205 protein-coding genes and 4 pseudogenes (1 of these 209 cut by a window edge) are annotated in these 230686 nt (G+C 75.9%); 73 read left to right on the plus strand and 136 right to left on the minus strand.

The window, feature by feature from the left end; genetic code table 11:
- Positions 1-380: 380 nt before the first annotated feature.
- The 17 genes from tyrS to infC all read right to left on the minus strand — a co-directional run bounded on the left by tyrS (position 381) and on the right by infC (position 18145).
- Positions 381-1643: a tyrosine--tRNA ligase gene (gene tyrS, locus ACYQBY_RS08835; RefSeq protein ID WP_459643486.1), complete on the minus strand. Its 1263-nt coding sequence runs from the start codon at positions 1641-1643 to the stop codon at positions 381-383.
- A gap of 75 nt (positions 1644-1718) precedes the next feature.
- Positions 1719-2354 carry a DNA-3-methyladenine glycosylase gene (locus ACYQBY_RS08840; protein WP_459643487.1) on the minus strand — a complete coding sequence of 212 codons (636 nt, stop codon included), beginning with the start codon at positions 2352-2354 and terminating at the stop codon, positions 1719-1721.
- On the minus strand, positions 2351-3811 hold the full coding sequence (gene argH / locus ACYQBY_RS08845; protein ID WP_459643488.1) for an argininosuccinate lyase: 1461 nt from the start codon (positions 3809-3811) through the stop codon (positions 2351-2353). Before argH ends, ACYQBY_RS08840 begins: the two co-directional genes overlap by 4 nt.
- A 45-nt stretch (positions 3812-3856) precedes the next feature.
- A complete protein-coding gene (locus ACYQBY_RS08850) occupies positions 3857-4423 on the minus strand; it encodes an arginine repressor (protein WP_459643489.1) in 567 nt (188 codons plus the stop codon).
- A complete protein-coding gene (gene argF / locus ACYQBY_RS08855) occupies positions 4420-5352 on the minus strand; it encodes an ornithine carbamoyltransferase (protein WP_459643490.1) in 933 nt (310 codons plus the stop codon). Before argF ends, ACYQBY_RS08850 begins: the two co-directional genes overlap by 4 nt.
- Complete coding sequence (locus ACYQBY_RS08860; protein WP_459643853.1) at positions 5349-6608, minus strand: acetylornithine transaminase; 1260 nt, start codon at positions 6606-6608, stop codon at positions 5349-5351. The genes argF and ACYQBY_RS08860 overlap by 4 nt, the downstream gene beginning before the upstream one ends.
- A gap of 62 nt (positions 6609-6670) precedes the next feature.
- The gene (gene argB, locus ACYQBY_RS08865; protein WP_459643854.1) at positions 6671-7519 is read right to left on the minus strand and encodes an acetylglutamate kinase; all 849 of its coding nucleotides are present in this window, start codon (positions 7517-7519) and stop codon (positions 6671-6673) included.
- A 164-nt stretch (positions 7520-7683) separates the two neighbouring features.
- Positions 7684-8835 (minus strand): bifunctional glutamate N-acetyltransferase/amino-acid acetyltransferase ArgJ, encoded by a 1152-nt coding sequence (gene argJ, locus ACYQBY_RS08870; protein ID WP_459643491.1) that lies wholly within the window; start codon positions 8833-8835, stop codon positions 7684-7686.
- On the minus strand, positions 8832-9896 hold the full coding sequence (gene argC, locus ACYQBY_RS08875) for an N-acetyl-gamma-glutamyl-phosphate reductase (protein WP_459643492.1): 1065 nt from the start codon (positions 9894-9896) through the stop codon (positions 8832-8834). Before argC ends, argJ begins: the two co-directional genes overlap by 4 nt.
- A gap of 52 nt (positions 9897-9948) precedes the next feature.
- Positions 9949-10794, minus strand: a complete 846-nt coding sequence (locus tag ACYQBY_RS08880) for an SDR family oxidoreductase (RefSeq protein ID WP_459643493.1) — start codon at positions 10792-10794, stop codon at positions 9949-9951.
- Positions 10787-13345: a phenylalanine--tRNA ligase subunit beta gene (pheT, locus tag ACYQBY_RS08885; protein ID WP_459643494.1), complete on the minus strand. Its 2559-nt coding sequence runs from the start codon at positions 13343-13345 to the stop codon at positions 10787-10789. Before pheT ends, ACYQBY_RS08880 begins: the two co-directional genes overlap by 8 nt.
- Positions 13345-14442: a phenylalanine--tRNA ligase subunit alpha gene (pheS, locus tag ACYQBY_RS08890; RefSeq protein ID WP_459643495.1), complete on the minus strand. Its 1098-nt coding sequence runs from the start codon at positions 14440-14442 to the stop codon at positions 13345-13347. The genes pheT and pheS overlap by 1 nt, the downstream gene beginning before the upstream one ends.
- A 123-nt stretch (positions 14443-14565) precedes the next feature.
- Positions 14566-15813 carry a sensor histidine kinase gene (locus tag ACYQBY_RS08895; protein WP_459643496.1) on the minus strand — a complete coding sequence of 416 codons (1248 nt, stop codon included), beginning with the start codon at positions 15811-15813 and terminating at the stop codon, positions 14566-14568.
- A gap of 10 nt (positions 15814-15823) precedes the next feature.
- Positions 15824-16672: a TrmH family RNA methyltransferase gene (locus ACYQBY_RS08900; RefSeq protein ID WP_459643497.1), complete on the minus strand. Its 849-nt coding sequence runs from the start codon at positions 16670-16672 to the stop codon at positions 15824-15826.
- Positions 16673-16755: 83 nt separating this feature from the next.
- Complete coding sequence (rplT, locus tag ACYQBY_RS08905) at positions 16756-17145, minus strand: 50S ribosomal protein L20 (RefSeq protein WP_459643498.1); 390 nt, start codon at positions 17143-17145, stop codon at positions 16756-16758.
- A 68-nt stretch (positions 17146-17213) separates the two neighbouring features.
- Entirely contained in the window at positions 17214-17408 is a 195-nt protein-coding gene (rpmI, locus tag ACYQBY_RS08910) for a 50S ribosomal protein L35 (protein ID WP_459643499.1), read from the minus strand.
- A gap of 86 nt (positions 17409-17494) precedes the next feature.
- The gene (gene infC, locus ACYQBY_RS08915; RefSeq protein WP_459643855.1) at positions 17495-18145 is read right to left on the minus strand and encodes a translation initiation factor IF-3; all 651 of its coding nucleotides are present in this window, start codon (positions 18143-18145) and stop codon (positions 17495-17497) included.
- A gap of 259 nt (positions 18146-18404) precedes the next feature.
- Here infC and ACYQBY_RS08920 point away from each other — a divergent pair, with 259 nt between their 5' ends.
- Positions 18405-18806 (plus strand): DUF1844 domain-containing protein, encoded by a 402-nt coding sequence (locus ACYQBY_RS08920; RefSeq protein WP_459643500.1) that lies wholly within the window; start codon positions 18405-18407, stop codon positions 18804-18806.
- Positions 18807-18813: 7 nt separating this feature from the next.
- Here ACYQBY_RS08920 and ACYQBY_RS08925 read toward each other — a convergent pair whose 3' ends face one another.
- The 9 genes from ACYQBY_RS08925 to ACYQBY_RS08965 all read right to left on the minus strand — a co-directional run bounded on the left by ACYQBY_RS08925 (position 18814) and on the right by ACYQBY_RS08965 (position 27532).
- Positions 18814-20463 carry a RecQ family ATP-dependent DNA helicase gene (locus tag ACYQBY_RS08925; RefSeq protein WP_459643501.1) on the minus strand — a complete coding sequence of 550 codons (1650 nt, stop codon included), beginning with the start codon at positions 20461-20463 and terminating at the stop codon, positions 18814-18816.
- A 48-nt stretch (positions 20464-20511) separates the two neighbouring features.
- Entirely contained in the window at positions 20512-21300 is a 789-nt protein-coding gene (locus ACYQBY_RS08930; protein ID WP_459643502.1) for an SseB family protein, read from the minus strand.
- On the minus strand, positions 21297-21707 hold the full coding sequence (locus ACYQBY_RS08935) for a RidA family protein (RefSeq protein ID WP_459643503.1): 411 nt from the start codon (positions 21705-21707) through the stop codon (positions 21297-21299). Before ACYQBY_RS08935 ends, ACYQBY_RS08930 begins: the two co-directional genes overlap by 4 nt.
- Positions 21704-22456 carry a bifunctional 1-(5-phosphoribosyl)-5-((5-phosphoribosylamino)methylideneamino)imidazole-4-carboxamide isomerase/phosphoribosylanthranilate isomerase PriA gene (gene priA, locus ACYQBY_RS08940; RefSeq protein WP_459643504.1) on the minus strand — a complete coding sequence of 251 codons (753 nt, stop codon included), beginning with the start codon at positions 22454-22456 and terminating at the stop codon, positions 21704-21706. Before priA ends, ACYQBY_RS08935 begins: the two co-directional genes overlap by 4 nt.
- Before the next feature lie 52 nt (positions 22457-22508).
- Positions 22509-23069, minus strand: a complete 561-nt coding sequence (locus ACYQBY_RS08945; RefSeq protein WP_459643505.1) for a hypothetical protein — start codon at positions 23067-23069, stop codon at positions 22509-22511.
- A gap of 38 nt (positions 23070-23107) precedes the next feature.
- Complete coding sequence (gene hisH, locus ACYQBY_RS08950; protein WP_459643506.1) at positions 23108-23776, minus strand: imidazole glycerol phosphate synthase subunit HisH; 669 nt, start codon at positions 23774-23776, stop codon at positions 23108-23110.
- Positions 23773-24393, minus strand: a complete 621-nt coding sequence (gene hisB / locus ACYQBY_RS08955) for an imidazoleglycerol-phosphate dehydratase HisB (RefSeq protein ID WP_459643507.1) — start codon at positions 24391-24393, stop codon at positions 23773-23775. Before hisB ends, hisH begins: the two co-directional genes overlap by 4 nt.
- Complete coding sequence (locus ACYQBY_RS08960; RefSeq protein WP_459643508.1) at positions 24390-25550, minus strand: histidinol-phosphate transaminase; 1161 nt, start codon at positions 25548-25550, stop codon at positions 24390-24392. Before ACYQBY_RS08960 ends, hisB begins: the two co-directional genes overlap by 4 nt.
- Before the next feature lie 146 nt (positions 25551-25696).
- Entirely contained in the window at positions 25697-27532 is a 1836-nt protein-coding gene (locus tag ACYQBY_RS08965) for a hypothetical protein (protein ID WP_459643509.1), read from the minus strand.
- 401 nt (positions 27533-27933) lie between these two features.
- Between ACYQBY_RS08965 and ACYQBY_RS08970 the strand changes: the two genes are divergently transcribed.
- The 3 genes from ACYQBY_RS08970 (at position 27934) to ACYQBY_RS08980 (ending at position 32937) form a co-directional block, all read left to right on the plus strand.
- A complete protein-coding gene (locus ACYQBY_RS08970) occupies positions 27934-29118 on the plus strand; it encodes a beta-galactosidase (protein ID WP_459643510.1) in 1185 nt (394 codons plus the stop codon).
- A 229-nt stretch (positions 29119-29347) separates the two neighbouring features.
- The gene (locus ACYQBY_RS08975; RefSeq protein ID WP_459643511.1) at positions 29348-31735 is read left to right on the plus strand and encodes a glycosyltransferase; all 2388 of its coding nucleotides are present in this window, start codon (positions 29348-29350) and stop codon (positions 31733-31735) included.
- A 38-nt stretch (positions 31736-31773) separates the two neighbouring features.
- Positions 31774-32937: a glycosyltransferase family 4 protein gene (locus ACYQBY_RS08980; RefSeq protein WP_459643512.1), complete on the plus strand. Its 1164-nt coding sequence runs from the start codon at positions 31774-31776 to the stop codon at positions 32935-32937.
- On the opposite strand, the gene ACYQBY_RS08985 is transcribed toward ACYQBY_RS08980, so the two are convergent.
- The 9 genes from ACYQBY_RS08985 to ACYQBY_RS09025 form a co-directional block, all read right to left on the minus strand.
- Complete coding sequence (locus ACYQBY_RS08985; RefSeq protein WP_459643513.1) at positions 32909-33937, minus strand: glycosyltransferase family 4 protein; 1029 nt, start codon at positions 33935-33937, stop codon at positions 32909-32911. The two genes, ACYQBY_RS08980 and ACYQBY_RS08985, sit on opposite strands and share 29 nt — an antisense overlap.
- A gap of 149 nt (positions 33938-34086) precedes the next feature.
- Positions 34087-35625, minus strand: coding sequence for a lipopolysaccharide biosynthesis protein (locus tag ACYQBY_RS08990; protein WP_459643514.1), 1539 nt, complete (start codon positions 35623-35625; stop codon positions 34087-34089).
- Between the two features lie 90 nt (positions 35626-35715).
- The gene (locus tag ACYQBY_RS08995; protein ID WP_459643515.1) at positions 35716-36537 is read right to left on the minus strand and encodes a PIG-L family deacetylase; all 822 of its coding nucleotides are present in this window, start codon (positions 36535-36537) and stop codon (positions 35716-35718) included.
- The gene (locus ACYQBY_RS09000; RefSeq protein WP_459643516.1) at positions 36534-37700 is read right to left on the minus strand and encodes a glycosyltransferase family 4 protein; all 1167 of its coding nucleotides are present in this window, start codon (positions 37698-37700) and stop codon (positions 36534-36536) included. Before ACYQBY_RS09000 ends, ACYQBY_RS08995 begins: the two co-directional genes overlap by 4 nt.
- A 62-nt stretch (positions 37701-37762) precedes the next feature.
- Positions 37763-38380, minus strand: coding sequence for a protein-tyrosine phosphatase family protein (locus ACYQBY_RS09005; protein WP_459643517.1), 618 nt, complete (start codon positions 38378-38380; stop codon positions 37763-37765).
- Positions 38377-40695, minus strand: a complete 2319-nt coding sequence (locus ACYQBY_RS09010; RefSeq protein WP_459643518.1) for a hypothetical protein — start codon at positions 40693-40695, stop codon at positions 38377-38379. The genes ACYQBY_RS09005 and ACYQBY_RS09010 overlap by 4 nt, the downstream gene beginning before the upstream one ends.
- 262 nt (positions 40696-40957) lie before the next feature.
- The gene (locus ACYQBY_RS09015) at positions 40958-41392 is read right to left on the minus strand and encodes a hypothetical protein (protein ID WP_459643519.1); all 435 of its coding nucleotides are present in this window, start codon (positions 41390-41392) and stop codon (positions 40958-40960) included.
- On the minus strand, positions 41389-42723 hold the full coding sequence (gene hisD, locus ACYQBY_RS09020; RefSeq protein ID WP_459643520.1) for a histidinol dehydrogenase: 1335 nt from the start codon (positions 42721-42723) through the stop codon (positions 41389-41391). Before hisD ends, ACYQBY_RS09015 begins: the two co-directional genes overlap by 4 nt.
- Before the next feature lie 30 nt (positions 42724-42753).
- On the minus strand, positions 42754-43620 hold the full coding sequence (locus ACYQBY_RS09025) for a PhzF family phenazine biosynthesis protein (protein WP_459643521.1): 867 nt from the start codon (positions 43618-43620) through the stop codon (positions 42754-42756).
- Positions 43621-43660: 40 nt separating this feature from the next.
- On the opposite strand from ACYQBY_RS09025, the gene ACYQBY_RS09030 reads away from it, so the two are divergent.
- Both ACYQBY_RS09030 and ybaK read left to right on the plus strand, forming a co-directional pair.
- Positions 43661-44335: an LON peptidase substrate-binding domain-containing protein gene (locus ACYQBY_RS09030; protein ID WP_459643522.1), complete on the plus strand. Its 675-nt coding sequence runs from the start codon at positions 43661-43663 to the stop codon at positions 44333-44335.
- 10 nt (positions 44336-44345) lie between these two features.
- Complete coding sequence (gene ybaK, locus ACYQBY_RS09035) at positions 44346-44855, plus strand: Cys-tRNA(Pro) deacylase (protein WP_459643523.1); 510 nt, start codon at positions 44346-44348, stop codon at positions 44853-44855.
- Positions 44856-44888: 33 nt separating this feature from the next.
- On the opposite strand, the gene ACYQBY_RS09040 is transcribed toward ybaK, so the two are convergent.
- A complete protein-coding gene (locus ACYQBY_RS09040) occupies positions 44889-45869 on the minus strand; it encodes a glycosyltransferase family 2 protein (RefSeq protein WP_459643524.1) in 981 nt (326 codons plus the stop codon).
- Between the two features lie 486 nt (positions 45870-46355).
- On the minus strand, positions 46356-46832 hold the full coding sequence (locus ACYQBY_RS09045; protein WP_459643525.1) for a hypothetical protein: 477 nt from the start codon (positions 46830-46832) through the stop codon (positions 46356-46358).
- A 200-nt stretch (positions 46833-47032) separates the two neighbouring features.
- On the opposite strand from ACYQBY_RS09045, the gene ACYQBY_RS09050 reads away from it, so the two are divergent.
- Positions 47033-48121: an acyltransferase family protein gene (locus ACYQBY_RS09050; RefSeq protein ID WP_459643526.1), complete on the plus strand. Its 1089-nt coding sequence runs from the start codon at positions 47033-47035 to the stop codon at positions 48119-48121.
- On the opposite strand, the gene ACYQBY_RS09055 is transcribed toward ACYQBY_RS09050, so the two are convergent.
- The 31 genes from ACYQBY_RS09055 to mraZ all read right to left on the minus strand — a co-directional run bounded on the left by ACYQBY_RS09055 (position 48016) and on the right by mraZ (position 85600).
- Positions 48016-49230 carry a glycosyltransferase gene (locus ACYQBY_RS09055; RefSeq protein WP_459643527.1) on the minus strand — a complete coding sequence of 405 codons (1215 nt, stop codon included), beginning with the start codon at positions 49228-49230 and terminating at the stop codon, positions 48016-48018. The two genes, ACYQBY_RS09050 and ACYQBY_RS09055, sit on opposite strands and share 106 nt — an antisense overlap.
- Complete coding sequence (locus tag ACYQBY_RS09060; RefSeq protein ID WP_459643528.1) at positions 49227-50342, minus strand: glycosyltransferase family 4 protein; 1116 nt, start codon at positions 50340-50342, stop codon at positions 49227-49229. The genes ACYQBY_RS09055 and ACYQBY_RS09060 overlap by 4 nt, the downstream gene beginning before the upstream one ends.
- A 72-nt stretch (positions 50343-50414) precedes the next feature.
- The gene (locus tag ACYQBY_RS09065) at positions 50415-51749 is read right to left on the minus strand and encodes a lipopolysaccharide biosynthesis protein (protein ID WP_459643529.1); all 1335 of its coding nucleotides are present in this window, start codon (positions 51747-51749) and stop codon (positions 50415-50417) included.
- A gap of 88 nt (positions 51750-51837) precedes the next feature.
- A complete protein-coding gene (locus ACYQBY_RS09070; RefSeq protein ID WP_459643530.1) occupies positions 51838-52620 on the minus strand; it encodes a hypothetical protein in 783 nt (260 codons plus the stop codon).
- Positions 52621-52651: 31 nt separating this feature from the next.
- Complete coding sequence (locus tag ACYQBY_RS09075; RefSeq protein WP_459643531.1) at positions 52652-54568, minus strand: hypothetical protein; 1917 nt, start codon at positions 54566-54568, stop codon at positions 52652-52654.
- Complete coding sequence (locus ACYQBY_RS09080; RefSeq protein ID WP_459643532.1) at positions 54565-55929, minus strand: family 16 glycosylhydrolase; 1365 nt, start codon at positions 55927-55929, stop codon at positions 54565-54567. Before ACYQBY_RS09080 ends, ACYQBY_RS09075 begins: the two co-directional genes overlap by 4 nt.
- A complete protein-coding gene (locus tag ACYQBY_RS09085; protein ID WP_459643533.1) occupies positions 55926-56846 on the minus strand; it encodes a glycosyltransferase family 2 protein in 921 nt (306 codons plus the stop codon). The genes ACYQBY_RS09080 and ACYQBY_RS09085 overlap by 4 nt, the downstream gene beginning before the upstream one ends.
- Positions 56847-57043: 197 nt before the next feature.
- Entirely contained in the window at positions 57044-58840 is a 1797-nt protein-coding gene (locus ACYQBY_RS09090) for a family 16 glycosylhydrolase (RefSeq protein WP_459643534.1), read from the minus strand.
- Positions 58841-58969: 129 nt separating this feature from the next.
- The gene (locus ACYQBY_RS09095; protein ID WP_459643535.1) at positions 58970-59509 is read right to left on the minus strand and encodes a hypothetical protein; all 540 of its coding nucleotides are present in this window, start codon (positions 59507-59509) and stop codon (positions 58970-58972) included.
- Positions 59510-59535: 26 nt separating this feature from the next.
- Positions 59536-63087 (minus strand): DNA polymerase III subunit alpha, encoded by a 3552-nt coding sequence (dnaE, locus tag ACYQBY_RS09100; protein ID WP_459643536.1) that lies wholly within the window; start codon positions 63085-63087, stop codon positions 59536-59538.
- Positions 63088-63235: 148 nt separating this feature from the next.
- Positions 63236-64159, minus strand: coding sequence for an RluA family pseudouridine synthase (locus ACYQBY_RS09105; protein WP_459643537.1), 924 nt, complete (start codon positions 64157-64159; stop codon positions 63236-63238).
- Complete coding sequence (lspA, locus tag ACYQBY_RS09110; protein ID WP_459643538.1) at positions 64152-64715, minus strand: signal peptidase II; 564 nt, start codon at positions 64713-64715, stop codon at positions 64152-64154. Before lspA ends, ACYQBY_RS09105 begins: the two co-directional genes overlap by 8 nt.
- 85 nt (positions 64716-64800) lie before the next feature.
- Entirely contained in the window at positions 64801-65283 is a 483-nt protein-coding gene (locus ACYQBY_RS09115; protein ID WP_459643539.1) for a TraR/DksA family transcriptional regulator, read from the minus strand.
- Between the two features lie 186 nt (positions 65284-65469).
- Positions 65470-66123 carry a DivIVA domain-containing protein gene (locus ACYQBY_RS09120; protein WP_459643540.1) on the minus strand — a complete coding sequence of 218 codons (654 nt, stop codon included), beginning with the start codon at positions 66121-66123 and terminating at the stop codon, positions 65470-65472.
- 125 nt (positions 66124-66248) lie between these two features.
- Positions 66249-66542, minus strand: coding sequence for a YggT family protein (locus ACYQBY_RS09125; RefSeq protein WP_459643541.1), 294 nt, complete (start codon positions 66540-66542; stop codon positions 66249-66251).
- Positions 66543-66638: 96 nt separating this feature from the next.
- A complete protein-coding gene (locus ACYQBY_RS09130) occupies positions 66639-67193 on the minus strand; it encodes a cell division protein SepF (RefSeq protein ID WP_459643542.1) in 555 nt (184 codons plus the stop codon).
- A gap of 88 nt (positions 67194-67281) precedes the next feature.
- Positions 67282-68004, minus strand: coding sequence for a YggS family pyridoxal phosphate-dependent enzyme (locus ACYQBY_RS09135; RefSeq protein WP_459643543.1), 723 nt, complete (start codon positions 68002-68004; stop codon positions 67282-67284).
- Positions 68001-68759 carry a peptidoglycan editing factor PgeF gene (gene pgeF, locus ACYQBY_RS09140; RefSeq protein ID WP_459643544.1) on the minus strand — a complete coding sequence of 253 codons (759 nt, stop codon included), beginning with the start codon at positions 68757-68759 and terminating at the stop codon, positions 68001-68003. Before pgeF ends, ACYQBY_RS09135 begins: the two co-directional genes overlap by 4 nt.
- Entirely contained in the window at positions 68756-70186 is a 1431-nt protein-coding gene (gene ftsZ, locus ACYQBY_RS09145) for a cell division protein FtsZ (RefSeq protein WP_459643545.1), read from the minus strand. The genes pgeF and ftsZ overlap by 4 nt, the downstream gene beginning before the upstream one ends.
- A 328-nt stretch (positions 70187-70514) precedes the next feature.
- Entirely contained in the window at positions 70515-71720 is a 1206-nt protein-coding gene (locus tag ACYQBY_RS09150) for a cell division protein FtsQ/DivIB (RefSeq protein WP_459643546.1), read from the minus strand.
- Positions 71717-73138: a UDP-N-acetylmuramate--L-alanine ligase gene (gene murC, locus ACYQBY_RS09155; RefSeq protein ID WP_459643547.1), complete on the minus strand. Its 1422-nt coding sequence runs from the start codon at positions 73136-73138 to the stop codon at positions 71717-71719. The genes ACYQBY_RS09150 and murC overlap by 4 nt, the downstream gene beginning before the upstream one ends.
- The gene (gene murG, locus ACYQBY_RS09160) at positions 73135-74244 is read right to left on the minus strand and encodes an undecaprenyldiphospho-muramoylpentapeptide beta-N-acetylglucosaminyltransferase (RefSeq protein ID WP_459643856.1); all 1110 of its coding nucleotides are present in this window, start codon (positions 74242-74244) and stop codon (positions 73135-73137) included. The genes murC and murG overlap by 4 nt, the downstream gene beginning before the upstream one ends.
- 5 nt (positions 74245-74249) lie before the next feature.
- Positions 74250-75683 (minus strand): putative lipid II flippase FtsW, encoded by a 1434-nt coding sequence (ftsW, locus tag ACYQBY_RS09165; RefSeq protein ID WP_459643548.1) that lies wholly within the window; start codon positions 75681-75683, stop codon positions 74250-74252.
- On the minus strand, positions 75680-77224 hold the full coding sequence (gene murD, locus ACYQBY_RS09170) for a UDP-N-acetylmuramoyl-L-alanine--D-glutamate ligase (RefSeq protein WP_459643549.1): 1545 nt from the start codon (positions 77222-77224) through the stop codon (positions 75680-75682). Before murD ends, ftsW begins: the two co-directional genes overlap by 4 nt.
- A complete protein-coding gene (gene mraY / locus ACYQBY_RS09175) occupies positions 77221-78306 on the minus strand; it encodes a phospho-N-acetylmuramoyl-pentapeptide-transferase (protein WP_459643550.1) in 1086 nt (361 codons plus the stop codon). The genes murD and mraY overlap by 4 nt, the downstream gene beginning before the upstream one ends.
- A complete protein-coding gene (locus ACYQBY_RS09180) occupies positions 78303-79724 on the minus strand; it encodes a UDP-N-acetylmuramoyl-tripeptide--D-alanyl-D-alanine ligase (protein WP_459643551.1) in 1422 nt (473 codons plus the stop codon). Before ACYQBY_RS09180 ends, mraY begins: the two co-directional genes overlap by 4 nt.
- The gene (locus tag ACYQBY_RS09185) at positions 79721-81346 is read right to left on the minus strand and encodes a UDP-N-acetylmuramoyl-L-alanyl-D-glutamate--2,6-diaminopimelate ligase (RefSeq protein ID WP_459643552.1); all 1626 of its coding nucleotides are present in this window, start codon (positions 81344-81346) and stop codon (positions 79721-79723) included. Before ACYQBY_RS09185 ends, ACYQBY_RS09180 begins: the two co-directional genes overlap by 4 nt.
- Positions 81347-81363: 17 nt before the next feature.
- Positions 81364-83202, minus strand: a complete 1839-nt coding sequence (locus ACYQBY_RS09190) for a peptidoglycan D,D-transpeptidase FtsI family protein (RefSeq protein WP_459643553.1) — start codon at positions 83200-83202, stop codon at positions 81364-81366.
- Positions 83203-83275: 73 nt separating this feature from the next.
- A complete protein-coding gene (locus tag ACYQBY_RS09195) occupies positions 83276-83719 on the minus strand; it encodes a hypothetical protein (protein ID WP_459643554.1) in 444 nt (147 codons plus the stop codon).
- Positions 83716-84885 (minus strand): 16S rRNA (cytosine(1402)-N(4))-methyltransferase RsmH, encoded by a 1170-nt coding sequence (rsmH, locus tag ACYQBY_RS09200; RefSeq protein WP_459643555.1) that lies wholly within the window; start codon positions 84883-84885, stop codon positions 83716-83718. Before rsmH ends, ACYQBY_RS09195 begins: the two co-directional genes overlap by 4 nt.
- Positions 84886-85168: 283 nt before the next feature.
- Positions 85169-85600: a division/cell wall cluster transcriptional repressor MraZ gene (gene mraZ / locus ACYQBY_RS09205; RefSeq protein ID WP_459643556.1), complete on the minus strand. Its 432-nt coding sequence runs from the start codon at positions 85598-85600 to the stop codon at positions 85169-85171.
- Positions 85601-86046: 446 nt separating this feature from the next.
- Here mraZ and ACYQBY_RS09210 point away from each other — a divergent pair, with 446 nt between their 5' ends.
- Genes ACYQBY_RS09210 through ACYQBY_RS09220 form a run of 3 tightly spaced genes read left to right on the plus strand, consistent with a single transcriptional unit; the run spans position 86047 to position 90715 of the window.
- Complete coding sequence (locus ACYQBY_RS09210; protein WP_459643557.1) at positions 86047-87096, plus strand: AAA family ATPase; 1050 nt, start codon at positions 86047-86049, stop codon at positions 87094-87096.
- Between the two features lie 5 nt (positions 87097-87101).
- Positions 87102-88406, plus strand: a complete 1305-nt coding sequence (locus ACYQBY_RS09215) for a DUF58 domain-containing protein (RefSeq protein WP_459643558.1) — start codon at positions 87102-87104, stop codon at positions 88404-88406.
- On the plus strand, positions 88403-90715 hold the full coding sequence (locus ACYQBY_RS09220; RefSeq protein WP_459643559.1) for a transglutaminase family protein: 2313 nt from the start codon (positions 88403-88405) through the stop codon (positions 90713-90715). The genes ACYQBY_RS09215 and ACYQBY_RS09220 overlap by 4 nt, the downstream gene beginning before the upstream one ends.
- A 188-nt stretch (positions 90716-90903) precedes the next feature.
- Here ACYQBY_RS09220 and ACYQBY_RS09225 read toward each other — a convergent pair whose 3' ends face one another.
- The 6 genes from ACYQBY_RS09225 to ACYQBY_RS09250 form a co-directional block, all read right to left on the minus strand.
- Positions 90904-91293: a DUF3040 domain-containing protein gene (locus tag ACYQBY_RS09225; RefSeq protein WP_459643560.1), complete on the minus strand. Its 390-nt coding sequence runs from the start codon at positions 91291-91293 to the stop codon at positions 90904-90906.
- Positions 91294-91321: 28 nt separating this feature from the next.
- Positions 91322-92701, minus strand: coding sequence for a DNA polymerase IV (gene dinB, locus ACYQBY_RS09230; RefSeq protein WP_459643561.1), 1380 nt, complete (start codon positions 92699-92701; stop codon positions 91322-91324).
- A 51-nt stretch (positions 92702-92752) separates the two neighbouring features.
- Complete coding sequence (locus ACYQBY_RS09235; protein ID WP_459643562.1) at positions 92753-93499, minus strand: methyltransferase; 747 nt, start codon at positions 93497-93499, stop codon at positions 92753-92755.
- Positions 93500-93641: 142 nt separating this feature from the next.
- On the minus strand, positions 93642-97811 hold the full coding sequence (locus ACYQBY_RS09240; protein WP_459643563.1) for a DNA polymerase III subunit alpha: 4170 nt from the start codon (positions 97809-97811) through the stop codon (positions 93642-93644).
- Positions 97812-97954: 143 nt separating this feature from the next.
- Positions 97955-98443 (minus strand): SAV_6107 family HEPN domain-containing protein, encoded by a 489-nt coding sequence (locus tag ACYQBY_RS09245; protein ID WP_459643564.1) that lies wholly within the window; start codon positions 98441-98443, stop codon positions 97955-97957.
- A 9-nt stretch (positions 98444-98452) separates the two neighbouring features.
- Positions 98453-98818, minus strand: a complete 366-nt coding sequence (locus ACYQBY_RS09250) for a DUF6504 family protein (RefSeq protein ID WP_459643565.1) — start codon at positions 98816-98818, stop codon at positions 98453-98455.
- A gap of 351 nt (positions 98819-99169) precedes the next feature.
- On the opposite strand from ACYQBY_RS09250, the pseudogene ACYQBY_RS09255 reads away from it, so the two are divergent.
- Both ACYQBY_RS09255 and ACYQBY_RS09260 read left to right on the plus strand, forming a co-directional pair.
- A pseudogene (locus tag ACYQBY_RS09255) lies at positions 99170-99613 on the plus strand (CE1 family esterase); the annotation flags it as partial.
- A gap of 59 nt (positions 99614-99672) precedes the next feature.
- Positions 99673-99891: pseudogene (locus tag ACYQBY_RS09260) on the plus strand (hypothetical protein); the annotation flags it as partial.
- Between the two features lie 575 nt (positions 99892-100466).
- On the opposite strand, the gene ACYQBY_RS09265 reads toward ACYQBY_RS09260, so the two are convergent.
- Genes ACYQBY_RS09265 through ACYQBY_RS09275 form a run of 3 tightly spaced genes read right to left on the minus strand, consistent with a single transcriptional unit; the run spans position 100467 to position 104196 of the window.
- Positions 100467-101513, minus strand: coding sequence for a CPBP family intramembrane glutamic endopeptidase (locus tag ACYQBY_RS09265; RefSeq protein ID WP_459643566.1), 1047 nt, complete (start codon positions 101511-101513; stop codon positions 100467-100469).
- A 57-nt stretch (positions 101514-101570) separates the two neighbouring features.
- The gene (gene pruA, locus ACYQBY_RS09270) at positions 101571-103196 is read right to left on the minus strand and encodes an L-glutamate gamma-semialdehyde dehydrogenase (RefSeq protein WP_459643567.1); all 1626 of its coding nucleotides are present in this window, start codon (positions 103194-103196) and stop codon (positions 101571-101573) included.
- A gap of 52 nt (positions 103197-103248) precedes the next feature.
- Complete coding sequence (locus ACYQBY_RS09275; protein ID WP_459643568.1) at positions 103249-104196, minus strand: proline dehydrogenase family protein; 948 nt, start codon at positions 104194-104196, stop codon at positions 103249-103251.
- A gap of 182 nt (positions 104197-104378) precedes the next feature.
- Here ACYQBY_RS09275 and ACYQBY_RS09280 point away from each other — a divergent pair, with 182 nt between their 5' ends.
- The 3 genes from ACYQBY_RS09280 to ACYQBY_RS09290 all read left to right on the plus strand — a co-directional run bounded on the left by ACYQBY_RS09280 (position 104379) and on the right by ACYQBY_RS09290 (position 106758).
- Entirely contained in the window at positions 104379-104969 is a 591-nt protein-coding gene (locus ACYQBY_RS09280) for a YbaK/EbsC family protein (RefSeq protein ID WP_459643569.1), read from the plus strand.
- Positions 104970-105049: 80 nt separating this feature from the next.
- On the plus strand, positions 105050-106030 hold the full coding sequence (locus ACYQBY_RS09285; RefSeq protein WP_459643570.1) for an alpha/beta fold hydrolase: 981 nt from the start codon (positions 105050-105052) through the stop codon (positions 106028-106030).
- An 11-nt stretch (positions 106031-106041) separates the two neighbouring features.
- Positions 106042-106758 (plus strand): monooxygenase, encoded by a 717-nt coding sequence (locus ACYQBY_RS09290; protein ID WP_459643571.1) that lies wholly within the window; start codon positions 106042-106044, stop codon positions 106756-106758.
- A 3-nt stretch (positions 106759-106761) separates the two neighbouring features.
- Here ACYQBY_RS09290 and ACYQBY_RS09295 read toward each other — a convergent pair whose 3' ends face one another.
- The 4 genes from ACYQBY_RS09295 to ACYQBY_RS09310 all read right to left on the minus strand — a co-directional run bounded on the left by ACYQBY_RS09295 (position 106762) and on the right by ACYQBY_RS09310 (position 112205).
- The gene (locus ACYQBY_RS09295) at positions 106762-107919 is read right to left on the minus strand and encodes a hypothetical protein (protein WP_459643572.1); all 1158 of its coding nucleotides are present in this window, start codon (positions 107917-107919) and stop codon (positions 106762-106764) included.
- Positions 107840-108673 (minus strand): 3-keto-5-aminohexanoate cleavage protein, encoded by an 834-nt coding sequence (locus ACYQBY_RS09300; RefSeq protein WP_459643857.1) that lies wholly within the window; start codon positions 108671-108673, stop codon positions 107840-107842. The genes ACYQBY_RS09295 and ACYQBY_RS09300 overlap by 80 nt, the downstream gene beginning before the upstream one ends.
- A gap of 135 nt (positions 108674-108808) precedes the next feature.
- Positions 108809-111142, minus strand: coding sequence for a WD40/YVTN/BNR-like repeat-containing protein (locus tag ACYQBY_RS09305; protein ID WP_459643573.1), 2334 nt, complete (start codon positions 111140-111142; stop codon positions 108809-108811).
- A 148-nt stretch (positions 111143-111290) separates the two neighbouring features.
- Positions 111291-112205: a diacylglycerol/lipid kinase family protein gene (locus tag ACYQBY_RS09310; protein ID WP_459643574.1), complete on the minus strand. Its 915-nt coding sequence runs from the start codon at positions 112203-112205 to the stop codon at positions 111291-111293.
- A gap of 120 nt (positions 112206-112325) precedes the next feature.
- Here ACYQBY_RS09310 and ACYQBY_RS09315 point away from each other — a divergent pair, with 120 nt between their 5' ends.
- Both ACYQBY_RS09315 and ACYQBY_RS09320 read left to right on the plus strand, forming a co-directional pair.
- On the plus strand, positions 112326-113102 hold the full coding sequence (locus tag ACYQBY_RS09315; RefSeq protein ID WP_459643575.1) for a carotenoid biosynthesis protein: 777 nt from the start codon (positions 112326-112328) through the stop codon (positions 113100-113102).
- The gene (locus tag ACYQBY_RS09320; RefSeq protein WP_459643576.1) at positions 113099-114223 is read left to right on the plus strand and encodes a glycosyltransferase family 2 protein; all 1125 of its coding nucleotides are present in this window, start codon (positions 113099-113101) and stop codon (positions 114221-114223) included. The genes ACYQBY_RS09315 and ACYQBY_RS09320 overlap by 4 nt, the downstream gene beginning before the upstream one ends.
- A 20-nt stretch (positions 114224-114243) precedes the next feature.
- Here ACYQBY_RS09320 and mprF read toward each other — a convergent pair whose 3' ends face one another.
- The 3 genes from mprF to ACYQBY_RS09335 all read right to left on the minus strand — a co-directional run bounded on the left by mprF (position 114244) and on the right by ACYQBY_RS09335 (position 118419).
- The gene (gene mprF, locus ACYQBY_RS09325) at positions 114244-116781 is read right to left on the minus strand and encodes a bifunctional lysylphosphatidylglycerol flippase/synthetase MprF (RefSeq protein WP_459643577.1); all 2538 of its coding nucleotides are present in this window, start codon (positions 116779-116781) and stop codon (positions 114244-114246) included.
- A gap of 131 nt (positions 116782-116912) precedes the next feature.
- Positions 116913-117569, minus strand: a complete 657-nt coding sequence (locus ACYQBY_RS09330; RefSeq protein WP_459643578.1) for a hypothetical protein — start codon at positions 117567-117569, stop codon at positions 116913-116915.
- A 115-nt stretch (positions 117570-117684) separates the two neighbouring features.
- Positions 117685-118419: a bleomycin resistance protein gene (locus tag ACYQBY_RS09335; protein ID WP_459643579.1), complete on the minus strand. Its 735-nt coding sequence runs from the start codon at positions 118417-118419 to the stop codon at positions 117685-117687.
- Between the two features lie 46 nt (positions 118420-118465).
- Here ACYQBY_RS09335 and ACYQBY_RS09340 point away from each other — a divergent pair, with 46 nt between their 5' ends.
- Positions 118466-119029, plus strand: a complete 564-nt coding sequence (locus tag ACYQBY_RS09340; RefSeq protein ID WP_459643580.1) for a PadR family transcriptional regulator — start codon at positions 118466-118468, stop codon at positions 119027-119029.
- A gap of 217 nt (positions 119030-119246) precedes the next feature.
- On the opposite strand, the gene ACYQBY_RS09345 is transcribed toward ACYQBY_RS09340, so the two are convergent.
- Entirely contained in the window at positions 119247-120059 is an 813-nt protein-coding gene (locus tag ACYQBY_RS09345; RefSeq protein ID WP_459643581.1) for a methyltransferase, read from the minus strand.
- A 356-nt stretch (positions 120060-120415) separates the two neighbouring features.
- The gene (locus ACYQBY_RS09350) at positions 120416-121333 is read right to left on the minus strand and encodes an NAD-dependent epimerase/dehydratase family protein (RefSeq protein ID WP_459643582.1); all 918 of its coding nucleotides are present in this window, start codon (positions 121331-121333) and stop codon (positions 120416-120418) included.
- A 183-nt stretch (positions 121334-121516) separates the two neighbouring features.
- Here ACYQBY_RS09350 and ACYQBY_RS09355 point away from each other — a divergent pair, with 183 nt between their 5' ends.
- From ACYQBY_RS09355 to ACYQBY_RS09385, 7 genes are all read left to right on the plus strand, one after another.
- A complete protein-coding gene (locus ACYQBY_RS09355) occupies positions 121517-122167 on the plus strand; it encodes a class I SAM-dependent DNA methyltransferase (RefSeq protein ID WP_459643583.1) in 651 nt (216 codons plus the stop codon).
- A 773-nt stretch (positions 122168-122940) separates the two neighbouring features.
- The gene (locus ACYQBY_RS09360; protein ID WP_459643584.1) at positions 122941-123381 is read left to right on the plus strand and encodes a hypothetical protein; all 441 of its coding nucleotides are present in this window, start codon (positions 122941-122943) and stop codon (positions 123379-123381) included.
- Between the two features lie 4 nt (positions 123382-123385).
- A complete protein-coding gene (locus tag ACYQBY_RS09365) occupies positions 123386-123922 on the plus strand; it encodes a GNAT family N-acetyltransferase (protein ID WP_459643585.1) in 537 nt (178 codons plus the stop codon).
- A gap of 187 nt (positions 123923-124109) precedes the next feature.
- A complete protein-coding gene (locus ACYQBY_RS09370) occupies positions 124110-124577 on the plus strand; it encodes a YciI family protein (RefSeq protein WP_459643586.1) in 468 nt (155 codons plus the stop codon).
- A 111-nt stretch (positions 124578-124688) separates the two neighbouring features.
- Entirely contained in the window at positions 124689-125177 is a 489-nt protein-coding gene (locus ACYQBY_RS09375) for a hypothetical protein (protein WP_459643587.1), read from the plus strand.
- 140 nt (positions 125178-125317) lie between these two features.
- Positions 125318-125929: a hypothetical protein gene (locus ACYQBY_RS09380; RefSeq protein ID WP_459643588.1), complete on the plus strand. Its 612-nt coding sequence runs from the start codon at positions 125318-125320 to the stop codon at positions 125927-125929.
- Between the two features lie 69 nt (positions 125930-125998).
- Complete coding sequence (locus ACYQBY_RS09385) at positions 125999-126787, plus strand: hypothetical protein (RefSeq protein ID WP_459643589.1); 789 nt, start codon at positions 125999-126001, stop codon at positions 126785-126787.
- Positions 126788-126913: 126 nt separating this feature from the next.
- Here the strand turns inward: ACYQBY_RS09385 and ACYQBY_RS09390 are convergent, their stop codons facing one another.
- From ACYQBY_RS09390 to ACYQBY_RS09400, 3 genes and pseudogenes are all read right to left on the minus strand, one after another.
- On the minus strand, positions 126914-128131 hold the full coding sequence (locus ACYQBY_RS09390) for an NAD(P)/FAD-dependent oxidoreductase (protein WP_459643590.1): 1218 nt from the start codon (positions 128129-128131) through the stop codon (positions 126914-126916).
- 369 nt (positions 128132-128500) lie between these two features.
- On the minus strand, positions 128501-128749 hold the full coding sequence (locus tag ACYQBY_RS09395) for a hypothetical protein (RefSeq protein WP_459643591.1): 249 nt from the start codon (positions 128747-128749) through the stop codon (positions 128501-128503).
- Positions 128750-128888: 139 nt separating this feature from the next.
- A pseudogene (locus ACYQBY_RS09400) lies at positions 128889-129094 on the minus strand (LysE family translocator); the annotation flags it as partial.
- A gap of 45 nt (positions 129095-129139) precedes the next feature.
- Between ACYQBY_RS09400 and ACYQBY_RS09405 the strand changes: the two are divergent.
- Positions 129140-129292, plus strand: a complete 153-nt coding sequence (locus ACYQBY_RS09405; protein ID WP_459643875.1) for a hypothetical protein — start codon at positions 129140-129142, stop codon at positions 129290-129292.
- A gap of 44 nt (positions 129293-129336) precedes the next feature.
- On the opposite strand, the gene ACYQBY_RS09410 is transcribed toward ACYQBY_RS09405, so the two are convergent.
- The gene (locus ACYQBY_RS09410; protein WP_459643592.1) at positions 129337-129840 is read right to left on the minus strand and encodes a hypothetical protein; all 504 of its coding nucleotides are present in this window, start codon (positions 129838-129840) and stop codon (positions 129337-129339) included.
- A gap of 113 nt (positions 129841-129953) precedes the next feature.
- Here ACYQBY_RS09410 and ACYQBY_RS09415 point away from each other — a divergent pair, with 113 nt between their 5' ends.
- Complete coding sequence (locus ACYQBY_RS09415) at positions 129954-130172, plus strand: hypothetical protein (RefSeq protein WP_459643593.1); 219 nt, start codon at positions 129954-129956, stop codon at positions 130170-130172.
- 59 nt (positions 130173-130231) lie between these two features.
- Positions 130232-131698 carry a phytoene desaturase family protein gene (locus ACYQBY_RS09420; protein WP_459643594.1) on the plus strand — a complete coding sequence of 489 codons (1467 nt, stop codon included), beginning with the start codon at positions 130232-130234 and terminating at the stop codon, positions 131696-131698.
- On the opposite strand, the gene ACYQBY_RS09425 is transcribed toward ACYQBY_RS09420, so the two are convergent.
- Entirely contained in the window at positions 131588-132337 is a 750-nt protein-coding gene (locus ACYQBY_RS09425; RefSeq protein WP_459643595.1) for a CDP-alcohol phosphatidyltransferase family protein, read from the minus strand. The genes ACYQBY_RS09420 and ACYQBY_RS09425 overlap by 111 nt on opposite strands.
- Before the next feature lie 58 nt (positions 132338-132395).
- Between ACYQBY_RS09425 and ACYQBY_RS09430 the strand changes: the two genes are divergently transcribed.
- The 5 genes from ACYQBY_RS09430 to ACYQBY_RS09450 all read left to right on the plus strand — a co-directional run bounded on the left by ACYQBY_RS09430 (position 132396) and on the right by ACYQBY_RS09450 (position 137584).
- On the plus strand, positions 132396-133493 hold the full coding sequence (locus tag ACYQBY_RS09430; RefSeq protein WP_459643596.1) for a polyprenyl synthetase family protein: 1098 nt from the start codon (positions 132396-132398) through the stop codon (positions 133491-133493).
- 38 nt (positions 133494-133531) lie between these two features.
- A complete protein-coding gene (gene crtI, locus ACYQBY_RS09435) occupies positions 133532-135040 on the plus strand; it encodes a phytoene desaturase family protein (RefSeq protein WP_459643858.1) in 1509 nt (502 codons plus the stop codon).
- Positions 135031-135984: a phytoene/squalene synthase family protein gene (locus ACYQBY_RS09440; protein WP_459643597.1), complete on the plus strand. Its 954-nt coding sequence runs from the start codon at positions 135031-135033 to the stop codon at positions 135982-135984. Before crtI ends, ACYQBY_RS09440 begins: the two co-directional genes overlap by 10 nt.
- 101 nt (positions 135985-136085) lie before the next feature.
- Positions 136086-136631 (plus strand): redoxin domain-containing protein, encoded by a 546-nt coding sequence (locus ACYQBY_RS09445; protein WP_459643598.1) that lies wholly within the window; start codon positions 136086-136088, stop codon positions 136629-136631.
- Positions 136628-137584 (plus strand): cytochrome c biogenesis CcdA family protein, encoded by a 957-nt coding sequence (locus tag ACYQBY_RS09450; protein WP_459643599.1) that lies wholly within the window; start codon positions 136628-136630, stop codon positions 137582-137584. Before ACYQBY_RS09445 ends, ACYQBY_RS09450 begins: the two co-directional genes overlap by 4 nt.
- 603 nt (positions 137585-138187) lie before the next feature.
- On the opposite strand, the gene ACYQBY_RS09455 is transcribed toward ACYQBY_RS09450, so the two are convergent.
- The 4 genes from ACYQBY_RS09455 to ACYQBY_RS09470 all read right to left on the minus strand — a co-directional run bounded on the left by ACYQBY_RS09455 (position 138188) and on the right by ACYQBY_RS09470 (position 142703).
- Positions 138188-140545 (minus strand): LamG domain-containing protein, encoded by a 2358-nt coding sequence (locus ACYQBY_RS09455; protein WP_459643600.1) that lies wholly within the window; start codon positions 140543-140545, stop codon positions 138188-138190.
- Between the two features lie 440 nt (positions 140546-140985).
- On the minus strand, positions 140986-141414 hold the full coding sequence (locus ACYQBY_RS09460) for a hypothetical protein (protein ID WP_459643601.1): 429 nt from the start codon (positions 141412-141414) through the stop codon (positions 140986-140988).
- Between the two features lie 88 nt (positions 141415-141502).
- A complete protein-coding gene (locus ACYQBY_RS09465; protein ID WP_459643602.1) occupies positions 141503-142150 on the minus strand; it encodes a maleylpyruvate isomerase family mycothiol-dependent enzyme in 648 nt (215 codons plus the stop codon).
- Positions 142151-142307: 157 nt separating this feature from the next.
- Positions 142308-142703, minus strand: a complete 396-nt coding sequence (locus ACYQBY_RS09470) for an Rv2175c family DNA-binding protein (RefSeq protein WP_459643603.1) — start codon at positions 142701-142703, stop codon at positions 142308-142310.
- Between the two features lie 243 nt (positions 142704-142946).
- On the opposite strand from ACYQBY_RS09470, the gene ACYQBY_RS09475 reads away from it, so the two are divergent.
- A complete protein-coding gene (locus ACYQBY_RS09475) occupies positions 142947-144095 on the plus strand; it encodes a lytic transglycosylase (protein WP_459643604.1) in 1149 nt (382 codons plus the stop codon).
- An 88-nt stretch (positions 144096-144183) separates the two neighbouring features.
- Complete coding sequence (gene pknB, locus ACYQBY_RS09480; RefSeq protein ID WP_459643605.1) at positions 144184-146097, plus strand: Stk1 family PASTA domain-containing Ser/Thr kinase; 1914 nt, start codon at positions 144184-144186, stop codon at positions 146095-146097.
- Positions 146098-146174: 77 nt separating this feature from the next.
- Here pknB and ACYQBY_RS09485 read toward each other — a convergent pair whose 3' ends face one another.
- The 3 genes from ACYQBY_RS09485 to ACYQBY_RS09495 form a co-directional block, all read right to left on the minus strand.
- Positions 146175-147521 carry a class II 3-deoxy-7-phosphoheptulonate synthase gene (locus ACYQBY_RS09485; protein WP_459643606.1) on the minus strand — a complete coding sequence of 449 codons (1347 nt, stop codon included), beginning with the start codon at positions 147519-147521 and terminating at the stop codon, positions 146175-146177.
- Positions 147522-147621: 100 nt separating this feature from the next.
- Positions 147622-148647 (minus strand): 6-phosphofructokinase, encoded by a 1026-nt coding sequence (locus ACYQBY_RS09490; RefSeq protein WP_459643607.1) that lies wholly within the window; start codon positions 148645-148647, stop codon positions 147622-147624.
- 219 nt (positions 148648-148866) lie between these two features.
- Positions 148867-149607 carry a lysophospholipid acyltransferase family protein gene (locus tag ACYQBY_RS09495; protein ID WP_459643608.1) on the minus strand — a complete coding sequence of 247 codons (741 nt, stop codon included), beginning with the start codon at positions 149605-149607 and terminating at the stop codon, positions 148867-148869.
- A 143-nt stretch (positions 149608-149750) separates the two neighbouring features.
- Here ACYQBY_RS09495 and ACYQBY_RS09500 point away from each other — a divergent pair, with 143 nt between their 5' ends.
- The gene (locus ACYQBY_RS09500) at positions 149751-150311 is read left to right on the plus strand and encodes a hypothetical protein (RefSeq protein ID WP_459643609.1); all 561 of its coding nucleotides are present in this window, start codon (positions 149751-149753) and stop codon (positions 150309-150311) included.
- Positions 150312-150331: 20 nt separating this feature from the next.
- Here the strand turns inward: ACYQBY_RS09500 and ACYQBY_RS09505 are convergent, their stop codons facing one another.
- The 5 genes from ACYQBY_RS09505 to ACYQBY_RS09525 all read right to left on the minus strand — a co-directional run bounded on the left by ACYQBY_RS09505 (position 150332) and on the right by ACYQBY_RS09525 (position 154349).
- Positions 150332-151069, minus strand: a complete 738-nt coding sequence (locus ACYQBY_RS09505; RefSeq protein ID WP_459643610.1) for an endonuclease/exonuclease/phosphatase family protein — start codon at positions 151067-151069, stop codon at positions 150332-150334.
- Positions 151066-152130: an ROK family glucokinase gene (locus ACYQBY_RS09510; RefSeq protein WP_459643611.1), complete on the minus strand. Its 1065-nt coding sequence runs from the start codon at positions 152128-152130 to the stop codon at positions 151066-151068. Before ACYQBY_RS09510 ends, ACYQBY_RS09505 begins: the two co-directional genes overlap by 4 nt.
- Before the next feature lie 146 nt (positions 152131-152276).
- On the minus strand, positions 152277-153236 hold the full coding sequence (locus tag ACYQBY_RS09515) for an ROK family glucokinase (protein WP_459643612.1): 960 nt from the start codon (positions 153234-153236) through the stop codon (positions 152277-152279).
- Between the two features lie 8 nt (positions 153237-153244).
- The gene (locus ACYQBY_RS09520; protein ID WP_459643613.1) at positions 153245-153691 is read right to left on the minus strand and encodes an SRPBCC family protein; all 447 of its coding nucleotides are present in this window, start codon (positions 153689-153691) and stop codon (positions 153245-153247) included.
- A 166-nt stretch (positions 153692-153857) separates the two neighbouring features.
- Complete coding sequence (locus ACYQBY_RS09525; protein ID WP_459643614.1) at positions 153858-154349, minus strand: hypothetical protein; 492 nt, start codon at positions 154347-154349, stop codon at positions 153858-153860.
- Positions 154350-154498: 149 nt separating this feature from the next.
- On the opposite strand from ACYQBY_RS09525, the gene ACYQBY_RS09530 reads away from it, so the two are divergent.
- Complete coding sequence (locus ACYQBY_RS09530) at positions 154499-155251, plus strand: GntR family transcriptional regulator (RefSeq protein ID WP_459643615.1); 753 nt, start codon at positions 154499-154501, stop codon at positions 155249-155251.
- 3 nt (positions 155252-155254) lie between these two features.
- Here the strand turns inward: ACYQBY_RS09530 and ACYQBY_RS09535 are convergent, their stop codons facing one another.
- Complete coding sequence (locus tag ACYQBY_RS09535; protein WP_459643616.1) at positions 155255-155743, minus strand: PTS sugar transporter subunit IIA; 489 nt, start codon at positions 155741-155743, stop codon at positions 155255-155257.
- Positions 155740-155970, minus strand: a complete 231-nt coding sequence (locus tag ACYQBY_RS09540) for a glucose PTS transporter subunit EIIB (protein WP_459643617.1) — start codon at positions 155968-155970, stop codon at positions 155740-155742. The genes ACYQBY_RS09535 and ACYQBY_RS09540 overlap by 4 nt, the downstream gene beginning before the upstream one ends.
- A gap of 208 nt (positions 155971-156178) precedes the next feature.
- Between ACYQBY_RS09540 and ACYQBY_RS09545 the strand changes: the two genes are divergently transcribed.
- The 5 genes from ACYQBY_RS09545 to ACYQBY_RS09565 all read left to right on the plus strand — a co-directional run bounded on the left by ACYQBY_RS09545 (position 156179) and on the right by ACYQBY_RS09565 (position 162846).
- Positions 156179-157408: a PTS transporter subunit EIIC gene (locus ACYQBY_RS09545; RefSeq protein ID WP_459643618.1), complete on the plus strand. Its 1230-nt coding sequence runs from the start codon at positions 156179-156181 to the stop codon at positions 157406-157408.
- A gap of 62 nt (positions 157409-157470) precedes the next feature.
- Positions 157471-157737 carry an HPr family phosphocarrier protein gene (locus ACYQBY_RS09550; RefSeq protein WP_459643619.1) on the plus strand — a complete coding sequence of 89 codons (267 nt, stop codon included), beginning with the start codon at positions 157471-157473 and terminating at the stop codon, positions 157735-157737.
- Positions 157734-159404 (plus strand): putative PEP-binding protein, encoded by a 1671-nt coding sequence (locus ACYQBY_RS09555; protein ID WP_459643620.1) that lies wholly within the window; start codon positions 157734-157736, stop codon positions 159402-159404. Before ACYQBY_RS09550 ends, ACYQBY_RS09555 begins: the two co-directional genes overlap by 4 nt.
- 169 nt (positions 159405-159573) lie before the next feature.
- Positions 159574-161373 (plus strand): AMP-dependent synthetase/ligase, encoded by a 1800-nt coding sequence (locus ACYQBY_RS09560; RefSeq protein WP_459643621.1) that lies wholly within the window; start codon positions 159574-159576, stop codon positions 161371-161373.
- A 30-nt stretch (positions 161374-161403) separates the two neighbouring features.
- Positions 161404-162846: a hypothetical protein gene (locus ACYQBY_RS09565; protein WP_459643622.1), complete on the plus strand. Its 1443-nt coding sequence runs from the start codon at positions 161404-161406 to the stop codon at positions 162844-162846.
- Here the strand turns inward: ACYQBY_RS09565 and ACYQBY_RS09570 are convergent.
- The 4 genes from ACYQBY_RS09570 to ACYQBY_RS09585 all read right to left on the minus strand — a co-directional run bounded on the left by ACYQBY_RS09570 (position 162761) and on the right by ACYQBY_RS09585 (position 167091).
- On the minus strand, positions 162761-163936 hold the full coding sequence (locus ACYQBY_RS09570) for a glycosyltransferase family 4 protein (protein WP_459643623.1): 1176 nt from the start codon (positions 163934-163936) through the stop codon (positions 162761-162763). The genes ACYQBY_RS09565 and ACYQBY_RS09570 overlap by 86 nt on opposite strands.
- Positions 163933-165189 (minus strand): hypothetical protein, encoded by a 1257-nt coding sequence (locus tag ACYQBY_RS09575; RefSeq protein ID WP_459643624.1) that lies wholly within the window; start codon positions 165187-165189, stop codon positions 163933-163935. Before ACYQBY_RS09575 ends, ACYQBY_RS09570 begins: the two co-directional genes overlap by 4 nt.
- 113 nt (positions 165190-165302) lie before the next feature.
- Positions 165303-165533 (minus strand): hypothetical protein, encoded by a 231-nt coding sequence (locus ACYQBY_RS09580; RefSeq protein WP_459643625.1) that lies wholly within the window; start codon positions 165531-165533, stop codon positions 165303-165305.
- A gap of 103 nt (positions 165534-165636) precedes the next feature.
- Positions 165637-167091, minus strand: coding sequence for an NYN domain-containing protein (locus ACYQBY_RS09585; protein WP_459643626.1), 1455 nt, complete (start codon positions 167089-167091; stop codon positions 165637-165639).
- 229 nt (positions 167092-167320) lie between these two features.
- On the opposite strand from ACYQBY_RS09585, the gene ACYQBY_RS09590 reads away from it, so the two are divergent.
- Together ACYQBY_RS09590 and ACYQBY_RS09595 are read left to right on the plus strand one after the other, a co-directional pair.
- Entirely contained in the window at positions 167321-169183 is a 1863-nt protein-coding gene (locus ACYQBY_RS09590; RefSeq protein ID WP_459643627.1) for a DEDD exonuclease domain-containing protein, read from the plus strand.
- Positions 169180-169461 (plus strand): Lrp/AsnC family transcriptional regulator, encoded by a 282-nt coding sequence (locus tag ACYQBY_RS09595; RefSeq protein ID WP_459643628.1) that lies wholly within the window; start codon positions 169180-169182, stop codon positions 169459-169461. The genes ACYQBY_RS09590 and ACYQBY_RS09595 overlap by 4 nt, the downstream gene beginning before the upstream one ends.
- A gap of 48 nt (positions 169462-169509) precedes the next feature.
- On the opposite strand, the gene trpD is transcribed toward ACYQBY_RS09595, so the two are convergent.
- Positions 169510-170625, minus strand: a complete 1116-nt coding sequence (gene trpD, locus ACYQBY_RS09600; RefSeq protein ID WP_459643629.1) for an anthranilate phosphoribosyltransferase — start codon at positions 170623-170625, stop codon at positions 169510-169512.
- Between the two features lie 160 nt (positions 170626-170785).
- Here trpD and ctaE point away from each other — a divergent pair, with 160 nt between their 5' ends.
- From ctaE to qcrB, 4 genes are all read left to right on the plus strand, one after another.
- Positions 170786-171442, plus strand: a complete 657-nt coding sequence (gene ctaE / locus ACYQBY_RS09605; protein ID WP_459643630.1) for an aa3-type cytochrome oxidase subunit III — start codon at positions 170786-170788, stop codon at positions 171440-171442.
- 61 nt (positions 171443-171503) lie between these two features.
- Entirely contained in the window at positions 171504-172352 is an 849-nt protein-coding gene (qcrC, locus tag ACYQBY_RS09610; RefSeq protein ID WP_459643631.1) for a cytochrome bc1 complex diheme cytochrome c subunit, read from the plus strand.
- A 70-nt stretch (positions 172353-172422) separates the two neighbouring features.
- Entirely contained in the window at positions 172423-173493 is a 1071-nt protein-coding gene (gene qcrA / locus ACYQBY_RS09615) for a cytochrome bc1 complex Rieske iron-sulfur subunit (protein ID WP_459643632.1), read from the plus strand.
- Positions 173490-175163 (plus strand): cytochrome bc1 complex cytochrome b subunit, encoded by a 1674-nt coding sequence (gene qcrB, locus ACYQBY_RS09620; RefSeq protein ID WP_459643633.1) that lies wholly within the window; start codon positions 173490-173492, stop codon positions 175161-175163. The genes qcrA and qcrB overlap by 4 nt, the downstream gene beginning before the upstream one ends.
- Before the next feature lie 67 nt (positions 175164-175230).
- On the opposite strand, the gene ACYQBY_RS09625 is transcribed toward qcrB, so the two are convergent.
- Complete coding sequence (locus tag ACYQBY_RS09625) at positions 175231-176202, minus strand: LGFP repeat-containing protein (protein WP_459643634.1); 972 nt, start codon at positions 176200-176202, stop codon at positions 175231-175233.
- 401 nt (positions 176203-176603) lie between these two features.
- Between ACYQBY_RS09625 and ACYQBY_RS09630 the strand changes: the two genes are divergently transcribed.
- Positions 176604-176969: a TfoX/Sxy family protein gene (locus ACYQBY_RS09630; protein WP_459643635.1), complete on the plus strand. Its 366-nt coding sequence runs from the start codon at positions 176604-176606 to the stop codon at positions 176967-176969.
- Between the two features lie 22 nt (positions 176970-176991).
- Here ACYQBY_RS09630 and ACYQBY_RS09635 read toward each other — a convergent pair whose 3' ends face one another.
- From ACYQBY_RS09635 to ACYQBY_RS09665, 7 genes are all read right to left on the minus strand, one after another.
- On the minus strand, positions 176992-177621 hold the full coding sequence (locus ACYQBY_RS09635) for a maleylpyruvate isomerase family mycothiol-dependent enzyme (RefSeq protein ID WP_459643636.1): 630 nt from the start codon (positions 177619-177621) through the stop codon (positions 176992-176994).
- Between the two features lie 154 nt (positions 177622-177775).
- Positions 177776-178177, minus strand: a complete 402-nt coding sequence (locus ACYQBY_RS09640; RefSeq protein ID WP_459643637.1) for a cytochrome c oxidase subunit 4 — start codon at positions 178175-178177, stop codon at positions 177776-177778.
- Between the two features lies 1 nt (position 178178).
- Positions 178179-179894 (minus strand): aa3-type cytochrome oxidase subunit I, encoded by a 1716-nt coding sequence (gene ctaD, locus ACYQBY_RS09645; RefSeq protein WP_459643859.1) that lies wholly within the window; start codon positions 179892-179894, stop codon positions 178179-178181.
- 59 nt (positions 179895-179953) lie between these two features.
- Positions 179954-180802 (minus strand): aa3-type cytochrome oxidase subunit II, encoded by an 849-nt coding sequence (gene ctaC, locus ACYQBY_RS09650; protein WP_459643638.1) that lies wholly within the window; start codon positions 180800-180802, stop codon positions 179954-179956.
- A gap of 144 nt (positions 180803-180946) precedes the next feature.
- Positions 180947-181696, minus strand: coding sequence for a leucyl/phenylalanyl-tRNA--protein transferase (gene aat, locus ACYQBY_RS09655; RefSeq protein ID WP_459643639.1), 750 nt, complete (start codon positions 181694-181696; stop codon positions 180947-180949).
- A 37-nt stretch (positions 181697-181733) separates the two neighbouring features.
- The gene (locus ACYQBY_RS09660) at positions 181734-182087 is read right to left on the minus strand and encodes a HesB/IscA family protein (RefSeq protein ID WP_459643640.1); all 354 of its coding nucleotides are present in this window, start codon (positions 182085-182087) and stop codon (positions 181734-181736) included.
- Positions 182088-182214: 127 nt separating this feature from the next.
- On the minus strand, positions 182215-183813 hold the full coding sequence (locus ACYQBY_RS09665; RefSeq protein ID WP_459643641.1) for a M20/M25/M40 family metallo-hydrolase: 1599 nt from the start codon (positions 183811-183813) through the stop codon (positions 182215-182217).
- A gap of 108 nt (positions 183814-183921) precedes the next feature.
- On the opposite strand from ACYQBY_RS09665, the gene ACYQBY_RS09670 reads away from it, so the two are divergent.
- The gene (locus tag ACYQBY_RS09670) at positions 183922-184539 is read left to right on the plus strand and encodes a DUF3043 domain-containing protein (protein ID WP_459643642.1); all 618 of its coding nucleotides are present in this window, start codon (positions 183922-183924) and stop codon (positions 184537-184539) included.
- A gap of 30 nt (positions 184540-184569) precedes the next feature.
- Here the strand turns inward: ACYQBY_RS09670 and ACYQBY_RS09675 are convergent, their stop codons facing one another.
- On the minus strand, positions 184570-185088 hold the full coding sequence (locus ACYQBY_RS09675; protein WP_459643860.1) for an Lrp/AsnC family transcriptional regulator: 519 nt from the start codon (positions 185086-185088) through the stop codon (positions 184570-184572).
- 116 nt (positions 185089-185204) lie between these two features.
- Here ACYQBY_RS09675 and ACYQBY_RS09680 point away from each other — a divergent pair, with 116 nt between their 5' ends.
- Positions 185205-186215, plus strand: a complete 1011-nt coding sequence (locus ACYQBY_RS09680; protein WP_459643643.1) for an aldo/keto reductase family protein — start codon at positions 185205-185207, stop codon at positions 186213-186215.
- A gap of 84 nt (positions 186216-186299) precedes the next feature.
- Here the strand turns inward: ACYQBY_RS09680 and ACYQBY_RS09685 are convergent, their stop codons facing one another.
- The 4 genes from ACYQBY_RS09685 to ACYQBY_RS09700 all read right to left on the minus strand — a co-directional run bounded on the left by ACYQBY_RS09685 (position 186300) and on the right by ACYQBY_RS09700 (position 189651).
- Complete coding sequence (locus ACYQBY_RS09685) at positions 186300-186518, minus strand: hypothetical protein (RefSeq protein ID WP_459643644.1); 219 nt, start codon at positions 186516-186518, stop codon at positions 186300-186302.
- 4 nt (positions 186519-186522) lie between these two features.
- Positions 186523-187614 carry a quinone-dependent dihydroorotate dehydrogenase gene (locus ACYQBY_RS09690; RefSeq protein WP_459643645.1) on the minus strand — a complete coding sequence of 364 codons (1092 nt, stop codon included), beginning with the start codon at positions 187612-187614 and terminating at the stop codon, positions 186523-186525.
- 61 nt (positions 187615-187675) lie between these two features.
- On the minus strand, positions 187676-189046 hold the full coding sequence (locus tag ACYQBY_RS09695; protein WP_459643646.1) for an MFS transporter: 1371 nt from the start codon (positions 189044-189046) through the stop codon (positions 187676-187678).
- A 122-nt stretch (positions 189047-189168) separates the two neighbouring features.
- Positions 189169-189651, minus strand: coding sequence for a heme-degrading domain-containing protein (locus tag ACYQBY_RS09700; protein WP_459643647.1), 483 nt, complete (start codon positions 189649-189651; stop codon positions 189169-189171).
- Between the two features lie 81 nt (positions 189652-189732).
- Between ACYQBY_RS09700 and ACYQBY_RS09705 the strand changes: the two genes are divergently transcribed.
- A complete protein-coding gene (locus ACYQBY_RS09705; protein ID WP_459643648.1) occupies positions 189733-190914 on the plus strand; it encodes a nicotinate-nucleotide--dimethylbenzimidazole phosphoribosyltransferase in 1182 nt (393 codons plus the stop codon).
- A gap of 45 nt (positions 190915-190959) precedes the next feature.
- On the opposite strand, the gene gcvT is transcribed toward ACYQBY_RS09705, so the two are convergent.
- Positions 190960-192126, minus strand: coding sequence for a glycine cleavage system aminomethyltransferase GcvT (gcvT, locus tag ACYQBY_RS09710; RefSeq protein ID WP_459643649.1), 1167 nt, complete (start codon positions 192124-192126; stop codon positions 190960-190962).
- 91 nt (positions 192127-192217) lie between these two features.
- Between gcvT and ACYQBY_RS09715 the strand changes: the two genes are divergently transcribed.
- The 5 genes from ACYQBY_RS09715 (at position 192218) to ACYQBY_RS09735 (ending at position 198783) form a co-directional block, all read left to right on the plus strand.
- Entirely contained in the window at positions 192218-193750 is a 1533-nt protein-coding gene (locus ACYQBY_RS09715) for a leucyl aminopeptidase (RefSeq protein WP_459643650.1), read from the plus strand.
- Between the two features lie 155 nt (positions 193751-193905).
- Positions 193906-194181, plus strand: coding sequence for a hypothetical protein (locus ACYQBY_RS09720; RefSeq protein WP_459643651.1), 276 nt, complete (start codon positions 193906-193908; stop codon positions 194179-194181).
- 155 nt (positions 194182-194336) lie between these two features.
- Positions 194337-195761: a dihydrolipoyl dehydrogenase gene (lpdA, locus tag ACYQBY_RS09725; protein ID WP_459643861.1), complete on the plus strand. Its 1425-nt coding sequence runs from the start codon at positions 194337-194339 to the stop codon at positions 195759-195761.
- A 110-nt stretch (positions 195762-195871) separates the two neighbouring features.
- Positions 195872-197749, plus strand: a complete 1878-nt coding sequence (sucB, locus tag ACYQBY_RS09730) for a 2-oxoglutarate dehydrogenase, E2 component, dihydrolipoamide succinyltransferase (RefSeq protein ID WP_459643652.1) — start codon at positions 195872-195874, stop codon at positions 197747-197749.
- Between the two features lie 134 nt (positions 197750-197883).
- A complete protein-coding gene (locus ACYQBY_RS09735; protein ID WP_459643653.1) occupies positions 197884-198783 on the plus strand; it encodes a TIGR01777 family oxidoreductase in 900 nt (299 codons plus the stop codon).
- 68 nt (positions 198784-198851) lie between these two features.
- Here ACYQBY_RS09735 and ACYQBY_RS09740 read toward each other — a convergent pair whose 3' ends face one another.
- On the minus strand, positions 198852-200699 hold the full coding sequence (locus ACYQBY_RS09740) for a serine/threonine-protein kinase (RefSeq protein ID WP_459643654.1): 1848 nt from the start codon (positions 200697-200699) through the stop codon (positions 198852-198854).
- Positions 200700-200766: 67 nt separating this feature from the next.
- Here ACYQBY_RS09740 and ACYQBY_RS09745 point away from each other — a divergent pair, with 67 nt between their 5' ends.
- The 3 genes from ACYQBY_RS09745 to lipB all read left to right on the plus strand — a co-directional run bounded on the left by ACYQBY_RS09745 (position 200767) and on the right by lipB (position 203537).
- A complete protein-coding gene (locus tag ACYQBY_RS09745; protein ID WP_459643655.1) occupies positions 200767-202092 on the plus strand; it encodes an FAD-dependent oxidoreductase in 1326 nt (441 codons plus the stop codon).
- On the plus strand, positions 202082-202816 hold the full coding sequence (locus ACYQBY_RS09750) for a Type 1 glutamine amidotransferase-like domain-containing protein (RefSeq protein WP_459643656.1): 735 nt from the start codon (positions 202082-202084) through the stop codon (positions 202814-202816). Before ACYQBY_RS09745 ends, ACYQBY_RS09750 begins: the two co-directional genes overlap by 11 nt.
- Before the next feature lie 91 nt (positions 202817-202907).
- Complete coding sequence (gene lipB / locus ACYQBY_RS09755) at positions 202908-203537, plus strand: lipoyl(octanoyl) transferase LipB (protein ID WP_459643862.1); 630 nt, start codon at positions 202908-202910, stop codon at positions 203535-203537.
- Between the two features lie 187 nt (positions 203538-203724).
- Here the strand turns inward: lipB and ACYQBY_RS09760 are convergent, their stop codons facing one another.
- From ACYQBY_RS09760 to ACYQBY_RS09775, 4 genes are all read right to left on the minus strand, one after another.
- Positions 203725-204666: an LLM class F420-dependent oxidoreductase gene (locus tag ACYQBY_RS09760; RefSeq protein ID WP_459643657.1), complete on the minus strand. Its 942-nt coding sequence runs from the start codon at positions 204664-204666 to the stop codon at positions 203725-203727.
- A 62-nt stretch (positions 204667-204728) separates the two neighbouring features.
- On the minus strand, positions 204729-205625 hold the full coding sequence (locus ACYQBY_RS09765) for a carbohydrate ABC transporter permease (protein WP_459643658.1): 897 nt from the start codon (positions 205623-205625) through the stop codon (positions 204729-204731).
- Complete coding sequence (locus ACYQBY_RS09770) at positions 205622-206593, minus strand: carbohydrate ABC transporter permease (RefSeq protein ID WP_459643659.1); 972 nt, start codon at positions 206591-206593, stop codon at positions 205622-205624. The genes ACYQBY_RS09765 and ACYQBY_RS09770 overlap by 4 nt, the downstream gene beginning before the upstream one ends.
- 25 nt (positions 206594-206618) lie before the next feature.
- Entirely contained in the window at positions 206619-207995 is a 1377-nt protein-coding gene (locus tag ACYQBY_RS09775) for an ABC transporter substrate-binding protein (protein ID WP_459643660.1), read from the minus strand.
- 229 nt (positions 207996-208224) lie between these two features.
- Between ACYQBY_RS09775 and ACYQBY_RS09780 the strand changes: the two genes are divergently transcribed.
- From ACYQBY_RS09780 to ACYQBY_RS09800, 5 genes are all read left to right on the plus strand, one after another.
- Positions 208225-209193 (plus strand): sugar-binding transcriptional regulator, encoded by a 969-nt coding sequence (locus ACYQBY_RS09780; protein WP_459643661.1) that lies wholly within the window; start codon positions 208225-208227, stop codon positions 209191-209193.
- An 84-nt stretch (positions 209194-209277) separates the two neighbouring features.
- Positions 209278-210771 (plus strand): mannitol dehydrogenase family protein, encoded by a 1494-nt coding sequence (locus tag ACYQBY_RS09785; protein ID WP_459643662.1) that lies wholly within the window; start codon positions 209278-209280, stop codon positions 210769-210771.
- On the plus strand, positions 210768-212180 hold the full coding sequence (locus tag ACYQBY_RS09790) for a serine hydrolase domain-containing protein (RefSeq protein ID WP_459643663.1): 1413 nt from the start codon (positions 210768-210770) through the stop codon (positions 212178-212180). The genes ACYQBY_RS09785 and ACYQBY_RS09790 overlap by 4 nt, the downstream gene beginning before the upstream one ends.
- 97 nt (positions 212181-212277) lie before the next feature.
- Positions 212278-213291, plus strand: a complete 1014-nt coding sequence (gene lipA / locus ACYQBY_RS09795; protein WP_459643664.1) for a lipoyl synthase — start codon at positions 212278-212280, stop codon at positions 213289-213291.
- Between the two features lie 121 nt (positions 213292-213412).
- Entirely contained in the window at positions 213413-214174 is a 762-nt protein-coding gene (locus ACYQBY_RS09800) for a DUF4191 domain-containing protein (protein ID WP_459643665.1), read from the plus strand.
- A gap of 52 nt (positions 214175-214226) precedes the next feature.
- Here ACYQBY_RS09800 and ACYQBY_RS09805 read toward each other — a convergent pair whose 3' ends face one another.
- Complete coding sequence (locus ACYQBY_RS09805) at positions 214227-214679, minus strand: RDD family protein (protein WP_459643666.1); 453 nt, start codon at positions 214677-214679, stop codon at positions 214227-214229.
- A 179-nt stretch (positions 214680-214858) separates the two neighbouring features.
- Between ACYQBY_RS09805 and glnA the strand changes: the two genes are divergently transcribed.
- Entirely contained in the window at positions 214859-216283 is a 1425-nt protein-coding gene (glnA, locus tag ACYQBY_RS09810) for a type I glutamate--ammonia ligase (protein ID WP_459643667.1), read from the plus strand.
- 355 nt (positions 216284-216638) lie between these two features.
- Here glnA and ACYQBY_RS09815 read toward each other — a convergent pair whose 3' ends face one another.
- Positions 216639-217607 (minus strand): CARDB domain-containing protein, encoded by a 969-nt coding sequence (locus ACYQBY_RS09815; RefSeq protein ID WP_459643668.1) that lies wholly within the window; start codon positions 217605-217607, stop codon positions 216639-216641.
- Positions 217608-217861: 254 nt separating this feature from the next.
- Between ACYQBY_RS09815 and ACYQBY_RS09820 the strand changes: the two genes are divergently transcribed.
- The 6 genes and pseudogenes from ACYQBY_RS09820 (at position 217862) to ACYQBY_RS09845 (ending at position 222260) form a co-directional block, all read left to right on the plus strand.
- A complete protein-coding gene (locus tag ACYQBY_RS09820) occupies positions 217862-218635 on the plus strand; it encodes an isocitrate lyase/PEP mutase family protein (RefSeq protein ID WP_459643669.1) in 774 nt (257 codons plus the stop codon).
- Positions 218636-218766: 131 nt separating this feature from the next.
- Complete coding sequence (locus tag ACYQBY_RS09825) at positions 218767-219414, plus strand: dihydrofolate reductase family protein (RefSeq protein WP_459643670.1); 648 nt, start codon at positions 218767-218769, stop codon at positions 219412-219414.
- Positions 219411-219767: a YciI family protein gene (locus ACYQBY_RS09830; protein ID WP_459643671.1), complete on the plus strand. Its 357-nt coding sequence runs from the start codon at positions 219411-219413 to the stop codon at positions 219765-219767. The genes ACYQBY_RS09825 and ACYQBY_RS09830 overlap by 4 nt, the downstream gene beginning before the upstream one ends.
- Positions 219764-221097, plus strand: a pseudogene (locus ACYQBY_RS09835) (RNA polymerase sigma factor). Before ACYQBY_RS09830 ends, ACYQBY_RS09835 begins: the two are co-directional and overlap by 4 nt.
- A gap of 144 nt (positions 221098-221241) precedes the next feature.
- Positions 221242-221850, plus strand: coding sequence for a DUF305 domain-containing protein (locus ACYQBY_RS09840; protein ID WP_459643672.1), 609 nt, complete (start codon positions 221242-221244; stop codon positions 221848-221850).
- A 35-nt stretch (positions 221851-221885) separates the two neighbouring features.
- Positions 221886-222260: a hypothetical protein gene (locus tag ACYQBY_RS09845; protein ID WP_459643673.1), complete on the plus strand. Its 375-nt coding sequence runs from the start codon at positions 221886-221888 to the stop codon at positions 222258-222260.
- On the opposite strand, the gene ACYQBY_RS09850 is transcribed toward ACYQBY_RS09845, so the two are convergent.
- The 5 genes from ACYQBY_RS09850 to ACYQBY_RS09870 form a co-directional block, all read right to left on the minus strand.
- Positions 222251-222739 carry a hypothetical protein gene (locus tag ACYQBY_RS09850; protein ID WP_459643674.1) on the minus strand — a complete coding sequence of 163 codons (489 nt, stop codon included), beginning with the start codon at positions 222737-222739 and terminating at the stop codon, positions 222251-222253. The two genes, ACYQBY_RS09845 and ACYQBY_RS09850, sit on opposite strands and share 10 nt — an antisense overlap.
- Before the next feature lie 115 nt (positions 222740-222854).
- Positions 222855-224498: a DUF6297 family protein gene (locus ACYQBY_RS09855; RefSeq protein WP_459643675.1), complete on the minus strand. Its 1644-nt coding sequence runs from the start codon at positions 224496-224498 to the stop codon at positions 222855-222857.
- On the minus strand, positions 224495-225181 hold the full coding sequence (locus tag ACYQBY_RS09860; protein WP_459643676.1) for an ABC transporter ATP-binding protein: 687 nt from the start codon (positions 225179-225181) through the stop codon (positions 224495-224497). The genes ACYQBY_RS09855 and ACYQBY_RS09860 overlap by 4 nt, the downstream gene beginning before the upstream one ends.
- A gap of 123 nt (positions 225182-225304) precedes the next feature.
- Positions 225305-228409, minus strand: a complete 3105-nt coding sequence (locus ACYQBY_RS09865) for a bifunctional [glutamine synthetase] adenylyltransferase/[glutamine synthetase]-adenylyl-L-tyrosine phosphorylase (RefSeq protein WP_459643677.1) — start codon at positions 228407-228409, stop codon at positions 225305-225307.
- A gap of 9 nt (positions 228410-228418) precedes the next feature.
- Entirely contained in the window at positions 228419-229762 is a 1344-nt protein-coding gene (locus ACYQBY_RS09870; RefSeq protein WP_459643678.1) for a glutamine synthetase family protein, read from the minus strand.
- Positions 229763-230003: 241 nt separating this feature from the next.
- On the opposite strand from ACYQBY_RS09870, the gene ACYQBY_RS09875 reads away from it, so the two are divergent.
- Positions 230004-230686, plus strand: the 5' end (the start) of a protein-coding gene (locus ACYQBY_RS09875) for an NAD+ synthase (protein ID WP_459643679.1). Its footprint extends 1162 nt past the window's final position; the window shows 683 of its 1845 coding nt (coding positions 1-683); the start codon lies at positions 230004-230006; the stop codon falls past the right edge of the window.

The following is a 230686-nucleotide window of genomic DNA, read 5'->3' on the forward strand; positions in this document are numbered from 1 at the left end:
CCCCACCCACAACAGGCAAAGCCACGGCAACCGGCAGTCGGGGTCAAACTATTGGCATCGACATTCGGCACACTGTTGAGTTCTCAAACATCGGACGCACACCCACCCACCACCCCGAAGAGCAGCAGCCAAGGAGGCAACCTTCTGCATGTCACAACCAGCTCGCTACCGACAGCATTCCGTGACCTGGGTCACAGGCTGATGTCGGGAGTGGACCGATCCTACCCTCGGAGGACTCGACCCTCCCTCGCGGGGCTGGTCTCCGTCCCCGTCCGGGCGACAACGAGAACGTTACGCGGACCCGACGGGAGGGTCAAATCCGCTCCGCCCCTGCGGCGGAAGTCGCTGGTGGACAACGACTTCCGCCGCGAGGTGAGCAGTCAGTCATCGAGCGTCACGGAGGCGAGGGCACGGCGCCCGCGGCGCAGCACCGCGTAGCGGCCGTGCAGCAGCGGGAAGTCCGCCAGGCGCGCGTCCTCGGCCTCGACCTTGACGTTGGAGACGTACGCGCCGCCCTCCTTGACCGTCCGCCGCGCGGCGGAGCGGCTCGGGGCCAGGCCGGCGGCCACGAACAGGTCGACGACCTCCACGTCCGGGGAGCCGGCACGCGCCGACGGCAGCTCGGCGAGGGAGTCGCGCAGGGTGCGCTCGTCCAGGGCCCCGAGCTCGGAGCGGCCGAAGAGCGCCTGCGAGGCTCCCTCCACGGCGCGGGCGGCGTCCGCGCCGTGCACGAGCGCCGTCACGTCGTGGGCCAGCGCCCGCTGCGCCGCGCGCGCCGCGGGGGCCTGCGCCGCCTGGCGGGCCAGCTCCTCGGTCTCCTCCCGGCCGCGGAAGCCGAAGGCGCGCAGGTAGCCGGCCACCGAGGCGTCCTCGGCGTTGAGCCAGAACTGGTAGAAGGCGTACGGGGACGTCATGTCCGGGTCCAGCCAGACGGCACCGGACTCCGTCTTGCCGAACTTGGTCCCGTCCGCCTTCGTCAGCAGCGGCGTGGCCAGCGCGTGCACGTGGGCGCCCTCGACGCGGCGGACCAGCTCGCAGCCGGCGGTGATGTTGCCCCACTGGTCGCTGCCGCCCAGCTGCAGGGTGCAGCCGTGGCGCCGGTGCAGCTCCAGGTAGTCGTTGCTCTGCAGCAGGACGTAGCTGAACTCCGTGTAGCTGATGCCGGAGGACGCCAGCCGGGTCGCGACCGCCTCCCGGTCGAGCATCCGGTTGACGCTGAAGTGCTTGCCCAGGTCCCGCAGGAACTCGATGGCACCCAGCTGCCGCGTCCAGTCGAGGTTGTCCACCACCGTCGCGGCGGCCGGGCCCTCGAAGTCGAGGAACGGCGTGATCTGCGCCTGCAGCCGCCCCACCCAGCCGGCGACCGTCTCCGGGTCGTTCATGGTCCGCTCCGCGGTCGGGCGCGGGTCGCCGATGAGCCCGGTGGCCCCGCCGACGAGGATCAGCGGCCGGTGCCCGGCCTGCTGGAGCCGGCGGGCGGTGAGGACCTGGACGAGGTGCCCCACGTGCAGGCTCGGCGCCGTCGGGTCGAAGCCGACGTAGTAGGTCAGCGGTCCCGACGCGAGCGCCTCCCGCAGCGCGGCCTCGTCGGTGGACTGCGCCACCAGGCCGCGCCACCGCAGTTCGTCCCACACGTCGCTCACGACTCGACCACTCCCGACCTCTGCCCCCGGCCGCTGCCGGGTGGGCGCCGCTCGCCCGCCGGACAGCCTGCCCGATCAGGCGCGGCGCGGGCGACGCGGTATCGCCGCCCGGTACGCCGAGACGGTCGGCTCGCCGTCGGCCCAGCAGCGCCAGGGGGTCGGTGCGCCCGCACCGGCCACCCCCACGCGCGGCCCCCAGCGCACCGCCTCCTCCGGGACGGAGGCCCCCGCCCAGACGCCCAGCGCGCCGCCGGAGCACACGTCCACGCCGTTCTGCTCCCGGGAGAGGCCGAGGGTCTGCGCCAGGCGTGCGGGGCCGCGGGCCAGGTCCACGTCCGTGCGGGCGGCGACCCGGCGGGCGCGGGCCGGCTCCAGACCGTCCACGACCTCACCGGCGCGCAGCAGGACGGCCGAGGCCTCCCCCACCGGCCCGGTGACGAGGTTCACGCACCAGTGCATCCCGTAGCTGAAGTACACGTAGGCGTGCCCGGCCTCGCCGAACATCACCTCCGTGCGCGGGGTGCGGCCCCGGAAGGCGTGGGAGCCGGGGTCCTGCTCCCCCGCGTACGCCTCCACCTCCGTCAGCCGCACGGCGACCTCCCCGCCGGGCGTGCGGTGCCGCACGACGCAGCCGAGGAGGTCGCGGGCCACGTCGAGCACCTGCCGCGCGAAGAACTCCCGCGGCAGGCGCCCGCCGGCGCCCGGGCTCACGCGTCCAGCCACGCCCGGTGCGAGGCCAGGGCCGCGCGCGCCGTCTCCAGCTGCTCCGCCACCCGTGCCGGGGCGGTGCCCCCCGCCCCGTCGCGCGAGGCCAGGGAGCCGGAGGTGCTCAGCACGGTGCGCACCTGCGGCGTCAGGTGCGGCGAGACGCCGGCGAGGTCGGCGTCGGTCAGGTCCCACAGCTCCACGCCGCGACCCTCCGCGGCGGTGCGCTCCTCGCAGCGGCGCACGCAGGCGCCCGCGACGGCGTGGGCGTCGCGGAAGGGGACGCCCTGGCGGACCAGCCACTCCGCGACGTCCGTGGCGAGGGCGAAGCCCTGCGGCGCGAGCTCGGCCATGCGCCCGGTGTTGAAGGTCAGCGTGCCCACCATGCCCGCCACGGCCGGGAGCAGGACCTCCAGGGTGTCGACCGCGTCGAAGACGGGTTCCTTGTCCTCCTGCAGGTCCCGGTTGTACGCCAGGGGCAGGCCCTTGAGGGTGGCCAGCAGGCCGGTGAGGTCCCCGATGAGCCGCCCGGCCTTGCCGCGGGCCAGCTCGGCGACGTCCGGGTTCTTCTTCTGCGGCATGATGCTCGACCCCGTCGACCAGGCGTCGTGCAGCGCGACGAAGGAGAACTCCTTCGTCGCCCACAGGACGACCTCCTCGGAGATCCGGGACAGGTCCACCCCGATCATCGCGGCGACGAAGGCGAACTCCGCGGCCACGTCCCGCGAGGCCGTGCCGTCGATGGAGTTCTCCACGCTGCGCCCGAAACCCAGCTCCGCCGCGACCAGGGCGGGGTCCAGCCCGAGGGAGGAGCCCGCCAGGGCGCCGGAGCCGTACGGGGACACCGCGGCGCGCGCGTCCCAGTCCCGGAGCCGCTCCACGTCCCGCAGCAGCGGCCAGGCGTGGGCCAGCAGGGAGTGCGCCAGCAGCACCGGCTGCGCGTGCTGCAGGTGCGTGCGCCCCGGCATCGCCGCACCCGGGTGCGCCGCGGCCTGGTCCACGAGGGCGTGCACGACGTCGAGCACCAGCGCGGCGATCGTGCGGGCGTGCTCGCGCAGGTACATCCGCAGCAGCGTGGCGATCTGGTCGTTGCGGCTGCGCCCGGCGCGCAGGCGGCCCCCCACGTCCGGCCCGAGCCGCTCCACCAGGCCGCGCTCCAGCGCGGAGTGGACGTCCTCGTCGTCGGGTGCGGCGGTGAACGCGCCGGAGGCGACGTCGGCGTCGAGGGCGTCGATCCCGGCCAGGAGCGCCTCCAGCAGCGCGTCGTCCAGCAGCCCGGCCCGGTGCAGCACGCGGGCGTGGGCGCGGGAGCCGGCCAGGTCGTAGCGGGCCAGGCGCCAGTCGAAGTGCGTGGACCTCGACAGCGCCGCCATGGCCTCGGCCGGGCCGGTGGCGAACCGCGCGCCCCACAGCCCCTTCTCGCCCCCCTGGGGGGTGCCGGTCTCAGCCGCGGGCTCGGTCACGGAGGGCTCCTTCGTCGAGGGGGTGCTGGTGGTGGAGCGGGTGGTTCAGGGCTGTCCGGGCGGCTCGGCCACCTCGCGCCGGGCCAGGGCCAGGAACCGGGCGGCGACCTCGTCCCCGCCGTCGGGTGTGCGGGTGATGACGAGGACGGTGTCGTCACCGGCGATGGTGCCGAGCAGGGCGGGCATGGTGGAGTGGTCGATCGCGGAGGCGAGGAACTGCGCGGCCCCCGGCGGGGTGCGCAGGACGACGAGGTTCGCCGAGGCCTCCGCCGTCACCAGCAGCTCCTCGCACCAGCGCGCCAGCCGGGCGTCGAGGACCTCCTGCGTCAGGCCCGGCTGGGGGGTCCGGTCCCCGCCCTCGGAGGGCAGCGCGTACACCAGGCCCCCCTCGCCGTCGCGGACCTTCACCGCGCCCAGCTCGACGAGGTCGCGCGAGAGCGTCGCCTGGGTCACGGCCACGCCGTCGGCGGCGAGGTGGGCGGCGAGCTCGGTCTGCGAGCGCACCGGGCGCCGCCGCAGGACCTCGGAGATCCGGGCGTGCCGGGACGCCTTGGTGCCCGGGGAGCCCTGCCCCGGGTGCTGGGCCCCCGGCCTCGCCACCTGGTCGGTCATCGCGCCCCGGCGCTGCGGGCCAGCAGCCACACGAGCAGGGCCTTCTGCGCGTGCAGCCGGTTCTCCGCCTCGTCCCACACCGCCGAGCGGGGCCCGTCCAGCACCGAGGCGGCGATCTCCTTGCCGCGGTAGGCGGGCAGGCAGTGCAGGACCACGACGTCGGCGGCGGCGCGCGCCACCGCGGCCTCGTCCAGGGCGTACGGCGCCAGCGCGGCGGTGCGCACCGGGTCCTCCTCCTGACCCATGGAGACCCAGGTGTCGGTGGCCAGCACGTCGGCGCCCTCGGCGGCGGCCACCGGGTCGTCCGTGACGGTCACCGAGCCGCCCGTGGCCTGCGCCACGCGCCGGGCCCGGGCGATGACCGCCTCGTCGGGGAACGCCCCCGCCGGCGCACCGATCCGCACGTGCACGCCCGCCACCGCGCCACCGAGGGCGTAGGAGTGCGCCATGTTGTTCGCGCCGTCGCCGAGGTAGGTGAGCGTGGCCCCGGCGAGGGAACCGCGGCGCTCCCGCACCGTCAGCAGGTCCGCGAGGATCTGGCAGGGGTGGTACAGGTCGGTCAGGGCGTTCACCACGGGCACGCGGGAGACCGCGGCCATCCGCTCCAGGCGTTCCTGGGCGAAGGTGCGCCACACGATCGCCGCGACCTGCCGCTCCAGGACCCGGGCGGTGTCCTCCTCGGTCTCCCCGCGGCCGAGCTGGGAGCCGGCGGACTCCAGCACCAGCGGGAAACCGCCCAGCTCGGCGATGCCGGTGCTGAAGGAGACCCGGGTGCGGGTGGAGGGCTTGTCGAAGAGGACCGCCACCGCCCGCGGGCCCTCCAGGGGCCGCTCGGCGAAGCGGTCCGCCTTGAGGCTCAGCGCGAGGTCGAGGACCTCCCGCTGCTCGGCGGGGCTCAGGTCGTCGTCGGCGAGGAAGTGGCGGGTCACGCGGGGGCTCCGTCCTGGGTGGCGAGGGCAGCGTCCAGCACGCCCGGCAGGGCGGCGAGGAACTCCTCGGCCTGGGTCGCGGTGAGGATCAGCGGCGGCGCGAGCCGGACCGCGTCCGGGCGCACCGCGTTGACGACGAAACCGGCGTCCAGGGCCGCGGCGACGACCTGCGCGGCCAGCGGCTGGGACAGCCCGACGGCCAGCAGCAGCCCCACGCCGCGCACCTGCCCGACGAGCGGGTGCCGCAGGGCGTCGATCCCCTCGCGCAGCCGGGCACCGACGGCCCGGGCGTTGGCGAGCAGGCCGTCGCGCTCGACCGCGTGCAGGGTGGCCAGGGCCGCGGCACAGGCGACGGGGTTGCCGCCGAAGGTGGAACCGTGCTGCCCGGCGCCCAGCAGGGCCGCCGCGCGGGGGCCGAGTGCGACGACCGCGCCGATCGGGATGCCGCCGCCGAGGCCCTTGGCGAGGGTCACGACGTCGGGCTGCACGTCCGGCCCGCCGAGGCCGGGGACCTGGTGCGCGAACCACTCCCCGCACCGGCCCACGCCGGTCTGCACCTCGTCGAGGACGAGCAGGGCGTCGTGCTCGCGGGTGATCCGGCGGGCGGCGGCCAGGTACCCCGCGGGGGCGGGCCGCACCCCGCCCTCGCCCTGCACCGGTTCCAGGAACACCGCGGCGGTGCGGCCGTCGACGGCGGCCTCGAGCGCGGCCGCGTCCCCGAACGGCACGTGCACCACGCCGCCGGGCAGCGGCTCGAACGGGGCCCGGTAATCGGGTTTGTGGGTCAGCGCGAGGGCGCCCATCGTCCGGCCGTGGAACCCGTCGACGGCGGCCACGACCCGGGTGCGGCCGGTGCGGCGGGTCATCTTGAACGCCGCCTCGTTGGCCTCGGCGCCGGAGTTGCACAGGAACACCCGCGAGCCGGCGGGGGCGCCGGCCAGCGCGAGCAGCCGCTCGGCGAGCGCGACCTGCGGGGCGGTGGCGAAGAAGTTCGAGACGTGCCCGAGGGTGGCCAGCTGCGCGGTGACCGCGGAGACGAGCAGCGGGTGCGCGTGGCCGAGGACGTTCGTCGCGATGCCGGCGAGCAGGTCGAGGTAGCGCCTGCCGTCGGCGTCCCAGACGTGGCAGCCCTCCCCGCGCACGAGGACGCGCTGCGGGCGGCCGTAGGTGCTCATGACGGCGCCGGAGTAGCGCTCCAGCCACGCCTCGGCGCTGCCCTCGGTCACGGGCAGCGCATCGGAGGCCTGCACGCGCACGTGACCGCCGGGCAGCTCGACCGTCGTCTCCTGCGCGGTCCCCCCGGTGGTCCCCTCGGCGCTCACGAGGGCACCACCATCGTGCCGACGCCGGTGGAGGTGAAGACCTCCAGCAGCACCGCGTGCGCGAGCCGGCCGTCGATGACGGTGGCTCGGGGGACCCCGCCGCGCACCGCCCGCAGGCACGCCTCCATCTTCGGGACCATCCCGGACTGCAGGGCGGGCAGCATGCCCTCCAGCGCGTCGGCGGTGATCTCCCGCACGAGGGAGGCGCGGTCCGGCCAGTCGGAGTAGAGGCCGGCCACGTCGGTCATGACGACGAACTTCTGCGCGCCCAGGGCCACGGCGATCGCGGAGGCGGCGGTGTCGGCGTTGACGTTGAGCACCTGCCCGTCGCCGTCGGCCTGCGGGGCGATGGTGGAGATGACGGGGATGCGCCCGGCGTCGAGCAGGTCGACGACGGCGCTGGGGTCCACGTGCACGACGTCGCCGACGAGGCCCACGTCGACCGGTTCGCCGTCGACGAGCGCGGAGCGGCGCTCCGCGCGCAGCAGCCCGGCGTCCTCCCCGGACAGGCCCACGGCGAGGGGGCCGTGGGAGTTGACGAGGTTGACGAGCTCGCGGCCGACCTGGCCGGTGAGCACCATCCGGACGACCTCCATGGCCTCCGGGGTGGTGACGCGCAGCCCGCCGCGGAACTCGCTGGCGATGCCCAGCCTGTCGAGCATGGCGGAGATCTGCGGGCCGCCGCCGTGCACGACGACGGGGCGCAGGCCGGCCGTGCGCAGGAACACGACGTCCTCGGCGAAGGCGCGCTTGAGGTCCTCGTCGACCATGGCGTTGCCGCCGTACTTCACGACGACGATCGCGCCGCGCCAGCGCTGCAGCCAGGGCAGGGCCTCGACCAGCACCTGCGCCTTGGCGGCGGCCTCCGCGGCGGTGGCCGCGTCCTGCTCGGCGCTGGTGCCGGTCGTGGTGACGGCACCGTCCACGAGGTCGGCCACGGGGCCGGTCGAGGGGTCGGCCGCGGAGTGGGTCACGGGGTCGGTCACCGTGTCGCTCACGGGTGCTCCGCTCATGTCGAGTACGCGCTGTTCTCGTGGACGTAGGCGTGGGTGAGGTCGTTCGTCCACACCGTGGCCGAGGCCTGCCCGGCGTGCAGGTCGATGCGCACGTGCACGTCGCGGGGGGTGAGGTCGACCGCGGCGGGGTCCTCACCCGGGGCGCCGGCGACGCACACCGCGACACCGTTGAGGGTGACGTCGAGGGCGAAGGGGTCGAACTCGGCGGAGGTGGTGCCCACCGCGGCCAGGACGCGGCCCCAGTTGGGGTCCCTGCCGAACACCGCGGTCTTGAAGAGGGCGTTGCGGGCCACGGAGCGGGCGACCTCGACGGCGTCCTCCTCGCTGGCGGCTCCCAGCACCTCCACCGCGATGTCGTGCTCGGCGCCCTCGGCGTCGGCGACGAGCTTGCGCGCGAGGTCCGCGCAGACGGCCTGCACCGCCTCGGCGAGGTCCGCGGGGTCGGGGCGGGTGCCGCTCGCACCGGAGGCGAGGAGCACGACGGTGTCGTTGGTGGACATGCAGCCGTCGGAGTCGACGCGGTCGAAGGTGGTGCGGGTCGCGGCGCGCAGGGTGGCGTCCAGCTCGGCGGGCTCGGCGACGGCGTCGGTGGTCAGGACGACGAGCATGGTGGCCAGGCCGGGGGCGAGCATGCCCGCGCCCTTGGCCATGCCGCCGACGGTGAAACCGTCCCCGCGGGCGAGCGCCTGCTTGGGGACCGTGTCCGTGGTCATGATGGCGGTGGCGGCGTCGGGGCCGCCGTCCGCCGACAGCGCGGTGTGTGCGGCGCGGACCCCGGCGAGCAGTTTCTCCCGGTCGGGCAGGACGCCGATGAGGCCGGTGGAGCAGACGACCACATCGGCTGCGCCGCACCCGGTCAGCTCCCCGACCAGCTCGGCGGTGGCGTGGGTGGTCTGGAAACCCTCCGGGCCGGTGAAGCAGTTCGCGCCGCCGGAGTTCAGCACCACGGCGCGGACGTGGCCGTCGGCGCTGGCGCGCTCGCTCCACAGCACCGGGTGCGCCTTGCACCGGTTGGAGGTGTAGACGGCCGCGGCGGCGTCGGAGGGCCCCTCGTTGACGACGAGGGCGATGTCGGGCTTCCCGCTGGCCTTCAGCCCCGCGGTGGCAGCGCCGGCCCGGAAACCGGCGGGGGCGGTGACGCTCACGGCGCCACCCCCGCCGCGCTCAGGCCCGTGGTCTCCCCCAGGTCCAGGGCGATGTTCACGCTCTGCACGGCGCCTCCCGCGGTGCCCTTGGTGAGGTTGTCGACGGCCGCCACGACGACGACGCGCCCGGCGCGGGCGTCGACGGCCACCTGGAGCTGGACGGCGTTGGAGCCGAGGACGGCGCCGGTGCTGGGCCAGCGCCCCTCGGGCAGGACGTGCACGAAGGCCTCGCCGGCGTAGGCGTCCACCCAGGCGGCGCGCACGGCGGCGGGGTCGGCGCCGGGGGCGAGCCGGGCGGTGCAGGTGGCGAGGATGCCGCGGGGCATGGGCGCCAGGGTGGGGGTGAAGGAGACCCGCACCGGCGCGCCGGCGGCCCGGCCGAGGTTCTGCTCGATCTCCGGGGTGTGCCGGTGCACGCCGCCGACGCCGTAGGGGGACATCGAGCCCATGACCTCCGCGCCGAGCAGGTGCGCCTTGAGGCCCTTGCCGGCGCCGGAGGTGCCGGAGGCGGCGACGACCACGACGTCGTCGTGCTGCAGCAGGCCGGCGGCGAAGCCGGGTGCCAGGGCCAGGCTCACGGCGGTGGGGTAGCAGCCGGGCACGGCGATGCGCCGCGCGCCCTTGAGGGCCTCGCGCTGGGCGGCACCGCCGGCGGAGCGCAGCTCGGGCAGCCCGTACGGCCAGGTGCCGGCGTGGGCGCCGCCGTAGAACTCCGCCCAGGCGGAGGCGTCGGCGAGCCGGTGGTCCGCGCCGCAGTCCACGACCACGACGTCGTCGCCGAGCGCGGCGGCGATCCCGGCGGACGCCCCGTGCGGCAGGGCGAGGAAGACGACGTCGTGGCCGGCGAGCACCTCCGGCGTCGTGGGCTGCAGGACGCGGCCGGCGAGGGCGGGCAGGTGCGGCTGGTGCTCGCCGAGGGTGCTGCCGGCGCTGCTCGCGGCGGTCAGCGCGCCCACCTCGAAGCGGGGGTGCTGCAGCAGCAGGCGCAGCAGCTCGCCGCCGGCGTAGCCGCTGGCGCCGGCGACCGCCGCGCGCAGGGGGGCCGTTGCGTCCGGAATCATGCGCATGACCATACACCTCAGCGGGTGGATATCCAGCGGAGTTCGCGAGCGCTCAGCCGAGCGGGTCCCCCGGCCCGTACGGGCGCACCAGCAGGCGCCGCGCCCCCTCCGCCAGCCCGGCCGCGGCGGCCGCCCGCAGCGCCGCCGGCTCGTCCACGCCCGCCCGCAGGAACCCGCCCGAGAAGGCGTCCAGCTCCCCCCGCGCGATCGCCAGCAGCAGCCCCGCCACCGCCTCGGGTGGGGTCCACTCCACCCGCCCCGCGTGCTGCGACATGCCGGTGCTCATGGCGGTGGGCACCACCCCCGGCGACATCTCGAAGGAGCGCAGCCCGCGCCCGTACCCGGCCAGGTGCACGCCCCCGGCGATGCGGAACAACCCCGCCTTGCCCGTGCAGTGCCCCGTGTGGACCTCCCGGTCCTGCGCACCCGCCCCGGAGGACAGGTCCACCACCCGGCCACCGCCCCGGCGCAGCATCCCCGGCACCACCGCCTGCACCAGCAGGAAGGAGGCGCGCAGGGTCGTGGACACCACGTGCCACCACTCCTCCGGGTCCGCCTCCCACACGGGCACCTCGGAGCGCTCGATGACGCCCGCGTTGTTCACGAGCAGGTCCACACCGCCCAGGCCCGCCTCCACGGCGGCCACGGCGGCGGCGACCTGCGCGGCGTCGGTGACGTCGGCCACCGCCACCACCGCGCGGCCGCCGGCCTCCTGCACCGCGGCCCGGGTCACCTCCAGCCGCCCGGCGTCGCGGCCGACGAGCCCCACCGCCACGCCCGCCCCCGCCAGCGCGAGCGACAGGATGCGCCCGATCCCCCCCGACGCGCCCGTCACCAGGGCGGTGCGCGCCGGGGGTGGCACCACGGCGGGAACGGCCCCGCCGGGCGCCTCAGGCACGCTGCACGGCCCCGGTGCGGCCGGCCGCCTCGGCGACGGCGGCCTCCCGCGCGGCGCCGGCCTCCTCCGCCGTGAGCGTGCGGTCCGGCGCCCGGAAGCGCAGGGCGAACGCCAGCGAGCGCCGGCCCTCGCCGACCTGGTCGCCCGTGTAGACGTCGAAGAGCCGGACGTCCTCCAGCAGCTCGCCTCCCCCGGCGCGCAGCGCGGCCTCCACCTCCGCCGCCGGGACACCCGCGTCCACCACGAGGGAGACGTCCTGCAGCGCCGGCGGGAACGCCGGGACGGCCGGGGCGGCCACGGACGCCGGGGCGGCCGCGACGAGCGCGTCGAGGTCCAGCTCCACCGCACAGGTGCGCGCCGGCAGCTCCAGGGCGGCCACGACGCGCGGGTGCAGCTCCCCCGCGAAGCCCAGCTCCCGCCCGTCGGCGGTGCCGATGCGCGCGCAGCGGCCCGGGTGCCACGGCGCCACGCCGGCCGCCGAGACCACCACCTCCAGGCCCACCGCGGCGGCGGCCGTGCGGGCCAGCTCCACCGCGTCGGCCCACGTCGCGGGCTCCGGCGTGCGGACCCAGCCCTCCGGACCCCAGCCCGGGCCGCGGCGGGCACCGGCCAGCAGGGCCCCGAGGTGCCGGGGCTGGGCGGGCACCGCCGCCTCCAGCGCCGCCAGCTCCTCCTCCCCGGGTCGCTCCGCCACCCCGGGCAGGGGGGCCCGCGGGCGCTCCGGCCCGGGCAGCGTCACCGCCCCCACCTCGAACAGCACCACGTCCCGCGCGCCCCGGCTCACGTTGCGGCGCAGCACCTCCACGAGGGAGTCCAGCACGCTGGTGCGCATCAGCGGCTGCTCCTCCGACAGCGGGTTCACCAGCCGCAGCGCGCTGCGGCGCGCGTCGTCCGCCGGCAGGCCCAGCGCGTCGTGCACCGCGGGAGCCACGAACGGGTACGACAGGACCTCCACACCGCCGGCGTCGGCCAGCGCCCTCGCCACCGAGCGGCGGGCCCGCTGGGCGCGGGTCAGGCCGCCGCCGGTGCGGGCCGCCGGCAGCACCGAGGGGATCGCGTCGTAGCCGCGCAGCCGCGCGACCTCCTCGACCAGGTCCACCGGCTGGCGCAGGTCCGGGCGCCACGACGGGGGCCGCACCACCACCACGCCCTCCCCCGTGTCGTCCCAGGAGCAGCCGATCTCGGTGAGCTCGCCCACCACGTCGAAGGCGGAGTACGCCACCCCCACGAGCTTGGTGGGCAGGTCCAGCGGCAGCTCCACCGCCGGGAGGGGGACGCGCTCGTCGACGTCCACGCCGCCGCTGACCGCCGTGGCGCCGCCGTGTTCCACGAGCAGGCGCACCGCGAGCTCCGCCGCGGCCGGGGGGAGCTCGGGGTCCACGCCGCGCTCGAAGCGGCGCGCCGCCTCCGAGGACAGCTTGTGCCGGCGCGCGGTGCGGGCCACGGACACCGGGTCGAAGTGGGCGGCCTCCACCACGAGGTCGGTGGTGGTGCCGGCGACCTCGCTGTCCGCGCCGCCCATGACCCCGGCCAGGCCGAGCACCCGGGAGGTGCCGTCGGCGCCCTCGTCGGTGATGAGCAGGTCCTCGGCGTCCAGGGCGCGCTCCACCCCGTCGAGGGTGCGCAGCCGCTCCCCGGCCCGGGCCCGGCGCACCACGACCTCCCCGCGCACCGCGGAGCGGTCGTAGGCGTGCAGCGGCTGGCCGGTGGCGAGCATGACGTAGTTCGTCACGTCCACCGCCAGCGACACCGGCCGCATCCCCGCCTGCTTCAGGCGGCGCTGCAACCACGCCGGGCTCACCGCGGCGGGGTCCAGCCCCCGCACGAGGCGGGTGACGAAGCGGTCGCAGCCGGCCCGCCCGCGCAGCGGCGCCTCGTCGGCCAGGCGCACCGCGGGGCCCTCGCCGGGCTCGGCGGGCTCGCGGACCTCCACCGCCGCCGGGTCGCGCAGGGCCCCGGCCACGGGCCGGGAGGTGGCGTGCGCGTACTCCCGGGCGATGCCGCGGATGCTGAAGCAGTACCCGCGGTCGGGGGTGACGTTGACCTCGACGGTCTCCTCGGCCAGGCCGAGCAGCGCCACCGCGTCCGTCCCGGGGGCGGGCACCTCACCGCCGAGGAACCGCTCGAGCACGATGATCCCGGCGTGGTCCTCGCCGAGGCCGAGCTCCTTCGCCGAGCAGATCATCCCGTCGGAGACGTGCCCGTACGTCCTGCGGGCGCTGATCGGGAAGGGGCCGGGCAGCTCGGCGCCGGGCAGCGCCACGACGACCGTGTCGCCCGCGGCGAAGTTGTGCGCCCCGCACACGATGCCGCGCCCGCCCTCGGCGCCGTCGCCGACGTCGACGTGGCACCAGTTGATCGTCTTGCCGTTCTTCTGCGGCTCGGGCGTGACGTCCAGGACGCGGCCGACGACGACGGGGCCGCTGACCCCGGAGCGGTGGACGGCCTCCTCCTCCAGCCCCACGCGGACCAGGGCGGCGGCCACCTCCTCCGCCCCGTGGCCCTCGACGAGGTCGACGTACTCCGCCAGCCAGGGCAGCGGAACCCGCATCAGCGCTCTCCTCCAGCGGTCAGGTCCTCGAATCCGAAGGCGCGGCTGAACCGCACGTCGCCCTCGACCATGTGGCGCATGTCCGTGATGCTGTCGCGGAACATCAGGGTCCGCTCGATGCCCATGCCGAACGCGAAACCGCTGTAGCGCGCGGGGTCGACCCCGCAGGCGCGCAGCACGTTCGGGTTGACCATGCCGCAGCCGCCCCACTCGATCCAGCCGGCCCCGCCGCGCTTGGCGGGGAACCAGACGTCCACCTCCGCCGACGGCTCGGTGAAGGGGAAGTAGGACGGGCGGAACCGGACGCGCGCGACGGGGCCGAACAGGGCCCGGGCCAGGTGCTCCAGGGTGCCCTTCAGGTGCGCCATCGTCAGGCCCTCGTCCACCGCGATGCCCTCCACCTGGTGGAACACCGGCGTGTGCGTGGCGTCCAGCTCGTCGGTGCGGAACACCCGGCCGGGGCAGGCGACGTACAGCGGCACGCCCCGCTCCAGCAGCGAGCGCGCCTGCACGGGGGAGGTGTGCGTGCGCAGCACCAGGCCGGAGTCCTCCCCGCCCTGCGCGTCGGCGACGAAGAAGGTGTCCTGCATCTGCCGCGCCGGGTGGTCGGCGTCGAAGTTCAGGGCGTCGAAGTTGAACCACTCCGCCTCGACCTCGGGACCCTCGGCGACCTCCCAGCCCAGGGCGGTGAAGACGTCGCAGATGCGCTCGGACAGCGTGGACAGCGGGTGGCGGGCACCGCGCTCGCCCCGCCGCGGGGGCAGCGTGACGTCCACGGCCTCCTCGCGCAGCACCCGCTCGTCGCGCTCGGCCTCCAGCACGCCCGTGCGCGCCTCCAGCGCGGCGCGCACGCGGGCGCGGGCGGCGCCGACGCGCCTGCCGGCCTCCGCCTTCTGCGGGCCGGGCAGCGCGCCGATCGCCCGGTTGGCCAGGGCCAGGGGGCTGCGGTCCTCACCGTGCTGGAGCCGGACGCGCTTGAGGTCGTCGAGGTCGGCCGCGGCCGCCACGTCGGCGAGCGCCGCGGCCACGGCGGCCTCGACCGCCTCGTCGGACAGCGGGTCGGGCACGGCGGGCTGGTCGGGGCTGGGCGCTGGCATGCGGCGGCTTCCTCGCAGGACGGGCACGGCGGTGCGCGGCCCCGGGAGGAACCGCCCCGGAAGTCTCCCAGACGCGCCCCCGTCCCCGCCCGGGAGATCCGCGCCGGGGGACCTCCGCGGGCCTCAGCGGCCGCGGGCGGTGCCGACGGGCGCCGCGGGCGGCTCCCCGGCCGGCAGGACCACCCGGAAGCGGGCGCCACCGGCCGGGGAGCGGTCCACCTCCACGCGCCCGGAGTGGGCCTCCACGAGACCCCGCACGACGTACAGCCCCAGGCCGGTGCCGCTGCGCTGCCCGCCGCGCCAGAACTTGGAGAACACGTAGGGGCGGTTCTCCTCGCTGATGCCCTCCCCCTCGTCGTCCACGGTGAGGACGACCCAGCCGGCGCCGCCCTGACCGGTGCTCTCGCCCGGGCCGGCCGGTTCCGCCCGCACGTCCAGCTGCACGCGCCCGGCGCCGTGGCGCACCGCGTTCTCCACGAGGTTGGCCAGGACCTGGTCGAGGCGGTCCGGGTCGGCCCACACCTCCGGCAGGTCCGGGGCGGCGCTCACCCGGAAGCGGTCGTCGTCGTAGCCGGCGGTGACGAGGCGGTCGACGTGCCGGGAGACGGCGGCCACGACGTCGACGGGGATGCGGTGCACCTGCAGCCGGCCGGTGTCGACGCGGGAGACGTCGAGGAGCTCGGTGATGAGCCGGGTGACGCGGTCCGCGTCGGCCTCGACGGTGGTGAGCATGAGCCGCTTCTGCTCGTCGCTGAAGCGCTCCCACCGGCGCAGGAGGGCGGAGGTGAACTGCTTCACCGACGTCAGCGGCGAGCGCAGCTCGTGGGCGACGGTGGCGATGAGGCTGGCGGCGTCGGACTCCGCGCGCTGGCGGGCCTCCGTCCCGCGCAGCTGCACGACCACGCGCTCGACCGGGCCGCCGCGGTCCGAGCGCACGTAGCGGGCGGTCACCAGCAGCTCGGAGCCGCCCGGCAGCAGGAGCAGCCGCTCGCGGTGCCCGGTGCGGGTGGTCAGGCCCGCCCACGGGTCGGTGGCGTCCCACCAGCGGCGCCCGGAGGTGTCCTGCAGGGGCAGCGCCTCGCGCACGTCGGTGCCCACGAGGGTCGCGCGCTCGCGGCGCAGCAGCACCTCCGCGGCGCGGTTGACGGTGGTGATGACCGCGCGGTCGTCGATGACGACGACGCCGTCGGGCAGGTCGTCGGCGTCGAGCAGCGGGATGCCACCGGCCCCGTCCGGGGCCGCGGCGGGGGTCGCAGCCGGGTTCCCGGCCGGGAGCTCGGCCGGGTCCGCGGGCAGGTCCGCGGGCGGGGACCCGGCCGGGGACGGGGCGGCCGGGACGGTCGGCTCCGGGGTGCGCGTTCGCTCGGCCACGGGCCGCAGGCTAGCCGCCGTCGGCCGCGGCGCGCGCGCGCCGGCGCTGGGCGCGGGCGCTGGCGTAGAGGCAGACGGTCGCGGCGGTGGCGAGGTTGAGGCTCTCCGCCCGCCCGTGGACGGGCACCCGCACGACCGCGTCGGCGGCGTGGCGCTGCGCCGCGGACAGCCCGTGCGCCTCGTTGCCGAAGACCCACGCGGTCGGCCGGCGCAGGTCCGGCACCCCCTCGGGCACGGCACCGGAGGCGGCGGCGTCGAGGAGGTCGTCGAGGTCGTGCTCGCCGTCCCCGGAGGCGGCGAGCACGAGGGCGCCCGCGCGGCGCAGGGCGGCCAGGGCGTCCTCGAGCGGCACGCCCGAGACGACCGGGAGGTGGAAGAGGCTGCCGGCGGTGGAGCGCACGCACTTGGGGTTGTGCACGTCGACGCTGTCGGCGGTGAGCACGACGGCCCCGGCGCCGGCGGCGTCGGCGGCGCGCAGGACGGTGCCGGCGTTGCCGGGGTCGCGGACCTCGCTGAGGACGGCCACGAGCCGCGGGCGCCGCTCCAGGGCGGCGCCGAGCGGCATCGTGACCAGCGAGCAGACCGCCACGAGCCCCTGGGGGGTCACGGTCTCGGCCATGGCGGCGAGGACCTCGTCGCTGACGGTGCGCACGCCCACCCCCGCGCCGTGGGCCGCGGCGAGGATGCCGGGGTGCCGCTCGGCACCGGCGGCGGTGGCGTACAGCTCGTGCAGGCCCCCGGCGCGGCCGGCGGCGACGGCCTCGGCGTGGGCGGCGACCGCCTCCCGCACCGCCTGCGGGCCCTCCACGAGGAAGCGGCCCGTGCGCTGGCGCACGGAGCGCCCGGCCAGCGCCCGCACCGACCGCACCCGCTCGGCGCGGGGGTTGGTCAGCGGGGCGCCGTCCGGGCGCTGCGGCCCCTGGTGGGGGCGGTCCGTCGTGCTCAGGCCGCGGAGCCGGCCGCGGCCGCGGGGGCCGCCGGCAGGGCGGCGCGGGCCGCGGCGACGAGGGCGGCGAAGGCGGGCGCGTCGTTGACCGCGAGCTCGGCGAGCATGCGGCGGTCGACCTCGATGCCCGCGGCCTTCAGGCCCTGGATGAAGCGGTTGTACGTCATGCCCTCGGCGCGGGCCGCGGCGTTGATGCGCTGGATCCACAGCTGCCGGAAGTCGCCCTTGCGCGCCTTGCGGTCACGGTAGGCGTAGACGAGGGAGTGGGTGACCTGCTCCTTCGCCTTGCGGTACAGCCGCGAGCGCTGCCCGCGGTAGCCGCTGGCCTGCTCGAGGACGACGCGGCGCTTCTTCTGGGCGTTGACCGCCCGCTTCACGCGTGCCACTGGTGTTGCTCCTTGCTGTCTCGGCGCGGCGGTGGGCCGCTGTGGGTCTGGACGGGGCTGCGCTCAGCTCAGCGGGCGAGCATCTTCTTGATCTTCTTCGCGTCCGCGGGCGAGGCGACGGCGTCCATGCTCAGACGGCGGGTGCGGGTGGTCGGCTTGTGCTCGAGCAGGTGCCGCTTGCCGGCGCGCTCGCGCAGCACCTTGCCGCTGCCGCTGATGCGGAAGCGCTTCTTGGCGCCGCTGTGCGTCTTCATCTTGGGCACGGTGCTCTCCTGTGGATCTCGAGGTGCAGCTGCTGACGCCCGCCGCGCCTGCTGGCACGGCGGGTGGGGAGGCGCCGACCCGGGGGTCAGGCGCTGGTGGTCTCCTCCGCGACGGCGACGGGCGCCTCCGCCTCGGTGCCGTCCTGGGGCGCGGCGGCGTCCTCCGGCGCGGTGGTCGCCCGGGCGGCGTCCTCCTTGCGCTTCTTGGTCTCCGCCTTGGCCTCGGCCTTCTTCTTGTGCGGGCCGATGACCATGACCATGTTGCGGCCGTCCTGGCGCGGGGTGCTCTCCACGCTGCCGAGCTCGGCCACGTCCTCCGCGAGGCGCTGGAGCAGGCGGAAGCCCATCTCCGGACGCGACTGCTCGCGGCCACGGAACATGATCATGACCTTGACCTTGTCCCCCGCCGAGAGGAAACGCTCGACGTGCCCCTTCTTCGTGGCATAGTCGTGCGGGTCGATCTTCAGGCGGAAGCGGATCTCCTTGAGGATCGTGTTCGCCTGGTTCTTGCGGGCTTCGCGGGCCTTCATGTCGGACTCGTACTTGTACTTGCCGAAGTCCATGAGCTTGCAGACCGGCGGGCGGGCCTGCGGGGCCACCTCGACGAGGTCGAGGTCCGCCTCCTGCGCCAGCCGCAGCGCGTCCTCGACGCGCACGATCCCGACCTGCTCCCCGTTGGGGCCCACGAGCCGCACCTCGGGAACACGGATGCGGTCGTTGATGCGGGGCTCGCTGATGTGCTGCTCCTCACTCGCCGTCGTGGTCCGCCGGACACGGGAAAGGCCCCCGTGCTCGGACGCGCACGGAGGCCTGCCTGATCCGGCGGCGCCAGGGTACGGCGACGCCAACTCCCCTGGGGGAGGGACCGGGACCCGGGGACGTGCACCGTCACCGGGTGGGAGGAGGCCTCCGCTTCGCGTTCCGGCCGCTGCCCGCGCCGCGCGGTGTGCGCGTGCCGCTGACGGTGGCCGGTCGGTCACCTGACAGGGTAGCAGCATGCAGCACGACAGCTCCCCCGCGGCCACCACCGGCGGCGCCGCCGCCGCCCCGACCGGACCGGACGAGACCGCCGGTGCGGCCGCCCGTGACATCGCCGAGGTCCCCTCCGCCGAGATCATCACCACCGCCGCCGTGCACCTGATGAGCGCCGCCGCCGTCAAGTGCGGCCTCGCCGACGACGAGCAGGACGGCGGCCACCTCGACCTCGCCGAGGCGCGCATCCTCATCAACGCCCTCGCCGGGCTCGTCACCGCCGCCGCCCCCGACGTCGGCGGTCAGCACGCCCGCGCCCTGCGCGACGGGCTGCGCACCCTGCAGCTGGCGTTCCGGGAGGCCTCGGTCCACCCCGACGCCCCCGGCAAGGGCCCCGGCGAGCGGCTCACCGGCAGCGTCGTCTGATCCCCGCTCAGGCGGCGGTGAGCAGGCCGCCGGCCTGCACCAGCGGCAGGGCGAGCGTCCGGTAGCCGACCTCGCCGAACAGCACGGTGACCTTGTCCCCCTCGTAGCTCATGACCTGCCCCTCCCCCCACCGGGCGTGCCGCACGGTGCTGCCCACGGCGAAGGGCCGGCCGGTGGAGGCCTGTGCCATCTCCTCCGCCGAGCCGGCCCGGCAGGTGTCGCAGTCGCCGCACACCCCGGGCAGCTCCTCGCCGAAGTAGCCCAGCAGGAACTGCCGCCGGCAGCCGGTGGTCTCGGCGTAGCCGCGCACCATCTCGATGCGGGACTGCTCCACCCGCTGGTGCTGCTCGGCCAGCTCCACGGCCTGCTGCGCAGCCCGGGCGGGCTTGGGCGCGCCGGGCGGCGCGAGCAGCTCCCCCTCCGGTGTCTGCGCCACCGCCTCGGCCTGCTCGAGGAGGTTGACGAGGTTGCCCAGCCGGGTCTGGGACAGGCCGGTCTCCTCCTTCAGCTCCGGGAGCGCGACCGGCTCGTCGTGCCGGCGCACGATGCCGGCCAGCTGCGCCAGGGAGTCCTCGTCGGGCACGCCCGCGGCGAAGAACCTGCGCAGCCCCAGGTCCTCGGGCCGGTAGGCGAGGAACGCGTGCGCGGGCCGCCCGTCGCGGCCGGCACGGCCGATCTCCTGGTAGTAGCTGTCCAGGGAGTCCGCGACGTGCGCGTGCACGACGGCCCGCACGTCCGATTTGTCGATGCCCATGCCGAAGGCGTTGGTGGCCACGACGGCGTCGAGGGTGCCGTCGAGGAACTCGTGGTGGACGCGGTCGCGGTCCTTGCGGGAGCGGCCCGCGTGGTAGTGGTCGCACGCGCGGCCGGCGTCGGTGAGCGCGGCGGCGTACTCCTCGGCGTCGCGGCGGCGGGCGACGTAGACGATGACCGGCCCGTCCACGGCCGCGGCACGCTCCACGACGACGTCGCGCTGCTCGTCGGCGCCGACGCAGCGCCTCACCTCCAGGGAGATGTTCGGCCGGTCGAAGCCCTCGACGAGCACGAGCGGGTCCCGCATCCGCAGGTGCCCGGTGATGTCCTCGCGCACCTGCGGGCTGGCCGTGGCCGTCAGGGCGAGCACCTGCGGGCGCCCGATCCGCTCCACCGCGCCGGCCAGGCGCAGGTAGTCGGGGCGGAAGTCGTGGCCCCAGGAGGAGACGCAGTGCGCCTCGTCGACGACGAGCATCGCCGGGCGCAACGCCGCCAGCTCCTCGACGACCTCGTCGCGGGCCAGCTGCTCGGGGGCGAGGAAGACGAAGCGGACGTCGCCCGCCCGCAGGGCCTCCTGCGCCTCCTGCCACGCGGAGGCGCCGACGTGGGAGTTCAGCAGCACGGCCCCGCCGCGGGCGGCCTCGTCGCCGATCGAGTCGACCTGGTCGCGCTGCAGGGCGATGAGCGGGGACACCACCACCACCGGCCCGTCCCGCAGCAGGGAGGGCACCTGGTAGATCGCCGACTTGCCCGACCCCGTGGGCATGACCACGAGCGCGTCGCGGCCCTCCAGCACCGCGAGCATCGCCTCCAGCTGCCCGGGGCGCAGCTCCTCGAAACCGAAGGCCTGCCGGGCGGTGGCCTGGAGCCGGGCGGCGCGCGTGCGCTCGTTCCTCCTCGTCACGGGCAGCCCCTACCCCGCCCCGGCCCCGGTAACCCCGCAGCCACCCGTTCAGCGGGCGGCGACGACCCGCAGCTCCACCGAGGTCGCGCGCCGGGCGACGACCTCGCTGGCGGCGAGCAGTTCCCCCGCGCGGCGCGTCAGCGCGGCCAGGGACGCGCGGTCCAGCCCGGGGGCGAGGGCGAGGGTGAGGCGCAGCTCCGCGTCCTCGCCCGCGGCCGCCTCCACCCCGCGCACGGCGGGCAGGGCGGCCAGCGCCTCGCGGGCCGCGACGGCCACCTCGGGGTCGAACGGGGCCGGCACCCAGGGCCGCTGCTGCGCCAGGGCCTCCAGCGCGGGGCGCGGCACGACGAACGGCACCGGCCCGGCGGGGTCGAGCACGGCCGCCTCGCAGCCCTCCTGCACGCCGGACAGGGCCGCGCGGGCGGTCTCGACCGGCACGGGGCGGGCGTCCGCGCGCCAGGCGGGCAGGCGGTCCAGCGCGGTGAACAGGGGCAGGGCGCGGCGCCCGTCCGGCCGGGTGAGCAGCGCCAGGGCCATGTCGGCGCTCTTGTCCCCGGCCGGCCCGGCGGCCACGACCTCCACCTCGCCGAGGACCGCGACGACGGGCGCGAAGAGCCGGGCCCCGGCGAGGGCGGCGACCACGTCGGCGGCGGCGCGCAGCCGGGCGGCGGGGTCGTGGGCGGCGGGGTCGCGGGCGCCGGCCCAGCGGGCGAGGGCCTCCTCCAGCGACGCCGGCGCGGAGCCGTCGTCCCCCGCGAAGGGGTTGGGCAGCAGCGTGCGCCCCGCCCACGGCACCCCCGCGGAGTCGGCGGCCGGGCGCGCCGGGTCCCCGCTCACGAGGGCAGCAGGGCTTCCACCTCGACCTCGACGAGCATCCGCTCGTCGATCAGCCCGCTCACGAGCAGCATGCTCGCGGCCGGGCGCGCCGCGCCGAGGCGCTCGCCGTGGGCGCGGCCCACCGCGTCGCAGTGCTCCCGGCCCACGACGAACATGCGGGTGCGCACCGCGTGGTCGAGGCCGGTGCCCGCCTCCCGCAGGGCCGCCTCGGCGACGTCGAGCGCCACCAGCATCTGCCGGTAGGCGTCGCCGGGCGCCTGCACCTCCCCCTCCAGGGTCGCGGTGCAGCCGGAGACGAGGACGCGGGCCGCCCCCGCCGGGACGACGACGGCGCGGGAGTAGCCGATGACGTCCTCGTAGGGGCTGGCCGAGGAGATCCGCCGCACCCCCGCGGCCCCGCCGCTCACGGGCGGCCGGCGACGTCGAGCGCCTCGGGCAGGGTGAAGGCCCCCGCGTACAGGGCCTTGCCGACGATGGCGCCCTCCACCCCGGTCGGGACGAGGGCGCGCAGCGCGCGCAGGTCCTCCAGGCTGGAGATGCCGCCGCTGGCCACGACGGGGCGGTCGGTGCGGGCGCACACCTCGCGCAGCAGGTCCGTGTTCGGCCCGCGCAGGGTGCCGTCCTTGGTGACGTCGGTGACGACGTAGCGGGCGCAGCCGTCGGCGTCGAGGCGCGCGAGGACGTCGAACAGCTCCCCGCCCTCCTGCGTCCAGCCGCGCGCGGCGAGCGTCGTGCCGCGCACGTCGAGGCCCACGGCGATGCGGTCGCCGTGCTCGGCGATGACGCGGCGGGTCCACTCCGGGTCCTCCAGGGCGGCGGTGCCGAGGTTCACCCGGCGGCAGCCCGTGGCCAGGGCCGCGGCGAGGGAGGCGTCGTCGCGGATGCCACCGGAGAGCTCCACGGCGATGTCGAGGCGGCCGACGACCTGTGCCAGCAGCTCCCGGTTGGAGCCGCGGCCGAAGGCGGCGTCGAGGTCGACCAGGTGCACCCACTCGGCACCGGCCTCCTGCCAGGCGAGGGCGGCGGCCAGCGGCTCGCCGTAGGAGGTCTCGCTGCCGGCCTCGCCCTGCACGAGGCGCACGGCCTGGCCGTCCGCGACGTCCACGGCGGGGAGGAGTTCGAGTCGGTCGCTGGGTGCGGGGGTGGGTGCGCTCACGGCCCGACAGCCTAGGGCCGGGCGGGGACGGCCCCGGACGGCCCGGGCGGGCTCAGGTGCGGGGCACGGCCGACTTGGCGCGGCAGCACTCCTGCACGAAACCCATCGGCTGTCCCTCGGCGAGCAGCGCGGCGACGAGGTCGCGCACCTCGTGCGCCCGCCGCCAGCCCACGACGTCGACGGTGAGCTCGCCGCCGGCCCGCACGTCACGGCGCGCCGTGACCGTCCACGGCCGGCGCAGCGCCACCCGGGCCACGATCCCGGCGAGGAGGAGCACGACCACGACGACGACGTCGACCAGCAGGAGCAGCAGGGGGATGAGCACCCACCACGCCACCGCGGCGACGAGGAGGAACCCGATGAGCAGCAGGAACAGGATCGCGGCCTCGTCGGCCAGGTTGCTCCACCAGCCCCCGCCGCCACCGCCCCCGCCGCCGCTCCCGCCGACGTGCGAGGCGCCCTCCGCGACCGAGCCGACGTCCGGGGCGTCCGCTCCGTCGCGGCCGCGCCGCCAGCCGCCGATGCGCCGCGACAGCGCGCGCCAGCGCGGCTCCCAGCGCACCCGCACCGTCCACGTCCCGCCCCGCGGGTCGCGCACCTGCACCGAGCGCACCCGCGCCCCCTCCTCCGCCGCCGCCGCCGCCCGGACGCTCAGGCCGCGCGCAGGGAACGGACCCAGTTGCGCAGCAGTTCCGCACCGGCGTCGCCGGACTTCTCCGGGTGGAACTGCGTCGCCGACAGCGGGCCGTTCTCCACGGCCGCGACGAACGGCGCGCCGTGCTCGGCCCACGTCACCAGCGGCGGCGCCATCCGCCCGCCGGTGGTGTCCCGCAGCTCCCAGCGCTGCACGCCGTAGGAGTGCACGAAGTAGAACCGCTCGTCGGCGACCCCCTCGAAGAGGACGGAACCCGCGGGGACGTCCACGGTGCTCCAGCCCATGTGGGGCACCACCTCCGCGGGCAGCCGCTCCACGGTGCCGGGCCACTCCCCCAGGCCCCGGGCGTCCACGGCGTCGCGCTCGGTGGAGGCGTCGAACATCACCTGCAGGCCCACGCAGATCCCCAGGACGGGCCGCCCGCCGGCCAGGCGGCGTCCCACCACGCGGTCACCGCCGACGTCCCGCAGCGCCTGCGCGACCGCCGCGAACGCGCCCACGCCCGGGACGACGAGGCCGTCCGCCGCCTGGGCCGCGCCGAGGTCGGCGGTCAGCTCCACGTCCGCCCCGACGCGCTCCAGGGCGCGCACCGCGGAGCGGACGTTGCCGGAGCCGTAGTCCAGCACCACCACCGACGGCTTCACCGGTGCACCCGCCCCGCTCACAGCGCCCCCTTCGTGCTCGGCACGCCCTGCACCCGCGGGTCCGCCTCCACGGCGTAGCGCAGCGCCCGGGCCAGCGCCTTGAACTGCGCCTCCACGACGTGGTGCGGGTCCCGCCCCGCGAGGACCCGCACGTGCAGGCAGATCTGCGCGTGGAACGCGAAGCTCTCCAGCAGGTGCCGCGTCATCGACCCCGTGAAGTGCCCGCCGATGAGGTGGTACTCCTGGCCGGGCGGCTCGCCGGTGTGCACGCAGTAGGGGCGCCCGGAGACGTCGACGACGACGTGCGCGAGCGCCTCGTCCAGCGGCACGGTCGCGTCGGCGAAACGGCGGATGCCCTTCTTGTCCCCCAGGGCCTGCCGGAACGCCTGGCCCAGCACGATCGCGGTGTCCTCGACGGTGTGGTGCACGTCGATGTGGGTGTCGCCGCTGGCGCGCACCGTGAGGTCCATGAGGGAGTGCTTGCCCAGCGCGGTGAGCATGTGGTCGTAGAACGGCACCGTGGTGGAGATGTCGGTGCGGCCGCTGCCGTCGAGGTCCAGCTCCACGAGGACCGTGGACTCCGACGTGGTGCGCTCGATCCGCGCCGTCCTGCGGGGGGTGGGGACCTCGGTGCTCATCGTGCGGGAACCTCCTGCGGCATCGTGTCGAGCGTCTGCTCCAGGGCGCCCCGGAAGGCGCGCATCTCCTCCTCGGTGCCCACGCTGACGCGCAGCCACCCCTCGGGTCCCGTCTCGCGGATGAGGACCCCGCGCTCCAGCAACCCCCGCCAGACGGCGTGGCGGTCGGCGAAGCGCCCGAACAGCACGAAGTTCGAGTCCGACGTGGGGACTTCGAAACCCTTCTCCCGCAGCCACTCCACGGTCGCGTCCCGGCGCTCGCGCAGCTCGTGGACCCGCCCCAGCAGCTCACCGGAGTGCCGCAGCGCCGCACGGGCCACGGCCTGCGTCACCGCGGACAGGTGGTACGGCAGGCGCACGATGCGCAGCGCGTCGACGAACGCGGGCGCGGCGGCGAGGTACCCCACGCGCGCACCGGCGAGCGAGAACGCCTTGCTCATGGTGCGGCTGACCGCCAGGTGCCCGAACCGCGGCAGCAGCTCCAGCGCGCTGGGAACCCCCTCGCGGCGGAACTCCGCGTACGCCTCGTCCACCACGACCACCCCGTCCGTCACGGCCTCCGCGACGGCCTCCACCACCTCCGGCGGCAGGGCCGTGCCCGTGGGGTTGTTCGGGCTGGTGAGGATCACCACGGAGGGCCGGTGCTCGGCGATCGCGGCGCGGGCGTGGTCCACGTCGAGGGTGAAGTCCTCCTCGCGCCGGCCCGCGACCCAGCCGGTGAGGCTGTCCCGCGCGTACTCCGGGTACATCGAGTACGTCGGCGCGAAGCTCAGCGCCGTGCGGCCCGGCCCGCCGAACGCCTGCATCACGTGCAGCATGACCTCGTTGGAGCCGTTCGCCGCCCAGATCTGCTCCGGCGCCAGCTCCACCCCGGACTCCGCGCGCAGGAACGCCGCGAAGTCCGCGCGCAGCTCCAGGAACTCCCGGTCGGGGTAGCGGTTCAGCCCCGCGGCGGCCCGCGCGACGGCACCGGCGATGTCGTCGACGACGGCGGCCGAGGGGGCGTAGGGGTTCTCGTTGACGTTGAGCAGCACGGGTACGTCGAGCTGCGGGGCGCCGTAGGGGTGGTCGCCGCGGATGCCGTCGCGCAGGGGCAGGTCCGCCAGGGTGGGGGCCGCGCTGCTCGGGGTGGCTCGGGTGGCGGGCTCGGCGGTCACCGGGCGATTGTCCCAGACCGGCGGGGTGCGTGTGCACGGCGCCGGACCCGGCCGGCCGCCGCGGCGACCCGGGCCGAGGGGGGCGGGGCCGGCACGAGCCCGTCCCGGGGAGGGGTCGTGCCGGCGCCGCCCGGCGCCCGCTGCCCCTACAGGGCGGCCGCCCGCGGCAGCGCGCCGGTGGAGGGCTTGGCCCCCATGAGGGCCGTGATGTTCCCCAGCGTCCCCGCGGCGCCGGACCTGAGGTCGGCGTAGCAGACGTGCATGTAGATCGCGTACCCCAGGCCGACGGCGCCGTCCGTGGTGGACGTGAAGGTCCGCGTCAGCTCCGCCTCGCTGCTGAAGGCGGCGTTCTCGGCACCCAGGAGGGTCCGGCCCCGCGCCTCGGCCAGCTTCTTCAGGTACTGGACCGGCGACTTCGCCCCCATGTCCGTCGTCGGGTCGGCGTCAGCGGCACGGTTGGCCCAGGTCTGCCACGGGTGGACGTTCGCGTCCGGGTAGGCGTCCATCTGCACGCCCCAGGAGGTGCCCTGCGCGGTCTCGTACCGGAAGTTCAGGTCCCCGGCGCCGCGCTCGTAGCGCACGCCCCACGACGGGTGCAGGACGTGCACGTGCCCCTTCCACCCGGCCGCCCGGTGCTGCGCCACGAGCCACGTCATCCACCGCGTCAGGGCGTCCACGTGCCAGGCGGCGAGGGCCTCGTCCCGGGCCGTGGCGGCGGAACCGACGGGGGTGTTCCGGTAGGCCCACTCCCCCGGGTGGGGCGAGCGGACCATCCCGGCGGCCAGGCCGTTGCCCGTCTGCGCGGCGTCCCCGTGGGACCACCACACGATCTGGCCGCCACCGGAGCCGTGGCGCGAGGACGGGTAGTTCAGCTCACCCATCCCGAGGCCGCCGACGCGCATGGTGTCGACGAGGTCCCAGTCACCGCTCTGGTTCAGCGCCGCGAAGGACTTGGCGAGGAACTCCGCGACGTACTGGCGGCCGATGGCGGTGAACACCCAGTCGCGGATCGCCTCGTCGGTGTAGAGGGCGCCGGTCTGGGAGCGGAACGGGGGCACCCGGTCCCGCACGTAGGCGGGCGTCGCCGCGGTGGAGATCTCGCCGATGACGCGCAGGCCCGCGGCGCGGGCGTTCGCCAGCCAGCCCCGGTACTCCGCGACCGCGTGGGCGTTGACACCCGCGCCCGCCGCCGTCAGCCAGCGGTCCCAGAACACCTGCAGGAGGACGTGCGTGCCGCCCCGCGCCTTCCAGTCGCGCATCTCCTCGAGCGTGTAGGCGGAGGCGATGACGTAGGCGCTGGAGGTCGCCGCGGCCCGCACGGCCGGGGTCACGTTGAGGTCGTCGAACTCGGCGTACCCCGAACCCCCGTTGGGGCCGGCCTCGAGCGAGACCTGGACCGACGTGAGCGGGACCGCGCTCGCCTTCGAGCGGCGGGTGGTCCAGGTCGTCCCGTCGGGGGAGGTGCGCCACAGCACGCTCGTGCCGTCGTGCTCGATCGCGATCCACCGGTGCTGCACCGCGTCGTACGGGATGCGCTGGTCCGAGACCAGCCCGTTGCGCACCTCGCGCATCACGAAGCTGCCGCCCTCGACCTGGGCGTTGACGCGGTTCTCGCTGGTCCCGGGCACGATGGCCGAGATGTTGGCGAAGGCGTGCGCCCCCGAGTACCTGGCCGGGAGCTGTACGCGCAGCCGGCTCCCGGTGAGGTCGTAGCGGGCGGAGCCGGTGCTGACCGTCTGGACCGAGGAGGAGGAGAAGCGCAGCCGCCCCCCGACGACCGAGACGCCCGTCCCGCGCACCGGCCAGCGGGTGGTGCTGAGGGAGGTGAAGGGGTCCGTCAGCCCGGCGGCCTTCGGGGTGGTCGCCGCCCGTGCGGCGGCCGGCAGGAGGAGCGCGTGCCCGAGTGCGACGGACGCGGCACCCAGGAGGCTGCGCCGGGACATCCCCGGGCCGGGGTTCTCGTGGCGACGGGACCAGGTCATGGCGCTTCCTCATTCCAAGTGGGCGCGGCCGTCGCACGACGGCCGCAGGCGTGTTCAAGGGGCCCGCGGTCGCCGGCGCACCGGCCGGTCGCGGGAACCGGTGTGCGGGCGCTACCGGTCGGCGGACCGGGCGGACCCGGAGCACGCGTCTGTCCCGTGGGCTCCGGCTCGCTGCACGGAGGAGGGATCGGCGGCCCCGGCGGGGGACTTGAGCCGTTCGTGCGGAATCGGCCGGGACGTGTAACGCCGCCGGTGCTGCGGCGATCGCGCGAGCGGCGGCGGCGGTGCGGCGGTGCGGCGGTGCCTAAGATCGGGAGGTGACGGACGTGGCCGCCGGCCTGGCGCGGCGGTCTCGCGCGCCGGGCCGCGCGACGTCACGACCACGAGCGGAGGGGCGCACGGTGGGTGGAGCGCAGCGGCCGCGACCGACCCGCCGCGCCGTCCTGGCGGCAGGCGTCCCGTGCGCGGGCGCCGCGCTCCTCGGCGCGGACGACGACCCCGCGCGGCCCGGCCCCCGCATCGAGCTGGGCATGATCGGTCCCTACGAGCCCGGTCAGCCGGCGTCGCTGCGGGCGGGCGGCGTGCGTCGCGCCCTGGTCGAGCTGGCGTGGTCGTCGGCGCAGCCGAGGGCGGGGCAGTGGGACTGGTCGTACGTGGACGGCGTGGCGCAGCACGCCGGCCGGCTGCGCGAGGCCGGGCTGACCGTGGCGCTGAACACGGGCACGATGGACGCGCCCGGGTGGCTGCTCTCCCGCCCGGGGGCGCGTTTCGTGGACCAGGACGGGCGGACCTACGCCAGGTTCCCCGTGCCCAACCTGGTGTTCGGCCGGCAGCACCGCGACGTCGCCGAGGAGTACCTGCAGGGGCTGATGGCCCGCCTCGGGAGCGGCTTCGACCTCGTCCGGACCGGAGGGGGACCGTTCGGCGAGCTGAGCTACCCGTGGGCCCGGGACCGGCAGGGTCGTTACGAGAACGCGTACTGGGCCTTCGACGCCGGCGCGGCGCGCGAGAACCCGGTGCCGGGGTTCGTCCCCGGGGCCGGTGGGGTCGACGAGCGGGCCGCGGCCTTCCTGGACTGGTACCTGGACGCGCTCGTGGAGTTCCAGAACTGGCAGGTGGCCGCGGTGCGCGGAGCCGGTCACCGCGGCGACGTCGCCGTGCTCTACCCCTCGTACGGCATGCGGCCGGGGGATTTCGAGGCGGCGGTGGCCACCGGCCTGGACGGGTCCTCCTCGCCGGAGGTGAACGGCGAGGTGCAGCGGGGTTACGACTTCCGGCGTCAGATCGCGGCGCTGGCCGATGAGCGCGCCGTGGTGTACGGCACGTGGGGCGAGAACCCGGCGGTCGTCGCCCACCTGGCGGAGCTCGCCCGCTCGCGGGGTCTGCGGGTGATGGCCGAGACCAGCGGGGGCAACGACGTGCGGTCGCTGCGCACGGGTCTGCGGGCCGCCGCGGACAACGCCCTGAGCGCCTACTACCTGGTGCGGGCCCCCCAGTTCTTCGGCGGTGAACGGCGGTTTGCGTCGTGGGCGCAGGCGCGCACGCTGCTGTCGCAGGAGTGGGCTTCCGACGGCACAGGCCGGTGAGGAACGGCTGCACGACGCCGTCGCCTCGCGCGCCGGTTGCTGCAGGACATCCGGGAGCCATCCGGCGGAAACCACCCGGAAACCCAGAACATCACGGTGAGTTGCGGTGTTTGCACAGTGAGCGATATGGGGTCCGGGTTACCCCGTCGCCCTGACGAATACCTCACGTCTGACGCGATGTCACCTGCGCGGCCGATAGCGTGTACCCATGGTGAGCGGTCGATCAGTCGTGAGCATCGTGGTCCCCAGCCGCCAGGAGGCGGAGAACGTCCGGCGTCTGCACTCCGCGCTCGTCGAGGTGCTCAGCGACTTCGACTGGGAGGTCATCTTCGTCGACGACTCCGACGACGAGACCCCCGAGGTCCTCGCGGAACTGTTCGCGGCGGATCCGCGCGTCCGGTTCCTGCACCGCCCCGCGGGCTCCCGCGAGGGCGGCCTCGGCGGTGCGGTCCTCGCGGGTTTCCGGCTGGCCCGCTCGTCCGTCATCGTCGTCATGGACGCCGACCTGCAGCACCCGCCGCAGGCGGTTCCCCAGCTGCTGCGCCCCGTGCTGGACGGCACCGCGGACATCGCCGTGGGCAGCCGCTACACCGGCGCCGGCTCCAGCGAGGGCCTGGACGGGCCCGTGCGCCACCTGGTCTCCCGGGGCTGCCGCGCACTGGTGCACGCCGTGTTCCGGCGCACGCGGGTGACGTCCGACCCGCTCGGGGGGTTCTTCGCCCTCGACGCCCGCATCCTGCGCGGGGTCGTCCTGCGCCCCGAGGGGTACAAGATCCTGCTCGAGATCCTGGTGCGTGCGCCGTGGCGGCGGCTCGCCGACGTGGGGTACACCTTCGCCCCCAGGGTCGCCGGTCGGTCCAAGTCCAGCCTTGCGGAGGGGCGGCGCTTCCTGCAGCACGTCGCCGGGTTGCGCTTCGGGCACGAGCCGAGCGGGCGCGCCGCCCCGGGCGTGCTCATCCCGCGTCAGCGGCGCGCCGGCAGCCCCGCGGAGCCGGGCCCGGTGGGCACCACGGCTCAGCAGGCACCCCGGCCCGCCGCCGGCCGCCCGCTGGAGGTCCTCGTCATCACGTCCGAGGCCCCGCCCGTCATCAGCGGCATCTCGACGACCGTCGCGGAACTGCGGCGTGGCCTCGTCGAGCGGGGCCACCGCGTCGAGGTCGTCAGCCGGCGCGACTTCCCGCGCTGGATGCGCCGGGAGATCCGCCTGTCCGCCTTCGCGTTCTTCTGGCGGCCCCTGCGCCGCCACCTGCGCGCCTTCGACGTCGTCAACGTGCACGGTCCGGTCCCCACGATGAGCGAGGTCTTCCTGCTGCTCTCGGGCAGGCTGCGTGCGGAACGCCCGGCCGTCGTCTACACGCACCACTCCGACCTGAGCATCCCGGGGCTGCAGCGGTGGTGCGACGTCTACAACACCCTGTCCCGCAGGATCGCCCACCGCAGCGACGCCGTGGTGGTGAGCTCGGCCGCGTACGAGGACAGGATGCGCGCGGAGCACGGCGCGCCCGTCGAGGTGGTGCCGTGGGGGGTCGAGACCACCGGGCGCGTGCAGTCGCGCTCGCCCCGCCGGCACGGCGTCCTGCGGGTCCTGTTCGTGGGGCAGCTGCGGCCCTACAAGGGGCTGCACGTGCTGCTCGACGCGATCGAGGGAGAGCCCGGCATCCACCTCGACGTGGTCGGTGACGGCGCGATGCGCAGCGAGCTGGAGGCGCGCGTCGCGCAGTCCGGCACCGCCAACGTCACCTTCCACGGCCGGCTTCCCGACGACGCCCTCTGGCGCGCCTACGCCGACAACGACGTGATCGTGCTGCCGTCGACCACGACGGCGGAGGCCTACGGTCTGGTGCTGGTCGAGGGCATGGCGGCCGGGTGCGTCCCGGTGGCCAGCGATCTGCCCGGGGTGCGCGAGGTCGCGAGCCGCACCGGGGTGCTCGTGCCGCCGGGTGACGCCCCCGCGCTGCGCGACGCGCTGCTCGAGCTCGCCGGCGACCCGGAGGAGCTCGCGCGCCGCTCGGCCCTCAGCGCGACGGTGGGCGCGGGGTCCTCCCGCGCCACCGCGGAGGCCTACGAGCGCATCATGCTGACCGCCGTGCTCGGCCGGCACGGCACGACGGCCGGGGAGGCGCTGCCGTCCCGCTGGGCGAGCCCCGCCGCGTTGGTCACCCAGGTGCGGGACGCACTCGGGACGGACCAGGTCAGCCTCGTGGTGCTGGCCCGGGAGGGTCGCCGCCACACCGCCGGGCTCCGCTGGACACCGGACGGCGTCCTGGCACGACGGGTCGCGGAGGCTCCCCTGGCGGCCCACGCCGCCCGGCGGGGCCGTGCGCTCCACCTGCACCCCGACGCCACCACGCCCATCGCGGTGCGCCTGCTGATGCGCCGGCACGACATGGGCACCGCGGTGCTGCTCCCGCTGCACCGCACCGCGCACACCAGCACGGTCCTGTGCGTCTCCGCCCCCGCCGCCGCGCCGTGGCTGACGGTCGAGGCCGTGGAGCGTGCGGTGACGGGCCAGGTGCGCACCACCGCGCGCACCATCGACCTCACCGGCGTCCGCGGCCCGGACACCGGCCGCACGCCGGGCACCGGCCGTGTCCAGGCCCCGGTGCCGCAGGCGTGAACCCTGGTGCCGCAGGCGTGAACCGTGGTGCCGCAGGCGTGAGCGCGGTCCCGGGCGGGCGGGTCACGCGTCTGGCCGTGGACGGGCGCGTCCTCGACGACAACTACCACGGCATCGGGCGGATCACCGAGGCGCTCCTGCGCGGGCTGGCGGGAACGCCCCACCTCGAGGTCGCCGTCTTCACCAGGTCCGGCCAGGAGTCCTCCCGCTTCCCCCTGCACGAGGTGATCGAGGGCAACGGTTTCACCAGGCTGCCGTTCGAGCACTCCCTCTCCTCCGCCACCCAGTGGATCGCCTGGCCACGCGCGCTGCGCTCGGCGGCAGCGGACGTGGCCCTCTTCCCGTACCACCTCGGGGCCCCGGTGCTGTCGCTGGGCGAGAGGCCCTCGCGCCGGCGCAGGTTCGCGGTCGTCCACGACTGCATCCTGGAGGCGGACGCCGCGTACGCACCGGACCGCCGCACCCGGGCGCTCTACACCGTCGCGACCCGGTTGGTGCTGCGCGCGACCACGGTCCTGACGCCCAGCCACGCCTCCGCGCAGGAGGTCCGGCGCACCTACGGGGTTCCGGTGCACGAGCGGAACGTCGTGGGGTGGGGCGTCGACGACCGGTTCGCCGCAGCACGGGAGGCGGCCGGTTCCCTGCCCGCCGGCACGCCGTCGCGCTACCTGCTGCACGTGGGGGCGCGCAGACCGCACAAGAACGTCGACGTCGCCGTGCGCGCCCTCGCGTCGCTGCCGGCCGACGTGCACCTGGTTCTCGTGGGCAGCCTCGACCGACGCTTTCCCGACCTGGTGCCGACGGCCGTTCGGGAACTGGGGCTCTCCTCCCGCGTCGTGCACCTGCAGGGCATCAGCGACGGCGAGCTCATGGCGCTGTACGCCGGTGCGCACGCCTTCGTCTACCCCTCGGCCGTCGAGGGGTTCGGGCTGCCGCTCCTGGAGGCCATGGCCGCAGGTGTTCCCGTGGTCGCGAGCGACATCCCCGTCTTCCGCGAGGTGGGCGGGGACGCCGCCCTCTTCGTCCCCCCCGGCGACCCGGTCGCGCTCGCCGGCGCCGTGCGCCGCCTGGACGACCCCGGCACCCGTGAGGCGCTCGTCGCGGCGGGGCGCGCCCGGGCGCGACAGGCGTCGTGGGCCCGCGCCACCGAGAACCTGCTGGTGGCCCTCGGCGTCAGGAGCGACGCGCCCGCTCCCGCGTGACCTCCCCGGCGAGCTGCTCGATCAGCTCGACGTACCTGGCCGTCGCCGCCTCGAGGCTGAACCTGCGCGCCTCGAGGCGGTTGGCGGCCGAGGTGCGCCGCACGAGCTCCGGGTCGGAGGCGTACTCCAGCAGGGCGGCGGCGTACTCGCCGGCCTCGTGCCCGGCGATGATGCGCCCGTTGCGCCCGTCGCCCACGATGCCCGCGGGCACCTCGTCGGAGACGATCACGGGGAGCCCTGCGGCCATGGCCTCGACGACCACGAGCCCGTAGCTCTCGTACCGCGTGGGGAAGAGCAGCAGGTCCGCGGAACGGTAGATCCCGGCGACCTGGTCCGGTGGCACCACCCCGAGCCACGTGACGCCCGGCAGGGCGGGGCCGGCGGGCACGCCGGCGACGAGCAGCCGGAGCTCCGGGCGGACCCGCTGCGCCTGCGCCAGGGCCTCCAGGGCGACGTCCAGGCCCTTGCGCCGGCCGGCCTGGCCGACCCAGGCGGCGGTGAAGGGCCGGTCCGTCCCGCCCGGGTCCGCCTGCGCCACGGAGCGCAGGTCCGTGGCGTTCTCGATGACGGTGACCGGCCGGGTGTTCCCGTACTCCGCGGCCAGGTCGCGTTCCACCGTCGCGTGCACCACGACGTGGTGCTCCAGCGCGAGCGCACGCCGTTCCTCGGTGGTGCGGAACCAGGCCAGCGCGCGCGCGGCGAGGTTCCCCTCGGGGCGCAGGGCCAGGTAGGGCTTCGCCCCCGCACCGTGCCAGACGACGACCGTGCGGCCCAGCCGCCGGGGGGCCAGCAGCCGCAGGCCCCAGACGCACTCGGGACAGTGCACGAGGAGCACGTCGGCCCGCGCCGCGGCGGCCCGGCGCCCGAGGCGCCACGCGGCGATGACGTCGCTGACCCCGTCGAAACCCTCGAGGAACCCGGCCCCGGCGAAGGCGGGGGCCACCTCGACGTCCCAGTCCGGGCGCTGCCTGGCCAGTTCCTCCACGAGACCGCGAACCACGCGCTCGACCCCTCCGTGGTCGTGGTGAGGTCTGCGGGTGAGCATGAGCACGCGCATCGCGGTCTCTCCGATCGACTCGTCGGGCGTTCGCTGGGTGGGCCGTGCGTGCAGGCGCAGGTCGCTGCTCGGGGACGCGGTCGGGTGGGGCGTCAGCGCGCCGGGTGACGAGCGCCCCGGCGGCCGACGGCGACCAGCGACGGGTGCACGCGGGCGACGTCGCGGTCCCGCACGAAACCCCATGCCCGGGCCGAGGCCAGGTGCACCAGTCCGGCAACGGCGAACAGCCCCAGCGCGAGGCCGTCGCCGGCGTTCGCCGCCACCAGCAGGACGGCGGTGGACGGGGCGAGGCAGAGCAGGAACCGGCCGGCCAGCCGGGGGCCCACCCCCTCCCGTGCGAGGCGGCCCTGCCGGCGGAGATAGGCGCGGCCCAGGACGGCGACGGCCACCCAGCACGCCACCGCGTACGCCGCGGCGGCGCCGGTCGCGCCGTGGGAGGGCACCAGGACGGCGAGCCCCACCAGTTCCACGAGCACCGCCCACGGCATGACGCGTGCGATTCCCCGGGGTTCCTGCACGGCGTACGCCGTCTTCACGAGCGCGTTGGCGAGCATCAGGCCGAGTGTTCCCAGGGTCAGCAGCCGCAGGACGGCCTCCGAGGGCGCGTAGTGCTCCGGGAACAGCAGGCGCAGCACCGGGCCCGGCGCGATCAGCAGGACCAGCTGCAGGGGCAGGAGGGCCACGGGGATCCACCGGACCGCCTCGACGAACCACGCGTGGACACCCCGGCCGTCGTCCCTGGCTGCGGCCATGAAGGGGAACACGGCGTCCACGAGGGCGTCGCTGACGAAGTACGGCGCCCTGGCCAGGAGGGAACACACCTGGTAGGCGGCCAGGGAGGCCGCCGCGGCGGCGCCTCCACCCGTCAGGTACGACAGGCCGAGCAGGTCGACGGTCAGCACCGCGGTGAACGACACCGTGCCGACCCAGATGGGCGCCGCCATCGACACCGACCGCAGCGGGGCCAGAGGACCCCAGCCGGGCAGGACCCCGGTCAGGGCCCGCAGCGCGATGGCCGTCGCGACGAGGGATCCGACGAGGAAACCGATCGCGACACCGAGGGCCCCGGCGTCGAGGAACACCACGAGGAACGTGGCCACGAGGCACTTCACGAGGATCTCGACGCTGTGCATCGCGCCGAGGCCGGCGAACCGCCTGGTCGCCTGCAGGGCACCGCCCAGGACGGCGTTGAGCGCGAGGACCACGATCTCGACGGCCAGGACGGCCACGAGGGCGCCCGAGGCGGTCGGGACGATCCGCAACCCGCCCGTCTGCGCGAGCACCAGCGCCAGGGCGAGCAGCACGCCCAGGACGAGGTTGCCCACGAGGGAGGTCCGCAGGATGCGGGACACCTCCGCCGGGCCGGTGTCCGCGGCCGCCATGCGGACGGTCAGCGCCCAGGGCAGGCCGGCGGTCAGCGCACCGGCGGCGAACAGCAGGACGTTCTGGGACGCACCCACCACCCCGAACTCCTCGGGCACCAGGAGCCAGGCGACCAGCACCCCGAGGGCGTAGTTCAGGACCGACCCCGTCGCGAAACGCAGGACGAGGATGACGCCGCCGGCCGCAGCGGTGCGGGGAGTGGACAGTGCTGCGGCCGATCGCCGGGGAACCCGGCTGCGCCTTGTCACAGGTGGTCCTCCATCGGGGCCCGGTGCGCGGTCGCGCCGGGCAGGGACTGCTCGGATCCTACCGGGGACCCGTGTCGCCGTCGCACGCCTTCACACGACCTGCGCCGGGACGAGGTACCGCTCGGCGACGATCGGCGCCTCGCGGTGCGAGAAGAGACCGGTCTGGGTGCGGTACCCCGCGATGAGCGGCGCCTTGGCCGCGAGGTCGTGCTCCCACACCTCCGACCGCCACGGTCCGCCCCATCCGGGGGTCTCCGGCACGGGGTGGTGCAGGCAGTAGGGGTAGTCCGCGTACAGGACCAGCCGTGCACCGGTCCGGGTCGCCGCCCGCCGTGCGGCCTCCCGCACGAGCAGGTGGTCCACGTGCCTGCCCACGCCCAGCGGTGCCACGACGTGCGTGGCACCGCGCTCCCGGAGCAGCTCGCCCAGGCGGCCCGCCAGTTCCGCCGCCAGCGGCCGGTCGGCCGCCGAGACCCGCCCCCGGGCGATGTCGAACCGGAACGTGGGGTAGCAGGCACCGAGCTCGGGCAGGAGCCGGCCCAGCCGCCGGGCGAGCCGCCCGGGACGACGGCGGAAGGGCGCGTCGACGAAGCCCAGGTGCAGCACCTCGGCCCCGGCCGGGCGCAGCACCGCGGCGTCCTCCGCCCGCCGCTCCTCGTACAGCGCCAGGACGTCCTCGCGGCCCTCGGCCCGCAGGGAACGGCGCGCCGCCAGCGTCATGCGCTCCTGCAGCGCGGAGGTGAACACGGTGGCCACCAGCGGCGGGGAGGCACCTCCCCCCTGCCCGGCACCGGTGGCGACCGCCCGCAGGAGCGCACCGCAGGAGAACGCCACGTCGTCCAGGTGGGGGGACAGGAAGACGCACCGCTGCGCCCCGGCGAGGACACGTCCCAGCGAGCCCTCCGCGGTCACCGGCCCGCCCCCACCGCGACGTCCTCCGCCGCCTGCGCGTACCCCGCGGCCATCCCCGCGGAGCTGAACCGCAGCGAGTCGGCGCGGTTGCGCTCACCCGTGGCCCGCATCCCGCGGGGATCGGACACGACGTCGAGCAGGGCGTCGGCGAAGTCCCGGGCGTCGAGGCGCTGCACGACGCGGCCGTTGCGGCCGTCCAGGGCGATGTCCGGCGGGATGGATGCCGAGATGACCACCGGCAGGCCCGCGGCCATCGCCTCGACCACCACCAGGCCGAAGCTCTCGTACCGGCTGGGGAACAGCAGCACGTCCGCGCGCAGGTACACGGCGGGCATCCCGGGCGGCGGGACGACCCCGGCCCACTCGACACCGTCGGGGGCGGCCTGGCCCGGGGCGGGCCCGGGAACCCCCACGACGAGGAGCCTCAGACCGGGGTGGCGACGACGTGCCAGGCCGTACGCCTCCAGCGCGACGTCCAGCCCCTTGGCGTACCCGGTCTGCCCGACCCAGAGCACGACGACCTCGCCCGCGTCCCGGCCGGTGGCCCGGGGAGTTCCCGCGAGGGCCCGGGCGAGCTCGCCGTCGACGGCGTTCGACACGACGCGCACGAGACCGTCGAACCCGTGGGTGGTGCGCAGGTCCTCGGCGACCAGCCGGTGGACGGCGACGTGCGCGTCGGCCGACAGGCCACCGCGTTCCAGCAGCGAGATCCACCGTGCCAGGAGGCGCGCCGCGAGGTTGCGGGCCGGCCGCAGGGCGAGGAACCGCTGCGGGCCGGCGCCGTGCCAGACGGCGACCACGCGCGGCAGCGCACGGCGGCGCACCAGGGGACGGACGAGGTTGAGGACCCACAGGCACTCCGGGCAGTGCACGAACACGACGTCGTGCCTGCCGCGCAACACCTCCACGGCGACGGCCGCCCCGGCGAGGACGTCGGCCAGGGCGGGCACCGCCTCCAGGCCACCGGTGCGCGGGAACGCCGAGACCGCGCTGACCCGCCACGAGGGGCGCAGGGCCGGCATCGCGTCGAGGAGTTCTCGCACGACCCGCTCGACCCCGCCGTGGGCGTCCACCGGCCGGCGCAGCACGTGCGTCACCCGCAGTGCTGCGGCCCGCTCCTCCTCGGGCGTGGTCGAACTGGTGCTCCGGTGCGGTGGGGTCACGAGCCGTACCTCTCTGGCGCTCCAGGCGCCGATCACCACAGGACGCGTTCGACCGGTGACGCCTAGCTGACCCGGCCGGCCCGACCCTCCACCACGGAGGCCACTTCGCGCAACGCTCCCACCTGCTCCGCGGTCGGCTCGCTCCCCCCCGCCCCGAGCGTCTCCAGGGCCACCTCCGGCGGGGCACCGCGCAGCAGCTGCAGCTGGGCCGACAGGACGAGCACCGGGCCGGCACCGTTCTCGTCGTGCAGCAGGACGGGCCGGCTCTCCGTCGGCCGCACCACGTCGAGCAGGTCGGCCACCGCCTGGAGTTGTGCGGCCGACGGCATCCCGTCCGCTGCCACGGGGAGGCGCAGGTAGGTGATGCCGAGGCCGGTCGCGACCGCCTCCTCCTCCACGTCGGCGAGGACGGGGCCACCCGGCTCCACGTCCACGACGGCACTGAACCCGTTGTCCTGCACCAGCCTCACGAGATCCGCCTCCTGCGGCTCGCCGGCCCGCACCAGCCCCGGGAACACCTCCGCGGCGCCGGGCAGCGGCGGCAGGCCGGATGCCTCCGGTCGCAGCACCCCGCTCCCCCGCACCACGAGGGCCGCGACGAGCAGCAGGACCACCGCCCCGAGGCGCCAGGCGAGGGCCGTGCGCGCGAGGCGGGAGACCTCGCCGAGCCCCGCGCTCACCGCGGGCCCCCCGCCGTTCCCGCGGCGTGGCGCGCGGAACCCCGCCGGCGCCGTCCGTCCCGTGCCGCCAGCGCGGCGAGCGCCAGGAGGAGCACGGTGGCGACCGCCAGGGCGAGGACGAACGTGCGGGCGGAGCTCGGCTGCTCGGGCAGGACGTCGCGGGACAGCGGCGGCGGCACCACCGGGGCGCTCGCCCGCGGTGGCGGCCCGACGGTGCCCGTGCGCAGCAGCAGGTCGCCGACGGGGGCCAGGCGCACCCGCCCGTCCGCCGACCGCTCGAGAACCCCCCCGGTGAACGCCTGGCGCACCCTTGCGCCGTCCGCCGCGGCCGGGGGGCCGAGGGCGGGTCCCAGGAGCCGGCCGAGTTCCCCCGTGGCGGCGGCCGTCAGCAGGGGATCGGTGAGGACGCCCGCCTGGCGGGGGATCCTGCCGGGCGCACCCGCCGACAGCCCGGGCAGACCGGCCTGGCGGTACGCCTGCGGCGCGGACGCGGCCAGCTCCCGCACGACGGGACGCGCGTCCAGGCGGCCGTCCCCGGCGGAGGTCAGGACCGTGCCCGAGAAGACCTGCACCGCCCGGCCGCCCTCCTCCCAGACCGACGTGAGAGGGGCTCCGAGCACGGCCTTGCCCCCGGCCGCGGTCCAGGTCGAGAAGAAGGGGCCGCTGCCCGAGTCCGTCACCGCGAAGGCGCCGCAGCGGGAACCGTCGCGCAGGACGAGGGCCCCGTTGCGGAGGGGTTCCACGCCGGCACGGGGGTCGAAGTCGTCGAGCGGGACCCGCCACAGCTCCAGACCGCGGTACGTCGTGCTGGGGTAGGCGGCGAGACGGGTGCCGTGGGCACGGACCCACGCGTTCAGCTGTGCGCTGGCGTTCCCGGAGCGGGTCAGCGCGTCCTTGTCGCTGAGCACGAACAGCTGCACCCCGTGGCTGAGGGCACCCGGACCGCTGGCGAAGTCGGACACGGGCCGCGCCGGGGAGAGGAAGGAGAACTTCTCCACGTCGCCGGAGGCGTTGAGGACGGCGCACGACGGCTGTGACGCGTCGAGCCCGGCGACCAGGCGCTCGACCCCGCGGTCGTCACCGCGGTAGGAACGTCCCCAGCTCGTCGCGGCCACGACGACGACCGCGAGCGCCACGAGCGCGACCAGCGCGCGCACCCGGACGCGGCGTGCCAGGGCGTCCCCGACCAGCACGACGGCCACGACGGCGGCGGGCAGGACGTAGACGAAGAACTGCTCGTTGAGGGTTCCCAGGAGCACCACGTACGCCGCGAAGGCGTAGCTGGCCAGCGACCAGGCGAGGAGCCAGCGGGCGCCGTCGCCGGCACGGTGGACCAGCAGCCACAGCAGGGCGAGCCCACCACCGGCGAGCAGCACGTACGACGTCGCGTACTGCGCCGCCTGTCCGAGCACGGCGTCGACGAACGAGACCCCCGGGCGGTTCCACCCGGTGATCTGCACCAGCCCCAGCAGCCGGCGCAGCGTCGCCGTCTTCACGTCCACGAACTGCCCCAGCAACCCGAGGGACGCCGCCCACACGGCGAACACCCCCCACAGGGCGATCCCCGTGGCCAGCGCGGCGGCGGCCCTGGCGAGCAGGGCGCGGTCGCGGCTCATCGCGGCGTGCAGCACCGGGGCGGCGAGCAGGAAGACGGTGATCTCCTTGGTGAGCAGCGCCACGCCCGTCGCCAGGCCCACGAGCACCACGTGCGTCCCGGCACGCCAGCGGGGGGCGGACATCGCCGCGTGCAGGGCGACGAGGCACCCGGCGAGGGCGAACGGCTCGATCACCGCCAGGCGCCCGTAGCGCAGCAGGACCGGGTCCGTCGCCGCCAGGGCACCCACGAGCACGACCAGCACCAGGGTCCGGGCCGGCGAGGCGCCGCGCGCCAGCCGTCCGGCCAGCAGCGCCACGAGGACCACGCACAGCACGGCGGCCGTCGCCGCGAGCAGCCGCGTCGCGTCGATCACCTGCGGCAGGGGCGCGACCTGGAGGCCGAGCAACCGGATCCAGGCCGCCTGCAGCAGGAAGGACACGGGCGGGTGGACGAACACCGGGCGGCCCTCCCAGGTGAGCCGCCAGTCCTGGGCGACGGACCGGGCGGCCTCGCTGTAGACGACCTCGTCGTACTGCGTGTCCGGGCTGCGCCCGAGGTTCCACCACAGGAACACCGCACCGAGCAGGGCCGGGACCAGGACCGAGCCCCACCGGGCGCGCCGGCGGCCGGGCTGCGGGGGCCGCAGCCGGGCGCGACGGGGGGACGGGATCCGGCGGGCTGCCGTTCGCCGTTGCAGGGTCAGCCCGTCGTCGCGCACGAACGCGGTCCGGCCGGCAGGCGCGTGGTCGTCGGGCAGTTTCTCGGGGACATCTACCGGAATACCTCCGCTGTGACGCGCGGACGCCCGGCAGGCGTCCGCTGCAGTACCCACGTCGGCCTACCGCCCGCTGTCCACGCCGGCGCGCTGACGCGGCACTGCGGACGGGCGTGCCCGGAGCGTACTGCACGCCCGACCGGCCGGACGGGGACCGGAGCCACCGGTGTGCTGGTCCGGTGCGGCCGGTGTGCGGGTCCGGTGCTCAGCCCCGCCCGCGCCCGCGCGCCAGGTCCCAGGCGGCCCTGAACCGCGAGCCGTGCCCGACGTCGCGCACGCCCGGTACCTCCGCCGGGTCGAGCCCGCCGAGCAGCAGGCGCTGCACCGTGTCCGGCCACGTGGACAGCAGCAGGCCGGGCGCGGCGGCGTCCTGCCCGCGCACCCCGCCGCGCCAGCGCTGGGCGCTGACGGCGTCCCCCTCCACGCCGAGGAGGACGACGTCCGCGCCGCGCACGAGGCGGGAGAGCTTCGCGGCGGCCTCCGTCGCGCCGGCGGCGTCCCGCGGCACGAGGACGCAGCCGGCACCCTCGACGGGCACGAGCCGCCCGCGCACCCGCGCCAGGGTGCACACCGGGGCGAGGCGCCCGGCGTCGGCGACGGGAACCACGAGGAGCGGGCGCCGGTCCTGCGGCGCGTTCACGGGGCGGGGAAGCGGACGGTGACGGCCTCGCCGTGCGCGGGCAGGTCCTCCGCCTCCGCGAGCGCCACGACGTGCCCGGCGACCTCGCGCAGCGCGTCCTCGGAGTAGTCCACTACGTGGATGCCGCGCAGGAACGTCTGCACGCTCAGGCCGCCTGCGTGGCAGGCGCTCCCGCCGGTGGGGAGGATGTGGTTGGACCCGGCGCAGTAGTCCCCGAGGGACACCGGCGAGTGCGGGCCGACGAAGACGGCGCCGGCGTTGCGGACCCGGGCGGCGACGGCCGCGGCGTCGGCGGTCTGGATCTCCAGGTGCTCGGCGGCGTAGGCGTCCACCACCGCCAGCCCGGCCTCGACGTCGTCGACGAGGACCACCGCGGACTGCCGGCCGGTGAGGGCGGTGCGGATGCGCTCGGAGTGCTTGGTGGCCGCGACGCGGGCGGCGAGCTCGGTGTCCACCGCGGCGGCGAGCACCTCCGAGGGGGTGACGAGCACGGCGGCGGCGAGGGTGTCGTGCTCGGCCTGGCTGATGAGGTCGGCCGCGACGTGCGCCGGGTCGGCGGTGTCGTCGGCGAGCACGGCGATGTCGGTGGGGCCGGCCTCCGCGTCGATGCCCACCACGCCCTGCACGTACCGCTTGGCGGCGGCGACGTACACGTTGCCGGGGCCGGTGACCACGTCCACGGGGGCCACGGCGAGGGTGCCGTCGTCGTCGCGGGCGCCGTAGGCGAACATCGCCACGGCCTGCGCCCCGCCCACGGCGTACACCTCGCTCACGCCGAGCAGGGCGCACGCCGCGAGGATCGTCGGGTGCGGCAGGCCCCCGAAGTCGCGCTGGGCGGGGCTGGTGACGGCGATGGAGGCCACGCCGGCCTCCTGCGCGGGCACCACGTTCATCACGACGCTGCTCGGGTAGACCGCCAGGCCACCGGGCACGTAGAGGCCGACGCGCCCCACCGGCACCCACCGCTCGGTGACGGTGCCGCCCGGGACGACGCGGGTGACGCTGTCCTCGCGGCGCAGGCTGCGCTGCACGGCGCGCACGCGGCGGATCGTCTCCTCCAGCGCGGCGCGCACGGCGGGGTCGAGCGCGGCCAGGGCCCCGGCCAGCGCGTCCTCCGGCACCCGCAGGGAGGTCAGGCGCACCCCGTCGAAGCGCTCGGACCACTCCCGCACCGCGGCGGCGCCGCGCTCGCGCACGGACTCGCAGATCGGGCGGACCGCCTCCGTCGCCGCGCTCACGTCGAGGTCGGCGCGCGGCACGACGGTGCGCAGGGTCAGCGGGTCCAGGGCCGAGCCGCGCAGGTCGATGCGGCGCAGGAGGGGATCTGTCACGCCCCGATGGTACGGGCGGCGTCGAGCCGGTCACCGGCCCTCGTCACCCGCGAGCGGACCGGCGGTGAGGTTCCCGTCGAGCACGGTCACGGCCCGGCCGGCGACCTCCACGCGCCCGCCGAGGACGCGGACGCGCAGCCGCCCGCCGCGGCGGGAGACCTGCTGGAAGAGCAGGGTGTCGCGGCCGAGGCGCTGCGCCCAGAACGGGCCGAGGGCGCAGTGGGCGCTGCCGGTCACCGGGTCCTCCGGGACGCCGACGCGTGGGCAGAACACGCGCGAGACGGCGTCGGGCACGTCGCCCTCCTCCAACACGACGTCCTCGGCGACCGGGCGGCGGGTCGCGGTTGCCGTGACGACGACGCACCGCGCGTCGACGAGCGAGAGGGCGGCGATGTCCGGGGAGAGGGTGCGGACGTGGTCCTCCACCGCGAGGCGGACCACGACGTCGATGCCGTTGGACTCCACCTCCTCCGGCTGCACGCCCAGGGCGGCCCCCAGGTGGTCGGCGACCCGCCCGGCGATCTCCGGGGCGAGCGGGGAGGTCGGCTGCGCGGGGAGGTCCAGGAGCACCAGGCCGTCCGGCTCGACCCCGGCGCGCAGCTCACCGCTGCGGGTGTCGAAGGTGAAGGGCCCGGCGACGCCGTCGGAGCGCAGGGCGTGGGCGGTGGCCAGGGTGGCGTGGCCGCACAGGTCGACCTCGGTGGTCGGGGTGAACCAGCGCAGCGCGTACCGGCCCGCAGGGCCCTGCGGCACCGCGAACGCCGTCTCGGACAGGTTCAGCTCCGCCGCGACGCTGCTCATCCACGCCTCCGGTGCGGGGGCGTCCAGGACGACCACCCCCGCCGGGTTGCCGGCGAAGGGGCGGTCGGTGAAGGCGTCGATGATCCGCAGTCGCACGCGCGGCAGCGTAGGGGCCGGCGGCACGTAGTCTGTCGAGGTGCCCCGGCGCCTCCCGCTCTTCCCGCTCGGAACGGTCCTCTTCCCCGGCCTCGTGCTGCCCCTCGACGTCTTCGAGCCCCGCTACCGCGCGCTCGTGGAGGACCTCGTGGCCACCGCCGGGGAGGAGCCCCGCGGCTTCGGGGTCGTCGCGATCCGCGCCGGGTACGAGGTCGGCGAGGGCAACGTGCACGCCATGCACCAGGTGGGCTGCGTCGCGCAGCTGCGGGAGGTCACCGAGCTCGACGACGGCCGGTACGAGATCGTCACCGTCGGCACGTCGCGCTTCCGCGTCACCGGCATCGACGACGAGGCCGGCACGCCCTACCTCACCGCGCTCGTGGAGCCCTACGGGCACGACCCGGCCGTCGACGAGGACGAGGACCCCCGGACCGTGGTGCTCGCCGCCTCCGTGGCCGAGCGCTTCGCCCGCTACCGCGAGGCCCTGGACATCGGCGGCACCGAGGCGCCCGACGACCCCTCGGTGCTGTCGTACCTCGTGGCCGCGGCCATGGTGCTGCAGACCTCCGACCGCCAGCGGCTGCTGGAGGCACCCGACACGGCGGCGCGGCTGCGGGCGGAGCTGGACCTGCTCAAGCGCGAGCTGGTGCTGCTGGAGGCGCTGCACGCGGTGCCCGCCTCGGAGCTGCCGCAGCTGCCCGAGACGCTGAACTGAGGGAGCGGGCGTGGGCAGGGCCGCGAGGGCGGAGAAGGGTTCCACCCCGGCGGTGCGCGCCGCGGTGGCGGCCGGGGTGGTGCACCGGGTGCACACCTACGAGCACGACGAGGGGAGCAGCGACTACGGCGCCGAGGCGGTGCGGGCGATGGGCGAGGTGGCCGGTGCCGCACCGGAGCAGATCCTCAAGACGCTGCTGGTGGACGTGGACGGCCGCCTCGTCGTGGCCGTCGTGCCGGTGCCGCGGAAGCTGGACCTCAAGGCGCTCGCGGCGGCGGCCGGGGGCAAGAAGGCCACCATGGCCGAGCCCGCCCGCGCCGAGCGCAGCAGCGGCTACGTCGTCGGCGGGATCAGCCCCCTCGGGCAGCGCACCGCGCTGCCCACGGTCCTCGACGCCGGCGCGCAGGCGTGGGACACCGTGTGCGTCAGCGGTGGGCGGCGCGGGCTGGAGATCGAGCTGTCGCCGCAGGACCTGGTGCGGCTGACGGGCGCGGTGGTGGCCGAGGTCACCAGGACCTGAGCCGCCAGCGCGCCCGCCCGAGGCGGACCGCCGTCAGTTGGGGCTGGTCGCGGGCTGCGCGTCGCGCAGGTCGATGACCAGGGCCTGGACGACCGCGCTCGTGGGGGCGGCGGGCACGTCGGCGAGGGTGAGCTCGACCGCCATGCTGCCCGGCGTCGTGCTCGCGGCCGGAGCGGACGCCGCGGGGACGAGCCCGTCCACGGGGGCCGACACGGGCGAGGCGCTGACGCGCTGGGCCGGGATGTGGGCGTCGGAGGTCAGGCGGACCCCGGGACGGAACCGCTCGACGCAGAGCGCCGTCAGCACGCGGAAACCGTCGCGGAAGGTGTTGAGGTTGCTCTCCCCGTGGATGCGCGGGAACTCGAAGCTGGGCACCTCGCGGATCACCAGCTTCGCCTTGGCGATGCGGGTGTTGATCAGCGTCTCGATCTCGAAGCCGTCGCCCCAGAGCTTCTCGTCCGCGCGCTCCCCCGAGGCGTCGAGCTCCAGCGCCGGCAGGCACCTGGCCCAGAACGCGTTGTAGCCGTAGCAGAGGTCGGTGTACCGGGTGCCGAAGAGGACGTTGGCGACGGCGTTGAGCCCCCAGTTGCCCGCCTTGCGCAGCCGGGTGATGTCGCTGCTGCCCCCACCGGCGATGAACCGGCTTCCCTTGGCGAAGTCGGCCCCACCGGTGAGCGCGGCCACGAAGCGCGGGATCTCGCGCGGGTCGGCCGAGCCGTCGGCGTCCAGCATGACCACGACGTCACCGGTGACGGCAGCGAAGCCGCACGCCATGGCGTTGCCCTTGCCGCGACGGTTCTGCAGCACGATCCGCACGTCGGGGCGCAGTTCCCGGGCCACCTCGATCGTGCCGTCCGAGCTGCGACCGTCGACGATGACGACCTCGTGCAGGTCCGCCGGCAGGAGCTTGAAGACGTGGGGCAGGTTCGCCGCCTCGTTGTACGTCGGGATGACGACGCTCACCCGCGGGAAAGGCGTCGCATCGGGCTCGCTCGACAGGTGGCGCTCGGACATGGTCCCCCCAAAGTCATGGACTGAAGTCAAGGGTCCGGTTTCGCCTCTCACTCCCCGCCGGGCCACGGCGACCAAAGACGCCCGACGGATCACAGCTCCCCAAGAGGTCAGTTGCCTCACCAGAACCCGCGACAGCGGGGGCCCCCAGCAACTTGTTGAAATGTTACCCGGTTGCGGAACGCCATGTCACCGAGAAGTAGCCGTAGCTACTCCTTATGAGATGTCCTTACGGTACGCAGATGAATTGCTACGCAACGTCACGCCCCGCTCCCACGTCTTCTCCTGCTCCCCCGAGCAGGCCGAGGACGTCCCCACTCCCCACCCACCTCCTGGTCGAGCGCACCGCGATCGGAGACGACCACCGACCGTTGACGAAAGCTAGCCCAGGGTCCCGGACACCACCAGAGATCACCCCGAGAGTTCACGTGCCCGAAACGACCCCGTCCGGCGCAGCGGCGCAGCGGCGACCGGAGCCCACCGGGAGCGTCACCCCGGCCCCGCTGCCGGCCCCTCGTCGAGCTGGACGAGCCTGCGCAGCAGGGCTGACAGGTCGACACCTTCCCGGAACTCCTGCACCAGCACGAGATCGGCGCCCAGCTGCACCACCCGCGGCACCCGCCCGGGGAGGCCGCCCACCCCCTCCTCGAGGACGACCGGGTCCTCCACGGCCCCGCGCCGGAGCAGCTCCACGCGGACCAGGAGGACCGCCTCGTCCGGGCCCCTGCCGCGCCGCCCCGCGGCCGGACGTGCGAGCACGGATGCGAGGTGGGCGCCGCGGGCCTCGAACGTGCCGGACAGCACGAGCTCGGGTTGCACGCTGTCGCGGCGGGACAGCTCGGGCAGCACCGAGAGGAGCAGCGGAGCCAGGTCGTCGCCGACCGGCCGCCACCGCTGCGCCGCGGCGAAACGCCGCAGCTCCGCGAGCCGCCGGGTCCGGCGTCGACGTCGCAGGACGAGAACCACGCGAACCCCCTCTCGACGCTCCTGGAACGCCGGTCGTCGTCCACCCGATCGCACAGATCCTGTGCTCACGGCTTCGGTGCGGCGCTGCGCGCTGGTAGTTTCGGCGCCATGCCCGCCCAGGACACACGAGCGTGACGGCGGAACTCCAACCCCGACATCCCGTCCCCACCCGGATCCCCGGGCTCGACGGCCTCCGAGCGTTGGCCGTTCTCGCGGTGATGGGTTTCCACGCCGCGGTACCCGGCTTCTCCGGTGGGAGCATAGGGGTACTCGTCTTCTTCGTCCTCAGCGGCTACCTCATCACCACCATCCTCGTGCACCGACCCGCGGAGACGGCAGGCGCCCTGGGGCGGTTCTACTGGCGCCGCACCGTCCGGCTGCTCCCCGCGCTGGCCGTCCTCGTGGGGACCACGCTGATCTGGGCCGCCACGGCGCTGCCCGCCGCCGACCGGGCGGAGGTCTTCCGCCAGGCGGTCCCGTCCCTGTTGTACGTGCAGAACTTCGTCCTGGTCGCCGAGGGCGAGCACGCCGACTTCTCCCTGCTGGCACACACCTGGTCGCTGGCCGTGGAGCAGCAGTTCTACCTGCTCTGGCCACTGGTCCTGGTGGCGCTGCACAGCGCGACGCGCCGGGGCGGGAGGCTGCGCTGGAGCATGACGGCCACGGTCGGTGCGCTCCTGGGGTGTGCGACCGCGCTGCTCCTCGCCCTCAGCGCCGCAGGCCTGTCCGGCCACGTCGGCGTCGGGCTCGACGGCAACGCCGCGCCGCTGCTCACCGGGTGCTGGCTCGCGGTCCTGCGCCACGAGCACCCGGCCTTCCTGGACCGCTGGGTACGACGGCCGCGCTGGCCGGCGCCGGTGGCGCTGACGACGCTCGGCCTCCTCGTCGCCACGGGGACGGTGCTGCCCTGGGACCTGCAGCGGTGCCTGGGTGCCCTGTGCTCCGCCGTGGTCATCGGCCAGCTCGCGGCAGCGACCCGCACGCCCGGCAGGACCCCCCTGTGGCAGCACCTGGTGCAGAGCCGGCCCCTGGTGCACCTGGGCCTGATCTCCTACAGCCTCTACCTGTGGCACCTGCTCGTGTATGACGCGGCGAAACGGCTGCTGTCGGTCCGGACGCTCGATGAGAAACTGCTGTGGGCACCTCTGACGGTCGCGACCTGCCTCGCGATCGCGTGGCTCTCCTACCGGTTCGTGGAACTGCCGGCCCTCGCCCTGCTGGACCGGCGCCGGCGCAGGAACTCCGAGTACACGCCCTCCACCGAGGCCGCCATCACCGCCAGGTCGTAGGCGGCCAGCAGTTCCGGGGCGGGCTGCCTGCGCGCGAGCGGCCCGGCCAGCGCCGATTCCACCGCCGCGCGCAGGTCCGCGACCTCGCGGTCGGCGGGGATCGGCCGCGGCAGCGGGGGCAGCGGGTACCAGCCCGAGGCGGCCGCGTCGACGCCGCGGTCGAGAACCCGGTCGAGACCGGGGCACTCGGCGAAGACGACCGGCAGCCCGTTGCCCGCGGCCTCGACGACCGCCATGCCGAACGTCTCGTCGCGGGAGGCGTTGACGAAGACGTCCGCGGCGTTGACGACGCGGGGCAGGTCCGAGCGGGCACCGAGGAACGTCACGTAGGACGCGACTCCCAGGTCCGCGGCCAGGTCGGCCAGCGCGGGTTGCAGCGGCCCGGTGCCCACGACCAGCAGGTGCGTGTGCGCCCCGAGGGACGGGGCCACCGCACGAAGCAGCACGTCGACCCGCTTGACCGGGTCGAGCCGCCCGGCGGTGAGCAGCACCCGGACCTCCTCGCCCAGCCCCAGTTCCGAGCGCACCTCGCGGCGCGCCGCGGCGTCGAACCGGAACGCCGAGAAGTCGATGCCGTTGTCGACGACGCGCGTGCGGGAGGCCGCGACACCCAGCCGGCGCAGACGCTCCGCGGTTTCCGCCGACACCGCGATCGTCACGTCCGCGAGCCGTTCCAGGGCCAGGTACACGCGCCGGAGCACAGGGGTGAGGGGGCGCCCCTCGATCGCGGTGGCCATCAGCGAGTGCTCGCTGGAGACCACGACGGGAACCCCGGCCAGGCGCGCCGCGGGCAGCCCGTGGAGCTGTGCGCTGAGGAGGTGGACGTGGACCACGTCCGGTCGCAGCTGCCGCAGCCGGCGCACGAGGCGGGGAACCGCGCTCCAGCGGGCGGCGCCGTCCATGCCGAGCAGCTCGACCGCGGCACCGCGTTGTCGCATCCGCTCCCCCACGGGGCCCAGCAGCCGCAGCGCGATGACGGTCGAGTCGGCGGTGCTGCGCTCGACGAGCATCTCCACGTGGCGCTCCGCCCCGCCCAGCGTCAACCCGGTGATCAGGTGCACCACCCGGACGGGAGGGGTTGCACGCCCGGCGCGCGCGTCCGCGGTCACGAACGCCCTCCGGCGACCTCGCGGTAGACCGCGGCCATCTGCGCCACCGCGTCCTCCCAGGTGGGCAGCCGGGGCGGCGACGCCGGACCGCCGCCGTCCTGCGCCCGTCGCAGCGCGTCCGCGATCTCCGGTGCCGCCGCCCGCAGGGGAACCCCGGTGACGAAACCCTCGCGGACCAGGTCCCCCACCCCCGCGACGTCGCAGCCGACCACGGGAACCCCCAGGGCCAGCGCCTCCATCACGGAGACCGGGTGCGCCTCGTAGTCGGACATCGCCGCCATCACCTGCGCGCTGGCGACGGCCTCCGACATCGCCGCCCTGTCGTTGGGCGGGACCAGGCGGATGCTGACCGCACCGGCGACCCCCAACCTGTCCGCCAGCGCGCGCAGCTCACCCTCGTACGGGCCGGCACCGAGGATGTGCAGGTGGGTGTCCGGCCGCGTCCGGCGCAGCAGCGGCAGCGCCTCGATGACGCGGTGGTGGCCCTTGTAGCGCTCCAGCCGGCCCACCGACACGATCCGCCCGGGCACGGGTTGCACGTCCACCGCCGGCGGGAGGGACCCGCCGTTGGGCACGACCGTGAAGCGCTCCGGGGGCAGGCCCGTCGCCTCGCCGAAGATGCTCTGCTCGAACGCCGCCACGGGCAGGATCCGCGCGGCTCCCCGCAGCAGGGGGGCCAGGGAACGCCACTGGAGGGTGCGCGCCGCCGAGCGCACACCGGAGGTGTGGCCGCCGGTGTGCGTGCTCACCACGTAGGGCAGGCCCGCGCTGCGGGCCGCGAGCATCGCAGCGGGCGGGACCAGCGTGTGGACCCCCTGCACGTGCACGACGTCGAACCTGCCCGCGCGCAGCGGGCGCACGATCCCCGGTGCGGCGTAGTAGTCCCGCGATGCCGGGTAGGCGCGCCGGCGCACGACGGTCACCCCCTCCGGGGTGCGCTCCCACCGGGGCAGTTCCCCCGTGCGGTCGGTGGCCAGGACGGTGACGTCGAACTCCCCGGAGCCGGCCAGCCGGCGCGTCACCTCGTGGATGTGGGTCTCGATGCCGCCGAGATCGGGGAGGTAGCGGGCCGCGACGTGGACGACGCGGAGCCGGGAGGTGGCACGGCTCATGCAGGTTTCCTCTTTCGTGTCGTGCGGGGCGGGACGGCCGTGGGCCGGGAGGTCGTGCGGGCGCCGCGGTGCTCAGGCGTCGACCGGTCGCGGTGCGGCGGCGTCGGCCGGGACCGCGGGTACGGCCTCCGTCCGGCCGACGCCGGTGCGCCGCCAGCACAGCACGATCACGATGCAGCCCAGGCTCTGGGCGACGAGAGCCGCCGCCGCCGCCGAGGTGAGGCCGTAGGTGGGCATGAGGATCCACGCCGCGACCAGCTCCGCCACGGCGATCGAGCCGGTGATGACGGCGATCAGGAGCAGCCGGCCGCGGACCCGGAACACGGCCGCGGCGAGGGAGACGACGGCCTCCGGGACGGCCGCCAGGGCCAGCAGCAGCAGGGCGGTGGAGGCGTGCTCGCGGTACCTGGGGCCGAAGACCTCCAGCACCGGTCCCCGCAACCAGATCACCGACACCATGCCCACGACGAGCACGCCGCCGATCACGACGATGCCGCTGCGCGCCTTGGTCAGCATGCCGTCGGTGTCGTGGGAACCCTCCGCGAACAGCGCGGAGGCACAGGCGGAGGCGAGGAGCACGAAGAAGCCACCGATGCGCCAGGCCGCGTAGAGGTACGCGGCGTCCTCCGCCGCGAGCCGGGAAGCGGCGATCACGGGCATGACGAGCGTGGGGGCGACCACCGCCAGGTTGATCGCGTGGTGGCCCATCATGGACCCGGTGAACTCCCCCAGCTCCGCGCGGACCCCCCGCACGGTCGGCCGGTAACCCCGCAGGGCGACCAGCGCCGCCGCCGACAACAGGGTGGCCACGACGCAGGTCGCCGTCCAGCTGAGCAGGATGCCGTCCGGCGTCGGCGCGACACCGGCGAGGAGCACCACGGCGACCAGCTTGCCCACGGAGAACACCAGGTTCGTCACGAGCATGACAGCCGCCCGCCGCTCGGCGACCCAGGCGAAGTCGGTGAGCGTCGACAGGGTCGTCGCCACGACCGCGACGACGAAGAGGAAGACCGTCCACGGTCCCCGGAAGAAGTCCCCCCCGGGCAGCAGCGGCAGGACGGCCGCCACCAGCAGCGCACCCGCCAGGGAGGCGGCGGAACCGACGAGCGCCGTCGTCGTCACCGTCAACGACCACTCCCGCTGCGTGCCCCGCTTGGGCAGCCGTTCCACCAGGAGGGACTGCCCGCCGAAGATGGCGATCGTCGACACCAGGGACATGGCACCCACGAGAGCCGAGGCGATGCCCACGCTCGCCGCGGGGTAGAGGCGCGCCGCCGCGGCCCAGTAGAGGAAACCGAACCCCGACGTCGCGACCGACGCCGCAGCGATCATCGTGCTGTTGCGGACGAGCGAGTCGTTCCGCAGCGCGGTCCACCTCGACCGGACGGCGTGCACCACGGCTGTCACCTGTGTTCTCCCTGTTGTTCGACGGAGGTGCTGCACGGACCGCCGGCGCGAGGGCGCATGGCGCTCCCCCGCGGCCGGCCGGCGGCCTTCACGAGGCGTCCGGGACGACGGTGACCGTCCGCAGCGCGTCCGTGCGGCCCGGGACCCGCAGCACCACGGAGAACGGCCGGCCGGGATCGGTCGGCGCGGGAACCTCGTACCGGCTGCGCGCCGTGCCGCTCAGCACGAGCGCGCTGCTGATGAGACGCGGAGGCTGACCGGCTTGCTCCAGCCAGAGGTCGAAGGGCCCCTGCGGACCCGGTGCGGACAGCTCCACGGCGGTGCCCGCGCCGGACGCGACGGACCACATCTGCAGGGGGGGGACCTCGCTGCGCTGTGCCGCGACGACGCCCACGAGGACGGCGGAGCCCGTGACGATCACCGTCACCGCGGCCCACAGACCGACCAGCACCTGGGACTGGCGCAGCGGTTCCGCCAGGAACGTCACCCAGCGCGGCTCGGGCGTGCGGTGCCGCGCGGGTGCGGGCTCGGCGGTCTCCGGGGGCCTCGGTGCGCGCGGCCTGCGCTGCCGGCGGGCCGCGCGGGCGAGCGCCCCCAGCCCGGCGACGAGCGCCAGCACCGCCCACGCCGGGCGCGACAGCCCGGCCGGGGCCACGGCGAGGAGGACACCGCCGAGGACGGCGACGGTGAGGGCACCCGCGACCACGAGGCCCAGGGCCTCCAGCCGGCCGCGTGCGCTGCGGGCGTGCACGACCGCCACCAATCCGCCCAGGACGGCGGCGAGGAGCGCCGTGCGCAGCACGGGCGGGGCGTCCAGGACGACCGCGAGGGCGAGCACCACGACGAGGCCGGCGGTGACCGGGATGTCCACGTCCGGGCCGCGCCACACGGCCCACCGACGGTCAGAGGCGGAAGTTCCGGACGTCATACACCACCACCCAGCCGTTGTCGTAGACGCGGTCGACCCCCGGAGCGGTGGCCAGCTTGCTCATCGCCTGGGGGCTCACCGGCACCGTGTGCGGCAGACCCCACTCGCCGGACTCCCAGTACACGCCGACCCGGGGCAGCGTCTGGCCGTTGCGGAGGTCGACGACGACGTACTCCAGCCGCGCGGCCCGCGCCGTGTCGAGGTCCAGCTCGGTGAGGGTCGGCGCCAGCAGCAGGGATGACGGGTTGACCCCGTCCGCGAGGTACGTCACCGGGTACTGCTCGCCGATGCTGCCGGCGAGCAGCCGCCCGGTGCGGTCGGCGAGGACGCGGCTGCCGTCCGGCAGCTGCTCGGCCTGCCACGCGGCGACCGCGAGCTTGGAGGCGTCCACGGCGCGCGGGTCGGCGGAGACGAGGAAGGGGCCGGGCAGCCGGTTCCACCGCGGCCCCGCACCGAAGGCCACCCCTCCGACGAACAGCAGCGCCACCAGGCCCGCCACGACCGGCACGGACGCGGGCCGCACCGCCAGCGGTCCACGAGGAGATCCCGCGACCACCCACCACGCCAGCACCACGGCCACACCGACGTAGACGAAACCGGCCGAGCGGTCGAAGACCTCCGACGTCGCGGTCGTCAGGTGCCCCGCCGGGATCAGCGGCCACATGGCCGCCCCGACGACGAGGACGCCCGGGAGGGAACCCTCCCAGCGCAGCAGCGCCCGGGCGCGCCACAGCGCGCAGAGCAGCAGGACCGTGGTCGCCAGCAGGGACGCCACGATCGTCGCCGCCAGCCAGACGGGCGCGCTGTCGCCCTCGGCGTCGCTGAAGAGGGCGTTGCGCTGGCTCGAACCCGAGGTCATCGCCTGCAGCTGGCGCGCGGCCGTCACACCGATCTGGAGGAGGTAGGACGTCACGGGGTTGCCGTCGACGGACAGCCACACCAGCACGAACGCCGCCCCCGAGCCGGCGAGGAGCAGCAGCGTCGGGGCCTCCTGCGCACGGCGCCGGTGGCGGAGCAGGTCGTAGAGGGCCCACAGGACGAGGAAGCCGACGAGGAGCATGCCGGTCAGGTGGTGCACCAGCACGACCGCCGCGACGAGCGCGACGATCACCGCGAGGGACACCACCCGTGCGGCCCCGGCGGGCAGCTCGCGCGCGCGCAGCGCGTCCACCCGACGGGCGGTGAGCAGCACCGCGAGCAGCGCCAGCGGCAGCGCCAGCGTCTGGTAGGAGTACTGGGAGTTGAAGAAGAGGTACTGCGGGTTGCACAGGTAGACGACCGTGGCCAGACCTGCGGCGCGCTCGGAACGCAGCACCTGCAGGACGAAGCCGTAGAGCGCCGCCACGAGCACCACCCGGGCGAGCAGGAGGATGACCACGGCGCTGGCCCGTTCCGGCATCCCGGTCAGGTCGTGGACGCCTGCGGTCGCCACCTCCAGTCCCGGGTAGTACGCCGAGACGGGCAGCGTCGGGGTGGGCGTGAAGAGGCGGCCCGTCCGCAGGATGTGGTCGAGCGTCGCCTCGTGCGCGATCTCGTCGTGGTAGACGAAGCGGGTGGGGTAGAGGACCACCCGGGACAGTGCGAGCGCGAGGCCCAGGGCGAGGGCCAGGGTCCGCCGCAGGCCCGCGCCCGCACGGTTGCCGGCGAGCACGACGGCCGCCGGGACGACCACCACGAGCAGGGAGCTCCAGAAGAGGGCGTCGACCCTGCTCTCGTCGGCCCCGCCACGGCCGAGGAGGCCGACGAGGGCGTGCAGCAGCAGCCCGAACGCCATGATCCCGAGGATGATCGCGCCGACCGTGGCATCTGCGGCCGCCTGGTGCAGGAGCGGGGGCCGGGCCGTGGTCGCCAGCCGCCGGGGGCGTGAGCGTCGGTGCATCAGCGCGGTCACCGCCATCCCTCGACGACGACGTCGTCCACGACCAGGCTCGCCGTCGGCGGCGTCGAGGCGTCGGGGGGCCCGCCCCAGGTGCCGCCGACCGCCAGGTTGAGCAGCAGGTAGTAGGGCTTGCCGATCGGCCACTGCTGGCCGGGGCGCCGGTCGACGTTGGAGATCGTCCCGAACGGCACCCCGTCGAGGGCGAACGTCACCGTGCCGGGGAGGATCTTCGCCGAGTACGTGTGCGGGGCGTCGCTGAGCGGAGCCGCCGTGTCGTGCTCGATGCCCATCCTCGAGACCGGCTGGTCGCGCCAGCCGGTCTCGTCCTGCTCGTCGCCGAGGCCGCGCACCGCACCGTAGGTCTGCGAGGGACGCCCCCCGAGCACCTCCATGACGTCGATCTCGCCCGAACGGGGCCAGTCCACCTGGTCGATGTCGGTGCCGAGGAGCCAGAAGGCGGGCCACAGCCCCTGCCCCTCGGGTACGCGCAAGGTCGCGGAGACATCGCCGTAGGTCACGGCGACGCGTCCCTTCGTCTCCAGTCGCGCGGAGGTCCAGGGCTGCACGGGGGCGCCCGGGTCGGCGCCGCGGTAGGGCTCGGCGCGCGCGGTCAGCACGAGGTTGCCCGCCCCGTCCAGCGCGACGGCGCGGGCGTCGTCGTCGTACCCCTGGATCTCCGCGTCACCGAACGGCCCTGCACCGGTGACCGGCCGCCACGCCTGCGGAGGAGGGCTGCCCGCGGGCCCGTCGAACGTCTCGCGCACGATGCTCGAGGGTGCGTCGGGCCCCAGGGCCACGACCCTGATGCCGCTGACGGCGGCCCTGCCCTCGCGCGCCTGGAAGCGGACCTCGACCCGCCGGGAGGAACTGTGCACGACGCCTGCCGCGTGCTGCGGGCGCTCCGGGTCCGCCACGAGGGTCACCTCCTGCTGCAGCGGGCGGGCAACGCCCTCGACACCGGAGCCGAGGACGTCGAAGACGTTGGCGCCGGGGCCCGCGTCCGCCGGCGTGGCGAGGAGGAGGTCGACGGCGTAGTACCCCGGTCCGGGGACGTCGATCGACCACGAGGTCGCACCCCAGCGCACACGCTGGTACAGCTGCGGGCTCGAGGTCCCCGGCGGGGCCTCGGCCGTCACGTCCTCACCGCCGACCGGACGGGTCCCCGCGAGCCAGCGCTCGCCGTGCGCGTCGCGCTGCTCCGGCCCCGCCGCCAGCAGCTGCAGCTGCCAGGAGCCGCGGGTGGGCGCGATGGCCGCGCTCCTGAGCGCGGGCAGCCCCACCGCGAGCGCGACGCCGAGCATGGCGAGCAGCGCACCCAGCGGCACGAGGACCGAGACCAGCAGTGACCTCCCGGGCGACCGCCGGGACGTCACGAGGAGGCCCCGCGGAGGTAGCCGGCACCGGTGACGACCAAACCGGCCACGATGGCGGCCGCCTTCGCCGGCCTGCGGGCCCGCAGCGCCCGGACGACGCCCGACGGGAGCACCCGGCTGACGTACGCGCGCTCCGAGGAGAGGGCGAGCTCCGGTCCCGCCAGGCGGGAGACCGTGCGCTTGGAGATGCCCTCCCCCCAGCACCGGCGCAGGAAGTAGCGGAACGTCCCGCGTGAGGCGGGGACCCAGTGGCGCACCGCCACGGCGGGGTCGAAGAGCACGGTGCCGCCGGGCACCTGGACGCGGGCCCGGATGTACAGCTCGGTCTCCTCGCAGCCCGTCGGCACCTCGCCGAGGCGTCCCACCCGAGGGTCGAAGCCACCGATGTGGTCCAGGACCGCGCGCCGCAGGCTCATGTTGGCGCCGATGGCGTTGCGGACCTCCGAGCGCACCGACGGCAGGCCGCGGTAGGAGCAGCCGACGACCCAGTCGAACTCCTCGGGCCACCAGGCCGGCCGTCCCGCGACCCACACCGGCTCCACGTACCCCCCGACGCCGAGCACGGCGCCGGAGGCGTACGCGGCGGCCAGGGCCGACGACCAGTCGGGCGCCGCCGCGGCGTCGTCGTCGAGGAAGGCGACGACCGACCCGCTGGCCGCGGCCACGCCGGTGTCGCGGGCCCCGGACAGACCCCGGGTGCCCGTGCTCGCCACGACCCGCAGGTGCGGCCACCGCTGCCGGGCGTGCCGGAGCAGCTCGTCGTTGTGGTCGATGACGACGACCACCTGGCCGAGCGGCGCGTCCTGCTGCTCCAGGCTGGTCACCGCACGGACCAGGTCGTCCCACCGCTTCATCGTGTAGGCGCAGACCACAGCGCTGACGTCGAGCGGCGTCACCGGATCCGTCAGGGACGGCACCGCGGCCGATCCGACACCGCCGCCGGGCATGCCTGTTGCTCCGTGCACCATGGTTCGCGCCCCCACCGGTCCCCGCGCGACCTGGCAGCCGCGACTCACGCGCCTGCGACTGCACAAGGCACAACTGCCCCAACTGTAGAGGAGGCAGGGCACCCGCAGGCAAGGAAGTCACCCGCACGGTCGCTCCGGGTGACCGCTCAGCGGGTCACGGAGACGTAGTCGACGGCGAAGGACGCGGGGAACGGCGTGCTCGCGTCGGGGGCGCCGCCCCAGGTCCCGCCCACCGCGAGGTTCAGCAGCAGGTAGTAGGGGGAGCCGACCGGCCACTGCTGACCGGAGCGCAGGTCCGCCGGGGTCACCGTGTAGTACGGGATGCCGTCGAACCTGAAGGTGATGGCCTCCGGCATGACGTCCATCGACACGACGTGCCAGGCGTCCGCGACGCGGGCCCCTGTGTTCAGGTGCCCTCCGACGCTCGAGACGCGCTGGTCGCGCCACCCGAGGGCGTCCTGGTCGTCACCGAGACCGTGGATGGTGCCGTAGACCGTGTTCGGCTGGCCGCCGAGGTGCTCGAAGACGTCGAGCTCGCCGCACAGCGGCCAGTCCACGGTGTCCTTGTTGGTGCCCAGGGCCCAGAAGGCGGGCCACAGACCCTGGCCGGCCGGCACCTTCACGCGCGCCTCCACGCGCCCGTAGGTGAACGAGCCCTTGCCCGCGGTCGTCAGCTTCGCCGAGCTGTAGTCACGGGTGCCCCAGCGGTCGCTCCACTTCTCCGCGCGGGCCGTGATGACGAGGTTGCCGTTGCCGTCGAGGGCGCTGTTGCGCCGGTCGTCGGTGTACGCCTGGAGCTCACCGGCCCCGAAGGGACCGGAGCCGACCTCGGGTGTCCACAGGGCCGGGTTGGCGGGGCTGCCTGCGGCGCCGGTGAAGTCGTCGCGCAGCACGGTGCCGCCCGTGCCGACGGCGTCCATCGTCTGCACGGCCAGGTTGGAGACGATCGCCTGGCCGCTGCGCGGCACGAAGGTGATCACGAGTCGGCCCGAGGTGACCGGCACCACGCCCGTGACGTGGTAGGTCCACCACCCGCCCACCGTCCGGGCCACGTCGACACCCGTGGCGAGCGGCCGGGGTGCGCTGCCGCCGTCGCTCACCAGCACGTCGACGACCCGGGCCCCCGGCGTCGGGCCGTAGCTGTCGGCCATGGCGACGTCCACCGCATACCGTGCGCTGACGGGGACGTCGACGGTCCAGCTCTGCACACCGAACTGGGAGTAGGCGTAGAGCTGGGGGCTGGCGGATCCGGCGATCCCTCCCCAGGCGCCGCGCCGTTCCCCGCCGGTGACGTTCGTCGCGGGCTGCCAGACGCGGCCGCGGGAGTCCGTCACGGCGGAGGGGCCGATCACCTGGCGCGTGCTCCACGTGGCCGGGGTCACGGTCGTCACGGGCCCGGAGAAGGTGAGGACGTCGACGTGGAGGTTGCGGTCACAGGTGGTGCTCGCCCGGAAGTCGTTGACGTAGGTGACGCTCACGCTGCGCTGGCCGCTCGCCCAGCTCCCCGCGAGGTTGAAGGTGCTCCACTGCGTGGTGCTGGGGGTCACCGTCCCGACGGTCGCACCGTCGACCCTCACCACGGCCTGCGGTGCCCCCTGGCACAGGTCCGCCTTGAGCCGCAGCGCCAGGCGCCGTGCGGGCGCCGACAGGGCGACGGTGCCCGTCAGGGCGGCGTTGGACCACACGTGCCGCGCGGCGCCGCCCGACGTGGAAGGGTCGCGGTAGACCGCCCCCGTGCCGCTGGGCAGAGCGAGCAGCTCCCCCTCGACGGCACCGACGGTCGCCTCGGTGGTCGTGGCACCGGCGGTCGGGAGCGCCTGCGGCGGGGCGGCGACCAGCAGGCCGAGCCCGGCCAGGGTGGCTGCGAGCCAGCGCCGGGCGGTGGTGCGCGAGGACCGAACGGGGGAATGGGCGGGGAAGTTCTCAAGTGTGTGGGGAAGCACCCGAACTACATCGGCAGGATCACACCCGCCTTGAGCGCCGGGGCCGGACGGCGACCCCGGCGAGGTGGCGGACCTGGCCCGGCTCGACCGGGGAGGCGCCCAGCCGCACCGGAGCCGTGAGGCGGCGCCCTACCCCCGCACCCACTCCCCGACCGCCCGCGCGGCCTCCCGCACGAACACCACCCCCGCGAGCAGCCCCGGCCACAGCAGCGTCACCCCCCACGCCCGCGGTGACACCCGCGCCCCGTCCACCCCCGCGGGCAGGACCCGCGCCACCACCACGGCCAGGACGACGCCCAGGACGGCACCGGCCAGGCCCGCGGCGAGGGTGAGCAGGGGCCGGCGGCCGGGGTGGCGCAGGACGCGTGCCCCGGCGGCGGCGCCCATGAGGATGCCGAGGACGGCGAGGGTGCCGTCGCGGGCGGCGAGCACGGAGCCGGCGGTGCGGGCCGGCTCCCCCACCAGCCAGGCCGGGGGGTCGGCGGTGAGCACCCACCAGGCCAGGCCGATGCACGGGCCCGCGGCGACCTGCAGGGCGAGCAGGGTGCGGGCGTCGCGGCGCCGGCGACCGGCGGGAGCGGCCGGCACCCCCGACGCGACGAACGCACCGGCGGTACCGGCGTCCGGCGTCGGGGCGTCCGCGCGGGCGGCGCCGTCCGGGTCACTCACACCAGGGTCACTCACACCAGGGTCGCTCACACCAGGCACGAGGGACCGAGCAGCGCCTTCAGGTCGCCGAACAGGGCCGGGGAGGGGGTCACGCGCAGGCCGTCGTCCAGCCGCATGAGGGTCGTCCGCGGCCTGCTCCCGCCACCGGAGACGAGCTGCAGGCGGACCTCCGTGCCACCGGGGTGGGTGCGCAGCACGTCGCGCAGCTTCTCCACCATCGGCGGCACGCAGCGGGTGACGGGCATCGCGATCGTGACGGGCAGGCCGTCGCCGGCGGTGTTGAGGTCCGGGATCGTCAGCTCGGAACCGTAGATCGTGGGCACCTCGTCCCGGCGGTTCAGCCGGCCCTTGACGATGCAGACGAGGTCCTCGGCGAGCACCGGCCCCACCTGGGCGTAGGTCGCGGGGAAGAAGAGCACCTCGATCGCGCCCTCGAGGTCCTCCACGGTGACGATCGCCCACGGGCTGCCCTGCTTGGTGAGCTTGCGCTGCAGACCGGTGATCATGCCGGCGATCGTGATCTGCGAGCCGTCCGGGCGGGACTCGTCCGCCATGAGCTGGGCCACGGAGCAGTCCGAGGCCTGGGTCAGCAGGCGCTCCAGGCCGAACAAGGGGTGGTCGGAGACGTACAGGCCGAGCATCTGCCGCTCGTGGGCGAGCAGCTCGGTCTTGTCCCACTCCTCCAGGTCCGGGATCTCCACGGTGAACCCGCCGGGCGCGGCGCCGCCGTCGTCCCCGCCGAGTCCGGCGAACAGGTCGAACTGGCCGATGGCCTCGTTGCGCTTGACGTCCACGACCGCGTCGACGGACTTCTCGTGGACGTCCACGAGGGCGCGGCGGCGGTGCCCGAGGGAGTCGAACGCCCCCGCCTTGATGAGCGACTCGATGGTCCGCTTGTTGCAGACCACGGCGGGGACCTTGGTGAGGAAGTCGGTGAACGACTCGTAGCGGCCCTTCTCCGTGCGGGCGGCGACGACCGCCTCGACGACGTTGGCGCCGACGTTGCGGATCGCGGTGAGCCCGAAGCGGACGTCGGTGCCGACGGGTGTGAAGTCCGCGGCCGACTCGTTGACGTCCGGCGGCAGGACCTTGATGCCCATGCGGCGGCACTCGTTGAGGTAGAGCGCGGACTTGTCCTTGTCGTCGCGCACGCTCGTGAGCACCGCGGCCATGTACTCCGCGGGGTGGTTGGCCTTCAGGTACGCCGTCCAGTACGACACCAGGCCGTACGCGGCGGAGTGCGCCTTGTTGAAGGCGTAGTCGGAGAAGGGGACGAGGATGTCCCACAGCGTCTTGACGGCCTCGGCGGAGAACCCGTTCTCCTTCATGCCGGCCTCGAAACCGACGTACTCGGCGTCGAGCACCTCGCGCTTCTTCTTGCCCATCGCGCGGCGCAGCAGGTCGGCCTTGCCGAGGGAGTACCCGGCGACCTTCTGCGCGATGGCCATGACCTGCTCCTGGTACACGATCAGGCCGTACGTGGTGCCGAGGATCTCCTTCAGCGGCTCCTCGAGCTCCGGGTGGATCGGCGTGATCGGCTGCTGGCCGTTCTTGCGCAGCGCGTAGTTGGTGTGCGAGCCGGCGCCCATCGGGCCGGGGCGGTACAGCGCGCCGACGGCGGAGATGTCCTCGAAGTTGTCCGGGCGCATCAGGCGCAGCAGCGAGCGCATCGGCCCGCCGTCGAACTGGAAGACGCCCAGGGTGTCGCCGCGGCCGAGCAGCTCGTACGTGGCCGGGTCGTCCAGGGTCAGCGCGTCGAGGTCGACCGGGTCCTTGCCGTTGGCGACGACGTTCTTCAGGGCGTCGTCGAGGATCGTGAGGTTCCGCAGGCCGAGGAAGTCCATCTTGACCAGCCCGAGGTTCTCGCACGTCGGGTAGTCGAACTGCGTGATGATCGCGCCGTCCTGCTCCCGGCGCATGATCGGGATGTGGTCGATCAGCGGCTCGGAGGACATGATGACGCCCGCGGCGTGCACGCCCCACTGCCGCTTCAGCCCCTCCAGGCCGCGCGCGGTGTCCACGACCTTCACGACGTCGGGGTCGTTCTTGTACAGCTCGCGGAACTCCCCGGCCTCGGAGTACCGCTTGTGGTTGGGGTCGAAGATGCCCGCGAGGGGGATGTCCTTGCCCATGACGGCCGGCGGCATCGTCTTGGTGATCCGGTCGCCCATCGAGAACGGGTAGCCCAGCACCCGCGAGGCGTCCTTGACGGCCTGCTTCGCCTTGATGGTGCCGTACGTGACGATCTGGGCCACCCGGTCGTCGCCGTACTTCTGCACGACGTACTGGATGACCTCACCGCGCCGGCGCTCGTCGAAGTCGACGTCGAAGTCGGGCATCGACATGCGCTCGGGGTTGAGGAACCGCTCGAAGATCAGACCGTGCTGCAGCGGGTCCAGGTCGGTGATGCGCATGGCGTACGCGGCCATGGAGCCGGCCCCGGAACCGCGGCCGGGGCCGACGCGGATCCCGTTCTCCTTGGACCAGTTGATGAAGTCGGCGACGACGAGGAAGTAGCCGGCGTAACCCTTGGAGACGATGACCTCGATCTCGAACTCCGCCTGCTTGCGCACGTCGTCCGGGATCCCGGCGGGGAAGCGCGCGGCGAGGCCCCGCCAGACCTCCTTGACGAACCAGGACTCCTCGTCCTCCCCCGGCGGGCAGGGGAAGCGCGGCATGAGGGAGCCGGTGGACTCGGTGAACTGCACGTCGCAGCGCTCGGCGATGAGCAGGGTGTTGTCGCAGGCCTCGGGGAGGTCGCGCCACAGCTCGCGCATCTCGGCGGGGCTCTTGAGGTAGAAGTCGTCCGCGTCGAACTTGAACCGCTTGGGGTCGGCCAGGGTCGAGCCGGACTGCACGCACAACAGCGCCGCGTGCGCGGTGGCGTCCTCGGCGCGGGTGTAGTGCAGGTCGTTGGTGGCCACCAGCGGCAGGTCGAGGTCCTTGGCCAGGCGGAGCAGGTCCTCGCGGATGCGGGTCTCGATGTCGAGGCCGTGGTCCATCAGCTCGCAGAAGAAGTTCTCCCGGCCGAAGATGTCCCGGAAGTCCGCCGCCGCGCGCACGGCCTCGTCGTACTGGCCCAGGCGCAGGCGGGTCTGGACCTCCCCCGAGGGGCAGCCGGTCGTCGCGATGAGGCCCTTGCCGTACTGCGAGAGCAGCTCGCGGTCCATGCGGGGCTTGTAGAAGTGCCCCTCCAGGCTGGCCAGGGAGCCCATCCGGAACAGGTTGTGCATGCCCTCGGTGGTGCTGGCGAGCATCGTCATGTGGGTGTAGGCGCCGCCGCCGGAGACGTCGTCGCCGGAGGTGGAGCGCTCGTCGCCCCACTTGACGCGGGTGCGGTCCCGCCGCGCGGTGCCCGGGGTGAGGTAGGCCTCCACCCCGATGATCGGCTTGACGCCGTGCTTCTTGGCGGTCTTCCAGAAGTCGTAGGCCCCGAAGACGAACCCGTGGTCGGTCGTGGCGACCGCGGGCATGCCCATGCGGGCGGCCTCGGCGAAGAGGTCGTCGACCTTGGCGGCGCCGTCCAGCATGGAGTACTCGGTGTGGACGTGCAGGTGCACGAAGGACGACTGGGGCATGGTGGGGCAGCGCCTCCTCGGACGAACTGTGGTGCTGTGCGGTGCCGTCTTCAGGCGGAGCGCCGACAGAGGTGAATCCTAGGCTCCGGGGCCGACAGGAGCGCCGATCCGGGCGCGGGACACGACCCCTGCCGCGCCGGGCGCCACCTCAGCCGGCCAGCAGCTCCAGCGCCCGCCCCAGGTCCGGCGGGTAGTCGCTGGCGAACTCCGTCCACGAGCCCGTGCCCGGGTGCTCGAAGCCGAGGCGGACGGCGTGCAGCCACTGCCGCTGCAGGCCCAGGCGGGCGGCCAGCACCGGGTCCGCCCCGTACGTCAGGTCACCCACGCAGGGGTGGCGCAGGCTGGCGAAGTGCACCCTGATCTGGTGGGTGCGGCCGGTCTCCAGGTGCACCTCGGCCAGGGCGGCGCCCCGGAAGGCCTCGAGCACCTCGTAGTGCGTGACGCTGGGCTTGCCACCGGCGGTCACGGCGAACTTGAAGGCCGCGGAGGGGTGCCGGCCGATGGGCGCGTCGATGGTGCCGCGCAGCGGGTCCGGGTGCCCCTGCACGACCGCGTGGTAGACCTTCTCGACCGTGCGCTCCCGGAACGCGCGCTTGAGCACGGTGTACGCGTACTCGGTCTTGGCCACCACCATCAGGCCGCTGGTTCCCACGTCGAGGCGGTGCACGACGCCCTGCCGCTCGGCCGCGCCGGAGGTGGCGATCCGGTAGCCGGCGGCCGCCAGGCCCCCCACGACCGTCGGGCCGCTCCAGCCGGGGCTCGCGTGCGCGGCCACCCCCACGGGCTTGTCCACCACGACGAGGTCGTCGTCGTCGTGGACGACGGTGAGGCCGGGCACCGCCTCCGGCACCACGGCCGGGGCGGGCGCCGCGTCGGGGATCGTGACCTCCAGCCAGGTCCCGGCGCGCACCCGGTCGGACTTGCCCGCGGCGCGCCCGTCGAGCAGCACCGCGCCCGCCGCGGTCAGCTCCGCGACGCGGCTGCGGGAGAGGCCCAGCAGCCGGGAGAGGGCGGCGTCGACGCGCTCGCCCTCCAGCCCGTCGGGCACGGGCAGGCCGCGCACCTCAGGCACGCCCGTCCTCCACGCCCTCGCGGGTGCCGTCCATGCGGATGCCGCGCAGGCCGAGCACGCCGATGAGCACGGCGGCCGCGACCACGCACATGTCCGCGACGTTGAAGATCGGCCAGCGGGGCAGCTCCAGGAAGTCGACCACGTGCCCGCGCCCCACCCCCGGTGCGCGCAGGAGGCGGTCGGTGAGGTTGCCGGCGGTCCCGGCCAGCAGCAGCCCCAGGGCCACCGCCCAGCCGCGGCTGACGACGCGGGTGACGAAGCGCACGACGACCACGGCCACGGTCGCGGCGATGAGGGTGAAGACCCAGGTGAAGCCCTCGGCGATGCTGAAGGCGGCCCCGGAGTTGCGGATGAGGCGCAGCTGCAGCAGCTCCCCGAGGAGGGGACGCTGCTCGTCGGGCACCAGGTGCTCGACGGCCAGGGCCTTGGTGACCTGGTCGGCGGCGTAGAGGACGGCGGCGAGCGCGGCGGCGAGGAGCCGGGCGCGCCCGGCCCGCCCTCTCGGGGCGTCGTCGGTGGCCGGTTCCTGAGGCGGTGGGGGGACGGGAGCGCTCATCGGACAGGGAGTCTCCCACGCCACGGCCCCACCGCCCGCACGGCACGCGGGAGGTGGGGCCGGGTGGGCGACGGGTGCGGGCCCGTCAGCGCCTCTCGCCGCGGGACTTGCAGGGCACGCACTGCGTGGCGCGCGGGAAGGCCTGCAGCCGGGCCTTGCCGATGGCGTGGCCGCACGCCTCGCACACGCCGTAGGTGCCGTGGTCCATGCGGTCCAGGGCGCGCTCGGTCTGCTCGAGCAGGTCGCGCTCGTTGTTGGCGATCGTCATCTCGTGCTCGCGCCCCGAGGTGGCGGCGCCGTGGTCGACCTGGTCGTCGCCGGCACCCTGCCCGCCGGAGGCCACCAGGTCGCTGAACGCCAGCGAGGCGCGGTGCAGCTGCGCGGAGAGCCGTTCGGCGTCCTCCCGCAGGCTGCCGCGCAGCTCCAGCAGCTCGGCCTCGGTCCAGGCCAGCTCGGAGTCACGGGTCGGCGGGCGGGAAGCCGTCCGCCGGCGCGACGCGGTTCTCTCCGCAGGCCGGACGGGCGCCTCCGTCGTGCTCCTGGAACTCTCCACAACACCGTGGGCCATGAGTTCCCCCTCCCCGATCACCTGATGTAGTGACGGGAACAGTAGAGAACGTCACCCTCCGTAAGCAACTCGAAAGCCTGGTTGCCCGGCGATTGGGCTCCGACACGCACAGCGACGCCCCGTGGAGCACCACGGGGCGTCGCGTCACAGCAGTCCGAACAGCAGGCCCGGACGGGGCCGGAGGGCTCAGGCGCGGTCGGGCGCCGCCTCCTCCTGCACGATGGTCGCCTGCCGGCGCAGCTGCTCCAGCTGGTTCTGGAAGTACTCCGCCAGACGCGAGCGCGACTCCTGCTCGAAGCCGCGCAGCTGGCCGATCGCGACCTCCAGGTCCAGGCGCTCGGCCTCCAGCTGACCCAGCGTCCGCTCCCGCTCGGCCGTGGCCTCCGTCACCAGCCGCTCGGCGGTGGCCTGGGCGTCCGAGACGATCCGGTCGCGCTGGTTCTCGGCCTCGCGCACGTACTCGTCGTGCAGGCGCTGCGCCAGGGCGAGCATGCCCGCGGCCTGCTCCACCGGGTTCTGCCCCGCGACCGGGGGCTGGGCGACGGGGGCGGGAGCGGGGGGTGCGACCGGCTCCTCGGCCACCGGCGCGGGCGCCTGCTCGACCACGGCCACCGGCGCGGTGCCCGGCTGGGGGCGGGACTCCAGCTCGCGCGTCAGCTCCCCCACCCGCTGCTCGGCACCGTGCAGCTTGCCGCGCAGGTCCTCGTTCTCGGCGTGCAGCCGGCGCAGCTCCTCGACGACCTCGTCGAGGAAGTCGTCGACCTCCTCCTGGGCATACCCTTCGCGGACCCTGGTGGCGTTGAAACGCTTGTTGACGACGTCCTCAGGAGTCAGCGGCATCGCTACATCCACCTTGCCGACGGGCCGGCCCCGGTGGCCGACATTCGCCCATCACGCTAGTGCACGCGTGGAGGCGTTGCGATCTCGGCAGGTGGTCCGGACGCTCCGCGGCCGGCGCCTCACCCTCAGGTGTAGGCCAAGCCGTAGAAGACGTTCATCAGGATCGAGCAGCCGAAGATCAGCACCAGGAAACCGAGGTCCAGGCTGACCGGGCCCAGGCGCAGCGGGGGCATCACCTTCCGCAGCGCCTTCAGCGGCGGGTCGGTCACCGTGTAGACCGACTCGGCCAGCACGAGCACGGCCCCGCGCGGGCGGAAGCTGCGCGACAGGGCCTGCACCCAGTCGAAGATCAGCCGCCCGATGAGGAGGAGGAAGAAGACCAGCAGCGCGAAGTAGACCAGGGCGTAGAGGGCGGACACCACGTCATCCTCTCCCGAGCGGGGGTGTCACGGGAACCCGGCCCCCGCCCGGTGCGACCACCCGGGCGGGGTGGGGCACCGGCAGGGGCCCGGGCCTCACGACTGGTTGAAGAACGTCCGCTCCACCGGGCGCTCCTCCTCGTGCGCCGAGACCTCGACGTTCTGCGGCGAGAGGAGGAACACCTTGCTCGTGACCCGCTCGATGGACCCGTGCAGGCCGAACACCAGACCGGCGGAGAAGTCCACCAGGCGCTTGGCGTCCGAGTCGTCCATGTCCGTCAGGTTCATGATGACCGGGATGCCCTGGCGGAAGCTCTCGCCGATCGTCTTGGCCTCGTTGTACGTGCGGGGGTGGATCGTCGTGATCCGGTGCAGCTCCGGAGCGCTGCTCGCCTGAGGCACCACCTGCGCCACCTGCCTCCTGATCGGGGTCACCTGGGACGGGCCGGCCTCGGGACGCAGCTCGGCGACCGGGCGGGGTTCGGGGGCGCTGCGGAACTCGTGCGAGCCGTGCGCCTCCGGCGCGCTACGACGTTCCGGGAGCGTGGTGCGGCGCTGCGGCTGCTCGTCCTCGACGAGCTCGTCGGCGTCGTAGCGGTCGTCCTCGGCCAGGCCGAGGTAGACCATCGTCTTGCGCAGCGCGCCGGCCATCGCTTGCTCCTCGAGGTCGTCGACGGCGGGGCCCCGGCCCTGCGGGCTCGACCGGCACCACCGCGGGGAAGTCGGACAGCCGCCGACGTTACCGTGCCGCCGGGCGGGCGCCGAGGATCGCGCTGCCGACACGCAGGAGTGTCGCGCCGTGCGCCACCGCCGCCTCCAGGTCCCCGCTCATCCCCGCCGACAGCTCCGCCGCGCCGGGGTGGTCCGCGCGCACCCGCTCCGCCAGGGCGGCCAGCCGCGCGAACGCCGCGGCGGGGTCCTCCTCCCGCGGGGCGACCGCCATGAGGCCGCGCAGGCGCACCCCCTCCGTGGCCGCGGCCGCGTCCGCCAGCGCCGGCACGTCCGCCGGTGCCGCGCCACCGCGGCCGGCCTCGCCGGGGGACGCGCGCCCGCCCGCCTCGAGGCGCACCTGCACGAAGCAGCCGACCTCGCGGCCGGCCTCCTGCGCCGCCCTGCCCAGCGCGGTGAGCAGCGAGGAGCGGTCCACCGAGTGCACGGCGTCCACGTAGCGCGCCGCGGAGCGGGCCTTGTTGGACTGCAGCTGCCCCACGAAGTGCCAGCGCAGCGGCAGCCCGGCGCACGCGGCCGCCTTGGGGGCGGCCTCCTGGTCGCGGCTCTCCCCCACGTCCTGCACGCCCAGCGACGCCAGCAGCCGCACGTCGGCGGCGGGGAAGAACTTCGTCACGACCACGAGCCGCACCTGCCCCGGCGGGCGCCCCGCGGCGCGCTCGGCGCCCGCGATGCGCGCCCGCACGGCCGCGAGCCCCGCCTCCAGCGCCGCGCCCCGCGCGCCCGGGCTCACCGGCCCTCCCCGGCGCGCAGCACGACGACGCCCGCGAAGCGGCCGGTGCGACCCTCGCGGCGGTGGGAGAAGAACCGCCGGTCCTCCACCGTGCAGCCCTCCACGTGGTGCGCCGCGACGCCTGACGCCGCCAGCTGGGCCCGGACGCCCGCGGCGACGTCCAGGGCCGGGGTGCCGCGCCGGGTCCTCGCCCACGACGCGGGCTCCCGGGCCGCCACCTCCGCCCGCATCGCCTCCGGCACCTCGTAGCACGCCCCGCACACCGAGGGGCCCGTCACGGCGCGCAGGTCGCGCGCACCGAGGTCGCGCATGGCGGCCACCACCGCGGCCACGACGCCCGCGGCCATCCCGGCGCGGCCCGCGTGCGCGACGCCCACGACCCCGGCCCGGGGGTCGGCCAGGAGCACGGGCACGCAGTCGGCCACCAGCACCGCCAGGGCCACCCCCGGCGTCGAGGTCACCAGGGCGTCGGCCTGCGGGGCGGGCCCGGGGAACGGCCGGTCCACCACCACCACGTCGGCGGAGTGCACCTGCGCGGCGAGCACGAGGGCGTCGGCACCGAGGGCGCTGCGCACCAGCTCGCGGTTGGCCGCCACCACGCGGGGGTCGTCACCGACGTGGTCGCCGAGGTTCAGGCCGTCGAACGGCGCGGCGCCCCCACCACCGGATCGGGTGGTGAAGGCGCCGCGGACGCTCCCGGTGAACCCCGCGTCGAGCAGGGGCAGGCCCCCGCTCGGCGCAGCGTCCGCCGTCACTTCAGGAAGTCGGGGACGTCCAGGTCCTCCTCCTCGCGGCGCACGCCGCGCGCGGGCCGGCGGGCGGCCGCGGCGGTGTCCTGCGGCAGCTCGATGACGCGCGGCACCTGCACGGGCTCCGCAGGGCGCGCCTGCTGGGCCTCCTCGCGGGGCAGCTCGATGTACTGCTGCGCGGGGCTGGGCGCGTACGTCTGGGGGTCCGGGGAGTACGGCGAGCGCTGCTGGGAGTAGGCGGGCGCGGCGTGCGGCTGCGGGGCGTGCGGCTGCGGGGCGTGCTGCTGCGGGGCGTGCTGCTGCGGGGCGTGCTGCTGGGGCGGCTGCTGCTGGTAGACGGGCTGCTGCGGTGCGGGCTCGTAGCGCGGCTGGGGGGCCGGCTCGGGCTGCTGCGGCGGAGCGGGCCGCGACGGCGGCACCGCGCTGCCCATCGCGCGGCCGGCGACCTGCCCGACCCCGCGCTCCTCGCGGCGGCGCTGCTGCGGCGTGCCGGAGTCGAAACCGGCGGCGATGACGGTGACGCGGACCTCGTCGCCGAGGGCGTCGTCGATCACGGCGCCGAAGATGATGTTGGCCTCGGGGTGCGCGGCCTCCTGCACGAGGCGCGCGGCCTCGTTGATCTCGTAGAGGCCGAGGTCGGAGCCGCCCTGAATGGACAGCAGCACCCCGTGGGCGCCGTCGATGCTGGCCTCGAGCAGCGGGGAGCTGATGGCGCTCTCCGCGGCCTGCACCGCCCGGTCGTCCCCGCGCGCGGAGCCGATGCCCATGAGGGCGCTGCCCGCGCCCTGCATGACGGACTTCACGTCGGCGAAGTCGAGGTTGATCAGGCCGGGGGTGGTGATGAGGTCGGTGATGCCCTGCACGCCGGAGAGCAGCACCTGGTCGGCCGACTTGAAGGCGTCGAGGATGCTGACCTGCTTGTCGCTGATGGACAGCAGCCGGTCGTTCGGGATGACGATGAGGGTGTCGACCTCCTCGCGCAGCTCCGCGATGCCGGACTCGGCGGAGTTGGCGCGACGGCGGCCCTCGAAGGTGAAGGGGCGGGTGACCACGCCGATGGTCAGGGCGCCCAGGGAGCGGGCGATGCGGGCCACGACGGGCGCGCCGCCGGTGCCGGTGCCGCCGCCCTCGCCGGCGGTGACGAAGACCATGTCGGCGCCCTTGAGCACCTCCTCGATCTCCTCGGCGTGGTCCTCGGCCGCCTTGCGCCCGACCTCGGGGTCGGCGCCGGCGCCGAGGCCGCGGGTGAGCTCGCGGCCGACGTCGAGCTTGACGTCGGCGTCGCTCATGAGGAGCGCCTGCGCGTCGGTGTTGACGGCGATGAACTCGACACCCTTCAGGCCGACCTCGATCATCCGGTTGACCGCGTTCACCCCGCCGCCGCCGACGCCGACGACCTTGATGACTGCCAGGTAGTTCTGCGGAGCTGCCACGTGGAGTGCCTCTCGCCTCTCTCAGCTGATGCCTGATTCCTTACCGCTGACCCCGAGAGGCTCACGGTCCTGCCCGGGTCGACCCCGGCTCTCACACTCACCCTCAGGTCGAGGGTTAACGTTATGTCATCGTTTCGCTCCGGAGGACCGTAGAAGTCCGAGCGTGCTGCGTGCAACTGCCCGTCCGGCGTGTCGGCGATGTCGCGCTCCGGTGGAAGCGGTAATGACCCCCGTGCCACACTAGGTGACCGGCCGTGGCCCGCTGACTGCGGGCCGCGACGGACGCAACCCTCGACCAGAGCTTGAGCGTGCGCGTTGACCTGCACGCTCAGCGTTCGGCGGCCTCGTTCCCCGCCCCAGGCGCCGGCCGCTCGCCGGTCCCCGCCCCGTCCTGCGCGGGGGTGCGCGTCCCCTCGCCTGCGTCCTCGCCCTCGCCCTCGCCCTCGCCGGCGTCCCCGCCCTCGCCGGGGGTCACCGCCGGGTGGTCGGGGGCGGAGACGTCGAGGCGCTCGGCCCCGCGCACCGCCGGTTCGGCCAGCAGCGCGCTCAGCACCTCCGCCTTGCGGGCACCCCGCTCGGCGCTGCCCCAGTGCACCACCGTGCCACCGCCCAGGTGCAGCACGACCGAGTCCGGCGACGTCGCCCCGCTGCTCTCCACCTGCGCGCGCAGGTCCGTCGGCAGCCCGATGAGGACCGCGAGGACCGCCTGCAGCGCGGGCCGTCCGGCGCTGTCCACGTCCGCCTCGACGAGAGGGACCTCCGGTGGGACGGTCTGGGACTCCAGCAGCGCCGTGCCCTCGGCGTCGACCACGCGGTAGCGCCCCTCCCCCAGCGGGACCGCGGCCACGGGCTGGCGCTCGCTCACCTCCACCACCAGCGTCGAGGGCCACTGCCGCCGCACGTCCACCTCCGCCACCAGCGGCAGCGCCCGCACCTCGCGCTCCAGCAGGCCGGTGTCCACCCGCGCGAGCTGCTCGCCGCGACGGCGCTCCGCCAGCGCCGTGACATCGGCCGCGGCGACGCGCTGCACCCCCGTCACCCGCACCTGCCGCACCGTCAGGCCCGGCGACGTCAGCGCCGCCCACGCACCGGCGGTGCCGAGGACCACCAGGACCAGCACGGCCGCCAGCAGCCGACCCCGCCGGCCGAGGCCGCGCAGCCCGCGCCCGCGGGGGCGCGGGGTCCGCCTGGCGGCGACGGGCACCGTCCCGCGCGCCACGGCCACCCTGCCCAGTCCCCGGCGCGAGCGCGGGGCGGCCTCGCCCACCCCCGCCGCCCGCTCCGCGCGGCGGCGCTGCGCACTGCCGCCGGCCGGGCGCGGCGGTGCGGGGTCCTGCACCCCCGCGCGGCGGGCGGCGCGGGTCCCGCCACCCGCCTGCGCGGGGGCGCGGCCGTCCGCCGCGGGGCGCCTCCCCGGTCGCCCCGCGGCGGTCGGCCCCTCCGCGCCACCCGTCCCCGCGCCCGGCGGCGGAGCGGGCCGGCCGGGCACCGCGGTGGGCGCCGGCGTGCGCGGCGGGGTGGGGCGACGGCTCACGCGCGGGCCCGCAGGGCCGCCAGGAGCCGCGGCCCCAGGTCCGTCACGTCACCGGCTCCCACGGTCAGGACGAGGTCGCCCGGCCGGGCCCGCTCCGCGAGCCGCGCGACGGCGGCGTCGCGGTCCGGCTCGAAGGCCACCGCCGCGGCGGGCAGCGGGACGGCCGAGGCCACCAGCGCGCCGCTCACCGACGGGTCCGGGTCCTCCCGCGCCACGTACACGTCGAGCACCACGACCTCGTCGGCCAGGCCCAGGGCGGCCCCGAAGTCCGCGGCGAAGATGCGGGTCCGGCTGACCAGGTGCGGCTGGAACACCACGAGCACCCGGCCAGGGCCGACCACGCCGCGCGCCGCCCGCAGGGCCGCCGTGACCTCGGTGGGGTGGTGCGCGTACTCGTCCACCACCCGCACGCCCGAGACCTCCCCGCGCAGCTCGAAGCGGCGCCGTGCGCCCCCGAACGTGGCCAGCCCGGCCAGGACCTGCGCCGGGTCCGCGCCGAGCTCCACGGCCGCGGTGAGGGCCGCCGCGGCGTTGAGGGCGTTGTGCTCCCCCGGCACCCGCAGCGCCAGGGTGTGCTCCGGCCCCCCGGCGGTGAGGAGCCGCGTGGTGGAACCCGTGCCACCCGCGCGGAAACCCTCCAGCCGCACGTCTGCGCCCGCGGAGAAGCCGTACGTGCGCACCCGCACGCCGCGACCGCGCGCGGTGTCCGCGAGGCGGGCGGCGCCCGGGTCGTCGGCGCACGCGACGAGCAGCCCGCCGGGCACGATCCGTCCCGCGAAGGCCGCGAACGCCTGCTCCACCGCCTCCGCGGTGCCGTAGTGGTCCAGGTGGTCCGGCTCCACGTTCGTCACCACCGCGACGCCGGGCGAGTACGCCAGGAACGAGCCGTCCGACTCGTCCGCCTCGGCCACGAACACGTCCCCGGACCCCTCCCGCGCCCCGCGGCCCTGCTGCGGCTGCCCGGGGGCGAGTTCCCCGCCGATGGCGTACGAGGGGTCGGCCCCGGCGTGCTGCAGCGCCACGGCGAGCATCGAGGACGTCGTGGTCTTGCCGTGCGTCCCGGCGACCGCGGCCGCCCGCCGCCCGGCCATGAGCGCGGCGAGGGCCTCGGAGCGGTGCAGGACGGGCAGACCGCGGCGCCGGGCCTCCACGAGTTCCGGGTTGCCCGGGCGCACCGCGGAGGAGACGACGAGGGTGTCGGCGTCCGCGACGTGCGCCGCGTCGTGCCCGACGGCGACGCGGGCCCCGGCGGCGGCCAGGTCGGCCAGGACCTCGGAGTGGCGGGAATCGCTGCCGGAGACGGGCACCCCGCGGGCCAGCAGCAACCGGGCGATCCCCGACATGCCGGCGCCGCCGATCGCCACGAGGTGCACGCGCCCGAGGTCGCGGACGTCGCGGGCGGGGGCCGGGGCGCTCACGTCGCCACCGTCCGCGCGCCCCGCGCTGCGCGCTCCACCACGTCCGCCAGCCTCTCGTCGCCGTCGTGCAGGCCCAGGGTCGCGGCCGCGGAGGCGCTGCGGCGCAGGGCCTCCGCATCGCCGAGCAGCGGGAGCAGCCGGGCGCGCACCCACCCGGCGTCGAACCGCGCATCGTCCACGAGGAGCCCGCCGCCGGCGGCCACGACGGGCTCGGCGTTGCGCCGCTGCTCGCCGTTGCCGATGGGGAGGGGCACGTACACCGCGGGAAGGCCGAGGGCGGTCAGCTCGCTGACGGTCCCGGCTCCGCTGCGGCACACCACGAGGTCCGCCGCGGCGTACGCCTCGTGCATGGCGTCGACGTAGTCCCGCACGACGTAGCGCGCGGCATCGGTGCCCGCCGGCAGCGGCACCACCTTGCCGCGGCCGCTGGCGTGCAGGACCTGCGCCCCGGTGCCGAGCAGTTCCGGGGCTGCCGCGCCGAGGACGTCGTTGAGGCGCTGGGCGCCCAGCGAGCCGCCGGTCACGAGGAGCGTGGGACGCGCCGGGTCCAGCCCCAGCCTCTCCCGCGCCGCGCGCCGGCGCCCGGCCCGGTCCGGGTCGGCGGCGAGCTCGCGGACCTCGCTGCGCAGCGGCATGCCCACCCGGACGGCACCGCGCAGGGGGGTTCCCTGGAACGTCACCGTGACGTGCGGGGTGAGCCGCGCCCCGAGGCGGTTCGCGATGCCGGGCAGCGAGTTCTGCTCGTGCACGACGATCGGCACGCGGCGCCGGCGCGCGGCCAGGTAGGCGGGGGTGGCGACGTAGCCGCCGAAACCCACCACGACGTCCGCCCCGACCTGGGCGATCGCCCGCTCGGCCGCGGCCACCGCCGAGCGCAGCCGGCCCGGCAGGCGCAGCAGCTCCGGCGAGGGCCTGCGCGGCAGCGGGACCCGCGGCACGAGCGCCAGGTCGTAGCCGCGCTGCGGCACCAGCCGCGACTCCAGGCCCTCGGCGGTGCCGAGCACGAGGACGCGGGTGTCCGCCGCGCGCAGGCGCAGCCGGTCCGCGGTCGCCAGCAGCGGCGCCACGTGACCTGTCGTACCGCCCCCCGCGAGCAGCACCGACAGTCCGCTCACCGCTTCCTCCCCCTGACCGGGCTCGCGCCCGCCTCCTCCGCAGAACCCCTCGCGGCGTTCCCCGCCCGCTTGCCCACCGCGTTCCCCGCCGGTTTCCGCGCGGTGTCCCCCGCCTTCACCGCCGGTTCCCGCGGGGCGCGCCGGGCGCCGGGGGGAACCGGTCCGCGCGGCCGGGGCAGCACCGCCAGGGAACGGCGCACCACCGAGGGACGCGCCCGCAGCGCCTCCGGTGCACCGGGTTCGGCGCGGGCGAACGCCAGCAGCACACCGATCGCGGCCATCGTCATCACCAGGGCCGAGCCGCCCCGCGAGATGAGCGGCAGCGGAACCCCGATGACCGGCAGCAGCCCCACGACGACGCCGATGTTCACCACCGCCTGGCCGAGGATCCACGTGAGGATCCCCGTGGCCGCCAGCTTGACGAACATGTCCGACGAGCGCCGCACCAGGCGCAGGCAGGCCAGGCCGAGCAGCGCGAACAGCAGCAGCACCACGAGGGTCCCGGGCAGGCCGAGCTCCTCGCCGATGATGGCGAAGATGTAGTCGTTGTCGGCCTCGGGCAGCCACTGCCACTTCTCCCGGCTGGCGCCCAGGCCCACGCCCCACCAGCCACCGGAGGCGAGGGCGTAGCGGCCGTGGATCGGCTGCCACGCGTAGTCCTGCAGCGCGGCCCCCGTCTCGGGCGTCCCCTCCAGCCACTGCCTGATGCGCTCCTGCCGGTTGGTGCTCACCGCGACCAGCAGGACCGCGACGGCCGCGCCCGCGCCACCGGCGACGGCGAAGAAGCGCACGGGCACGCCCGCGACCCACAGCATCCCCGCGACCATCATCATCATGACCATCGCCGTGCCGAGGTCGCGGCCGAGCAGGACCAGGCCGATGCTCGCGGCGGCGGTCGGCAGCAGCGCGAGGACCAGGTGGCGCCACTCGTGCAGCTGGTGCTGCTTGCGCACCAGGACCAGGGCGCAGCTGAGGACCAGGGCGAGCTTCACGGCCTCCGAGGGCTGCCCGGTCACCGGTCCCACGCTGATCCAGTTGGTGTTGCCACCCTGACCGATGCCCAGGGGCGTGAAGACGAGCAGCTGCAGGCACAGTCCCGCCAGCAGCAGCGGCAGCGCGAGCTGTTTCCACCGCTGCACCCCGACCCGGCTGGCCGCGAACAGCGCGACCGAGCCGAGCACCGCGAAGACGGCCTGGTTCTGGAAACCCGCGAACACCGAGCGGCCCTCGGCCAGGGACGTCACGCTGGAGCTGGAGAGCACCATCACCAGGCCGATGACGACCAGCACCGCCGTCGTCGCCAGCACGACGTGGTGCGTCACGAGCGGGCTGTCGAGCCGCTCCGCGTACGCCCGCGCCCACGCGACGGTGCCGGCGAGGGGGCCGGGACGCCGCGCCGCAGGCTCCGTCGCCGGGCCCGCCACCGTCACCGTGCTCCCGTGCGCCGGTGCACCGCGGCCGCGAACGCGTCGCCGCGGTGGCCGTAGGAGGTGAACTGGTCCATCGAGGCGCACGCGGGGGCCAGGAGCACGGTGTCACCCGGGCGCGCCAGGGCGGCGGCGCGCTCGACGACGGCGTCCATCAGGGCGTCGGGGAGTTCCTGCACGCCCCCAGTCTGCGGCGGGTCCACGAGCACGACCGGCACATCCGGGGCGTGTCGGGCCAGCGCGGCGGCGATGACGTCGCGGTCGCGGCCGAGGAGCACCGCCGCGCGCAGGCGGGAGGAGTTCGCCGCGACCAGGTCGTCGAAACGCCCGCCCTTGGCCAGCCCCCCGGCGATCCAGACCACGGAGCCGAACGCGGCCAGGGACGCCTGCGCGGCGTGCGCGTTGGTCGCCTTGGAGTCGTCGACCCAGCGGATGCCGTCCACGTGCGCGACCGTCGCCACGCGGTGCGGTGCGGGGGTGAAACCCCGCAGGCCCTCGCGCACCGCCCGCGGCTCCACCCCCGCCGCCCGCGCCAGCGCCGCGGCGGCCAGCGCGTTCTCCACGGTGTGCGGCGGGACCGGGCCGCCGTCCCCCGCGAGGTCCTCCACCGTCGCCAGCTCCGCGGCGCTGGTGAGGCGCTCCGCCACGAAGGCGCGGTCGGCGAGCACGCCGTCGACCACGCCGAGCATCCCCACCGCCGGCACGCCGCGGGTGGTGCCGACCGCGCGGCAGCCCTCCTCCACGTCCGCCTCGCGCACCAGGTCGGCCGTGCGGGGGTAGGCGTCGGAGTACACGCACGCCACGCGGGTGTTCTCGTAGACGCGGCCCTTGGCCGCGGCGTACGCGTCCAGGGAGCCGTGCCAGTCCAGGTGGTCGGGCGCCACGTTCAGGCAGGCGCTGGCCAGCGGCCGCAGCGAGGCGGCGGTGTCCGTGGACAGCCAGTGCAGCTGGTAGCTGGACAGCTCCACCGCCAGCACCTCGTAGGCGTCCGGGTGGCGCATCGCCTCCAGCAGCGGGGTCCCCACGTTGCCCGCCGCCGCCGCCCGCAGGCCCTGGGCGCGCAGGATCGCCGCGGTCATCTCCACGGTCGTCGTCTTGCCGTTGGTGCCCGTCAGCGTCAGCCACCGCGCCGCGCCGGTCGCCGGGCGCATCCGCCACGCCAGCTCCACGTCGCCCCACACCGGCACCCCCGCGTGCGCCGCACCCGCCAGCAGCGGCGCGTCCGGCCGCCAGCCGGGCGAGGTGACGACGAGGTCGAAGGCACCCCAGCCCCCGGGGGCCTCGTGCACGTGCTGCTCGCCGAGCAGGACACGGCCCCCGAGGACCTCCAGCAGCTGCGCGCGCTCCCGCTCCGCCTCGCCGGTGCGGGCGTCGGCGACCGTGACCTCCGCGCCGTGCTCCAGCAGCGCGTCGGCCGCGGCGAACCCGGAGACCGCGATGCCGGTGACGAGGACGCGCAGGCCCGACCACCCCGAGCCGGCGTCCACCAGCCGGCGCACCCGCTCGGTGTCGGCGGCCCGCGGGGCGTGCTGCGGCCCGCTCACGAGCCCACCACCCACTCCGCGTAGAAGACGCCCAGGCCCAGGGAGACGAACAGCCCGGCGATGATCCAGAAGCGGATGACGATGGTGACCTCGCCCCAGCCGACCAGCTCGAAGTGGTGCTGCAGCGGGGCCATCCGGAAGATGCGTTTCCTGCGCAGCTTGAACGAGCCGACCTGCAGCACCACCGAGAGGGTGATGAGGACGAAGAGCCCGCCCAGCAGCACCAGCAGCAGCTGGGTGCGGCTGAGGATGGCCAGGCCCGCCAGGGCACCGCCCAGGGCCAGGGACCCGGTGTCGCCCATGAAGATCTTCGCCGGTGAGGCGTTCCACCACAGGAAGCCGAAGCAGGCCCCCAGCAGCGCGGCCGCCACCACCGCCAGGTCGCGCGGGTCGCGCACCTCGTAGCAGCGGGTCCCGGAGTTGGGGGTGAGGCAGTTCTGGTTCGACTGGAACGTCCCGATGAGGACGTACGCGGCGAAGACCATCGTGCAGGCGCCCGTGGCCAGCCCGTCGAGGCCGTCCGTGAGGTTCACGCCGTTGCTCGTCCCGGCGATCATCAGGAGCGACCACAGCACGAACAGGGCCGTCCCCAGCGCGGTGCCCGCGAAGGCCAGGTCCAGCCACGGGATGTCCCGCAGGAAGGAGATCTCCGTCGAGGCCGGGGTGCGCTCCGACTCCGAGGGGAAGCGCAGCGCGAGCACCGCGAAACCGATGCCCACGAGCGACTGCCCGACGATCTTGGGCCCGGCGCGCAGGCCGAGGCTGCGCTGTTTGGAGATCTTGATGAAGTCGTCGAGGAAGCCGACGATCCCCAGACCCGTCATGAGGAACAGCACCAGCAGGCCCGAGGCCGTCGGGGGCCGGCCGGTCACCAGGTGGGCGGCGCCGTACGCGCCCAGCGTCGCCAGGATGATGACGGCGCCGCCCATCGTCGGCGTGCCGCGCTTGGTGTGGTGGCTCGTGGGCCCGTCGTCGCGGACGAACTGCCCGTAGCCGCGGTGCACGAGCCAGCGGATGTACAGGGGTGTGCCGAAGAGGGCCAGGACCAGCGAGACCGCTGCGGCGATGAGGACGGTCCTCACGCGGAGGCCACCAGCCTCTCCGCCAGCGCCGCCAGCCCCGAGCCGTTCGAGGACTTCACGAGCACCACGTCACCCGGTTCCAGCTGCTCGGCGAGGAACGCGTGCGCCGCCTCGACGTCCGGCACGAACGCCGCCTCCTCGCCCCACGAGCCCTCCATCACCGCCCCCGTGTACACCGGCCGCGCACCCGCGCCGACCGCGAGCAGGCGCGAGACGTCCAGGCGCACCGCCAGCCGGCCCACCGCGTCGTGCTCCTCCACGGAGGTCGCCCCCAGCTCGAGCATCTCGCCCAGCACCGCCCAGCTGCGCCGGCCCCGCGCCATGGCCACGAGCGCCTTCAGCGCCGCGCGGACCGAGTCCGGGTTGGCGTTGTAGGCGTCGTTGACGACGGTGACCCCGTCGGGGCGCTGCACCACCTGCATCCGGGCCGGGCTGGCCGCCTCCGCGGCGGACAGGGCCGCGGCCACCTGCTCGGGGGGCGTGCCCAGCCCGAGGGCCGTGGCCGCCGCCGCGAGCGCGTTGGGCACCTGGTGCTCCCCGTGCAGGCGCAGCTCCACCGCGGCCTCCCCGCCGGCGCCCTCCACGGTGCTCACGAGCCGGAACCGGGCGCGGGCCGCGGGGTCCAGCTCGACGTCCACGGCGCGCACCGCGGCCTGCGCGCCGGTGCCGAAGAACAGCACCCGCGCGCCGGTGCGCCCCGCCATCGCGGCGACCCGGGGGTCGTCGGCGTTGAGGACGGCCAGCCCGTCCGCCGGCAGGGCCTCGACCAGCTCCCCCTTGGCGCGGGCGGTGGCCTCCAGCGAGCCGAACTCCCCCGCGTGCGCGGCGCCCACGTTGAGGACGACGCCGACCTGCGGGCGGGCGAGGTCGCACAGCCGCGCGATGTGCCCCACGCCGCGCGCGCCCATCTCCACGACGAGGCTCTCGGTGCCCCCGTCGGCCTCCAGGAGCGTCAGCGGCGCCCCGATGTCGTTGTTGAAGGAGCCGCGCGGTGCGACGACGGGCCCGCGCACCGCGAGCACCGCGCGCAGCAGGTCCTTGGTCGTCGTCTTGCCCGCCGACCCCGTCACCCCCACCACGGTGGGGCGCCCGGCGGCGCGCAGCCTGGCCAGCACACCGGCGGCGAGGCGGCCGAGGGCGGCGACGCCGTCGTCGACGAGGACCAGGGCCGCGTCACCGCCCAGGTCCACCTCCCGCTGGGCGAGGACGGCGCGCGCCCCGGCGGCCACGGCGGCCGCGGCGTGGTCGTGGCCGTCGACCCGCGCGCCGGGCAGGGCGACGAAGAGCGCCCCCGGCACGGCGAGGCGGGAGTCCACCACGACCGGGCCCGTCACGACGGGTGCGTCCGGGGCGGGCACGTCCCCGGCGAGCCGTCCTGCCGCCAGGTGCTCGACGTCCCGGCTGGACAGCGGGATCACTGCTGACCTCCTCGGAGGGTGTGGGGGGAAGGGTCTGCGGGGGCCGCGCGCTCGCGCAGCAGCGCGGCGGTGACCTCGGCGTCGTCGAAGGGCAGGACGCGGCCGGCGACCTCCTGGCCGCGCTCGTGCCCCTTGCCGGCCACCAGGAGGGTGTCGCCGGGGCCGGTGCAGGCGGTGAGGCCGGCCGCGATGGCCTCGCGGCGGCCCGGGACCTCCAGGACCCGCGCACCGGTGCCGGCGGCTGCGGCCCCGGCCAGCACCGCGGCCCGGACGGCCGCCGGGTCCTCCGAGCGCGGGTTGTCGTCGGTGACGACCACCACGTCGGCCCCGGCGGCGGCCACGGCGCCCATGGCCCCGCGCTTGGCCGGGTCGCGGTCGCCGCCGGCGCCGAGGACCACGACGAGGCGGCCCGGGGTGCCCTGCCGCAGGGTCTGGAGCACCCGCTCCAGGGCGTCGGGGCTGTGCGCGAAGTCCACCACGGCCACCGGCTCGCCCGCCGCGCCCGTGGCGACGGCCTGCATGCGGCCGGGCACCCCGCCGGCGGTGGCCGAGCCGCGGGTGACGGCGTCGGCCGGCACACCGGCCACCAGGGCGGCCACCGCGGCCAGCGCGGTGTTGGAGACGTTGAACGCGCCGGGCAGGGGGCAGGCCAGCGCCAGCCGCAGCCCGTCCGGCCCGGTGAGGGTGAACGTGCTGCCGTGGCGGCCGGCGACGACGTCGGCCACCGCCCAGTCGGCCGCCGGCGCGGCGCCGGCGGGGAGGTCCTCGGCGGGGGCGGTCCGCACGGTCGTCACGGGCACGCCCGCGGTGCGGGCCAGGCGGCGCCCCCAGCCGTCGTCGACGGCCACGACCCCGCGGCGGGAGTGCTGCGGGGTGAACAGCTCCGCCTTGGCGGCGAAGTAGTCCTCCATGTCGCGGTGGAAGTCCAGGTGGTCCTGGCTGAGGTTGGTGAACACGGCCACGTCCAGCACGGCGCCGTCGACGCGGTGCAGGCGCAGGGCGTGGCTGGAGACCTCCATGGCGCAGGCGCGGACCCCGCCGTCGCGCATCCGGGCGAACAGGGCGTGCAGGTCGGGCGCCTCGGGGGTGGTGCGCACGCTGCTCAGCCGCTCGCTGCCGATGCGGATCTCCACGGTGCCGATGAGGCCGGTGCTCCAGCCGGCCGCCGCGAACAGCGCCTCCAGCAGGTAGGCGGTGGTGGTCTTGCCGTTCGTGCCGGTGATCCCCACCGTCGTCAGCGCCGCCGCGGGGTGCCCGTGCACCGCCGCGGCCAGCCCGCCCAGGACCGCGCGCGGGTCCGGCACGACGACCGCGGGCAGCCCCGCCGCCCGCACGCGCTCGCGCCCGGCGGGGTCGGTCAGGGCGGCGACGGCCCCTGCGGCGGCGGCCTGCGCGGCGAAGTCCGCGCCGTGGGCGCGCGCACCGGGCAGGGCGGCGTAGAGGTCCCCCGGCCGCACCGCGCGGGAGTCGAGGGTGGCGCCCGTGACCACGGCCGCGGCGGCGCCGGGCGGGACCTCGGCGGAGGCGTCCGGGCCGAGCAGCGCGACGAGGTCGGCGACCGTGGGCGCACCGGTGGGGCGGGTGCCGCGGGGTCCGTCGGAGATCGGATCGCTGGTCGGCACGGTGGGGAGGCTACCTCTCACCAGTACAGGGGCAGGTTCGCCGGGGCCGAGGCCGACGGCGGCACCCTGCGCTGGGTGAGCGCGTAGGTCATGACGTCCTTGAACACCGGTCCCGCCGCGCTGCCGCCGTAGTAGTTCTTCTTCGGGTCCTGCAGGATCACCGCGACGATGAGCTCGGGGTCGTCGGCCGGCGCCATGCCGATGAAGGAGGCGGTGTACCCGGAGTAGCAGCCGCAGTCGGGGCTGTAGCGCTGCGCGGTACCGGTCTTGCCGGCCACGAGGTAGCCGGGGATCTGCGCGGCCGCAGCGGTGCCCTCCTCGCTGACGACGGCCTGCAGCATGTCGCGCATGGTCCTCGCGGTGTGCGCGCTGACGGCGCGCTGCGTGGTGGGGGCGGGCGCCGGCTCGTAGCCGCCGTCGGCGCTCGTCCAGCCCTGCACGAGCTGCGGCTGCACCCGCACCCCGTCGTTGGCGACGGTGGCGAAGACGCTGGCGGCCTGCACGGCGTTGACGGACATGCCCTGCCCGAACATGACGGTGAAGCGCTGCGTCCCGCTGTAGTCCTCCGGCTCGGCGAGGATGCCCGCGGACTCCGCGGGCAGCGGCAGACCGGTCTTCTCGCCGAACCCGAAGGCGCGCTGGTAGTCGTAGAGGGTCTGCGCGTCGACCTTCTCCCCCGCCAGGATCGTCCCGATGTTGCTGGACTGGGCGATCACCCCGGCGAGGGTCATCCGCGGGTTGCCCGCCTCGTGGGAGTCCTTGAACTCCTTGGTGGAGCGCTTCAGCCGCGACGTGATGGTGAACCTCGACGCCGGGTCCACCACCTCCTCCTCCAGGGCGGCGGCGAGGGTCACGACCTTCGCGGTCGAGCCGGGCTCGAACACGTCGGTGACCGCCGTGTTGTTGAAGGACAGGCCGCTGGCGCCGGCACGGTTGTCGGGGTCGACGCTGGGCGCGCTGGCCAGCGCGAGGATGCGCTGCTGCCGGTCCATCACCACCACGTTGCCGGACACCGACTCCGTGCCGGCCACGGCGTCGGCGAGCGCCTGCTGGGCCTTCCACTGCAGGTCCCGGTCGACCGTCAGGTGCAGGGTGTCACCGTCGACCTCAGGTTCACCCTCGCTGACGCCCAGCGGGATGGGCTGCCCCTTGGGGGTGCGCTCGTACACCTCCCAGCCGTCCTGGCCGCTGAGGCGCTCGTCCAGCCGGGCCTCCAGGCCGGAGACGCCCTTGGTGACGGTCTTCTCCGTCGCCTCGTCGGTGACCGGGCCCAGGACCCCCACGAGGGTGGACGCCGCCGGCCCGGTGGCGTAGACGCGGTGGCTGGCGCGCTCGCTGGCGACGGTGGGGATCTTCAGCGCCTGCACGTCGCGCCACACCTCGGGCACCACGCCCTTGGCGATGACCTCGTAGCGGTCCTCGGGGTTCTTCGTCAGCCGCTCCGTCAGCTCGGCCGCGTCCAGGTCGAGGACCTCCGCCAGCAGCGCGGCCGCACCGGCCGCCCCGACACCGCGCTCGTCGTCCACCGGTGCCGGGTTCGTCGAGCTGCGCATGTTGAACCAGCGCAGGACGCTGGGGTCGGCGACCACGTCCCGGCGCTCCACCGAGGTGGCCAGCTGCACGCCGTTCGCGTCGACGATGTCGCCGCGGTCGGCGTGCAGCGTCAGCTTGTTGGTCTGCCGCGTCTGCAGCGCCTTCGCGGCCAGCTCCGTGGCGTCGGTCCCCTGCAGCTGCACGAGGCGGCCGCCGAACAGGCTCAGGACCACGAGCACCGCCAGCACCCAGGCGCGCAGCCGCCGGTCGGCGCGCGGGCCCAGGTCGGGCCCTGCCTCGCGGCGTGCGGGGCGCTGTGCCACTGCTGGCTCCTCCTCGGGTCGTGGTTGCGGACGCCTCACCGCCCGTCGCGCCGGGGGCGGGACGGGCGGTGGCTCAGCGGGGCGCGTCCACCGGCGGGGTGGACGGGGTGGACGGGGTGGGGGCCGGCTGCGGCTCCCCCACCGCCCCCTTCCCGGTCAGGTGGACCGGGGCGGGCGCCGGGACCATGCCCAGCGCGGCGGCGCTGTCGTGCAGCGCCTGGGGCGCCGCCCGGCGGGCGATGCGCTCGTCCACCGACTGCTGCTGCTCGCGCAGGAGCGTGGACTCCCGCTGCAGGGTGCTGATGGTGAAGGCGTCCCGGGCGATGGAGATGTTCATCATGAGCAGCGCCAGCAGCCCGGCCGTGAGCAGCAGGACGCACAGCAGCGGCAGCGGCACGCGGGCCGCGAGCGCCGGGGGCGTCACCACGCGCAGCGCCGGGCGCGCCGGGGCCGCGGAGGGACGGGTGCGCAGCGCGCGCGCCGACGCGTTGCGGGCCGCGATCAGTGGCTGGCTCACTCGGAACTCCCTCCTCGCTCGGCGGCCGGTCCTCGTCCGGCCCCTGGTCCCCGCCGGGGTGCGGCCGGGGGTTCGCCGGGACGGCGGCGCGCTGCGGGCGCGCGGTTCCCCCGATCATCGGCGCCGGTGCGCACCACCGCGCGGAGGCGCGCCGAGGCGGAGCGCGGATTCACCCGCAGTTCCTCCTCGTCGGCGACCTCGCCGCCGCGGGTGAGCAGTTCCGCGCGGGCCGCGGTCCCGGGGAGTTCCACGGGCAGGTCCGGTGGCGCGGTGCTGCGGCTCACCCCGGCGAGGAACCTCTTGACGATCCGGTCCTCCAGCGAGTGGAACGTCAGGACCGCCAGCCGGCCGCCGGGTGCCAGCGCCCCGAACGCCGCCGGAACCGCCCGTTCGACCACCCGCAGTTCGTCGTTGACCTCGATGCGCAACGCCTGGAACGTCCGCTTGGCGGGGTTTCCGCCGGTGCGGCGCGTCGCGGCCGGAACCGCCTGGCGCACGAGTTCCACCAGGCGTGCGCTGGTCGTGAACTCCTCCCGCTCGCGTTCGCGCACCACGGCGGCGGCGATGCGCGAGGCGAACCGCTCCTCGCCCCAGGTCCGCAGCAGCCGTGCGAGATCCCGCTCCGGGTAGGTGTTCAGCACCTGCGCCGCGGTGTCGCCGCGGGTCTGGTCCATGCGCATGTCCAGCGCCGCGTCGCGGGAGTAGGAGAAACCCCGCTCCACCTCGTCGAGCTGCAGGGAGGAGACACCGAGGTCGAAGAACACCGCGTCGACCGCGTCGAGGCCGAGCCGCCCGAGGACCTCGGGCAGCTCGTCGGCGACGGCGTGCACGAGGGTGACCCGCTCGCCGAAGCCCGCCAGCCGCCGCCCCGCGAGCTCGAGGGCCTGCGGGTCGCGGTCGATGCCGACGAGGCGGGCGGTGGGGCAGGTGCGCAGGAGTTCGGCGGCGTGCCCGCCGAGGCCGAGGGTGCAGTCGACCGCGACCGCGCCGGGGTGGGTCAGCGCGGGGGCGAGGAGTTCCGTGCAGCGGCGCAGCATCACGGGCAGGTGCAGCGCGGCCGGGTCGGCGTGCGGCTCCGCGGGAGGTCCGGCGATGTCCGCGAGGCCTCCCGGGACGCGGACGTCGTGCAGTTCCCGCGCGCCGTCGGCACGCCCCTCGGCCGTCATCTCCGCCCCTCCTGCTGCTCTGCTCCGCGGCGGCACCCGGCTGGGGGTGCCGCGGTCGTGCTGCGCCGGTTGCCGGCGGTCGTCGGTACGGGGATCGGCGGGTGCAGGCAGGTTGCAGAGGGCGGGACAGTGCGGCGCTTCGTGGGCCCGGGTCCCCAACCGCCCCCGGCCCGGGTGGGCCCCGGCCTGGCGCCGGGGAAGTGCGCCAGGACGGTGGAGCGGGTGGAGACCCCGGCCCACGAGCCGGGTCACCGGGACGGTCGCGCCGTCCCGGGCACTGCGGTCACACGATGCCGGGCAGCACCTCCTCGGCCTGGTCGGCGAACGGCTGCTCGACGGCGGCGAGGTAGGTCTCCCACGTCGGCAGGTCCCAGATCTCGGCGCGGGACCCGGCGCCGATGACCGCCACGTCGCGGTCGAGCCCGGCGTACGTGCGCAGCACCGGGGGGATCGTGATGCGGCCCTGCCTGTCCGGGAGCTCGTCGGAGGCGCCGGAGAGGAAGACGCGGAGGTAGTCCCGCGTCTCCTTCCTGCTGAGCGGCGCCTGCCGCAACTGGTCGTGCATGCGCTCGAACTCCGCGGTGGGGAAGACGTAGAGGCAGCGTTCCTGCCCCCGGGTGATCACGAGGCCATCGGCCAGCTGCTCGCGGAACCTCGCCGGCAGGATCAGCCGGCCCTTGTCGTCCAACCGCGGCGTGTGGGTCCCGAGGAACACGACCCACCTCCACGACCGGACATCCGCAGACCGCCCCGCCCCGACCTTCAACGCCCGACGTGCACTGCCCGATGCGGTGTCGCCCCACGCCCCGCCCCACGCCGTCCGCACTGTCCGGGAGCGCCTGGCCGACCATGGTGAGCCACCGCGCCCCACAGTACTCCACTTCCCCCCACCGTCAACCAACGTCACCGTGCGCGACCTCCCCGCGACGGGGATCGGTGCAGGTCAGCGCGGTGGAGGGGAACGGGGCCCCGGCAGCCCCGCCGGGGCCGGCCGGGCGGGGGCCGGTGCCCCCGGACCCTGTGCAGAGCGGCGGCGGGGTGCGAGAGTGACCGTCCGGCAAGCCCGGAGGCGCGCGGTGGGGCACAGTGGGGACCATGCGGGAAGGACCCCGGCCCGGGCCCGGCGAGCACCTCCCGCAGGGACCGAGAGACGGGGAGCGCGTGACCACCACGAGTGCACAGGCCAACGGGCACGCACCCGAGCCGGCCCCCGGCCCGCTGCCCGCGGTACACGCGGGCCGCACCGGCACCGGCGGGCACGAGGTGGCCGACGTCGCCCGCACCGGCGAGGAGCTCGCCGCCGCCGTCGAGACCGTCATCCAGGGCAAGGAGGACGCCGTCCGCCTCGCCCTGACCGTGCTCTTCGCCGAGGGCCACCTGCTGGTGGAGGACGTGCCGGGCGTCGGCAAGACCATGCTGGCCAAGGCGCTGGCGCGGGCCATCGACGGCTCCGTGCGGCGCATCCAGTTCACCCCGGACCTGCTGCCCAGCGACGTGACCGGCAGCAGCGTCTACAACAGGGAGACCGGGGCCTTCGAGTTCCGCCCCGGCGCGGTCTTCGCCAACGTCGTCGTCGGCGACGAGATCAACCGCGCCTCGCCCAAGACGCAGTCGGCGCTGCTGGAGTGCATGGAGGAGGGGCAGGTCACCGTCGAGGGGGTGACCCACCGGCTGCAGGCGCCGTTCATCGTGTTCGCCACGCAGAACCCGGTCGAGATGGACGGCACCTACCCCCTGCCCGAGGCCCAGCGGGACCGCTTCATGGCGCGCATCGCGCTCGGCTACCCCTCGGTCGACGCCGAGCTGTCGATGCTCGACCAGCACGGCGAGGAGGAACCCCTCGACCGGCTGCGGCCCGTGACCGACGCCGCCACCCTGCGCGAGCTGAGCGCGGTCGTGCGCCACCTGCACGCCGCCGACGCGCTGAAGGAGTACGTGGTCAGCCTGGTGCGGGCGACGCGCTCCCACCCGGACCTGCGGCTGGGGGCGTCCCCGCGCTCCGCGCTGCACCTGCTGCGCGCGGCCCGCGCCCACGCCGCCCTCGACGGGCGCGACCACGTCCTGCCCGACGACGTCCAGCTGCTCGCGGTGCCCGTGCTGGCGCACCGCGTGCTCCTGGGCTCCGACGCGATGCTCTCCCGGCACACCGCCACCGACGTCGTCGCGGACCTGCTGCGCAGCACGCCGGTGCCCGTACCCGGCCGCAGGTGAGGACGGTGGGACCCGGTGCCCGCCCGGCCCGGGCGTCCAGGACGCGGCTGGGGCCGCTGACCACCCGCGGCTGGGCGCTGACCGGTGCCGGCCTGGTGCTGAGCGTGGCCGCCCTGCTCTGGGACCAGCGGGACATGCTCCGGGCGGGGGTGCTGCTGGTGGCCCTGCCCCTGGTGGCCCTCCTGCTCACCACCCGCGCCCGCTCCTCCCTCGTCCTCGACTCGAGGTCGAGGCCGCTCACGCTCCCCGCGGGGCAGCGCGGGACCGTCACCCTCACCGTCCGCAGCACGGGAGGGCGCGCCGGCGTGCGGGTGTGGCTGGAGGACACGGTGCCGTTCGTGCTGGGGACGGTGCCGCGGATGCCGGTGCCCCCGCTCGACCAGGGCCTCGCCCTCGACCTGAGGTACACGGTGGTGTCGGACGTGCGCGGCGCCTACCGCACCGGGCCGGCTGTCCTGCGCATCGGTGACCCCCTGGGGCTGTGCGACCTGCGCCGCACCCTGCCGGGCACGACCGCCGTCCACGTGCTCCCCGCGGTGCACCCCCTGCCCCAGGTCCCCCTCGGGGAGACACCCGGCAGCGGGGGCGGCGGGGCGAGCCGCCCCACCACCTCCGGCGGCGAGGCCGACGACATCACCCTGCGCCAGTACCGCCCCGGCGACGACCTGCGTCGCGTGCACTGGCGCTCCACCGCCCGGCGCGGGGAGGTCATGGTCCGCGAGGACGAGCGCGGCGGCCCCTCCGAGGTGGTCCTCCTCCTCGACCGCCGCTCCGTGGCGCACTCCGGGCGCGGCGCCGCGTCCTCCCTGGAGTGGGCCGTCTCGGCCGCCGCCTCCCTCGGCACGCACCTGCAGCGGCGCGGGTACACCGTGCGCCTCCTGCACGGCGGCTCGACCGGCCACGACTGGCCGGCCTCCGTTCCCGTCGAGACCCGCACCCGCGCGCTGCTGCACGAGCTCGCGGCCCTGGAGCCCGGCCCCGCGGACGACCTCCAGGCGGCCCTGCAGTCCCTGGGCCGGTCCCACACGGGAATGATCGTGGCCCTCCTCGGCGCTGTGGACTCCGAGGACGTGCTCCCCCTGGCCCCGCTGCGGGACCGCTCGGCACCGGCGTTGGCGGTGCTGCAGCGGACCCGGATGTGGCGCCGGGGGGTGGGGATCCACCACTCCGGCGACGACCCGGCGGGCCGGCGGGCCGAGCTCGTGCTGACGGGCGCCGGGTGGCGGACCACCACGGCCGTCCCGGGCATGGAGATCGCTGACGTGTGGGCCGCCCTGGCCCGGGGGACTTCGGTACGGAGGCCGGCGTGAACCGCAGCACCCGCACGACCCTGCTCGCCGGTGCGGCCAGCGCCGCCACCCTGCTGAGCATGCGCCCGCTGGTGCAGTCGGACGGCTGGCTCGGGGAGTCGCTGCTGCTCGTCGCGGCGGTCACCGGCGCCGGTCTCGGTGTGCACCGCCTCACCCGGCGGCACGGCCTGGCGGTGATCGCGCAGGTCCTCGTGGTGCTGGTCTTCCTCCAGGTGCGCTTCGCGCCCGGCACCGCGCTGCTCGGGGTGGTGCCCACCGGGCAGACGTGGGAGGCGCTGGCCGCGGTCGCGGTGAACTCCGCGGAGGTCGTGCAGCGCTACAGCGTGCCCGTGGCCGACGTGCCCGGCCTGCGCGCCCTGCTCCTCGCCGGGGCGGGCGCCCTGGTCGTGGCCGTCGACGCCCTCGCCACCCGGCTGCGCCACCCCGCCCTGGCCGGTGTCCCCCTGGCCGCCGCCTACGCCGTGCCCGTCTCGCTGGCGCCGGGTGGCTCGGGTGCGCTGTCGTTCGCGCTGGCCGCCCTGTGCTACCTGGCGCTGCTGCGCACCGACGTCAGCGGCCGGGAGAGGCGCTGGGTGCCCTCCGCCGCGCGGCGCAGCGGCGTCGGCGGGCTCGGGCTGGCCTCGGCCGCGGTGGCGGTGGCGGTGGTGGTGCCGGCGGCCCTGCCGGACATGGAGGAGCCGCCGCTCACCTTCCCGTTCAGCGACGGGGACCCCATCCTCGTCATCAACCCGATCCTCGACCTCAAGGACAGCCTCGGGGCCCGGTCCGACGTGACGGTGCTGAGCTACCGGACGTCGGAGAAGAACCCCGCTCCCCTGCGCATCGTGACCGCCGACGTCTTCGACGGGCGGACCTGGGCGCCGCGCACCGGGGAGGACATCCCCCGCAGCAACCGCGTCCAGGAGGGCCTGCCCGTGGCGCCGGGGCTGTCCGGCCAGGCGCTGGAGGGTGCCCGGCGCCAGACGACGGACATCTCGGTGCGCAACTTCCGCCAGCACTACCTGCCGCTGCCCTACCCGGCCACGGACGTGGACATCGACGGCGACTGGCTGTTCGAGCAGGGGACCCTGAACGTCGTCGGGGACGGCGAGACGGTCGCGGGCAAGCAGTACCGGGTGACGCACCTGGACGTGCAGCCGGAGGAGTCGGTGCTGCGCTCGGCGCCGCAGGCCCCCTCGGAGATCCTGGAGGAGTACACCAAGCTGCCCGACACGCTGCCGCAGGTGGTGCGCGACCGGGCCGAGGAGGTCACCCGGGGCAAGGTGAGCGCCTACGAGAAAGCGGTCGAGCTGCAGCGGTTCTTCCGCCGCACCGGGGACTTCACCTACTCCACGAACGCCCCCGACGACGGGGGCAGCGACGCCGTGGCGGCCTTCCTGGAGCAGCGCACCGGCTTCTGCGTCCAGTTCGCCTCCGCCATGGCGGTGATGGCCCGTTCGCTGGGCATCCCCGCCCGGGTGGCGATCGGCTTCCTGCCCGGTGACCGCAGCGGCGAGAACTGGCTGATCAGCGCGCAGGACGCCCACGCGTGGCCGGAGCTGTACTTCGAGGGCACCGGCTGGGTGCGTTTCGAGCCGACCCCCGCGACCCGGACGTCGCTGGCGCCGGCGTGGACGACGCCGCGCTCGCCGGCCACCGCACCGGAGGGCAGCGCACCGACGGCCTCGAGCCAGGCCCTGAACGTCCCCACCCCGACGGCGTCCGCGCCGACGCCGCCCCCCGGTGCGCTCGGCGCCCCCGCTCAGGTCGGGCGCCGGGACGCCGGCCGGGTGCCCGCCGTGGCGGCAACCCTGGGCGGGCTGCTCCTCCTGGTGCTGCTGCTGCCGCTGGTCTCGGGGCGGGTGCTGCTGCGACGCCGCTGGCGGGCGGTGCGCACCCCGGGTGAGGCGGCGGAGGCCGCCTGGGCGGAGCTCGCCGACCGGACGCGGGACCTCGGTGCGGTGTGGCCGCCCTCGGCGACGCCGCGCCAGGCCGCGGAGCGTCTGGTGGAGTTCGCCGAGCTGCCGGCGGCGGAGGTGGCCGCGCTGACCGGGCTGCGCCGGGCGGTGGAGTCGGCCCGCTTCGCCCCGGCGGCCCGGGAGCGGGGCGGGGAGCGCCCGGTGCGGGCCGACGTGGACCGGATCGTCGCCGCGGTGGCGGCCCAGCGCCCGCGGGGTGTGCGCTGGCGGGCGCTGCTGTGGCCCTCGGCGGGTCTGCGGGCCCTGGCGGAGCGGGGTCGCCGGGCCGGGGTGCCGCCCACGGCGTCGGCGGCCGGGCAGGCTCCCGGGCGCTCCGGCCCGCGCGGTGAGCGGGCGGGCTCGCGCCGCTGAGGTCCCGGGCCGGCGGACGCCGGGGTCCGCGACCTGCGGACGGACACACGACGGAGGGGCCGGACGCCTACTGGCGTCCGGCCCCTCCGTCGTGTGTCCGCCGGGGTTGCTGCCTGCTCGTGGGGGTGGGACCGCGAAGCATGGTGGTGCCGGGACCCGCCGTGCGCACACCGCGGGTCCGGGCGAGCTCACCACTGGTTGCGGCGACGCTCCCAGCGTTCCTCGAGCCTGGCCATGAAGCCGCTGCGCGCGGCGGGGTTGCGGACCGGCCGGAGCCTGCCCTGACCCTGGCCCTGGACGGGTTCGGGTGCCGCCGTGCGGGGTGGCGAGAAGGCCCACACCGTGCCGGCGAGCATGATGACGAAGCCACCGACGCCGACCCACAACTGGCTCGCGGCGACCCCGATGACGAGAAGGACAAGACCCACGACGAGGGCAACGCCGCCCACGAGCAGTCGTCGACGCGCCGCCCGGGCGCGGTGGGACCCGCGCATGGCCGACGCGAACTTCGGATCGTCCGCGGACAGCGCGCGCTCCATCTGCTCGAGCAGACGCTGCTCATGGTCCGAGAGCGGCACCTGTACCTCCTGGCGTGCGCACGGTGAACTACAACCATAAGTCTCCCGATCCATCCGGGAAACTCGATCCCGGGGCCCGCTGCGGGCAGGCCCCACCGGGTCCAACGTCCGGCCCGGTGATGAGTTCCTGCCCTTCACGGACTGTCCCCAAACGGTTTCTCTGCGTATATCTCATGGTGGGCACGGCCGGGGCACGCCGGGGCCCGAGGAGACTGGCGGGCCGCACCGTGCCCGGCCCGAACCGGGCGCTGACCCGGTCCACGGCGCCGTCCGCCTCCCGCCAGCCGTCCGGCCGCTCCCCCAGCACCAGCTGGCGGTGCTGGGCCGCCGCCTCGACCAGCCCCTCCACCCGCACGCCCACCAGTCGCACCCGCGCACGCTGCAGGCCCAGGCCGTCGTAGAGCGCCTGCGCCGTCCCGTGCAGCACCCGGGTCACGTCGGTGGGCTCCGCCAGGGTGCGCGAGCGGGTCAGCGTCGTGAAGTCCGCGAACCGCACCTTCAGCACGACCGTGCGCCCCGCCAGGCCCTGCACCCGCATCCGCCCCGCCACCCGCCCGGACAGGCGCAGGATCTCCCGGGCGACGAGGGCCGGGTCGTCCACGTCCCGCGCGAACGTCTGCTCGGCGCCCGCGCTGCGCTCCGGGCGCGACGGCAGCACCGGGCGCGGGTCCCGGCCCCACGACAGCTCGTGCAGGCTCCGCCCGGCGGCGTCGCCCAGCACCCGGCGCAACGTCCCCGCGGGGGTGTGCGCGACGTCGGCGACGGTGTGCAGCCCCAGCCGCGCCAGGGCCTCCTCCGTCCGCTCCCCCACCCCCCACAGCGCACCGACGGGCAGGGCGTGCAGGAACTCCACGGTGTGCGCCCTCGGCACCACGAGCAGCCCGTCGGGTTTGGCCGCGGCGGAGGCCAGCTTCGCGACGAACTTCGTCGCCGCGACGCCGACCGAGCAGGCCAGTCCCTGTTCGTCCGCGACGCGGGCGCGCAGCAGCCGCGCCACGGCCGCCGGGCCGCCGAGGCGGCGCCGGGCGGAGGCCACGTCGAGGAACGCCTCGTCCAGGCCGAGGGGCTCCACCCGGTCGGTGAGGGAGCGGAACACCGCCATCACCCCGGAGGAGACCCGCGCGTACTCCTCGTGGTGCGGGGGCAGGACGACGGCCTCGGGGCAGAGCCGGCGGGCGCGGCCCACCGGCATCGCGGCCGAGACCCCGCGGCGGCGCGCCTCGTACGTCGCGGACAGCACCACGCCTCGGCGCCCACCGCCCACGATCACCGGGTGCCCCCGCAGCTCCGGGTGCCGCAGCAGCTCCACGGAGGCGAAGAAGGCGTCGAGGTCGGCGTGCAGGACGGTGCAGCCGGTGTCGTCCCCGCCGCCCCCGAGGGCGGGGCGGGGGACCTGCCGGCGGCTCACCGCGGCCCCCCGGCCGTCGGGGTGCCCCGCCGGCCGGGAGGACGCCCCCGGTCAGCGCCGGGCGTGCAGGTGCAGGTGCCCCGCCAGCGGCAGCAGCTCCTCGCGGGAGGCGGCCCCGGCGTCGAGGCGCTGCAGGAGCGCGAGGTCCGCGTCGGACTCGGCGCAGGTGCTGGGCACCAGGTCCGTGAAGGCGCGGGTGCCCTCCACCTCGGTGACGGTGAACCCGGCGTGCTCGGCCAGCGCGGTGGCCGAGGCGCGGTCGAAGCGCCGGCGCAGCGGGTCCGCCACCCCCCACCGGTGGTCGGGGTCGCCGAGCACCTCCAGCGCCTGGGCGAGGTTCCCGGACAGCGCCCGGGCCAGGACGGTGCCGGACCACTGGGCGACGAGGAGGCTGAGCCGCCCGCCGGGGCGCAGCGCGGAGTGCGCGGAGCGCAGCGCGGCCAGGGGGTCGTCGACGACCTCCAGCACGCCGTGGCACAGGAGCAGGTCGGCGCCCGCCGCGGGCAGGAGCGTGCCGAGATCGGCCGCGTCGCCCTGCACCGCCCGCACCCGGCCGGTGAGCCCGGCCTCGGCGGTGCGCCGCTCCAGGGCGGCGAGGGCGTCGGGGCTGGGGTCGACGACCGTGACGGAGTGCCCGAGCGCGGCGATGCGCACGGCCAGCCCGCCCGTGCCGCCGCCGAGGTCGACCACGGAGACCCCGCCGGAGGCCGACGGCGCACCGGCGCACCCGGCCAGCAGCCGCTCGACGCCCTCCCACAGCACCCCTGCGGTCCGGAACCCGCCGCGGTCCTTGGCCACGCACTCCTCCTGGTTCGTCGTCCCGGGAGCGCCCTGCGCGCGGCCGCGCCGCGCCGGGAGCCGTCCCCGTCCGGCGCCCACCCTAGACAGCACCCGCCCGGGCACCGCCGCGGCGCGCTCACCGGCAGGCTCACCCGCACGCTCACCGGCCGGCGCTGCCGGGGCTGGCGTGCCACAGCCTCCGGCCCGCCGGCGGCGCGCCGGGGACCGCCCCGTCCGGGCTCCCCGCGCCCGGGACCTCCGCGTCCGGGAGCTCCGCGTCGGGAACCCCTGCGCCGGGAACCCCTGCGTCGGGAACCCCCGCGCCGGGAACCCCCGCGTCCGGAACCGCCTCCGGTGGTCCCCCGGCGCCCGGGACCTGCCCGGGCCGGGCCAGCCGGCGGGTGTCGCGGGCGTCCTCCCCCGCGGGCCGCACGTCCGCGTACGGCGACTGCCGGAACCCGCTGGCGTGCACGAGCACCCGGTGCCCGCCCATGCCCCCGGCGCGCCGGCCCTCCTGGGCGTGCGGCCCGCCCGCCGCGCCCCCCAGCGTGCGGGCGCCGAGCTCGGTGCTCGGCTGCCGGCCCGGCGGAACCGGCGGGCGGGCCACCACCGGGCGGGTGGAACGGCTGGCCGCCGCACCGGCCACCGCGGCGGGCGTGTGCGTCGGGTCCGGCGCCGCCGCCAGCAGCGCCAGCACCGCGGCCCGGCCACCGGCCAGCCACACCTCGCGCAGCGCGGGCAGCTCCCACGCGCCGGTCGCGCGCAGGGACACCCCGCGCGGGCCGGTGCGGCGCAGCACCCCGCGCACCAGGAGCAGCCAGGAGTGGAACACCGTCGCCGCGTACGGGCCCTGGGCGTCCTCGAAGAACGTCACGTCCAGCGGGCCGGTGGAGTCGTCGAGGGTGAGGAACACCACCCGCCGCCCCGAGCGCACCGGCGGGGTCTGCGTGGCGACCTTCACCCCGGCCACCAGCAGCTCGCTGCGGTTGCGGCGCTGCAGCAGCTCCCGCGCGCGGGTGGTGCCGAGGTCGGCGAGCACCGGCGCGTAGAAGTCGAGGACGTGGGCGCTGGCGTCGAGGCCGAGGACGTCCAGCTCGGCGCGCACCCGGTCCGCGCCGCTCATCTCCGGCAGCCCGCTGGGCCGCACCTCCCCGTCCCCGCCGAGGTCGAGGGCGAGCTGCACCGCCCGCCCGCCGGCCCCGGGCGCGGGTGCAGGTGCCTGCGACTGCGCCCGCGCGGCCGAGCGGACGTCACCCGTCCCCTCCCGGGTTCCGCCGCGCGCCGTCCCGTCCCGGCCCGACCCCGACGCGGGCCGGGACGGGGCGGCGCGACCGGAACCCCGGGAGGGGCCACCGGAGGGGCCACCGGAGGGGCCGTCGAGCTCCGCGAGGTGCAGCAGCAGGTCCCGGCGGGTGGTGCGGCCCCGGCGCGCGGCCCCGGGCAGGCCGGTGCCGTGCAGGGAGTCGAGGGCGCCGGCGAGGACGAGCCGCTCCGCGACCGGGCGCGAGGGGCGGGCGCGGTGCCACACGTCGGCCAGGCAGGCGTAGGGCCGCGCGGCGACGATCCGGGCGACCTCCTCGGCGGTGATGCCCTTCACGTCCGCCAGGGACAGCCGGATCCCCCAGCCGGTGCCGTCGGGAACCCCCGGCGGCAGGTCCGGTGCCGCCGGGGCCAGGACCCCCTGCCCGCGGGGGCCCTCCCGCGGGGGCTCGACCCGCTCCACCCGGTACACCGCGTCGGAGGCGTTGACGTCCAGCCCGAGCACCTCGATGCCCATGGTGCGGGCGTCGTCGAGGATCAGCCGCTTGGGGTACATGCCCGGGTCGTGGGTGAGGACCCCGGCGAGGAACGCCGCGGGGTGGTGCGCCTTGAGCCACGCGGACTGGTACGTCGGCAGCGCGAACGCCGCGGCGTGCGCCTTGCAGAACCCGAACGAGGCGAACGCCTTGAGCACCTCCCAGATGCGGGCGGCCTCGGCGGGGGCGAAACCCTGCTCCGCGGCGGCGCGGGCGAACCAGCCCTCCGCCCGCGCCTGCCCCTCGCGGGAGCCGAGGCGGCGGCGGACCTCGTCGGCCTCGTCCAGCTCCACGCCCGTCGTGGTGGAGATCACCTCGATGACCTGCTCGTGGAACACCACCACCCCCCACGTGGGCGCCAGGACCCGCTCCAGCCTCGGGTGCAGGAACCGCGGCGGCGCCCAGCCCTGCCGGGCGGTGAGGAAGGGCGTCACCATGTCCGACTTCACCGGCCCAGGCCGGAACAGGGAGATGTCGACGACGATGTCGGCGAACGTCTCGGGGGCGAACTTGCCCACCAGCTCCCGCTGCCCGGGGGACTCGATCTGGAAGCAGCCGAGGGTGTGGGTGGAGCGGACGAGGGCGAACGTGGCCTCGTCGTCGAGGGGGACCTGCCCGCGGTCGTCGAGGTCGACGCGGACGCCCTCGACGCGCTCGACCTCCGCCACGGCGTGCTGCATCGCGGACTGCATCCGGATGCCGAGGACGTCGAGCTTGAGCAGGCCGAGGACCTCCACGTCGTCCTTGTCGAACTGGCTCATCGGGAACCCGGACCAGCTCGCCTCGACGGGGGTGCGCTCCAGCAGGGAGAGGTTGGACAGCACGACGCCGCAGGGGTGCAGCGCGACGTGGCGGGGCAGGCCGTCGAGGCGCTCGACGAGGTCGAACAGGACCGCGAGGCGCTGCTCGCCGAGGCCGCTGCGGCGCAGCTCGGGCAGTTCCGCGATCGCGTCGCGGGCGTCGCGGGCGCGGATGTGCGGGAAGGCGGTGGCGATCGCGTCGATCTCGGCCGGCGGCATGCCGAGGGCGGCGCCGACGTCGCGGACGGCGTGGCGCACCCGGTAGGTGTCCATCATCGACACGCACGTGACGCGCTCGGCGCCGAAGCGGTCGAGGACCGCCTCGTAGACCTCCTGGCGCCGGTGGGACTCCACGTCGAGGTCGATGTCGGGCAGCTGGGCGCGGCGGGGGTTGAGGAACCGCTCCATCAGCAGGCCGTGCTCGAGGGGTTCCACCCCGGAGATCCCGAGCAGGTGGTTGACGATGCTGCCCGCGCCGGAACCGCGTGCGGCGACCCGCACGCCGAGGGAGCGGATCAGGTCGCACACGTCGGCGACGGTGAGGAAGTAGGTCGGGAAACCCGTGGCGGCGACGGTGCGCAGCTCCGCGTCGAGCCTGCGGTGCACGGCGGCCAGGAGCCTCTCCCCCGCACCGGGGTAGCAGCGCCCGATGCTCGCCTCGCAGCGCTCGCGCAGCACCGCGGCCGGCTCCGCCCGCGGGTCGAGGCCGAGCGCGGCGCGTTCGGGCAGGTGGGTGCGGCCGATGCCGAGGTCGGCGGCGGGGTCGAGGCGGCAGCGCAGGGCGAGGTCCTCGGTGGTGGCGAGCAGTTCGGCGGCGGCCCGCCCGGGGTCGCGCCCGGCGCCGGGCCCGGCGGCCCGCGCGACCTCCAGGGCGGTGCGGGCCATGTCGGCGCCGGGCAGCAGCCAGGCCTGGCCGGTGGTGCGGTCCACGTGGCGCTCACCGAGGGGCACGTGGCGGCGGACGGCGTCGAGCAGGTCGGCGACGACGGCACCGGAGGGGTCGGGGTGGCGCACGGCGTTGGTCAGGACGGCCGGCACGCCCGCCTCGCGGGCCAGGGCGAGCATCCGCGCGGCGGAGTGCAGGCTCGCGGGGGTGCGGGCGGGACCGTGGTGGCAGACGACCTCGAGGTACAGGGAGCCGGTGGGCAGCAGGGCCCGCCAGTGCTCCAGGGCGGCGCGGGCGAGGTCGTCGCGGCGGGCGAGGACGGCGCGGCCGACCTCGGAGGCCGGGCCCAGCAGGACGGCGAGGCCGCCGCCGGCGGCGTGGGCGGCGACGAGCGCGCCGGTGGCGACGGGGTGCCCGCGCCGGCCGCGCAGGTGGGTGTCGCTGACGAGCCGGCACAGCGCCGCCCAGCCGCCGGGGCCGCCTCCGGTGGCGAGGACGACGGCGCGGGGGTGGCGGGGGTCGGTGTCGGCGCCGCCGCGCACGGGGACGCGCGCGGGCGGGCGCCGCGCCGCCGCGGAGGGGTCCGCCCACGCCGGCAGGCCCGTCACGAGGCCGCTGGGTGCGAGGGCGAGGTCGACGCCGAGGACGGGGGCGACCTGCTCGCGCAGGCAGGCCAGGACGAACTTCACCGCCCCGTAGAGGCCGTCGCGGTCGGTGAGGGCGAGGGCCCCCATCCCCGCCGCGGCGGCCCGGGCGACGAGCACGTCCGGGGACGCGGTGCCGTGGCGCAGGGAGTAGCCGGAGGCGACGTGGAGGTGGGTGAACTGCGGGCGCGGTGTGCGCGGCATGACTCGTCCTGTTCCCTCGGGTACCGGCTCCTGGGGAGCCGTTCGCGCCGTGGGGAAGGAACGGAGCTGCGGAGATGGTCAGCGGCTCGCGGGGAGCCGTTCGCACCGGGGGAAGGAACGGGGCGGGATGCGTGCCGGGGGGATCAGCTCGCGGCGGTGTGCTCGGGCAGCAGCGGTACGGGCGGCAGGCCCAGCACCGCCTCCACCGCCCGGTGGAACGCCTCGGCCTGGCGCATCACGTCCTCGGCCGCGGTGGCGTCGACGACCTCGTGGCGGCCGGCCTCGATCGCGGAGCGGCGCACGGCCGTCGTCGCGAAGAAGGCCGCCCAGTCGGTCAGCTCGGGAGCCACGCGGGGCAGGGTCTCCCACGCGCTGCGGGGGGTGCTGCCGCGCCGGGGGGAACCGGGGCGGCCGCGCACGGCGAGGACGGCCGCGGCACAGCGCAGCGCGGCCAGGTGGGAGTACAGGTAGCGCTCGGCGGCGCCGTCGCTCCCCCAGGCCGTGAGGAGGTCCTGGCGGGAGCGCTCCAGGAGGTCGAAGGCGGCGGGGGTGACGGGCAGGCGCCCCTCGGGAGCGGGCGCGGGGGCCCGGGATGCCGACGCGCGCGGCCCTCGGGTCCTGGTGGTGGGCATGGGTCCTCCTCAGTCGCTGACGCGCAGCAGGTGCCAGGTGTCCCCGGCCGGCGGAGCCGGGGAACCCGCGGAGCCGGCGGGGGCGGGGCGGGACAGGTCGTAGACGCCCGGGACGCCCGTGCGTCCCGGGCTGGCCTCGACCCGCCACACCTCGCGCTCGAGGTCCAGCGCCCCTCCGGGGAAGGAGGAGGGGACGCCGTCGCCCTCGCCGTGCACGGCCGCGACGCCCGCCTGCTCCCACCAGGAGCTGCGCTCGCGCCAGCGGGCCAGCACGTCGCGGACGACGTAGAACCTGCCGCGCCAGAGGAACTGCGCCGGGGCCGGTACCGCGCCACCGGCGCACCGGACGTGCACCGTCTCGGAGAGATGCCGCACGCCGATCACCTCCTGCTCCGCCCACCGCGGTGGGCACCGGACCCGGGCCCCCGGTACCCCCATCACACCCCACGGGTACGACAGAGCCCGGCGTCGAGGAGTCGGGGGAAGTCGACCCACGACGGAGCACCCGGCGCGCGAGGTGCGGGAGCTTCCCCTTCCCCCGCGGCCGCCCACCGGGTGCCCGCCCGTTCGAACACATGTTCGAACACCTCGAAGATACACCGATCACCCTGAGCGGCGTCAACGGGAACGGCCGCCCCGGCGCGGTGCGCCGAGACCGGCCGGCCGTCGGCCCCGAACTCCGCTTGACCGGTTGAGCGGCGTCGTCCACCCCTCGGCGCCGACCCCGAGCGCACCTACGTCACCGGCATCTCCTCCGGCGGCATGATGACCAACGTCCTGCTCGCCACCTACCCCGACCTGTTCGAGGCCGGGGTGTCCTTCGCCGGGGTGCCGCACGCGTGCTTCGCGGGTGAGCCGACCTGGAGCACGGAGTGCGCGACGGGGCGCATGGACCGGACCCCGCGGGAGTGGGGCGACCTCGTGCGGGCGGCGTACCCGGGGTACACCGGGCCCCGGCCGCGCGTGCAGCTGTGGCACGGCACCGAGGACGACGTCCTGAGCTTCGAGAACTTCGGCGAGGCGGTCGAGCAGTGGACCGACGTCCACGGCGTCGGCCAGACCCCCACGCGCACGGAGCAGGACTTCTACGGCCCCGGCCGGGTCCGCACCACCTACGGCAGCGGGCAGGTCCAGGCGGTGCAGGAGACCGGGCAGGGTCACAACCTGCAGATCGTCTCCGACCAGGCGCTCGCCTTCTTCGGCCTGCGCAGCGGCGTGGTCCCCTCCCCGTGGACGTCCGGGGCCCACGACTTCGAGCGGTTCGGCGACGACGCCTCCGTGCGCGAGCAGTTCGCCGCGTTCGGCCGCAACACCTCACCCTGGAGCGGGACCTCGTCGGGCAGGGCACGAACGCCCTGCGCCTCGGCTACGACTTCACGACCCAGGGCTACACCGGCATCGGCAAGCAGCTCGGGGGCGACTGGTCCGGTGACGACGCCCTGCGGTTCTGGTACGTGCCCTACGGCTCGGGCAACAAGCTCGTGCTGCAGCTCGCCGCCGGCGGGGTCCCCTACGAGGCGTACCCCTCGCCGGCGGGCACGGAGCCGCGCTGGGTGACGATCCCGTTCGCCGACTTCCGCCCCGCCCCCTGGGACACCGCGAACGCCGCCCGGCGGATCAGCGCCTCGGACCTGCGCGCCCCCCGGGGCGTTCAACGTCTGCGTCAACGCCGTCGAGGGCGCGGCGACGAGGGGTTCCGTCGTGCTCGACGCGATCGAGCCGGTGCGCACCGCGGGCACCGCGCCGGAGGCCCTGCCCGGGCGCCCGCGGGTGCACGACGACGACGGTCCCGGGCGCCGGGACGGCACGTTCACCGTCACCGCCGTCCTCGAGCGGGACGCGACCGCCCGCTCCGCGGCGTTCCGGGAGAACGGCGTGCTCGTGCGCTCCGTGGCCGTGACGCGGCGGGCCGACGGCAGCCAGGTGGCGACCCTCGAGGTCACCGGCCGCCCCGCGGGCCGGCACACCTACGAGGTCGTGTTCGCAGGCACCTCGGGCGAGTCCGGGCGCGTCGGCCACACGGTCACCGTGAAGCGTCCCCGACCCGGAGGGCGCCGCCGGGGGAGCGGGTTCCCCGGCGGCGCCCCCCGAGCACCGCGAGGACGGCGAGCAGGACGACCCACCCCGGCCAGCCGAGCGGCCCGGCGGCCGGGTCGGGCCGGGAGCCGGCAGCGGCGAACGCGGCGGTGAGACCGGCGCTGCCGTTGACGAGGGCGTGCACGACGACCGCGGGCCAGATGGTCCCGGTGCGCAGCCGCAGCTCCCCGAGGACGGTGCCCAGCAGGACGCAGAAGACCGTCATGAGGAGCACCGCGGTGCCGGGCGCGTACCCGGGGTAGTTGTAGCCGAGCAGGACGACGGGCGCGTGCCACAGCCCCCAGACGACACCGTGCACGAGCAGGGCGCGCCGGCGGCCGAGCGGGAGGAGTCGGGGCAGCAGCCACCCCCGCCAGCCGACCTCCTCCCCCGCGGCGAACACGCCGTTGAGGAGCGGGGCGAGCAGCGTCGAGGCGACGAGCACCACCGCCAGCACCGCCGGCGGCACCTCGGCGGGCAGGCCTTGCCCGGTCAGCTCCCGCGCGCGCTGCTCCAGGCCGGACAGGTGCACCAGGTCCGGCTCGTAGGCCCCCGCCGCGGTGGCGAGGGCCAGGGCGGCGAGGAAGAGCACGGGGGCGGCCGCCCAGGCCAGGAGGCCGGCGCGCACGGTCGGGCGCCAGCTCCCGGGGGGCCGCAGTCCCGTCGCGGCGGGCACGGCGGCGGGGCGGCGCACCCAGCGGGTCACGACGGCGGTGGCGAGCGCGGGCGTGAACATCATCGCGGTGAGGACGACGAGCGCGCCGGGGGTGTCCAGTCCTCTGCCGGAGAGCCACAGCGGCGCGGCCACGAGCCAGGCACCGGCGTAGCTGACGAGGACGAAGACGGCCAGGGCGGGCAGGTCGAGCCGCTCCGCCGCGGGAGCGGGGGCGGGGGCGGCAGCGGGCGCGGGGGCGGCAGCGGGCGCGGGGGCGGCAGCGGGCGCGGGGGCGGGCGGAGGGGCAGGGACGGGCGGGGGCAGGGAGGTCGGTTCCACGACCTCATGTTCTCAAGAGTGAGAACAGTCGCAGTCATGAGAAAGGCTGATGCCCCGTCAGCCCATGTGCGGGTAGCGGTGCTCCACCGGCGGCACGAACGTCTCCTTGAGGGAGCGGGGGCTCACCCAGCGCTGCAGGTTCAGCGCCGAGCCGGCCTTGTCGTTGGTGCCCGAGCCGCGGGACCCCCCGAAGGGCTGCTGCCCGACGACGGCGCCGGTGGGGCGGTCGTTGACGTAGAAGTTCCCCGCCGCGAAGCGCAGCACCTCGGTGGCGTGGGCGATCGCGGCCCGGTCCTGCGCGATGAACGCCCCCGTGAGCCCGTACGGGGAGGTGGACCCCACCTGCGCCAGCACCCGCTCGTGGTCGGCGTCGTCGTAGACGTGCACCGCCAGCAGCGGGCCGAAGTACTCGGTGCGGAACACCTCGTGGCCGGGGTCGTCGACGAGCAGGACGGTGGGCCGCACGAACCAGCCCACCGAGTCGTCGTACCTGCCGCCCGCGGCGATGCGCACCCCCGGGGCGGAACGCGCCCGCTCGATCGCCTCGACGTTCCTGCGGTACGCGCGGGCGTCGACGAGGGCGCCGGTGAAGTTCGACAGGTCCGTCACGTCGCCCACCGCCAGGGCGTCCACCTCGGCGCAGAAACGCTCCCCCATGCCGTCCCACACCGAGCGCGGCACGTACGCGCGGGAGGCCGCGGAGCACTTCTGCCCCGAGTACTCGAACGCCCCGCGCAGCAGCGCCACCCGCAGCACGTCGTCGTCGGCGGAGGGGTGGGCCAGCACGAAGTCCTTGCCGCCGGTCTCCCCCACCAGCCGCGGGTAGGTGCGGTAGCCGGAGATGTTCTCCCCCACGGTGCGCCACAGGTGCTGGAACGTCGCGGTGGAGCCGGTGAAGTGGATGCCGGCCAGGTCCGCGTCGCGCAGCACGACGTCGGAGACGACGGGACCGCTGCCGTGGACGAGGTTCACCACGCCCGGCGGCAGGCCCGCCGCCTCCAGCAGCCGCATCGTCAGGTGCGCGGAGAACGCCTGCGTGGGCGAGGGTTTCCACACCACGACGTTCCCCATGAGCGCCGGCGCGGTCGGCAGGTTGCCCGCGATGGCGGTGAAGTTGAACGGGGTGACGGCGTAGACGAAACCCTCCAGCGGGCGGTGGTCGGTGCGGTTCCACACCCCGGGGGAGCTGACGGGCTGCTCGGCGAGGATCCGCCGCGCGAAGTGCACGTTGAAGCGCCAGAAGTCCACCAGTTCGCAGGGTGCGTCGATCTCGGCCTGCTGCACGGTCTTGGACTGCCCCAGCATCGTCGCCGCCGCCAGCGTCTCGCGCCACGGCCCGGCGAGCAGGTCCGCCGCCTTGAGGAACACCGCTGCGCGGTCGTCGAAGTCCGTCGCGGCCCAGTCGCGGGCGGCGGCCTTCGCGGCGCGGACGGCGGCGGCGGCCTCCTCCGTCGTCGCCTCGGTGATCGTGCCCAGCCGCGCGGCGTGCCGGTGCGGCTGCACGACGGGCACGGGCTCACCGGCCCCGCTGATCCGCTCCCCGGCGATCGTGTGCGTCAGGTCTGCGTCGAGACCGGCGAGGCGGGTCAGCTCCCGCTGCAGGCGCTCGCGCTCGGGACTGCCGGGTGCGTACCCGTGGACGGGCTCGTTGACGGGCTCGGGGACCTGTGTCACGGCCTGCACGGCGACCTCCGGGGTTCCTGGGGCGGGGACGGGTTGCTGCTCCGGCGCTCGCTCAGGACGGCAGGAGGGAGCGCAGGAGGAACGCCACGTTCGCCGGGCGCTCGGCGAGGCGGCGGGTGAAGTAGGCGTACCAGTCGGAGCCGTAGGGCACGTACACCCGGACCCGGGAGCCGGCGGCGACGAGCCTGCGCTGCTCCTCGACGCGGATGCCGTGGAGCATCTGGAACTCGTGGTCGTCCGGGCCGCGGCCGGCTCGGGCGGCGAGCTCGCCGGCGATGCGCACCAGGCGCGGGTCGTGGGTCGCGACCATCGGGTAGCCCTGCCCCTCCAGCAGGATCCGCAGGCAGCGCACGTAGGCCCGGTCGACGTCCGCCTTCGCCGGGTACGCCACGGACTCCGGCTCGGCGTAGGCGCCCTTGACGAGGCGGACGCGGGAACCGGCGTGCGCGAGGTCGCGGCAGTCGGCCTCGGTGCGGCGCAGCATCGCCTGCAGCACGGCGCCGACGTCGGGGAAGTCCGCGCGCAGCTCCCGCAGCGTCCCCAGGGTCGCGTCGGTGGTGCTGGCGTCCTCCATGTCGAGGGTGACGAGCACCCCGGCCGCGGTGGCGGCGGCGACCAGCTCGGCGGCGAGGCCGGTGCTGACGCGCCGGCCGTCCGGCAGGCCCTGCCCGAGCGCCGACAGCTTCACCGACGCCTCGGCACCGGCGGGCAGGCGCCCGGGCAGGCCCTCGGCCGCGAGCCTGCGGAACAGCGCCAGGTAGGCGTCGCGGGTGGCGCGGGCCTGCGCGAGGTCGGCGGTGTCCTCCCCGAGGTGGTCGAGGGTGAAGCGCAGCCCGGCGCCGGTCAGCTCGTGCACCACGCGCACCGCGGCGTCGAGGTCCTCCCCGGCGACGAACCGGGCGACGAGGGGACGGGTGGCCGGTGAGGAGGTCACGGTCCGGCGCAGGGTGTCGTTGCGGGCGGCGGCGAGCAGTGCCCCCCGCAGGGCGGTGGCGAGCACGCGGGACCTCCTCGGCTGCGGCGGGACCGCACCGGCACGGGCCCGTCCCGGCACACTACGACCGCCGGGCGGCGCGGTCACGGCACACCACCCGGGGCTCACCGGCGCGGCCGGCGGGCCGGGGTGCGGGGGCCCCGCGGCCATGATCTGCGGATCGCGCCCGCAGCGCCTACCGTCGGAACATGGGGATCGCGAGCCGGGGGGGCTCGGCGTCGCCGGAGCTGCTCGAGCAGCCCGCCGTCGCCGCGCTCGCCACCGCCCTGGAGTCGATGCGCGCGGCCGGGACGGTCCACGTCCTGCCGCAGGAGCTGCGCACGCCCGCGGAGGTCGCCGCGCACCTGGGCGTGCCGACCGCCGCGCTGGCCGTCTGCGTGCTGCTCATCCCACCGGGGCCGGGCCCGGCAGCGTCCCGCACCGCCTGGCTCCCGTGGTTCCTGCGGCACGAGCGGGCCGCGGGCGGGTGCCACCCCGCGGGGACCGTGCTGGTCGTCACCTCCTGCGTGCACCGGGTCGTGCCGGAACAGGTCGCGGACGTCCTCGGGCTGCCGGCCCTGCGGGAGGCCGAGGCCGTGCCCGTGCTGCAGGACACCGGATCCGTGCTGGGGGGCGTCGCCCCGCTCGGGCACCCGGAGCCGCTGACGACCCTCGTGGACGTCGCGCTGGCCCCCCACCCGGTCGTGTGGGCGCGCGCCGGGCACCCGAGGACCGTCTTCCCCACCCGCTACGACGAGCTGCTGCGCCTGACCGGCGGGCAGCCCGTCGAGGTGGGCTGACCCGGCGGGCAGCGGGTCCGGGCGTGGCGCGAAACCCGGGTACGGCGGGAGACCCCGGCGCGGCACCGGGTTCCGGCGCGGTGGGGGGCGCGCACGCCCGCTGGGCCGCCGACCAGCCCGTGCTGCTGTCCGGTCTGGCGCTGCACTGCGGGGGCCGCCCGCCCGGGGAGGCGGAGGTGGTGCTCCTCGTGCACGGCCTGGGCAGCTGCACGTCGGTGTGGGACCTGGTGGCCCCCGCCCTGGCGGAGCGCTTCGCGCTCGCCCTCGTCGACCTGCCGGGCCACGGCGCCGCGCCGCTGCCCGGGGAGGACGCGGACGCGCTGCTGGAGCTCATGCGGCCGTCGGCCCTGGGGGCGCGGCTGCTGCGGGCCTGCCGCGAGCTGGGGGTGCCGCGGGTGCACCTGGTGGGGCACTCCCTCGGCGGGTGGGTCGTGCTGGAGGCCGCCGCCGAGGACGGGGCGGGCACCGTGGGCGGGACGGGCGGCGTGGACGGGACGGCGGGGCCCGTGGTGGCGAGCGTGACGGCCCTGGCACCGCCGGGGCTGTGGACGACGCCGCGGCGCCGCCCACCACTGGTGCCCACGGGCCAGCAGATCGCCCGGTGGGGCCGGCGGGTGCCCCGCTCGGTCCTGCGGCGGCGGTGGGCGCGCCGCCTCGTGCTGGCCGCGACGAGCGCGGTCGCGGCGGACCTGCCCGAGCAGGTCGCGCTGGACGCCGTCGCGGCGGTGGAGTCCGCCGCGGGGTACCGGGCGGCGGACGCGGGGATCGCCGCCGGGCGCTTCACGCGGGGGCGGGACGTGCGGGCACCGGCGACCGTCGTGTTCGGGACCGCCGACCGGGTGCTGCCGGCCGCGTGCAGGCTGCGCGCGGCCGCCCCGCCGGGCTGCACGTGGGTGGAGTGGGACCGCTGCGGGCACGTGCCGCCGTGGGACCGGCCCGCCGACTGCGCGGAGCTGGTGACCTCCACCGTCCGGGAGGCGGCGCGGGAGGCCGGGGGCGGACGCGGCGCCGGGCGGGGCGCGCGGGCGGGTGGTTCTGCGTGTGCGGGCGGGGGAACGTAGTGTCGGCGCACGTGACCCCCACCGCCGGCCCCGCGACCACCGCCCCGGGCCTCGTGACCCTCCACCTGTGGGGGGTGCCGACGCGGGCGGTGGTGGCGGCAGCCTCCCGGATGGCGCTGGACCGCCGCCACCTCGTGCGCGCCCCCGGGGTGCGCTTCGCGAAGCTGCTCGGCACCGGCTCGGGGCGCACGTTCTCCGTGGCGGACGCCGACCCGCGCCGCTGGGCGCTGCTGGTGGCCTGGGACTCCCCCGGCGACGCCGAGGCGTTCGAGCACGGGCGGACCGTGCGGGCCTGGTCGGACCTGGCGCAGGAACGGCTCGTGGTGCGGATGCGGCCGCTGTCCAGCAGGGGCACGTGGTCCGGTGCCACCCCGTTCGGCGGCCCGGGCCGGGCGCGCGGGGAGGGGCCGGTGGCGTCCATCACGCGGGCCCGGCTGCGGCCGCTGAAGACCCCGACGTTCTGGAAGGCCGTGCCCCCGGTGGCCGCCGACCTGCACCGGGCGCGCGGGCTGCGCCTGGCCGTGGGCATCGGGGAGGCACCCGTGGGTTTCCAGGGGACGTTCTCGCTGTGGAGCGACGAGAACGCGCTGCGCTCGTTCGCGCACCGGCGCAGCCCGCACCTGGAGGTCATGCGCCGCAGCGCCGCGGAGCACTGGTACGCGGAGGAGCTGTTCGCGCGGTTCGAGGTGCTCGACGTGGAGGGCACGGTCGGGGGCCGCACGCCCTGAGCGTCAGGAGGCGGGAAGGCTCCGAACGTTCTCGCGGGACCTGATGAGATGATGCAGAGCGACCACCAGCAGACTCCCCAGCCCAGCCCCGTCCAAGCGGGTGACGTCGAGCTCGACCTGACAGGCCAGCCTTCGCCCCCAGTCGTGGTAGAGCACGGGGTGCAGGCCGGGGGATCCTGACCGTGCACGAGAACGCCAGGCCTCGCGTTGCTCCACCGTCCCGTCCGCCCGCCGTCCGTCGAGGCGAGGATTGCGGCGGAGCGGCAGGACAGCTGCAGCGAGGTCATCGTGTCCTCGGCGGGAGAGAGCCGCCAGCAAAGCCGAACGAGTCAGGTGTGGTAGGGCGCTCATCGCCAGTGCATCGGCCTGCAGTCGTGCCTGATCGACAGGTCGACGGTCGGACTCCGTCACCTCGACACCCAGCCTCAGCAGCCACGGCGCCGAGGGTCGTGCCCGCTCCCCCGCTCGGAGGTCGAGGCAGAACCACTCGCCCGTCTCGCTGCTGGAATCGGACAGCGGCAGCCAAGCGACGATGCTCGCGGCGCCACCCGAGGTTCGGACGGCCCGTACGTCCAGACCCTCCGCGACGAGTTCCCGCCGGCCGCTCAGCTCGGTGGCGATGCGCCGGGCGAGGAGATCCGCCACCACAGGCGATGCCGCCCTCCCGATGATTCCGTCGACCTCCGCGACGGTACGGGTGAAGATCTCCGCGGCCATCGAGCCGAGCCAGGCGGCGTGGGTGTGATCACTGGTCCGCCACCGGCCGAACAGGTCGGGGAGGTGGACATCGGTGCGCCAGCCGTCGGGGACGTCTGGCAGCTCACCGCCGAGACCGACGAGGAAACGTGCCGCACCGCCCTGACGGCGTACCCACTCGTCGTAGACACCGAGCTGGTCCCCGTGCAGTCCCGCCCCCAGCTTGACCTCGAGCAGAGCCAGCAGCCTCCGCCCGTCCCGCACCACGAGATCAGCGCGTCCCTTGCGGACGACCACTTCACGGACGATGCGCAGCTCGTGCGCTGTGACCCCGAGGACGTCCAGAAGAGGTACGGGATCCAGTGCGGCGAGCACAACGAGGAGGTCACTGACCTGTTCCTCTTTCGCGAGCATGCGTGCCATGGCCGCGAGGGCCGTATCGGCGTGATCCAGGTTCTCCTCCATCATGTTCACCGTGGCACGCGTCGTGTAACTCGTCGACTCCGGCCGGAACGGCCCCGGCCGCCTCGACCAGGGCCCGGTTGCCCGGCGCCGGCGTCCCGTCCGGCAGGACCAGGGTGTCCTCCAGCCCCACCCGCGTCGCCAGGCCCAGCTCCCGCGCCCGGTGCAGCACCGGCCAGCACGCGGAACCCTCCCCGTGCAGCAGCACCCGCCCGGCCGCCCGCTCCCCCACCGCGTCCAGCAGCTCCTCCGCCGCGCGGACCGCCGCGGCGCCTCCCGGGCCCGGCTGCACCTCCAGCAGGACCCGCGCGCAGTGCTCCGCCAGCGGCGAGGCGCACCAGGCGCCCGCGGCGGCCGGGGACCACAGCCCCGCTTCCACCCCCACACCGCGCTCCAGCAGGAGCCGCGCGAGGTCCTCGGCGCCTTCCTCGTGCCAGTTCACCGACGCCAGGTCCGGCAGGGTGCCCGGCGCCCACGAGCGCACCAGCTCCCGGCGGGCGGCGCCGGTCGCGGCCCACGCCCCGGTCGTCACCGACACCTCCACCCCCGGCGCCGCCGCCCGCAGCGCCGCCACGGCCGCCGCGACGTGCCCGGGGTCCAGCGAGTCCGCCCCCTCCGGGTCCTTGGGGTGCACGTGCAGCGAGCGCACCCCGGCGGCCACCACCGCGGCGGCGTCGGCGGCCAGGTCCCGCGCGGTGCACGGCAGGCGTGGGTGCTCCCCGGGGCGGCGGGAGCCGTTCAGGCAGGCCTGCAGCAGCGGCACCCGGCCATCGTGGCACCGGCGTGGGACGGCCGCGGAACGGGCGTGGGCACCGTTCCGCGGCCGGGTCACGAGGGCGCCGCCGTGGGCGTCGGCCCGGGTGTCGTCAGCGCGGGTCGCCGCCCGGCGGCGTCAGCGCGGGTCGCCGCGCAGGATGCCGCGGCCGTTGGTGGCGACGTAGACGCGGCCGTACACGCGCGGGTCGCCGGTGATCGCCGCACCGGTCCAGCCCCACTGGTGCTCGTCGTCGTTGACGCGGACCCACGAGCGGCCCGCGTCGTCGGAGCGGAAGATCCCCCGCACGCCGCGGACCTGCGCGGAGACGTACACGGCCGGGTGGTCGGCGCCGGGTGCGGCGCGCCCGAAACCGACGGCGTCGGCCTCCTCCACCCCGGCGACGCGGGTGAACGTGGCGCCGGTGTCCGTCGAGCGCCACAGCCCGTACGTGCCGCCCTCCTCCCCGCCCGCCAGCCACACGTGGCCGCGCAGGCCGGGCACCGCGGCGAACCGGGCGGAACCCTCCGCGGGCAGGCCGCCCGCCGGGGAGGCGGTGAACGTCGCGCCCCCGTCGGTGGAGACGGAGAACACCCCCGCGGCGAAGGCGTAGAACACCGCGGGTTCCACCCGGTCCGCCTCCACGGCGGCACCGGCTGCGACGCCCGCGGCGGGGGTCCAGGTGGCGCCGCCGTCGCGGGTCCAGCTCACCGCCGCACCCGCGGGCGACCACACGATCCGGCCGCCGTCGGCGCCGACGGCGACGGTCCCGCCGCCGCTGGTGCCGGGGGGTTCCTGCCCGGCGGGGTTCCAGGTCGCGCCGCCGTCGGCGGAGACGCCGAACCGCTTGCCCGTGCCGTAGGTGTTCCCCACGCGGGCGACGACCTGCGGCCGCTGCCCGGCGAAGTCGACGCCCGTGCCGCTGGAGAAGTAGGGGTTCTGGAACATCATGTCCGGTGCGCGGTCGAGGTCGTGGTGGACGAAACCGCCGAGGTCGCCGACCGCGGAGAGGAGGTGCGCACCGGTGGGCGGGCTGGCGAGGTCCAGGATCGCCGTCTCCTCGATGCCCTCCCCGTGCACCGAGATGGTGAACGTCTCGTCCCGGTCCCAGCCGGTGAGGTCGTCGGTGCCGTAGAGGGTGGCGCCCGTGCCGTAGAGCAGGTGGTCGGGGTCGAAGGGGTCGATCTCCACCGACTCCGTCATCCAGCCGAGCTTGACGGGCTGCTCCGGCGGTGCGGGGTTCCCGCCGAACGTGAGCCACGGGGAGGCCGAGACGTCCATCTCGTAGCGGTTCCGCCGCTCCGGGTAGGTGGTGTAGTCCCAGGCGCGGGTCCACGTCGCGCCGGAGTCGGTGCTGCGGAAGAACACCACGTCGGGGAACCACTGGATCTGCGTGGCGACCACGAGGGTTCCCGGCCGCTGCCGGTCCACGGTGAGGCCGGAGTACCCGAAGGTGTTCTCCGGGCTGGCGGAGGGCACGGGGCTGACGTCGCGCCACTCCCCCGTCGCGGTGTCCAGCCGCCACACCTCGCCCTTCGAGCCGTCGTAGGGACCGGCGGCGTTGCTGGTGGCCAGGTACAGGAAACCGGTCGCGGCGTCGAGGACGCCCTTGTGCGGGAGGAAACCCTCCGGCGTCCCGGGGACGGGCTCGAACGTGCGGCCGGCGTCGGTGGAGCGGTAGAGGGGGTTCTGCGGGTCGGCGACGCCCACGTAGAGGGTGCGGCTGCCCCGGCGGGGGCGGCCCGAGCGCGGGTCGAACGTCACCCACAGCACGCCCTGCGGGTCGCTGGAGTACCCGCTGGCGTCGTCCGGGTCGGCCGCCCACCTCCCCGGGTTCGGGAACGCCCCGACCTGCTCGAAGGTCTTCCCCGAGTCGGTGCTGCGCCACAGGCCCCGGCCGCTGGGGGCGCCGAACCACACCGTCCGGTTGCGGTTCGGGTCGACCGCGAGGCGCTCGCCCATGCCGCGGCCGGGCATGTTGCCGCCGAGCTTGAAGGGCAGGTGGAACGGCTTCCAGTTCTTCCCGCGGTCGGTGGAGCGCAGGATCGCGCCGTGGGTGGGGTCCCAGTCGTTGGTGTAGGTGCCGACGGCGGCGTACACGCGGTCGGCGTCCACGGGGTCGGCGGCGATGCTCAGCACGCCCGTCCAGCCCCAGCGGTCCCAGCCCACCCAGTCCAGCAGCGGTACCCAGTCCCCGCCGCGCCGGTCGCGGCGGTACGCCCCGCCGATGTCGGTGCGGGCGTAGGCGAGACCGGGCCGGGCGTGGCTGAAGACGATGCCGGGGACGAACCCGCCGGCGACGATCGCCACGTTGCGCCAGGTGTAGCGGGCGCCGGCCCCGGCGGCCGAGGTGGTGGGTGCGGCCAGGACGGGGACGGCCGCCGCGAGGGCGCCGCCGGCGAGGAGGGTGCGGCGGCGCAGGCCGTCGGCGGGGGCGGGGCGGAGGACGACATCTTTGTCGAAGCGCTTCACCCGAGGCAGTGAACCGCCGCACCCGCCAGCCGTCAAGGGTGGCAGGAGCACGGACGAAGGCGCTGCGGCAGAACGAGCGGGACCGGAACCCGGACCTGCGCGCGGTCGTCGAACCGCTTCAGCGCACAGTTCCGTGCGGAGCCACCGGTCAGGCCGGGCAGACCGCCTGCCAGGCGTCCGGCTCCATCGTCCAGCGCACCTCGTGCACCGGGTCGGACACCTCCCCGTCCGCGTTGATGCGGAACCGGCGTCCCCGCACCGCCGTGATCGTCACGGTGCGCCCCTTGGCCGTCAGGACGTCGTGCCGCGCCGTGTGCAGGCCCCGGCGCAACCCCACCGCGTACCCCACGCGCGCCAGCGGGCCGGTGGAGGTGGACACCACCACGTCGGCGTCGCCGTCGTGGGGGTCGGCGTCCGGCACGAACGGCACCCCGCCGCCGATCGTCCCGCCGAGCCCCACCCCCGCCATGAGCACCGGCTGCTCCCCGTCCACCAGCACCTCCCCGTCGACCACGACGCGCAGGTGGAACCCCGCGTCCGGCCGCGCACCCGCCAGCGCCGCCCCCACCGGGTACGCCAGCGGGCCCAGCGGCTTCTTGAACCGCCTGGCCAGCGCCGTCGCCGACGCCCCGATGCCCACGTGCGCGGTGTTCACGACCACGTGCCCGGTGTCCGCCACCAGCAGCTCCACGTCCCGCGGGCGGCCGTACAGGGCGACGCGCGCCGCGCGCAGCGGGTGCAGCGGGATCCGCAGGGAGCGCGCCAGGTCGTTGCCCGTGCCCAGCGGCACGATGCCGATCGGCCCCACCGCGCGCGCCGCCCCCGCCCGGTGCAGCAGCTGCAGCGCGGCGTGGATCGAGCCGTCCCCGCCGACCAGCACGATCCGCCGCCCGTCCGCCGCCAGCAGCACCCGCTCCAGGTCCGCCAGGCCGCGCGTCGGCGACAGCGTCACCCGCGACGCCGAGCCCAGCTCGTCGCCCACCGCGGAGACGACCTCGGCGCACGCCGAGCCCGCCGCCGCGTTCACCACGAGCAGCACACCGTCCGGCACCTCGGTCCCCACCTGCGCAGCATCGCAGGCGGTGCCCGCGGGCGGGCGGCCCCGCGCGCACCTCCCCCCGTCCGCCACGTCCCGTCCACCCGGGAGGGTGCGCCGCGGCGGCACCTGCCTACAGTGGCGCGCGTGCGCCGCCCCTCCGTCCCCGCGGCGCTCTGCGCGGCCGCCGTCCTCGGCCAGGTCGCCTACCCCCTGCTGCGGGGGCGGGCGCTGCGCCGCGCGACCGTCGGCTCCGTCGTCCTCTTCGCGGCCGCCGCGCTCACCGACCAGGCCCGGCGCACCTCACCGCGCGCCGCGGCCACCGCGCTGCTCCTCGCGGGCGGCACCGGTCTGGCCGCCGAGGTCGTCGGCACCCGCACCGGCAGGCCCTTCGGCCCGTACGCCTACGCCGGCACCCTCGGCCCGCAGGTGGCGCACGTGCCGGTGGTGGTGCCCCTGGCGTGGACGATGCTCGCCGTGCCCAGCGTCCACCTCGGCCGCACCCTCGCCGCGCCCCTGCCCGCCGGGCCCGCCCGGCGCGCCGCCGGGGTCGCCGCCGCGGCGTGGACCCTGGCGAGCTGGGACCTGTTCCTGGACCCGCAGATGACCGCCGCGGGGCACTGGCGCTTCGAGCGGCCCGAGCCCGCCCTGCCGGGCCTGCCGGGCATCCCGCTCACCAACTACGCCGGCTGGTTGCTCACCTCCGCGGTGATGACGGCCCTGCTGGACCGCGCCCTGCCGCCCGACGCGCCCGGGGCACCCGCCGGGGTGCCCGCCGCGCTGCTGGGGTGGACGTGGCTCGGCTCCGCGCTCGGCAACGCCGCCTTCTTCCGCCGCCCGGCCACCGCCGCGTGGGGCGGGGTGGGCATGGGCCTGACCGTCGGGCCGTACCTGCGGGCGCTGCTGCCGCGGGCGCGGCGGTGAGCGCGGCCCGCGCCGGAGCGGTGCTGGTGCGGGCGGGGGCGGTGCTGGCCGCCGCCCTGACCGCCCACTCCGCCGTCAACGCGCGCCTGCTGCGCACCCCCGCCGCCGACCCGCCGCCCTGCGCGGAGCGCGTCAGCGTGCTGCTGCCGGTGCGGGACGAGGCGCACCGCGTCGGGCCCTGCCTGAGCGCGCTGCTCGCCCAGACCGGCGTGGCGGAGATGGAGGTGCTCGTCCTGGACGACGGCTCCACCGACGGCACCGCCGAGGTGGTGCGCCGCACCGCTGCCGGTGACCCGCGGGTGCGGCTCCTGCCCGGCGCCCCGCCCCCGCCGGGCTGGCTGGGCAAGCCGCACGCCTGCGCCCGGCTCGCCGCCGCCGCCCGCGGCAGCGTCCTGGCGTTCGTCGACGCCGACGTCGTCTGCGCCCCCCGCGCCCTGGCCGCGTCCGTGGACCTGCTGCGCACCGCGGGGCTCGACCTCCTCAGCCCCTACCCCCGCCAGCTCGCCCCCACCCCGGCGGAGCGGCTCGTGCAGCCCCTGCTGCAGTGGTCCTGGCTGACGACGCTGCCGCTGCGCCTGGCCGAGAGCTCACCGCGCCCGTCGCTGTCCGCCGCGAACGGCCAGCTCCTGCTCGTCGACGCCGCCGCCTACCACCGCGCCGGCGGGCACGCCGCGGTGCGCGGCGACGTCCTCGACGACGTCGCGCTGGTGCGGGCGGTGAAGGCCGCCGGTGGCCGCGGCGGGGTGGCCGACGGCACCGCCGTCGCCACCTGCCGCATGTACTCCGGCTGGGCGGAGCTGCGCGAGGGGTACGCCAAGTCGCTGTGGTCCGCGTTCGGCCCGCCCCCGGCCGCCGCCGCGGTGGCCGCCGTCCTCGCCACCGCCTACGTCGTGCCCGCCGTCGCCGCCCTCGCCGGCTCGCGCGCCGGGGCCGCCGGCTACGCCGCGGGCGTCCTGGGCCGGGTCCTCACCGCCCGCCGCACCGGTGGGCGGGTGCTGCCCGACGCCCTGGCGCACCCGGTGTCCGTGGCGCTGTTCCTGGCGCTGCTCGCGGACTCCCACGTGCGCCGCGCCCGCGGGTCCCTGACGTGGAAGGGCCGGGCCGTCACAGCCGGGCGGTGACGGCCCGGCCGGTCGCCGGGTCAGCCCCGGACCACCCCGCGGACCCCGCCGCCGACCAGCGTCGCCACGTTCATCATGACGTTCGGCAGGGCCAGCCCGCCGGGGGCGGCCACGTAGCAGGTCTGCCACCGGGGGTTGAAACCCTGCTTGAACTTCCGCAGGCCCTTGAAGTTGTAGAACTGCTCGCCGTGGGTCCACAGCAGGTGCCCCACCCGGTCCCAGAAGGAGCCGGTGCCGTCGCTCCGCAGCCCCGACAGGGGCGCCATGCCCAGGCTGAACGACGCGAAGCCGTTCTCCTTGGCCCACAGGATGCACTCGACGAACAGGTACGTCATCACGGTGTTGGGCCCGTCGGGCAGGCGGCGCATCAGGTCCACCTGGACCTCCTGGCCGTCCGCGCAGCTCCACAGGGTCGCGAAGGCGATGACCTGCTCCTCCTGGCGCACCACGACCAGGGGGAAGCGGGAGACGTACTCCTCGTCGAAGGCGCCGAGGGAGAACCGCTTCTCCTTGCCGTTGCGCTGCGCGAGCCACGCCTCGGACACCTCGCGCAGGGCGGGCAGCAGCGGTGCGACGTCCTCGGGTGCGACGAACTCCACCGTCAGGCCCAGGCGCTGGGACTTGTTGCGGCAGGTGCGCAGGTTCAGCCTGGCCTTGCCGGAGAGGGTGAAGTCCGCGAGCGGGATGACGGCCTCCTCCCCGAGCTTGGCCAGGCTGAGCCCGCACTCGCGGTACAGGTCGGCGTGGTCGGGGAGCACGTTGTAGAAGACCGGCCGGCCACCGTGCCGGTCGACCTCCTCGAGGAAGCTCACGATGAGCTCCCGGAAGTCGTCCGGGTGCCCCACCGGGTCGCCCATGACCACCCAGCTGCGGCCCTCGACCTGGTACATCAGGAAGGCCGCGGCGCTCGGGCTGAAGTGGAAGCGCTTGTCGCCGGTGAAGGCCAGCTGCGAGGTGGCGCGACCCGAGCGGGCGACGATGTCCTCCACCAGGGCCATCTCGTCCTCGCAGTCGACCTGCGGGCCGGGGCTCGCCGGCCGGAGCAGCCGGAACCCGCCGATGAGGACGCCGAGGGCGCCCGCGGCCATCGCCAGCCGGTCCACGCCCGACGTGTCGCCCGAGATCGACGCCGCCAGCAGGGGGGTGTCGACCGCGCCGCCGGAACCGCTGAACTCCTGCCACCAGACGGCCACCCCCACGAGCGCGGCCGCGGTGAGGGGCCAGGCCGGGTTCCTCGGCCACGTGAAGGGGGCACCGCGGTAGAACGCCGGGCGTGCCGGCACGAGCAGGAGGGCGAGCACCGCGGTCACGGCGGTCAGCGCCAGGTCACCGTGGGCGGTGGTGATGACCGTGACGCCGGCCAGGAGCGCGAGGGTGCCCGCCCAGGCGCGCCTCAGCCGCCGGTGCAGACCCCGCGCCATGAGCAGGATGGCGAACCCGGCGAGGCTGATGGTGAGGGCCGACACGTCCAGCGCCCGGCGGCCCGGCAGGTCCCCCACCACCAGCATGAACACACCGGCGCCGGCGGCGCCCAGCGCGAGCACGTCGGGGGTGAGCACGGAGGGCAGGCGCGCCGGGGTCCTCGGGACGGCGGCCCCCCGCGCGGAGCCGGTCGGGGCCACCTGCGCGGCGGCGGGGGCGGACGCCGTGGCACCCCGGCGGGCCTCGTTCGCGACGAGGAGCACGGCCGCCAGGAGGAGCGGCAGCACGAAGTAGCAGAGCCGGTAGGCCACCAGCGCGACGGCGAGCCCGGCGGGGGACGTCGTCGACCCGATCATGACGACGAGCGTCGCCTCGAACACCCCCAGCCCACCGGGCACGTTGGTCACCAGCCCGGCGACGGTCGCGATCGAGAAGGCGACGGCGAACGGGAGGAACGGGAGCCTGCCCTCGGCGGGCAGCAGCACGTAGAGGGCCGCGGCCATGGTCAGCCACTCGAACGTGGACAGCACGACCTGGGCCACCGCCAGGCGGGGGGAGGGCCGGTCGATGCGCCAGTCGCGCCAGCCGATCGCACGCCCGGCGCAGGCCCAGGCGAGGTAGCCCGCCACCGACGCCAGCAGCAGGGACCCCACGACCAGGATCGCGGCGCCGGGCAGGTGCAGCGCCTCACCGGCCCGGGCGGGGTCGTGCAGCATGCCGCCGCCGGCCAGGACCGCCGCTCCCAGCGCGAGGGTGACGACGTTGAAGCCGATGATCCGGGTGATGGCGAAGCCGGGGACCTGCCAGCCGGAGTAGACCCGGGCCCGCAGCGCCGCCCCCACGACCGCGGAGGCGCCCAGGTTGTTGCCGAACGCGGTGGCCACGAACGACGCGAGGCCGTAGCGGCGGTAGGGCATGGGGTGCTCGACGTAGCGCAGCGCCAGCGCGTCATAGCCGGTCATCGTCAGGTACGAGACCGCGGTCGCGACGAGTGCGGCGAGGGCGACGCCCGGGCCGAGCGCCAGCAGGTCGCCCCCCAGGTCCGACCAGGAGTAGTGGCGCAGGGTGCGGTGCAGCAGCACCGCGGCCCCCGCGAGCAGCCCCAGCATGAGGAGGGGAGCCAGCAGGTGACGCACCGGACCGAGCGACCGACTGGGCGAAGAGCTCACGCTTGAGCACTCGGCACTCCGGCGCCGATCCTTGAAGCGGCGGCGGGGACGCCAGGGGTGCCCGGCCTCCACCGGCGGGTGCAGCGGGCCCCGCAGCATCAGGCCAGGACGCCGTCGTGGAGGAGCAGTTCGACGGCTGCGCCGGGATCGCGCCCGGTGGTGACCGTGGCGCGCACGTCGCGGCCTCCTCGGCGCAGGCTCCACGACAGCTGCACCAGGCCGTAGGTGTCCACCTGCACCCCGAGGTGGACACCGGCGACGTCCACGACGGTGAAGCTGCGCCGGTCATCGCGCTCGTCGCGGCAGCGCACCGCGGCCGTCCACGGGTGGCCGGCGCAGGGCTCGTGCAGCCACAGGAAGGTGGCGCCCCGGGAGAGGGCGTGGCCGTACTGCGCCCTCTCCCAGGGCAGGTCGTCCGGCAGGTAGAACACGGCGACCGGCAGCGCGAACGGGTCGCCGGACCGCCCCGACCCCGAGGGCTCGCCGTCGTGGCCGTGCACGGCGAAGTGCTCCCGCACTCCGTCGACGGCCAGGCTGGGCAGGGTGGGTGGGGCGAAGCCGAGGCGGTGCCAGACCGCGGACCTGGGCACGACGGCCCAGTCGTGGTCCAGGTGACCTGGCGACCTGGACATCGGCTGGTAGGACTCCGTCAGGGCGTCGTCGGGGACCAGCGCGGCCAGCGCGGCCTGCACCTGCAGGGGCAGCGGTGAGCCGGAGGACGGGCCCACCTCCCCGGGTGGGGATGTCGAGGTCACCACCCCACCCTGGCGCCCGAACGCGCTCACGACCAGGCACCGCTCACCCACGTCCGCTCCTGACGCCCGCGGGCGGTCGCGCGCAGGACGACGTCCGCTGATCAGCGCGGGATCGTCACCGGTGCCGTGCGCCGCGAGGAGATCCGGGCTGACCCGCCAGGTCTGCCAGTCGTGCCAGGTCGTCGCGGACCGATCCCCGCTCCTCGTCGATGAGCGGGACCGCGGCGGCCCTCTCCAGCGCGGACGCCGCCGTCGTCTCGTCGCCGAGCCGCCCGGCCACGTCACCGCGCAGGACGAGGAGGCGTACGAGCTGCACGGGTGTCGGCCGCTCGTCCTCCAGCCCGAGCACCCGGTCGATGATCCTCGCCGCGCCCGCCGGGTCCTCCTTGGAGTCGGCGAAGAGCGTGGCGTCGTGCAGGGCCCGCGCGAAGGTCTCCTCGGGGGCGGGCCGGTGGTGCTGGTCGCCACCGGTGGGCTGCCCGACCCGGATGCAGTTGCCCCCGGGGTCGGTCATCAGGAACTGCCGCACCCCGTAGGACATGTCCTTGAGCGGCCCGATCCGCGGTACGCCCCGGCTCGGGATCTTCCCGTAGGCGGTTCTGAGCCCGGCCCGGAACTCCTCGTACAGCCCGTCCACGTCGTCGGTGAGGACGTAGCACGTGCTGTACGACTCGGTGGGCTCGTACTTCCTCATGCCGAAGAACTGCAGCTCGATGTCGCCGCGCTGGACGACCGCGAACGGGTTGGGGCTCTTCTGCTGGAAGGTCACCTCGAAACCGAGGGCGGTGTAGAAGTCGGTGACCGGCTGGATGGTCTGACACGGGAGCAGGGGGATCGTCCTCTCGACCATGCCGCTACTCTAGTCAAAGTTGAATAGAAGGGAAGGGGTCCTCCGCGTGTTCGCCATCCGTCTCCTCGTCCTGGGCGCCGTCCGGCAGCACGGCCGCGCGCACGGCTACCAGGTGCGCAACGACCTGGAGCACTGGGGCGCCCACGAGTGGTCGAACGCGAAGCCCGGCTCGATCTACCACGCGCTCAAGCAGATGGCGAAGCAAGGCCTGCTCCTGGCCCACGAGGTGGCCCCGTCCACGGCGGGCGGCCCGCCGCGCACCGAGTACGAGATCACGGAGCGGGGCGCCGAGGAGTTCTTCTCCCTCCTGCGCGAAGCCCTCGTCTCCCACGACCAGAGGATCGACGTCGTCTCGTCCGGCATCGGCTTCATCGTCCACCTGCCGCGGGAGGAGGCGGTGGCGCTGCTGAAGGAGCGGGTGGAGAGGTTCGAGGAGTGGCGCAAGAGCGTCACCGATCACCACGACCCCGGGAACGGGCCCGGGCAGCTCGGCCACATCGGCGAGGTCATGCACCTCTGGGTGCACTCGGCGGACGCGGGCGCGGAGTGGACCCGCGGCCTCATCGAGCGCATCGAGGGTGGTGCGTACACCTTCCAGGGCGAGGGGTGACCGTTCGCCGGCGCCCTCGCCGAGGAGAACCCCCCACGACGGGTGAGCCGCACGCGGAGGAGCTGCACGACGCCGCGGAACTGTTCGTGCGCGTCGTCGGCGAAGCACCGTGGAACGACGCCTGGTCACCGGAGTCGGCGCGGCACCTGTTGCTCGAGGAGATGTGCGTCGACGGGAGCCGACGGCGCCGGGGACACGGCCGCGCCCCTCGCGCCCCTCAGGTGCGGGTGGCGGTGAGCTGCCAGAAGCGGGCGGTGTGCCGGTAGGGCTCCCGGTCGCACAGCGCCAGCTCGAGCTCCTCCAGGCGCCGGTAGAACCCCGGGTCGTGTTTGATCTCGTCGTCGGCGATGAGGTCCATGACGCAGCGGATGCCGAAGCGGTGCTCCACGGTGCAGCCGGCGGCGGCGAGGGCTGCCTCGGCGGCGACGGCCTCCACCCGCCGCATCGGGTGGTCGAACGTCACGCTGTGCACGGTGGGCGAGTCCAGCACTGCGAGAGCAGCTTCGGGGTCGGTGCGGCGGACCGCGGCCACCAGGACGTCCATCGCCGGGTTCGGCGCGATGAGGGAGACGACCCCGCCGGGGCGCAGCAGCCCGGCCAGGGCGGCGACGGTGGCCCGCAGGTCGGCGCGGTAGTGCACCACGTTGTGGCACAGCACCGCGTCGAAGGCGCCGGTCACCGGCTCGCCGTCGATGCGCAGGCCGGGCAGGTCGTCGATGCCGGCGTGCACGGTGCGCACCCGCTCGGCGAGCCCCGCCGCCTGCGCCGCGGCGGCCGCGGTGTCCAGCAGGGGCCGGGAGAAGTCCAGGACGGTGACGGAGTGACCGGCCCGGGCCAGGGGCAGGCTGTCGGCCCCGTCGCCCCCGCCGACGTCGATCACGCGCAGCGGGCCGGGCAGGTGCGCCAGCGCCCGCGCGGTCGTCGTGGCGACCAGGGAGTAGCGCAGCCGCCCCCACGGCTCGCCCTGCCACGCCTCCCAGGCGCTCGTGCGGTCGTCGAAGACGTCGGTGCCGGTGTCCTGGTCGCTCACGCCGCCGCAGCGTAGTGCTCGGTCCTCAACCGGTTCAGCGGCTCTGTCGTGCGGCGTGCCCCCAGGAGCGACGCGGCTCCCCGTGGGCGTGCGGGAGAGCGTCGTGGTCGCCGGAAACCGCCAGGACGTGCGGCCCCACCGGCCCGGTGCCGCGGCCTACGCTGGTGGAGGTTCGGCCACCCTGGCGGTAAGGGGTGAACGGGTCGTCCGGGAGCTCGCGCTCCGGGTTCGAGAAGGCCAGGAAGTAGACCCCGATCATCCGCCGGACCCCTCCGCGCTGCGCCCGTCGCAGCCGACCCCCGACGTGCGAGGTCGGCTCCTCCCCGAGTCGGGACCGGGTTCTGCGGGATCGACCCTCACACCGCGCCACGAGGGTCGTCCAGCACGTCACGCCACGAGTGCTCGGGGACGTAGCCGAGGAGGTCGCGGGCCTTGTCGATGCTGTAGAGGGTCTCGTCGCGGCCCAGCTCGCGGCGCACCTCGACCCCGTCGTAGAAGGTGTCGATGACCTCCTGGGTGGTCGCGGCGACCGACATGTCGGCGTTGGCGACGTTGAAGATCTCGAAGCCCAGCCCGTCGGTCTCCACGGCGCGCAGGGTCATCTGGCCCAGGTCGCGGGCGTCGATGTAGGCGAAGAGGTTGCGCCGCCGCAGCGACGGGTCCGCCAGGAAGGGCGGGAACATCTCGGTGTACTCGTGGGGCTCGATGACGTTGTTGATCCGCAGGCCGTAGACGTCCGCGCCGGTGCGGGCGTGGAAGGAACGGGCGACCACCTCCCCCGCCACCTTCGACATGGCGTAGGAGTCCTCCGGCACCACGGGGTGGTCCTCGTCGACGGGCACGTACAGCGGCTTGCGCTCACCCCGGGCGAAGCAGATCCCGTAGGTCGTCTCCGAGGAGGCGAAGACCACCTTGCGGATGCCGAGCCGGGTCGCGGCCTCCAGGACGTTGTAGTGCCCCAGGATGTTGGCCGCGAACGTCGTGGCGTCGGGGGCGACCAGGATCCGCGGGATCGCGGCGAAGTGGACGACGGCGTCGTACGCCGAGCCGGTGGTCACGCCGGGATCCGGGTCGTCGAGGCCGGCCATCGTGGGCATGCCCGCCATCGCCGAGTAGACCTGGCCGGCGTCGGTCAGGTCGACCCGGAGGTCGGTCACACCGGGGTGGCTCAGCGGAACGAGGTCGGCGTTGGTGACCTGGTGGCCCCGGGAGGCCAGGTACGGCGCGACGTGGTGACCGGCCTTGCCGCTGCCGCCGGTGAAGAAGATGCGCATGCCTGCAGCGAACCACCTCCGACCACCCCCGGCGCGACGACGGACGCCGCCGGACGCCGACGGACGCCGACGGACGCCGCCGACCACCGGATCAGCGGCGCCTGTGCCTGGTCGCGCGGCGGTGGCCGGGCGGACCGGTGAGCCGGCCCGGTATGGATCCCGGCGCCCGTACGGTGTTCGTTCGTGACCACTCCCGACCACCGCCCGCAGACGCAGCAGGGCTACGACGCCATCGCCGAGGACTTCGCCAGGCTCCTGCCCGGACTCGACGCGGAGACCACCCTCGACGTCGCGATGATCGACGACTTCGCCGACCGCTGTGCCGCTGCGCAGCTCGGCCCCGTCCTCGACGCCGGCTGCGGCACCGGTCGCGTCAGCGCCCACCTCGCCGCCCGCGGCCTGGACGTCTTCGGCGTCGACCTCTCCCCCGGCATGGTCGAGCTCGCCCGGCGCACCCGTCCACACCTGCGCTTCGACGTCGGGGCACTGGAGGAACTGCCCGTCCCCAGCGCGACCCTCGGTGGCCTGCTGGCCTGGTACTCCCTCATCCACACCGCCCCGGACCGGCTGTCGGGCATCGTCGACGGGTTCGCCCGCGCGCTCCGGCCGGAGGCCTGGCTGCTGACCGCCTTCCAGGCAGGCCGAGGTCAGCGCGTGGAGCACACCGGCGTCTACGGGCACCCGGTGACCCTGACCAACTACCGCCACGACCCGCAGCACCTGGTCGCCGTGCTCGCCGGGGCAGGCTTCGACGTCCACGCGCAACTGCACCGCGGCGCCGAAGGCGCGGAGAGCACGCCACAGTCCGTCGTGCTCGCCCGACGAGCACGCTGAACCAGCGTCCACAGGTGCCGCGCCGCGAGGGCGCACCCCCGGTCAGCCAGGTTCACGGCGGCCATCGCTGAGCGGTCGTCCGAGGAATGGGCACGGGCTCGAACGTCCGCGGCTGCCGCAGGTGGGGGCACGGCAGCCGGAGGCGTCCGTCTCCGCTGGTCCAGGGACGCTCCAGCGGACCTCGGGTGAGGCTGAGGTAGGCGTTGCGGTGCCCGGCGAGGATCCGGAGTGCGGTTCCGGGCGCAGGCGCTCCCCCCGGCGGCAGGAAGGCCAGTTCGCAGCGGGCGCGGGCAGGGACAACCCGTCTCGGCCAGGTGCTGCTGGGCCCGGACCGCGGCCGCCAGGTGCGCGACGTCGGCGCCCTCGCGGTGGACCTTCACCGCCACCTGCCGCCCGTCGTGCAGGCGGCAGCCGTAGGCCGCCGAGAGGCGCCCGGAGCGGAACACCACCTCCCCCACACCGGAGCCGACATGCCGCCGCAGAACCTCATCCAGCCAGACGTCGATGCCGTCGCGGTCGAGTGGGCCGAAGACCGCGCGCTCGACACCGCTGACCGTCGGTCCGCTCATCGCGAACCCGACGGCAACCAGAAGGCGAGGGCACCAACACGTCGTCTCATGCACCGCAGCCTGACCTACCCGGCCACCATCCGCCTCCGACTCCCTGCGGGCGCGATCACGGCTGGCACCAAACGTCCTCGACTGCCCAGGAGTGGGTGATGCCCGTGGTGTGTCCCCTGGCGATGGAGGGAGCTCCACCGGCAGGGTGGCGGCGTGTACACGCCCTGCGGAACCTTCCGCCGCACAGCGGCCGAGCGAGCCGACCAGGAGCTGTCCTGGCGTCGCGGTGACCAGGCGTTCTTCGCCTCCGGTGCCTGCCACGTCCTCGCGTGGGCCTTCCAGCACACCTACCCCGACGCCGGCTTCTCCACCATCGCCCTGCGCAAGGCCGGCGACGAGCACGCCAGCCACGTCTACGTCTCCGACGGCACGTGGGCCTTCGACCACGACGGCTGGACACCGGAGGCAGAACTGCTGGCGGTGACGGCCGCGGCGGAACCGGACCGGCCCTGGGAGCGGTTGGTCATCACCAGCGACCTGGAGACCTACTGCAGCGAGCACCACTCCCTGCCGCCGCACCTGTACGCCCACCCGCCCTGGCAGCGGGCCTATGACTACCTCGCCCGCTTCGACGCCCCGCCGGCTCCGGGATGACGCCGTGCACATCCTCCGGCTGAGCAACCCGGCCCCCGAGGACCTCCGGAGGCTGGGCGAACTGGACACCTCCTTCACCACCGCCGCCGTCCTCGACGTAAGCGCCACACCCGGTGGGTTCACCCTGACCGAGCGGAACGTACCGGCCAGGACCAAGCGCTACGACCTGCTCGCCGGCCACCGCGAGGCCGACCCGCCCTGGGACGTCATCCTCCTCGCGATCACCGAGCGGGAGGTGGTCGGCATGGCCGCCACCACCTACCAGCGGTGGAACACCCGACAGGTCCTCGACGAGGTCCACGTCGCGCCCGCGCACCGGCGCCGAGGCATCGCCCGAGCACTGCTCCGCGACGTCGAAGACCTCGCCCGCGGGAACGGCGCCCGGGAGGTGTGGGTGGAGACGCAGAACACCAACCCCACCGCCGTGCGGGCCTACCGGGCCCTCAGGTTCGAGCTCACCGGCTTGGACACCACCCTCTACGGACCCGCTGATGAGACCGAGGCCGCTCTCTTCATGAGCCGTCCCGTGATTCGGTCCTGACCGCGAGCGACGCCGTGCCCGGCATCGAGGCCGCACCGGTGAGCATCCGACCTCGCCGACCTGGGGGTCGAGCGTCGCGCCTCCACCGGCTCCGTGGATGTTCCCGGCGGCCGGGGAACTCGGTGCGCTGTCGGTCGTCAGCGGTAGGACTGGCAGCAGCAGGTTCACCGTCGAGAGGAGAGCCGCCGTGGCTCGGTACGCCGTCCTGATCTACGCCAGCGACTCCGCCCACACGCTGGAGGCCGCCGCGGCCGACACCGAGTCGTGCGACCAGCACGCCGACGAGCTGGCGGCCGCCGGGTCGATGGTCATGGCCTGTGCCCTGACACCGCGCGACATGGCGACGTCGCTGCGAGCCGGCTCCACCACCAGCGGGACGTTCCTCGACTCCCAGCAGATCGTCGCCGGCTTCTACGTCATCGAGGCGCCTGACCTGGATGCCGCGCTGGCCATCGCCGGCACCAACCCCGTGCTTCGCGAGGGCGGCGGCGTGGAGGTGCGGCCGGTCCACAGCGGCGGAGTGGTGGAGCGCACGAGCGAGCAGCATCCCGCACAGCCTCGGCGCCGCCCAGCGGCAAGCAGGGCCCCACGCACGCCCGTGCCGCCGCGAGGGCGCGGCCGGGGTGGTCCGCCGGAAGCCCTTCCGGCTGCGTGAGCAGGGGGCTGTGGGGTCGTTTCCCGCTCCACTTCGAGGAAGTGCCCCGCCCCCGCGCCCGGCACGGGCAGACTCGACGCCGGCCCGCCCGATCAGCCCGAGGAGCACTGCATGCGACGCACGTGGACCGGCACCGCGGCCTCGGCGCTGGTCGTGATCGCCGTCGCGGGTTGTGGGGGCGGCGGCGGGGTCGACGACGCGGAGGAGCAGCTGAGCGCGCACTTCCTCGACCCGATCACCGGCGCCGGCATCACCGCGGTCGTGGAGAGCGCCTGCCGCTCCCACTTCACCGATGTGGACTCGGTGTGGCACCTCGAGACCGAGATCCGGCTGCAGGCACCGAAGCAGGACGTCATCGACGCCCTCGCCGAGGGCGGAGGGGTCTTCATCGAGGACGACCGCGAGCCGCGGTGGGTGTGGCAGGAGGGCACTCAGCCCGGCGCGGACGGCGGTGGCCTGTTCGGCCACGGCCACCACGGCTGGCACGGTGTGGTCAGCACGCAGGGCGGCGAGTCGCTCCTGCAGGTGACGTTCAACAACGCCGAGCACGACGGCCTGGAGCGGGTCATCGGGTGGGCCGAGACCTGCCCAGCGCTCTGACCAGCACCCTGCCCGGACATCCGCATCCGCCGCAGGTGGGGGCGATCACGGTGGTCGCCGGTGGCGTGCCCCGCGTCCGGGGTCGAAGGCACGGGCATGCCCGTCGTCCGTCTCGAGCGCTGGTGCGCGACAGTGCACGGATGAGCGTGTCCCCCTGCCGCGACGTCTCCGCAGCCGGCTGGATCGAGTCGAGCCGGCAGCCCTGGCACCGGCTGGTCAGCCTGGGCCCGGCGGGATTCGCCGCCTACGCCCGTCTGCGCTTCGTCCCCGATCCCACCTGGCCCGGCCAGTTCGAAGGTGACGTCGCCCTCGGCCCGGGCCCCGACGCCCCCAGCGAGAACGACCAGGTGCGCGCCGCCCTGACCGTGCTCGCTGCCCACACCGCCACCGCCGACCGGTGCTTCTTCGCCGTCTGGGACGGCTGGGGCCTGGTCCCCACCGACGAGGCGACCCCCCGGATGCGGGTGCCCAACCGGGACCACCTCCTCTTCGAGGGTTCTGCGTCCGACCTCGGCGACAGCCGGCAGTGGGACCGGGTGCTGCGACCGCGGGACGGGCGGGGGACGTGGGCGGATGGGCCCTGCCCCGCGTTCGTGTGGCCGGCGGACCGGGCGTGGTGCCTGACCAGGGACGTCGACACCCACTACGCCGCGATCGGCGCCTCCGGTGCAGCGGTCCAGGACCTGCTGGACCTCCCCCACCTCGACGTCGTGCCGGCAGACCTCGGCGAGGAGCCACCCCACCACCTGTGACCTCCGGCGGAGCAGCTCTTGCGTCGGAAAGCGCGGGGACGGAGCCGTGCCCTCGGTACCGTCCGAAGGGTGGATGAGGCTGCGGAGACCGCCGCGTTGTGGTCGGCTCTGCGGCGGGGCCGCCGTGACGAGGCCGTCGAGGTCCTGCTGTCGATGCCCGCACGGCGGCGGCAGCGCCTGCGCCCGGCGGTGCGCGCCCACGAACGCTTCGTCACCGGCCACCCGGACAGCGCCCGCGCCCCCGACGGGGAGTGGACCGGCCCGCTGCGCTCCGGGCACTGGTCGGCGGCCGCCGCCGCGCTCCTGGCCTGCTCCCCGCTGCCGCAGGCGGTGAAGTACTGGCCCTTGGACATGCCGGACGCCGCCGACCTGCCCCGGGCGTTCTTCCCCGAGAACCTCGACGCCTTCGTCGAGGAGTGGTCGGCCCGCTTCCTGCGCAACCCCAGGGCCTGGGACCGCATCCGCGGCCTGGACGCGATGTTCGACTGGGCCCACGAGGGCCTGGTGCCCGCACCGACGCAGCAGGGCGCGGTGCTCTGCCTGGCCACCGGAGTTCCCGGCGCCCGCAGCGGCACCCACCTGCTGGACTACCTGGAGGAGCGGCCCTGCCTGATCGAGGTCACCTTCGCGCGCATCTTCGACGTCGACGGCATCAAGGGCGCCTCGCTGGCGCAGCGGGACGAGACCACCCCCTGGCGCAGCAGGCGGCTGGACAACTACGTCATCCCGCAACTGGTCCGGCGCGGGCACTGGAGCCGGCAGCTGGTCCTCGACGGCATCGACCGCGCCCTCGGCCGCGGCCAGACGCCCTACCTCCAGTGCTGGTTCCACGGCCTCGCGCAGATCATCGGCGCCTGACGAACACCCGCTCCTGCTGCCCGGGGCGCGATCACGTGCGGCGGCGGAACGGAGTGCGCGGACCCGCGCCGATCAGCTCCGGGTTCTGATCGGCCGGAAGGTCCGGGCGGCGCGCGGCTCCGGTCCTCAGACCTTGCCGCGCAGCAACCGGTGGAAGTAGATCTGCGGGAGGGCGTAGCGGTCGAACCACCACGCCGACCGGCGCGGCGCGAAGGGATCCCGCGGGAACAGCGGGCGGGGACCTTCCCGGTCGGCCTGCACCAGCATCAGCCGGTGCCGGGAGGTGGTCACCGGCATCACGGTGTACCCGTCGTAGGAGTGCAACCTGCCGCCCGAGGAGGCGGCGGCGATGTTGTGGGCCAGGACCTTGACCTGCTTGCGCAGCGCCCCACCGGAGGAGGGGGTGGCGATCGCGGCGGCGTCACCGATCGCCCAGACGTCGTCGTGGCTCCGGGAGCGCAGGGTGGCCGGGTCGATGTCGACGAGCCCGGCAGGCGGTGCACCGCCCAGCCCGCTGCGGGTGATCCAGCCGGGGGCGGCGTAGTGGGGCACGAGGTGGGCGTAGGCCACCTGGTCCAGTCGCCGGGTGCCGGTGGGGGTGGCGATGTCCACGGAGCGCAGCACCGGGTCCACGCTCTCCACCCGGGACCGGCGCAGCACCGTGATGCCGTAGGAGGCGAAGACCTCCTCCAGGTGCTCGTCGGCACCCGCCACGGCCAGGGGCCGGTCCCCGGGGAGGACCAGGGTGACGTCGAGGTCGCCCAGCACCCCGGTGCGGCGCCAGTGGTCGCACGCCATCAGCGCCGGCTTCATCGCCGTGGGACCGCACGGCGCCGGCTCGGGAGGCACGGAGAAGACCACCGAACCCTCGCGGATACCCGTCAGGGCGGGCCACACCAGCGGCGCCGAGCCCGGGACGTACGTCGAACCCGCCCAGCCGGCGCTGTAGGCGTCCTGCAACCCCGGGGTGGCCGCCCAGTCCTCGCGCATGCCGGGGCAGAGCACCAGCGTGGTCCAGCCGATGCTCGCCCCCCGCCGGGTGCGCACGGTGCGGGTCCCGGCGTCGACCGACTCGACGGCGTCCTGCACCCAGCGGCACCCCGCGGGGATGACCGAGCCCGTCGGCCGTTCCACCTCGGCGGGTGTGGCCTGGCCGGCGCCGACGTAGTTCAGCAGCGGGCGGTAGCGGTGCACCGGGGACGGCTCGACGATCGCGACGTCGGGGGCGCCTTTCCGCAGGAGCCTGGCGGCCAGCGAGATGCCCGCGTTGCCGGCACCGACGATCAGGATCCCGGCGTGGGTGACCGACGAGCCGGGACGGGGCGCGCGCAGGGTGGTGGACACCGGGCAACCCTCACCGCCGGACCGGGGGGACGCCAGTCGGCGGCGGCGCGGCGGCGGGGGTTTCCGGTCTGCCCGCGGCCCACGGCCGTCGCTCGTGCTCGCCCCTCCCCCGCTCCCCGCAGCAGGAACAGCCACAGCCCCGTACGGAGGTCGCGGCGGGGTGGCCCGACGGGTGGGGCCCGGCGTCACCGCCGCACTCGCACCGATCGCCCGCGAGGGGTCGCGCATCGATGTCGTCACCACCGACGGAGCCATCGGCGTGGCACTGGCCACCAGGTGTTCCTCCGAGGGATGTCTCCTCGGCCGCAGTCGGCGGAACCGCACGCGGATGTCGCGGGGAGGCGCGGGAAGCGGTGGTCGTGTCGTCGCTCACCCGTGCCGCAGGGCGTGCAGCAGGTCCACCAACTGGGGTGGGGTCTCGGCCAGCGAGCACACCTCGGACAGCGGAACCCGTTCCAGCGCGATCATCTTCGGGCAGTCGCACGGCTCGTCGTGGAGGCCCAGGCGCGGCCCACCGTCGAGGACCTCCACGAGGAAGCACACCGTCTCCCCGTACGTGTACGGGGAGGTCCCCAGCCGACGTGCCGAGGTGACGTGCAGACCCACTTCCTCGGCCACCTCACGGCGCACCGCGTGCTCGAGGTCCTCACCGTCGCGAACTCCACCGCCGGGCAGGGTCAGGTAGCAGGGTCAGGTAGGACGGCCCGTCGTGGCGGCCGGAGCTGCTGCGGGTGGCTCCACGGACCAGGAGCACCGCGACGACCCCACGGTCGGGGTCGATGAACTGCGGCAGCAGCGAGACGTGCAGAACGGCGACCTCGGGGTCGAGCAGGTTCGTGACCAGGCCCGTGGTGAAGAGCCTGCGCGGCAGGTCCACCGGAGGACGCTTTCCGGCGAAGACCGAGGTTTCCCCGGGGCGCAGCGCCGCCAGGCCAGGCGGAGCGGGTAGGCGGCAGCGATCACCGGTCCACGGGTCTGCCCGCTCCCCTCCACCTGCGCCCTCCGCCGGTGCAGCCCGGCCCACGGGCACGCCGGCACGTCGAGGCCGGTGGTGACCTGGTCGCGCTGGCCCGCGACCGCTCGACGTCGCCCGACCTGCTGGAAGTGGTCGAAGGGGAACGCCGGCCCGAGCCGGAGTTCGAGTGGCGCGCCCACCCGTGACGCCCGCCGCGTGACGTGATCGCGGTGGTCGCCACCGGTGCGGCTCAGCGAGGCTGCAGCGACTCCGGCAGCGGTGTGGTGGCGGTGACGTCCGTCAGGCTGCCGTCGGGCCCCACGCGCACGGCTCCCCAGTGGCCCTCGGCGGTGCAGCCGGGACCGTTGACGTCGGAGCTGACCGCGCGCGCGGCGACCGGGGTGCCCACCTCGCGGGTCACGGGGCCGCCCTCGTCGTGCAGGCGCAGGTGCGCGGTGGGCGTGGCCGTCATGTCCGGGTCGAAGACGAAGGCGCTCCGCGTGTCGCCTCCACCGGTCACCGCCGGGTCGGCGCTGAAGAGGCGCACGTAGGTGCTGTGGCAGGTGTCGTCGGCGCAGTGGTCGGCGACCAGGGGGCTGTCGGCCGGCAGGGGCGGGGTGTTCAGCGCCGTCATGTCGAAGCTCAGCCCGAACGGCGGGCCGACGGCGGAGCACGCGACCCCCGAGCCCGGCCCGGCACACGCGGTGAGGAGCAGGAGGGCGGCGCCGCTCGCGACGGGGAAGGGGGTGCGCACGGCCCTCGGACGCCGCGGACCGCTCGCGCGTTCCACCGCCGCCCGGCGTCGCCGTCCACCGGGGGACGCACCACCGGCGCACACCCCTCCCGCGGCACGTCACACTGACCGCCATGGCGAGGCAACCGTGGTGGCGGGCGACGAAGACGCTGGACCAGTCCAAGAGGTCCGGGCTCCTGTACTCGGCGCTGGCCGCGCTGTCGTGGACCCTGCCGACCGACGGCGACAGCGCCTTCATCTGGATCATCCGGATCACCGCCACCGCGGCGGGGCTGTACTTCCTGGCCGCCTGGTACGTCAGGCGCTCCCGCGAGCAGCAGGGAGCCGGCTGACCCGTCCCGTCCGCCGCACCGGTGGCGAGCGGGGCGCGGCGCCGGGTTAGGGTCCGCCCGTGGCGCGGATCGTGGTCGTCGGGGCCGGGCTCGGCGGGCTGTCCGCCGCGGCCCGCCTCGCCGCGCTCGGGCACGCCGTCACCGTCTGCGAGCGCTCCGGCGACCTCGGCGGCAAGCTCGGCCGCTTCTCCCGCGACGGGTTCACCTTCGACACCGGCCCGTCCCTGCTGACCCTGCCCGCGGTGCAGCGCGACCTCTTCCTCAAGACCGGCGCGCCGCTGGAGTCCGTGCTGGACCTGGTGCCGCTGGACCCCGCGTGCGGGTACCGCTTCGCGGACGGCACGCGCCTGGACATGCCGGGCGGGAGCCTGCCGGCGGTGTCGGCCGCGGTGGACGCCGCGCTGGGGCCCGGGACCGGGACGCAGTGGACGGCGTTCCTGGCCCGCGCCGGCGCCATCTGGGACGTGGCGCGCGAGCCGTTCCTGGAGAACCCCCTCCAGGGCCCGCGCACGCTGCTGCGCCTGGCCCGCGACACCCGCGCGGTGCGCACCGTGGCCCCCTGGGCGAGCCTGCGCTCCCTCGGCGCGCGGTACCTGGACGACCCGCGGCTGCGGGTGCTGCTGGACCGCTACGCCACCTACTCCGGCTCCGACCCGCGCCGCGCCCCGGCGGCGCTGGCGACCGTGCCGTACGTGGAGCACACCTTCGGCGCCTGGTACGTGCGCGGGGGCCTGCGCCGTCTCGCCGAGGCCGTCGCCGAACGGGCCGCCGAGCGCGGCGCCGTCCTGCGCACCGGCACCGAGGTCGCCGCGGTGCTCGCCGAGGGCGGGCGCGTCGCCGGCGTGCGCCTGGCCGGCGGGGAGCACCTGCCCGCCGACGTCGTCGTCTCCGGGGTCGACGCCGCGCACCTGTACCGGGACCTGCTGCCGCGGCCCCGGCTGCGCCCGCCCGCCCGGCGGCGCTCCTCCTCCGGGCTGGTGCTCATGCTCGCCCTGCGCGGACGCACCCCGGGGCTGCGCCACCACAACGTCCTGTTCCCCGCCGACTACGACGCCGAGTTCGACGACCTCGCCGCCGGCCGGCCCGTGGCGGACCCCACCGTGTACGTCAGCGCCCCCGACGACCCCGCGCTGCGGCCCGGTGACGACTGCGAGGCGTGGTTCGTGCTCGTCAACGCCCCCGTGCACGACCCGGTGCGCGGCACCGACTGGAACACCCCGGGCCTGGCCGACGCGCAGGCCGACCGGGTGCTGGACGTGATGGCCGCCCGCGGCCTCGACGTGCGCGGGCGCGTCCTGTGGCGTGAGGTGCGCACCCCCGCCGACCTGGAGCGCGACACCCGCTCCGACGGCGGCGCCATCTACGGCAGCTCCAGCGACGGCGCGCGCGGGGCGTTCCTGCGCCCGGCGAACCGCTCACCCGTGCCGGGGCTCTTCCTCGTCGGCGGCTCCGCGCACCCCGGTGGCGGCCTGCCCCTGGTGGGCCTGTCCGCCCGGATCGTCACCGAGCTCGTCGGCCCCGCCTGAGCGCCCCCGCAGGTCCCGCCGCACCGCGAGCAGCACCTGCGCCAGGGCGAACAGCCCCAGGCCCGCCCACGCGCCCGCCGCCAGGGCCGCCAGCACCTCGCGGTCCGGGGGGCGCACCGCGCACGCCAGGGCCGCCGTGCCGGCCAGCGCCAGGCGCACGGGGCGCTCGCAGACGCTGACGACACCCACGTCCCGCATCCCCGCCGCCTGCGCCCTGGCCCGGGCGTACTCCTGCACCTGCGAGGAGCCCACCGCCACCAGCACCACCGCCGCCGGGGCGCCCAGCACCCACAGCAGGGCCGCGCACGCCGCGTCGCCCACCCGGTCGCACACCGCGTCCAGCACCGCGCCCCACGCGCTGGTGCGCTCGCGCAGCACCGCCACCGCGCCGTCCAGGGAGTCCAGCACCCCCGCCGCCGCCACGAGCAGCGCCGCGGCCAGCGGGGCGGGCGCGGCCAGCGGCACCGCGGCGGCCGCGGCGAGGACGCCCAGCACCGTCAGCAGGGCGGGCGAGACGCCCGCGCGGGCCAGCGGCGCGGCCATGGCGTGCACCCCGCGCAACCACCACCCCACCAGCCCCACCGGTCGCGTCCCGCCGTGCAGGGCCGACCAGCGCGCCAGGAACGTGTCCCGCCTCACGCCCGCAGACTAGGGGGCAGCGCTCGCCCGGGCCGTTGAGCGCTCCTACAGTTCGCCTGTGCCCCCATCCTCGACCGCCACCACGTCCTCCACGGCGGTCGGCCTGCCCGGCCGCGTGCAGGCCGTCCTCGACGACTTCCTCACCGCCCGGCGGGAGGTGCTGGCCGAGGTCGGCCCCGAGTGCGCCGCCCTCCTCGACGGCATCCGCGACCTGCTGCGCGGGGGGAAGCGGCTGCGCCCGGCGTTCTGCTACTGGGGCTTCCGCGGCGGGAGCGGGCAGGACTGCGACGGGATCGTCGACGTGGGCGCGGCCCTGGAGCTCTTCCAGGCGGCCGCCCTCATCCACGACGACCTCATGGACGGCTCCGACACCCGCCGGGGGCTGCCCGCCGCGCACCGGCGCTTCGAGGCGCTGCACGCCGCGGCCGGCTGGGCCGGGGGCTCGGAGCGCTTCGGCCTCGCGGGGGCGGTGCTCACCGGGGACCTGTGCCTGGGCTGGAGCGACGAGCTGTTCTCCGCCGCGCGCCTGCCCGCCGAGGCCCTCGGGCGCGCCCGGGAGGTGTTCTCGGTGATGCGGACCCAGCTCATGGGCGGGCAGTACCTGGACATGCTGGAGCAGGCGGCCGCGCCGGGCCTGGACCTGGCCGGCGCCGTGGAGCGGGCCCGGCGGGTGGTGCGGTTCAAGAGCGCGAAGTACAGCATGGAGCACCCCCTGCTCCTGGGCGGGCGGCTGGCGGGCGCGCCCCCGGAGCTGCTGGCGTCCTACTCGCGGATCGGCCTGAGCCTCGGGGAGGCGTTCCAGCTGCGCGACGACGTGCTCGGCACCTTCGGGGACCCGGGGGTCACCGGCAAGCCCGCCGGGGACGACCTGCGCGAGGGCAAGCGCACCGTCCTGGTCGCCCTGGCCCTGCAGGCGGCGGGCCCCGCCCAGACCGCGGTCGTGGAGCGCCTGCTGGGCGACCCGGCCCTGGACGCCGGCGGGGTGGACGAGCTGCGCGCCGTGCTGGTGGACACCGGGGCCGCGGACGAGGTGGAACGCCGGATCGAGGCCCTCGTGCAGGAGGCGTGCGACGCGCTGGAGTCCGCCGACGTGGACGCCACCACCCGCACCGCCCTGCACGAACTGCTCGTGGCGGCCACGAGGAGGCAGTCGTGAGCCGGCTGACCCGCGCGGCGGGCTGGCTGCCCGGGCGCGTGCGGACCGTGGAGGGCCCCACCGGGCACGTCGTCGTGGTGGGTGCCGGGCTGGCGGGGCTGTCCGCCGCGATGCGCCTGGCGGGAGCCGGCCGCAAGGTCACCGTCGTGGAGCGCGAGGACGTCCCCGGCGGGCGCGCGGGGCTCGTCACGACCCGCACCGCCGAGGGCGAGTACCGCTTCGACACCGGCCCGACCGTGCTGACGATGCCGGACCTCATCGCCGACTGCTTCGACGCCCTCGGCGAGGACATGCACGACTTCCTCGACCTGGAGCCGATCGACCCCCTCTACCGCGGGACGTTCGCCGACGGCTCCTCCCTGGAGATCTCCGCCGACGTCGGCACCACCGCCGCGAACATCGCCGCCCTCTGCGGGCAGGACGAGGCGGAGGGCTACCGCCGCTTCGTCGACCACGTCTCCGACCTGTACCGCTACGAGCTGCGCGACTTCATCGACCGCAACATCGACACCCCCCTGGACCTGCTCACCCCGAACCTGGTGCGGCTGCTGAAGGCCCGGGGTTTCGCGAAGCTCGCGCCGGAGGTGGCGCGGTTCCTCAAGGACGAGCGCACCCAGCGGATGTTCTCCTTCCAGGCGATGTACGCGGGGCTGTCCCCGTACGACGCCCTCGCCCTGTACGCGGTCATCGCGTACATGGACTCCGTGGCGGGGGTGTTCTTCCCGCGCGGCGGGATGCACGCCCTGCCCCGGGCGATGGCCGAGGCCGCCGCGAAGCACGGCGTGGAGTTCGAGTACGGCACCGAGGTCGTGAAGGTCGAGCACTCCGGCGGCCGGGCGCGTGCCGTGCACACCGCCGACGGGCGCCGCATCCCCGCCGACGTCGTCGTCCTGAACCCCGACCTGCCCGTGGCGCACCGCGACCTGCTGGGCCGGGACTCCTGGAACCTGCGGCGCCTGGACTACTCCCCCTCCTGCTACCTGATGCTCGCCGGGTCGACCGCCGACTACCCGGACCCGGTGCACCACTCCATCCACTTCGGCCACGCGTGGAAGGAGGTGTTCGAGGACCTCCTCGGGGGGCGGCTGATGCGCGACCCCTCCGTGCTGGTGAGCCGGCCCACCGCCTCCGACCCCTCCCTGGCCCCGCCCGGCAAGCACATCTACTACGTGCTGTTCCCCACCCCGCACACCGGCGCCGACATCGACTGGGTGCGGGAGGCGCCGCGCTACCGCGAGCACGTGCTGTCCACCCTGGCCGAGCGCGGCTACCCCGGTTTCGGCGAGGCGATCGAGGTCGAGCACGTCACGACGCCGCTGGACTGGGAGCGGCGCGGCATGGCGATGGGTGCGCCGTTCGCCTCCGCGCACTCCTTCCGGCAGACCGGCCCGTTCCGGCCGGGGAACCTGTGGGGGGAGAACGTGGTGCTCACCGGCTCCGGCACGCAGCCCGGCGTGGGGGTTCCCATGGTCCTCATCTCCGGTCGCCTGGCCGCCGAGCGCGTCACCGGCAAGGACCGCGCCTACCGCTCGCGGGCGTGGCGGTGAGCGCCCGCGAGCTGGACGCCGCCGCCGCGCAGGACCCCGCGCTGCGCGATCCGGGACTGCGCGACGCGTTCGAGCGGTGCCGCCTGCTGCACGCCGAGCACGGCCGCACCTACTACCTGGCGACGCTGCTGCTGCCCGCCGCGAAACGGCCCTACGTGTGGGCGCTGTACGGTTTCGCCCGCTACGCCGACGAGTTCGTCGACTCCCTGGAATCCCCCGACCCGCAGGCCCTGATCGACTGGGGCGGGGCGTTCCTGGCGGGCCTGGACTCCGGTGGCCCCCCGGACCCCGTCGGGCGGGCGATGGCCGCCACCATGCGCCGCTGGGACATCCCCCGCAGCCACGTCGAGGCGTTCCTGGCCTCCATGCGGATGGACATCACCGAGACCGGGTACGCCACCTACGAGGACCTGCGCGGGTACATGTTCGGCTCGGCGTCGGTCATCGGCCTGCAGATGCTGCCGATCCTGGAGCCGCTGACCCCCGACGCGGCGGAGCCCGCCGGGCTGCTGGGCGAGGCGTTCCAGATGTCGAACTTCATCCGCGACGTCGGGGAGGACCTGCAGCGCGGGCGGGTGTACCTGCCGCAGGAGGACCTCGACGCGTTCGGCGTCACCCGCGAGGACCTGCTCACCGCGCAGCGGGAGGGCACCGTGCCCGACGCGGTGCGCGGCCTGCTGGCCTTCGAGGTCCAGCGCACCCGGGAGCTGTACCGGCTCGCGGAGCCGGGCATCGCGATGCTGCACCCCACCAGCCGGGACTGCGTGCGCACCGCGTTCGAGCTGTACGGCGGCATCCTCGGCGCGGTGGAGAAGGCCGGCTACCGGGTGCTGGACCGCAGGGTGTCCGTGCCGGTGCCGCGGCGCCTCGCCGTGGCGGGCCCGGCCCTGGTGCGGGCGGTGCGGGCGCGCCGCGAGCAGGCGCGCTGGGTCCCCGCCCCCTGACGCGTCGCCGGGGCACCGGCCGCGGCCCGCACCGTTCCGCACCGGGGAGCGGTACCCGGCGCATACCCTGGGGCGCTGGAACCACGTCCCCGGAGGCCCCCGTGCGTCGTCCCCCCCTCCTGCTCGCGGGCCTGGTCGCCGCGGCCTGCGTGCTCGCCGGCTGCGGATCGCCCGCTCCCGGGCCCGGGGCGGCGGCGCCCGCCGCGGGCGTCGGCTCCGACGTGTCGGACCCGCAGGCGCCGGAGCTGCTGCGCTTCACCGCCGGCACCACCACCGGTGAGCGCTTCGACGCCTCCACGCTCGCCGGGAAGGACGCCGTCCTGTGGTTCTGGGCGCCCTGGTGCAGCCAGTGCCGCTTCGAGGCCCCGCACCTGGCGGCGGTCCAGGCCGCCCACGCCGCCGACGTCGAGGTCGTGGGCGTCGCCGGTCTGGGCCCGGTGGAGGACATGACCGGCTTCGTCGAGGAACTCGGTCTCGAGGGGTTCCCCCACGTCGTGGACGCGGACGGCTCGCTGTGGCAGCGCTTCGGGGTGACCGCGCAGCCCGCGCACGCCTTCGTCGACGACTCCGGTGAGATCGAGGTGACCCGCGGCCTGATGGGCGCGGAACAGCTCGAGGAGAAGATCGCGGAGCTGGCCGCGCGATGACCGGCGCGCTGGTCTTCGCCTACGCGGCGGGGAGCCTGGCCGCGCTGAACCCCTGCGGGTTCGCGATGCTGCCCGCCTACCTGACCCTGTTCGTCTCCGGCGGTGGCGCCGCACCGGCCGACCGGGCGCGGGCGCTGCGCCGGGCCGTGGGCGCGACGGCGGCGATGACGCTGGGTTTCGTCGCGGTGTTCGGGGTCTTCGGGCTGGTGCTGGCCCCGGTGGCCTCGCTCGTGCAGCGCTGGCTGCCGGTGGCGACCGTCGCCATCGGCGCGGGCCTGGCCGTCCTCGGGGTGGCGATGCTGCTGGGGCGTCCACCGTCGCTGCGGCTCCCGGCGCTGCGCGGGGGCCGCGACCCCGCGGGCGGCCTGGTGTCGATGGGCCTGTACGGCGTGGCCTACGCGGTGGCCTCCCTGGGCTGCACCATCGGCCCGTTCCTCGCCGTCACCGCCACCACCTTCCGCACCGGTGACGTCGCCACCGGCCTCGCCGCCTACGGCGCCTACGCCCTGGGGATGGGCTCGGTGGTCGGCGTGCTGGCCGTCGGGGTGGCCCTGGCCCGCTCCTCCGCCACACGGGTGCTGCGCCGCACCCAACGGCACCTGACGCGTGCCGGTGGCGTGCTGCTGGTCCTCGTGGGCGCCTACGTCGCCTGGTACGGCGCCTACGAGATCCGGCTGGCGCGCGGGGGCGGTGTGGCGGACCCGGTGGTGGGGGCCGCCGCGTCGGTGCAGTCCGCGCTCGTGGGCTGGGTGGGCGGCGCGGGTCCCGCGGTGGTGGGGGTGCTGGCGGTGGTGGTGCTGGGGGCGGCGAGCGCGGCGGCGTTCGCGCGCCGCGGCGGCAGGGCACGGTCGTCGGCGCGGCGGGCCCGCCGGCGCGGACGTCACGGGGATCGACCTGGTGCCCGAGTTCGTCGAGCATGCGCGGTGGGCCCTCCCGGCCGCCCGGGTCGGTAACGGTCCACCGGGCCGCCGAGGACGAGGGCCGTGGCGGCGATCGCAGGGATCGGCCACGGGCAGGAGGTGACGCGGGCGAGGACTCGACAGCGCGTCTCGAGGTGGGCGACGCCGTGCTCGACGAAGGCGCGGTCGGCGTTGACGCAGGAGTTCCACCCGCGGGTGCTCGGGTCGAGGATCTGCCCGCCGCCGGGGCGGTGGACAGGAACCCGGACGCCGGCCCCGGAGCCGGTGGGGGCACCTCCCGCGCGGAGCGTGGGGACAGGCCTCGTCGGCGGGGGTGCTTCCCGGAGCACCAGCGGTCGCGCTGCCCGCCGGGTTCGCGGACGCGGTCGGTGTCGATGAGGGTTCCGTCGAGCAGCAGGTGCTCCTCCACCCCGCTCCACCGCCGCGACGACGGCGTCGGGCAGGTCCGGGGCCCGGGCGGCGAGGACGCCGAGGGCCTCGTGGTGGTGGTCCCCCACGTCGAGGGAGGTGCCCCCAGCCGGGTCCTGGTGGGTGCGCCGGTCGAGCTCGGTCGCCACCACCGTGACCGGTCGAACCCCACGTGCTCCGACGACTCCGCCCCGTCTCGACGATGCTCCCGCTGCTACCGGCAGAGGCTCAGTGGTCGGCGGCGTGGTGCCAGGCGACGTCCTGCGCGGACAGCTCCCGGGAGTAGACGGCGACCTCGTCGAGCAGGCCGGTGAAGAAGTCGTTGGCCGGGCGGTTCGCCCAGGAGGCGAGGCCGTGCCCGCCGAGGCGCCAGTGATCGGTCCGGGAGGTCGTCTCCGCCGCCGTCGCGGTGGGGTCGGAGGCCACGAGCCGGCCGTCGACGTAGAGCCGCAGGCCGCCGGCGGGGCCCATGGTGCCCACGACGTGGTGCCAGGCCCCGTCCAGGTAGCTGCTCGGTGACGTCGCCCGCCTGGACCCGGTGGACGGCCACACGCCGAACACCAGCCTGCCGGCGGAGTCCAGGTAGATCTTGCGGTCGTGCAACCCGACGGGGTACGTCGCCGTGGACTCGGTGCCGCGGGTGATGAGCGTGCCGCCGGACCCGGCCCCGGCGCGGAACCAGAGCTCCAGGCTGAAGGGGTACGGGTCCACGAGGGGGGAGGGGCTGTACGCGCCGACGGTCCCCGAGAACGCCACGGCGGTGGAGGGACCCTGCGACGCCAGCTTCTGCGGACCGTCCAGCGCACCCAGCGCTCCCGTGGCCAGCTCCCCGAACGGGCTGGGGATGCGCGGGGTCGACGGGCGGTCGCGGAACAGGTCGTGCACGTCACCGCGGGAGAGCGCCCAGCCGTAGGTGGTGAGGGTGTCGAGGGTGCCCGGGGAGTGGGCGCCGTAGTTGCCGCTGGTGGCGCTGCCGCCGTTGCCTGACCCGGCCGCGAGGCGGCGCCCCACCTGCAGGCCGCCCTCGCCGTCCCAGGCGGTGTGGGGTGCGGTGGCGCGCAGCTCCCCGTTGACGTAGAGCTGGATCGTGCCGGCGGTCGCGTCCTGCACCCCGACGAGGTGCACCCACCCGCTGAGGCCGGTCGTGCCGATGTTGTAGGTCGCGGTGTCCCAGGTGGTGGCACCTGCGGTGCGGGGCACTGTGAGGACGAAGGCCTGGTTGTAGCGCCCCAGCACGAAGCCCGGGCCCTTGGTCACGCCGCTGACCACGGCGTCCTGGCTGACGAACGCCTGCTCGACGGTGCAGGGCGTGGGTGAGCACGCCGTCAGGTCCCCGGGGTTGAAGTACACCCACGCCGAGACCGCGAACGAGGCGTCGGTCTGCACCACCGGTGTGCCCGTGTAGCCGTAGGAGCCGGTGTTCCCGGCGGTCAGGGTGATGCCCTTGCCGTCGCCGGACTCCGTGCCCCCGCTGTGCGCGACCGCAGGCCCGAGCGTCATGGTGCGGCCGGTGTCCACCGCGTCGCGGGTCGTGGCGCCGCCGACGGAGGCGGTGGCGGGCACGTCCTGGAACGTCCACCGCGAGGTGTGCGGGTCCACGGCCACCCTCGTCGCCTCGGCCTGGCCCAGCGCCCGGGGGAAGGCCCGCACGTCGTCGACCGAGCCGGTCCAGAAGTCGGCCGGGTTGCCGCCCCACAGGCTGCGCCCGACGAGGAACCGGCTCGGGCGCGTGGTGGTGGGCCGCTCGAAGGCTGCCGCCGACAGCGGGCGGGTGACGGCGACCTCGTTGGCCCGCGTCACCCCGGCCGGTGTGGTGACGTAGATCCTCATCACCCCGGTGGCGGAGTCGAAGGTCCCCGTCAGGTGCACCCAGGACCCGATGTCGCTGCTCGTGATGGCGGCGGCGACGACGTCGTACGCGGCCGGCTGGGCGTCGCGGGTCCGCGGCATGGACAGGATCCAGTTGCCGTAGCCGCCGTTGACGTTCGCGTTGCCGTCGGCACCCAGGTAGAACTGGTTGACCTGGTGACCCTCCTGGCTGACGGCGGCCTGGTACATGTTCGTCAGGGGGCCGCCCGGGGTCGCCGCGGTGTTCGGCACGGTGGTGAGCCGGACCCAGGCGGTGACGGTGAAGCTCCTGCTGGTGTCCAGCACGGGCCCGGTGCCCTGCACGGCGCCGGCACCGCCGAATGACAGCGCCGGGTCCCCCGCCGAGCCCGCCGACGGCGTCGGGCGCGTCGTCCACGTCGCACCGGACGCCGTGCCGCTCACCCCGCCTGCGCGGGCCCTGACCTCCGTGCCGGTCCCCTCGTCCACCGACCACCACAGCACCGGTCCGTCCGTGCCGCCGTTGTACGTCCCGGCCCGCCCGGTGGCCCCCGAGGAGTCCGCGACGGTGGTGCTGCCGGACGCGTCGTCACCGCGGTGGTGGAGCTCCAGCCCCGTCTTCGCGCGGTCCGTGGTGTACGCGTTCGGGGTGACCGTGGTGTCCCAGCGCTCCTGCACCGCCTGGGGGTAGTCGGGGAACGTGCTGCGCACGGTGAGGGTCGAGGAGTTGGGGACGGTCGCCGTGAATGCGGCGAGCACCCCTGGGAGGTTCACCATCGCAGCCAGTGCGACGGCCACCACCGCGACAGCGGCACCGGGATGGCGCGCCTGCCGGGTCTTCGCGTGGTCCACCGTTCCTGTATTGGCGCGTGAGGCGCCCGACTTGAGTGCCCAGGGGCACTTTCCCCGCCACTGAGCGTGGTGTCGTGGCGCCCTTGCCCCCTCCTCGCCCACCGCGGGGATCGCCGTCAGATCAGCGAGTCCTCGCCACCAGCGGTCGAGCCGCTACCGGCAGAACCCCGGTCCGGGCAACCACGTCCCCACCCCGCACGACGCCGCGGGCCGGCCCGGGAACCCAGGGCCGCCCCGGTGCTCCGGGCCACGGACCGGTGTCGTGCGCTGATCCGCTCCACACCCTGCGGTCGCGCCTGGGCGGGCTGGACGGGCGGATCACCGCCCTGGTCGCCGCCCGGCCCGCGTCAGTCCCAGGTCAGCGCCACACCCCACTCCGAGGGCACGTCGTTGAGCCGGGTCACCCGGAACGTCGGGGCGTCGTTCGGCAGCAGCAGCTCCCCCACGCGGCGCCCCTGACCGTCGCACTCGACGACCACCGCGGTGCCGGCCAGGTCCAGGCCGACGCTGCCGCCCCCGGTGCAGGCCGCGAAGGCGCCGTAGGTGGTGCCACCGGTGAAGTGGCCGAGGGTCACGCTGGACGTCTGGTGCCCGGTACCGCCGCCCGCTCCGCGGGGGTTCGCCCCCGCCGCCGTCGCCGCGTCGAAGGCGATCGTCGACGCGCTGACGCGGTGCTCCGGCTCGGGAGCGGGCTCGTCGCCGCCGGAGCAGCCACCGAGGGCGCCCAGCACGAGCGGGCACACCAGCCACCACCCGGCCCGGGTGCGTCGTCGCATGCGGGCACGGTAGTGGTCGCCGCCCGGCCCCCGCAGCGGATCGGGGCGACCTCCGGGGAGCGGAGCGGCGCCCGCGCCGCCCGTCCCGTCAGGAACCGCACCGTGCGCGCAGGGCCGGCACCCCCGGGCCCGTGAGGTCGTCGCACCAGGCGCCGCGGCCCGCCATGGCCATCGTCAGCGCCAGGGTCGTGCCGCTCACGAGGGGACCCGCCCCGACGGCGAAGGGCCCGTCGGTGGCCTCCAGCCGCAGACCCCGCACGGCGGTGCGGCTGGCGACCGTGAAGTCGCGCCGGGCGAAGAAGCGGGCGACCTCCGTGACGGCCGCGACCGGCGGTGTGCGGTCGATGCCGAGGGGACGGCGGACGTCCTGGGCGTGCACGACGACCTCGCCCAGCCACGCGGCGGTGTCGCGGGAGGGGCCGGTGCTGGAGGGGATGACGCGCCGGAACCTCTCGAGGGTCTCGGCCGGTGTCGCACCGCGGTGCTCGGCCAGGCGCCGCTGGTTGTGCAGGTCGAAGTCGAAGCGGGCACCGAGGACGCTGGCGAGCCAGCGCAGCCGGCCGGTGACGGCCCCCGCGGTCAGGTGGGCCACCACCTCCTCGACCGTCCACCGCCCGCACAGCGACGGCTGCGCCCACCGGGCCTCGTCGAGACCGGCGAGGTCCTCGGCCAGAGCGGCCCGCTCGGCGTGGGCGGCCGCCCAGAGCGTCTCCCGGGTGGCGACGGCATCGACCACGGTGGGCCTCCTGTGCTGGGGGGTGCGGACGACGACACCGACTCCGCGGGGCGGCCGATGTCATCGCCCGCGCCACGGCAGCCCCGGGCGGCGGCGTGGGACGGGCACCGTCCGCGGTCGCGGCGTCCCCGTCCTGCACGCCACCGGCGGGGGCGGCCTAGAGGAGCAGCGCCTGCGCGCGGCGGCGGATCTCGGTCTTGTTGTGCCCCGCGCGCAGCCCGTCGATGGGCCGCCCCGGCAGGGTGTCGTCGTGCGTGAAGAGCCAGCGGATGGTCTCCACGTCGGACAGGCCGGAGTCGGCCAGGACCGACAGCGTGCCGCGCAGCGCGGGCACGGGGCCCTCGTCCGTGAGGAACTCCGCCGGGACGTTGACGATCCGGCGCTCCCCGAGCCGCACGGCGAGCAGCTGCCGCTCCTGCAGCATGCGGCGCACGGTGCGGGCGTCGCTGCCCATCCGCTCCCCCGCGTCGGGCACGGTGAGCCACTCACCCACCAGGTCCTGGATCTCGTCGCCCTGCTCGGAGGCGATCTCTGCGCGCTGCGGTGCCACCACGGCACCAGCCTGCCACGTCGCGCCCGCCTCCCCGCACGGAGCCGCGCCCCGGGACGGCCGCGGGACGGGCGCGGGACGGCGGGGGGGGGCACGCCTCCCGGTGCCGCCGGCGACCCGAACGTCACGGGGTGTCGCTGCCGGGTGGAGCACCACCCCATCGGATAGGTTCGCCGGGCCGTGCCAGCACGCCCGCGCGCTCCCCGGACCGGTCACCGGCCCGAGGGTGCGCGGAGGTCGCGGCCCGTGCCCACGTCGACGAGCCCCCCGGTCCGCAGCCACGACACGTCAGCGGAGGACACCACCGCCATGGCCCCCGAGCCCCCCGCCGAGCCCACGGACCAGCAGCCGGACCCCGGACAGGAGGCGCCCGAGCAGGAGGCGTCCCGGCCGGAGGCGCCCGAGCGCGAGAACCGGGCGCGCAACCCCTGGCTCGTGGCCGCCCTCGTCGGTGCCGCGGCCCCCGGGGTCGTGCCCGCCCCCGCAGCCGCGGCGGTCCCGGCTGTGGCGCCCGCGGCGGCGGCACCGGCCGCGGTCCCGGCCGCGGCGCAGGCGGCCGTGCAGGCCGCCGGAGGCGGCGGCTACACCGTGCGCCCCGGTGACACCCTCGGGCACATCGCCGCACGCACCGGCACCACCGTGGAGGCCCTGCGCGAGGCCAACGGCCTCGACGCCCGCGGCTTCATCCGCGAGGGCCAGAACCTCACCCTCCCCGGCGGCAGCGCGGACGAGCCCGCGCCCGCACCCGCCGCCGCCACCCACACCGTGCGCGCCGGGGAGACGCTCTCCGGCATCGCCTCCCGCACCGGCACCACGGTCAAGGCGCTGCGCGAGGCCAACGGCCTCGACGCCCGCGGCTTCATCCGCGAGGGCCAGACCCTCACCCTCCCCGGCGCCGCGCCGCGCCGCGCCGGGGCGAAGCCCACCCCTGTGCCGCCGGTGCGCACCGGCTCCGTGGAGGCCGCCGCCGACGCCAACCGCGCCCACCTGGCCCGCCAGCAGGTGCCCGGCCGCGCCGCCATGCGCGACATCGTGCGCCGCGAGGCCCTGCGCCAGGGACTGGACCCGGCGCTGGCCCTGGCCATCGCCCACCAGGAGTCCGGCTTCAACATGCGGGCCGTGTCCTACGCCAACGCCATCGGCGCCATGCAGGTCATCCCCTCCTCCGGGGAGTGGGCCTCCCAGATGGTGGGGCGGCACCTGGACCTCTTCGACGCCGAGGACAACGCCACCGCGGGCGTGGCCATCCTTCGGCACCTCACGCGCACCAACGCCGAGGACATCGCGATCGCCTCCTACTACCAGGGCAACGCCTCCGTGCGCTCCCGCGGCATGTACGACGACACCCGCCGCTACGTCGCCAACGTCCTGACCCTCAAGGCCCGCTTCAGCTGAGCGGCGCCCCCGGGCGGTCACCGCACCGCCCGGGGCCCCGGCACGGCGCTGCTCCGCCCGGGCCCGCGGGCTGCCTACACTCAGCACGGTGGACGCGACCCTGTCCGACCCGCTCGTCGGGCGCCGCCTGGACTCCCGCTACCGGGTGCTCTCCAGGATCGGCCGCGGCGGCATGGGCGTCGTCTACCGCGCCGAGGACGAGCGCCTGGAGCGCGAGGTCGCCGTGAAGGTCCTGCGCTCCGACATGGCCCACGACCCCGACGCCCGCATGCGCTTCGTGCGGGAGGCCAAGTCCGCCGCGCGCCTGGCCCACCCCAACGCCGTCAGCGTCCTCGACCAGGGCACCGACGGGGACATCGCCTACCTCGTGATGGAGCTCGTGCCGGGCCGCACCCTGCGCGACGCGATCTCCGAGCAGGGCAGCCTCACCACCGGTGAGTCGCTGAACGTGCTGGAGGCGGTGCTGGACGCCCTCGCCGAGGCGCACCACAAGGGCATCGTCCACCGCGACGTCAAGCCGGCCAACGTCCTCGTCGGGGACCGCGGGCAGATCAAGGTCGCCGACTTCGGCCTGGCGCGCTCGGCCGCCGCGGCCACCACCGCCATGACCGGTGCCACCGAGCTGCTGGGCACCGCCGAGTACCTCGCCCCCGAGCGGGTCTCGCGCGGCATCGCCGACGCCCGCAGCGACGTGTACGGCACCGGCATCCTGCTCTTCGAGATGCTCACCGGCCGCCCGCCCTTCACCGGCGACGCCCCCGTGAACCTGGCCTACCGCCACGTCTACGACGAGGTGCCCGCCCCCTCGACGCTGGTGCCCGGCCTGCCGCCGGAGGTGGACCGGCTGGTGACCCGCGCCACCGCCAAGGACCCCGACGAGCGGCCCGCCGACGCCGGCAGGTTCCTCGACGAGGTCCGCGCGGTGCGGGCCGGGCTCGGCCCGGGCGTGCTGGAGGCGCGGGGCGGGGTCGCGGGTGAGCCCGCCGCGCCCTCCGGCTCCACCACCCGCATCCCCCTGGACGCCGGTGGCGCACCCGCCCCGCCGGAGCAGGCGGCCCCCGCGCGGGTCGTGGACCCCTCCGAGATCGGCTACGGCCCCGGTGGTCGCACGCGCCGCGGCGGCCTCATCGCCATGGTCGCCCTCGTCGTGGCCCTGGCCCTGGCGGGCGGGGTCGTGTGGTTCTTCGACGCCGGGCCCGGCGCGTACACCGACACCCCGCGCGGGCTGGTCAACAGGACCGAACCCGAGGCGCGTGAGGTCCTGACCGCCGCCGGGCTGAAGGCGCGCGTGGAACGGGAGTACTCCGAGACGGTCCCCCCGGACCTGGTCGCCGAGGCACGCCCCGCCGAGGGCCGCCGCGTCCGCAAGGACGGCACCGTCACCCTCGTGCTCTCCCGGGGGCCGCAGATGTTCGGGGTGCCCGCGGTGGTGGGCATGCCCCTGGGGGAGGCGCGCGCCGCCGTGGAGGAGGCGGGCCTGAAGCCGGGCGAGGTCCGCGAGGACTGGTCCGAGGACGTGCCGCACGGCCAGGTGATCGCCGTGGACCCCCAGCCGGGCACCCAGCACCGCCGCGACACCCCGGTGACCTTCACCATGAGCAAGGGCCGCCAGCCGATCGACGTCCCGGCGTTCGTCGGACAGCCCTACGACGAGGCCGTGACCAGGCTCGAGGAGCTCGGCCTGCAGCCGGTGCGCACCGGCGAGGACTACAGCGAGTCGGTGCCCGAGGGCGCGGTGATCAGCCAGGAACCGGCCGGCGGCACGCTCTTCCGCGGGGACCGGGTGGAGCTCGTGGAGTCCCTCGGGCCGCCGCTGGTGCAGGTGCCGCAGGTGCAGGGCAAGCAGGTCGAGGAGGTGCGCGCCACCCTCGCGGCCCTCGGGCTGGACGTGGAGGTCACCAACCCGCTGGGTCCCATCGCCTTCGGCACCGTGTACAGCTCCGACCCCGCCGCCGGGGAGACCGTGCGCAAGGGCTCGACGGTCACCCTCGTCGTCGTCTGACCGCCCCCGCACGCGCGAGGACCCCGCACGCGCGAGGACCCGGCCGCGGGTACGGCCGGGTCCTCGTGGGGCGCGGGTCAGCGCTGCTGGAGCATCTCCGCGGCGAGGAACGCCAGCTCCAGGGACTGCTGGTGGTTCAGCCGCGGGTCGCACAGCGACTCGTAGCGGTGCGCCAGGCCCGCGTCGTCGATGTCCATCGCCCCGCCCAGGCACTCGGTGACGTCGTCGCCGGTCAGCTCGATGTGCAGCCCGCCGGGAACGGTGCCCTGCGCGGCGTGCACCTCGAAGAAGCCGCGCACCTCGTCGACGATGTCGTCGAAGCGGCGGGTCTTGTAGCCGCTGGCCGACGTCATGCCGTTGCCGTGCATCGGGTCGCACACCCATGTCACGACCGCGCCGGAGTCGGTGACCTTGCGCACCAGGTCGGGCAGCACGTCGCGGATCGCGCCCGCACCCATGCGCGTGATGAAGGACAGCCGGCCCGGCTCGTTGTCGGGGTTGAGCCGCTCCACGAGCTCCAGCGCGTCGTCCGGGGAGGTCTTCGGCCCGAGCTTGACGCCGAGGGGGTTGCGGATGCGGGCGGCGAAGTCCAGGTGCGCCCCGTCCGTCTGCCGGCTGCGCTCCCCGATCCACACGAAGTGCGCGGAGACGTCGTACGGCGTCTGCGTGCGGGAGTCGATGCGCGTCAGGGGGCGCTCGTAGTCCAGCAGCAGCGCCTCGTGGCTCGCCCAGAACTGCACGCTCTTCAGGGCCTCGAAGTCGGTGCCGCAGGCGGCCATGAAACGCATGGCCTTGTCGATGTCGCGGGCCAGCGCCTCGTAGCGGGCGTTGGCCGCGTTGGCGGCGAAACCGCGGTTCCACTCGTGGACCTGGCGCAGGTCGGCGAAGCCGCCCGTGGTGAAGGCGCGGATCAGGTTCAGCGTGGCGCTGGAGGTGTGGTACGCCCGCAGCAGGCGGGTCGGGTCCGGGATGCGCGAGGCGGGGGTGAAGGCGTAGTCGTTGACGGCGTCGCCGCGGTACGCCGGCAGCGTCACCCCGTCGCGGGTCTCGGTGCCGCTGGAGCGGGGCTTGGCGAACTGCCCGGCCATCCGGCCCATCTTGATGACCGGCAGGCCCGCGCCGTACGTCAGGACCGCGGCCATCTGCAGCATCGTCTTCAGGCGGCGGCGGATCCCGTCGGCCGTGGCGGCGGCGAAGGTCTCGGCGCAGTCCCCACCCTGCAGCAGGAACGCCTCGCCCCGGGCGGCGGCGGCGAGCTGGGCGCGCAGGGCGTCGCACTCCCCCGCGAACACCAGCGGCGGGTAGGACGCCAGCTCGGCGCGGACCGCGTCGAGGGCGACGGGGTCGGGCCACTCGGGCTGCTGGGCGGCCGGCAGGTCCGGCCACTGGAGAGGCGCCGGCAGGGCGGAGGTCGTCGTGCTCACGGGGCAAGTCTGACACCGGTTCGCAGGTGCGGGTGCACCCCTTTTCCCGCGCGTGCCGCCGAGCGGTGGCGGCACGCGCGGGGCGGGCGCCCGGCCCGCGTCACCAGCGCAGGTCGGCGGCCTCCGCGACGCGCTGCGGCGGCACCGTCTTGAGCACACCGGTGGCCTCCGACAGGGGCACCTGCACCACGTCCGTGCCGCGCAGCGCGGCCATCGTGCCGAACCGCCCCTCCGCGATCGCCTCGATCGCGGAGAGCCCCGAGCGGGTGCCCAGGATGCGGTCCCCGGCGGAGGGGGTGCCCCCGCGCAGCAGGTGCCCGAGCACCGTGACCCGGCTGCTCAGACCCGGCACGCGGGCCTTCAGCTCCCGCTCCAGCCGCTCCCCGGCACCGCCGAGCTGGACGTGGCCGAAGGCGTCGACCGGGGCGTCGGTGGTGACCTCCGCACCGCCCACGGGGGCGCCCTCGGACACCACGGCCAGCGGCGCCTCACCGCGCTCGAGGACCTCCACCACGCGGGCGGCCACCTCGTCGAGGTCGACGGGCACCTCCGGCAGCAGGGTGACGTGCGCGCCGGCGGCCATGCCGGTGTGCAGGGCGATCCAGCCGGCGTGCCGGCCCATCACCTCCACGATCATCAGCCGGTGGTGGGAGGCGCCGGTGGTGTGCAGCCGGTCGCACGCCTCCACGGCCGTCTGCACGGCGGTGTCGAAGCCGAACGTGAAGTCCGTGGCCGACAGGTCGTTGTCGATGGTCTTGGGCGCCCCCACCACCGCCACCCCCGCCTCGTGCAGGGCCGTGGCCACCCCGAGGGTGTCCTCCCCGCCGATCGCCAGCAGGGCGTCCACCCCCAGCTCGGTCATGGTGCGGCGGATGGTCTCCAGGCCGCCCTCCACGGCCAGCGGGTTCGTGCGGCTGGAGCCGAGGATCGTGCCGCCGACGGCCAGGATGGGCCGCACCCGCTCCGGGTCCAGCGGGGTGGTGAGCTTCTCCAGGACGCCCTTCCACCCGTCGCGGAAACCGATGAACTCGAAGCCGTGCCGCTGGGCGCCGGCGAGCACCGCGGCCCTGATGACGGCGTTGAGGCCAGGGCAGTCCCCGCCCCCGGTGAGCACTCCGACCCGCACGCGCACTTCCCCTCCGGCCCGCTCCGGCGCGGCCCGACTCGGCGTCCCGGGCACGCGGCCCGGGTCTCGTGCACCGCCCGGGACCGGGCGGTGAAGATCCTCGCGGGCGCATGCTGCCACCGCCGGGGCGCCCGCGCGCGGGGACTCACCGGTGCCCGGCGCGGGATCCGCGCCGGGCGAGCAGGGAGCGGGTCCCGGTGGGTGTGCCAGGGGCCGGCCTCAGGCGGGCGGCGCGGAACGCCCGCCGGGGGCGGCGGCGGGCGGCTCCTGCCCGCCGGCCGCGCGCCGGCCCCGGCCGCGGACCTCCGAGGCGTACACGTCGACGTACTCCTGCCCCGACAGCTTCATGATCTCGTACATCACCTCGTCGGTGACCGAGCGCAGGATGAAGCGGTCGTCCTGCATGCCCTCGTAGCGGGAGAAGTCCAGCGGCTGCCCGATCACCACCCCCACGCGGGCCAGACCGGGCACCCGCCTGCCCACGGGCAGGACCCGGTCGGTGCCGATCATGGCGACGGGCACGACCGGCACCCCCGACTGCAGGGCCAGGCGCGCCACCCCGGTCCGGCCCCGGTACAGCCGCCCGTCCGGGGAACGCGTGCCCTCGGGGTAGATGCCGAACAGCTCCCCCGCGCGCAGCAGGCGCGCCCCCGCGGCCAGGGCGCGGTCCCCGGCGCGACCACCGGAGCGGTCCACCGGCAGCTGCCCGATGCCGTGGAAGAACCCCGCCGCCAGGCGGCCCTTCACGCCCCGGCCCGTGAACAGCTCCGCCTTGGCGATGAAGGTGATGCGGCGCCGGAGCACCACCGGCAGGAACACCGGGTCGGCGTAGGAGGGGTGGTTGCTGGCCAGGATGGCCGGGCCGTCCTCCGGGACGTTCTCCAGGCCGCGCACCCACGGCCGGAACACCGTCTTGAGCACCGGCTCGGCCAGCAGCAGCTTGATCAGCCAGTAGAGCACGGCGGGTCCGCACCTCCTCGGCGGTCGGCGGTGGCGGCGGACGCCCGGGCGCCGGAACTCTACGGCCTCGGGCCGCTCCCGGCAGGGCGTGCGCGCCGCGCGGCAGACCTCGACGCCCGCCGGACGGCGTGCCACGATGGGTCGTGCCCGCGAACCGCGACGACCACGGCAACGACCACGGCGGCGACCTCGACGTCGACGCGGTCTTCGCCGACATCGTCTCGCACTGGGAGCAACCCGCCCCCGCCCCCACCGCCCCCGAGGACGGCGCCGAGGCGCGGGCCGAGGCCCCCGGCGACGCCGAGGACACCGCCCCCGAGGAGCGCCGCCCCGCGGGGGAGCTCCCCCCGGCCCGCATCGTGCGCCCGCTGCCCCCCGCACCCGTCGAGTCCGACCTGCGCCGCCCCCCGGCACCCGTGGTGCCCCCGGGTTCGCGGCCCGACGAGACCGACCTTGACTCCGAGCCCGAGGGTTTCGTGCCCCCCGAGCCGCCGCCGCTGCCGCGGGACCTGGTGGGGTGGGCGGCGTGGGCGGGGGTCCTGGGCGGTCCCGCGGTGCTGCTGCTGGCCACCCTCGTGCGGGGGAGCGTGCCCGGGATCGTGGCGGCCCTCGCCGTCGCCGCGTTCGTCGCGGGCTTCGCCACGCTCGTGGCCCGCCTGCCCAAGAACCGCGACGACGAGGACGACGACGGCGCGGTGGTCTGACCCACCGCGGGCCGCGGCCCTCAGGCGCGCGGCACGAGCAGGTCCGCGCGCACCGGCAGGTGGTCGGTCGCGGCGCGCAGGTCCGCCTCCGCCGCCTCCACCGCCCCGGCGCCCACCACCGGCAGCCCCGGGCCCACCAGCACCACGTCGATGCGGTGCCGCGGTGCCCGCGCCGGGAAGGTCGCCGGCCGGGCGGCCTCCCCCAGCGGATCGGCCAGCCGCACCCGCAGCGCCCGCTGCGCCGCCCCGTCCGGCGCCTCGTTGAGGTCCCCCGCCACCACGAGGCGGTCCCCGGCCGCCGCCAGCGGCCCCTCCGCCGCCAGCAGCCGGCCGCAGTGGGCCAGGCGCTCGCCGACGTCCAGGCCCAGGTGGACGCTGCGCACCGCCACCGGCACCGCGCCGCCGGCCTCCCCGGCCGGGCGCAGCAGCGCCTCCGCGCAGCCGCGGCGGCGCACCGGGCGCCCGGCGCGCAGCAGCGGCACCGGCAGCGACCGCACCCGCGCGGCGAGCACCTCCACCCGCCCCGAGACCAGCAGCGCGGTGCCCGCCCCGGCCCGCCCCGCCGCGCACACCCGCAGCCCCGCCGCCGCGGCCACGGCCGCCAGCCGCCGCGCGCGCAGCACCCCCGTGGGCGCCTCCTGCACGCACACCACGTCCGCGGCGGCCGCGCGCAGCACCCGCACCAGCGCCGCGGTGTCGTCGGCGAGCTCGTGCACGTTGTAGGTCACCACCCGCAGCGGCGCTCCCGGCGCGCTCACCCCCAGCCCCGCGACAGGTCCGCGGCACCGACGAGCCCGGCGTCCGGGCCCAGCCGGGCCCGCACCAGCGCCAGCTCGGGGCGGAACCCCCGGCCGGTCAGGGTGCGCCGGTACGTCTCCCGCGCCGGGCCCAGCAGCAGCTCCCCCGCGTCCGAGACGCCCCCGCCGACGACGACCGTGCCCGGGTCCAGCGCCGCGGCGAGGTTGGCGATGCCCAGGCCCAGCCAGTGCCCCACCTCCCCGTACAGCGCCACCGCCGCGGGGTCGCCGTCGTGCGCGGCGGCCGTCACCAGGGGCCCCGTGATCGCCTGCGGCTCGCCGCCCGCCCGCTCCAGCAGCCCGGCCGCCGCGGGCGGGTCGGTGCCGGCCAGCTCGCGGGCGCCGCGCACGAGGGCGTTGCCGGAGGCGTACTGCTCCCAGCAGCCGCGGTTGCCGCACTCGCAGGGGTGCCCGCCGGGGACCAGCACCATGTGCCCGAACTCCCCGGCGATGCCGTGCCGGCCCCGCTGCACCCGCCCGGCGTCCACGATCGCCCCGCCGATGCCGGTGCCCATCGTCACGCACACCAGCCGGGTCTCCCCGCGCCCGGCACCGAAGCGGTACTCCCCCCACGCGGCGGCGTTGGCGTCGTTCTCCACCAGCGTGCGGCGCCCCACCCGCCGCCCCAGCCGCTCCCGGACCCGGCGCTCCACGGCCTCGCGCAGCGGCTCGTGCCGCCACGCCAGGTGCGGGGAGAACAGCACCGTAGAGCGGGCGGCGTCGACGAACCCGGCGGCGCCGATGCCGACGGAGACGACGTCGTGCTGCCGGGACAGCTCCTGGACGACCTCGGCGATGACGTCCTCGACGGCCTGCGGGCTGCGGGTGGGGGTCTCCCGCCGCAGCCTCGCCACGACGCGGCCCTCGCCGTCGACGACCCCGGCCGCGACCTTCGTGCCGCCGATGTCCACTCCGATGGCGGGGCCGTAGCCGATGAGGACGCGCCGGGTGCGCCGGCGCAGCCGCTCCTGCAGCAGGGCGCGGTGCGGGTCGGGGCGGCGGGTGCTGCGGGGAGCGGTCACGGGGTTCCTCGCGGGTCGGGTCCCCGCCGGGCGCCCACGTGCGGGACCCGGCGGGCGCAGGACGTGACCAGCCTGCCCGACGGGGGCCGCGCCGCCACCCGGGCGCGCCCGTGCGGCGCGCCCGGACGGGGCCGGAGCCGGGTGGCTCAGGCGATGCGGGCCAGGTCCGCCGCGCCGATCGTGCCGGCCTCGTTGCCCAGCCTGGCGAGGCGCAGGGGGGCCGGCTCGCGGAACCCCCGGCCGGAGAGGCTGGCCGCGAAGCTCTCGCGCGCCGGCTCCAGCAGCATGTCACCCGCGGCGGAGACCCCGCCGCCGATGACGACGACCTCCGGGTCGAGGACGGCGACCAGGGAGGAGGCGCACTCGCCGAGCCAGCGGCCCAGGTCGGCGATCAGGCGCAGGCTCGTGCGGTCCCCGGCCAGCGCCAGGTCGGTGATGAGCGGCCCGGTGATCGCCTCCGCCCTGCCCTCGGCGGCCTCGAGCAGCGCGGTGGTGCCGGGCGCACCGGCGCGCGCCAGGTCCCGGGCCTCGCGCACGAGCGCGCTGCCGGAGACGTACTGCTCCCAGCAGCCGCGGTTGCCGCAGCCGCACAGGTGCCCGCCGGGCACGGCGCGGGCGTGGCCCACCTCGGCGGCCGCGCCGTTGGCGCCGCGCTGGAGGCGGCCACCCGCGATGATCCCGCCGCCGAGGCCCGTGCCGACGGTCAGCAGCAGCACGTCGTCGGCGAGGGTGCCGTCCTCGGCGACCGCCCCGCCGAACCGGTACTCGCCCCACGCGGCGGCGTTGGCGTCGTTCTCGACGACGACGGGCAGGCGCAGGCGCTCCTCCAGGCCCTCCCGCAGCGGCTCGTCCCGCCAGGCGAGGTTGGGCGCGAAGACGACCGTGGAGCGGGCCGCGTCGACGAAACCCGCCGCGGCGACGCCCACCGCGGAGACTGCGTGGGTGCGCGCCAGCTCCTCCACGGCGTCCGCGACCGCCTCCCGGATGTCCGCCGCGGCGCGGGCGGGGGTCTCCCGCCGCGTCCTGGCCAGCAGGACCCCCTGCTCGTCCACCACGCCTGCCGCGATCTTCGTGCCGCCGATGTCGACGCCGACCGTGTACACCATCCGCCGTCCTACCCCCCTGCCCGTTCGCTGAGCTCGCGCAGCGCCGTGTCGATGATCGTCTTCTCCGCCCTGCGGCGGAGGGCGCCCAGCAGCGGCAGGCGCAGGGAGACGGCCAGCTCGTAGGTGACCGCCGTCCCACCACCCGCGGCCGGCACCAGGTCCCAGGCGCCGTCCAGCGCCGTGAGCAGGGAGGACGACTCCAGGGTCCAGCGGACCCGGCCCGTCCCCGCGTCGGAGACGTCCCACGCGTAGCGCAGGACGTACTCGTCCTTCAGCACACCGGCGCCGAGCCGGAAGCGCACCCGCTGCGCGCGCCCGTCGGGGCCGAGGTCGAGGACCTCGCACTCCTGGACGGACTCCACCCAGTCGGGGTACGCGTCGAGGTCGGCGAGGACCGCCAGGACCGCGGCCGGGGCCGCCGCCAGCACGGCGGTCGACTGCGTCCGGCCCGCCATGCGTCCCGCGCCCCCCTCGTCCCGGTGCGGCGCCCTCCGCACCCGCAGCCCCTCGCGGGGCCCGGAGCAGGTTAGCGGCCCGCGGGAGGGCCGGGTGACCGGCCGGGAGCGTTCCCGGAGGACACGCCGGGCGGACGGGCGCGCCGCGGGCCCGGGCCCGCGGGGGTCAGGCGAGCAGCCCCGCGACGGTCAGGACGACGAGGAGGAGCAGCGCCAGGGCGGCGGCGCCGCCTGCGGCGATGAGGACCTGGGTGCGGCGGGTGGCGGCGGGCAGCTTCGAGCCGCCCGACTGCGCGGCGAGCTGGGCGAGCATCGCCTCGGCGGCGGCCTCGACGTCGATGTGGCCGGCGCTGCCCTCCTCCGCGCCGGGGCCGCCCTCGTCCGCGCCGGCGCCGGCGGCCGCCGCGGCCGGCACGTCGTGGGGCACGTCGGAGGGCGCGCCGGCCGGGGTTCCGGAGGGCCGGGCGGGTGGCGCGAGGACCGGCGCGAGGGCCGTCCGGGCGGGCGCTGCGGGAGCGGGCCCGGGCTCCGGGGCCAGCGAGGCGTGGCACAGGGAGCACCAGTCCTGGCCCGGGCGGACGCGGGCGTCGCACGAGGGGCAGCGCGGCTCGGCGGTGGCCGGGGCGGGGCTGCGGCGGGGCGGAGCGGCGTCGGACATGGCACTGCTCCCATCGGCAGGGCGGGCCCGCTCCTGAAGGTCCCGGGTGCGGGTTCCCGCCGGTGGGGGCCGGCGTCCCCTGCCGCGGAGCTGGTCATGACCTAACATGACAGGTCGGCGCGGGACGCGCCCGGACGCCGAGGAGGGCCGTGAGCGCGAGCAGGCACCTGACCGACGGGGTCGTGCCCAAGCACGAGCAGCTGCGCACCATCCTCGCCGACCTGGCCACCCGCGCCATGGCGCCGGGCGACATGCTGCCCAGCGAGCGGCAGCTCTGCGCCGAGTACGGCGTCAGCCGCATCACGGTCCGCGAGGCCGTCGGGCAGCTCGTCAGCGAGGGCCTGCTCACCCGCCGCCCCGGCAAGGGCACCTTCGTCGCCGCCCGCGCCGTGCGCTCGCGCCTGCACCTGGCCTCCTTCCACGAGGACATGCGGCGCATGGGCCTGGAGCCCTCCACCGAGGTGCTGGCGGTGGAGCACGAGGTGCCGCCCGCCCGCACCGCGGGGCTGCTGCGCCTCCCGGCCACGGCCCGCGCCTACCGCGTGCGCCGGCTGCGGCTGGCCGACGGGCGGCCCATGTCGGTGGACGACGCCTGGTACAGCGCCGCCCTGCTGCCCGGCCTGGACCGCCTCGACCTCACCGGTTCCGTCTACGACCTGCTCGAGCGGCACTTCGGGTGCCCGGTCGACTCCGCGGAGCAGACGGTGGGGGCGGCGCTGGCCGGGCCCGGGACCGGGCGGCTGCTGGGCATCCCGGAGACCGGCCCGGTGCTGGCCTTCGACCGGGTCGCCTCCAGCGGCGGCCGGCCCCTGGAGCACGCGCGCTCGCTCTACCGCGGGGACCGCTACGAGCTGACGATGCGCGTGGAGGAACCCGCGAGCGCGGGGCACCGGAGGGGCTGAGGCTCAGCCCGGCGCCGCGAAGGCGAGGAAGGGCTCACCGCGGCGCACCGGGCTCCCGGGCGGGCTGAGCGTCGAGGCGCTGTCCGCGGGCGACTGCAGGAGCACGACGGGGCAGGAGGCCGAGAGCCCGGCGTCGCGCACGGCCACCGCGTCGAAGGTCACCACGGGGGCGCCGGCCTCGACGTCGTCGCCCTGCTGCACGTGCAGGGTGAAACCCGCACCGCCCATCCGCACGGTGTCGATGCCCAGGTGGACGAGGACCCCGGCCCCGGAGGCACCGGCGACGACGAAGGCGTGCGGGTGGACCTTCGCCAGGCGCCCGGCGAGGGGGGCCACGACGACGACGGCGGTGTCCTCGGGCGGCTCGATCGCGGCCCCGGCACCGACGACCTGCCCGGCGAAGACGGGGTCGGGCACGTCGGCGAGGGAGGTGAGGCGGCCGTCCAGCGGCGCCAGGACGGTGAGCGCGGCCTCGCGGGTCCCGGCGCTCACAGCAGGTCCTGGATGTCCTCGGCGAGGGTGTCCGCCTCGGGGCCGACGACGACCTGGACGACGGTGCCGGCGACCAGGACGCCGTGCGCGCCGGCCCGCCTCAGCGCGGCCTCGTCGATGCGCGAGGCGTCGCCGACCTCCGTGCGCAGCCGCGTGATGCAGCCCTCGATCTCCAGGATGTTCCCCGCTCCACCGAGGCCGTCGACGATCGCGCTCGCCTTGGACATGGCACCTCCCGCAGTTCCCGTCGCCCCTGGCGACACCTCCCCCGCGGCGCCCGCGGGGGTTGTTGACAGGCCAGCCGGGCTGCGTCACGCTCCTGACTGGTCATGACAGGACGGTACCGGCAGTGACCGGTGCGGGCAACGACCGCCCGCACGTCCTCCCGACCGCAGCCCGCGCCCCCGGCGCCCTCCCTGAGCGAGGCAGGCCACCATGAGCACGAGCACCACCCCCGACGCCCCTCCCCGCACCCGCCCCGGCCTCGCCGGCGCCCAGCGCCTCGGCCGCAGCCTCATGCTGCCCATCGCCGCCCTGCCCGCGGCGGGCCTGCTGCTGCGGCTGGGCCAGGACGACCTGCTCGGCAGGTTCGAGGCCCTGCAGGAGGTGGCGGCGGTGCTCGCCGCCGCCGGCAGCGCCCTCTTCGGCAACCTGCCGCTGATCTTCGCGGTGGGCATCGCCATCGGCTTCGTGAAGAAGGCCGACGGCTCCACCGCGCTCGCCGCCGTCGTCGGCTACCTCGTCCTCGACGGCGTCCTGGAGGCCATGTCCCCGCTCGTCCTCGGCGCCGCCGCGGAGGGCACCGAGCAGGAGCTCATCGACTTCGGGGTCCTCGGCGGCATCCTGGTCGGCGTCCTCAGCGCGCAGCTGTGGCAGCGCTTCTACCGCACCAGGCTGCCCGACTACCTCGGTTTCTTCGGCGGTCGCCGGCTCGTGCCGATCCTCACCGCCCTCGCCGGCCTCGTGCTCGGCGTGGTGCTGGCCTTCGCGTACCCGGTGTTCGACCGGGGGCTGACGGCCGTCGGCGAGGCCGTCGACGACAACGCCGTGATCGGCGGCGGGGTCTTCGGCACCGTGAACCGGCTGCTCATCCCGCTGGGGCTGCACCACATCGTGAACTCCGTCGTGTGGTTCACCCTCGGGGAGCACGAGGGCGCCACCGGCGACCTGAGCCGCTTCTTCGCCGGCGACCCCACCGCGGGCGTCTTCATGACCGGCTTCTTCCCAATCATGATGTTCGCCCTGCCCGCCGCCGCCCTGGCGATCTGGCACGAGGCGCGCCCGGCGCAGCGCAAGGTCGTCGGCGGGATCATGCTCTCGACGGCGCTGACGGCGTTCCTCACCGGGATCACCGAGCCGCTGGAGTTCTCCTTCATGTTCGTGGCCTGGCCGCTGTACGTCATCCACGCCGTCCTCACCGGCACGTCGCTGGCGCTGACCAACGCCCTGGGCATCCACGACGGCTTCACGTTCTCCGCCGGGGCCATCGACTACCTCCTGAACTACGGGCAGGCCACGCGGCCGCTGTGGCTGATCCCCATCGGCCTGACCTACGCCGTCGTCTACTACGTCGTCTTCCGCGTCGTGATCCGGCGCTGGAACCTGCGCACCCCCGGCCGCGAGGAGGAGGCCGCCGCCGCCGACGACCCCACCCGCGCCGCCTGAGCCACCGCGCGAGAGCCCGCACGAGAGCCCGACGAGACCCGCACGAGAGCAGGAGCCCGCACGTGCCCACCCGCACCGTTCCCGTCCGCTCGGCCACCGGCCTGCACGCCCGGCCCGCCGCCACCTTCGCCGCGGCCGCGGCGGCCACCGGCGTGGACGTCACCGTCACCACCTCCGGCGGGGACCGCGCCGACGCCGCCAGCCTCCTGGAGGTCATGGTCCTCGGCGTCGGCCACGGCGACGTGGTCACCCTCTCCGCCGAGGGCCCCGGCGCCGACGCCGCGCTCGACGGCCTCGCCGGCCTGCTCGCCACGGACCTTGACGCATGAGCGGGCGCACCCTGCGCGGGCGGGGCGTCAGCGCCGGGACCGCCTGCGCCCCGCTGGCGCGGATGCGCCCGCCCGTGCGGACCTCCCCCGCCGACCCGCCCGGCCGCGACCCCGAGGTCGAGGCCGCCCGCGTCACCGCGGCCCTCGACGCCGTCGCCGCGGAGCTCACCGCCCGCGCGGAGCGGGCCGGCGGGGTGGCCGCGGACGTGCTGCGCACCACGGCCGCGATGGCGCAGGACCGCGCGCTGCGCGGGGCGGCGCAGCGGCGCGTGCGGGCGGGCGGGCCCACCGCGCACTCCGTCACGGGAGCCGCCGGGGAGCTGGCCGCCCGGCTGGAGGCGCTGGGCGGTGTGATGGCCGAGCGGGCGCTCGACGTGCGCGACGTCGGTGCCCGCGCCGCCGCCCACCTCCTCGGCGTCGCCCCGCCCGGGCTGCCGAGCCCCGGTCACCCCGTCGTCCTCACCGCCCGCGACCTCGCCCCCGCGGACACCGCCACCCTGCCCGGGAGCGACGTGGTGGCCCTGCTGACCGAGGAGGGCGGCCCCACCAGCCACACCGCGATCCTCGCCCGCTCCCTGGGCATCCCCGCGGTGGTGGGCTGCCCGGGGGCCGCTGCCGTCGCCGAGGGCACCACCGTGCTCCTCGACGGCTCCAGCGGCACCGTCGAGGTCGACCCGCCCCCCGGGCGCCGCCCGCCCGCGCCGGTCCCGGGTGCCGCGGCCGCGCCCGCGGCCGACCCCGGTCCGGGACGCACCCGCGACGGGGTGCCGGTGGCGCTGCTCAGCAACGTCGGCACCCTCGACGAGGCCGCGCACGCCGCCGCCACCGGCAGCGAGGGCGTCGGGCTGCTGCGCACCGAGTTCCTCTTCCTCGGCCGCCGCGAGCGCCCCTCCGTGCAGGAGCAGGCGGAGTGCTACCGCGCCGTGCTGGAGGCGTTCGGCACCCGCCGCGTCGTGGTGCGCACCCTCGACGCGGGTTCCGACAAGCCGCTGGCGTTCCTGCCCCTGGGCGCGGAGGAGAACCCCGCCCTCGGCGTGCGCGGCCTGCGCACCCGCTGCGTGCACCCGGAGGCGCTGGCCGAGCAGCTCACCGCGCTGGCGCGGGCCGCGGCCGACGCCGGCCGGGACGTGGCCGTCATGGCGCCCATGGTCTCCACCGCCGAGGAGGCCGCCGCCTTCGCCGCCCTGGCCCGCGGCGCCGGGCTGCGCGAGGTGGGGGTGATGGTCGAGGTGCCCGCCGCGGCGCTGCGGGCCGCGGACGTGCTGGCCGAGGTGGACTTCGCCAGCGTCGGCACCAACGACCTGGGCCAGTACGCGATGGCCGCCGACCGCGCCGCCGGCGCCCTCGGGGACCTGCTGGACCCCTGGCAGCCGGCGCTGCTGGACCTCGTCGCCGCCGTCGGGGACGCGGGGCGCCGCACCGGCCGGCCCGTGGGCGTCTGCGGGGAGGCGGCCGCCGACCCGCTGCTGGCCGCCGTCCTCGTCGGGCTCGGGGTCACCAGCCTGTCCACGGCCGTGCGCGCCCGCCCCGCCGTGCACGCGCAGCTCTCCCGCCTCGGCGCCGCCGACTGCGCCGCGCTGGCCGCCGCGGCCCGGGGCGCGCGCAGCGCCGCCGGCGCCCGGCAGGCGGCCTCCCGGGTGCGCGAGGAGGTCCTGGCCACCGGCTGAGGGCGGGCGCGGCGGGCGGGTGCCGGGGCGGCGGCGCACCCGCCCGCCGCGACACCCGCGACCGGTTCCGGCGACCTGCCAGCGGCGCCGCCCGGCGGCCGGTAGTGTCCGCTGCACGGTCAGCTCACCGCCGCTCGACGAGGACGGCGGGACCTTCGAGGAGGACACCGTGCGCACGACCAGCGAGGCTCCCCTCGTCCCGCTCGCCACCAGCGGCAACCTCACCGACCCCGTCGTCGAGGCCGCCCGCACCGACCCCGGGCGCGTGAGCATCCGCCGCAAGGGCCCCGGTGGCCGCTGGGTCGACGTCACCGCCAAGCAGTTCCTCGACGAGGTCACGGGGCTGGCCAAGGGCCTCGTCGCCGCCGGCGTGCGGCCCGGGGACCGCGTGGGCCTGATGTCGCGCACCCGCTACGAGTGGACCCTCACCGACGTCGCCGTCTGGTTCGCCGGCGCCGTCACCGTGCCCGTCTACGAGACGTCCTCCCCCGAGCAGATCGCCTGGATGCTGGAGGACTCCGCCGCGGTGGCCTGCATCGTGGAGAACACCACCCACGCCGGGGCGGTCGCCTCGGTGCGCGCCGGCCTGCCGCGGCTGCGCGACGTGTGGACGATCGACTCCGGCTCCCTCGACGAGCTCGCCGCCGCCGGCCGGGACATCCTGGACTCCGAGCTGGAGGAGCGCCGCCGCGCCGTCCGCCCGGACGACATGGCCACGATCATCTACACCTCCGGCACCACCGGGCGCCCCAAGGGCTGCGTGCTGCAGCACCGGCACTTCCTGGACCTGGCGCGCAACGCCGACGCCGCCATCCACGAGATCACCCAGGCGCCGAACGCCTCCACCGTGATCTTCCTGCCGCTCGCGCACGTCTTCGCGCGCTTCATCCAGGTGCTCTGCCTCACCGGGCGCATCACGATGGGGCACACGGTCGACCCGAAGGAGCTGGTCGACGACCTCGGCTCCTTCCACCCCACGTTCATCCTCGCCGTGCCCCGGGTGTTCCAGAAGGTCTACAACGGCGCCGAGCAGAAGGCCGCGGCCGGCGGGCCCGTCAAGGCGAAGATCTTCGCCGGGGCGGCCGCCACCGCCATCGCGTGGAGCCGTGCCCTGGACACCGGTGGCCCCGGGCCCCTGCTGCGCGCCCGGCACGTGCTGTTCGACCGGCTCGTCTACTCCAAGCTGCGTGCCCGCCTCGGCGGCAAGGTCGAGTACGCCGTCTCCGGGGGCGCACCCATGGGCGAGCACCTCTCGCACTTCTTCCGCGGCGTCGGCCTCACCGTCCTGGAGGGCTACGGCCTCACCGAGACCGCCGCGCCGCTGGCGGTCGGGCGCCCCAGCCGCATCCGGATCGGCACGGTCGGCCCGCCGCTGCCCGGTGTGGACGTGGCCATCGCCCCCGACGGGGAGGTCCTCGTGCGCGGCCTCAACGTCTTCGCCGAGTACCTGAACAACCCCGAGGCCACCGCCGCGGCGTTCCGCGACGGCTGGTTCCTCACCGGCGACCTCGGCGAGCTCGACGACGACGGCTTCCTGCGCATCACCGGCCGCAAGAAGGAGATCCTCGTCACCGCGGCGGGCAAGAACGTGGCGCCCGCTCCGCTGGAGGACCGCCTGCGGGCGCACCCGCTGATCTCCCAGGCCGTCGTCGTGGGCGACCAGCGGCCCTTCATCGGGTGCCTGCTGACGCTGGACCCGGAGATGCTGCCCGTGTGGGGCGCCAACAACGGCAAGCCCGGCCTCGACGTGGCCACCGCCCGGCAGGACCCCGACGTCCTCGCCGAGCTGCAGCGGGCCGTCGACGGGGCCAACACCACGGTGAGCCGCGCGGAGTCCATCAAGCGGTTCCGGGTCCTCACCGACGACCTGACCATCGAGAACGGGTTCCTCACCCCGTCGATGAAGGTGCGGCGGGAGGCCGTGATGGCCGCCTGGGGCGACGACGTCGAGGCGATGTACGGCTCGTGACCCCGCACGTCGCATGACCCCGCACGGTTCGTGACGCGGCCCGCGGACCCCGGGCCGCGGGCCCTGCCGTGGCCGCCCCTGCTCGCCGGCTGGGGCGTCCTGCTGGCGCTCGCCACCCACAGCGTCGTGCGCTACCGCTGGTGGCTGGTCGCCGGGTACGTCGCCGTGGCCGCGCTGCTCGCGGCGGCCGCCCTGACCCGGCGCCGGCCCCGGCGCGCGCTGCCGGTGCACGTGCTCGCCGCCGCGGCCCTCGGTGCCACCGCCGCCGTGCACGCGCTGGTCCCCGCGTTCTCCTACGCACCGCCCGCGACGGTGCGCCTGGTGCTGGCCGGGCTGGCCTCCGCCTCCGCCGCCGCCGCCCTGTGCTGGGCGCTGGCGCCGCGGTGGCGGGCCGGGCCGGGAGCGGCCCTCGGGATCGCGCTGGCCGCCTCCGCGCTCTCCGGCGCGGCCGTCGTCGTGGGCGACCCGCAGCCGCGCATCGACGTGTGGGTGATCCTCCAGCAGGCCGCGGACGGGCTGGCGCAGGGCCGCTCGGCCTACGAGCAGACGTGGCGCGGCTCCCCCGGCATCCAGGACGCGTTCGCGTACCTGCCGTGGACGGTGGTGCTCACCGCGCCGGGCCGGTGGCTGGCCGGGGACGTGCGCTGGGCGCTGGCCGCGCTCGTCGCGGGGTCCGCGCTGCTCCTCGCGGCCACCGGCCGCTGGCGCGGGCCGGCCCTGGCGGCGGCGTGCCTGCTGCTGCTGACCCCCGGCTCCAGCACCCTCGTGGAGCAGGCCTGGACGGAGCCCACCGTGCTCGTCGGCCTCGCCGGCTGGGCGCTGCTCGTGGCCCGCGGGCGCCCGGGCTGGGCGGTGCTCCCCCTCGCCGTGGCCGTCGCCTCCAAGCAGCACGCGGCGCTGCTGCTGCCCCTGCTGGCGGCGTGGCCCGGGTTCGGGCTGCGGCGCACCGCGGCCACCGCGGGCGCGGCCGGGGTCCTCGTGCTGCCGTGGCTGCTCGCCGGGCCGGGCGCGTTCTGGCACGACACCGTGGAGGTGATGCGGGACCTGCCGCCGCTGCGCTTCGCCGACACCGCCTACCTGCTGCTGCTGCACGAGTTCGGCGTGGCCGCGCCCCTGCCCCTCGTGGGCGGTGTGGTCCTGGCGAGCGTGGTGGCGGCGTGCTGGGCGCTGCGCCGCCGACCCGCCGGGCTGGACGGGGCGCTGCTGTGGTGCGCCGTGGTGCTGCTCGTGGCGAACCTGGTGAACAAGCAGGCGTTCTACAACCAGTACTGGCTCGTGGGTGCGCTGCTGCTCCTGGCGTGGGCGGCCTCCGGCGCCGCGTCCGCGCCCGGGTCCGCGCCCACGTCCCCGTCCGCGCCCGGGTCCACCCGCACCGCCCCGTCCGCCCTCACGGCCCCGGCTCGTCCGGATCCAGCCCGGCCAGCATCCGCTCCAGGCGTGCGACCGTCACCTCCGGGCGCCAGCGCGCGCTGACCCACTCCCGCCCGCGCAGGCCGCTGCGCCGCGCCAGGCCGGGGTCGCGCAGGTAGCCGGCCACCGCCGCCGCGACGGCCCCGGGGTCGCGGCCGTCGACGACCCGGCCGCCCTCGCCGACGAGCACGGAGTCCGGCCCGCCGCCGGAGTTCCCCGCGACCACCGGCAGCCCGCACGCGGCGGCCTCCAGGTAGCAGGTGCCCAGCGCCTCCGGCTCCAGCCCGGCCAGCCGGGTGCGGGCCGGCATGCAGAACACGTCCCCCGCGTCGTAGTGCGCCGGGGCGTCCTGCCAGGACACCGCGCCGGTGAGGACCACGCACCCGCGCAGCCCCAGGCGGTCCACGAGCCGCTCCAGGGCGGCGCGGCGCGGCCCGTCGCCGACGAGCAGGAGCGCCGCGTCCGGCACCTCGCGGCGGATCGCGGGCATCGCCCGGACGAGGACGTCCTGCCCCTTGCGGGCCACCAGGCGGGAGACGCACACCACGACGGGGCGGGTGCCGAGACCGTGGCGTCGGCGCACCTGCGCGCCCCCGCGGCCGGGGGCGAAGAGGTCCACGTCGATACCGGGCACGAGCCGGCGCATGCGCTCCCGCGCGGCGGGGGTCAGGGGCCGCTCCACCCGCGCGCGGCACCAGGCGTTGAGGTAGGTGACGACGTCGACGCCCTCCCCGATGCGCCGCAGCAGGGACCGGGAGCCCGGCAGGGTGGACCACCACACCTCGTGGCCGTGGGTGGTGGCGACGAGGTGCCGCACCCCCGCGCGGCGCAGGGCGGGCGCCATGAGGGCCAGCGGTGCCGCGGCGCCGAACCACACGCTGTCGCAGCCCTCGGCGCGGGCGGTGGCGACGACGCGCCGGGTGATGGCGGGCGTGGGCACCAGCAGCGGGGAGGGGTCGCGCACCACGGGGAAGGGCAGCGTCGCGTCGAAGGCCCGGTCCCCGCGCTGGGAGGCGGTGTGCACGACGACCCGCCCCGGGGGCAGGCGCCGGGCCACGTGCAGGACGAAGGTCTCGATGCCGCCGGCGCGCGGGGGGAAGTCGTTGGTGACGACGAGCGTCCTGCCCCGCCCGCCCGCGTGCGGTCCGCTCACGCCCAGCCCACCAGCGAGGAGCGGACCTCCGCGCGCCAGCGGGCGACGGCGGCGCCGAGGTCCTCGCCGAGGACGCGGGCGGCCGGCTCCTGCGCACCCGTGCCCGCCTGCGCGCGGGCCAGCGTGCGCTGCAGCTGCACGACGGCGGCGACGCCGTGGTGGCGGGCCAGCGACGCGCACAGCGACCAGGCCGCGGCGTAGGCCACCTGCAGGCCGGCGGCGTCCGCGCCCGGCGCGAAGTCGGCGTCGGCCGGCACCCGCGGCTCCTCCCCGGCGCGGACCCGCTCCAGCAGGGGCCGGGCCAGCTCGCGGGCGTCGAGGTCCCGGCCCTCGCGGGCGACCAGGTCCGCGCCGCCCTCCACGAGCCAGCGCGGCGCGCCGCCGGTGCCGCGCAGACCGGGACCGGCGCGGCCGGCGGCGTGCACGAGCTCGTGGGTGAGGACGACGGAGCGCCCGGTGCCGCTCAGGGCGCCGAACACCTCCGGCTGCACGACGACGCGCACGCCCGTGCCGGCCACGGAGGCGTCCCCCGCGGCGAGGGCGGCGTACGGCGCGAGGGCACCGGGTGCCAGGTCCAGCAGCCGGGCGGCCCCGGCGGCGGTGGCGGGGAGGAGGACCGTGGTGCGGCGGGGCCAGCCCGTCCCCCACGCGGCGTCGACACGGCGCGCGGCGTCGTCGCAGACCTCCGCCACGGACGCGGCGAGGCCGGCGGCGGCCGGGGCGGCGAGCACCAGGGCCCGGCCGGTGCGGTGGGTGGTGAGGGGACCGGAGTCCCACAGGCCGGTGGCGGGCCCCTCGGCGCCCGCGAGCAGCCACCTCCTCCCCCGCAGCACGGCGGTGAGCGTGGCTCCCGAGCGCACGGGCAGCTCCTCCCCCGCGAGGCGCTCGCGGACCGCGACGTCGGCGTGGACCGCGGGGGCGCCGAGCTCGCGCTCCCGCTCGCGGCCGGCCGGCCGCACGCCGAGCACCTCGGCCTCCCAGGCGCTGACGCCGACGTCCAGCAGCGCCGCGGCGGCCGCCTCCTGGGAGGCCGCGAAGAGCGGGTCGTGCCGGTCGATCCCGGCCAGGACGTCCACCGCCCGGCCCGCCACGAGCGCGCGGCCGCGGGCGGCGAGGAGCGCGCTGATGCCGTCGCGGGCACCGGCCGGCACCGGCGGCGTGCCCCGCGGTGTCGGGGTGGCCGGTGCCCCGGCGCACGCCGCGAGCCCCAGCGCACCCGCGGCGCACAGGAGCCCGCGTCTGCTCGTCGCCACGTCCGCGATCGTAGGCGGCGCCCGGCGGCCCGGCCGGGTGCCGACCGGCCGGTGCCGACCGGCCGGGTCCTGCGCCGACCGGCACGACCGGGCGGCGGGCCGGGCGCCGCGGGTCAGCCGGCCCGGCGCGAGGTCCGGCGGGGAGCGCGGGGGGCCCCCTGCCCGGGTTCGCGGGTGAGCCGCAGGGGCGGCACCAGCCCCGAACCCGCCAGGACACCGATCGCGGCCTGCTCCGCCTCGTCCAGGTCCGGCAGCGCGCTGGCGGGCCCGCCCAGCAGCACGGTGACGACGCACCCGTCGCAGGCCAGCGGCCGGGCCGTGCAGCTGTTGCAGTCGATGAGCATCCGGCACCTCCGACACCGTCGCGGGCTGCCCTCGCCCGGCAGGTCCTCCGACCAGCGGATACCACGCTAGGTGCCGGGTCCGACACGACCCCCCGCCGCGAGGTCAGCCGCGGTTCAGCCGGGCCAGCAGCGCCCGCGAGGAGACCGGGCGCGCACCCGCGGCACGCACCCCGGAGACGACCTCCCCGTCGTCGGAGACCACGACGACCGGCCGGCCGGGCGGTTCGGCGCGCACCAGCCGCCGGATCACCTCGTCGGCCGTGGTGCCCGTGGCGCTGAAGACGACCCGCACCCGCCGGGTGCTCGCCGAGGGCACCGGCCCCACGGAGTCGCTGCCGTCGAAGCAGCACGTCACCTCCGCACCGGTGCGGGCGGCGATCGCACCGAGCCCGTCCACGAGGCGGCGGCGCTGCTCCACGAGCGGGAGCTGCCCGAAGCCGAGCTTGGTGACGTTGTAGCCGTCCACCACCAGGTGCACGCGCGGCAGCGCCAGGAGGTCGTCGAGCGCGGCCGGGTCGGTGGGGGCCTGCGCCCGCGGCCCGATGGAGGCGGCCGGCGCCTCCTGCGCCACGCCCCCGGCCAGCAGCTCCTCCACGAGCAGGTCCGCGGGCGAGCGGTCCGCCGGTGGCAGCGCCAGCTCGCGGCGGAGGGAGGCGGCGGCGTCGAGGATGGTGTCGAGCAGCAGGCGCAGGCGGACCTCGTCGGCGGCCCGGGCGCGGCGCCCGGCCTGCTGGGCCGCGGCGGTGCCCTCGGCGAGCTGCTGCCCGGCGGCGTCGGCGCGGCGGCGCTCGTGCTCCAGCTGCTCCCGGGCCGAGGACAGCGCCTCCTCCGCGGCGGCGGCGGCGGCCTCGGCGGCCCGCTGCGCGGCGCGCGCCCGGTCGGCGTCGGAGCGGGAGCGCCGCTCGGCCCGGCGCGAGGCGCTGAGCTCCTCGGTGAGGGCCTCGACCCGGCCGCGCAGCCCCGCGGCCTCCTCCCGCGCCGTCGTCTCACGCTCGCGCAGGGCTCCGAGCTCGCGCTCCTGCCGCTCGGCCTGCGCGGCCGCCCGGCGGCGTGCGGTGTCCTCGGCGGCGCTGTCCAGGCCGCGGGCCAGCTGCTGCGCCCACCCCGGCGGCCGCAGCAGGTAGGCGGCGACGGCCGCCTCGACCGGGTCGGCGTCCGCAGGACCAGCAGTGGGGTCGGCGTCCGCGGGACCGGCCGCGTCCCGTCCGGGGGCCGCCCCGTCCTGCGCCCCGTCCTGCGCCCCGTCCTGCGCCCCGTCCTGCGCCCCGTCCTGCGCCCCGTCCTGCGCCCCGTCCTGCGCCCCGTCCTGCGCCCCGTCCTGCGCCTCCCCGGCGGTGAGCAGGGCGGCGGCCGTCGCGGAGCCACCCGCCGCCCACGCCCGGGCCACGGCCTCGCGGAAGGAGGCGTCGGAGGCCAGGCGGGCGGCCAGCGGCTGCGCCCCGGCGCGCGCCCGCCGGGCGGGGGCGAAGCGGCGCACCCGCCGCAGGGGCGCCGGGACGTCCGCCTCCTCCATCGCCCCCAGGGCCTCGGCGGCCACGGCGAGCAGGCGGGTGTGCACGGGCCCCTCCGGCGGCAGCGCGGGCTCCCCGGGCAGCACCTGCCCGCACCCGTGGCCGGCGGCCGCCGCCGGGCCGTGGCCCACCGGGTGGCCGCCGTCTGGTCCTGCCGGATCTCCCACTGCCGTCCCCTCGTCGTGGCACCGCCGGGCCCGGCGCCCCTGACGGGGTGGCGCGGGCCACGTGGCGCCTGGCCCGCGCTGTCCGCGCGGCCCCTTATCGTGGCGCCCCATGGGCGCCCTTCCCCAGCGCACCAGGGCCGGCGTCCCCTCGCCCGGGCGCCCTGCGGTGCCGTCCCCCGTGCACCCGGTGCAGACCAGCATCGACGACCTGGGGCGTCCCCTGCACGACGTGACCTTCGTGGTCGTCGACCTGGAGACCACCGGCGGGGCGCCCGCGGACGCCGGGATCACCGAGATCGGGGCGGTGAAGGTCCGCGGCGGGGAGATCCTCGGGGAGTTCCAGACGCTCGTGAACCCCGGGGTGGGCATCCCGGCGTTCGTGGCGCTGCTGACCGGCATCACCGACTCCATGGTCGCGGGCGCCCCCCGGCTGGCGCAGGTGCTGCCGAGCTTCCTGGAGTTCGCCTCCGGCGCCGTGCTCGTGGCGCACAACGCCGGCTACGACGTCTCGTTCCTCAAGGCGGGCTGCGCGCGCAACGGGCTGCGGTGGCCGGCGCCGGAGGTGGTGGACACCGTCCGCCTGGCGCGGCTGCTGGTGAGCCGGGACGAGGCCCCCGACCGCAAGCTCGGCACCCTCGCCCGTCTCTTCGGGGCCACGACCGTCCCCGACCACCGCGCCCTGTCCGACGCGCGCGCCACGGTGGACGTGCTGCACGCGCTGCTGGCCCGCCTCGGCGGCTCGGGTGTCACGACGCTGGAGGACCTGGCCACCTTCACCTCCCGAGTGGCGCCGGCGCGCCGCGCCAAGCGGCACCTGGCCCTGGGGCTGCCCTCGGCGCCGGGGGTGTACCTGTTCCGCGACGGCGCCGGGCGCGTCCTCTACGTCGGCACGTCGGTGGACCTGCGCACCCGCGTGCGCTCGTACTTCACGGCGTCGGAGACGCGGCCGCGGATGACGGAGATGGTGCGGCTGGCGGCCTCGGTGACGCCGGTGGTGTGCGCGACGGCGCTGGAGGCGGAGGTGCGGGAGCTGCGGCTCATCGCCGAGCACGACCCGCCGTACAACCGCCGCTCGCGCCGCCCGGAGCGCAACCCGTGGGTGAAGCTGACCGCGGAGGCGTGGCCGCGGCTGTCGGTGGTGCGCGAGGTGCGCGGCGAGGAGGGCGCGGCCTACCTGGGTCCCTTCTCCAGCCCGCGCTCGGCGGAGCTGGCGGTGGCGGCGCTGCACGAGGCGTTCCCGCTGCGCCAGTGCACCCGGCGGATCCCGCGCTCCCCCGGCCCCGACGGTCCCGCGGCGTGCGTGCTGGCCGAGATGGGCCGCTGCGGTGCGCCGTGCCTGGGGACCGCCCGCGGCGGGCAGGACGCCGCCGGCTACGCGCAGGTGGTGGCGGCGGTGCGCGCGGCGATCGCCACGGACGCGCGCGAGGCGGTGGCGGCGCTGCAGCGGCGGATGGCGCAGCTGGCCGCGCAGGAGCGCTACGAGGAGGCCGGCGAGCAGCGCGACCGGCTGGACGCGTACCTGCGGGTGGCCTCCGCCGCGCAGCGGCGCGCCCCGCTGGTGGCGTGCCCGGAGCTGGTGGCGGCACGGCGTCCCACGCCGCGGCCGGGGTGGCCGACGGGCGGGTGGGAGCTGGTGCTCGTGCGGTACGGGCGCCTGGCGGGCACCACGGTGACGCCCCTGGGCGCGGATCCGATGCCGTACGTGGAGGCGCTGCGGGCGACGGGCGAGGCGGTGCCGGTCCCGCAGCGGCCGGGCGCGGCGGCGCTGCCCGCGGAGACCGAGCGGGTGCTGGCGTGGCTGGAGCAGCCCGGGGTGCGGCTGGTGGACGTGACCGGCGCGGAGGAGGCGCCGTGGGCGAGCCCCGTGCACGGTGCCGCCGGGGCGCGCCACCGCTGGGCGGCCGGCACGGCGCCGGCGGGGCCGCAGGACCCCGCGACGGGCCCGGGGCCGGCGGCTACGCTGCCAGCGTGATCACCGCCATCGTGCAGGTCAGGACCGACCCCCGGCGCATCCCGGAGGTCGCCGCGGAGCTGGCCGAGCTGCCCGGCGTGTCGGAGGTGTACTCCGTGACCGGTGAGGTGGACCTCGTGGTGATGGTGCGCGTGCGCCGGCACGAGGAGCTCGCCGACGTCATCGCGGGCCAGGTCAACCAGGTGGAGGGGGTGCTGCACACGGTGACGAACATCGCCTTCCGCACGCACTCGCGCCACGACCTGGAGACGGCCTTCTCCCTCGGTCTCGGGGACTGACCGCCCGCCGGGCCGGCCCGGCGCTCCGGTGTGCCCGGGCCGCGCCGCTCAGGCCGCGGTGACCGCCACCCAGCGCTCCAGCACGGCGGCGGCGGCACCGGAGTCCAGCGACTCCTGCGCGCGCCGCACGCCCTCGGCGAGGTGGGCGGGCAGGTGCTCCAGGACCCCGGCCCCCTCCGCCGCACCGGGCGCCCGCACCCCGGCGGCCACCATCGCGGCGGCCGCGTTGAGGACGACGGCGTCGCGCACCGGCCCGCGCCGGCCCGCGAGGAGGTCCCGGGCCACGCCCGCGTTGTGCCGCGCGTCGTCGCCGCGCAGGTCCTCCAGCGTGCAGGGGGCCATCCCCAGCTCGGCGACGGCGTCGAGGCGGCGCTCGGCGACCCGCCCGCCCGGGGCGGTGGCCCAGATGCGGGCGGGGGAGACGGTGGTGAGCTCGTCGAGGCCGTCGTCGCTGCGGAAGACCAGGGCGCTGGTGCCGCGGCGGGCGAGGACGCCGGCCACCAGGGGCGCCATCCGCTCGAAGGCGACGCCCACGGCCGCGGCCTGCGGCTGGGCCGGGTTGGTGAGGGGGCCCAGCACGTTGAAGGCGGTGGGGATGCCCAGGGCACGGCGGGTCGGCGCCGCGTGCCGCATGGCGGGGTGGAAGACCTGGGCGAAGCAGAAGGTGATGCCGGCCTCGACGGCGACCTCCGCCACGCGCGCGGGGGGCAGGTCGAGCCGCACGCCGAGCTCCTCCAGCAGGTCCGCGGAGCCGCAGGAGGAGGACGCGGCCCGGTTGCCGTGCTTGACGACGCGGTGGCCCGCGGCGGCCAGGACCAGGGAGGCCATCGTCGAGATGTTCACCGTGCGTGCACGGTCACCGCCGGTGCCGACGAGGTCGACGGCGGGCCCGGGGACGCTGAGCGCGACGGCGTGGGAGAGCATCGCCGAGGCGAGCCCCTCCAGCTCCGCGACCGTCTCGCCCTTGGCCCGCAGCGCCACGAGGAAGCCGGCGAGCTGCACGTCCAGCGCGTCACCGGACATCACCTGGTCCATCGCCCAGCCCGTGGCGGTGGCGTCGAGGTCCTCCCCCGCAACGAGTCGGGTGATCAGCTCGGTCCAGGTGGAGCCGCCGGACCCGGTCGTCGCGGGCACGGGCGCGGGCGGGTGCGGGGAGCTGGTCATGGTGCCTTCCGGCGGCGGCGGCTCCGGCGGCGGGCGCTCACCGGCGGCGCCGAGCGTACCGACGGCGGGTCGGCGCGGGGGCGCCCGCCGGGTCCTGTGGCGAGGCTCACCGGCCGGTGCAGCGGGGCGGGCAGGTCGTTACGCAGCGCATGGGGCAATAATGACGATCGTGGCGAGCGCACAGGCAGTCCAGAGCAGCACACCGAGCCCGGCCCACGGCTCCGTCAACCGGCCCAACGTCGTGTCGGTGGGGGTGATCGTGTGGTTGTCGAGCGAGCTCATGTTCTTCGCCGGGCTCTTCGCCATGTACTTCACGATCCGCTCGGTCGCCCCGGAGATGTGGGAGACCGGACCGGCGATGCTCAACATCCCGTTCTCCAGCGTGAACACGGCCATCCTGGTGATCTCGTCGCTGTGGTGCCAGTTCGGCGTGTTCGCCGCCGAGCGCTTCCAGCCGCGGCGCACCGGCGGGCTGCTGGACTTCAAGCGCTGGGGCCTCGTGGAGTGGTTCGTCCTCACGTACATCTTCGGTGCGATCTTCGTCGCCGGGCAGGTGCTGGAGTACGCCGAGCTGATCCACGAGGGGCTGTCCATCAGCACCAACGGCTACGGCTCGGTCTTCTACCTGACGACCGGCTTCCACGGCCTCCACGTGGTGGGTGGCCTCATCGCCTTCCTGATGGTCATCGGCCGCGCCTTCGCCGCGCGCCGCTTCGGCCACCAGGAGGCGACCAGCGCGATCGTGGTCAGCTACTACTGGCACTTCGTGGACGTGGTGTGGATCGGCCTGTTCGCCGTGATCTACATCCTGAAGTGACCTCCCGCCCGCGACCAGCGCACCCGCCAGCCCAGCAACGACGGAAGCGAGCTCGACGACCGTGACCAGGACCCTCTCCGCGCTCAGCGCGCGCCGCCGCCACCCCCTGGCCGTCGTGCTGCTGATCGCACTGGCCCTGACCCTGACCGGCGGCCTGTACGCCACCCTGGCGCCGCAGCAGGCGAGGGCGCAGGCCGCGGCTCCCTCCCAGGACGACATCGCCGAGGGCGAGAAGCTGTTCCTCGCCAACTGCGCCACCTGCCACGGCCTCAACGGCGAGGGCGGTGACCCCTACGCCCTCGACGACGACGGCAACACGGGCGTCACCGGCCCCTCCCTCGTCGGGGTGGGTGCCGCCGCGGTGGACTTCCAGGTCGGCACCGGGCGCATGCCGCTGGTCATGCAGGGCCCGCAGGCGGTGCCCTCGAAGAAGATCCGCTACTCGCAGGAGCAGATCGACCAGATGGGCGCCTACATCGCCTCCCTGGGCCCCGGCCCGGCGGTCCCGGCGGAGGAGTACCTCGACACCTCCGACCTGACGGAGGAGGAGATCTCCCGCGGGTCGAACATCTTCCGGACCAACTGCGCGATGTGCCACAACTTCGCCGGTGCCGGTGGCGCGCTGACGAAGGGCAAGGAGGCGCCGAGCCTCTTCAACGTCTCCGAGCGCCACATCTACGAGGCGATGTCGACCGGCCCGCAGTCGATGCCGGTGTTCAACGACAACACGGTCTCCCCCGAGGACAAGAAGGCGATCATCGGCTTCCTGAAGTCGATCCACAGCCAGCCGGAGCCGGGCGGGCACCCCCTGGGTTACCTCGGCCCGGTGAGCGAGGGCCTGTTCGCCTGGTTCGTCGGGATCGGCCTCCTCATCGGCTGCGCGGTCTGGCTGGGGATGAAGTCCTCGTGAGCCGACCGCAGCCCCAGACGGTTCAGGTGCAGGTGGCGGAGCAGCCGCGCGCAGCGACAGGACAGGAACGATGACCCAGCAGATCCAGCCGGCGGACCAGCCGCCCAGCCCGGCGCACGGCAGCAGCACCGCGGTCAGCACCGTCTCGGGGTCGCAGGACCTCGAACGGTTCGGCGACCCGGGCCTGCCGGAGCACCGCCACCGCCTCGGTGACGTCGACCCGAAGGCCGCCAAGCGCGCCGAGCGCCAGGTGGCGAGCCTGTTCCTGCTCTCGATGATCGGCACCCTCGGGGTCATCGCCGCCATCGTCGGCATCAAGTACGAGGGCCACGGCGAGTACAAGGAACGCCTGGAGGTCGTGAGCTGGTCGACCAAGGCGATCGGCTTCGCGATGTTCCTCTCGCTGTTCTGCATCGGTGTCGGCGCCGTCCACTGGGCCAAGACGCTGCTGCCGGACGACGAGCGCATCGACTACCGCCACCGCCAGCGCGGCACGGACGCCGAGCGGGCCAAGGCGGTGGCCATCCTCAAGGAGGGCGCGGACGAGGCGGCCCTGGGCCGTCGTCCGCTCATCCGCAACACGATGATCGCCGCCCTGGCGATCTTCCCGATCCCGGCCCTGTTCTTCTTCCGGGACACCGGCCCCCTGCCCGGTGACGCGCTCTTCCGCACGTTCTGGGAGGAGGGCAAGCACCTGGTGAAGGACCCCGAGGGCGGGCGCATCCTCGCGGCCGACGTCACCCTCGGCTCGGTCGTCCACGTCATGCCCGAGGGCATCGAGGAGACCGGGGAGGACCTGCTGGCCGAGAAGGGCAAGGCCGCGGTCCTGCTCATGCGCCTGAAGCCGGAGGAGTTCTCCGCTCCGACGAACCTGGACTGGCTCGTCGACGGCATCGTGGCCTACTCGAAGATCTGCACGCACATGGGTTGCCCCGTGGCGCTGTACGAGCAGACCACGCACCACCTGCTGTGCCCGTGCCACCAGTCGACCTTCGACGTGGAGCGCGGCGCGAAGGTGGTCTTCGGACCGGCCAAGCGGCCGCTCCCCCAACTGCCGATCACCGTCGACGACGAGGGGTACCTGGTGGCCAACGGGCCATTCTCCGAGGCCGTCGGCCCGTCCTTCTGGGAGCGCGGATGAGCCCGCAGACCAAGGCGCAGGACCGTGCCGCCGCGGCCGTCGCCAACTTCGCCGACGACACCGCCGGCGCGAGCAAGATCGTCAACGGATTCGCACGCAAGGTCTTCCCGGACCACTGGTCCTTCATGCTGGGCGAGATCGCCCTCTACACCTTCGTCATCCTGCTGCTGACGGGCACGTTCCTCACGTTCTTCTACGTGCCCAGCGCCGGGGAGGTGACCTACGAGGGCATCTACGCCCCCCTGGCCGGCCAGCACGTGTCGGAGGCCTACGCCTCCTCGCTGGCGATCTCCTTCGACGTGCGCGGCGGCCTGATCATCCGCCAGGTCCACCACTGGGCGGCGCTGATCTTCGTGGCGTCCACCGTGGTCCACATGTTCCGGGTGTTCTTCACCGGCGCGTTCCGCAAGCCGCGTGAGATCAACTGGGTCATCGGCGCGATCCTCGCCATCCTCGCCGTGTTCGAGGGCTTCACCGGGTACTCCCTCCCCGACGACCTGCTCTCCGGCACGGGCATCCGCATCGCCCAGGCGATCACCCTGGCGGTGCCGGTGGTCGGCACCTACATGAGCTTCTTCCTGTTCGGGGGCGAGTTCCCGGGGCACGCGCTCATCCCGCGCTTCTACACGATCCACGTGCTGCTGCTGCCCGCGGTGATGCTGGCCCTGATCGTGGGTCACCTCATGCTCGTGGTCATCCACAAGCACACGCAGTACCCCGGCCCGGGCCGCACCAACGACAACGTCGTGGGCTTCCCGCTCTACCCGGTGTACATGGCCAAGGCCGGTGGCTTCTTCTTCATCGTCTTCGGCATCGTCGCCCTCATCTCGGCGTTCGTGTCGATCAACCCGATCTGGGCGTACGGCCCCTACGACCCCTCCCCCGTGACCGCCGGCTCCCAGCCGGACTGGTACATGGGGTGGCTGGACGGCGCGGTGCGCCTGACGCCGGGCTGGTGGGAGTTCACGCTGTGGGGCTTCACGTTCTCCATGAACGTCTTCGTCCCCACGACCGTCATCATCCTGGCCGTCATGGGCGTGCTGTGCCTGTACCCGTGGATCGAGCAGATCGCGACCGGTGACTACCGCGAGCACCACCTGCTGGACCGCCCGCGCAACCAGCCCACCCGCACCGGCCTGGGCGTGATGGCGCTGACGTTCTACGTGATCCTGATGATCAGCGGTGGGAACGACATCATCGCCCACGTGCTGAACTACAGCATCAACGACATCACGCGCGGCCTGCGCCTGCTGCTGTTCGTGCTGCCGCCGCTGGCGTTCTGGGTCACCAAGCGCATCTGCCTCGGCCTGCAGCGCCGGGACCGCGAGAAGGTCCTCCACGGCCGGGAGACCGGGCGCATCGTGCGCCTGCCGCACGGGGAGTTCATCGAGGTCCACGCTCCCCTGTCGGAGCACGAGCGCTGGCTCCTCGTCCAGCACGAGGTGCAGCGCCCGCTGGAGCTGAACGAGCGGGCGGGCTTCCGCCCCGACTCGCTCCTCGGCAAGGTCCAGCGCGGCCTGTCGCGGTTCTACTTCGACGACCGCGTCGAGCCGGTGACCCCGGCCGAGCTCGAGGCGGCGAAGCACCACCACGACGACGAGCACGTGGCGATCGACCCGTCCGAGCAGGGCAGCGCGAAGATCACGAACTCGCTGACCACCCAGGGCTGAGGCCCGCTCCCCCGGAGGCCCGGCAGGATCCTTCCTGCCGGGCCTCCGGCGCGTCCGGGCCCGCGTTTCAGCCGCTGAAGGCGACGTCCTCGACGAAAGCACCCCGCTCGTCCCGCCCGGTGCCGAGGGCCAGCCAGGCGCCCTCCTCCGCGACGGCGGTGACCGGGTGGGAGTGGTCCACGAGGCAGACGACGCCGGTGGAGGTGCGCGGCTGGGCGCCCGGGACCCTCCCGGTGGTGCAGCCCGCCTGGCCGAGGATCCCGTCCAGCAGGGACCGGTGCACCGGGTCGAGGAGGACGCGGGTCACCTCGTCGGTGGACCAGGCGCGCACCAGGTCCGCGCGCCCGGCGTCCCAGGCCCGCACGAGGCAGTGCGCGGCCTGGTCGGGGGTGGCGCCGGCCGTGCGGGTGCCGCAGCCGGCGAGCGGGGACGGTGCGCTCACCCTCGCCCCGCCGCCCGGGGTCCAGGTCACGCGCCCGTGCTGGAAGTCCGAGCGCTTGCCGCCGGGGACGTCGTACTCGTCACTGACCGGGAAACCCAGCGGCCCGGCCTCCCAGCCCGTCGCGCCCCACGCGTCGCGGATCGCGCCGCGCACCAGGTGGGCCCCCGTGGCGGGGCTCCAGTGCAGCGAGCCGCCCTCGAAGGCGCTGTAGGCGCCACCGGAGGGCAGCGTCCGGTACTCGATGCTCGAGGGGAACCCCAGAGGGCCCCCCTTCCAGCCGAGCCGCCCCCAGCGGTCGCGGATGGCGCCGTGGACCTCGTGCGCGCCGGTGGAGGGCGAGAAGTAGATCGAACCGCCCTCGAAGACCACGTAGGCGCCCCGGCCGTCCGGGGTGGGGTGCTCCGGGGTGAGCGGGAGGCCGAGGAACTCCTCGGGGCCGCCCATCATCCGGTAGTGCTCGCCGATGGCCCCGCCGAACGATGCGGGGTCCGGAGCGGTACCAGTGGACGCGGTCGCGACGGGGCTCGCGCACACGGCGCCCAGAGCGGCGCAGGCGGTGAGCAGGATCGCGAGGGCAGGGAGCGGTGGACGGCGCATGGGAGTCTCCGGTGACTGGGACGCGCGGAACGGTTGCCGGCCGCATCGCCCCGTCCGCACCGTCGCGGCGGGAGGAGAAGCAGCTACCAGGTAGACGCGCTCCCGGGCGCGCGCGTTGACACGGCGCCCGGTCCGGCGCCCCCAGAGGGCTGCGGCCCGGCCCTGCCGCGGCCAGGTGCACGGCACCGGACCCGCCGGGGGCCACCGGGAAACCGCTCCACGCGGCGACCCCGCACTCCCCCGGCTCGCACCGTGCGCGGACGAGCCGCGTGCCTCCGCCGCGAGCCGCGCCTCCGGAGGCGGTGACGCACCGCGGCCGGTGCGCGCCGGAGGCGGCCGGAGGGTCGAGGATGACGGGCGTCCCGGCAGCAGCCGGTCGTCGATCGGGAGGAGTGGCCGTCGTGCCGTACGACTCAGGGGTGGCGGAGCGCGTCCGGGCGGCGCTGGCCGGACGCGAGGTCCGCGAGGTGAAGATGTTCGGCGGGCTGGCCTTCATGGTGGACGAGCGCATGCTCGTCTGCGTCTCCTGCGGTGGCTCCGGCCTGCTCGTGCGAGTCGCGCCGGGGAGCGGTGCCCGGCACCTGGAGAGGCCGGGCGCCGGGCGGGCCGAGATGGGCGCGGGCCGCTCGATGGGCCCGGGGTGGATCGCGGTCGACGCGGAGGCCGTCGCCGCGGAGGAGGACCTCGCGTACTGGATGGCGGCGGCCCTGGAGTTCCACGCGGAGGGCTCCGGCGGAGGTCGGAAGCCGAGGATCGGGCCGCGGTAGGTCCTCCTCCGCGCGGGCGCCGTCAGCCCGGCGCGAGCCGCCCGCGCAGGGTGGGGAGGCCGTCGCCGGCGAGGGTGTCGAGACCCGCGGCCCGGCCGGTGACGGCCAGCAGGAGCGCCTCGGCCGTGCCGCTCACCACCGGTCCGCTGCCGTGCGCCCAGTCGACGTCCTGCGCCTCGAACCGCAGGCCGCTCAGCGCCCCCCGCGGCACCAGGCCCGCGGGTGCCGTCATGAGGAACGTCAGCGCCGTCCGCAGCCGCGGTCCGGGGATGTCGCGGTGCAGCTGCAGCGGCCGGCGGATGTCCAGGCCGTGCACCAGCACGTCGACCAGGGGCGCCTCCGGACCCGATCCGGGCGGGGTGAACCGGGTGCCGGCCTTGCGGCGCAGGACGTCCACGATCTCGGCGAAGGGGCGCCGCGCCAGCCGCCGGGTCACCCGCTCGTTCGCCCGGTCGAAGTTCCCACCCGCCAGCAGCACGGCCAGCACGAGCTTCGGGGTGCTCACCTCGAGGGGCATGACCAGGTGCGCGAGGACGTCCTGGACGCTCCAGGCCCGGCACAGGCTCCTGGTCGCCCGCTGCTCGGGGCTCAGGGCCTCGACCTGGTCCGCCAGGGCCCGACGCTCGTCGGCGATCTCCTCGAACACGTCCACGGGCCGATCCTGGCACCCGGCGCCGCACCCCGGGCCCGCACGACACGCAGGTGTCCGGGGAGACGGCCGCCCGGCCCGGGCACCGCCCGGGCAGACGCAGACCGCCGCGGTCCTCCAGGAGGACCGCGGCGGTCTGCGTGCGACGGGGGGCTCGTCAGTGGGCGTGCTCCCCGACGAAGTACTCGAACACCCAGCCGATGAGGAAGATGACCGAGAGCACCGCACCGATCATGGCGAGCCACCAGCCGACGGCCGCACCGGCGAAGACGAGTGCCGCGCCGAAGGACAGGGCCAGGGGCCACCAGCTGTGGGGGCTGAAGAAGCCCTGCTCCCCCGCGCCCTCGGTGACGTCTGCCCGGGGGTTGTCCTCGGGCCGCTCGTCGATGCGGGCCGCGGTCACCGCGAGGTACCCGCCGACGAGGATCGCCAGGCCGCCGGTGAGCAGCAGGGCGACGAAGCCGACCAGCTCACCCCAGTTGGTGAGGATGCCGTACACGAAGGCCACGGGGACGAAGAAGAGCACCCCGCCGCTGAAGAGCCAGACCTCGGACTTCATGTCAGTGCCCCTTCCTTCCGGGGAGGTCCTCCTGGCGGCCGGACAGGTCGGCCTCGCCGTAGACGTGGTCCAGGAGGTTCTTGTTGGCCGTGGGCGTGTCGTGCCCCGGGACCTCGGGGTGGTGCAGGTCGAACGCGGGACGCTCGGACCGGATGCGCGGCAGGGTCGTGAAGTTGTGCCGCGGCGGCGGGCAGGACGTCGCCCACTCCAGGGAGTTGCCGTAGCCCCAGGGGTCGTCCACGTCGACCTTCGGCGCCTTCAGCGCCGTCCGGTAGACGTTCCACAGGAACGGCAGGATCGACGCACCGAGCAGGAAGGAGCCGATGGTGGAGACCTGGTTCATCGAGGTGAAGCCGTCCTCGGGCATGTAGTCCGCGTAGCGGCGCGGCATGCCGGAGGCCCCCAGCCAGTGCTGGATGAGGAAGGTGGCGTGGAAGCCGACGAACAGCAGCCAGAAGTGGATCTTGCCGAGGCGCTCGTCGAGCATCTTGCCGGTGAACTTGGGCCACCAGAAGTAGAAGCCGGCGAACATCGCGAAGACGACCGTGCCGAAGACCACGTAGTGGAAGTGGGCCACCACGAAGTAGGAGTCGGACAGGTGGAAGTCCAGCGGCGGCGAGGACAGGATGATGCCGGTCAGTCCGCCGAAGAGGAACGTCACCAGGAAGCCGATCGCCCACAGCAGCGGCGTGTCGAACGTGAGCGAGCCGCGCCACATCGTGCCGAGCCAGGTGAAGAACTTCAGGCCCGTGGGCACCGCGATCAGCATGGTCATGAGCGCGAAGAACGGCAGCAGGACCTTGCCCGTGACGTACATGTGGTGCGCCCAGACCGTCACCGAGAGGCCGGCGATGGAGATGGTCGCGAAGACCAGGCCCTTGTAGCCGAAGACGGGCTTGCGGCTGAAGACGGGGATGATCTCCGTGATGATGCCGAAGAACGGCAGCGCGATGATGTAGACCTCGGGGTGCCCGAAGAACCAGAACAGGTGCTGCCACAGCATCGGCCCGCCGTGCGCGGCCTCGTAGACGTGGGCGCTCATGACGCGGTCCGCGCCGAGGGCCAGCAGGGCGGCGGCCAGCACCGGGAAGGCCATCAGCACCAGCACGCTGGTGATGAGGATGTTCCAGGTGAAGATCGGCATCCGGAACATCGTCATGCCCGGGGCGCGCATGCAGATGATCGTGGTGACGAAGTTGACGGCGCCGAGGATGGTGCCGAAACCACCGAAGGCGAGACCGAACACCCACAGGTCACCGCCGAGGCCCGGCGAGTGCACCGAGTCCGACAGCGGCGTGTACGCGAACCAGCCGAAGCTCGCCGCGCCCTGCGGGGTGAGGAAGCCCGCACCGGCGATGATCCCGCCGAAGAGGTAGATCCAGTACGACAGCATGTTCAGCCGCGGGAACGCCACGTCGGGCGAGCCGATCTGCAGCGGCATGATCGCGTTGGCGAAGGCGGCGAACAGCGGCGTCGCGAACAGCAGCAGCATGATCGTGCCGTGCATCGTGAACAGCTGGTTGTACTGGTCCTTGGAGTCCACGAACTGCATGCCGGGCGCGTAGAGCTCCGCCCGGATGAGCAGGGCCATGACCCCGCCGATGAGGAACCAGACGAAGGAGGTGATGAAGTAGAGGTTCCCGATCACCTTGTGGTCGGTGCTCGTGATCCACTTGGTGACGACGCTGCCCGCGGTGCGGGGGGTGGTCATCCCCATCGGCTGCCGCGTGGTCGTGCGCGCGGCGGTGCCGGGAGGGCTCAGGCTCTCTGCGGCCATTACTGACGGTTCCCTTCGTCCGCGCGCGGGACGGCGGCCGTGCGCTCCACCTCACCGGCCAGCAGGGTGGACATCTGCCCGGTCTGGCCGCGGTCGCGCAGGCTCTCGATGTACTGGTCGTACTCCTCGCGGGTGACGACCTTGACGTTGAACAGCATCTCCGAGTGGTACTCACCGCACAGCTCGGCGCACTTGCCCTGGAACGTGCCCGTCTTCGTCGGGGTCACGTGGAAGCGGTTCGGGCTGCCCGCGATGGCGTCCATCTTGTACAGCCACGCCGGGACCCAGAAGGAGTGGTTGACGTCGATCGAGACGACGTTCACCTCGACCGGCTCGTCCACCGGCACGTACAGGGTCGGGAGCGTGTCCTGGACACCCGGCACGCCGGTGAGGGTGGCCTGGCGGCCGGCCTCGTAGACGTCCTCGTCCTTGTAGTTGAAGTCCCAGCCCCACTTCTTGCCGATGACGTCGATCCGGTGGGTGACCTCACCGGAGGTGTCGACGATCGCCGCCTCGTCGCGGGCGGTGTAGAAGAAGAGGACGCCGACCATCATCACGGGCAGGACCGTGTAGAGGATCTCGATCGGCATGTTGTAGCGGACCTGCGGCGGCAGCTGCGGGTCCCCCTTGCGGCGGCGGTAGGCCACCACGCACCACAGGGTCAGACCCCACACGGCGATGCCGACGAGCATCGCCGCGATCCAGGAGCCGTTCCACAGCGTCTGGATGATCGGTGTCATGTTCGTCGCGCCGTCGCTGACGGTCGGCAGGTAGCCGTGCCGGAAGTCGCTCTCGGCGGTTCCGCTGCCGCACCCTGCGAGCAGCAGCGCGGCACCCGCCCCGGCCACGGCGCGCAGCGCCCGGGGCGAACGGCGGCGCCGTGATGCGTACGAGTCTCGCGTGCCCAACGTCGGCCTTCCCACGTCCCTCGATCGGATCCCGCCGAGGGCTTCGGGGGACCCCCCGGGTGCACACGGCGTTCGGTCCCGAGACTACCCCCCGCTACCACCGGAGGGCTGGTCGGGGCGGGCCGTGAAGGGGTGTGGCGTCGGTAACTCCGCCGCCGCGGCGAGGGCCCGGCGGTAGTCGCGCCGGTCGAGCTCGCGGACCCCGAGGGTGGCCAGGTGGGGGGTGCACCACTGCACGTCGACGAGCCGGCCGGGGACGCCGTCGGCGGTCAGGATGCGGGCGAGGCCCACGACGGCGGCCTTGGAGGCGTCGCGGGCGCGGTGGAACTTGGACTCGGCGGCGAAGAAGCCGCCGATCGCCAGGCCGTACAGGCCGCCCACCAGCTCCCCGCCGGCCCACGCCTCCACCGAGTGCGCCCAGCCCGTGCGGTGCAGCCGCAGGTAGGCCGCGGCGATCTCGTCGGTGATCCACGCGCCAGGCCGGGAGGGGTCCGCGCAGCCGGCGACGACCTCGGCGAAGGCGGTGTCCACGCGGATCTCGAAGCCGCGCAGGGAACGGCGCAGGGAGCGGGAGACGTGCACCTCGTGGGGCAGGAGCACCCCGCGCGGGTCCGGGGACCACCAGCCGAGGGGGCCGGTGCCGCCGCGGCCCAGCCCCATGGGGAAGTAGCCCGTGCGGTAGGCGGCGAGCAGCGTGGCGGGGCGCAGGTCCCCGCCGGCCGCGACCAGGTCCTCCCCCGGCCGCGGCCGCAGGCCGGTGAAGTCGAGCCGCGAGGGGCCCGGGTCGACCGGCCACGCCCGCGGCCGGGCGGGGGGCCCGCTCTCGCGGGTCACGCCGGCCCCGGTGCGGCGCCGGCCGGCCGGGGGCGGGTCAGCTGAAGGAGTCGCCGCAGGCGCAGCTGCTGCCGGCGTTCGGGTTGTCGATCGTGAACCCCTGCTTCTCGATCGTGTCCGCGAAGTCGATCGTCGCGCCCTCCAGGTAGGGCGCGCTCATCTTGTCCACGACGACCTCGACGCCGCCGAAGTCGCGCACGGCGTCGCCGTCGAGCTCGCGCTCGTCGAAGTACAGCTGGTAGATGAGGCCGGAGCAGCCGCCGGGCTGCACGCCGATCCGCAGGCGCAGGTCGTCGCGGTCCTGCTGCGCCAGCAGGCTCGCGACCTTCGTCGCGGCCACCTCGGTCAGCTCGACCCCGTGGGTCGCCGTGGTTCCGTCCTGGACCGTCATCGGTGTCGTCTCCGCTCGCTCGGTGCGCTCGTGGGCCGGCGCCGGCCCCGTTCCGTCCGGGTAACCAGCGCGGCGGGCGCGCTGTTCCCCGCTCAGCGGGCCCGCCGGGAGCGCGCCCGCTCCAAGCCTACGTCGCGTCGCGGTGCGAGCCGACCGCCGCGCGCCGCCGCAGGGGCCCGGCCGGCACCGCCGACAGGGCCTCCAGCAGGAGGGTGTGCGCCAGGCACGCGCGGGCGAAGTCCGCCAGGTGCAGGGACTCGTCCGCCCCGTGGGCCCGGGAGTCCGGGTCCTCCACGCCGGTGACGAGGATCCCCGCGCGGGGGTAGGCCTCCGCCAGCTCGGCGAGGAAGGGGATGGACCCGCCCATCCCCATCTCCACCACCTCGGTGCCGTAGGCCTCCGCGAAGGCCCGGCGGGCGGCGCGGTGCGCCACGTGCGCGGTGTCGGAGGCGAAGGACCGCCCCGTCTCCCCCTCCTCCACCGTGACCCGCGCCCCGAACGGGGCGCCCGCCTCCAGGTGCCGCCGCAGCGCCGCCATGGCCGCCGGCGCGTCCTGGCCTGGGGCCAGCCGCAGGCTGATCCTGGCCCGCGCCGTCGGCAGCAGCGTGTTGCTGGAGACGGCCACGGCCGGGGCGTCCAGCCCGATGACGGACAGGGCCGGGCGCGTCCACAACCGCGACTCCAGCGAGCCGGTGCCCGCCAGGCGCACGCCGTCCAGCACCCCGGCGTCGGCGCGGAAGCGCTCCTCGGTCAGGTCCGTGGTGGGGGCCTCGCCGCGGTCCAGGCCCGGCACCGCCACGTCGCCGGCCTCGTCGTGCAGCGTGGCCAGCAGCCGGCACAGGCAGGTCAGCGCGTCCAGCACCGGCCCGCCGTGCACACCGGAGTGCACGGCGTGGGAGAGGACGTCGACGCGCACGGTGCAGTCGACGAGACCGCGCAGGGTGGTCGTCAGGGCGGGCACCCCCACGCGCCAGTTCGCGGAGTCCGCCACGACGATCACGTCGGCGGCCAGCTCCTCGCGGTAGGTGGCGAGGAAGTCCGCGAAGGTGGGCGAGCCGATCTCCTCCTCCCCCTCGGCGAAGACGGTGATCCCCACGCCGTCCTCCGGGCCCCAGGCGTACAGCAGGGCGCGCAGCGCGGCGACGTGCACCATCAGCCCCGCCTTGTCGTCGGCGGCGCCGCGGCCGTAGAGGCGCCCCTCCAGCTCCACCGTGTCGTAGGGCGCGTGCGTCCAGTCCGCCTCGTCCCCCGGCGGCTGCACGTCGTGGTGCGCGTAGAGCAGCACGGTGGGCCGTCCCGGCGGGGCGGGGCGCCGCGCCAGGACCGCGGGGGCGCCGCCGGGCACGGACACGATCCGCACCTCGCCCATGCCCACCTCGCGCAGCAGCGCGGCCACGGCCTCCGCGCTGGCCGCCACGTGGGCGGGGTCGAAGGCGGGGGCGGAGACGCTGGGGATGTGCACCAGCCGCTCCAGGTCGGCGCGCACCCCCGGGAAGAGCGCGGCCACCGCGATCTTCAGCTCCGCGACCCGCTCGGGCGGCACCGCGCCGGGCTCGGCGGGAGCCGCCTCGGGAGGGGTCTCGGCGGGGGTCTCGCCGGGGGCTCCGTCGGGGTCACCCGCGAGGACCTCGGTGGGGGCCTGGGCGGGGTCCGGAGCGGGGCGCGGAGGAGGGGCCTCGGCAGGGGTGCCGGCCCCGGGGTCAGCTGGCGTGGCGTCCGCTGGCATGTTCCGACGCTAGCGGCAGGGCCGCCCACGGCGCGGGTCGTACGCCGTCCGGTGCCGGCCCGCGCGGGAGGGTCCTGCGGGGGTCGCGCAGCACGTAGGCTTCCGCTCGTGTTCGGTCGCGCCAAGGAGAAGACCCCCGCCACGCCCGCGGGCGCCTCGCCGGCGCCCAGGCCCGGCACGGCCGGCCAGCCCGCGCCCAAGCCCGGCGGCAAGGGGCGCCCCACGCCCAGCCGCTCCCAGGCGCAGGCGCGCAACCGCCGCCCGCTGGTGCCCTCCGACCGCAAGGCCGCCCAGCGCGCGGCACGCGAGTCGCTGCGGGCCGCCCGGGCGCAGATGCAGCAGGCGCTGGTCACCGGCGACGAGCGGTACTTCCCGCTGCGCGACCGCGGCCCGCAGAAGCGGCTGGCCCGCGACATGGTCGACGCCCGCCGCAACATCGGGGAGTACTTCCTCTTCGTGGCCTTCGCGGCGCTGCTGCTCACCTTCGTGACCCAGGCGGCGGCCAGCCCGTGGCTGCTGGCGCTCTCCACCATCCTCATCTACGGGATGGCCATCGCCGTCCTCCTCGACTGCATCCTGCTCGGCCGGCGCCTCAAGCGGGCCGCCCTCGAGCGCTTCGGGCACGTCGAGCGCGGTCTCGTGGGCTACGGGGTCTCCCGGGCCCTGCAGATCCGCCGCCTGCGCCGCCCCGTCCCGGGCGTGGGACGGGGCCAGGCCCCCCGCTGAGCACGGGCGCCCCGTCCTACGCGGGGGCCCCTACCGCTCGTCCGGCTCCTCCACCCGCGCACCCGCCGCGGACGGGCCCCCACCCCAGGCGTACGTCTGCTTCACCAGCTCCAGGTAGATGAAGGTCTCGGTGCTGCGCACGCCGGGGATGACCCGCACGTGGGTGTTCAGCAGCACCAGCAGCTCCTCGTCGTCGCGGCAGGTCAGCTCGCAGATGATGTCGAAGCTCCCCGCGCACAGCACCACGTAGTCGACCTCGGGCAGCTCCGCGAGGCGGGCCGCGACCGTGCGGGTGTCGCCGTCCACCCGGATGCCGATCATCGTCTGGCGCAGCAGGTTGACCGTCATGGGGTCGGTGACCGCCACGACCTGCATGACCCCGCCCTCCAGCAGCCGCTGCACCCGCTGGCGCACCGCCGCCTCCGAGAGCCCCACGGCCTTGGCCAGCGCCGCGTACGACTTGCGCCCGTCCTCCTGCAGGTGGGCGATGAGCTCGCGGTCCACGGCGTCCACGCGGGAGCGGCGGGCGCGGGCGGTCGTTGCGCGCAGGTCCTTCGACACCCCCCGAGCGTAGTTCCGCCTCCCGGGAGCCTGGTTCCAGGAGGGCCACCCTCACGGGGCCCTCCCGCGCGAGAGCGCTCCCGCGCAGGATTAGTGTCGCGTGCATGGAATTCCGGTACCTCGGCAACAGCGGTCTGAAGATCTCCGAGATCACCTACGGCAACTGGCTCACCCACGGCTCGCAGGTGGAGAACGACGCGGCCACCGCGTGCGTCCACGCCGCCCTCGACGCCGGCATCTCCACGTTCGACACCGCCGACGTCTACGCGAACACCGCGGCGGAGACGGTGCTCGGCGAGGCGCTGAAGGGCCAGCGCCGCGAGAGCCTGGAGATCCTCACCAAGGTCTACTGGCCGACCGGCCCCAAGGGGCACAACGACGTCGGCCTGTCCCGCAAGCACATCCACGAGTCGATCAACGCCTCGCTGCGGCGGCTCGGCACCGACTACGTCGACCTCTACCAGGCGCACCGGTACGACACCGAGACGCCGCTGGAGGAGACGATGCAGGCCTTCGCCGACGTCGTGCGGCAGGGCAAGGCGCTCTACATCGGCGTCAGCGAGTGGACCGCGGAGCAGATCCGCGCCGGGCACGCCCTCGCGCGGGAGCTGGGGATCCAGCTCATCTCCAGCCAGCCGCAGTACTCCATGCTCTGGCGGGTCATCGAGGGCGAGGTCGTGCCGACCAGCCGCGAGCTAGGCGTCGGGCAGATCGTCTGGTCCCCCATCGCGCAGGGCGTGCTGACCGGCAAGTACAAGCCGGGCCAGGCCCCGCCCGCCGGTTCCCGCGCCACGGACGAGAAGGGCGGCGCGGACATGATCAAGCGGTTCCTGAACGACGACGTCCTCACCCGCGTCCAGGGCCTGCAGCCCGTGGCGGACGAGCTCGGCATCTCCATGGCGCAGCTGGCCATCGCCTGGGTGCTGCAGAACGACAACGTCTCCGCCGCGATCATCGGCGCCTCGCGCCCCGAGCAGGTCACGGAGAACGCCAAGGCCTCCGGCGTGGAGCTCTCCGCCGACGTGCTGCGGCGCATCGACGAGGTCCTCGGGGACGTCGTGGAGACCGACCCGGGCAAGACCGCGGAGACCTCCCCGCAGAAGCGCCCCGTCTGATCGGCGGCGCCCCGGGGCCCGGAGGGGTCCCGGGGCGCGCCTCACCGGGAGGCGCCCAGCCCGGGACCGCTCACCGGGGGCTGCTCACTCGGGGGTGCGCAGGCTCAGCGGCCCGTACGCCGGCTCCTCGTCGGCGAACAGCCGCACCGAGTCCACGCCGCGCTCGCGCAGGCTGCGCCACGTCTCCCCGATCCACGACTCCGCATCGGCCTGCGTGGGGAACTGCACCCCCGCCTCGGCCACCTCGACAGGGCGCCCCTCGGCGTCGTCGAAGCGCCACGTCCAGCTCGCCGGTCGGCCCATGGCCTCAACCTAGCCGGGCGGGCTCGGCCGGGGCGGCCGGGAGCACCGGGCGCCGCAGCCTCCGCAGGACGCGCGAGGCGTAGGCCGGGCCCTCGTACACCAGGCCCGTGTACGCCTGCACCAGCGAGGCACCGGCGTCCAGGCGGGCCTGCGCGTCGGCCGCCGTCTCGATCCCCCCGGCGGCCACCAGCACCAGCCGCCCGCCGGTCCGCTCCGCCAGCCGCCGCAGCACCGCCAGCGAGCGCTCCTTCAGCGGCGCACCCGACAGCCCGCCACCCCCGGCCGCTTCCACCTCGGCCGGCCCCGAGCGCAGGCCCTCGCGGGAGATCGTCGTGTTGGTCGCCACGACGCCCTCCAGGCCCAGCTCCAGCGCCAGGTCGGCCACCGCGTCCACGTCCTCGTCCGCCAGGTCGGGGGCGATCTTCACCAGCAGCGGCACCCGGCGCCCCGCGGAGGAGTCCGCCGCCTCCCGCACCGCCTCCAGCACCGGGCGCAGCCGCTCCACGGACTGCAGGTTCCGCAGACCCGGGGTGTTCGGGGAGCTGACGTTGACGACGAGGTAGTCGGCGTAGCGGGCCAGCAGCCGCGCGGAGGTGGCGTAGTCGGCGGCGGCCTCCTCCTCCGGCACCACCTTGGACTTGCCGATGTTCACGCCGATGCCGACCCGGTGCCGCGGCGGCACCGCGCGCAGCAGGCGCAGGCGCGCCGCGACCGCCTCGGCGCCGTCGTTGTTGAACCCCATCCGGTTCACCACCGCCCGGTCCGCCACGAGGCGGTGCATCCGCGGGCGGGGGTTGCCCGGCTGCGGCAGCGCCGTGACGGTGCCGATCTCCACGAACGCGAAGCCGAGGTGGCTGAGGGCCGCCACCCCGACGGCGTTCTTGTCGAAGCCGCCCGCCAGGCCCACCGGTCCGGACAGGTCCATGCCCAGGACCCGCGTGCGCAACGCCGGGTCCTCCACGACGAACAGCCTGCGCAGCACGGCCGGCACCCCCGGCACGCGGGAGGCGGCCCGCAGCGCCGCGAAGGACAGGTGGTGCGCCCGCTCGGCGTCGATGCGGGTCAGGACCGTGCGGTACAGCGTGCGGTAGATCACGGGGCGGTGTCCCTCCGGCGTGCCCGCGGCCTCGGCCGCCGCGGGGGCGTCGGGATCGAGGCTAACGGCCCGCGCGGACGTCCCCCGACGCCGCGGGCGCCGGGTCGGCCCGCAGGTCCTCGGTGCGGGTCTCCCGCAGCGCCCACAGCGCCAGCAGGCTCAGCGCCGCCGCGCCCACCAGGTACCAGCCGACCGCGCCCAGGCCGAAGCGCTGCGCGAGGACCACCGCGGTGTACGGCGCGAGCGAGGCCCCCAGGATGCTGCCCGCGTTGAAGGCCACCGAGGCGCCGGTGTAGCGCACGTTGGTCGGGAACAGCTCCGGCAGGTACGCACCGATCGGCCCGAAGACCAGGCCCATGAAGAACAGGCCCAGGCTCAGGTACAGCACGACCAGCACGGTGCTGCCGGAGCCGAACAGCGGCTCGGTGAGCAGGCCGACGACCGCCGCGCCGACCATGGCCACCGCCAGCACCGGCCGGCGCCCGTAGCGGTCGCTGAGCACCCCGGACAGCGGCGTGGCCAGGGCCATGAAGACGATCGCGCCGCACAGCATGAACAGGAAGGTCTGCCGCTCGTAGCCCAGGCCCTCGGGGCTCACGCCGTAGCTCAGGCAGAACACCGTCATCAGGTAGAAGAGCGTGTACGTCACCACGACCGACAGGGCGCCGAGCAGGACCGTGCGCCAGTTGCCGCGGAAGACGGTGGCCACCGGCACCCGCACCTGCTGGCGCTTCTGCACCGCCTCGGCGAAGACCGGGGTCTCCGTCAGGTTCAGCCGCACGTAGAGGCCGACCACCACCAGGACGGCGCTGAGCAGGAACGGGATGCGCCAGCCCCAGGAGAAGAAGTCGCCCTCCTCCAGGGTCGCCGCCAGCACGATGAACAGGGTGTTGGCCAGGATGAAGCCGAGCGGCGCCCCGAGCTGCGGCATCGTGCCGTACAGGGCGCGCCGTCCCGGCGGGGCGTTCTCCGTGGCCAGCAGCGCCGCGCCGCCCCACTCCCCGCCCAGGCCGATGCCCTGCCCGAAGCGCAGCAGGCACAGCAGCGCGGGGGCCAGGACGCCGGCCGTCTCGTACGTGGGCAGCAGGCCGATGAGGGTCGTGGAGACGCCCATGACGAGCAGCGCCGCCACGAGGGTGGCCTTGCGCCCGACGCGGTCGCCGAAGTGGCCGAAGAGCACCGAGCCCACCGGGCGGGCGATGAACGCCAGCGCGAACGTGGCCAGCGCGCTGAGCTGCTGCGCCGCACCGGAGCCCGTGGGGAAGAAGAGCTGCCCGAACACGAACACCGTCGCGGTCGCGTAGACGTAGAAGTCGTAGAACTCGATGGTGGTGCCCACCAGGCTGGCGACGGCGACCCGGCGGACGGGGTTCGCCGGGGGCACGGCGGTGCTCGCGGGCGCGGTGGGGGTGCTCGGCTCGGGCGGGTTCATCAGCTGACCTCGGGTTCGGGACGTCCGGTGCCCCCGGCTCGGGGCAGCGGAACCCTAGCCCGCCGCGGGCCGCGTCCCGGTGACGACGTGCCGGTCAGGACCTGCCGGTCAGGAGGTGCCGGTCAGGGCGCCGCGGGCAGCAGGTGCCGCAGCGCCGCCACGGCCAGGGCGTGGTCCTCCAGCTGCGGCAGGCCCGTCACCGCCACCGAGCCGACGACCCCGGCGCCGGCGACGGCGACCGGGACGGCGCCGCCGTGGACGGTGTACTCCCGCTCGGAGAGGTAGAACATCTCCTCCAGCGTGCTGCCCGCCTGCCGCAGCTGCTGCCCGACGTACAGGGAGCTGCGGGAGAAGCGCGCCACCGTCCGGGACTTGCGATCCAGCCAGCCGTCGTGGTCGGGCACGGTGCCCGGCAGGGCGGCGGCGAAGAGCCGCTGCCCCCCGCGCAGCACGAGCACGGCGATGCCGAGCTGCCGCCGCCGGCCCTCCTCGACCAGCCAGGAGCCGAGCCGCCAGGCCTCCTCGTGCCCGAAGGCCGGCAGCACCAGCTCGCGCTCCTGGGCGTCGATCTCGGCGAGGGTGGGGAAGGTCTGTGCGTCGGTCACGGCCCCGATCGTAGGGAGGCGCCGGGACCCGGTCGTGCCGCGGTGGCACGATGCTGGCGACCCACCGCCCGGAGGAGGCCCGTGAGCGAGCACCACCCCCCGACCGACGCGCCGCTGCCCGAGGAACACGCCGACGCACCGGACGCCGAGGCACCGGACGCCGACGCACCGGACGCCGTGGCGCGCGACACCGACGCGCCGGGCACCACCGCCGGGCAGGACACCGCCGGGTTCGACGTGCGCGCCGTGTCGACCGCGGTCGCGGTGCCCGACCGTGCGGCCGCGGCGGCCGCGCAGGAGCGGCTGGCCGCGCTCGCCGCCCGGCACGGCGCGCTCGGCCGCCTCGGCGCGCTCGGGTGCTGGCTGGCCGGGGTGCGGGGGCCCACGGCGGCGGCTCCCCTGGCGCGGGTGCGGCTGGTCGTCCTCGCCGCCGACCACGGCATGGCCCGGGCGGGCCTCTCGCGGCACCCGGAGGGGTGGACGGCGCAGCAGGTGCGCGACCTGCACGCCGGCACGGCACCGGCCGCGGTGCTCGCCGTCGGGCAGGACGTCGGCCTGCGCGTGCTGGACCTCGGCGTGGACGAGGACCTGGCGGACCTGCCCGCGCCGGTGCGCGCGCTGAAGGTGCGCCGCTCCTCGGGCGACGCCCGCCGCGAGGACGCCCTGGGGGCCGCCGACACCGAGGCGGCCTTCCGTGCGGGCGTGGCCGTGGCCGACGAGGAGGTGGACTCCGGGGCGGACCTGCTGCTCCTGGGCGACGTCGGGGCGGGGGGCACGGCCGTGGCGGCGGTGCTGGTGGGCGCCTGCCAGCGCAGCGCACCGCTGGACGTCCTGGGCCGCGACGTCGGCCGCCTCGACGACGCGACGTGGATGCGCCGCACCGCGGCCGTGCGCGACGCGCTGCGGCGCAGCCGGTCCGCGGCGACGGACCCGGTGTCCCTGCTCGCGGCCGCGGGCGGCGCCGACACCGCCGCCGCGACGGGGTTCCTGCTGCAGGCCGCCGTGCGCCGCACACCGGTGCTGCTGGACGGGGTGGGCTCGGCCGCCGCGGCGCTGGTGGCGTCGCGGATCTCCCTCACGGCCAAGGAGTGGTGGCAGGTGGGCCCGCGCTCGCGCCAGCCCGCACAGGCCCCGGCGCTGGAGCGGCTGGGGCTGGAGCCGCTCACCGACCTCGGGCTGGAGGCCGGCGCCGGGGCCGGGGCGCTGGCGGCGCTGCCGGTGCTGCACGCGGCGACCGCCCTGCTGGGCGCGGCCGACGCCTGAGCGGGCTCCCCCCGCCGCGGCGTCCGGTGGTGGGGTGCCGGGGCCTCAGGTGGTGGAGGACGGCACGAACGGCGGGCGCACGACCGCGCAGCGCAGGGGGCGGCCCCGCACGTCGAGCAGCACCTCGTCCCCCGCGCCCACCGACGGCGCCAGCAGGGCCAGCGCGATCCCCTGCCCGAGCGTCGGGGAGAACGTGCCGGAGGTGGTCGTGCCCAGCACCTCCCCGGGGCCCTCGCCGGTGGCGGCCCGCACCGTCATCCCGGCGCGCGGCACCCCGCGCTCCAGGGCGCGCAGGCCCCACGCCCGCCGCGCCGGTCCCGCCGCGCGCTCGGCCAGCAGCACGTCGCGGCCCCAGAACGCCGGCTTGTCCCACGCCACCGCCCAGCCCAGGCGCGCCTGAACCGGCGTGACGTCGGGGCCCAGCTCGTGCCCGTGCAGGGCGTAACCCATCTCCGTGCGCAGCGTGTCGCGCGCCCCGAGCCCCGCGGGCCCGCCCCCCGCGTGCTCCGCCGCCACCAGCAGCGCGTCCCACAGCTCCCCGGCGTCCTCCCAGCGCGGCAGCAGCTCGTAGCCGCGCTCGCCGGTGTAACCGGTGCGGCAGACGATCACGTCGGTGCCGCGCCAGGTGGTCTCCACGAAGGAGAGGTACTCGTGCCCGGTGGGCAGGCCGACGGCGTGCAGCACCTCGTCGCAGCGCGGGCCCTGCACGGCCAGGACGGCGTGGCGGGTGTGCGCGTCGCGCACCTCCACCCCCGCCGGGGCCGCGGCCCGCAGCCGCGCGGCCACCGCGGCGGAGTTGGCGGCGTTGGGCACGAGCAGCACCTCGTCCCCCGAGTGCACGTAGAGGAACAGGTCGTCCACGACCCCGCCGGTGGTGTCCTCGCAGCACAGCGAGTACTGCGCCCGGCCCGGCGGCAGGGTGCCCACGGCGCTCGTGAGGACGGTGTCGAGGAACGCCTGCGCGCCCGGGCCGGTGACCGCGAGCTCGCCGAGGTGGCTGACGTCGAAGACGCCGACGCGGGTGCGGACGTCCTCGTGCTCGCGGCGCACCCCGCGCCCGGCGTGCTCCAGGGGCATCGTCCAGCCGGCGAAGTCGGCGAAGCGGGCGCCGGCCGCGACGTGGCGGGCGTGCAGGGGCGAGGTCCGGGCCGCCGCGGGGGCGGCGCCCTCGGGATCGGCGGGGCGTGCGGGGGCGGGCTCGTCGGCGGCCATGCGCGCACGCTACCCAGCCGGGGCGCCCGTGATCCCCCGACGTCGTGATCTCCCACCGTGCGGGAGCGGCGCCGCTGGTTAGAGTGCCGGGGTGGTCGAGCTGACGCTGTCCGGGAAGAACCCCAAGGCCTACGCCGGGGACGCGCTCGTGGTGGGTGTCGCCCAGCGCGACGCCGCACCGGTCGTGGTGGGGGCCGACGCCCTCCCCAAGGGGGTGCGCGCCGCGCTGGCGGAGGCGGTGACGCGCCTGCGGGTGACGGGTGCGCCGGAGTCGGTGCACCTGGTGCCCGGCGTGGAGGGCCTGGAGGCGCCGCTGGTGGCGCTGACCGGGCTGGGGCCGCTGCCCGCCGACGGCCGCTTCGACGAGGAGGTCCTGCGCCGCGCCGCCGGCTGTGCGGTGCGGGCGCTGGCGGGCCGGGCGAGCGCGGGGTTCCTGCTGCCCGCCGACGGCGCCCGCGCCCTGGCGGCGGTGGCGGAGGGTGCGGCGCTGGGTGCGTACGCCTTCACCCGCTTCCGCAGCGCGCAGGCCGGTGCGGCCGGGGGCGCGTCGTCGCAGCCGGTGGCGGAGATCGCCCTGCTGGGCACGAGGTCGCGGGACCGGGAGCTGGCCGTGGCGGTGGAGCGGGCCGCGATCCTGGCGCGTGCGGTGGCCGTGACGCGGGACCTGGTCAACACCCCGCCGGGGCACCTGGCGCCGGCGGACTTCGCGGCGGCCGCCGTCGAGCACGTGGCGGGCTCGGGCGTCAGCGTGCGGGTCCTGGAGGAGGAGGAGCTGGCCGCCGGCGGGTACGGCGGGATCCTCGGCGTGGGCCAGGGCTCCTCCCGCCCGCCGCGGCTGGTGGTGCTGGACCACTCCCCCAAGCGGGCGCGCGGGCACCTGGCGCTGGTCGGCAAGGGCATCACCTTCGACTCCGGCGGTCTGTCGCTGAAGCCGGCGTCGGGCATGGAGACGATGAAGTGCGACATGGCCGGGGCGGCCGCCGTGCTGGCCGCCGTGCGCGCGGTCGCGGAGCTGGGCCTGCCGCTGCGGGTGACGGGCTGGCTGGCGATGGCGGAGAACATGCCCTCGGGCACCGCGCAGCGCCCCTCGGACGTGCTCACCACGTACGGCGGGCGGACGGTGGAGGTGCTCAACACCGACGCGGAGGGCCGGCTGGTGCTGGCGGACGCGCTGGTGGCGGCCGGCGAGGAGGAGCCCGACCACCTGGTGGACGTGGCGACGCTGACGGGCGCGCAGATGGTCGCGCTGGGCAACCGGGTGTCCGCGGTCATGGGCAACGACGACGCCTTCCGCGAGCGCTTCACGGCGGCCGCGTCCCGGGCCGGTGAGCAGTTCTGGCCGATGCCGCTGCCGCAGGAGCTGCGCTCCAGCATGGACTCGACGGTCGCGGACATCGCCAACATGGGCGACCGCTACGGCGGGATGCTCGTGGCGGGGCTGTTCCTGAAGGAGTTCGTGCCCTCGCGGGCGGACGGCACCCAGCGGCCGTGGGTGCACCTGGACATCGCCGGCCCGGCGTTCAACTCCGGCTCCCCGCACGGCTACACCCCCAAGGGCGGCACGGGCGTGGCGGTGCGCAGCCTCGTGGCGCTGGCGGAGTCCCTGGCCGGCGTGGACGCCTAGGCAGTCGGCACTACGCCATTCGGCGTAACTCTCCGCGGTCAGCTCACTACCTAACGTACTCTGGGGTCGGCGCCTCACCGCGCCGCACCGCCCCTCGGCCCCCGGTCCCGCGCCCCACGCGGGACCGGCCGGGCCGGAGACGACCTGGAGGAACCATGTCCCGCCGCAGCAGCGCCCGCCGCCTCGCCCTGACCACCGCGGCGCTGGCCGTCGCCTCCGTCCTCGGCACGGCACCTGCGGCCTCCGCCGCCCCCCAGGACGGGACCGCCTCCGCAGGCGCCACCGAGTGGCTGCGCTCCGGCGAGGCGACCGAGTGGCTGCGCGCCGGCGGCACCACCGAGTGGCTGCGCTCCGGCTCCACGGAGTGGCTCCGCTCCGGCGGGACGACCGAGTGGCTGCGCGCCGGCGAGACCACCGAGTGGCTGCGCTGAGCTCCCCCACCTCCTGAGGGCCCCGGCGGCCCACACCCGACGGCGGCGCCGTGGACCTCCACGGCGCCGCCGTCGCGCGTGCGGCCCGGACGGAGCAGCGCGTGGACGGCGCGTACCGCTCCGGTCGCGCCCCGCTGGGGCGCCCGGGACGGGAGATGCCAGGATGGGGGGCGTCCACCTGCTGTCGAAGAGCGAGGGAGCCTCCAGTGGCCGATGCGCCGGAGTACGACGTCGTCATCCTGGGCGGGGGCAGCGGCGGCTACGCCTGCGCGCTGCGCGCCGCGGAGCTGGGGCTCTCGGTGGCCCTGGTGGAGAAGGACCTGCTGGGCGGCACCTGCCTGCACCGCGGCTGCATCCCCACCAAGGCCCTGATCCACGCCGCCGAGGTCGCCGACTCCGCCCGCGACAGCGAGCACGTCGGGGTGCGCGCCACCTTCGAGTCCATCGACATGGCCGGGGTCAACAAGTACAAGGACGGCATCGTCGCCCGCCTGTACAAGGGCCTGCAGGGGCTGGTGAAGTCCCGCAAGGTCACCCTCGTCGAGGGCGAGGGGCGCCTCGTCGCCAAGAACGCCGTCGAGGTCGCCGGCACCCGCTACACCGGGAAGAACGTCGTGCTGGCCTCCGGGTCCTACTCCCGCTCCCTGCCCGGCCTGGAGATCGGCGGCCGCGTCGTCACCAGCGAGCAGGCCCTCACCCTCGACCACGTCCCGGACCGCGTCGTCGTCCTGGGCGGCGGCGTCATCGGCGTGGAGTTCGCCAGCGTCTGGAAGTCCTTCGGCGCCGACGTCACGATCATCGAGGCCCTGCCGCACCTGGTGCCGCTGGAGGACGAGGCCCTCAGCAAGGCCCTGGAGCGCGCCTTCCGCAAGCGCGGCATCAAGTTCAACCTCGGCACCCGCTTCTCCGGCGTGGAGCAGCGCGAGTCCGACCTCGTCGTGAAGCTGGAGGACGGCAAGACCTTCGAGGCCGACCTGCTGCTCGTCGCCGTCGGCCGCGGCCCCAACACCGCCGGCCTCGGCTACGAGGAGCAGGGCGTGACCATGGACCGCGGCTTCGTGCTCACCGACGAGCGGCTGCGCACCAACGTCGAGGGGGTCTTCGCCGTCGGCGACATCGTCCCCGGCCTGCAGCTGGCCCACCGCGGTTTCCAGCAGGGCATCTTCGTGGCCGAGGAGATCGCCGGGCTCCAGCCCGCCGTGATCGACGAGACCGGCATCCCGAAGGTCACCTACTCCGACCCCGAGGTCGCCTCCGTCGGGCTCACCGAGGCCAAGGCCCGCGAGGTCCACGGTGACGTCGACGTCGTGGAGTACAACCTCGGCGGCAACGGCCGCAGCCAGATCATCGGCACCCAGGGCTTCATCAAGCTCGTGCGCCGCAAGGACGGGCCCGTGGTCGGCATCCACATGATCGGCGCGCGCATCGGCGAGCAGGTCGGCGAGGCGCAGCTCATCGTGAACTGGGAGGCCTACCCCGAGGAGGTCGCCGCCCTCGTCCACGCGCACCCGACGCAGAACGAGGCGCTGGGCGAGGCGTTCCTCGCGCTCGCCGGCAAGCCGCTGCACTCGCACGCCTGATCCCGGACGGGGAGGACGCCTCCCCGTCCGGAGCCGCAGACCCCCTGAGCAACCCGGCGTTCCCCACCGAGCGCCGAGCAAGCCCGTCGTCCGTGAGGAGAACGAAGCAGATGTCGAACTCGGTGCAGATGCCGGCGCTCGGTGAGAGCGTCACCGAGGGCACCGTCACGCGGTGGCTGAAGCAGGTCGGGGACACCGTCGAGGTCGACGAGCCCCTGCTGGAGGTCTCCACCGACAAGGTCGACACCGAGATCCCCTCCCCCGTCGCCGGGGTGCTGGAGGAGATCCTCGTCGGCGAGGACGAGACGGTGGAGGTCGGCACGGACCTCGCCCGCATCGGCGACGGCAGCGGCGCCTCCGGCGGGGACTCCGGCGGCGAGAGCGCCCCGGCGCAGCAGGACGAGGCACCCACCGAGGAGCCGGCCCCGGCCGCGCCGCAGGAGGAGCCCGCCCCGGCGCAGCAGGAGGAGCAGCACACCGCCCCGGCCGCCGAGGCGGAGCCGTCCCCCGGCGGCGGCACCACCGTGCAGATGCCGGCGCTCGGCGAGAGCGTCACCGAGGGCACCGTCACCCGGTGGCTGAAGCAGGTCGGGGACACCGTCGAGGTCGACGAGCCCCTGCTGGAGGTCTCCACCGACAAGGTCGACACCGAGATCCCCTCCCCCGTCGCCGGGACCCTGCAGGAGATCCTCGTCGGCGAGGACGAGACCGTGCCGGTCGGCGCGGACCTCGCCCGCATCGGCGACGGCAGCGCCCCCGCCGCGTCCGGCGCGGAGCCCGGCGGGCAGGAGGCCGCGCAGCAGGACACCGCGGGCGGGGAGACCCTCGCGGCCGAGGTCGAGGAGCGCCAGGCGGCCCACGAGGAGTCGGCGCAGGCCACCAGCCCCTCGGCGCAGCCGGAGCAGGCCGAGCAGACGAAGCAGGCGCCCGCCGCGCCCGCACCGGAGCCCACCCCCGAGCCGGCCGCGGCGGAGACCCCCTCCGCGGACCTGCCCCCCACCGGCGGCACCACCTACGTCACGCCGCTCGTGCGCAAGCTCGCCGCCCAGCACGGCGTCGACCTCAGCACCGTGCAGGGCACCGGTGTGGGCGGGCGGGTCCGCAAGCAGGACGTGCTGGAGGCCGCCGAGCGCAAGGAGCGCGAGGCCCAGGAGGCCCGCGAGCGCGCCGCCGCGGCCGCCGCAGCCGCAGCCGCAGCCGCCGCCCCGGCACCCGCGGCCGCTCCCGCCGCCGCCGCGCCGGCCGCCGCCGCGCAGCCCGCCGCCTCCTCCAAGCGGGGCACGACGGAGAAGATGTCCCGCCTGCGCAAGGTCATCGCCCAGCGCATGGTGGAGTCGCTGCAGGTCTCCGCCCAGCTCACCACCGTCATCGAGGTGGACATCACGCGCATCGCGACGCTGCGCGCGAAGGCCAAGGCCGGTTTCGAGTCCCGCGAGGGCGTGAAGCTGACGTTCCTGCCGTTCTTCGTCAAGGCCGCCACCGAGGCCCTCAAGCAGCACCCCGTGCTCAACGCCAGCGTCGAGGGCGACTCGATCGTCTACCACGGGGTGGAGAACGTCAGCCTCGCGGTGGACGCGCCCAAGGGCCTCATCACGCCCGTCATCAAGGACGCCGGGGACCTCAACCTCGGCGGCCTCGCCCGCAAGATCGCCGACCTCGCCTCGCGCACCCGGTCGAACAAGATCGGGCCGGACGACCTCGCGGGCGGCACCTTCACGATCACCAACACCGGCAGCGTCGGCGCCCTGTTCGACACGCCGATCATCAACCAGCCGCAGGTGGCGATCCTCGGCACCGGCGCGGTCGTCAAGCGCCCGGTCGTGGTGACCGACGCGAACGGCGCGGAGGCCATCTCCATCCGCTCGATGGTGTACCTGGCCCTGTCCTACGACCACCGCATCGTCGACGGCGCCGACGCCTCCCGCTTCCTCGGGACGCTGAAGAAGCGCCTGGAGGCCGGCGAGTTCGAGGGCGAGCTGGGTCTCTGAGCAGCTCCTGACGACACGGCACCACGGCGGGCCGCTCCCCACAGGGGGGCGGCCCGCCGCCGCGTGCCGGGGGTGCACCGGCCCGGGGCGCGTTCCCGATCGCGGTGGCGGCGCGGGCCGGACAGGATGAGGCCGTGAAGATCGTGGTGTCCGGGGCGAGCGGCCTCATCGGGCGGGCGCTGGTGGAGCACCTGCGCGCGCAGGAGCACGAGGTGCTGCGCCTGGTGCGCCGGCAGCCGTCCGCGGCGGACGAGGTGGGCTGGGACCCCTCCACCGGGCGGCTCGACCCGCGCTCCCTCACCGGGGTGACGGCCGCCGTGAACCTCTCCGGGGCGGGTGTGGGCGACCACCGCTGGAGCGCCGCCTACCGCGACGTCATCCTCCGCTCCCGCGTGGACAGCACCCGCACCCTCGCGGGGGCGCTGGCCGCGCTCGACGAGGCGCCGCAGGTGCTCGTGACGGGCACGGCGATCGGCGTGTACGGCGAGCGCGGCGACGAGGAGCTCACCGAGTCCTCCCCCCGCGGCGACGGCTTCCTCGCCGACGTCGTCACCGAGTGGGAGGCGGCGAGCGCCCCGGCCGCGGAGGCGGGGATCCGGGTCGTGCACGCCCGCACGGGCCTGGTCGCCAGCCGCTCGGGCGGCGCGTTCGGGAAGATGCTGCCGCTGTTCCGCGCCGGGGTCGGCGGCGTGCTCGGTTCGGGGCGGCAGTGGTGGAGCCTGATCTCCCTGCCCGACGAGGTGGCGGCGCTGGCGTTCCTGCTCGACGCGCCCCTGGCCGGACCGGTCAACCTCACCGCCCCGGCGCCCGCGCGCAACGCCGTCGTCACCCGTGCCCTGGCCTCGGCGCTGCACCGGCCCGCCCTGCTCCCCGTGCCGGCGGTGGCGCTGCGCGCGGCGCTGGGGGGTTTCGCCGGAGAGGTGCTGCGCTCCCAGCGCGTCCTGCCCGCGGCGCTGACCGGGGCGGGGTTCACCTTCACGCACCCGGACGCGACGAGCATCGTGCAGTGGGTGGCGGAGCCCTCCACCGGCTGACGCCACGGCGGACCGCGCCCGCCTGCCGTACCCACCCGCCGTACCCGCCCGCAGCGCCCGGCCGCGGCTCAGCCGATGGCGCTGACTCGCCACTCCCCGTCGACGCGGACGAGGGTGAGGCGGGAGCGGCGCGGCTGGGTGGCCGCCACCTCCTGCACCACGCCGTCGCGCTCGACGCTGCGGTGGGCGGTGGTCACCACGTCGGCCAGGACGACGGTGCGCCCCTGCCCGGCCTCCTCCACCTGCACCGAGCGCACCTCGAAGCCGAGCCCGCGCCAGGTGCGGCCCTCGCCCCGGCGCGAGCCGATGAGCTGGGCGTCGGCGGTCATGGCCGGTGAGGCGGGCGCGTCCACGGCGCGCAGGAGCTCCGGGTCACCGGCCTCCAGAGCGCCGGCCCGGCGGCGCGCCAGCTCCTCGACCACCGCGGGCAGGTCCTCGCCCGCGAGGACGTCCGAGCCGGCCTGTGGTGCCGACGGAGCCGGAGCCGACGGCGGTGCCGACGGAGCCGGAGCCGACGGCGGTGCCGACGCGGCGGGTGCGGGCGCAGGAGCCTGAGGTGCTGGGGCCGCCTGGCCGCTGCCGGGCGGCCCGCCGGGCAGCAGGAGCACGGCGGCGACGAGGGCGAGCACCCCCGCGGCGGCCCCGCCGAGCAGGGGCAGCAGCCGCCGCGAGCGCCCGGCGGCGGCCCGGACCCCGCGGGCACGGCCCGCCCGGGAGCCGTCGCCGCCCGCGCGACGTCGGCCCGGGCGGCGGGCGGCGTCAGCGGTCCCGGCACGCGCAACGCTCCCGCCCGGCGTCCGGCCCGACCGCCGCGAGCCGGCCGCCGGCGCGGGGCCGGGAGAGGCGGTGTCCCCGCCCGCCACCGCCAGCGCGCGGATCCGGCGGGTCACGGCGGTGGCGTCCTCCACGGCCGGGGGCACCGCGGAACCCGCCGCGACCACCCCCGCAGCGCCCGCGTCCGCCCCGCCCGGCGCCTCGACACCGGCACCGGCCGCGCCCCCCGCCACAGCGACCGGCGAGCCAGCACCCGGCGTGGCAGCACCCGCCACGCCCACACCCGGCGTGGCAGCGCCTGCCGCGCCGGCGCCCGGCACGCGGATCGCCCGCGCGGGCGCCGCCTCCGCCGCGCACACCGCCAGCTCCACCGGCGCGGGGCGCTTCTGCGGCCTCGGGTGCAGCGCCTCGGCCAGCACGGCGGCGAGCTCCGCGGGCACCCCCTCCGGCAGCGAGCGTCCCGCGCGGCGACGCCCCGGCAGCCCGCCCGGTGCGGGCGCGGCGCCGGTGAGGGCGAACCACGCCACCGCGGCGAGGCCGTACACGTCCGAGGCCGCCGTCGGCGCGGCGCCCCCGAGCAGCACCGGGTCGCAGAAGCCCTCCGTGCCCGCCTCCGCGCCCCGCGCCCCGCCCAGGGCCCGGGCCACCCCGAGGTCCGCCAGCAGCGGTGTGCCGTCGGCGGCGAGCAGCACGTTGCCCGGGGAGAGGTCCGCGTGCACGACCCCCATGGCGTGCAGGTCCTCCAGCGCCGGGCCGAGCTCGGTGAGGAGCGTGACCACCTCCCCCACCAGCAGGCGGCGGCGCCTGCGGACGAGGTCCGCCAGGCTGCCCCCCGCGGCCAGGTCCAGCACGAGCACGGGCAGGTCCCCGCTGGTGGTGATGTCCCGCACCGCCACGACGTTGGGGTGGCGCACCCGGCGCAGCAGGGACAGCTCCCGCAGCAGCGCCCCACCGCTCCCGCCGGGCGGGTGCTCCAGCACCTTCAGCGCGCACGGGACGCCGTCGGGCCCCGTGCCCTGCCACACCGAGGCCGACCCGCCGCGGCCGAGCAGCCCGCCCACGGCGTAGCCGTCCACCCGCGGCGGCGCCTGCCCGCCCGCCCCGCGCCGTTCCGCACCCTCGTCCCGCGCACCCGCTGCCACCCGGGAAGACAAGCGCACATCGGGCCTGCCCCGCGCCCGCTGTCCACAGCGTCGATAGGCTCCGACGGTGACTGCTACCACCTCCTCGGCGCCCGACCCGGCGCACCGGCCGGCGGAGCTGCCGACCTCCGTGGACGTCGTCGTCGCCGGTGCCGGCCTGGCGGGTCTGGCCTGCGCACGGCACCTCGTGGCGGCCGGGCTGCACGTCGTGGTGCTGGAGGCCGCCGATCGCGTCGGCGGCCGCATCCGCAGCGAGGACGTCGGCGGCTTCCGGGTGGACCGGGGCTACCAGGTCTTCAACCCCGCCTACCCCGAGGTGCCACAGGTCCTCGACGTCGCCGCGCTGCGCCTGCAGCACTTCGACGCGGGGATCGCCGTGCAGCGCGGCGGCGGCCTGTCGCAGGTGCGCGACCCGCGCCGGCACCCGGGGTCCGCCCTGGAGGCGCTGCGCTTCCCCGTGGGCTCGCTGCGGGACAAGGTCACCACGGCGCGCTGGGCGCTGGGCACGGCCTCGGCGGCGGCGCTGAAGGCGCGCGACACCGGCTGGAAGGACGCGCTGGACGCGGCGGGCGTCACCGGGGAGCTGCGCACCGCGGTTGTCGAGCCGTTCCTCGCGGGCGTCCTGGGCGAGGAGGACGGCAGCACCTCGGCGCGGTTCGTGGACCTGCTGGTGCGCAGCTTCCTGCGCGGCACGCCCGGTCTGCCGGTCGCGGGGATGCAGGCGGTGCCGGACCAGCTCGCCGCGGCGCTGCCCGCGGGCACGGTCCTGACGGGGGTGGCGGTGGAGCACCAGTTCCACGGCCCCCGGGAGCTGATGGTGCAGAGCAGCGAGGGCGGCGTGGCGGCGCGTGCGGTGGTCGTCGCGACGGACCCGCACACCACCGAGCACCTGACCGGCCTGGCGGCACCGGAGATGCACCCGCTGACGACGTTCTGGTTCGCGGCGCCGACCTCCCCCGCGGCCCCCGAGCGCGCCAAGCTCATCCACGTCGACGGCGACCGCCGCGGCCCGGTCGTCACCACGACCGTCGTGTCGGACGTGGCGCCGTCCTACCGGCTCGACCGGTACGACCCGCGGGCCCTGGTGTCGGCGCTCGTGCTCGGCGAGCGCGGCGACGCGGGCACCGAGCGGGAGGTCCGCGCCCAGCTCGGCCGGGTCTACGGCACCGACGCGCGCGGGTGGGAACTGCTCACCGTGCACGCCCTGCGGGACGCGCTGCCCGCGGTGCCGCCGCCCTTCACGGGCCCGAAGCCGGTGAAGCTCGGGGAGGGCGTGTACGTGGCGGGCGACCACCGCGACAACGCCTCCCAGCAGGGTGCGCTCGTGTCGGGCCGGCGCGCGGCGGTCGCGGTGCTGCGGGACCTCGGCGCGCTGCCCGGCCGTGCCGGCTGACGCGCCCACCGTCGTCGCCACCTCCGGCGGGTGGCGGGCGGGGGTGCGCGGCTACGTGGACTTCGCGCCGCTGGTGCACCACGCGGTGGAGCTGTCGGGGGCGGCGGGACGCCCGCGGGTCTGCTACGTCGGCACCGCGGGCGGGGACCAGCGCTGGTTCGCGGGCGAGGTGCTCGACGCGGCGCAGCGGGCAGGGTTCGACCCGTGGGTGCTGAGCCTGTTCCCGATGCCGTCGGTGCCGGACGTGGCGGAGCAGGTGCTGGCCAGCGACGTGGTGTGGGTCAACGGTGGCTCGGTGGTGAACCTGCTGGCGGTGTGGCGGGCGCACGGCCTGGACGGTGTGCTGCGCCGCGCCTGGGAGGCGGGGGTGGTCCTGGGCGGGGTGAGCGCGGGGTCGATCTGCTGGTTCCGCGGCGGCACGACGGACTCCTACGGGCCCGAGCTGCGCCCGGTGGTGGACGCGCTGGGTCTCCTGCCGTACGGCAACGGGGTCCACCACGACTCCGAGGCCGGCCGGCGTCCCCTGGTGCACGAGCTGGTCGCGGCGGGGACCCTGCCCGAGACGCACTGCACGGACGACGGCGCGGGCCTGGTGTACCGCGGCACGGAGCTGGTGGAGGCGGTCTCGGAGCGGGCGCGCGCGGGTGCGTACGTGGTGCGGGCCGAGGACGGCGGGGCGGTGGAGGAGCGGCTGCCGGTGCGGCGCCTGCCGGACGTACGGTGACCCGGTGAGCACCGACGCCGCAGGCACCGAGGTCGCGGGCACCCAGGTCGTCGCGGGCACCGAGGTCGCGGGCACCACCCCCGCACCGGCCGTGGAGCGGGTCCGGCTCGGGCAGGGCCTGGTGCCCTACGCCGAGGGCTGGGAGCTGCAGCGCCGGGTGCACGCCGAGCGGGTCGCCGCCGGGCGCGGGGACACCGTGCTGCTGCTGGAGCACGAGCCGGTGTACACGGCGGGGCGGCGCACGAACTCCTGGGAGCGGCCGGTGGACGGCACGCCGGTGGTGGACGTGGACCGCGGCGGGCGCATCACCTGGCACGGGCCGGGACAGCTCGTGGGCTACCCGGTCGTCGGCCTGGCGCAGCCCGTGGACGTGGTGCGCTACGTGCGGCGGGTGGAGCAGCTCCTGATCGACGTGTGCGCGGAGCTGGGCGTGCGCGGGATCCGGGTCCCGGACCGCACCGGCGTGTGGGTCGCGGCGGGTGGTGGGCGGCCGGAGCGGAAGGTCGCGGCGATCGGGATACGGGTCGCGCGCGGGGTGACGATGCACGGGTTCGCGCTGAACTGCGACACGGACCTGCAGGGTTTCTCCACGATCGTGCCGTGCGGGATCACGGACGCGGGGGTGACGTCGCTGTCGGCGGAGGTGGGCCGGCGCGTGGGCGTCCTGGAGGCCGCGGACCTGGTCGAGCGGCACCTGCCCGCGGCGGACCTGGCCCGCTGAACCCCCGGGCTCTCCGGATCCGGGGTTCCCGGGATGTGGGCGGGGACGTTCTGCGCGCAACACGCCGGTGTCACCCGACCGGACGTCCCCGCCACCTGCCGCACCCCCCGGAAGCGGGGACGTTGCGCGCCCAACACGCCGGTGTCGCGCCCCCGGACGTCCCCGCCCCGGCCGGACCGCCCCCGTGTCAGCGCAGCTGCGGGGCGACCTCGGCGGCGACGAGCTCGACGTGGTCGAGGTCGGCGATGTCCAGGACCTGGAGGTAGAAGCGGGTGACGCCCGCCTCGGCGTAGGCGCCGATCTTGTCGACGACCTCGTCGGGGGTTCCGGCCAGGCCGTTCTCGCGCAGCTCGCCCACCTCGCGGCCGATGGCACGGGCGCGGCGGGCGACCTCCGCCTCGTCGCGGCCGCAGCACAGCACGAGCGCGGCCGACCACGTCAGCTCGTCCGCGTCGCGCCCCGCGGCGGCGCACGCCTCGCGGACGCGGCCGAACTGGGTGCGCACGCCCTCCAGCGGCTGGAACGGGACGTTGAACTCGGTGGCGTAGCGGGCGGCCAGCTCGGGCGTGCGGCGCTTGCCCATGCCGCCGATGATGACCGGCACCCGCCGCTGGACGGGTTTGGGCAGCGCCGGGGAGTCCTGCACCCGGTGGTGCTCGCCGGTGAAGGAGAACGTCTCCCCCGCGGGCGTGCCGAGCAGCCCGGTGACGACGGCGAGCTGCTCCTCGAACCGGTCGAAGCGCTCCTTCGTCGGCGGGAACGGGATGCCGTAGGCGGTGTGCTCGGCCTCGTACCAGCCGGCGCCGAGGCCGAGCTCGACGCGCCCGCCGGACATCTGGTCCACCTGCGCCACCTGGATGGCCAGCACCCCGGGGTGGCGGAACGTCGCGGAGGTCACGAGGGTGCCCAGCCGCAGGCGGGTGGTGTCGCGGGCGAGGCCGGCGAGGGTGGTCCAGGCGTCCGTCGGGCCGGGCAGCCCGGCCTCCGGCCCGGTGGACTCCCCCATGACGAGGTAGTGGTCGGAGCGGAAGAAGGCGTCGTAGCCGGCGTCCTCCGCCGCGACGGCGAGCCGCAGCAGGTCGTCGTACGTGGCGCCCTGCTGGGGCTCGGTGAAGATGCGCAGGTCCATGCCGCCATCCTGCCGCGACGGCGGCCGAGGGGCCCGCGCGCCCCCGGCTCACGTCCCGGTGGTCACTTCACCGCGCCCATCGACAGGCCCTGCACGAGCTTGTCCTGGGCGGCGAAGCCCGCGACGAGCACCGGCAGGGAGATGACGGTGGCCGCGGCGCAGAGCTGGGCGAGGAACAGTCCCTGGCTGGTGAGGAAGCTGGTGAGGAACACCGGCGCGGTCTCGGCGACGGTGGCGGTGAGGGTGCGCGCCAGCAGCAGTTCGTTCCAGCTGAAGATGAAGCAGATCAGGGCGGTGGCCGCGATGCCGGGCATGGCGACGGGGGCGACGATCTTCCGCAGGGTCATGAGCAGCCCGGCGCCGTCGATGGAGGCGGCCTCCAGCATCTCCACGGGGACCTCGGCGAGGAAGGAGCGCATCATCCACACCGCGATCGGCAGGTTCATCGCGGTGTAGAGGACGATCAGCAGCCAGATGTTGTCCAGCGTGCGGGTGGTCAGCGCGAACAGGTACAGCGGCAGCAACCCGGCGACGACGGGCAGGAACTTCGTGGACAGGAAGAAGAACATGACGTCCGTCCACTTGCGCACCGGCCGGATCGACAGGGCGTAGGCGGCGGGGATCGCCAGCACCAGCACGATGAGCGTGGAGATGACCGAGGCCATCGCGGAGTTGATCAGCGGGGGCAGCGGGGAGCGGCCCGTGGCGGCCCCGAAGAAGTTGCGGTAGCCCTCCAGCGTGAGGGACGCCGCGAAGGAGGGCGGGTTGGTGGCCGCCGCCGTCTCGGAGTGCAGGGAGGTCAGGACCATCCACAGCACCGGGGCGACGAAGAGGAACCCGATGACCCAGGCCAGCAGGCCCCACACGGGCGAGGGGCGGCCCAGCACGGCCCGTGCCCTGCGCTCCCTGCGGCTGGTGGCGACCTGGGCGGCGCGCGCGCCGGTGACGGTGGCGGTCATCGCCCGTTCTCCTCGTTGAACATGGTGGAGACCACCCGCAGCGCGAAGGTGGCGATGATGATGGTGGCGATCACGGTGACGACACCCATCGCCGAGGCCAGGCCGTACTCGTGGGCGGAGAAGAACGTCTGGTAGATCGTGTACGGGAGGTTCGCGGTGCCCAGGCCGCCGGCGGTGATGGTGTAGACGGCGTCGAAGTTCTGGACGATGTAGATGCTGCCCAGCAGCCCGCCCAGCTCCACGTACTGGCGCAGGTGGGGGAAGGTCAGGTAGCGGAAGATCTGCCAGGAGCTCGCCCCGTCCACCCGGGCGGCCTCGACGACGTCCATCGGCCGGCTCTGCAGCCCGGCCAGCAGGATCAGCATCATGAACGGGGTCCACTGCCAGATGAGCGCCGCCTCCACGGCGATCATCGGCGCGGAGGAGATCCAGTCCGGCTGCGGCGGGGTGCTGTTGCCGAACCACCCCCAGACGGTGGTGAGCAGGCCGTTGAACAACCCGTAGGAGGGGTTGAAGAGGGCGTGCTTCCACAGCAGCGCGGCGGCGATGGGCACGACGAGGAACGGCGCGATCATCATGGTCCGCACGATCCCGCGCCCCGCGAACCTCCGGTCCAGCAGCAGGGCGATGAGCAGGCCGAGCACCAGGGACACCAGGACCACGGTGACGGTGAGCACCAGGGTGTTGACGACCGACTCGCGCAGCGCGGCGTTGGAGAAGACCTGCACGTAGTTGTCGAACCCGGCGAAGCCCCGCTCGGTGGGCCGCAGGGAGTTCCAGTCCATGAACGAGATGACCAGCGTCACCACGAACGGCAGCTGGGTGACGACGATGGTGAAGACCAGCGCGGGCATCAGCGGCGCCCGCCTCGCCCAGTCCGCCGCCCGGCGCGCCGAGGCGGGACGGACGTGGACGCTGGGCGTCGGCGACAGCGCGGTCTCGTGGGACGAGGAGGTACCGGTGCTCATGGCTGTCGCTCCTGGGAGGTGCGGGTCACTTCCGGTAGTTCTCGGCGACCGCCTCGGCGAGCTCCTGGCCCTCGGCCAGCGCCTCCTCGACGGTGGTGCGCCCGGCGATGGCGGAGCTGATCTCCTGGGAGACCTTCGTGCCGAGGTCGGTGAACTCCGGGATGCCGACGAACTGGATGCCGGGAGCGGGACGGGGCTGCACGCCGGGGTTCTGCGGGTCGGCGGCGCTGATGGCGGCCTGGGTGGCCTCGTAGAAGGGCCCGGCCGACTTCTGGTAGTCGGGGTTCTCGTAGGTGGAGGCGCGCTTGCCGGCGGGCACCTTGGGCCAGCCGAGCTCGGCGCCCACCAGCTCCTCGTACTCCTTGCTGGAGGCCCAGGAGATGAACTTCCAGGCGTTCTCCTGGTTCTTGCTGGCCTTCTGGACGCCCCAGGCCCACGAGTACAGCCAGCCGGAGGCCTCGGTCTTCACGACGGGGGCCTGGGCGTAGCCGATCTTGCCGGCGACGGGCGAGTCCTCGGCCTCCAGGGAGCCCGCGGCGGAGGTGGCGTCGTACCACATGGCCACCCCGCCCTGGGTCATGGCGTTGAGGCACTCGGTGAACCCGGCCTGCGGTGCGCCCTGCTCGCCGTGGGCGCGGACGAGGTCGACGTAGAACTTCGTGGCCTCGGTGAACTCCGGCGCGTCGACCTCCGCGTTCCAGGCGGCGTCGAACCAGGTGCCGCCGAAGGTGTTGACCACGGTGGTCAGCGGTGCCATGACCTGGCCCCAGCCGGGCTGGCCGCGCAGGCAGATGCCCTTCATGCCCGGCTGCTTGCCGTCGACCTGGGCGGCGAGGTCGGCCACCTGCTGCCACGTGGGTTTCTCGGGGACGGTGAGCCCGGCCTGCTCGAACACGTCCTTGCGGTACATCAGGAAGGAGGACTCGCCGTAGAAGGGCTCGGCGTAGACCTTGCCGTCCTCCCCGGTCAGGCCGGCGGCGATGGGCGGCAGGATGTCGTCCTGGGCGAAGGCCTCGTCCCCGGCGATGAACTCGTCCAGGGGCGCCAGCCAGCCGTTGGCGGAGTAGAAGGGCACCTCGTAGTTGGAGATGCTGGCCACGTCGTACTGCCCGGCCTGGCTGGTGAACTCCTGGCTGATCTTGTCGCGGACGTCGTTCTCCGGCAGGACGGTGTAGTTGACCGTGATGCCGGTCTCCTTGGTGAAGTGGTCCGCGGTGAGCTTCTGCAGGTCCACCATCTGCGGGTTGTTCACCATGAGGACGCTGACGCTCTTGCCGTCCCCGCCGCCCCCGCCCCCGCCGGATCCGCCGGCGCCGCCGGCACCGGCGCACCCCGTGAGCAGCAGCGTCCCGGTCAGCGCCGCCGCGATCGCGGCGCGCTGCCTCCCCAGCCTCCCGGCCATCGTGCCCTCCACGTCTCCGTCGACAGGTGCAGGTCGTGGTTCAGGTCGTCGTGCAGATGCGGGTGCCGCTGCTGGGCGGTCCCCCGGCGACCGTGACGCCGCTCAGGTGAGCGGGTTAGTATCAAGTGCGCACAGTCCACTCCCGTCACACACGGTTGTCAACCGTGTCGCGCGGCGCGTCGCGGGCGGGGAGGCACCGCGGTCGACGCCGCGACGGAGGGAGGCCGCGATGGCGCGTGGGCCCGTGGTCCGGGCCGCCCCCGCGACCCCCGGTGGCCTCGCCCTGGCCGCGACCACCGCGCGGCGCTTCTACGTCGACGGCCTGACGAAGGTGGAGATCGCCCGGCAGCTCGGGATCAGCCGGTTCAAGGTCGCCCGCCTGCTGGCGGCCGCCACCGCCTCGGGGCTGGTGCGCATCGAGATCTCCGCCCCGCCCTCCGTGGACGGGGAGCTGTCGGAGCAGCTGCGCTCCCGGTTCGGCCTGACCGCCGCCTTCGCCGTCGTGCCCGACCGGGAGGGCACCGAGGCCGCCCGCGAGGCCGTCGCCCGGTTCACCGCGGGCCTGCTGGAGGAGCTCGCCGGCCCGGACGACGTCGTCGGGGTCGCCGGCGGGCGGACGCCGGCGGTGATGTCGGCGCACCTGCGGGCGGACCTGCGGTGCCGCTTCGTGCAGCTCGGCGGGGCCCTGGCGCACCCCGACCTGCGCCTGACCGCCGTGGACGTCGTGCAGCGCGTGGCGGAGGCCACCGCAGGCTCCGCCGTGACCTTCTACGCCCCCTTCCTGGTGCCCGACGCCGCCACCGCCGAGGGCCTGCGCGCACAACCGCAGATCGCCGGGGCGCTGGCCGAGCACGACCACCTCACCCGGGCCGTGGTGTCCGTCGGCTACTGGGCGGCCGGGGAGTCCACCGCGTACGACGTCCTCGACGCCGCCGACCGGGAGTTCCTCGCCGCCGCCGGGGCCTGCGCGGAGCTCACCGGGCTGGTCCTCGACCGCGACGGCAACCCGGTGCGCCCGCTGGACGACCGCGTGATCGGTGTGCGCCTGGAACAGCTGCGCCGCGCCGACGTCGTCGCGATGGCGTCCGGGCTCGGGCGGGCCGAGGGCACGGCGGCCGCGCTGCGCAGCGGGCTCGTCTGCACGCTCGTGACGCCGGTGGCGCACGCCCGGGGGGTCCTCGGCCTGCCCGGACCCTGACGCGGCCCGGCCGCCGCCCCGCCCCGCCCCGCCCCCGATCCAGCGCCCGACGAGACCGCCCGACGAGAGCCCCAGGAGGCCCCCATGCCGCAGCTCAGCACCGAGACGCTGCCCACCCTCGCCGGGCGGGTTCCCGTTCCGACGTACGACCGCTCCCGGGTCCGGGCGGGCATCGTGCACCTCGGCGTCGGCGGGTTCCACCGCGCGCACCAGGCGATGTACCTGGACCGGCTGATGGAGCGGGGCCTGGCCCTGGACTGGGGCATCTGCGGGGTCGGGGTGCTGGAGGCCGACCGGCACATGTCCGAGGTGATGGCCGCGCAGGACTGCCTCTACACCCTCGTGCTCAAGCACCCCGACGGCCGGCACGAGCCCCGCGTCGTCGGCTCGCTCGTGGAGTACCTCCTCGCCCCCGACGACCCCCGGGCGGTCGTGGAGCGGATGGCGGATCCGGCGATCCGCATCGTCTCCCTCACCGTCACCGAGGGCGGCTACAACATCCACGCCGTCACCGGCGAGTTCGACCTGACCAACCCCGAGGTCGTCCGCGATCTGGAGCCGGACGCCGTGTGCCGGACCACCTTCGGCCTCGTCACCGCCGCCCTGGCGCTACGCCGGGAGCGGGGCGTGCCGCCGTTCGCGGTGGTCTCCTGCGACAACATCCAGCACAACGGGGAGGTGGCCCGCCGCGCGTTCTGCGCCTTCGCCACCGCCCGCGACCCCGAGCTGGGCGCGTGGGTGGAGGAGAACGTGCACTTCCCCAGCTCGATGGTGGACCGCATCACCCCGCGGACCACCGACGCCGAGCGCGCCGAGGTCGCGCAGGTCCTCGGTGTGGAGGACGGCTGGCCGGTGGTGTGCGAGCCGTTCACCCAGTGGGTCCTGCAGGACGACTTCCCCACCGGCCGCCCGCCGCTGGAGGAGGCCGGCGTGCAGGTCGTGGACGACGTGGAGCCCTACGAGCTGATGAAGCTGCGGCTGCTCAACGCCAGCCACCAGGCGCTGTGCTACTTCGGGTACCTGGCGGGGTACCGGCTCGTGCACGACGTCTGCCAGGACCCGCTGTTCGCGGAGTTCCTCCTCGGCTACATGCGGGAGGAGGGCGCGCCCACGCTGGAGCCGGTGCCGGGCATCGACCTCGCGGAGTACCAGCAGGAGCTGATCCGGCGCTTCTCCAACGCCGAGGTCCGCGACACCGTGGCGCGGCTGTGCGCGGAGAGCTCCGACCGCATCCCGAAGTGGCTGCTGCCCGTGGTGCGCTCCCAGCTCGCCACCGGCGGGGAGCTGCGCCGCTCGGCCGCCGTGGTGGCGTCGTGGGCCCGCTACGCCGAGGGCGTCGACGAGCAGGGCGAGCCGATCCGGGTGGTGGACCGCCTCGCCGACCGGCTCACGGCCGCCGCCCGCGCACAGCGGGAGGACCCGACGGCGTTCCTGCGCGACCGCGAGCTGTTCGGGGACCTCGTGGAGGAGGAGCGCTTCGTCCTGCCCTACCTCGACACCCTCGCCTCCCTGCACCGGCACGGCTCCCGCGCGACGCTGGAGCGGCTGCTGACCGAGCTGCGCGGAGGAGCCCGGTGAGCGCGGAGGTGCTGCCCGCCACCCGGCGCCGCCTGGAGCACCTCCTGGCCGGCGCGCAGGTCCGGTACCGGCTCCCGTCGGTGGTCGCGGGCATCGTGCGCGACGGGGAGCTCCTGTGGTGGGGCGCGCGCGGGCGGGTGGGCGGCGCTCCCCCGACCGCCGCGACGCAGTACCGGATCGGCTCGATCACCAAGACGTTCGTGGCCGCGGCGGTGCTGCGCGCGCACGCCGACGGCCTGCTCGCCCTGGAGGACCCCGTCGGTGCGCACCTGCCGGAGCTGACCGGTGTGGGGCGCCTCACCGTCGGGCAGCTGCTGGGCCAGTCCTCCGGGCTGCGCGCGGAGACGGAGGGCCCCTGGTGGGAGCGCACCCCGGGCGGGGACTGGGCGGCGCTGGCCGCGCAGCTCGACCCGGCCTCGGTGCGGTTGCGGCCGGGCACCCGCTTCCACTACTCCAACGTCGGCTACGGCGTCCTGGGCGAGCTGGTGGCGCGGCTGCGCGGGCGGGCGTGGCACGAGGTGGTGGCCGCCCAGTTCCTCGGCCCGCTGGGGATGTCCCGCACGACGACGCGCCCGGACGGGGTGCACGCCCCGGGCCTGGCGGTGCACCCGTGGGCCGACGTGGTGCTGCCCGAGCCGGAGCACGACGCGGGCGCGATGGCCCCGGCGGGGCAGCTGTGGTCGACCGTGCCGGACCTGGCGCGCTGGGCGGCGGCCCTGGCGGGGCGGGAGCCGGAGGTCCTGCCCGCTCCCCTGCCGGGGCTGATGCGCGAGCTGCAGGCCGCCGACGACCAGCCCGGCGCGGCGTGGACGGCGGGGTACGGCCTGGGCCTGCAGCTGTGGAACGACGGCGGGCGCCTGCACGCGGGGCACTCCGGGTCCATGCCGGGGTTCGTGGCGGTGCTGCGGGCGGACGTGGCGAGCGGCGACGCGGTGCTGGCGCTGACGAACTCCACGACGGGTTTCGGGGACCTGCCGGTGCAGCTGCTGGCGGCCTTCGCGGAGGCCGAGCCGCCGCTGCCGGCGGAGTGGCGGCCGGCCGGGGTGGACGCGGACGTGCTGGAGCTGGTGGGCCCCTGGTACTGGGGGCCGGCGCCGCTGCTGCTGACGGCGCTGCCGGGCGGGGACGGCGGCGGCGGCGGCACCGGGGTCGGGGACGGCGGTGGGCTGCGGCTGGCGGGGGTGCAGGCCCGGGCCCGCGCCTCCCGGTTCGCGCGCGGGGAGGCCCCGGGCACGTGGACGGGCCTGGACGGCTACTACGCCGGGGAGACGCTGCGGGTGGTGCGGGACGCGGCCGGGGTGGTGCGGCACCTGGACCTGGCGAGCTTCCGCCTGACCCGCACCCCGTACCCGCCGGCGGAGGACGTGCCCGGTGGCGTGGACCCGGCGGGCTGGGGCCCGCTGCGGTGAGCGGCCGGGGGGCGGTCCGGGCCCGGCCCGGCGGGTGCGCGGTGAGGTGCGCCACGGGCGCGACGGGAGGGTCGGCGGCGGGACGTACGCTGGCCCCGTGACCGTCGCACCCGAGGGACGCAGGCTCCTGCGCGTCGAGGCCCGCAACGCCGAGACGCCGATCGAGCGCAAGCCGTCGTGGATCCGCACGACGGCGCGCACCGGCCCGGACTACACCGAGCTCAAGGGCCTGGTGAAGCGCGAGGGCCTGCACACGGTGTGCGAGGAGGCGGGCTGCCCCAACATCTACGAGTGCTGGGAGGACCGCGAGGCGACGTTCCTCATCGGCGGCAGCGAGTGCACCCGCCGCTGCGACTTCTGCCAGATCGACACGGGCAGGCCCTCCCCGCTGGACCGCGACGAGCCGCGCCGGGTGGCGGAGAGCATCCGCACGATGGGCCTGCGCTACGCCACGATCACCGGCGTCGCCCGCGACGACCTGCCCGACGAGGGCGCCTGGCTGTACGCGGAGACGATCCGCCAGGTGCACGCCCTCAACCCCGGCACCGGCGTGGAGATCCTCGTGCCGGACTTCTCCGGGAACCCCGCCCTGCTGGGCCAGGTGTTCGACGCGGCACCGGAGGTGTTCGCGCACAACCTGGAGACGGTGCCGCGCATCTTCAAGCGGATCCGCCCGGCGTTCCGGTACGAGCGCTCCCTCGAGGTGATCACCCAGGGCCGCGACGCCGGGCTGGTCACCAAGTCCAACCTGATCCTGGGGATGGGCGAGAGCGACGAGGAGGTCGTGGCCGCGCTGCGGGACCTGCGCGAGGCCGGCTGCGACATCATCACCATCACCCAGTACCTGCGCCCCAGCCCGCGCCACCACCCCGTGGAGCGCTGGGTGAAGCCCGAGGTGTTCGTGGAGCTGTCCGCCGAGGCCGAGGCGATGGGGTTCGCCGGGGTCATGTCCGGGCCGCTGGTGCGCTCCTCCTACCGGGCGGGGCGGCTGTGGGCGCAGGCGATGCGCCGGCGCGGCCGCGAGGTCCCCGCGGAGCTGGCGCACCTGGACCGGGAGGCCCCCGCGAGCCAGGAGGCCTCCAGCCTGCTCTCGCGCCTCACCCGCGCCTGAGGCGCCTCACCCGCGCCTGAGCGACGCGCCGGCCGGTGCGGCCGGCCGCCCGGCGCGGGCGGTCCACCGGCCGGCCCGGTGTGCTCCCGGCGGCGCCGCGGCCGGACGTATCCTGTGCGGCATGGCCAGCGCGAAACCCGCTCCCGACCCCGCCCCGACCGCCAAGCCCTCCCGCTGGCGCCGTGGCCGCGGGTCGTCCCCGGCGAGGCCGCGCAAGCAGGGCCGCCTGAAGCAGATGCTCGCCGTCTACCGCATGACGGTGAAGCAGGACCCGGCCAGCCGCTGGTGGGTCCTGCTCGCGCTGGGCCTGCCGGTGCTGCTCGGCGTCGTCATCGGCGTCACGTCCGGGCACTGGATCTACTGGCCGCTCATCGGCGTGATGATCGGTGTGCTCGCCGGGATGATCGTCCTGGCCCGGCGGGCCGAGCGCGCCGCGTTCGGGCAGATCGCCGGGCGGCAGGGTGCCTCGGGCGCCGCGCTGAGCACCCTGCGCCGCGGGTGGACCGTCGAGAAGGAGCCGGTCGCGATCAACCCCCGCACCCAGGACCTCGTCTTCCGCGCCGTGGGCCGCCCGGGCGTCGTCCTGGTCGCCGAGGGGCCGCTCACGCGCGTGCGGCGCCTCGTGGAGGACGAGCGGAAGAAGATGGCCCGCCTCGTGCCCAACGTCGAGGTGCACACCTTCTACGCCGGCGAGGGCGAGGGCCAGGTGCCCCTGCGCTCGCTCAACCGGAAGATCACCCGGCTGCGGCCGAAGCTGACCAAGCAGGAGGTCGAGCAGGTCACCAAGCGGCTGCGGGCGCTGGGTGCGGTGAAGCCGCCCATCCCCAAGGGCGTGGACCCGATGCGGGTGCGCCCCGACCGCAAGGCGTCCCGGGGCCGCTGAGGCACGCACGGCCCCCCGCACCTCCCCGGGGCGGGGGCCGCGCCCGGCGGGGTCAGCGGCGCACGACGACCGTCTCGGACGCCTTGTCGTGCAGGCCGCGCCGGTCGGAGTCGTAGACGACGGCGGGGAGCACGAGGCACAGCAGGGCCGTGCGGATGAGGGCGCGCACCGGCCCCACCAGGCCACCGTCGGTCCCGCGCACCACCAGGCCCGCGGCGAAGTGCCCGAGGGTGAAGCCGGCGGTGCCGACGAGGACGACGTGCATGACGGCGAAGACGGCGAGGGGGCCGAACTGCGGCCCGAGCACGTCGCCGAGGAACGCCCTCGCCACGAGCGAGGCGATCGCCCAGTCCACCACCAGGCCCAGCACGCGCCGGCCCCAGGGCGCGACCGAGCCGCGCCCGTGCCCGGGCAGGCCGAGGCGCTCACCCGGACGGAGCGACCCGGTGGGGGGCTCGCCCTCGTTCCGGTCTGGCCCGGGGGTTGCTGAGGTAGGGTCCGGCACGGTCGCAGGCTACCGGCCGGGGCGTCGCCGCTCCCGCCGGCACGGCCCGCTGCTCCGTGCACCCGCCACCCGGTGGGTAACGTGCCGGAAACACGTCGGACACCACGAAGAAACGGCCGCGCCCTAGCGTCGGCGCGTCCACGGCCGCCCGCTGGGCTGGTCCCGTACCTGGAGGTTGGATGTTCAACAACTCCGAAGAGGTCCTGAAGTTCATCCGCGATGAAGGCGTCAAGTTCGTCGACATCCGCTTCTGCGACCTGCCGGGCGTCATGCAGCACTTCAACGTGCCCGCCGAGTCGGTGACGGCCGACGCGCTGACCGAGGGCCAGATGTTCGACGGCTCCTCGATCCGCGGTTTCCAGGCCATCCACGAGTCGGACATGAAGCTCGTGGCGGACCCGACCTCCGCGTTCCTGGACCCGTTCCGGGCCGAGAAGACGCTGGTCATCAACCACTCCATCGTGGACCCGTTCACGGACGAGGCCTACAGCCGCGACCCGCGCAACATCGCGGCCAAGGCCGAGGCCCACCTGAAGAGCACGGGCATCGCCGACACCGTGTACTTCGGTGCCGAGGCGGAGTTCTACATCTTCGACGACGTCCGCTTCCAGACGAGCCCGCAGTCGAGCTTCTACCACATCGACTCCGTCGAGGCGGCGTGGAACTCCGGGCGCGAGGAGGAGGGCGGCAACCGCGGCTACAAGACGCGGTTCAAGGGCGGCTACTTCCCCGTCCCGCCGGTCGACCACTTCGCGGACCTGCGCGACGAGATGTGCGTCGAGCTCGCCAAGGCCGGCCTGTCCGTGGAGCGCTCGCACCACGAGGTCGGCACCGCCGGCCAGGCGGAGATCAACTACCGCTTCGACACGCTGAAGAACGCGGCCGACCAGCTGCTGCTCTTCAAGTACGTCATCAAGAACGTCGCGTGGCGCAACGGCCGCACGGTCACCTTCATGCCCAAGCCGCTCTTCGGGGACAACGGCTCCGGCATGCACTGCCACCAGTCGCTGTGGAAGAACGGCGAGCCGCTGTTCTACGACGAGCGCGGCTACGGCGGCCTGTCCGACATCGCCCGCTGGTACATCGGCGGCCTGCTGCACCACGCGCCGTCGCTGCTGGCGTTCACGAACCCGACGGTGAACTCCTACCACCGCCTCGTGCCCGGCTACGAGGCGCCGGTGAACCTGGTGTACTCGGCGCGCAACCGCTCCGCCTGCATCCGCATCCCCGTCACCGGGAACTCGCCCAAGGCCAAGCGCATCGAGTTCCGCGTGCCGGACCCGTCGGCGAACCCGTACCTGGCGTTCTCCGCGCAGCTCATGGCCGGCCTGGACGGCATCAAGAACCGCATCGAGCCGGCCGAGCCGATCGACAAGGACCTCTACGAGCTGCCGCCGGACGAGCACGCCAACATCAAGCAGGTGCCCTACTCCCTGCCCGAGGTGCTCGACCGCCTCGAGGCGGACCACGAGTACCTGCTCGACGGCGGGGTGTTCACCTCCGACCTGATCGAGACGTGGATCGACTACAAGCGGACCCACGAGGTGGACCCGATCCGCCTGCGCCCGCACCCCCACGAGTTCGAGCTGTACTTCGACATCTGACGGACGGGCGCACGCGCCCTGCCGTCGAGGTCACCGAGGCCGTCGCCGCTCCCCGGAGCGGCGGCGGCCTCGTCGCGTCACGGGCCGCCCACCCACGACGGCCCGCCCACGACGGCCTGCCCACGACGGCCTGCCCGGGAACGAGCGAGCGCCCCGCACCCGCGGTCGCGGGTACGGGGCGCTCGTGCGCGCGGGCCGGTCAGGACCAGCGGGCGCGGGCCTCCGCGACGGTGACGCCGAGGGTCATCAGCGAGGAGGACGCGATGGTGACGGCGATGAGGCGGATGCGGTCCCGGCCCACCGGCGTTCCCGGACCCGTCACCCCCGGCGCCCGGGGGTGACGGAGCGCCGGCCTTCAGGAGTGCAGGCTGTAGTTCACGCTGACGCGCTCGCGGTCGGTGTCCACCGCCGCGGACTCGTCGAGGCTCCAGCTGCCCTGGAGGTAGCGGGCCGAGGCGACCTGCGTGACGTGCCAGCGGGAGAAGGCCCCCTCCGAACCGGCGGGGCAGACCATCTCGGCCGGCAGGTGGTAGTAGCCGCGGTGGATGGGGATGAGCGAGACGGGAGCGCTCGCGCGGCTCGCGCGGGTCGAGGAGGCCACCTGGGTCTCGATGGCGTAGCCGCTCGGCCCACCTGCGTAGGGGTTCGTGGTTCCCACGCCGACGGAGGGGGCGAGGACCTTCTCGGTGCCGCTCACCGGCGTGCGGTCGGCGGTGCGGTAGCAGGCGCCGTACAGGGTGCCGGTGACGGCGGCCTCCACGTAGGTGGACCGGGTGTAGGCGCCGAGGGCGTGGCCGACGACGAGCTCCGGGCTGCCGTCGGCGGCCCGCCCGACGCGCAGGGTGCTCTCGACGCTGCCGCTGCCCCGCACCGGCGAGACGGTCAGGGCGCGGTCGAGCCTGTTGTTGCGCTCGTCCCGCTCGGCGATGCGGCGGGCGTCGTCCACCTCCGCGGTGATGGTGTGCGGCCCCCGCGTCGCCCTCCACAGCGCGGTGGCCTTCGGGCCGCCGTTGGCGAAGACCTGCACGGACTCCCCCGGGAGGAGGGAGAACCTGTGGTCGTCGGACCAGGTGGTCATGACGCCGTCGACCTTGAACTGCACCCCGTGGACCACCCCTGACGGGGTCGCGCTCGTCCCGGTGTTCCGGATGACCGCGCTGAACCGCACGGGGCCACCGGGGACCGGCTCGTCCGGGCCCCAGGCGACCGAGGTGACGACGAGGTCGGGTGCCTGGGTGGCGGCGTGTGCGGTGGCGGCCGGCGCGAGCGCTACCGCCGTGGCGAGACCTGCTGCTGCGCCGACGGCGCGTGTGGTGAGCTTCACGGTGTTCCCCCCTGTGTCGGAACCGGCCGCCCCCTGTACCCCCCGGTACGGCGGCCGGTGTGTGCCATCCGGTGGACGTCGCAGCGGCGCGTTCCGTTGCACCGCACACCGGCACGGGAGGCAACCTAGCCCTGGTCGCTACGCACAGTCCACAGTCAGGACGCCCAGTAGCGTTCAGGCACCACTCCCGGGATGCCGCCCGGCCGGCGACGGGCGCCGGTCGGTGCGACGGCGGCCCGGTCTAGCGTGTGCGCATGACCACTGCCGACAAGGCCGCCGAGCTCCTCCGGCTGCACACCGACCCCGACCTCCTCGTCCTCGTCAACGTGTGGGACGTCGTCAGCGCGAAGACGGTCGCCGCCCTGCCCGGCACGAAGGCCCTCGCCACGGCGGGGCACTCCATCGCCTCGACGTTCGGCTACCCCGACGGCGACCAGATCCCCCTCGACACGGCCCTCGGCCTCATCGGCCGGATCGTGGAGGCCGTGGACCTGCCCGTCAGCGCCGACCTGGACTCCGGTTACGGCGACCCCGGTGAGACGGTGCGCCGCGCGATCGGCGTGGGCGTCGTCGGCGCGAACGTCGAGGACCGCATGAAGCCCCTCGACGAGGCCGTCGCCGCCGTGCGCGCCATCGTCGCCGCCGGCGAGGCCGAGGGCGTGCCGTTCGTGCTCAACGCCCGCACCGACGCCTTCGTCAAGGCCGGCGACAAGCCCCTGGACGTCGTGGTCGGCGAGGCGATCGAGCGGGGCCGGGCGTTCCTCGACGCCGGCGCCGCCTGCGTGTTCGTGCCCGGCAAGCTCGACGAGGCCACCGTGGCCCGCCTGGTCGAGGGCATCGGCGAGCGCAAGGTCAGCGTCATCGGCGTGCCCGGGACCCCGTCGCAGGCCCGCCTGCAGGATCTGGGCGTGGCCCGCATCTCCTACGGCCCGTGGACCCAGCGCGTCGCGCTGACCGCGCTGGCCGACGCGGGCGAGGCCATCCTCGCGGGCGGCGCGCTGCCCGAGGGCACCCGCGTCCTGAACTGAACCCCCCTCCCCGGGGGCGCCACCGCGCCCCCGGGGAGTTCTTCCCCCGCGGGTGTCGATCCGGGGCCGGCCCGTTCGTCCAGGAGACGGAGGACGGGCAGCGGGCCCGTCCGGGAGCACGGGAGGACGACATGGGCATCACGGTGGTGGCGAGCGTCACCCTCGACGGGGTCGCGCAGGCACCGGGGAGGGCGGAGGAGGACACCCGCGGCGGCTTCGCGCTCGGCGGGTGGGCCGCCCCGTACGCCGACGCGGTGCAGGCCCGCGCGATGGGCGCCGGCATGGCGCGCGCCGCGGCCGGGGAGGCGGCCCTGCTGTTCGGGCGGCGCACCTACGAGGACTTCGCCGGGTTCTGGCCCCGGCAGCGGGACAACCCGTTCACCCCGGTCCTGGAGGCGGCCCGCAAGGTCGTGGTCTCCCGCACGCTGGAGGGCCCGCTGCCGTGGGCGAACTCGGAGGTGCTGCGCGGGGAGGCCACCGGGACGCTGCCGCGGCTCCTCGCGGACGGCGACGTGGACCTCACCCTCTTGGGCAGCACCACCCTCTCCCGCAGCCTGCTGGCCGCCGGCCTCGTGGACGGCCTGACCCTGCTGGTGCACCCGCTCGTGCTCGGGACCGGCAGCCGCCTCCTCGACGGCGGCCTGCCGCGGGCGGCATGGGAGAACGTGGAGACGGTGGTCACCGGCACGGGGGTGGTCATCGCCACCTACCGGCCCGTCCGGGACGGGCAGCGGACGGACCCGCGCACGGACCTGCGCACGGAGGAGGACGAGGCGTGAGGCAGTACCTGCTGAGCATCGAGCAGCCCGACGGCGGCCCGCCGCCCCCCGAGGTCCTGGCGGCGGTCATGCGGGACGTCGAGGCCGTGGAGGAGGAGCTCAAGGCCTCCGGGTCGTGGGTGTTCGCCGGTGGGCTGCACCCGCCGTCGGCCGCGACGGTCGTGCGGGTGCGCGGGGAGGAGGTGCTCCTGACCGACGGGCCGTACGCCGAGGGCCGCGAGCACGTCGGCGGGGTGGTCGTGCTGCGCGCCGGCGACCTCGACGAGGCGCTAGCCTGGGCGGAGCGCTACGCCCGCGCCACGACCCTCCCGGTCGAGGTGCGGCCCTTCGCCGGGGAGTTCCCGCAGGGGTGAGCGCGCTCCCGGGGGTCCCGCCCGACGTCGTGGAGCGGGTGTTCCGCGCCGAGCACGGCCGCGCGGTGGCGGTGCTGACCCGGGCGTTCGGGGACCTCGACCTCGCCGAGGAGTCGGTGCAGGAGGCCTTCGTGGAGGCGGTGCGGCGCTGGCCGGGCTCGGGGGTCCCCCCGAGCCCGGCCGGCTGGATCCTCACCACCGCCCGCAACCGGGCGCTCGACCGGCTGCGGCGCGAGTCCACGCGCCCCGGCCGGCACNCCCGCCCGGCTGGATCCTCACCACCGCCCGCAACCGGGCGCTCGACCGGCTGCGGCGCGAGTCCACGCGCCCCGGCCGGCACGCGCAGGCGGCACTGCTGCACGCCCCCGCGGACCCGGTGGACGACCCCGTCGGTGACGACCGGCTGCGCCTGGTCTTCACCTGCTGCCACCCCGCGCTGGGGATGCCCGCGCGGGTCGCGCTGACGCTGCGCCTGCTCGGCGGCCTGAGCACCGCGGAGGTCGCCCGGCTGTTCCTCGTGCCGGAGGCCACGATGGCGCAGCGGCTGGTGCGCGCCAAGGCGAAGATCCGGCAGGCGGGCATCCCGTACCGGGTGCCTCCCGCGCGGGAGCTGCCCCGGCGGCTGCCGTCGGTGCTGGCGGTCGTGCACCTCGTCTACACCGAGGGCCACGCGGCCACCGCCGGTGAGGAGCTGGTGCGCCCGGAGCTGTGCGCGGAGGCGCTGCGCCTGGCCAGGCTGCTCGCGGAGCTGGTGCCGGAGGAGCCGGAGGTGCTGGGGCTGCTGGCGCTGCTGCTCCTCCTGGAGGCCCGCCGCCCGGCGCGCACCGATGCGGAGGGCCGGCTGGTGCCGCTGGCGGAGCAGGACCGCACCCGGTGGGACACCGCCCTGGTCGCGGAGGGCCACGCGCTGGTGCGGCGGTGCCTGCGGCGGGGTGAGCCCGGCCCCTACCAGGTGCAGGCCGCCGTCAACGCCGTGCACTGCGACGCGCCCACGGCGGAGGCGACGGACTGGGCGCAGGTGCTGGCCCTGTACGACCTGCACCTGGCGCTGGAGCCGACCCCGGTGGTGGCGCTGCACCGGGCGGTGGCGCTGGCGGAGGTGGCCGGGCCCGCCGCGGCGCTGGAGGTCCTCGACTCCCCCGACGTCTCCGGGCCGCTGCGCCGTCACCACCTGCTGCACGCGGTGCGGGCGGAGGTGCTGCGCCGGCTGGGCCGGGACGCGGAGGCCGGCGCGGCGTACGGGGAGGCGCTGGCGCTGGCGGGCAACGGCGCGGAGCGGGAGTTCCTGCGGCGCCGCCGCACCGAGCCACCCGCGCCCGGGCGCCCTTGAGCCGCGGCGGACCCGGCACCCCCCCCCGGGCGTGCGCACGGTGCGTGTCGTCGTGGGGAACGGCCCCCGCGGCGGAGCGCGTGTGGGAGGCTTCGGCCGCTGCGCCGGGAACGACGAGGTCCCGCGCCCCGCACAGGAGCCGACATGACCCCTCCCCCGTCCCCCCGGGCCGCCGCCGGCCTGCTCGTGGTGGCGCTGCTGACCGGCGGGACCCTGTCCGCCTGCGCGGGCGCCCAGGGCCCGACCACCACCGCGCCGCCGAGCAGCGCTCCCGCGGTCCCCGTGGACCTGCCCGACGCCGAGCCCGTCCGCGACACCGGCCTCGCCGACGTCACGTTCGCCCGCCAGCTCCTCGTGCACCACCAGCACGCCATCGAGCTCGCCGGCCTGGCCGCCTCCCGCGCCGGGGACCCCGAGGTGCAGACCCTCGCCTCCGACATCGCCCGCAGCCACGGCATGGAGATGACCGACGCCGCCGGGTGGCTGCAGGAGCACGGCGAGACCGCCGCACCGCCCGCACCGGCGGACCCGAACGACGGCGACGGGCTCGCCGGCCTCCTCGACGCCGAGGGCGACGACGTCGACCGGCTGTTCCTGGAGCTCATCGCCGAGCACCACGCCGAGGCCGTCGCCCTGGCCGAGACCGAGCAGGCCGAGGGCGAGGACTCCTTCGCCCGCGCACTGGCCGGGCTCGTGGAGTCCGAGCGCAGGGGTGAGCTGCGCAGGGTCCTCGCGCTGCGGGAGCGGTTCTGACCCAGCGCCTCACCGCCGCCGACATCGGCTGCTGGGTGCTGAAGTCCACGCTGGCGCCCCTCGCGATCGCCCCCGGCTGGCGGGCCGGGCACAGCGAGCGGCTGACGCGCTGCGTGCGCCCCTCCTACCGGCTGGGCCTCCTGGCCTCCGGGCAGGCGTGCCTGCTGTGGCTCAGCGGGCGGCACCACCCGGGCGTGCACGCCCTCGGCACCGTGGCGGCCGCGCCCGGCGAGCGCGAGGGCGCCCCCGCGGTGGAGGTGGACCTGCGGCTGCTGGCCGAGCCGGTGCCGCGGCCGCTGCTGCTGGCGGACCCGGCCCTGGCCGCGGCGGAGGTGCTGCGGATGCCCGCGGGCAGCAACCCCTCGTACCTCACCCCCGCGCAGTTCGCCGCGCTGGAGCGCTACCTCTGAGCGTCCCCCGCCGCGCGGGCGGCGCGGGAGCGGGAGACCGCGTACGTCCCCGCCAGGGCCCCGTGGGCGGGCACGCCCACGAGCAGCACGAGGAACGGCGCCCCGAGCACGAGGTCCTGCAGGAGGACCCGGACGTCGAAGCCGCCCTGGACGGCGGTCAGCGCGGCGCTCACCAGCGGGAAGCCGATCCCCACCGCGACGGCCACGGTGACCCAGCACACCAGGCCCGGGACGAGGTCGTGCCCCGAGCGCGCCGCGCGCAGGCCGTCCCGCGCACCCCACACGCCCGCGGCCACGGCCAGCACCCCCAGCAGGGCCAGGCCCGAGCCGATGTCGGCGCCCACCGCCTCCCGGCGCGAGGCTGCGACGTCGGCGACGAGCCGGCCCGCCAGGCCCACCCCGAGCAGCCCGGCGGCGCGCGGCAGGGCCCGGCGGGCGAGGCCGTCCGTCCACGGGGGACGGGTGGGGGGCGGGGTCATCGACGGCTCCTCCGGACGTCCGGCGCGGTGGTCTGCGGTGCTGAGCGGTGCGGTGCTGAGCGGTGGTGCACGGTGCCCGAACCCTAGCGGGACGCCGGCACCGCGCCGCCCGCGCTCAACGGCGCCCTCCGGCGGCGGCCAGCAGCAGCGCGAGCACCGTCAGCACCGCCTGCGCGGCCAGCAGCGCCGGCGAGGGCCCCGACACCACCGCCAGCAGCAGCGGCAGCGGGCCGAGCAGCGCCACGTCCGGGCCGGTCGCGAACGCCGCGGCCACCCCCGACGGCACCGCCCCCACCGGCGTCGCCACCGGCGGGCGGGAGAAGTCCGGCGGCGGCCGGTACGCCGCCCGCACCGCCGCCGCACCCTCCACCGGGCCCGCCAGCAGCCCCAGCAGCACCCACCCCCCGAGGTCCCCGAGGTGCAGCCCGAGCACCGCCCCCACCGCGGCGCCCCACAGCGCCGTGCCCACCGCCGGCACCACCAGCCGGCAGGCCCGCACCGCACCCCGGCCCAGCGGCAGCAGGCCGTCCAGCGCGGGCTGCAGCGCGGCCGCCCGGGCTCCGGCCGCCGTGGCCAGCCCCGCCGAGTACCCGCCGGAGAGCAGGACCAGCACCAGCGGCCACGGGGAGGCCGCGGCCAGCGCCGCCACCGGCAGGCAGGCGGTGACGGCGAGGCGCACCAGCGCGCGCGGGCTGCGCCGCAGGAGCAGCAGGTCGCCGCACACCAGCGCGGCGGGTGCGCGCAGCGGGAGCGGCACGCGCGGCAGGCGCGGCAGCAGCCGGGACGCGCGGCGCGGGCGCTGCACCCCCGGGCCGGCCAGGGCGAGCGAGAGCGCCTGCGGGTCCAGGGACAGCAGCGCGACGTGCACCTCCCCCGTCGTCGCACCGTGCTCGCGCAGGCTGCGGTCGCGCACCCGCTCCGTGCGGGCGTCCACGGCCAGGGCCAGCGCCGGGGCGGCGGCCGCGGCGAGGACGGCGAGCACCGGCAGGGCGGGCGGCAGGCCGGGGCGCGCCACGCCGAGGAGCGCGACGCCCGCCGCGACGAGCGGCACCGCGCACAGCGCGGCGTCGGCGGCGAGGCGCACCCCCCCGGTCCGCCCGGCGGCCTGCGCGAGCGCGGCGAGCAGCACGGCGCTCCCCGCCACCGCCGCACCCAGCACCGCCCCGCACGCGATCGCTCCCGCCCCGGGCTCCGGCGCCAGCACGAGGACCAGGCCGGCGCCCACGGGTGCGCCCAGCACGGCGGCCAGGGCCGGCCAGCGCAGCGCCGCCGGGCGCAGCAGGGAGCGGCGGTCCACGGGCAGCGGCAGCCACCACGCGGCCTGCGCCGGGCCCAGCGCGACCGGGCCCAGCCGCGCCGCCAACCCGGTCAGCGCCGCCAGGGCCGCCGCCGCGAGCAGGACGGCGATCCACGCCGGGTCGAGGAACGGCCCGGCCACCGGCGCGCTGCCCGGCACGGCCGCGCGCAGGTCGGCGCCCAGGCCCTCCGCCGCCGAGAGCAGGGAGGAGGCCACCAGCACGAACGCCAGCGCGGCGGTGTAGAGGTCCTCCAGCAGCCCGCCGAGGCCGCGCACGGCCCGCGCCCGCGCCTGCCGGGACGTCCACACCCGCACCGCCCGGCCCGCGCCCCGGGGCGGGCGCTCCCCCGGGTCGTCCCCGGGACCGTCCTGCGGGTCCTCGCCCGGCTCCTCGCCCGGCTCCTCGCCCGGCTCCTCGTCCGGCTCCTCGTCCGGGCGCCGGGCCCGCGCCGCGGTGCTCACAGCCCGTCGATCGCGTCGGCGGCGGCCTCCGGGCCGACGGCGCGCACGGCGTCCTCCGCCACGAGCAGCGCGGCCGTCGCCGCCCCGCGCACCAGGTCCGGGTCGTGCGTCGCCACGAGCACCGCGCCGCCGCGCCGCCGCTCCTGGCGCAGCCGGGCGGTGACGGCGCGGCGCATGCCGGCGTCGAGGCGCTGCTCCGGCTCGTCGAGCAGCAGCAGCGCGCGGGGCCGCGCGAAGGCCGCGGCCAGGAGCAGGCGCCGGCGCTGCCCGGAGGACACCGCCGTCGGGAACACCTCCGCGCGCCCGGTGAGCCCGAACTCCTCCAGCAGCCCCGCCACCGCCGCCTCCGGCTCCGGCACCCCGTGCCCGGCGGCCACGAGGAGGAGGTGCTCGGCGACGGTGAGGCCGGGCAGGAACGCGTCGTCGCCCAGGTCGGCGGCCACGGCGGCGCGGTAGGCCGCGGTCCGCTCGTCCAGGGGCCGGCCCCGCAGGTGGACCCGGCCACCGAGGGCGGGCAGCAGGCCGGCGAGGGTGCGCAGCAGCGTGGACTTGCCCGCACCGTTGGCGCCGACCACGGCGAGCACCTCCCCCGCGTCCAGGGCGAAGGTCAGCGGCGGCAGCAGGGGGGCGCCGTGACCGACGACGAGGGCGTCGACGGCCAGCAGGGGCGGGGCGGCGGGCACCCGGGGGACGCTAGCCACCCGGACGGTGCCGGCGGATCCGACGGCCGGGTGGCGCAGGTGCCGACGGACGGCGGATCCCGCCGCGCCACCGCCCCGCACCGGCGCGGCGCGGCGGATCCTGCCTCAGCCCCCGTAGAAGACCCGCTGGACCACCGCGCGGGCGTGCCGGGTGACGCGCAGGTACTCCTCCTCGAACTCCCCCGCCGCACCGGGCGGCCAGCCCATGATCCGGGCGACGCCGTCGAGGGCGCTGCGCTGCGTCGGCAGGCTCTCGCGCGCCTTGCCGTGCCAGAGCACGACGGCGTTGCGCACCCGGCAGGTGAACTCCCAGGCGTGCCGCAGCTCCGCGCCGTCCTCCGCCGCGAGCAGCCCCGCCTCCACCGCCGCCTCCAGCGCGCCCACCGTGGAGGTGGTGCGCAGCCCGGGGTGCTCGGCGGCCCCGCAGAGCTGGAGGAGCTGCACCGTCCACTCCACGTCCGCGATGCCGCCGCGGCCCAGCTTCATGTGCCGCAGCGGGTCCGCCCCCCGCGGCAGGCGCTCGCCCTCCACGCGGGCCTTGATGCGCCGCACCTCCCGCAGGTTCGCCTCCGTGAGGCCGCCGGCCGGCCGGCGCAGCGGGTCGACCAGCTCGGTGAAGCGCGCCCCGAGGCCGGTGGTGTCGCCGGCGACGGGCCGCGCCCGCAGCAGCGCCTGCGCCTCCCAGGGCGCGGACCAGCGCTCGTAGTAGGCCCGGTAGGAGGCCAGGGACCGCACGAGGGGGCCCTGGCGGCCCTCCGGGCGCAGGTCGGCGTCCACGTCCAGGCCCGGCTCCGGACCGGCCCCGGCCAGGGAGCGGCGCAGCTCCGCCACGACCGCCAGGGCGGCGGCCTGGGCGGCGTTCTCGTCGGCGCCGGGCTCCGGGTCGTGCACGAACAGCACGTCCGCGTCGCTGCCGTAGCCGTTCTCCCGCCCGCCCAGGCGCCCCATGCCCACCACGAGCAGCCGGGTCGGCACGCGGCGGTCCTCGCGCCGTTCCACCGTGCGCACCGCGGCCTCCAGCGCGACCTCCAACAGCGCCTCGTCGGCGTCGGCGAGGGCGCGGCCGACGCCGTGCAGGTCGCGCAGGCCCACGAGGTCGGCCACGCAGGTGCGCAGCAGCTCCCGGCGCCGCACCCCGCGGGCGGGCAGGACGGGGCTGGGCTGGTCGGAGCGGCGCTCCACGGCCGCGCGCATCGCCTCCAGCACCTGCGCCCGGTCGTAGGGGGCGAGGCGCTCGTCGTCGGCGAAGACGGCCACCGACTCGGGGCTGCGCAGCAGCAGCTCGGCGGGCAGGTCGGCGGCGGCCAGGACGTGCGCGAGGCGCTCGGCGGCGGCCCCGGAGTCGCGCAGCATCGTCAGGTACCACTGGCTGGCGCCGAGGTGGTCGGACACCCGCCGGTACGCCAGCAGGCCCGCGTCGGGGTCGGCGCCGTCGGCGAACCACTGCAGCATCACCGGCAGCAGGGTCCGCTGGATGGACGCGCGGCGGCTCACCCCGCTGGTGAGGGCCTCCAGGTGCCGCAGCGCACCGGCCGGGTCGCGGTAGCCGAGGGCGGCGAGGCGCTGGCGGGCGGCCTGGGGCGTCAGCCGGACGTCGAGGCCCGCGTCGGCCACCGACAGCCGCGCCACCGCCGACAGCAGCGGGCGGTAGAAGAGCTTCTCGTGCAGCCGGCGCACGTCGCGGCGGGTGCGGGCGAGCTGCTCCTGGAGCTGGCGCACCGGGTCCGCGCGCAGCGCCAGCGCCCGGCCGAGGCGCCGCAGGTCGGGCTCGGCGGTGGGCAGGACGTGGGTGCGGCGCAGGCGGTGCAGCTGCAGGCGGTGCTCCAGGCAGCGCAGGAGCCGGTAGTGCGAGTCCAGCTCCCCGGCGTCGGAGCGCCCGACGTAGCCGTGCGACGCGAGCTCCTCCAGCCCCTCCAGGGTGTTGGGGCTGCGCAGCCGGTCGTCGGTGCGGCCGTGGACCATCTGCAGGAGCTGGACGCTGAACTCCACGTCGCGCAGGCCGCCGGGGCCGAGCTTGAGCTGGCGCCCGGCCTCCTTGGCGGGGATGTTCTGCTCCACGCGCCGGCGCATGGCCTGCACGTCGTCGACGAAGTGGTCGCGTTCGCTGGCCGCCCACACCATCGGCCGCAGCGCCGCGACGTAGGCGGCGCCGAGCGCGGTGTCGCCGGCGACGGGGCGGGCCTTGAGCAGCGCCTGGAACTCCCACGTCTTGGCCCAGCGCCGGTAGTAGTCCACGTGGCTGTCGAGGGTGCGCACCAGGGGGCCCTGCTTGCCCTCGGGGCGCAGGGCGGGGTCGACCTCCCACAGGCTGCCCTCGGCGGTGTGCTGGGAGCAGGCCCGCTGCAGCCCGGCGGCGAGCCTGGCGCCGGTGGCGAGGGCCTCCTCGCGGTCGGTGCCGTCGGCGGGCTCGACGACGTAGACGACGTCGACGTCGCTGACGTAGTTCAGCTCCCGCCCGCCGGTCTTGCCCATGCCGAGGACGGCGAGGCGGCAGCCGGCCCCGGCGTCGGGCAGCTCGGCGCGCGCGACGGCCAGGCCGGCCTCGAGCGCGGCGGCGGCGAGGTCGGCCAGCTCCCGGCCGGCGTCGGGCATCGCGGCGGCGGGGTCCTCGGCGGCGAGGTCGCGCCCGGCGAGGCCGAGCAGGCGGCGGCGGTAGGCCACCCGCAGGGCGTCGACGGGGGGCAGGGAGGCCTCGGTGGGGGCGCGGCCGGCGACGGGGGCCTGCTCGCCGGGGTCGGCGCCGACGGCGGTGAGCAGCTCCGCGCGCAGGGCCGCGGCGCCGGGTGCGGTGGGGTCGGTCAGGACCTGCCAGTGCGCGGGGTGGCGCACGAGGTGGTCGGCGAGGGCGGTGGAGCCGCCGAGGACGGCGAGCAGCCGCGCGCGGGTGCCGCCGCCGGCCGCGCCGCGCAGGACCTCGCGCGCGGCGGCCGCCCCGGGTGCGTCGCCGCTCAGCGCGGCGCACCAGCGGGCCAGGCCGAGCAGGCCGGAGTCGGGGTCGGCGGTGAGCCCGAGGGCGCGCACGAGGTCGGCCGCGACGGGGTCGCCCCCCGCGTCCCCGCCGGGCCCGTGCACGCCGAGGACCGACTGCAGGGCGGGGTCCTCCAGCATGCGCAGCGCCCGCTCGGCGTCGGTGAACCCCGAGCGGGCGAGCAGCGCGGTGGTGCTGCTGCGGCGGGTGGCGGGCGCGGGCTGGCGCGGGGGGACGGACACGGGTGCGTCCTACAGCAGCGGCAGGAACCGCTGCAGCTCGAACGGGGTGACCTGGGCGCGGTAGTCGGACCACTCCTGGCGCTTGTTGCGCAGGAAGTAGTCGAAGACGCCCTCCCCGAGGGTCTGGGCGACCAGCTCGGAGTCCTCCATGATCGCGATGGCGTGCTCCAGGCTGGAGGGCAGCGGGTGGATGCCCATGGCGCGCCGCTCGCCGGAGGTGAGGGACCACACGTCGTCCTCGGCGCCCTCGGGCAGCTCGTAGCCCTCCTCGATGCCCTTCAGGCCCGCCGACAGCAGCACCGCGAACGCCAGGTACGGGTTGGCGGCGGCGTCCAGGGCGCGGTACTCCACGCGCACGGACTGCGCCTTGTTCGGCTTGTACATCGGCACACGCACGAGCGCGGAGCGGTTGTTGTGCCCCCAGCAGATGTAGGAGGGGGCCTCCCCGCCGGTCCACAGCCGCTTGTAGGAGTTGACGAACTGGTTGGTCACGGCGGTGATCTCGCCGGCGTGCCGCAGGACGCCGGCGATGAACTGCCGGCCCACGCGGGAGAGCTGGTACTCCGACCCGGCCTCGTAGAAGGCGTTGGTGTCGCCCTCGAAGAGGGACAGGTGGGTGTGCATGCCGGAGCCGGGCTGGCCCTCCAGCGGCTTGGGCATGAAGCTCGCGTAGAGCCCCATCTCGCCGGCGACCTCCTTCAGCACGGTGCGGAAGGTCATGATGTTGTCGGCGGTGGTGAGCGCGTCGGCGTAGCGCAGGTCGATCTCGTTCTGCCCCGGCCCGCCCTCGTGGTGGCTGAACTCCACCGAGATCCCCATGCTCTCCAGCACGGTGATGGCGGTGCGCCGGAAGTCGTGCGTGGTGCCGCCGGGGAAGTTGTCGAAGTACCCGACGTAGTCGACGGGCTCGGGCACGGCCCCGCGCTGCAGGGGCCCCTTGAAGAGGTAGAACTCGATCTCGGGGTGCGTGTAGAAGGTGTAGCCGAGACCGGCGGCCCGGTCGAGGGCGCGCTTGAGGACGTTGCGGGGGTCCGACATCGCCGGCTCACCGTCGGGGGTGTGCACGTCGCAGAAGATGCGCGCGGTGCCGGGGTGCTGGCCGTCGGTGCGCCAGGGCAGCACCTGGAAGGTGGAGGGGTCCGGCTGCAGCAGCATGTCGGACTCCGACACCCGCGAGAGGCCCTCGATGGCCGAGCCGTCGAAGCCGATGCCCTCCCCGAAGGCGCCCTCGAGCTCGGCGGGGGCGATGGCCACCGACTTCAGCGTGCCGATCACGTCGGTGAACCACAGCCGCACGAAGCGGATGTCGCGCTCCTCGATGGTGCGCAGCACGAACTCCTGCTGGCGGTCCATGACACCCTTCCCGTCGCCGTCCGCGCTCCCGGGGTGCTCCCCCGGGCGCCTGCTTGGGCTGCATCCTCCACCACGAGCGCGCGGGGAGGCACGACCGGCTCCTCGTGGGCCGTGTCGGGCCCGCCCGCGAGGCCCGCCGGGGGCCGTCCGGCGCCCCGCGGGGGCAGGGGTGCGAGCGGGGAGGGCGCCGTGGCCCGCATCGCCCGACCGGGGCGGCCGGGTGACGCCCTACGCTGGCGCCATGCCTCAGCTGCGGGTCGCCCTGGCCCAGATCGACGCGTGCGTCGGGGACCTCGGGGGCAACGCCGCCGCGGTCGTGGAGTGGACGGGCCGCGCCGCCTCGGCGGGCGCGCACCTGGCGGTGTTCCCCGAGATGGTGCTCACCGGCTACCCGGTGGAGGACCTCGCGCTGCGCTCCTCCTTCGTGGAGGCCTCCCGCGCCGGGCTGCGGCGCCTGGCCGCGGACCTGGCCGCCGCCGGGCACGGGGAGCTGCCCGTCGTCGTGGGCTACCTGGACCGCGCGGAGGTGGACACCCGCCCCGGCGTGCTCGGCGGGCGCCCGCGCGGGCTGCCGCAGAACTGCGCCGCGGTGCTGCACCGCGGCGGGGTCGTCGCCCGCTACGCCAAGCACCACCTGCCCAACTACGGCGTCTTCGACGAGGCGCGCATCTTCGTGCCCGGCGACGAGCTCGTCGTGGTGCGGGTGCGCGGGGTGGACGTGGCCCTGGCGATCTGCGAGGACCTGTGGCAGGAGGGCGGGCCGGTGTCGCTGACCCGCGAGGCCGGCGCGGGCCTGCTGGCGGTCCTCAACGGCTCCCCCTACGAGCGCGACAAGGACGACGTGCGCCTGGAGCTGGTCACGCGCCGCGCCGCGCAGGCGCAGGCCACCCTCGCCTACGTGAACCTCGTCGGCGGCCAGGACGA

It is taken from the genome of Kineococcus anabasis (assembly GCF_054590795.1).

Bases quoted from the DNA above. Each gene is read 5' to 3' on its own strand.
- ACYQBY_RS09245 (WP_459643564.1), bottom strand. From the start codon at position 98,443: ATGCCCACCACCAGGACCCGAGGGCCGCGCGCGTCGGCATCCCGGGCC.
- ACYQBY_RS09130 (WP_459643542.1), bottom strand. From the start codon at position 67,193: ATGGCCGGCGCGCTGCGCAAGACGATGGTCTACCTCGGCCTGGCCGAG.
- hisB (WP_459643507.1), bottom strand. From the start codon at position 24,393: ATGAGCACCGAGGTCCCCACCCCCCGCAGGACGGCGCGGATCGAGCGC.
- dnaE (WP_459643536.1), bottom strand. From the start codon at position 63,087: ATGCCCCAGTCGTCCTTCGTGCACCTGCACGTCCACACCGAGTACTCC.
- trpD (WP_459643629.1), bottom strand. From the start codon at position 170,625: ATGACCAGCTCCCCGCACCCGCCCGCGCCCGTGCCCGCGACGACCGGG.
- lpdA (WP_459643861.1), top strand. From the start codon at position 194,337: ATGCCAGGATGGGGGGCGTCCACCTGCTGTCGAAGAGCGAGGGAGCCT.
- qcrA (WP_459643632.1), top strand. From the start codon at position 172,423: ATGACCCAGCAGATCCAGCCGGCGGACCAGCCGCCCAGCCCGGCGCAC.
- lspA (WP_459643538.1), bottom strand. From the start codon at position 64,715: ATGAGCGCTCCCGTCCCCCCACCGCCTCAGGAACCGGCCACCGACGAC.
- ACYQBY_RS09800 (WP_459643665.1), top strand. From the start codon at position 213,413: ATGGCCAGCGCGAAACCCGCTCCCGACCCCGCCCCGACCGCCAAGCCC.
- ACYQBY_RS09280 (WP_459643569.1), top strand. From the start codon at position 104,379: ATGGGGATCGCGAGCCGGGGGGGCTCGGCGTCGCCGGAGCTGCTCGAG.
- ACYQBY_RS09415 (WP_459643593.1), top strand. From the start codon at position 129,954: ATGGCGAGGCAACCGTGGTGGCGGGCGACGAAGACGCTGGACCAGTCC.
- ACYQBY_RS09870 (WP_459643678.1), bottom strand. From the start codon at position 229,762: ATGGACCGCCAGCAGGAGTTCGTGCTGCGCACCATCGAGGAGCGCGAC.
- ACYQBY_RS09540 (WP_459643617.1), bottom strand. From the start codon at position 155,970: ATGTCCAAGGCGAGCGCGATCGTCGACGGCCTCGGTGGAGCGGGGAAC.
- ACYQBY_RS09240 (WP_459643563.1), bottom strand. From the start codon at position 97,811: ATGCCGCGCACACCGCGCCCGCAGTTCACCCACCTCCACGTCGCCTCC.
- ACYQBY_RS09820 (WP_459643669.1), top strand. From the start codon at position 217,862: ATGACCACTGCCGACAAGGCCGCCGAGCTCCTCCGGCTGCACACCGAC.
- ACYQBY_RS09450 (WP_459643599.1), top strand. From the start codon at position 136,628: ATGACCGGCGCGCTGGTCTTCGCCTACGCGGCGGGGAGCCTGGCCGCG.
- ACYQBY_RS09545 (WP_459643618.1), top strand. From the start codon at position 156,179: ATGAGCACGAGCACCACCCCCGACGCCCCTCCCCGCACCCGCCCCGGC.
- rsmH (WP_459643555.1), bottom strand. From the start codon at position 84,885: ATGACGGCCGAGGGGCGTGCCGACGGCGCGCGGGAACTGCACGACGTC.
- ACYQBY_RS09335 (WP_459643579.1), bottom strand. From the start codon at position 118,419: ATGGTCGAGAGGACGATCCCCCTGCTCCCGTGTCAGACCATCCAGCCG.
- glnA (WP_459643667.1), top strand. From the start codon at position 214,859: ATGTTCAACAACTCCGAAGAGGTCCTGAAGTTCATCCGCGATGAAGGC.
- ACYQBY_RS09515 (WP_459643612.1), bottom strand. From the start codon at position 153,236: ATGGTGTACACGGTCGGCGTCGACATCGGCGGCACGAAGATCGCGGCA.
- pheS (WP_459643495.1), bottom strand. From the start codon at position 14,442: ATGCCAGCGCCCAGCCCCGACCAGCCCGCCGTGCCCGACCCGCTGTCC.
- ACYQBY_RS09775 (WP_459643660.1), bottom strand. From the start codon at position 207,995: ATGGCCGGGAGGCTGGGGAGGCAGCGCGCCGCGATCGCGGCGGCGCTG.
- ACYQBY_RS09685 (WP_459643644.1), bottom strand. From the start codon at position 186,518: ATGGGCCGACCGGCGAGCTGGACGTGGCGCTTCGACGACGCCGAGGGG.
- ACYQBY_RS09525 (WP_459643614.1), bottom strand. From the start codon at position 154,349: ATGTCCGACGCCGCTCCGCCCCGCCGCAGCCCCGCCCCGGCCACCGCC.
- pheT (WP_459643494.1), bottom strand. From the start codon at position 13,345: ATGCGGGTTCCGCTGCCCTGGCTGGCGGAGTACGTCGACCTCGTCGAG.
- ACYQBY_RS09350 (WP_459643582.1), bottom strand. From the start codon at position 121,333: ATGCGCATCTTCTTCACCGGCGGCAGCGGCAAGGCCGGTCACCACGTC.
- ACYQBY_RS09640 (WP_459643637.1), bottom strand. From the start codon at position 178,177: ATGAAGTCCGAGGTCTGGCTCTTCAGCGGCGGGGTGCTCTTCTTCGTC.
- ACYQBY_RS08965 (WP_459643509.1), bottom strand. From the start codon at position 27,532: ATGACCTGGTCCCGTCGCCACGAGAACCCCGGCCCGGGGATGTCCCGG.
- ACYQBY_RS09375 (WP_459643587.1), top strand. From the start codon at position 124,689: ATGCGACGCACGTGGACCGGCACCGCGGCCTCGGCGCTGGTCGTGATC.
- ACYQBY_RS09115 (WP_459643539.1), bottom strand. From the start codon at position 65,283: ATGGCCCACGGTGTTGTGGAGAGTTCCAGGAGCACGACGGAGGCGCCC.
- ACYQBY_RS09665 (WP_459643641.1), bottom strand. From the start codon at position 183,813: ATGCCAGCGGACGCCACGCCAGCTGACCCCGGGGCCGGCACCCCTGCC.
- gcvT (WP_459643649.1), bottom strand. From the start codon at position 192,126: ATGGCCGCCGACGAGCCCGCCCCCGCACGCCCCGCCGATCCCGAGGGC.
- ACYQBY_RS08850 (WP_459643489.1), bottom strand. From the start codon at position 4,423: ATGACCGACCAGGTGGCGAGGCCGGGGGCCCAGCACCCGGGGCAGGGC.
- ACYQBY_RS09625 (WP_459643634.1), bottom strand. From the start codon at position 176,202: ATGCGCCGTCCACCGCTCCCTGCCCTCGCGATCCTGCTCACCGCCTGC.
- ACYQBY_RS09060 (WP_459643528.1), bottom strand. From the start codon at position 50,342: ATGAGCCGTGCCACCTCCCGGCTCCGCGTCGTCCACGTCGCGGCCCGC.
- ACYQBY_RS09695 (WP_459643646.1), bottom strand. From the start codon at position 189,046: ATGAACCCGCCCGAGCCGAGCACCCCCACCGCGCCCGCGAGCACCGCC.
- ACYQBY_RS08920 (WP_459643500.1), top strand. From the start codon at position 18,405: ATGCAGCACGACAGCTCCCCCGCGGCCACCACCGGCGGCGCCGCCGCC.
- ctaD (WP_459643859.1), bottom strand. From the start codon at position 179,894: ATGGGGATGACCACCCCCCGCACCGCGGGCAGCGTCGTCACCAAGTGG.
- ACYQBY_RS09780 (WP_459643661.1), top strand. From the start codon at position 208,225: ATGGCGCGTGGGCCCGTGGTCCGGGCCGCCCCCGCGACCCCCGGTGGC.
- ACYQBY_RS09040 (WP_459643524.1), bottom strand. From the start codon at position 45,869: ATGTCCGAGCGCCACCTGTCGAGCGAGCCCGATGCGACGCCTTTCCCG.
- ACYQBY_RS09555 (WP_459643620.1), top strand. From the start codon at position 157,734: ATGAGCGGGCGCACCCTGCGCGGGCGGGGCGTCAGCGCCGGGACCGCC.
- ACYQBY_RS09785 (WP_459643662.1), top strand. From the start codon at position 209,278: ATGCCGCAGCTCAGCACCGAGACGCTGCCCACCCTCGCCGGGCGGGTT.
- ACYQBY_RS09840 (WP_459643672.1), top strand. From the start codon at position 221,242: ATGACCCCTCCCCCGTCCCCCCGGGCCGCCGCCGGCCTGCTCGTGGTG.
- ACYQBY_RS09520 (WP_459643613.1), bottom strand. From the start codon at position 153,691: ATGGCGGGCCGGACGCAGTCGACCGCCGTGCTGGCGGCGGCCCCGGCC.
- argC (WP_459643492.1), bottom strand. From the start codon at position 9,896: ATGATTCCGGACGCAACGGCCCCCCTGCGCGCGGCGGTCGCCGGCGCC.
- ACYQBY_RS09460 (WP_459643601.1), bottom strand. From the start codon at position 141,414: ATGCGACGACGCACCCGGGCCGGGTGGTGGCTGGTGTGCCCGCTCGTG.
- ACYQBY_RS09680 (WP_459643643.1), top strand. From the start codon at position 185,205: ATGGAATTCCGGTACCTCGGCAACAGCGGTCTGAAGATCTCCGAGATC.
- qcrB (WP_459643633.1), top strand. From the start codon at position 173,490: ATGAGCCCGCAGACCAAGGCGCAGGACCGTGCCGCCGCGGCCGTCGCC.
- ACYQBY_RS09760 (WP_459643657.1), bottom strand. From the start codon at position 204,666: ATGGACCTGCGCATCTTCACCGAGCCCCAGCAGGGCGCCACGTACGAC.
- ACYQBY_RS09850 (WP_459643674.1), bottom strand. From the start codon at position 222,739: ATGACCCCGCCCCCCACCCGTCCCCCGTGGACGGACGGCCTCGCCCGC.
- ACYQBY_RS09825 (WP_459643670.1), top strand. From the start codon at position 218,767: ATGGGCATCACGGTGGTGGCGAGCGTCACCCTCGACGGGGTCGCGCAG.
- ACYQBY_RS09765 (WP_459643658.1), bottom strand. From the start codon at position 205,625: ATGACCGCCACCGTCACCGGCGCGCGCGCCGCCCAGGTCGCCACCAGC.
- ACYQBY_RS09590 (WP_459643627.1), top strand. From the start codon at position 167,321: ATGGGCGCCCTTCCCCAGCGCACCAGGGCCGGCGTCCCCTCGCCCGGG.
- ACYQBY_RS09660 (WP_459643640.1), bottom strand. From the start codon at position 182,087: ATGACGGTCCAGGACGGAACCACGGCGACCCACGGGGTCGAGCTGACC.
- ACYQBY_RS09380 (WP_459643588.1), top strand. From the start codon at position 125,318: ATGAGCGTGTCCCCCTGCCGCGACGTCTCCGCAGCCGGCTGGATCGAG.
- ACYQBY_RS09770 (WP_459643659.1), bottom strand. From the start codon at position 206,593: ATGAGCACCGGTACCTCCTCGTCCCACGAGACCGCGCTGTCGCCGACG.
- sucB (WP_459643652.1), top strand. From the start codon at position 195,872: ATGTCGAACTCGGTGCAGATGCCGGCGCTCGGTGAGAGCGTCACCGAG.
- ACYQBY_RS09720 (WP_459643651.1), top strand. From the start codon at position 193,906: ATGTCCCGCCGCAGCAGCGCCCGCCGCCTCGCCCTGACCACCGCGGCG.
- ACYQBY_RS09295 (WP_459643572.1), bottom strand. From the start codon at position 107,919: ATGGAGGAGAACCTGGATCACGCCGATACGGCCCTCGCGGCCATGGCA.
- ACYQBY_RS09580 (WP_459643625.1), bottom strand. From the start codon at position 165,533: ATGCTCATCGACTGCAACAGCTGCACGGCCCGGCCGCTGGCCTGCGAC.
- ctaE (WP_459643630.1), top strand. From the start codon at position 170,786: ATGACGATCGTGGCGAGCGCACAGGCAGTCCAGAGCAGCACACCGAGC.
- ACYQBY_RS09120 (WP_459643540.1), bottom strand. From the start codon at position 66,123: ATGCCGCTGACTCCTGAGGACGTCGTCAACAAGCGTTTCAACGCCACC.